Source organism: Pseudomonas sp. McL0111, from assembly GCF_052567255.1.
Window position 1 is genome coordinate 5,152,111 of record NZ_CP199585.1, and the last position, 226,718, is coordinate 5,378,828.

Annotated in this window: 213 protein-coding genes, 11 pseudogenes and 1 riboswitch (2 of these 225 only partly in view); of the genes and pseudogenes, 91 read left to right on the forward strand and 133 right to left on the reverse strand. The window is 57.4% G+C overall.

The features are described 5' to 3' along the window. The 5 genes from ACTWLJ_RS23245 to ACTWLJ_RS23265 all read left to right on the forward strand — a co-directional run. Window positions 1-913 carry the 3' portion of an MFS transporter gene (locus tag ACTWLJ_RS23245; RefSeq protein ID WP_445178620.1) on the forward strand. The gene continues 302 nt to the left of window position 1, outside the view, so the window shows 913 of its 1,215 coding nt (coding positions 303-1,215); the start codon falls outside the window, past its left edge; its stop codon occupies window positions 911-913. Window positions 914-923: 10 nt separating this feature from the next. Beyond that, window positions 924-1,793, forward strand: a complete 870-nt coding sequence (locus ACTWLJ_RS23250) for a LysR substrate-binding domain-containing protein (protein ID WP_401212611.1) — start codon at window positions 924-926, stop codon at window positions 1,791-1,793. Between the two features lie 74 nt (window positions 1,794-1,867). Beyond that, complete coding sequence (gene phnX, locus ACTWLJ_RS23255) at window positions 1,868-2,695, forward strand: phosphonoacetaldehyde hydrolase (RefSeq protein WP_401212614.1); 828 nt, start codon at window positions 1,868-1,870, stop codon at window positions 2,693-2,695. Between the two features lie 271 nt (window positions 2,696-2,966). Continuing rightward, on the forward strand, window positions 2,967-3,902 hold the full coding sequence (locus ACTWLJ_RS23260; RefSeq protein ID WP_445178621.1) for a Ppx/GppA phosphatase family protein: 936 nt from the start codon (window positions 2,967-2,969) through the stop codon (window positions 3,900-3,902). Window positions 3,903-4,038: 136 nt separating this feature from the next. Further along, the gene (locus ACTWLJ_RS23265; protein WP_445178622.1) at window positions 4,039-5,661 is read left to right on the forward strand and encodes a hypothetical protein; all 1,623 of its coding nucleotides are present in this window, start codon (window positions 4,039-4,041) and stop codon (window positions 5,659-5,661) included. An 81-nt stretch (window positions 5,662-5,742) separates the two neighbouring features. On the opposite strand, the gene metE is transcribed toward ACTWLJ_RS23265, so the two are convergent. After that, complete coding sequence (gene metE, locus ACTWLJ_RS23270; protein ID WP_445178623.1) at window positions 5,743-8,031, reverse strand: 5-methyltetrahydropteroyltriglutamate--homocysteine S-methyltransferase; 2,289 nt, start codon at window positions 8,029-8,031, stop codon at window positions 5,743-5,745. Between the two features lie 413 nt (window positions 8,032-8,444). On the opposite strand from metE, the gene ACTWLJ_RS23275 reads away from it, so the two are divergent. Together ACTWLJ_RS23275 and ACTWLJ_RS23280 are read left to right on the forward strand one after the other, a co-directional pair. After that, window positions 8,445-9,821, forward strand: coding sequence for a pyridoxal-phosphate dependent enzyme (locus ACTWLJ_RS23275; protein WP_445178624.1), 1,377 nt, complete (start codon window positions 8,445-8,447; stop codon window positions 9,819-9,821). Next, window positions 9,818-10,996 (forward strand): cystathionine gamma-synthase, encoded by a 1,179-nt coding sequence (locus ACTWLJ_RS23280; RefSeq protein WP_401212623.1) that lies wholly within the window; start codon window positions 9,818-9,820, stop codon window positions 10,994-10,996. Before ACTWLJ_RS23275 ends, ACTWLJ_RS23280 begins: the two co-directional genes overlap by 4 nt. Window positions 10,997-11,467: 471 nt before the next feature. Here ACTWLJ_RS23280 and ACTWLJ_RS23285 read toward each other — a convergent pair whose 3' ends face one another. Further along, a complete protein-coding gene (locus tag ACTWLJ_RS23285; RefSeq protein WP_445181447.1) occupies window positions 11,468-11,674 on the reverse strand; it encodes a hypothetical protein in 207 nt (68 codons plus the stop codon). Between the two features lie 20 nt (window positions 11,675-11,694). On the opposite strand from ACTWLJ_RS23285, the gene ACTWLJ_RS23290 reads away from it, so the two are divergent. Both ACTWLJ_RS23290 and ACTWLJ_RS23295 read left to right on the forward strand, forming a co-directional pair. Next, a complete protein-coding gene (locus ACTWLJ_RS23290) occupies window positions 11,695-13,944 on the forward strand; it encodes a hypothetical protein (protein WP_445178625.1) in 2,250 nt (749 codons plus the stop codon). 69 nt (window positions 13,945-14,013) lie between these two features. Further along, on the forward strand, window positions 14,014-14,208 hold the full coding sequence (locus ACTWLJ_RS23295; RefSeq protein WP_401212628.1) for a PLDc N-terminal domain-containing protein: 195 nt from the start codon (window positions 14,014-14,016) through the stop codon (window positions 14,206-14,208). A 177-nt stretch (window positions 14,209-14,385) separates the two neighbouring features. Here ACTWLJ_RS23295 and ACTWLJ_RS23300 read toward each other — a convergent pair whose 3' ends face one another. The 5 genes from ACTWLJ_RS23300 to ACTWLJ_RS23320 all read right to left on the reverse strand — a co-directional run bounded on the left by ACTWLJ_RS23300 (window position 14,386) and on the right by ACTWLJ_RS23320 (window position 21,582). After that, window positions 14,386-17,514: an efflux RND transporter permease subunit gene (locus ACTWLJ_RS23300; RefSeq protein WP_445178626.1), complete on the reverse strand. Its 3,129-nt coding sequence runs from the start codon at window positions 17,512-17,514 to the stop codon at window positions 14,386-14,388. Then, window positions 17,511-18,785: an efflux RND transporter periplasmic adaptor subunit gene (locus ACTWLJ_RS23305; RefSeq protein WP_445178627.1), complete on the reverse strand. Its 1,275-nt coding sequence runs from the start codon at window positions 18,783-18,785 to the stop codon at window positions 17,511-17,513. The genes ACTWLJ_RS23300 and ACTWLJ_RS23305 overlap by 4 nt, the downstream gene beginning before the upstream one ends. After that, a complete protein-coding gene (locus tag ACTWLJ_RS23310; protein WP_445178628.1) occupies window positions 18,782-20,038 on the reverse strand; it encodes a TolC family protein in 1,257 nt (418 codons plus the stop codon). The genes ACTWLJ_RS23305 and ACTWLJ_RS23310 overlap by 4 nt, the downstream gene beginning before the upstream one ends. 98 nt (window positions 20,039-20,136) lie before the next feature. Then, window positions 20,137-20,487 (reverse strand): hypothetical protein, encoded by a 351-nt coding sequence (locus ACTWLJ_RS23315; protein ID WP_445178629.1) that lies wholly within the window; start codon window positions 20,485-20,487, stop codon window positions 20,137-20,139. Between the two features lie 96 nt (window positions 20,488-20,583). Then, window positions 20,584-21,582, reverse strand: a complete 999-nt coding sequence (locus ACTWLJ_RS23320) for a bile acid:sodium symporter family protein (protein ID WP_445178630.1) — start codon at window positions 21,580-21,582, stop codon at window positions 20,584-20,586. Between the two features lie 85 nt (window positions 21,583-21,667). On the opposite strand from ACTWLJ_RS23320, the gene ACTWLJ_RS23325 reads away from it, so the two are divergent. The 3 genes from ACTWLJ_RS23325 (at window position 21,668) to ACTWLJ_RS23335 (ending at window position 25,445) form a co-directional block, all read left to right on the forward strand. Continuing rightward, entirely contained in the window at window positions 21,668-22,456 is a 789-nt protein-coding gene (locus tag ACTWLJ_RS23325) for an AraC family transcriptional regulator (RefSeq protein WP_401212643.1), read from the forward strand. Window positions 22,457-22,585: 129 nt separating this feature from the next. Continuing rightward, window positions 22,586-24,289: an amidase gene (locus ACTWLJ_RS23330; protein ID WP_445178631.1), complete on the forward strand. Its 1,704-nt coding sequence runs from the start codon at window positions 22,586-22,588 to the stop codon at window positions 24,287-24,289. Window positions 24,290-24,470: 181 nt separating this feature from the next. Next, on the forward strand, window positions 24,471-25,445 hold the full coding sequence (locus ACTWLJ_RS23335; RefSeq protein WP_445178632.1) for a TerC family protein: 975 nt from the start codon (window positions 24,471-24,473) through the stop codon (window positions 25,443-25,445). 1,038 nt (window positions 25,446-26,483) lie between these two features. Here ACTWLJ_RS23335 and ACTWLJ_RS23340 read toward each other — a convergent pair. Then, the gene (locus tag ACTWLJ_RS23340) at window positions 26,484-27,584 is read right to left on the reverse strand and encodes a polyamine ABC transporter substrate-binding protein (RefSeq protein ID WP_401212650.1); all 1,101 of its coding nucleotides are present in this window, start codon (window positions 27,582-27,584) and stop codon (window positions 26,484-26,486) included. 224 nt (window positions 27,585-27,808) lie between these two features. Continuing rightward, window positions 27,809-29,215 (reverse strand): purine-cytosine permease family protein, encoded by a 1,407-nt coding sequence (locus ACTWLJ_RS23345; RefSeq protein WP_445178633.1) that lies wholly within the window; start codon window positions 29,213-29,215, stop codon window positions 27,809-27,811. Window positions 29,216-29,538: 323 nt separating this feature from the next. On the opposite strand from ACTWLJ_RS23345, the gene ACTWLJ_RS23350 reads away from it, so the two are divergent. Continuing rightward, complete coding sequence (locus tag ACTWLJ_RS23350; protein ID WP_445178634.1) at window positions 29,539-30,024, forward strand: flavin reductase family protein; 486 nt, start codon at window positions 29,539-29,541, stop codon at window positions 30,022-30,024. A 148-nt stretch (window positions 30,025-30,172) separates the two neighbouring features. Here the strand turns inward: ACTWLJ_RS23350 and ACTWLJ_RS23355 are convergent, their stop codons facing one another. Both ACTWLJ_RS23355 and ACTWLJ_RS23360 read right to left on the reverse strand, forming a co-directional pair. Further along, on the reverse strand, window positions 30,173-30,940 hold the full coding sequence (locus tag ACTWLJ_RS23355) for a methyl-accepting chemotaxis protein (RefSeq protein WP_445181407.1): 768 nt from the start codon (window positions 30,938-30,940) through the stop codon (window positions 30,173-30,175). A 138-nt stretch (window positions 30,941-31,078) separates the two neighbouring features. Then, window positions 31,079-32,119, reverse strand: a pseudogene (locus ACTWLJ_RS23360) (cache domain-containing protein); the annotation flags it as partial. Window positions 32,120-32,322: 203 nt separating this feature from the next. Between ACTWLJ_RS23360 and ACTWLJ_RS23365 the strand changes: the two are divergent. Continuing rightward, window positions 32,323-33,366: an LLM class flavin-dependent oxidoreductase gene (locus tag ACTWLJ_RS23365; RefSeq protein ID WP_445178635.1), complete on the forward strand. Its 1,044-nt coding sequence runs from the start codon at window positions 32,323-32,325 to the stop codon at window positions 33,364-33,366. A 374-nt stretch (window positions 33,367-33,740) separates the two neighbouring features. Then, complete coding sequence (locus ACTWLJ_RS23370) at window positions 33,741-34,013, forward strand: hypothetical protein (protein ID WP_445178636.1); 273 nt, start codon at window positions 33,741-33,743, stop codon at window positions 34,011-34,013. Between the two features lie 444 nt (window positions 34,014-34,457). Here ACTWLJ_RS23370 and ACTWLJ_RS23375 read toward each other — a convergent pair whose 3' ends face one another. The 3 genes and pseudogenes from ACTWLJ_RS23375 to ACTWLJ_RS23385 all read right to left on the reverse strand — a co-directional run. Further along, window positions 34,458-34,694: a hypothetical protein gene (locus ACTWLJ_RS23375; protein ID WP_445178637.1), complete on the reverse strand. Its 237-nt coding sequence runs from the start codon at window positions 34,692-34,694 to the stop codon at window positions 34,458-34,460. Window positions 34,695-34,879: 185 nt separating this feature from the next. Continuing rightward, window positions 34,880-35,464 (reverse strand): hypothetical protein, encoded by a 585-nt coding sequence (locus tag ACTWLJ_RS23380; protein WP_445178638.1) that lies wholly within the window; start codon window positions 35,462-35,464, stop codon window positions 34,880-34,882. Beyond that, a pseudogene (locus ACTWLJ_RS23385) lies at window positions 35,461-39,008 on the reverse strand (hemagglutinin repeat-containing protein); the annotation flags it as partial. The pseudogene ACTWLJ_RS23385 and the gene ACTWLJ_RS23380, both read right to left, overlap by 4 nt. A gap of 50 nt (window positions 39,009-39,058) precedes the next feature. Here ACTWLJ_RS23385 and ACTWLJ_RS23390 point away from each other — a divergent pair. After that, window positions 39,059-39,258, forward strand: a pseudogene (locus tag ACTWLJ_RS23390) (LLM class flavin-dependent oxidoreductase); the annotation flags it as partial. A gap of 95 nt (window positions 39,259-39,353) precedes the next feature. Here ACTWLJ_RS23390 and ACTWLJ_RS23395 read toward each other — a convergent pair. Further along, window positions 39,354-39,764, reverse strand: coding sequence for a hypothetical protein (locus ACTWLJ_RS23395; RefSeq protein WP_445178639.1), 411 nt, complete (start codon window positions 39,762-39,764; stop codon window positions 39,354-39,356). A 208-nt stretch (window positions 39,765-39,972) separates the two neighbouring features. Here ACTWLJ_RS23395 and ACTWLJ_RS23400 point away from each other — a divergent pair, with 208 nt between their 5' ends. Then, window positions 39,973-40,317 (forward strand): hypothetical protein, encoded by a 345-nt coding sequence (locus tag ACTWLJ_RS23400; protein ID WP_401212674.1) that lies wholly within the window; start codon window positions 39,973-39,975, stop codon window positions 40,315-40,317. A gap of 49 nt (window positions 40,318-40,366) precedes the next feature. On the opposite strand, the pseudogene ACTWLJ_RS23405 reads toward ACTWLJ_RS23400, so the two are convergent. After that, a pseudogene (locus ACTWLJ_RS23405) lies at window positions 40,367-40,828 on the reverse strand (SMI1/KNR4 family protein). A gap of 2 nt (window positions 40,829-40,830) precedes the next feature. Then, window positions 40,831-44,217 (reverse strand): DUF637 domain-containing protein, encoded by a 3,387-nt coding sequence (locus tag ACTWLJ_RS23410; protein ID WP_445178640.1) that lies wholly within the window; start codon window positions 44,215-44,217, stop codon window positions 40,831-40,833. 110 nt (window positions 44,218-44,327) lie between these two features. Here ACTWLJ_RS23410 and ACTWLJ_RS23415 point away from each other — a divergent pair. Then, a pseudogene (locus ACTWLJ_RS23415) lies at window positions 44,328-44,525 on the forward strand (LLM class flavin-dependent oxidoreductase); the annotation flags it as partial. 93 nt (window positions 44,526-44,618) lie between these two features. On the opposite strand, the gene ACTWLJ_RS23420 reads toward ACTWLJ_RS23415, so the two are convergent. From ACTWLJ_RS23420 to ACTWLJ_RS23475, 12 genes and pseudogenes are all read right to left on the reverse strand, one after another. Further along, complete coding sequence (locus tag ACTWLJ_RS23420) at window positions 44,619-45,626, reverse strand: glycosyltransferase family 2 protein (protein WP_445178641.1); 1,008 nt, start codon at window positions 45,624-45,626, stop codon at window positions 44,619-44,621. 189 nt (window positions 45,627-45,815) lie between these two features. Next, on the reverse strand, window positions 45,816-45,977 hold the full coding sequence (locus ACTWLJ_RS23425) for a hypothetical protein (RefSeq protein ID WP_445178642.1): 162 nt from the start codon (window positions 45,975-45,977) through the stop codon (window positions 45,816-45,818). A gap of 133 nt (window positions 45,978-46,110) precedes the next feature. Beyond that, entirely contained in the window at window positions 46,111-46,512 is a 402-nt protein-coding gene (locus ACTWLJ_RS23430) for a hypothetical protein (RefSeq protein WP_445178643.1), read from the reverse strand. Between the two features lie 126 nt (window positions 46,513-46,638). After that, a complete protein-coding gene (locus ACTWLJ_RS23435; protein ID WP_445178644.1) occupies window positions 46,639-47,172 on the reverse strand; it encodes a hypothetical protein in 534 nt (177 codons plus the stop codon). A gap of 733 nt (window positions 47,173-47,905) precedes the next feature. After that, the gene (locus ACTWLJ_RS23440; protein ID WP_445178645.1) at window positions 47,906-48,439 is read right to left on the reverse strand and encodes a hypothetical protein; all 534 of its coding nucleotides are present in this window, start codon (window positions 48,437-48,439) and stop codon (window positions 47,906-47,908) included. 723 nt (window positions 48,440-49,162) lie between these two features. After that, on the reverse strand, window positions 49,163-49,696 hold the full coding sequence (locus ACTWLJ_RS23445) for a hypothetical protein (protein WP_445178646.1): 534 nt from the start codon (window positions 49,694-49,696) through the stop codon (window positions 49,163-49,165). Between the two features lie 223 nt (window positions 49,697-49,919). Then, entirely contained in the window at window positions 49,920-50,111 is a 192-nt protein-coding gene (locus ACTWLJ_RS23450) for a hypothetical protein (RefSeq protein ID WP_445178647.1), read from the reverse strand. 1 nt (window position 50,112) lies between these two features. Further along, window positions 50,113-50,379: a toxin C-terminal domain-containing protein gene (locus ACTWLJ_RS23455; RefSeq protein WP_445178648.1), complete on the reverse strand. Its 267-nt coding sequence runs from the start codon at window positions 50,377-50,379 to the stop codon at window positions 50,113-50,115. Window positions 50,380-51,166: 787 nt separating this feature from the next. Next, window positions 51,167-51,460 carry a hypothetical protein gene (locus ACTWLJ_RS23460; protein WP_445178649.1) on the reverse strand — a complete coding sequence of 98 codons (294 nt, stop codon included), beginning with the start codon at window positions 51,458-51,460 and terminating at the stop codon, window positions 51,167-51,169. A gap of 273 nt (window positions 51,461-51,733) precedes the next feature. After that, a complete protein-coding gene (locus ACTWLJ_RS23465; protein WP_445178650.1) occupies window positions 51,734-52,099 on the reverse strand; it encodes an immunity 8 family protein in 366 nt (121 codons plus the stop codon). 3 nt (window positions 52,100-52,102) lie between these two features. After that, the gene (locus tag ACTWLJ_RS23470) at window positions 52,103-53,314 is read right to left on the reverse strand and encodes a hypothetical protein (RefSeq protein ID WP_445178651.1); all 1,212 of its coding nucleotides are present in this window, start codon (window positions 53,312-53,314) and stop codon (window positions 52,103-52,105) included. Window positions 53,315-53,339: 25 nt separating this feature from the next. Further along, window positions 53,340-53,566: pseudogene (locus ACTWLJ_RS23475) on the reverse strand (hypothetical protein); the annotation flags it as partial. Between the two features lie 50 nt (window positions 53,567-53,616). Here ACTWLJ_RS23475 and ACTWLJ_RS23480 point away from each other — a divergent pair. Continuing rightward, window positions 53,617-53,817 (forward strand): annotated as a pseudogene (locus tag ACTWLJ_RS23480) (LLM class flavin-dependent oxidoreductase); the annotation flags it as partial. A 499-nt stretch (window positions 53,818-54,316) separates the two neighbouring features. On the opposite strand, the gene ACTWLJ_RS23485 reads toward ACTWLJ_RS23480, so the two are convergent. After that, window positions 54,317-54,781: a hypothetical protein gene (locus ACTWLJ_RS23485; protein ID WP_445178652.1), complete on the reverse strand. Its 465-nt coding sequence runs from the start codon at window positions 54,779-54,781 to the stop codon at window positions 54,317-54,319. A gap of 168 nt (window positions 54,782-54,949) precedes the next feature. Here ACTWLJ_RS23485 and ACTWLJ_RS23490 point away from each other — a divergent pair, with 168 nt between their 5' ends. Further along, entirely contained in the window at window positions 54,950-55,126 is a 177-nt protein-coding gene (locus ACTWLJ_RS23490) for a hypothetical protein (RefSeq protein ID WP_445178653.1), read from the forward strand. A 70-nt stretch (window positions 55,127-55,196) separates the two neighbouring features. Here ACTWLJ_RS23490 and ACTWLJ_RS23495 read toward each other — a convergent pair whose 3' ends face one another. From ACTWLJ_RS23495 to ACTWLJ_RS23515, 5 genes and pseudogenes are all read right to left on the reverse strand, one after another. Continuing rightward, complete coding sequence (locus tag ACTWLJ_RS23495) at window positions 55,197-55,406, reverse strand: hypothetical protein (protein WP_445178654.1); 210 nt, start codon at window positions 55,404-55,406, stop codon at window positions 55,197-55,199. A gap of 372 nt (window positions 55,407-55,778) precedes the next feature. Further along, window positions 55,779-56,294: a hypothetical protein gene (locus ACTWLJ_RS23500; RefSeq protein WP_445178655.1), complete on the reverse strand. Its 516-nt coding sequence runs from the start codon at window positions 56,292-56,294 to the stop codon at window positions 55,779-55,781. A gap of 3 nt (window positions 56,295-56,297) precedes the next feature. After that, window positions 56,298-57,245, reverse strand: coding sequence for a hypothetical protein (locus ACTWLJ_RS23505; protein ID WP_445178656.1), 948 nt, complete (start codon window positions 57,243-57,245; stop codon window positions 56,298-56,300). Window positions 57,246-57,398: 153 nt separating this feature from the next. Next, window positions 57,399-57,671, reverse strand: a complete 273-nt coding sequence (locus ACTWLJ_RS23510; protein WP_445178657.1) for a hypothetical protein — start codon at window positions 57,669-57,671, stop codon at window positions 57,399-57,401. A 25-nt stretch (window positions 57,672-57,696) separates the two neighbouring features. Next, a pseudogene (locus ACTWLJ_RS23515) lies at window positions 57,697-57,923 on the reverse strand (hypothetical protein); the annotation flags it as partial. A 50-nt stretch (window positions 57,924-57,973) separates the two neighbouring features. On the opposite strand from ACTWLJ_RS23515, the pseudogene ACTWLJ_RS23520 reads away from it, so the two are divergent. Next, window positions 57,974-58,174: pseudogene (locus ACTWLJ_RS23520) on the forward strand (LLM class flavin-dependent oxidoreductase); the annotation flags it as partial. 390 nt (window positions 58,175-58,564) lie between these two features. Here ACTWLJ_RS23520 and ACTWLJ_RS23525 read toward each other — a convergent pair. The 5 genes from ACTWLJ_RS23525 to ACTWLJ_RS23545 form a co-directional block, all read right to left on the reverse strand. After that, the gene (locus tag ACTWLJ_RS23525) at window positions 58,565-59,110 is read right to left on the reverse strand and encodes a hypothetical protein (RefSeq protein WP_445178658.1); all 546 of its coding nucleotides are present in this window, start codon (window positions 59,108-59,110) and stop codon (window positions 58,565-58,567) included. 135 nt (window positions 59,111-59,245) lie between these two features. Next, window positions 59,246-59,491, reverse strand: a complete 246-nt coding sequence (locus ACTWLJ_RS23530; RefSeq protein WP_445178659.1) for an Imm74 family immunity protein — start codon at window positions 59,489-59,491, stop codon at window positions 59,246-59,248. Then, window positions 59,488-59,751, reverse strand: a complete 264-nt coding sequence (locus ACTWLJ_RS23535; RefSeq protein WP_445178660.1) for a hypothetical protein — start codon at window positions 59,749-59,751, stop codon at window positions 59,488-59,490. The genes ACTWLJ_RS23530 and ACTWLJ_RS23535 overlap by 4 nt, the downstream gene beginning before the upstream one ends. 156 nt (window positions 59,752-59,907) lie before the next feature. Next, entirely contained in the window at window positions 59,908-60,312 is a 405-nt protein-coding gene (locus ACTWLJ_RS23540; protein WP_445178661.1) for a DUF6911 family protein, read from the reverse strand. After that, the gene (locus ACTWLJ_RS23545; RefSeq protein WP_445178662.1) at window positions 60,309-62,663 is read right to left on the reverse strand and encodes a cytidine deaminase-like fold-containing protein; all 2,355 of its coding nucleotides are present in this window, start codon (window positions 62,661-62,663) and stop codon (window positions 60,309-60,311) included. The genes ACTWLJ_RS23540 and ACTWLJ_RS23545 overlap by 4 nt, the downstream gene beginning before the upstream one ends. A gap of 485 nt (window positions 62,664-63,148) precedes the next feature. Between ACTWLJ_RS23545 and ACTWLJ_RS23550 the strand changes: the two genes are divergently transcribed. Genes ACTWLJ_RS23550 through ACTWLJ_RS23560 form a run of 3 tightly spaced genes read left to right on the forward strand, consistent with a single transcriptional unit; the run spans window position 63,149 to window position 64,238 of the window. Then, window positions 63,149-63,433 (forward strand): helix-turn-helix domain-containing protein, encoded by a 285-nt coding sequence (locus tag ACTWLJ_RS23550; protein WP_445178663.1) that lies wholly within the window; start codon window positions 63,149-63,151, stop codon window positions 63,431-63,433. Beyond that, window positions 63,426-63,584: a hypothetical protein gene (locus ACTWLJ_RS23555; RefSeq protein ID WP_231656005.1), complete on the forward strand. Its 159-nt coding sequence runs from the start codon at window positions 63,426-63,428 to the stop codon at window positions 63,582-63,584. The genes ACTWLJ_RS23550 and ACTWLJ_RS23555 overlap by 8 nt, the downstream gene beginning before the upstream one ends. 54 nt (window positions 63,585-63,638) lie before the next feature. Next, a complete protein-coding gene (locus ACTWLJ_RS23560) occupies window positions 63,639-64,238 on the forward strand; it encodes an RNA 2'-phosphotransferase (RefSeq protein ID WP_445178664.1) in 600 nt (199 codons plus the stop codon). Between the two features lie 391 nt (window positions 64,239-64,629). On the opposite strand, the gene ACTWLJ_RS23565 is transcribed toward ACTWLJ_RS23560, so the two are convergent. From ACTWLJ_RS23565 to ACTWLJ_RS23590, 6 genes and pseudogenes are all read right to left on the reverse strand, one after another. Then, window positions 64,630-65,058, reverse strand: coding sequence for a hypothetical protein (locus ACTWLJ_RS23565; protein WP_445178665.1), 429 nt, complete (start codon window positions 65,056-65,058; stop codon window positions 64,630-64,632). Further along, window positions 65,030-67,030 (reverse strand): annotated as a pseudogene (locus ACTWLJ_RS23570) (DUF637 domain-containing protein); the annotation flags it as partial. The gene ACTWLJ_RS23565 and the pseudogene ACTWLJ_RS23570, both read right to left, overlap by 29 nt. Before the next feature lie 300 nt (window positions 67,031-67,330). After that, window positions 67,331-67,789 carry a hypothetical protein gene (locus ACTWLJ_RS23575; protein ID WP_445178666.1) on the reverse strand — a complete coding sequence of 153 codons (459 nt, stop codon included), beginning with the start codon at window positions 67,787-67,789 and terminating at the stop codon, window positions 67,331-67,333. After that, window positions 67,790-78,985 carry a two-partner secretion domain-containing protein gene (locus tag ACTWLJ_RS23580; RefSeq protein WP_445178667.1) on the reverse strand — a complete coding sequence of 3,732 codons (11,196 nt, stop codon included), beginning with the start codon at window positions 78,983-78,985 and terminating at the stop codon, window positions 67,790-67,792. A gap of 25 nt (window positions 78,986-79,010) precedes the next feature. Further along, window positions 79,011-80,717, reverse strand: coding sequence for a ShlB/FhaC/HecB family hemolysin secretion/activation protein (locus ACTWLJ_RS23585; RefSeq protein WP_401212392.1), 1,707 nt, complete (start codon window positions 80,715-80,717; stop codon window positions 79,011-79,013). Window positions 80,718-80,809: 92 nt separating this feature from the next. Then, window positions 80,810-81,259 carry a winged helix-turn-helix transcriptional regulator gene (locus tag ACTWLJ_RS23590; RefSeq protein ID WP_401212389.1) on the reverse strand — a complete coding sequence of 150 codons (450 nt, stop codon included), beginning with the start codon at window positions 81,257-81,259 and terminating at the stop codon, window positions 80,810-80,812. A gap of 197 nt (window positions 81,260-81,456) precedes the next feature. On the opposite strand from ACTWLJ_RS23590, the gene ACTWLJ_RS23595 reads away from it, so the two are divergent. Then, window positions 81,457-82,275, forward strand: a complete 819-nt coding sequence (locus ACTWLJ_RS23595; protein ID WP_401212386.1) for an alpha/beta fold hydrolase — start codon at window positions 81,457-81,459, stop codon at window positions 82,273-82,275. Between the two features lie 29 nt (window positions 82,276-82,304). On the opposite strand, the gene ACTWLJ_RS23600 is transcribed toward ACTWLJ_RS23595, so the two are convergent. Genes ACTWLJ_RS23600 through ACTWLJ_RS23620 form a run of 5 tightly spaced genes read right to left on the reverse strand, consistent with a single transcriptional unit; the run spans window position 82,305 to window position 87,123 of the window. After that, window positions 82,305-84,332: an LTA synthase family protein gene (locus tag ACTWLJ_RS23600; RefSeq protein ID WP_445178668.1), complete on the reverse strand. Its 2,028-nt coding sequence runs from the start codon at window positions 84,330-84,332 to the stop codon at window positions 82,305-82,307. Between the two features lie 22 nt (window positions 84,333-84,354). After that, window positions 84,355-84,966: a hypothetical protein gene (locus ACTWLJ_RS23605; RefSeq protein ID WP_445178669.1), complete on the reverse strand. Its 612-nt coding sequence runs from the start codon at window positions 84,964-84,966 to the stop codon at window positions 84,355-84,357. Further along, window positions 84,966-86,261, reverse strand: coding sequence for a sialidase family protein (locus tag ACTWLJ_RS23610; RefSeq protein ID WP_445178670.1), 1,296 nt, complete (start codon window positions 86,259-86,261; stop codon window positions 84,966-84,968). The genes ACTWLJ_RS23605 and ACTWLJ_RS23610 overlap by 1 nt, the downstream gene beginning before the upstream one ends. A 50-nt stretch (window positions 86,262-86,311) precedes the next feature. Next, window positions 86,312-86,857, reverse strand: coding sequence for a cytochrome b/b6 domain-containing protein (locus ACTWLJ_RS23615; protein WP_445178671.1), 546 nt, complete (start codon window positions 86,855-86,857; stop codon window positions 86,312-86,314). Then, window positions 86,857-87,123: a PepSY domain-containing protein gene (locus ACTWLJ_RS23620; RefSeq protein WP_401212371.1), complete on the reverse strand. Its 267-nt coding sequence runs from the start codon at window positions 87,121-87,123 to the stop codon at window positions 86,857-86,859. The genes ACTWLJ_RS23615 and ACTWLJ_RS23620 overlap by 1 nt, the downstream gene beginning before the upstream one ends. Window positions 87,124-87,294: 171 nt before the next feature. Between ACTWLJ_RS23620 and ACTWLJ_RS23625 the strand changes: the two genes are divergently transcribed. The 3 genes from ACTWLJ_RS23625 (at window position 87,295) to mntP (ending at window position 90,266) form a co-directional block, all read left to right on the forward strand. After that, window positions 87,295-87,957 carry a response regulator gene (locus ACTWLJ_RS23625; RefSeq protein ID WP_445178672.1) on the forward strand — a complete coding sequence of 221 codons (663 nt, stop codon included), beginning with the start codon at window positions 87,295-87,297 and terminating at the stop codon, window positions 87,955-87,957. Continuing rightward, entirely contained in the window at window positions 87,954-89,330 is a 1,377-nt protein-coding gene (locus tag ACTWLJ_RS23630; RefSeq protein WP_445178673.1) for an ATP-binding protein, read from the forward strand. Before ACTWLJ_RS23625 ends, ACTWLJ_RS23630 begins: the two co-directional genes overlap by 4 nt. A 195-nt stretch (window positions 89,331-89,525) precedes the next feature. Continuing rightward, window positions 89,526-89,696: riboswitch (yybP-ykoY riboswitch) on the forward strand. 6 nt (window positions 89,697-89,702) lie between these two features. After that, complete coding sequence (mntP, locus tag ACTWLJ_RS23635) at window positions 89,703-90,266, forward strand: manganese efflux pump MntP (protein WP_445178674.1); 564 nt, start codon at window positions 89,703-89,705, stop codon at window positions 90,264-90,266. A 2-nt stretch (window positions 90,267-90,268) separates the two neighbouring features. On the opposite strand, the gene ACTWLJ_RS23640 is transcribed toward mntP, so the two are convergent. The 14 genes from ACTWLJ_RS23640 to ACTWLJ_RS23705 form a co-directional block, all read right to left on the reverse strand. Further along, a complete protein-coding gene (locus ACTWLJ_RS23640; protein WP_445178675.1) occupies window positions 90,269-90,982 on the reverse strand; it encodes a DUF72 domain-containing protein in 714 nt (237 codons plus the stop codon). Next, the gene (locus ACTWLJ_RS23645) at window positions 90,982-91,413 is read right to left on the reverse strand and encodes a DNA methylase (RefSeq protein WP_445178676.1); all 432 of its coding nucleotides are present in this window, start codon (window positions 91,411-91,413) and stop codon (window positions 90,982-90,984) included. The genes ACTWLJ_RS23640 and ACTWLJ_RS23645 overlap by 1 nt, the downstream gene beginning before the upstream one ends. A gap of 99 nt (window positions 91,414-91,512) precedes the next feature. Continuing rightward, window positions 91,513-91,770, reverse strand: a complete 258-nt coding sequence (locus tag ACTWLJ_RS23650) for a hypothetical protein (protein ID WP_445178677.1) — start codon at window positions 91,768-91,770, stop codon at window positions 91,513-91,515. A 2-nt stretch (window positions 91,771-91,772) separates the two neighbouring features. Further along, window positions 91,773-92,414 (reverse strand): cytochrome c oxidase subunit 3, encoded by a 642-nt coding sequence (locus ACTWLJ_RS23655; RefSeq protein WP_445178678.1) that lies wholly within the window; start codon window positions 92,412-92,414, stop codon window positions 91,773-91,775. Next, window positions 92,401-93,999: a cytochrome c oxidase subunit I gene (locus ACTWLJ_RS23660; protein ID WP_445178679.1), complete on the reverse strand. Its 1,599-nt coding sequence runs from the start codon at window positions 93,997-93,999 to the stop codon at window positions 92,401-92,403. The genes ACTWLJ_RS23655 and ACTWLJ_RS23660 overlap by 14 nt, the downstream gene beginning before the upstream one ends. After that, the gene (gene coxB, locus ACTWLJ_RS23665) at window positions 93,996-94,940 is read right to left on the reverse strand and encodes a cytochrome c oxidase subunit II (RefSeq protein ID WP_401212344.1); all 945 of its coding nucleotides are present in this window, start codon (window positions 94,938-94,940) and stop codon (window positions 93,996-93,998) included. The genes ACTWLJ_RS23660 and coxB overlap by 4 nt, the downstream gene beginning before the upstream one ends. After that, a complete protein-coding gene (locus tag ACTWLJ_RS23670; RefSeq protein WP_445178680.1) occupies window positions 94,937-95,731 on the reverse strand; it encodes an SCO family protein in 795 nt (264 codons plus the stop codon). The genes coxB and ACTWLJ_RS23670 overlap by 4 nt, the downstream gene beginning before the upstream one ends. After that, window positions 95,721-96,107, reverse strand: a complete 387-nt coding sequence (locus ACTWLJ_RS23675; protein ID WP_445178681.1) for a hypothetical protein — start codon at window positions 96,105-96,107, stop codon at window positions 95,721-95,723. The genes ACTWLJ_RS23670 and ACTWLJ_RS23675 overlap by 11 nt, the downstream gene beginning before the upstream one ends. Then, a complete protein-coding gene (locus ACTWLJ_RS23680) occupies window positions 96,097-97,101 on the reverse strand; it encodes a hypothetical protein (protein WP_445178682.1) in 1,005 nt (334 codons plus the stop codon). The genes ACTWLJ_RS23675 and ACTWLJ_RS23680 overlap by 11 nt, the downstream gene beginning before the upstream one ends. After that, on the reverse strand, window positions 97,101-97,631 hold the full coding sequence (locus ACTWLJ_RS23685) for a c-type cytochrome (protein WP_445178683.1): 531 nt from the start codon (window positions 97,629-97,631) through the stop codon (window positions 97,101-97,103). Before ACTWLJ_RS23685 ends, ACTWLJ_RS23680 begins: the two co-directional genes overlap by 1 nt. Next, window positions 97,628-98,152 (reverse strand): DUF3341 domain-containing protein, encoded by a 525-nt coding sequence (locus ACTWLJ_RS23690; protein ID WP_445178684.1) that lies wholly within the window; start codon window positions 98,150-98,152, stop codon window positions 97,628-97,630. Before ACTWLJ_RS23690 ends, ACTWLJ_RS23685 begins: the two co-directional genes overlap by 4 nt. Continuing rightward, on the reverse strand, window positions 98,145-99,518 hold the full coding sequence (nrfD, locus tag ACTWLJ_RS23695) for an NrfD/PsrC family molybdoenzyme membrane anchor subunit (RefSeq protein ID WP_445178685.1): 1,374 nt from the start codon (window positions 99,516-99,518) through the stop codon (window positions 98,145-98,147). Before nrfD ends, ACTWLJ_RS23690 begins: the two co-directional genes overlap by 8 nt. Continuing rightward, window positions 99,499-102,396: a TAT-variant-translocated molybdopterin oxidoreductase gene (locus ACTWLJ_RS23700; RefSeq protein ID WP_445178686.1), complete on the reverse strand. Its 2,898-nt coding sequence runs from the start codon at window positions 102,394-102,396 to the stop codon at window positions 99,499-99,501. Before ACTWLJ_RS23700 ends, nrfD begins: the two co-directional genes overlap by 20 nt. Continuing rightward, window positions 102,393-103,049, reverse strand: a complete 657-nt coding sequence (locus ACTWLJ_RS23705; protein ID WP_445178687.1) for a cytochrome c3 family protein — start codon at window positions 103,047-103,049, stop codon at window positions 102,393-102,395. Before ACTWLJ_RS23705 ends, ACTWLJ_RS23700 begins: the two co-directional genes overlap by 4 nt. Window positions 103,050-103,648: 599 nt before the next feature. On the opposite strand from ACTWLJ_RS23705, the gene ACTWLJ_RS23710 reads away from it, so the two are divergent. The 3 genes from ACTWLJ_RS23710 (at window position 103,649) to ACTWLJ_RS23720 (ending at window position 105,304) form a co-directional block, all read left to right on the forward strand. After that, window positions 103,649-104,155 carry a PAAR domain-containing protein gene (locus ACTWLJ_RS23710; RefSeq protein WP_401212317.1) on the forward strand — a complete coding sequence of 169 codons (507 nt, stop codon included), beginning with the start codon at window positions 103,649-103,651 and terminating at the stop codon, window positions 104,153-104,155. Then, window positions 104,155-104,853, forward strand: a complete 699-nt coding sequence (locus ACTWLJ_RS23715; protein ID WP_445178688.1) for a hypothetical protein — start codon at window positions 104,155-104,157, stop codon at window positions 104,851-104,853. Before ACTWLJ_RS23710 ends, ACTWLJ_RS23715 begins: the two co-directional genes overlap by 1 nt. A gap of 91 nt (window positions 104,854-104,944) precedes the next feature. Beyond that, window positions 104,945-105,304, forward strand: coding sequence for a hypothetical protein (locus ACTWLJ_RS23720; protein WP_401212308.1), 360 nt, complete (start codon window positions 104,945-104,947; stop codon window positions 105,302-105,304). Between the two features lie 256 nt (window positions 105,305-105,560). Here ACTWLJ_RS23720 and ACTWLJ_RS23725 read toward each other — a convergent pair whose 3' ends face one another. Beyond that, on the reverse strand, window positions 105,561-107,348 hold the full coding sequence (locus ACTWLJ_RS23725) for a thiamine pyrophosphate-requiring protein (protein WP_445178689.1): 1,788 nt from the start codon (window positions 107,346-107,348) through the stop codon (window positions 105,561-105,563). A gap of 184 nt (window positions 107,349-107,532) precedes the next feature. On the opposite strand from ACTWLJ_RS23725, the gene ACTWLJ_RS23730 reads away from it, so the two are divergent. Then, window positions 107,533-108,051, forward strand: coding sequence for a cupin (locus ACTWLJ_RS23730; protein WP_445178690.1), 519 nt, complete (start codon window positions 107,533-107,535; stop codon window positions 108,049-108,051). Window positions 108,052-108,054: 3 nt separating this feature from the next. Here ACTWLJ_RS23730 and ACTWLJ_RS23735 read toward each other — a convergent pair whose 3' ends face one another. Continuing rightward, complete coding sequence (locus ACTWLJ_RS23735) at window positions 108,055-108,330, reverse strand: DUF2798 domain-containing protein (protein WP_445178691.1); 276 nt, start codon at window positions 108,328-108,330, stop codon at window positions 108,055-108,057. Between the two features lie 126 nt (window positions 108,331-108,456). Here ACTWLJ_RS23735 and ACTWLJ_RS23740 point away from each other — a divergent pair, with 126 nt between their 5' ends. The 18 genes from ACTWLJ_RS23740 to argE all read left to right on the forward strand — a co-directional run bounded on the left by ACTWLJ_RS23740 (window position 108,457) and on the right by argE (window position 126,092). Then, window positions 108,457-109,425 carry a LysR substrate-binding domain-containing protein gene (locus ACTWLJ_RS23740; RefSeq protein ID WP_445178692.1) on the forward strand — a complete coding sequence of 323 codons (969 nt, stop codon included), beginning with the start codon at window positions 108,457-108,459 and terminating at the stop codon, window positions 109,423-109,425. Beyond that, complete coding sequence (locus ACTWLJ_RS23745; protein WP_445178693.1) at window positions 109,422-109,823, forward strand: hypothetical protein; 402 nt, start codon at window positions 109,422-109,424, stop codon at window positions 109,821-109,823. The genes ACTWLJ_RS23740 and ACTWLJ_RS23745 overlap by 4 nt, the downstream gene beginning before the upstream one ends. Window positions 109,824-109,864: 41 nt before the next feature. Beyond that, window positions 109,865-110,317 (forward strand): hypothetical protein, encoded by a 453-nt coding sequence (locus tag ACTWLJ_RS23750; protein WP_445178694.1) that lies wholly within the window; start codon window positions 109,865-109,867, stop codon window positions 110,315-110,317. Between the two features lie 81 nt (window positions 110,318-110,398). Then, a complete protein-coding gene (gene ahr, locus ACTWLJ_RS23755) occupies window positions 110,399-111,430 on the forward strand; it encodes an NADPH-dependent aldehyde reductase Ahr (RefSeq protein ID WP_445178695.1) in 1,032 nt (343 codons plus the stop codon). A 103-nt stretch (window positions 111,431-111,533) separates the two neighbouring features. Further along, entirely contained in the window at window positions 111,534-112,694 is a 1,161-nt protein-coding gene (locus tag ACTWLJ_RS23760; RefSeq protein WP_445178696.1) for a GGDEF domain-containing protein, read from the forward strand. An 8-nt stretch (window positions 112,695-112,702) separates the two neighbouring features. Continuing rightward, entirely contained in the window at window positions 112,703-113,197 is a 495-nt protein-coding gene (locus ACTWLJ_RS23765) for a PaaI family thioesterase (RefSeq protein ID WP_445178697.1), read from the forward strand. A gap of 683 nt (window positions 113,198-113,880) precedes the next feature. After that, the gene (locus ACTWLJ_RS23770; protein ID WP_445178422.1) at window positions 113,881-114,876 is read left to right on the forward strand and encodes an IS110 family transposase; all 996 of its coding nucleotides are present in this window, start codon (window positions 113,881-113,883) and stop codon (window positions 114,874-114,876) included. A 107-nt stretch (window positions 114,877-114,983) separates the two neighbouring features. Continuing rightward, window positions 114,984-115,853 (forward strand): AraC family transcriptional regulator, encoded by an 870-nt coding sequence (locus ACTWLJ_RS23775; protein WP_445178698.1) that lies wholly within the window; start codon window positions 114,984-114,986, stop codon window positions 115,851-115,853. Window positions 115,854-115,948: 95 nt separating this feature from the next. Beyond that, complete coding sequence (locus ACTWLJ_RS23780) at window positions 115,949-118,078, forward strand: TonB-dependent receptor family protein (protein WP_445178699.1); 2,130 nt, start codon at window positions 115,949-115,951, stop codon at window positions 118,076-118,078. Window positions 118,079-118,172: 94 nt separating this feature from the next. After that, complete coding sequence (locus ACTWLJ_RS23785; RefSeq protein ID WP_445178700.1) at window positions 118,173-118,337, forward strand: hypothetical protein; 165 nt, start codon at window positions 118,173-118,175, stop codon at window positions 118,335-118,337. A gap of 704 nt (window positions 118,338-119,041) precedes the next feature. Further along, window positions 119,042-119,227 carry a DUF1843 domain-containing protein gene (locus tag ACTWLJ_RS23790; protein ID WP_445178701.1) on the forward strand — a complete coding sequence of 62 codons (186 nt, stop codon included), beginning with the start codon at window positions 119,042-119,044 and terminating at the stop codon, window positions 119,225-119,227. Window positions 119,228-119,260: 33 nt separating this feature from the next. After that, window positions 119,261-119,893: a DUF1842 domain-containing protein gene (locus tag ACTWLJ_RS23795; protein WP_445178702.1), complete on the forward strand. Its 633-nt coding sequence runs from the start codon at window positions 119,261-119,263 to the stop codon at window positions 119,891-119,893. 53 nt (window positions 119,894-119,946) lie between these two features. Then, window positions 119,947-120,528 carry a DUF1842 domain-containing protein gene (locus tag ACTWLJ_RS23800; protein ID WP_401212260.1) on the forward strand — a complete coding sequence of 194 codons (582 nt, stop codon included), beginning with the start codon at window positions 119,947-119,949 and terminating at the stop codon, window positions 120,526-120,528. Between the two features lie 102 nt (window positions 120,529-120,630). Further along, window positions 120,631-122,112 carry a GDL motif peptide-associated radical SAM/SPASM maturase gene (locus ACTWLJ_RS23805; protein WP_445178703.1) on the forward strand — a complete coding sequence of 494 codons (1,482 nt, stop codon included), beginning with the start codon at window positions 120,631-120,633 and terminating at the stop codon, window positions 122,110-122,112. Between the two features lie 230 nt (window positions 122,113-122,342). Next, window positions 122,343-123,647, forward strand: coding sequence for a flavin-containing monooxygenase (locus ACTWLJ_RS23810; RefSeq protein ID WP_445178704.1), 1,305 nt, complete (start codon window positions 122,343-122,345; stop codon window positions 123,645-123,647). 58 nt (window positions 123,648-123,705) lie between these two features. After that, entirely contained in the window at window positions 123,706-124,122 is a 417-nt protein-coding gene (locus tag ACTWLJ_RS23815; RefSeq protein ID WP_401212251.1) for a RidA family protein, read from the forward strand. A gap of 144 nt (window positions 124,123-124,266) precedes the next feature. Further along, on the forward strand, window positions 124,267-124,944 hold the full coding sequence (locus tag ACTWLJ_RS23820) for a DUF1028 domain-containing protein (protein WP_445178705.1): 678 nt from the start codon (window positions 124,267-124,269) through the stop codon (window positions 124,942-124,944). Beyond that, complete coding sequence (argE, locus tag ACTWLJ_RS23825) at window positions 124,941-126,092, forward strand: acetylornithine deacetylase (RefSeq protein ID WP_445178706.1); 1,152 nt, start codon at window positions 124,941-124,943, stop codon at window positions 126,090-126,092. The genes ACTWLJ_RS23820 and argE overlap by 4 nt, the downstream gene beginning before the upstream one ends. A gap of 24 nt (window positions 126,093-126,116) precedes the next feature. Here the strand turns inward: argE and ACTWLJ_RS23830 are convergent, their stop codons facing one another. Next, the gene (locus tag ACTWLJ_RS23830; RefSeq protein WP_401212242.1) at window positions 126,117-127,028 is read right to left on the reverse strand and encodes a LysR family transcriptional regulator; all 912 of its coding nucleotides are present in this window, start codon (window positions 127,026-127,028) and stop codon (window positions 126,117-126,119) included. A gap of 365 nt (window positions 127,029-127,393) precedes the next feature. Here ACTWLJ_RS23830 and ACTWLJ_RS23835 point away from each other — a divergent pair, with 365 nt between their 5' ends. Together ACTWLJ_RS23835 and ACTWLJ_RS23840 are read left to right on the forward strand one after the other, a co-directional pair. Further along, window positions 127,394-128,809: a purine-cytosine permease family protein gene (locus tag ACTWLJ_RS23835; protein ID WP_445178707.1), complete on the forward strand. Its 1,416-nt coding sequence runs from the start codon at window positions 127,394-127,396 to the stop codon at window positions 128,807-128,809. A gap of 114 nt (window positions 128,810-128,923) precedes the next feature. Next, complete coding sequence (locus ACTWLJ_RS23840; protein ID WP_445178708.1) at window positions 128,924-129,547, forward strand: glutathione S-transferase family protein; 624 nt, start codon at window positions 128,924-128,926, stop codon at window positions 129,545-129,547. A gap of 62 nt (window positions 129,548-129,609) precedes the next feature. Here ACTWLJ_RS23840 and ACTWLJ_RS23845 read toward each other — a convergent pair whose 3' ends face one another. From ACTWLJ_RS23845 to ptrR, 3 genes are all read right to left on the reverse strand, one after another. Continuing rightward, window positions 129,610-130,038 (reverse strand): TOBE domain-containing protein, encoded by a 429-nt coding sequence (locus ACTWLJ_RS23845; protein WP_401212233.1) that lies wholly within the window; start codon window positions 130,036-130,038, stop codon window positions 129,610-129,612. Between the two features lie 98 nt (window positions 130,039-130,136). After that, window positions 130,137-130,799, reverse strand: coding sequence for a M24 family metallopeptidase (locus ACTWLJ_RS23850; RefSeq protein ID WP_445178709.1), 663 nt, complete (start codon window positions 130,797-130,799; stop codon window positions 130,137-130,139). Window positions 130,800-130,878: 79 nt separating this feature from the next. Next, window positions 130,879-131,760 carry a putrescine utilization regulator PtrR gene (gene ptrR / locus ACTWLJ_RS23855; protein ID WP_445181408.1) on the reverse strand — a complete coding sequence of 294 codons (882 nt, stop codon included), beginning with the start codon at window positions 131,758-131,760 and terminating at the stop codon, window positions 130,879-130,881. A gap of 103 nt (window positions 131,761-131,863) precedes the next feature. Between ptrR and ACTWLJ_RS23860 the strand changes: the two genes are divergently transcribed. Then, on the forward strand, window positions 131,864-133,255 hold the full coding sequence (locus tag ACTWLJ_RS23860; protein ID WP_445178710.1) for an aldehyde dehydrogenase family protein: 1,392 nt from the start codon (window positions 131,864-131,866) through the stop codon (window positions 133,253-133,255). 147 nt (window positions 133,256-133,402) lie between these two features. Here the strand turns inward: ACTWLJ_RS23860 and ydiJ are convergent, their stop codons facing one another. Beyond that, window positions 133,403-136,429: a D-2-hydroxyglutarate dehydrogenase YdiJ gene (gene ydiJ, locus ACTWLJ_RS23865; protein ID WP_445178711.1), complete on the reverse strand. Its 3,027-nt coding sequence runs from the start codon at window positions 136,427-136,429 to the stop codon at window positions 133,403-133,405. 157 nt (window positions 136,430-136,586) lie between these two features. On the opposite strand from ydiJ, the gene ACTWLJ_RS23870 reads away from it, so the two are divergent. After that, entirely contained in the window at window positions 136,587-137,471 is an 885-nt protein-coding gene (locus ACTWLJ_RS23870; RefSeq protein ID WP_445178712.1) for a LysR substrate-binding domain-containing protein, read from the forward strand. Window positions 137,472-137,582: 111 nt separating this feature from the next. Here the strand turns inward: ACTWLJ_RS23870 and ACTWLJ_RS23875 are convergent, their stop codons facing one another. The 3 genes from ACTWLJ_RS23875 to ACTWLJ_RS23885 all read right to left on the reverse strand — a co-directional run bounded on the left by ACTWLJ_RS23875 (window position 137,583) and on the right by ACTWLJ_RS23885 (window position 140,514). Beyond that, window positions 137,583-138,215, reverse strand: coding sequence for an RNA polymerase sigma factor (locus tag ACTWLJ_RS23875; protein ID WP_445178713.1), 633 nt, complete (start codon window positions 138,213-138,215; stop codon window positions 137,583-137,585). Between the two features lie 297 nt (window positions 138,216-138,512). Continuing rightward, window positions 138,513-139,118 (reverse strand): DUF6338 family protein, encoded by a 606-nt coding sequence (locus ACTWLJ_RS23880; RefSeq protein ID WP_445178714.1) that lies wholly within the window; start codon window positions 139,116-139,118, stop codon window positions 138,513-138,515. A 190-nt stretch (window positions 139,119-139,308) separates the two neighbouring features. Beyond that, the gene (locus ACTWLJ_RS23885) at window positions 139,309-140,514 is read right to left on the reverse strand and encodes an NAD(P)/FAD-dependent oxidoreductase (protein ID WP_445178715.1); all 1,206 of its coding nucleotides are present in this window, start codon (window positions 140,512-140,514) and stop codon (window positions 139,309-139,311) included. Between the two features lie 244 nt (window positions 140,515-140,758). Here ACTWLJ_RS23885 and ACTWLJ_RS23890 point away from each other — a divergent pair, with 244 nt between their 5' ends. Further along, window positions 140,759-141,307, forward strand: coding sequence for an RrF2 family transcriptional regulator (locus ACTWLJ_RS23890; RefSeq protein ID WP_445178716.1), 549 nt, complete (start codon window positions 140,759-140,761; stop codon window positions 141,305-141,307). A gap of 72 nt (window positions 141,308-141,379) precedes the next feature. On the opposite strand, the gene ACTWLJ_RS23895 is transcribed toward ACTWLJ_RS23890, so the two are convergent. Continuing rightward, window positions 141,380-141,715 (reverse strand): hypothetical protein, encoded by a 336-nt coding sequence (locus tag ACTWLJ_RS23895; protein ID WP_445178717.1) that lies wholly within the window; start codon window positions 141,713-141,715, stop codon window positions 141,380-141,382. Between the two features lie 185 nt (window positions 141,716-141,900). Between ACTWLJ_RS23895 and ACTWLJ_RS23900 the strand changes: the two genes are divergently transcribed. Further along, window positions 141,901-142,140, forward strand: coding sequence for a hypothetical protein (locus ACTWLJ_RS23900; RefSeq protein WP_445178718.1), 240 nt, complete (start codon window positions 141,901-141,903; stop codon window positions 142,138-142,140). Between the two features lie 59 nt (window positions 142,141-142,199). Here the strand turns inward: ACTWLJ_RS23900 and ACTWLJ_RS23905 are convergent, their stop codons facing one another. Next, complete coding sequence (locus ACTWLJ_RS23905; protein ID WP_401212174.1) at window positions 142,200-142,397, reverse strand: DUF2188 domain-containing protein; 198 nt, start codon at window positions 142,395-142,397, stop codon at window positions 142,200-142,202. Window positions 142,398-142,617: 220 nt separating this feature from the next. Here ACTWLJ_RS23905 and ACTWLJ_RS23910 point away from each other — a divergent pair, with 220 nt between their 5' ends. Further along, entirely contained in the window at window positions 142,618-142,980 is a 363-nt protein-coding gene (locus ACTWLJ_RS23910; protein WP_445178719.1) for an NUDIX hydrolase, read from the forward strand. A gap of 4 nt (window positions 142,981-142,984) precedes the next feature. Here ACTWLJ_RS23910 and ACTWLJ_RS23915 read toward each other — a convergent pair whose 3' ends face one another. From ACTWLJ_RS23915 to ACTWLJ_RS23925, 3 genes are all read right to left on the reverse strand, one after another. After that, a complete protein-coding gene (locus ACTWLJ_RS23915) occupies window positions 142,985-143,227 on the reverse strand; it encodes a DUF1652 domain-containing protein (RefSeq protein WP_445178720.1) in 243 nt (80 codons plus the stop codon). Window positions 143,228-143,339: 112 nt separating this feature from the next. Further along, window positions 143,340-144,239, reverse strand: coding sequence for a polysaccharide deacetylase family protein (locus ACTWLJ_RS23920; protein WP_445178721.1), 900 nt, complete (start codon window positions 144,237-144,239; stop codon window positions 143,340-143,342). Window positions 144,240-144,372: 133 nt separating this feature from the next. After that, on the reverse strand, window positions 144,373-145,320 hold the full coding sequence (locus ACTWLJ_RS23925) for an ABC transporter substrate-binding protein (RefSeq protein ID WP_445178722.1): 948 nt from the start codon (window positions 145,318-145,320) through the stop codon (window positions 144,373-144,375). A 290-nt stretch (window positions 145,321-145,610) separates the two neighbouring features. Between ACTWLJ_RS23925 and ACTWLJ_RS23930 the strand changes: the two genes are divergently transcribed. The 4 genes from ACTWLJ_RS23930 (at window position 145,611) to ACTWLJ_RS23945 (ending at window position 148,756) form a co-directional block, all read left to right on the forward strand. Further along, window positions 145,611-146,597, forward strand: coding sequence for an aliphatic sulfonate ABC transporter substrate-binding protein (locus tag ACTWLJ_RS23930; RefSeq protein ID WP_445178723.1), 987 nt, complete (start codon window positions 145,611-145,613; stop codon window positions 146,595-146,597). A 61-nt stretch (window positions 146,598-146,658) separates the two neighbouring features. Further along, window positions 146,659-147,501, forward strand: coding sequence for an ABC transporter permease (locus ACTWLJ_RS23935; protein ID WP_445178724.1), 843 nt, complete (start codon window positions 146,659-146,661; stop codon window positions 147,499-147,501). A gap of 47 nt (window positions 147,502-147,548) precedes the next feature. Beyond that, window positions 147,549-148,229 (forward strand): SOS response-associated peptidase, encoded by a 681-nt coding sequence (locus ACTWLJ_RS23940; RefSeq protein ID WP_445178725.1) that lies wholly within the window; start codon window positions 147,549-147,551, stop codon window positions 148,227-148,229. Window positions 148,230-148,483: 254 nt separating this feature from the next. Beyond that, complete coding sequence (locus ACTWLJ_RS23945; RefSeq protein ID WP_401212151.1) at window positions 148,484-148,756, forward strand: hypothetical protein; 273 nt, start codon at window positions 148,484-148,486, stop codon at window positions 148,754-148,756. A gap of 48 nt (window positions 148,757-148,804) precedes the next feature. On the opposite strand, the gene ACTWLJ_RS23950 is transcribed toward ACTWLJ_RS23945, so the two are convergent. The 3 genes from ACTWLJ_RS23950 to ACTWLJ_RS23960 form a co-directional block, all read right to left on the reverse strand. Next, window positions 148,805-148,960 (reverse strand): hypothetical protein, encoded by a 156-nt coding sequence (locus ACTWLJ_RS23950; RefSeq protein ID WP_401212148.1) that lies wholly within the window; start codon window positions 148,958-148,960, stop codon window positions 148,805-148,807. Between the two features lie 64 nt (window positions 148,961-149,024). Then, entirely contained in the window at window positions 149,025-149,336 is a 312-nt protein-coding gene (locus ACTWLJ_RS23955; protein WP_401212410.1) for an AzlD domain-containing protein, read from the reverse strand. Next, complete coding sequence (locus tag ACTWLJ_RS23960; protein ID WP_401212145.1) at window positions 149,336-150,034, reverse strand: AzlC family ABC transporter permease; 699 nt, start codon at window positions 150,032-150,034, stop codon at window positions 149,336-149,338. The genes ACTWLJ_RS23955 and ACTWLJ_RS23960 overlap by 1 nt, the downstream gene beginning before the upstream one ends. Before the next feature lie 132 nt (window positions 150,035-150,166). Between ACTWLJ_RS23960 and ACTWLJ_RS23965 the strand changes: the two genes are divergently transcribed. Then, complete coding sequence (locus ACTWLJ_RS23965) at window positions 150,167-150,550, forward strand: DUF2784 domain-containing protein (RefSeq protein WP_401212142.1); 384 nt, start codon at window positions 150,167-150,169, stop codon at window positions 150,548-150,550. Window positions 150,551-150,592: 42 nt separating this feature from the next. Here the strand turns inward: ACTWLJ_RS23965 and ACTWLJ_RS23970 are convergent, their stop codons facing one another. Then, window positions 150,593-151,120 (reverse strand): DUF3087 family protein, encoded by a 528-nt coding sequence (locus tag ACTWLJ_RS23970; protein ID WP_445178726.1) that lies wholly within the window; start codon window positions 151,118-151,120, stop codon window positions 150,593-150,595. A 213-nt stretch (window positions 151,121-151,333) separates the two neighbouring features. Between ACTWLJ_RS23970 and ppnN the strand changes: the two genes are divergently transcribed. Both ppnN and ACTWLJ_RS23980 read left to right on the forward strand, forming a co-directional pair. Further along, entirely contained in the window at window positions 151,334-152,707 is a 1,374-nt protein-coding gene (gene ppnN, locus ACTWLJ_RS23975) for a nucleotide 5'-monophosphate nucleosidase PpnN (protein ID WP_401212137.1), read from the forward strand. Window positions 152,708-152,870: 163 nt separating this feature from the next. Continuing rightward, window positions 152,871-153,605, forward strand: a complete 735-nt coding sequence (locus ACTWLJ_RS23980) for a substrate-binding periplasmic protein (protein WP_445178727.1) — start codon at window positions 152,871-152,873, stop codon at window positions 153,603-153,605. A gap of 146 nt (window positions 153,606-153,751) precedes the next feature. On the opposite strand, the gene ACTWLJ_RS23985 is transcribed toward ACTWLJ_RS23980, so the two are convergent. Together ACTWLJ_RS23985 and ACTWLJ_RS23990 are read right to left on the reverse strand one after the other, a co-directional pair. Continuing rightward, window positions 153,752-155,164 (reverse strand): FAD/NAD(P)-binding protein, encoded by a 1,413-nt coding sequence (locus ACTWLJ_RS23985; RefSeq protein WP_445178728.1) that lies wholly within the window; start codon window positions 155,162-155,164, stop codon window positions 153,752-153,754. Beyond that, window positions 155,165-155,728, reverse strand: a complete 564-nt coding sequence (locus ACTWLJ_RS23990) for a helix-turn-helix domain-containing protein (RefSeq protein WP_445178729.1) — start codon at window positions 155,726-155,728, stop codon at window positions 155,165-155,167. It lies immediately after the preceding gene. Window positions 155,729-155,813: 85 nt separating this feature from the next. Here ACTWLJ_RS23990 and ACTWLJ_RS23995 point away from each other — a divergent pair, with 85 nt between their 5' ends. From ACTWLJ_RS23995 to ACTWLJ_RS24025, 7 genes are all read left to right on the forward strand, one after another. Then, on the forward strand, window positions 155,814-156,749 hold the full coding sequence (locus tag ACTWLJ_RS23995) for a DMT family transporter (RefSeq protein ID WP_445178730.1): 936 nt from the start codon (window positions 155,814-155,816) through the stop codon (window positions 156,747-156,749). Window positions 156,750-157,020: 271 nt separating this feature from the next. Beyond that, window positions 157,021-159,939, forward strand: a complete 2,919-nt coding sequence (locus ACTWLJ_RS24000; RefSeq protein WP_445178731.1) for a monovalent cation/H+ antiporter subunit A — start codon at window positions 157,021-157,023, stop codon at window positions 159,937-159,939. Further along, entirely contained in the window at window positions 159,939-160,283 is a 345-nt protein-coding gene (locus tag ACTWLJ_RS24005) for a Na+/H+ antiporter subunit C (RefSeq protein ID WP_339450172.1), read from the forward strand. Before ACTWLJ_RS24000 ends, ACTWLJ_RS24005 begins: the two co-directional genes overlap by 1 nt. Continuing rightward, window positions 160,280-161,959, forward strand: a complete 1,680-nt coding sequence (locus ACTWLJ_RS24010; protein WP_445178732.1) for a monovalent cation/H+ antiporter subunit D — start codon at window positions 160,280-160,282, stop codon at window positions 161,957-161,959. Before ACTWLJ_RS24005 ends, ACTWLJ_RS24010 begins: the two co-directional genes overlap by 4 nt. Further along, a complete protein-coding gene (locus ACTWLJ_RS24015; protein ID WP_445178733.1) occupies window positions 161,956-162,444 on the forward strand; it encodes a Na+/H+ antiporter subunit E in 489 nt (162 codons plus the stop codon). Before ACTWLJ_RS24010 ends, ACTWLJ_RS24015 begins: the two co-directional genes overlap by 4 nt. Next, window positions 162,441-162,719 (forward strand): K+/H+ antiporter subunit F, encoded by a 279-nt coding sequence (locus ACTWLJ_RS24020; protein ID WP_401210340.1) that lies wholly within the window; start codon window positions 162,441-162,443, stop codon window positions 162,717-162,719. The genes ACTWLJ_RS24015 and ACTWLJ_RS24020 overlap by 4 nt, the downstream gene beginning before the upstream one ends. Next, complete coding sequence (locus ACTWLJ_RS24025; protein ID WP_445178734.1) at window positions 162,716-163,078, forward strand: Na+/H+ antiporter subunit G; 363 nt, start codon at window positions 162,716-162,718, stop codon at window positions 163,076-163,078. Before ACTWLJ_RS24020 ends, ACTWLJ_RS24025 begins: the two co-directional genes overlap by 4 nt. A 156-nt stretch (window positions 163,079-163,234) precedes the next feature. Here ACTWLJ_RS24025 and ACTWLJ_RS24030 read toward each other — a convergent pair whose 3' ends face one another. After that, window positions 163,235-163,675, reverse strand: coding sequence for a DUF3995 domain-containing protein (locus ACTWLJ_RS24030; RefSeq protein WP_445178735.1), 441 nt, complete (start codon window positions 163,673-163,675; stop codon window positions 163,235-163,237). A 94-nt stretch (window positions 163,676-163,769) separates the two neighbouring features. Between ACTWLJ_RS24030 and ACTWLJ_RS24035 the strand changes: the two genes are divergently transcribed. Beyond that, window positions 163,770-164,156: a DUF2946 domain-containing protein gene (locus tag ACTWLJ_RS24035; protein WP_445178736.1), complete on the forward strand. Its 387-nt coding sequence runs from the start codon at window positions 163,770-163,772 to the stop codon at window positions 164,154-164,156. A gap of 90 nt (window positions 164,157-164,246) precedes the next feature. Then, window positions 164,247-166,379 carry a TonB-dependent receptor gene (locus ACTWLJ_RS24040; RefSeq protein ID WP_445178737.1) on the forward strand — a complete coding sequence of 711 codons (2,133 nt, stop codon included), beginning with the start codon at window positions 164,247-164,249 and terminating at the stop codon, window positions 166,377-166,379. 88 nt (window positions 166,380-166,467) lie between these two features. Here the strand turns inward: ACTWLJ_RS24040 and ACTWLJ_RS24045 are convergent, their stop codons facing one another. The 3 genes from ACTWLJ_RS24045 to ACTWLJ_RS24055 form a co-directional block, all read right to left on the reverse strand. Beyond that, window positions 166,468-167,484: an ABC transporter substrate-binding protein gene (locus ACTWLJ_RS24045; RefSeq protein ID WP_445178738.1), complete on the reverse strand. Its 1,017-nt coding sequence runs from the start codon at window positions 167,482-167,484 to the stop codon at window positions 166,468-166,470. A 129-nt stretch (window positions 167,485-167,613) separates the two neighbouring features. Next, entirely contained in the window at window positions 167,614-167,811 is a 198-nt protein-coding gene (locus ACTWLJ_RS24050) for a hypothetical protein (RefSeq protein ID WP_401210323.1), read from the reverse strand. A 5-nt stretch (window positions 167,812-167,816) separates the two neighbouring features. Further along, window positions 167,817-168,266 carry a hypothetical protein gene (locus tag ACTWLJ_RS24055; RefSeq protein WP_401210426.1) on the reverse strand — a complete coding sequence of 150 codons (450 nt, stop codon included), beginning with the start codon at window positions 168,264-168,266 and terminating at the stop codon, window positions 167,817-167,819. A gap of 427 nt (window positions 168,267-168,693) precedes the next feature. Between ACTWLJ_RS24055 and ACTWLJ_RS24060 the strand changes: the two genes are divergently transcribed. Both ACTWLJ_RS24060 and ACTWLJ_RS24065 read left to right on the forward strand, forming a co-directional pair. Further along, window positions 168,694-168,969 (forward strand): hypothetical protein, encoded by a 276-nt coding sequence (locus tag ACTWLJ_RS24060; protein ID WP_401210320.1) that lies wholly within the window; start codon window positions 168,694-168,696, stop codon window positions 168,967-168,969. A 32-nt stretch (window positions 168,970-169,001) separates the two neighbouring features. Then, window positions 169,002-169,238 carry a DUF2789 family protein gene (locus tag ACTWLJ_RS24065; protein ID WP_445178739.1) on the forward strand — a complete coding sequence of 79 codons (237 nt, stop codon included), beginning with the start codon at window positions 169,002-169,004 and terminating at the stop codon, window positions 169,236-169,238. Window positions 169,239-169,244: 6 nt separating this feature from the next. Here the strand turns inward: ACTWLJ_RS24065 and ACTWLJ_RS24070 are convergent, their stop codons facing one another. The 15 genes from ACTWLJ_RS24070 to ACTWLJ_RS24140 all read right to left on the reverse strand — a co-directional run bounded on the left by ACTWLJ_RS24070 (window position 169,245) and on the right by ACTWLJ_RS24140 (window position 187,357). After that, window positions 169,245-169,448 (reverse strand): hypothetical protein, encoded by a 204-nt coding sequence (locus ACTWLJ_RS24070; protein ID WP_401210315.1) that lies wholly within the window; start codon window positions 169,446-169,448, stop codon window positions 169,245-169,247. A 112-nt stretch (window positions 169,449-169,560) separates the two neighbouring features. Continuing rightward, a complete protein-coding gene (locus ACTWLJ_RS24075) occupies window positions 169,561-171,165 on the reverse strand; it encodes a methyl-accepting chemotaxis protein (protein WP_445178740.1) in 1,605 nt (534 codons plus the stop codon). Between the two features lie 224 nt (window positions 171,166-171,389). Beyond that, window positions 171,390-171,794, reverse strand: coding sequence for a TraR/DksA family transcriptional regulator (locus tag ACTWLJ_RS24080; RefSeq protein ID WP_236485158.1), 405 nt, complete (start codon window positions 171,792-171,794; stop codon window positions 171,390-171,392). 327 nt (window positions 171,795-172,121) lie between these two features. Then, window positions 172,122-173,144: an ABC transporter permease gene (locus tag ACTWLJ_RS24085; RefSeq protein ID WP_445178741.1), complete on the reverse strand. Its 1,023-nt coding sequence runs from the start codon at window positions 173,142-173,144 to the stop codon at window positions 172,122-172,124. A gap of 57 nt (window positions 173,145-173,201) precedes the next feature. Continuing rightward, window positions 173,202-174,767: a sugar ABC transporter ATP-binding protein gene (locus ACTWLJ_RS24090; RefSeq protein ID WP_445178742.1), complete on the reverse strand. Its 1,566-nt coding sequence runs from the start codon at window positions 174,765-174,767 to the stop codon at window positions 173,202-173,204. 70 nt (window positions 174,768-174,837) lie between these two features. Then, complete coding sequence (locus ACTWLJ_RS24095) at window positions 174,838-175,764, reverse strand: sugar ABC transporter substrate-binding protein (protein ID WP_445178743.1); 927 nt, start codon at window positions 175,762-175,764, stop codon at window positions 174,838-174,840. Window positions 175,765-175,876: 112 nt separating this feature from the next. Beyond that, on the reverse strand, window positions 175,877-176,929 hold the full coding sequence (locus tag ACTWLJ_RS24100; RefSeq protein WP_445178744.1) for a Gfo/Idh/MocA family protein: 1,053 nt from the start codon (window positions 176,927-176,929) through the stop codon (window positions 175,877-175,879). A gap of 160 nt (window positions 176,930-177,089) precedes the next feature. Continuing rightward, a complete protein-coding gene (locus tag ACTWLJ_RS24105) occupies window positions 177,090-177,950 on the reverse strand; it encodes a sugar phosphate isomerase/epimerase family protein (protein WP_445178745.1) in 861 nt (286 codons plus the stop codon). 128 nt (window positions 177,951-178,078) lie between these two features. Beyond that, window positions 178,079-179,089 carry a Gfo/Idh/MocA family protein gene (locus ACTWLJ_RS24110; protein ID WP_401210301.1) on the reverse strand — a complete coding sequence of 337 codons (1,011 nt, stop codon included), beginning with the start codon at window positions 179,087-179,089 and terminating at the stop codon, window positions 178,079-178,081. A 30-nt stretch (window positions 179,090-179,119) separates the two neighbouring features. Beyond that, window positions 179,120-181,051 carry a 3D-(3,5/4)-trihydroxycyclohexane-1,2-dione acylhydrolase (decyclizing) gene (iolD, locus tag ACTWLJ_RS24115; RefSeq protein WP_445178746.1) on the reverse strand — a complete coding sequence of 644 codons (1,932 nt, stop codon included), beginning with the start codon at window positions 181,049-181,051 and terminating at the stop codon, window positions 179,120-179,122. Between the two features lie 129 nt (window positions 181,052-181,180). Further along, the gene (locus ACTWLJ_RS24120) at window positions 181,181-182,002 is read right to left on the reverse strand and encodes a TIM barrel protein (protein ID WP_445178747.1); all 822 of its coding nucleotides are present in this window, start codon (window positions 182,000-182,002) and stop codon (window positions 181,181-181,183) included. Window positions 182,003-182,027: 25 nt separating this feature from the next. Continuing rightward, window positions 182,028-183,527, reverse strand: coding sequence for a CoA-acylating methylmalonate-semialdehyde dehydrogenase (locus ACTWLJ_RS24125; RefSeq protein WP_445178748.1), 1,500 nt, complete (start codon window positions 183,525-183,527; stop codon window positions 182,028-182,030). Between the two features lie 31 nt (window positions 183,528-183,558). After that, on the reverse strand, window positions 183,559-184,368 hold the full coding sequence (gene iolB / locus ACTWLJ_RS24130) for a 5-deoxy-glucuronate isomerase (protein ID WP_445178749.1): 810 nt from the start codon (window positions 184,366-184,368) through the stop codon (window positions 183,559-183,561). Continuing rightward, window positions 184,368-185,258 (reverse strand): myo-inosose-2 dehydratase, encoded by an 891-nt coding sequence (gene iolE, locus ACTWLJ_RS24135; RefSeq protein WP_445178750.1) that lies wholly within the window; start codon window positions 185,256-185,258, stop codon window positions 184,368-184,370. Before iolE ends, iolB begins: the two co-directional genes overlap by 1 nt. 161 nt (window positions 185,259-185,419) lie before the next feature. After that, window positions 185,420-187,357: a bifunctional 5-dehydro-2-deoxygluconokinase/5-dehydro-2-deoxyphosphogluconate aldolase gene (locus ACTWLJ_RS24140; protein WP_445178751.1), complete on the reverse strand. Its 1,938-nt coding sequence runs from the start codon at window positions 187,355-187,357 to the stop codon at window positions 185,420-185,422. Window positions 187,358-187,670: 313 nt separating this feature from the next. Between ACTWLJ_RS24140 and ACTWLJ_RS24145 the strand changes: the two genes are divergently transcribed. Genes ACTWLJ_RS24145 through ACTWLJ_RS24155 form a run of 3 tightly spaced genes read left to right on the forward strand, consistent with a single transcriptional unit; the run spans window position 187,671 to window position 190,371 of the window. Then, window positions 187,671-188,591 carry a MurR/RpiR family transcriptional regulator gene (locus tag ACTWLJ_RS24145; RefSeq protein WP_401210280.1) on the forward strand — a complete coding sequence of 307 codons (921 nt, stop codon included), beginning with the start codon at window positions 187,671-187,673 and terminating at the stop codon, window positions 188,589-188,591. A gap of 58 nt (window positions 188,592-188,649) precedes the next feature. Next, window positions 188,650-189,258 carry a glutathione S-transferase gene (locus ACTWLJ_RS24150; protein ID WP_445178752.1) on the forward strand — a complete coding sequence of 203 codons (609 nt, stop codon included), beginning with the start codon at window positions 188,650-188,652 and terminating at the stop codon, window positions 189,256-189,258. Window positions 189,259-189,261: 3 nt separating this feature from the next. After that, complete coding sequence (locus ACTWLJ_RS24155; RefSeq protein WP_445178753.1) at window positions 189,262-190,371, forward strand: DNA alkylation repair protein; 1,110 nt, start codon at window positions 189,262-189,264, stop codon at window positions 190,369-190,371. Window positions 190,372-190,481: 110 nt separating this feature from the next. On the opposite strand, the gene ACTWLJ_RS24160 is transcribed toward ACTWLJ_RS24155, so the two are convergent. Next, window positions 190,482-190,793 (reverse strand): hypothetical protein, encoded by a 312-nt coding sequence (locus ACTWLJ_RS24160; RefSeq protein ID WP_445178754.1) that lies wholly within the window; start codon window positions 190,791-190,793, stop codon window positions 190,482-190,484. A 78-nt stretch (window positions 190,794-190,871) separates the two neighbouring features. Further along, window positions 190,872-191,327 (reverse strand): hypothetical protein, encoded by a 456-nt coding sequence (locus ACTWLJ_RS24165; RefSeq protein WP_445178755.1) that lies wholly within the window; start codon window positions 191,325-191,327, stop codon window positions 190,872-190,874. A gap of 279 nt (window positions 191,328-191,606) precedes the next feature. Here ACTWLJ_RS24165 and ACTWLJ_RS24170 point away from each other — a divergent pair, with 279 nt between their 5' ends. From ACTWLJ_RS24170 to ACTWLJ_RS24180, 3 genes are all read left to right on the forward strand, one after another. Continuing rightward, window positions 191,607-191,924, forward strand: coding sequence for a hypothetical protein (locus ACTWLJ_RS24170; protein WP_445178756.1), 318 nt, complete (start codon window positions 191,607-191,609; stop codon window positions 191,922-191,924). A gap of 236 nt (window positions 191,925-192,160) precedes the next feature. After that, a complete protein-coding gene (locus ACTWLJ_RS24175; RefSeq protein ID WP_445178757.1) occupies window positions 192,161-192,520 on the forward strand; it encodes a hypothetical protein in 360 nt (119 codons plus the stop codon). A 201-nt stretch (window positions 192,521-192,721) separates the two neighbouring features. Then, window positions 192,722-193,021, forward strand: coding sequence for a hypothetical protein (locus ACTWLJ_RS24180; protein WP_445178758.1), 300 nt, complete (start codon window positions 192,722-192,724; stop codon window positions 193,019-193,021). 43 nt (window positions 193,022-193,064) lie between these two features. Here the strand turns inward: ACTWLJ_RS24180 and ACTWLJ_RS24185 are convergent, their stop codons facing one another. The 15 genes and pseudogenes from ACTWLJ_RS24185 to ACTWLJ_RS24255 all read right to left on the reverse strand — a co-directional run bounded on the left by ACTWLJ_RS24185 (window position 193,065) and on the right by ACTWLJ_RS24255 (window position 204,236). Beyond that, complete coding sequence (locus ACTWLJ_RS24185) at window positions 193,065-193,382, reverse strand: hypothetical protein (protein WP_445178759.1); 318 nt, start codon at window positions 193,380-193,382, stop codon at window positions 193,065-193,067. Between the two features lie 395 nt (window positions 193,383-193,777). Beyond that, a complete protein-coding gene (locus tag ACTWLJ_RS24190) occupies window positions 193,778-194,431 on the reverse strand; it encodes a DUF2931 family protein (protein WP_445178760.1) in 654 nt (217 codons plus the stop codon). A 183-nt stretch (window positions 194,432-194,614) separates the two neighbouring features. Beyond that, on the reverse strand, window positions 194,615-195,265 hold the full coding sequence (locus ACTWLJ_RS24195; protein WP_445178761.1) for a DUF2931 family protein: 651 nt from the start codon (window positions 195,263-195,265) through the stop codon (window positions 194,615-194,617). A gap of 47 nt (window positions 195,266-195,312) precedes the next feature. Next, window positions 195,313-195,966, reverse strand: a complete 654-nt coding sequence (locus ACTWLJ_RS24200; RefSeq protein ID WP_445178762.1) for a DUF2931 family protein — start codon at window positions 195,964-195,966, stop codon at window positions 195,313-195,315. Window positions 195,967-196,013: 47 nt separating this feature from the next. After that, a complete protein-coding gene (locus tag ACTWLJ_RS24205) occupies window positions 196,014-196,667 on the reverse strand; it encodes a DUF2931 family protein (protein ID WP_445178763.1) in 654 nt (217 codons plus the stop codon). Between the two features lie 47 nt (window positions 196,668-196,714). Beyond that, window positions 196,715-197,368: a DUF2931 family protein gene (locus tag ACTWLJ_RS24210; RefSeq protein ID WP_445178764.1), complete on the reverse strand. Its 654-nt coding sequence runs from the start codon at window positions 197,366-197,368 to the stop codon at window positions 196,715-196,717. Window positions 197,369-197,415: 47 nt separating this feature from the next. Beyond that, window positions 197,416-198,069 carry a DUF2931 family protein gene (locus ACTWLJ_RS24215; protein ID WP_445178765.1) on the reverse strand — a complete coding sequence of 218 codons (654 nt, stop codon included), beginning with the start codon at window positions 198,067-198,069 and terminating at the stop codon, window positions 197,416-197,418. Between the two features lie 222 nt (window positions 198,070-198,291). Next, a pseudogene (locus ACTWLJ_RS24220) lies at window positions 198,292-198,588 on the reverse strand (DUF2931 family protein); the annotation flags it as partial. Between the two features lie 11 nt (window positions 198,589-198,599). After that, window positions 198,600-199,253: a DUF2931 family protein gene (locus ACTWLJ_RS24225; protein WP_445178766.1), complete on the reverse strand. Its 654-nt coding sequence runs from the start codon at window positions 199,251-199,253 to the stop codon at window positions 198,600-198,602. 26 nt (window positions 199,254-199,279) lie between these two features. Then, window positions 199,280-199,936 carry a DUF2931 family protein gene (locus tag ACTWLJ_RS24230; RefSeq protein ID WP_445181409.1) on the reverse strand — a complete coding sequence of 219 codons (657 nt, stop codon included), beginning with the start codon at window positions 199,934-199,936 and terminating at the stop codon, window positions 199,280-199,282. 28 nt (window positions 199,937-199,964) lie between these two features. Beyond that, window positions 199,965-200,621 carry a DUF2931 family protein gene (locus ACTWLJ_RS24235; RefSeq protein WP_445178767.1) on the reverse strand — a complete coding sequence of 219 codons (657 nt, stop codon included), beginning with the start codon at window positions 200,619-200,621 and terminating at the stop codon, window positions 199,965-199,967. Then, window positions 200,621-202,162, reverse strand: a complete 1,542-nt coding sequence (locus ACTWLJ_RS24240) for a T6SS phospholipase effector Tle1-like catalytic domain-containing protein (RefSeq protein ID WP_445178768.1) — start codon at window positions 202,160-202,162, stop codon at window positions 200,621-200,623. Before ACTWLJ_RS24240 ends, ACTWLJ_RS24235 begins: the two co-directional genes overlap by 1 nt. A 138-nt stretch (window positions 202,163-202,300) precedes the next feature. Beyond that, complete coding sequence (locus tag ACTWLJ_RS24245) at window positions 202,301-202,663, reverse strand: DUF6124 family protein (RefSeq protein WP_445178769.1); 363 nt, start codon at window positions 202,661-202,663, stop codon at window positions 202,301-202,303. Window positions 202,664-203,224: 561 nt separating this feature from the next. Next, window positions 203,225-203,587 carry a DUF6124 family protein gene (locus ACTWLJ_RS24250; protein WP_445178770.1) on the reverse strand — a complete coding sequence of 121 codons (363 nt, stop codon included), beginning with the start codon at window positions 203,585-203,587 and terminating at the stop codon, window positions 203,225-203,227. A gap of 352 nt (window positions 203,588-203,939) precedes the next feature. After that, complete coding sequence (locus ACTWLJ_RS24255; RefSeq protein WP_445178771.1) at window positions 203,940-204,236, reverse strand: hypothetical protein; 297 nt, start codon at window positions 204,234-204,236, stop codon at window positions 203,940-203,942. A 225-nt stretch (window positions 204,237-204,461) separates the two neighbouring features. Between ACTWLJ_RS24255 and ACTWLJ_RS24260 the strand changes: the two genes are divergently transcribed. Next, on the forward strand, window positions 204,462-205,436 hold the full coding sequence (locus ACTWLJ_RS24260; RefSeq protein WP_445178772.1) for a hypothetical protein: 975 nt from the start codon (window positions 204,462-204,464) through the stop codon (window positions 205,434-205,436). Between the two features lie 302 nt (window positions 205,437-205,738). On the opposite strand, the gene ACTWLJ_RS24265 is transcribed toward ACTWLJ_RS24260, so the two are convergent. The 5 genes from ACTWLJ_RS24265 to ACTWLJ_RS24285 form a co-directional block, all read right to left on the reverse strand. Continuing rightward, window positions 205,739-206,293: a hypothetical protein gene (locus ACTWLJ_RS24265; RefSeq protein WP_445178773.1), complete on the reverse strand. Its 555-nt coding sequence runs from the start codon at window positions 206,291-206,293 to the stop codon at window positions 205,739-205,741. Window positions 206,294-206,475: 182 nt separating this feature from the next. Continuing rightward, window positions 206,476-207,054 (reverse strand): LysE family translocator, encoded by a 579-nt coding sequence (locus ACTWLJ_RS24270; protein ID WP_445178774.1) that lies wholly within the window; start codon window positions 207,052-207,054, stop codon window positions 206,476-206,478. 68 nt (window positions 207,055-207,122) lie between these two features. Further along, a complete protein-coding gene (locus ACTWLJ_RS24275; RefSeq protein WP_445178775.1) occupies window positions 207,123-207,959 on the reverse strand; it encodes an AraC family transcriptional regulator in 837 nt (278 codons plus the stop codon). 222 nt (window positions 207,960-208,181) lie between these two features. After that, window positions 208,182-209,255: an NAD(P)-dependent alcohol dehydrogenase gene (locus ACTWLJ_RS24280; protein WP_445178776.1), complete on the reverse strand. Its 1,074-nt coding sequence runs from the start codon at window positions 209,253-209,255 to the stop codon at window positions 208,182-208,184. Between the two features lie 86 nt (window positions 209,256-209,341). Next, window positions 209,342-210,247, reverse strand: coding sequence for a LysR family transcriptional regulator (locus ACTWLJ_RS24285; protein ID WP_445178777.1), 906 nt, complete (start codon window positions 210,245-210,247; stop codon window positions 209,342-209,344). A gap of 133 nt (window positions 210,248-210,380) precedes the next feature. Between ACTWLJ_RS24285 and ACTWLJ_RS24290 the strand changes: the two genes are divergently transcribed. From ACTWLJ_RS24290 to ACTWLJ_RS24300, 3 genes are all read left to right on the forward strand, one after another. After that, the gene (locus ACTWLJ_RS24290) at window positions 210,381-212,033 is read left to right on the forward strand and encodes a GMC family oxidoreductase (RefSeq protein ID WP_445178778.1); all 1,653 of its coding nucleotides are present in this window, start codon (window positions 210,381-210,383) and stop codon (window positions 212,031-212,033) included. A gap of 117 nt (window positions 212,034-212,150) precedes the next feature. After that, the gene (locus ACTWLJ_RS24295; RefSeq protein ID WP_401210235.1) at window positions 212,151-213,773 is read left to right on the forward strand and encodes an MFS transporter; all 1,623 of its coding nucleotides are present in this window, start codon (window positions 212,151-212,153) and stop codon (window positions 213,771-213,773) included. Window positions 213,774-213,909: 136 nt separating this feature from the next. After that, complete coding sequence (locus tag ACTWLJ_RS24300; RefSeq protein ID WP_445178779.1) at window positions 213,910-214,518, forward strand: hypothetical protein; 609 nt, start codon at window positions 213,910-213,912, stop codon at window positions 214,516-214,518. Window positions 214,519-214,588: 70 nt separating this feature from the next. On the opposite strand, the gene ACTWLJ_RS24305 is transcribed toward ACTWLJ_RS24300, so the two are convergent. After that, on the reverse strand, window positions 214,589-214,957 hold the full coding sequence (locus ACTWLJ_RS24305; protein WP_445178780.1) for a DUF427 domain-containing protein: 369 nt from the start codon (window positions 214,955-214,957) through the stop codon (window positions 214,589-214,591). Between the two features lie 197 nt (window positions 214,958-215,154). Then, entirely contained in the window at window positions 215,155-216,564 is a 1,410-nt protein-coding gene (locus ACTWLJ_RS24310; protein ID WP_445178781.1) for a serralysin family metalloprotease, read from the reverse strand. A gap of 288 nt (window positions 216,565-216,852) precedes the next feature. Between ACTWLJ_RS24310 and ACTWLJ_RS24315 the strand changes: the two genes are divergently transcribed. From ACTWLJ_RS24315 to ACTWLJ_RS24325, 3 genes are all read left to right on the forward strand, one after another. Continuing rightward, on the forward strand, window positions 216,853-218,796 hold the full coding sequence (locus ACTWLJ_RS24315; protein ID WP_445178782.1) for a DNA topoisomerase III: 1,944 nt from the start codon (window positions 216,853-216,855) through the stop codon (window positions 218,794-218,796). A gap of 188 nt (window positions 218,797-218,984) precedes the next feature. Continuing rightward, window positions 218,985-219,488, forward strand: a complete 504-nt coding sequence (locus ACTWLJ_RS24320) for a GNAT family N-acetyltransferase (protein ID WP_445178783.1) — start codon at window positions 218,985-218,987, stop codon at window positions 219,486-219,488. A gap of 510 nt (window positions 219,489-219,998) precedes the next feature. Beyond that, window positions 219,999-220,328, forward strand: a complete 330-nt coding sequence (locus ACTWLJ_RS24325) for a hypothetical protein (protein WP_401210218.1) — start codon at window positions 219,999-220,001, stop codon at window positions 220,326-220,328. 187 nt (window positions 220,329-220,515) lie between these two features. Here the strand turns inward: ACTWLJ_RS24325 and cynR are convergent, their stop codons facing one another. Continuing rightward, entirely contained in the window at window positions 220,516-221,394 is an 879-nt protein-coding gene (gene cynR / locus ACTWLJ_RS24330; RefSeq protein WP_445178784.1) for a transcriptional regulator CynR, read from the reverse strand. A 123-nt stretch (window positions 221,395-221,517) separates the two neighbouring features. Here cynR and cynS point away from each other — a divergent pair, with 123 nt between their 5' ends. The 3 genes from cynS to ACTWLJ_RS24345 all read left to right on the forward strand — a co-directional run bounded on the left by cynS (window position 221,518) and on the right by ACTWLJ_RS24345 (window position 222,984). Beyond that, complete coding sequence (gene cynS, locus ACTWLJ_RS24335) at window positions 221,518-221,985, forward strand: cyanase (RefSeq protein WP_445178785.1); 468 nt, start codon at window positions 221,518-221,520, stop codon at window positions 221,983-221,985. A gap of 84 nt (window positions 221,986-222,069) precedes the next feature. Further along, entirely contained in the window at window positions 222,070-222,306 is a 237-nt protein-coding gene (locus ACTWLJ_RS24340) for a DUF2790 domain-containing protein (RefSeq protein WP_445178786.1), read from the forward strand. 18 nt (window positions 222,307-222,324) lie between these two features. After that, entirely contained in the window at window positions 222,325-222,984 is a 660-nt protein-coding gene (locus tag ACTWLJ_RS24345; protein ID WP_445178787.1) for a carbonic anhydrase, read from the forward strand. Window positions 222,985-223,048: 64 nt separating this feature from the next. On the opposite strand, the gene ACTWLJ_RS24350 is transcribed toward ACTWLJ_RS24345, so the two are convergent. From ACTWLJ_RS24350 to ACTWLJ_RS24360, 3 genes are all read right to left on the reverse strand, one after another. Next, the gene (locus tag ACTWLJ_RS24350) at window positions 223,049-224,551 is read right to left on the reverse strand and encodes an aldehyde dehydrogenase family protein (RefSeq protein WP_445178788.1); all 1,503 of its coding nucleotides are present in this window, start codon (window positions 224,549-224,551) and stop codon (window positions 223,049-223,051) included. A 215-nt stretch (window positions 224,552-224,766) separates the two neighbouring features. Next, the gene (glsB, locus tag ACTWLJ_RS24355) at window positions 224,767-225,675 is read right to left on the reverse strand and encodes a glutaminase B (RefSeq protein ID WP_401210199.1); all 909 of its coding nucleotides are present in this window, start codon (window positions 225,673-225,675) and stop codon (window positions 224,767-224,769) included. 137 nt (window positions 225,676-225,812) lie between these two features. Next, window positions 225,813-226,718, reverse strand: partial view of a L,D-transpeptidase family protein gene (locus ACTWLJ_RS24360; protein WP_445178789.1) — the 3' portion only. Its footprint extends 702 nt past the window's final position; only the last 906 of its 1,608 coding nucleotides appear in the window; its start codon lies off the right edge, out of view; the stop codon is at window positions 225,813-225,815.

Here is a 226,718-nt window from a genome sequence, read left to right on the forward strand (position 1 = left end):
CAACTGGGTTACCAGTTTTGCTGGCGGTTTTACCAGTCTGATTCTGCCGTGGGGCGTCAACGGCTACTTCCAGGCGTTGGGCTGGGCACCGGGCAGCCGCCTGATTTCCAACTGGTGGAGCGCCGGCGAGCGCGGCAAGGTCTACGGCTTTTATACCTTCGCCGCCGGGTGCGCTTCGATTCTGTCGTACGTCACCTCCATCGTCGTACTCGAAGTGCTGCAACTGGAATGGCGCTGGATCTTTCGCCTGCCAGTGCTGCTGATGCTTGCCGGCGGGATCATTTTCTATCTGGTCGCCCGTGAACGGCCGCAGGACATGGGCTTCGAACCGCTGGCCGATACCGGCGTGGCGAATACTGATGACAAACTTCAGGAAGCCGCTTATGGCGAAGTCGAAACCTCGGCGCAACGCTACAAAGCCGTGCTGAAAAACGCCCGGCTGATCATCGCCGCCGTGTCGCTGGGCTTTCAGAACGCCGCGCGCTACGGCTTGATCGTCTGGGTGCCGGTGCATTTTCTCGGCGCCAACTGGAAAAGCGGCGACAGCATGATCGATCCCAAATGGATCACCGTCGCCCTCCCCGTCGGCATGGCGGTCGGCGCTGCGACCAGCCTGTGGATGTGGAGCCTGCCGCCGCACAGCGCAACCGGTCTGGTGGCGTTATTCCTTTGCGGCTTCTTCGTCTACGGCCCGGCATCGAGTTTCTGGGCGCTGTGCCCGGACCTGGTCGGTGCCAAGCGGGCCGGTACCGCGACTGGCGTGATGAACTTTTCCTCCTACCTTTTCGCCGGCCTGGCCGAACCAATGATCGGCCGTCTGCTTGACTCCAGCGCAAATACGTCTCTTATTTTCATTGTGGTCACCAGCGCCTGCCTGTGCAGCGCGGCGGTGGCAATGTTCATCCGACGCTGACGGGGCTTGCATGTACCAGTACCACAAGTGGTTGCGTTCGTTTCATGCGGTAGCCAAGACCGGCAGTTTCACCCTCGCCGCCGAGTATCTGTGTGTCGGTCAGCCGACCGTCAGCGAGCAGGTCAACGCGCTGGAGAAAACCTTCTCGGTCGAGCTGTTCCATCGGCGCGGACGCTACATCGAGATGAGCGCCGCCGGGCACAAACTGTACGCAATCACTCAGGGTCTGTTCGGCCAGGAGGATGAAGCGGTGCAACTGCTACAGAGCTTCAAACAGCGCAAGAACGGCATGCTGCGCCTCGGCGCGGTGTCGCCGCCGATTGCGATGAACCTGACTTACGAGCTGATGCAGCGGCACCCGGATATCGAACTGGAAACCTCGTTTTCCTCGGAAAAGGAAACCCTGGCGCGGTTGTTCAATTTTGATATCGACGTGGCGATCCTCGCGTTGTCGGAGTTCGACCAGCGCTTTCACACGCACCTCTATCACCGTTATCCGATCATTGCCGTGGTACGCGATGACCACCCGTGGGCCAGTCTCGAGCAAGTCCACGTCAGCCAGATCAGCAGTGAAAAATGGGTGCTGCGCGAACAGAGTTCGCGCACCCGACAACTGGTGGAAGAAACCTGCAAACGCCTCGACGTCGAACTTAATTGCGTGATGCAGCTGAACAGCCGCGAAGCCATTGTGCACGCCATCGCCAAGGGCATCGGTATCGGTCTGGTATCCGCCGTCGAGTACGCGCAAACCCCGGGCACCAAACCGATCACTTTTGTCGATCACCCGTTTTTCATCGAATACCACCTGTGCTGCCTCGGCATCCGCAGAAACCGCCCGGTGATCGCCGAACTGTTCGACTCGGCCCCACCGATGAACTGATGCAAACCCACGTTCAAACGCCCTACCTCATGACCGAGGGACGGCCAACGCTTACCTGAAAACGGAGATTGACCATGCAGTACAAGCAACCGACTCACCTGCAAGCCGCCATCCTCGACTGGGCTGGCACCGTTGTCGATTTCGGCTCCTTTGCGCCGACGCAGATTTTTGTCGAAGCCTTCGCCGAGTTCGGCGTCGCGGTCACGCTGGAAGAAGCGCGCGGGCCGATGGGCATGGGCAAGTGGGATCACATCCGCACGCTGTGCAACCTGCCGCAGATTGCCGAACGTTATCGCGCAGCGTTCGATCGTTCGCCGAGTGACGAGGATGTGACGGCGATTTACGAGCGCTTCATGCCGCTGCAAATCGAGAAAATCGCCCTGCATTCGGCACTGATCCCCGGCGCCCTCGAAGCCATCGCGGCGTTGCGTGACAAGGGCCTGAAAATCGGTTCCTGCTCAGGTTATCCGGCAGTGGTGATGGCCAAGGTTGTCGAGCTGGCACGAGAGAACGGCTACATCGCCGACCATGTCGTCGCCACCGATGAAGTGCCCAATGGTCGCCCTCATCCGGCGCAGGCACTGGCCAACGTGATTGCGCTGGGCATCGATGATGTGGCGGCGTGCGTCAAGGTCGATGACACCTGGCCGGGGATTCTCGAAGGTCGCAGCGCGGGCATGTGGACCGTGGCGCTGACTTGCTCCGGCAATGCGCTGGGCCTGACTTACGAGCAGTACAAGGCGCTGCCGTCGGATCGACTCGCCGAAGAACGGGCGCGAATCGGCAAGATGTTCGCCCCTTCACGTCCGCATTACCTGATCGATACCATCGCCGATCTGCCGGAGGTGATCGAGGACATCAATGCGCGTCTGGCCCGTGGTGAAACCCCGCAAGGCTGCTGAGCCAAGGCCTGTTGGAGCTGCCGAAAACAGCTCCTACAGGTGATGTGTACAGATTTCAGGCAAAAAAAAGCTGCCAGATATGGCAGCGAAAACTTGAGAACACGCGATGTATTGGGCTCAGTATTGGCGCCGGATAATGACAGTGTCATGACAACCCACAATTCACTGAACCGCCCCCGCCCCCGCCCCGTCATCAGGATGTCATCAAGATAACGGCAGAATCCTCGCAAACCGTCTTGAGCCTTCGACGGAAGACTTCGCAAGGATTCCCATGAAAGAAGACGCCTCGCTGTTTGCCGCCATCGATCTGGGCTCGAATGCGTTTCGCCTGATGATCGGCCAGTCGGTGCGCAGCCGAAAAGGCTTCATGATCCAGGAAGTGAAAACCGTGCGTGAGCCGGTTCGTCTCGCCGAAGGCTTTGACGGCGGCGCGCTGGATGCTTTGGCACTGGATCGCGGCTGGCAGGCCTTGGCGCGGTTCGGTAAGAAGCTGCGCGGTTTCGAGCCGGGACGTGTGCGAGCCGTGGCGACCAGCGCGGTACGCGAGGCGGACAATGCGCAGCTTTTTCTGGCCAGTGCTGAGCGTCATCTGGGCTTCAGCATCGACGTCATTTCCGGGCATGAAGAGACACGGCTGGTCTACGCCGGCGTGGCTCACACCATCCCCAGTGCCGAGGATATGCGGCTGGTGGTCGATATCGGTGGCGGTTCGACCGAGCTGATTCTGGGTCAAGGTGCGCAACCGTTACTCACTGAAAGCATCGCCATCGGCAGTGGCACTCTCGGTGCCCGTTACTTTCGTGATGGCGATATTTGCGCGGCGGCTTTGCAGGAAGCCGAGCGCGTGGCAATTGTGCAATTCGAGAAAGTCGCCCGACGCTATCGTGCTCAGGGCTGGCAGCAGACCATCGGCTCATCGGGCACGGCGCGAATGCTCGCCAAAGTGCTCAAGGCCAATCGACTGAACGACTTCGGCCAGGACGGCATTACTTATGGTGGGTTGTTGCGTTTGTCGTTGCTGCTGCTGAAAGTGAATAACGTTCAGCAACTGAAACTCGCCGGCCTGCAACCGCATCGCCAGAGCATCCTGCCGGGTGGTCTGGTGTTGATGCTGGCGGCGTTCAAGGTGTTCGGGATTTCGCAGATGGTGCCGTCCGAACCGGGGCTGAGGCTCGGTGTGCTGCACGGATTGATGTCCAAGCATTAAGAGAGTGCCATCAGGTGCATGTTCGTTCCGCACAACCTGTGGGAGTGAGCTTGCTCGCGAAGGCGTCGGCACTGGCGGAATCTATGTTGAATGACACACCGTTTTCGCGAGCAAGCTCACTCCTACAAGGTCCGGGGTGAAGCTGAATACTGTGTTCACACCACAAAACCCTGTGGGAGCGAGCTTGCTCGCGAAGGCGTCTGCACAGGTTGAATCTGTGTCGACTGACCCACCGCTTTCGCTGGCAAGCCAGCTCCCACAGGATTTCGGGGCGAAGCTGAATACTGTGTTCACACCACAAAACCCTGTGGGAGCGAGCTTGCTCGCGAAGGCGTCTGCACAGGTTGAATCTGTGTCGACTGACACACCGCTTTCGCTGGCAAGCCAGCTCCCACAGGATTTCGGGGCGAAGCTGAATACTGTGTTCACACCACAAAACCCTGTGGGAGCGAGCTTGCTCGCGAAGGCGTCTGCACAGGTTGAATCTGTGTCGACTGACCCATCGCTTTCGCTGGCAAGCCAGCTCCCACAGGATTTCGGGGCGAAGCTGAATACTGTGTTCACACCACAAAACCCTGTGGGAGCGAGCTTGCTCGCGAAGGCGTCTGCACAGGTTGAATCTGTGTCGACTGACCCACCGCTTTCGCTGGCAAGCCAGCTCACACAGGATTTCGGGGCGAAGCTGAATACTGTGTTCACACCACAAAACCCTGTGGGAGCGAGCTTGCTCGCGAAGGCGTCTGCACAGGTTGAATCTGTGTCGACTGACCCACCGCTTTCGCTGGCAAGCCAGCTCACACAGGATTTCGGGGCGAAGCTGAATACTGTGTTCACACCACAAAACCCTGTAGGAGTGAGCCTGCTCGCGAAGGCGTCTGCACAGGTTGAATCTGTGTCGACTGACACACCGCTTTCGCTGGCAAGCCAGCTCCCACAGGATTTCGGGGCGAAGCTGAATACTGTGTTCACGCCACATAACCCTGTGGGAGCGAACTTGCTCGCGAAGGCGTCTGCACAGGTTGAATCTGTGTCGACTGACCCACCGCTTTCGCTGGCAAGCCAGCTCCCACAGGATTTCGAGGCGAAGCTGAATACTGTGTTCACACCACAAAACCCTGTGGGAGCGAGCTTGCTCGCGAAGGCGTCTGCACAGGTTGAATCTGTGTCGACTGACCCACCGCTTTCGCTGGCAAGCCAGCTCACACAGGATTTCGGGGCGAAGCTGAATACTGTGTTCACACCACAAAACCCTGTAGGAGTGAGCCTGCTCGCGAAGGCGTCTGCACAGGTTGAATCTGTGTCGACTGACACACCGCTTTCGCTGGCAAGCCAGCTCCCACAGGATTTCGGGGCGAAGCTGAATACTGTGTTCACACCACATAACCCTGTGGGAGCGAACTTGCTCGCGAAGGCGTCTGCACAGGTTGAATCTGTGTCGACTGACCCACCGCTTTCGCTGGCAAGCCAGCTCCCACAGGATTTCGGGGTGAAGCTGAATACTGTGTTCACACCACAAAACCCTGTGGGAGCGAGCTTGCTCGCGAAGGCGTCTGCACAGGTTGAATCTGTGTCGACTGACCCACCGCTTTCGCTGGCAAGCCAGCTCCCACAGGATTTCGGGGCGAAGCTGAATACTGTGTTCACACCACATAACCCTGTGGGAGCGAACTTGCTCGCGAAGGCGTCTGCACAGGTTGAATCTGTGTCGACTGACCCACCGCTTTCGCTGGCAAGCCAGCTCCCACAGGTTTGGGGTTAGGGTTGGGCTTTGGTATTGGGTGCAGATGCAAAAAAACGGAGCACCGTGGGGTGCTCCGGTTGGTGATGTTGTTTTAAAACGTCAGGCCAGTTCTTTACGCAACTGACGAGCCGCAGTCACCATGTGCACCAACGCCGCTTCGGTCTCCGGCCAGCCGCGGGTTTTCAGGCCGCAATCCGGGTTGACCCACAGGCGCTCGGCGGGAATGCGTTTGGCAGCCTTGCGCAGCAAATTAGCCATTTCCGAGGCGTCCGGCACGCGTGGCGAGTGGATGTCGTAGACGCCCGGGCCGATTTCGTTCGGGTATGCGAAGGCTTCGAAGGCGTCCAGCAGCTCCATGTCCGAACGCGAGGTTTCGATGGTGATCACGTCAGCATCCATCGCCGCTATGGACTCGATCACGTCGTTGAATTCGCTGTAGCACATGTGCGTATGGATCTGGGTTTCGTCACGCACACCCGAGGCGCAGAGCCGGAACACTTCGGTCGCCCAGTCCAGGTAATGCTGCCACTGCGCCTGACGCAACGGCAGACCTTCACGGAATGCCGCTTCATCGATCTGCACGATCTTGATCCCGGCAGCTTCCAGATCAACCACTTCGTCACGAATCGCCAGCGCAAGTTGCCGCGCCTGCACTTCACGCGAAACATCTTCACGCGGGAACGACCACATCAGCATGGTCACCGGCCCGGTCAGCATGCCTTTCATGACCTTGTTGGTCAGACCTTGCGCATAGCGAATCCACTCGACAGTCATGGCGTTCGGACGGCTCAGATCGCCGAAGATCACCGCCGGTTTCACGCAGCGCGAACCGTAGCTCTGTACCCAGCCAAAACGAGTGAACACATAGCCGTCCAGTTGCTCGGCGAAGTACTCGACCATGTCGTTACGCTCGGCTTCACCGTGTACCAGTACATCGAGGCCCAGACGCTCCTGGATTTCCACCGCATGGCGGATCTCGCTGTGCATCGCCTCGGTGTATTCGGCCTCGCTCAACTTGCCCTGCTTGAACGACTGACGCGCCAGACGGATCGAAGCAGTTTGCGGGAACGAACCGATGGTCGTGGTCGGGAACAACGGCAGATCAAGACCAGCACGCTGCTTGGCAATTCGCTGGGCAAACAGCGACTGACGCTGGCTGTCCTTGGCGGTGATTGCCGCAACACGCGCCTGCACCGCGGGTTTGTGAATACGTGGCGAAGCAGCGCGGGCCGCTTGCACCGAACGGCTTTCAGTCAGTGCCCGCAGCACTTTCGGCGCCTCAGGTTCGTTGACTGCCTGTGCCAGCACGGCAACTTCTTCGCACTTCTGCACGGCGAACGCCAACCAACTCTTCAACTCGGCATCGAGCTTGTCTTCACGCCCCAGATCCACCGGGCTGTGCAGCAACGAGCAGGACGGCGCGACCCACAGGCGATCACCCAGACGCTCATGTGCATGCTGCAAAGTGGCGAGGGCATTTTCCAGATCGCAACGCCAGACGTTACGGCCGTTGACCACACCCAGCGACAGCACTTTATAAGCCGGCAGACGATCAAGAATGGTCGGGTACTGTTCCGGCGCACGCACCAGATCAATGTGCAAACCATCGACCGGCAGATTCGCCGCCAGACCAAGGTTTTCTTCCAGACCACCGAAGTAGGTGGCGACCAGTTTCTTCAGCGGATCGCGCTGGATCTGGTTGTAGGCACGCTCAAAGGCGTTTTTCCATTCCTGCGGCAGGTCGAGCACCAGAATCGGCTCGTCGATCTGCACCCACTCAACACCTTGAGCGGCGAGGCGCTGGAAGATTTCACCGTACAGCGGCAGCAGGCGATCGAGCAGTTCGAGCTTGTCGAACCCGGCGCCCTTGGCCTTGCCCAGCCACAGGTAAGTCAGCGGGCCGATGACCACTGGCTTGACGTTGTGCCCCAGCGCGCGGGCCTCTTCGACCTCTTCGAACAACTGCTCCCAGCCGAGCTGAAATTGCTGATCAGCGCTGAACTCGGGGACGAGGTAGTGATAATTGGTGTCGAACCACTTAGTCATTTCCTGGGCGTGCGCACCGCCACAGCAACTGTCGCTGACGCCACGCGCCATGCCGAACAGGGTTTGCAGAGAAGCTTTGCCGTCATGCGGACGGAAGCGCTCCGGGATCACGCCGAACATCAGCGAGTGAGTCAGCACCTGGTCGTACCAAGCGAAATCGCCGACCGGCAGCAGCTCGATGCCAGCGTTTTTCTGCAGGTCCCAATGGGCCTTGCGCAGCTCGCTGCCGACTTTACGCAGGCCTGCCTCGTTCAGTTCTCCCTTCCAGAACGCCTCTTGCGCTTTCTTCAGTTCGCGGTCGCGACCGATGCGCGGAAATCCAAGGGAATGGGCCAGTGCCATAACAAACAACTCCAATGTCTTGTTGATGGCGGCCATTGTCGTTACTTGCACATGAGTGAGACAAACTCATTTTAATCTTGATGATCGCGAGATTTTCTCATGATCAAATGATTGCTGATTGTCCTCGAACAAAAATCGATTCATGCGTTATTGATCGGTTTGCACTGCAGGAAAAGCGTCTGCAGATCAAGCGGTTCGCGACGATGAAGACGCCCTTTGAATACTCAATGACGCCTCGATATAAACCCGCTCAAACTCGCCCCTTACGCGCTTTGTTTTTGATCTATGGTTAGATCGAAATGGCTGTATTTGCGGCGGACTAAAGGTTGCGACAGAACATGTCTGAGCCTATGTTGCAGGCGAGCTTTTCCCCCGCGAACGGAACGCGATCAACACCATCAAGAGGTGAAGAAATGTCAAAGGAATCACGCCCTGCGGTACTTGGGCTGATAGGCAACACTCCGCTGGTTCAAGTCACTCGTTTCGATACCGGCCCCTGCACGTTGTTTCTCAAACTTGAATCGCAAAACCCCGGTGGCTCGATCAAGGACCGCATTGGTCTGGCGATGATCGATGCCGCCGAACGCGATGGTCGCCTGCAACCGGGCGGCACCATCGTCGAGGCCACTGCCGGCAATACCGGTCTCGGCCTGGCACTGGTCGGTCGCGCCAAAGGCTACCGCGTGGTGCTGGTGGTGCCGGACAAAATGTCCACCGAAAAAGTCCTGCACTTGAAGGCCATGGGCGCTGAGGTGCACATCACCCGCTCCGATGTCGGCAAGGGTCATCCCGAGTATTACCAGGACGTTGCCGCACGTTTGGCCAAGGACATTCCCGGCGCATTTTTCGCCGATCAGTTCAACAATCCGGCCAACCCGCTGGCCCACGAATGCAGCACCGCACCAGAGATCTGGGCGCAGACCGAGCATGACCTCGACGCCATTGTGGTCGGCGTCGGTTCGGCCGGCACGCTGACCGGCCTGACGCGTTTCTTCAAACGCGTACAACCGGATCTGGAAATGGTCCTCGCCGATCCAGTCGGTTCGGTGATGGCCGAGTACAGCCGCAGCGGCAATATGACGAAGCCCGGTTCATGGGCCGTCGAAGGCATCGGTGAGGATTTCATTCCGTCGATCACCGACCTCTCCAGCGTGCGCCACGCCTACTCGATCAGCGACGAAGAAAGCTTCGATCACGCCCGTCAGTTGCTGCGCGCCGAAGGCATCCTCGGCGGTTCATCGACCGGCACCCTGCTCGCTGCCGCGCTGCGTTATTGCCGCGAGCAGACCGAGCCGAAACGCGTGGTCAGCTTCGTTTGCGATACCGGCACGCGCTATCTGTCGAAGGTTTATAACGATCAATGGATGACCGATCAGGGTCTGCTGCATCGCAAGGGATATGGCGACCTGCGCGATCTGATCGCCCGGCGTTTCGAGGATGGTCGGGTGATCAGCGTTGGCCCTGACGACACACTGCTGACGGCGTTCCAGCGCATGCGTCTGGCGGATGTCTCGCAGCTTCCGGTGCTGGTTGAAGGCAAACAACTGGTCGGTGTGATCGACGAATCCGACATCCTTCTGGCTGTTCACGAAGACGCCGTACGCTTCAGCCAGTCGGTCGCCAGCGTGATGACCGACAAGCTGCAAACCCTTGCGCCCGGCGCTTCCCTTGCCGATCTGGAAAACGTACTCAGCCGCGGTCTCGTGGCAATCATCGCCGACGCTTCGGGCTTCCATGGCCTGATCACTCGCGTCGACATGCTCAACCAATTACGGAGATCCCTCGCATGAGCCAGCACGACAAAAACGCCCCGGCCCAGGGTTTTGCTACCCGGGTGATCCATGCCGGTCAGGAACCGGACCCGACCACCGGGGCGCTGATGCCACCGATCTACGCCAACTCCACGTATCTGCAAGACAGCCCCGGCGTGCACAAGGGTTTCGACTACGGCCGCTCGCACAACCCGACGCGTTTTGCGCTGGAGCGCTGCGTGGCGGATCTTGAGGGCGGCACCCGCGCCTTTGCTTTTGCGTCCGGGCTGGCGACGATTTCCACGGTGCTGGAATTGCTCGACGCCGGCTCGCATGTGATTTCCGGCAATGACTTGTATGGCGGCACTTTTCGCCTGTTCGACAAGGTGCGCCAGCGCAGCGCCGGGCATCGTTTCAGCTATGTCGATCTGACCGATCTTTCAGCGTTCGAAGCAGCGCTGCAGGACGACACGCGCATGGTCATGGTCGAGACCCCGACCAACCCGTTGCTGAGCCTGTCGGACCTCGCCGCCATCGCCCGTATCTGCCGTGCTCGCGGGATCATCACCGTGGCCGACAACACCTTCGCCAGCCCTTATATCCAGCGTCCGCTGGAGCTGGGTTTCGACATCGTGCTGCACTCGACCACCAAGTACCTGAACGGGCATTCGGACGTGATCGGCGGTATCGCTGTCGTCGGGCAAAACGCCGAACTGGCCGAGAAACTGGGCTTCCTGCAAAACGCGATTGGCGCGATTGCCGGGCCGTTCGATGCGTTCCTGACCCTGCGCGGGGTGAAAACGCTGGCACTGCGCATGGAGCGTCATTGCAGCAATGCGCTGGCACTGGCGCAGTGGCTGGAGCAGCAACCGCAGGTCAAACACGTCTACTACCCGGGCCTGGCGTCGCACCCGCAACATGAACTGGCCAAGCGGCAGATGCGCGGTTTCGGCGGGATGATTTCGGTAGATCTGAACAGTGATCTGGCGGGCGCCCGGCGCTTCCTGGAAAACGTCGAAATCTTCGCCCTCGCCGAAAGCCTCGGCGGCGTCGAAAGCCTGATCGAGCATCCGGCGATCATGACCCACGCGACCATTCCGCCAGAGACCCGCGCGCAACTGGGGATCAGCGACAGTCTGGTGCGGCTGTCGGTGGGTGTCGAAGACCTCGAAGACCTGCGCGCCGATCTGGCGCGGGCCCTCGCGACCATCTGACCGGCCACGAACGACAAAGCCCGCAACAATGCGGGCTTTGGTGTTCGAGTAGGCGGCCAGTGCTGGTCTCTGGCTTACAAGGTTTATCGGGCTTCTCACAGTACCGGGCGAAAGTAAAAAGGCACGGCCTCGGCTGCTTCACACGGCATAAGGGCTGGATCTCAGCGCGGAGATCTTTCTAACCGTGTACCCTTCGGAGCGCGCCCCACGCGCCCTTGCTATCCGCTTGCGCATCAGTCTGCGTCTTCGCCTACACCTTTGAGCCTAGCAAAGCGCTCGAACACTGCACCGGCGTTTTTAGACCGAATTCCTTTTAGCGAACTCCCTCAAGTAATCCAAACGCCTAATGCCCTTTGATCCGGTGCCGGTCGTGCCGCTGAGCAAGGTCGGAGAAAAATATCTGCCACAACATGGGTCAGTACAACTGCCTGCAAACTACCGTTACTCAGGACTTGCTCTGCAAGTGTTGATTCAGGCTTTTTCGGCCGGCTCCGCAATGCCGGCGATGATAATGCGCAGATTCGCCTGATCGAGTTCGGTGTTTTTCTCGAACTTCATGGGTAACGTCCTTGTACGGCAATCGTCAAAACCCGCCCCCCATCGGCAGGCAAAGCGCGCGTCGAGTGCTAAGGTGCATGCCGTGAACAACACCTGACTTGTTGCAAGACTGAAAACCACCTTGAGCCTTTCAATAGATCATGTCCCGACTATCCGAATACAGCGACCAACACATCCTTGAAATCATCCACGAGGCCGGCTATCAGCGCCTTAGTGGTGAACACAAAAACGGCTATTCCCTGCATGAGGTCGTACATTCATGCGGGATGGTAAATCTGAAGAACTCGAAGACTTTGCTCAGTGATAAACGTGGCTGCGGTTTTATTCCCTGCCATCGACGGGGCAAACTGAGCCTGCTGTATTTGAAGTCCATCGCCAAACAGCAGGGGCTGGATGACGTTACGCTGGAAAAGGGACAAGAAGAACAAACAGATCTTAACCGTTTGACGATTTCTGCCGACGACATGCTGCACTGGCGTAAGGGTGACGCTGTGATGACGCAGAGTTGGCATACGGTTCGCTCACGCGCCCTCTCTTCCAAGAAAGGCACCTTTTTCCAACCTGACGAAACCCGACGAAAATCAAAATCCGCCGAGCTCACACTGTCAGCGCTCAATGAACTTTGCGCACCGAAGCGCCTTGTTTCTCCGCCCCTCGTGCCCGCCCGCCGATCCGACAAGGTGGAATACATACACATCGAGTGTGGCGGCAAAATCGCGCTCAGGTTTATTGAGCTCGAGAGCTGGACCGAGGATCGATGCCCTTACTGCAATCCTTTCGAAAGAATCGCCCTGGACGCGTTCAAAGCGTTCTTGCTGGACTTCGAAATGGCGTTTGAAGGCACGCTCGAGTTGATGGAAGAAAGATCCCAGGTCAAGCGTAAACAGGCCATTGCGATTACCTGCAGAGCCTGTAGCCATCGAAACAAGGCACGCAGTTACGACCTCATCCGCTACCGTGGTTTTACCTATTGCGACAACCCGACTTGCCGCAATACTTATCTACCGGAAGACAAGACAGGTAAAAGCGATCAGTACTACATCGACTTGTTGAGGGAGAACGGCATCAAGAACTTTGCAGACGGCCAAAAACTGTTCCCGAAGTCGATGCGCTATCTGAAACAACCGTCCGACGCCAGCCCGAAAGGTGCGAAAAAAACAATACGCAAATATGAAGTCGTACAAGAAGCGCTGGATTTGCCATCGAACACTCGTATCGAGGACTTCACCGACGATGAACTTCGCGCGGTGTTTCAGAGCCTGGTTGATGATGGCGCCACAAACATCGGTCATATCCGGTCTAAGCTACCTAACAACATAAACAACTTCATTAGCCGGCGCAGGATTGCCGGGGATTTTGTGCATCATCGAGTGCTCGCCAGCATGGGCATGCGTTTCAAGCGCAGCTATGAGATAGCCACGCTCAGTGATGCCATCGATTGTGTGCGAGATACAAAAAGCATGAGTTGGGGAGAGTTTGTCTCGCGCTACCCAGGCGCAAGCGGCAGCATCATCGACCAAGGTTTCAAAGAAGATGTCATGGCCGAATTTGGCTGGATACCGCTGGTCAACTATTCGCGTCTCACAAACCAGCAAATGCTGGATGAAAGCGCCCGACTCTGCTGCGCCGAACAACTCGACAGTCTGAACCAGCTGGAACGAGCCTACGGCAGCCTGATACGCAATATCCGAGAGAGAAACCTGACCGCCGACCTGTGTGCCAGACAGGGGTTTGAGCAACCGACCGTATGGCAGGGCATGAGCCTGGACGATCTGGTTCAGCACATACGCGATAGCGAGTTCGCGTCGTCCTCGGATTGGCATGCTTCATCACCCGGCTCTTATAAATACGCAGCTTCGCAAAACTGGGTACGCGAGGTCTCCAAGCAGTTCAGTTGGGGGATATACAAGGGTTTGAACGGCTTTCGCTACGACTCCCTGCCGGAAACGATTGTGGCGAACTTGCTGCACCTCGCCGACTACGAATTTGTCGACCATCCACAAATAGAAAGTTTTCCGGGATACGGCGGAGGCCGGGCGATGGCTGACTTCATAATCGACTCGGCACCGCTGTGGATCGAGGTCTGGGCCTATCGCACCGACGATGTAGTGAAGGGCGGCAAACTTGCGGGCTATCCGTTAAAGCGCAAGTACAAGGAGCAAGGCTACCTGGCCAACGCAATGCCCCTGTGCAGCCTGGAAGGAGGCTTGTTTTACCGCCCCTACACCATCGACGGCAAACAGTACCGCCGCGGCATGCGCAGTTTTGTCGAGCACGCCTGTAGCCGTCTGACCCAGCATGGATTCCCGATTAAATACACACCTGAACTGCTAGCCGAACTGCGACAGTCCGTTCACGACCAGAGCGACTCGGCGTTCATTCAACTTTGACCGTCGAATATCAAAATGAACCCTGAGCGTCGATGCTGACCTAACTGATAGACCATCAGGAGGTAGCCTATGCAAATCGAAACAATGTGGGTCGTACTCGCGACCGTTCTCGTGATCATCGAATTGTGGGCCATCAATCGGGTGCGCAAAAGCGCCGGCAAAGGCAGCACCAAAGGCGTGTGGATCGTCGCTATCGTGTTTGTGCCACTGCTCGGTCTGATAGCGTGGGCCCTGGCCGGGCCGAAGCATGTAACCCAGGATTAAGCCCAAAAACACACCCCTCACCACAGAATTGAGTTCCCTCGACATCATCTGTGGTGACGGCCCCCATGTAGGAGCTGCGGCACGCTGCGATCTTTTGATCTTGCCTCTAAAATAGTCAAAAGATCGCAGCGTGCCGCAGCTCCTACTGTTTGGGGTGGTGCCTGGAGGACGGTTATCTCAGCGCGTTAACCCCCGACGGCGCATCAGCCGATATGCCGCTGGAATCACCAGCAGCGACAGCAATGGCGCGGTGACCATGCCACCGACCATGGGCGCGGCGATGCGGCTCATCACTTCGCTGCCCGAGCCACTACCCAGCAGGATCGGCAGCAACCCGGCGATGATCACCGCCACCGTCATCGCTTTCGGTCGAACCCGCTGCACTGCGCCCTCGCGAATAGCGTCCGTCAGTCCTTGCTCACTGTGGTCGCCGAACGCCTCACGCTCGGCCCAGGCGTTTTTCAGATACAGCAGCATGATCACGCCGAACTCCGCCGAGACCCCGGCCAGCGCGATAAACCCAACGCCCGTCGCTACCGACAGATTGAAGCCCAGCAGATACAAGAACCAGACCCCACCCGACAGCGCAAACGGTAACGTGGTCATGATCAGCAGCGCCTCATCAAGTCGACTGAACGTCAGATACAACAGCACAAAAATGATCAGCAACGTCGCGGGAATTACCCACTTCAGCCTGGCATTCGCACGCTCAAGAAACTCGAACTGCCCCGAATAACTCAAGCTCATCCCGGGCTGCAATTTCACCTGCTCACTGACCGCTTGCCGCAAATCAGACACCACTGAAGCGATATCGCGGTCTCGCACATCGATGTACACCCACCCCGAGAGGCGCGCATTCTCGCTTTTGAGCATCGGCGGGCCTTCGCTGATCCTGATCTGCGCCACTGTGCCCAAAGTGATCTGGCTGCCCTGCGGCGTGTAGATCGGCAATTGCTCCAGCGCACCGACCGAGTCGCGCCACTCGCGGGGATAACGCAGATTGATCGGGAATCGTGCGAGCCCCTCGATGGTTTCGCCGACGTTTTCGCCGCCGATGGCACCGGAAACGATGGACTGCACATCGGCAATATTCAGCCCATAACGAGCAGCAGCGTTGCGGTCGATATCGACATCGATGTAGCGCCCACCGGTGAGCCGTTCGGCCAGTGCCGAGCTGACGCCAGGCACGGTTTTCGCGACGTGCTCGACAGCCTGAGTCACCGCGTCGATCTGGCTCAGGCTGGCTCCGGCAACCTTCACCCCAATCGGACTTTTGATCCCGGTGGCGAGCATGTCGATGCGGTTGCGGATCGGCGGAATCCAGATGTTGGTCAGCCCCGGCACCTGCACCACCCGATCCAGTTCCTGCACCAGTTTTTCCGGAGTCATGCCCGGGCGCCATTGTTCGTGAGGCTTGAAGCGGATGGTCGTTTCAAACATCTCCAGCGGCGCCGGATCAGTGGCGGTTTCGGCGCGTCCGGCCTTGCCGAACACATGCTCAACCTCCGGTACGGTTTTGATCAGACGATCGGTTTGCTGCAACAGTTGCGCAGCCTTTTGCGCCGAAAGTCCCGGCAGCGCTGACGGCATGTACAGCAGATCCCCTTCGTCCAGTGGCGGCAGAAACTCACCGCCCAGACGCGAGATCGGCCACAACGCACTGATGAACACCAGTGCAGCAGCGGCCAAGGTAATTTTCGGCCGTCGCAACACCGCATCGAGCAGCGGTTGATAGAGGCGGATCAACCAGCGATTGAGCGGATTCTGTTGCTCGCTGGGGATATGCCCGCGAATCCAATAGCCCATCAACACCGGAATCAGCGTCACCGACAGACCGGCAGCCGCCGCCATGGCATAGGTCTTGGTGAAGGCCAGCGGCCCGAACAATCGGCCTTCCTGCGCCTGCAAGGTGAACACCGGAATGAACGACAACGTGATGATCAACAGACAGAAAAACAGCGCTGGCCCGACTTCCGCCGCCGCTTCGGTGACTACCTTCCAGTGCTGCTCACCCTGCAACGTTTGTTCCGGGTGACGCACATGCCACTGTTCAATCCTTTTGTGCGCGTTCTCGATCATCACCACCGCCGCATCGACCATCGCCCCGATGGCAATCGCGATGCCGCCCAGGGACATGATGTTGGCGTTGAGACCTTGATAACGCATGACGATGAACGCAATCAGAATGCCGACGGGCAAGGAGATGATCGCCACCAGCGACGAACGCAGGTGCCAGAGGAACACCGCGCAGACCAGCGCCACCACCAGAAACTCTTCGAGCAGCTTGTGACTGAGGTTGGTCACGGCACGGTCGATCAGTTGACTGCGGTCGTAGGTGGTGACGATTTCCACCCCGGGCGGCAGGCTGGTTTTCAGTTGTTCGAGTTTGTCTTTAACGGCGGCAATCGTCTCGCGAGCATTCTTGCCACTGCGCAGAATCACCACCCCGCCGACCGCCTCACCCTCGCCGTCGAGTTCGCTGATGCCGCGGCGCATTTCCGGGCCCAACTGAATCGTCGCGACGTCACCGAGCGTGACCGGTACACCGCCAGCGGCGAGTTTGAGCGGGATCGAGCGGAAGTCCTCGAGGCTTTTCAAATAGCCGGAAGCCCGCACCATGAGCTCGGTTTCGGCCATTTCCAGCACCGCGCCACCGGTTTCTTGATTGGCCTTGCCAATAGCACTGCTGATCTCGGCCTGAGTAACGCCAAGGCTGGCCATTTTCAATGGATCGAGCTGGACCTGATACTGCTTGACCATGCCGCCGATACTTGCGACTTCAGCGACGTTGGGCAGGGTCTTGAGTTCGAACTTGAGAAACCAGTCCTGCAAGGCGCGCAACTGCGCCAAGTCATGCCCGCCGCTGCGGTCCACCAGTGCGTACTGATAGATCCAGCCGACGCCGGTCGCGTCCGGGCCCAGCGCTGGCCGCGCATTGGCGGGCAAACGGCTCTGCACCTGACTGAGGTATTCCAGCACCCGCGAGCGCGCCCAATACAGGTCCGTCCCGTCCTCGAACAACACATAGACAAAGCTGTCGCCAAAGAACGAATAACCACGAACGGTCTTCGCCCCCGGTACCGAAAGCATGGTGGTTGCCAGTGGATAGGTGACCTGATTTTCGACGATCTGCGGGGCCTGCCCCGCATAAGGCGTGCGGATGATGACTTGCACATCCGACAGATCCGGCAACGCGTCAATCGGAGTGCTTTGCACGGCCCACACGCCCCACGCTGTGACAAACAGGGTGGCGAGCAGCACCAGAAAGCGGTTGCCCACCGACCAGCGAATCAACGCGGCGATCATGGCTGCACCCCGCTGTTTTGCGCAGGCTCTGCATCCATCATGTTGTCCAGCGGACGGGCGACCAGACCTTTCAGACTGGCCTCCGAATCGAGCAGAAACTGCCCGGAAGCGACAACCTGCTGCCCCTCCTGCAGGCCCTGCAAAATAATGGTCTTGCCGTCGTTGTCCGATCCGGTCTGCACCTCGACCGGCCGATAACGGCCAGCGTCGTCGGCGAGCATCACCAAGGCACGGCGACCGGTGCGAATCACCGCTTCGCTGGGCACCCACAACACGCTCTGTTGCGTCGAGCGCTCAAGGTTCACCTGCGCGCTCATGCCCGGCCGGAGCTGGCCCTGCGGATTGGGCAGTTCGATGCGTACCTGGAACGTGCGAGTGTCTGCGCGGGTTTGCGGCAGAATCGCGCTGACCGTGCCCTGAATTAGCTCACCCGGCAGCGCGGAAAAACGCGCTTGCACCTTTTGTCCCGGCGCGATTGATCCGGCCTGCGCTTCGGGCACCGCGACATCGAGCCAGACACGGCTCAAGCCATTGACCCGCGCCAGTGTTTGCCCGGCAGTCAGCGTCATGCCTTCGCGCACATCCAGTTCCAGCAACGCCCCACCGATGGGCGTCACGACCGTGAAGTTCGACTGCACTTTGCCGCTGCGTTCAACCTTGGCAATCAACGATGCCGGCATCCCGGCCAGTTGCAGCCGTTGACGTGCAGCCGCCAGTAAACCCGTGTCGCCATGCTGTTTGAGGGCGAGCAACTCTTCCTGAACCGCGGTCCACTCTGGAACCAGAATATCCGCCAACGGCGCGTTGGCTTTGAGCACATCCCCCGGAGCATGGCCGTAAACCCGCTCGACAAATCCCGCCGTACGCGCCTGAACAACCGCCATGTCCCGCTCGTTGAACGCCAGCACACCCACCGCATCCAGACTCGTCACCGACAGCCCACGACTGACCGGCGCCAGCCGCATGCCGAGGTTTTGCGTGAGTGCCGGATCAATCGTGATGGCCGCCCCGCTCGCCTGGCCATCGGCGTAACGCGGCACCAGTTGCATGTCCATAAAGGGCGATTTGCCGGGTTTGTCGAACTTCTGCTGCGGGAACATCGGGTCGTACCAGTACAGCGCTTTGCGTTCGCCCGGGGCCTTGGCGCTTTGCTCCTGCATGGAATTGGGCATTGCATTGATCGACGGTCGCGCCAGCCAGTAACCACCGGCGGCGCCCAAGGCCAGCAAGAGCGCGGTCAATGCCGCGCCTTTGAATATTGCGCCGTTCATTGTGCGACCTCGCCATAGGTGAAATGCAGACGGGCACTGGTCAGCGCGCGTTGTTCTTCAACATCGATCTGTTTGAGGCGGGATTCGATCAGCTCGCGTCGAGCGGTGACCACAGCATTCAAATCGCCTTTGCCAGCGCGATAACTGGCGAGGCTTAGCTCAACTTTTTCCTTGGCCAGTGGCACCAGAGTTTGCTGATTGCGCTGCACCGAGCGATCCAGCCGCTGGTAGTCAGCCAGTTGATCCTCCAGTTGCTCGGTGTGTTCGCGTGACAGCGTTTCGCGCTGGGCCTCCAGTTGGTTGAGTTGCGCGTATCGGGCGGCTATCACCGGGTTCTGTCGGGTCTCGGGAAACAGCGGCAGATCCCAGGAAAACTGCACGCTGACCATGTCGCCGAACTCACGGCCTCGGCGCTGATAGTCAAGTTCCCAGCTCCAGTCGGAACGCTTCTGCGCCTCGGCTTCACGCACTTTGGCTTGCGCTTCACGGGTCATCGGTTCGAAGGCTGCCAGCTCGGGATGGTGTTGCAAATGACGGGAATAATCCGCAGGTGTGACCGGCCAGTCGGGCAGCTTTCCGACCGGTTTATCTGCGGCAGCCGCGCCGATCCAGCGTTTGAGTGCTGCCTGGGTCGAGGCTTGCTGACTCAGCAACTCATCCTGCTGCTCGGCCAGTTGCGCCGCCTCTTGCTTGGGCGTCACGGCATCCGCCGGTTGCGCACGGCCACCGGCAATTTGCGCGCGGACGACATCACTCAGCAGGCGATTCTCCTGATAGAAGTCCTGAAACAGCGCGTTTTTGCGCTCCACCGAATAGCGACTGATCCACGCCAGCGCGGTAGCCAAACGCACTTTGAGGCGCTCTACCTGTCGCTCGGCCACTGCGCGATCAACCCCGGCCGCAGCCACGTCAATCCGCGCCTTGCGCTTGTCGCTGTTGGGCATTTCCTGGCGGATGCCGACCATCTGCATGGTCATGAAATCCTGATCGACGCTCCAGCGATCCGGGCCGCCAATCGGGTAATTCTGCAACCCCAGCAGCAACTTCGGGTCAGGCAATTCCCCGGCGGGAATCGCTGCGCTGGAAGCCGCCTGAATGCCGGCATCCTGCGCGGCCAGCGACGGCGCTCGGGTTTCGGCCAGTCGCAGGGCTTCGTCGAGGGTCAACGACGCAGCTAGGCTCGGCAACGCCAGTACGCTTGCCGTCAGGCCGACCCATAGCGGCCAGCCCGTGCAATAGCACTTGAAATTCATGTGTTCGATTCCTGTGATCATCCACTGCGCGAGCCAACGGGCAAACACGCAGCAAGACATCCCGCTGAGGCGGAATGAGGCTTATCGTGAAACAGGAATCAGACGCGCGGGGGGCGCCACGGCCCGGACGGCGCCGGTACAGGAAGGAAGTCGCTGGAGATTGAATATGCAACAGGGCTGAACAGATTTACCGGCGGTTTGACCATAGAAACTTGCAGCAGCCCACCGCTTTTGCACTCTTGGCCAGGCTTGCAGGGTTTGCCGTGATCGGCAGTGCCCTTTTTGCTGGAGCTTGCCATGTCATTGCAGCAGTCGGCGCCCATGCCATCCATCATCGCCATGCCCATGGTTTGCATCGGACACGGTTGCGCCTCGACGCCCGCCATCCCGCTGAGGGGAAGCGCCAGGCTGATGACGAAAATGAGGAAAAACCGCAAATAGCGTTTCATGGGCTGGAGTGTAGTCGTGAAAAAGACTGCTAACGGGGCGCCGATAACAACGGAGCGGCATTAAGCCAACATTAGCAGCCGTTCGTCACCTGAAATTCACGGATCGACCTGCGCCATCAACTCCGGCACTGATTCCGGCCGTTTTGCATAACGCTGCGCCAACACCGCACAGACCATCAGTTGAATCTGATGGAACAGCATCAGCGGCAGAATCAACACGCCGATGGTGCTGCCGGCAAACAACACCTGGGCCATCGGCACGCCGGTAGCGAGGCTTTTCTTCGAACCGCAAAACAGAATTGTGATGCGGTCTTCCTGACTGAACCCGAAGGCCTTGCCCAGCAACGTCGAGGCGAACAGCACCAGCGCCAGCAGAATGCAGCAGACCACCACCAGCCCCAGCAGATCGATGACCGGAATCTGATGCCAGATCCCTTCGTTGACCGCCTCGCTGAACGCGCCGTAGACCACCAGCAGAATCGAACCCTGATCGACAAACTTCAGCCAGTTCTTGTTGCGCCCGACCCACGCGCCGATCCAGCGACGAGCGATCTGCCCGGCAACGAACGGCAGCAGCAGTTGCACACTGATTTTCAGAATCGCATCAAGCGTCGAGGCACCGTCGCCATGCACGTTCAGCAACAACGTCACCAGCAACGGCGTGAGAAAAATCCCGAACAGGCTGGACGCCGCCGCGCTGCAAATCGCCGCCGGAACGTTGCCCCGGGCCAGCGAAGTGAAGGCAATCGCCGACTGCACGGTGGCAGGCAGCGCACACAGATAAAGCATGCCCATGTACAGGTTGTCGCCGATCAGCGGGGACAGCAGCGGTTTCAGCGCCAGACCCAATAGCGGGAACAGGACAAAGGTCAGGCCGAACACCAAAAGATGCAGACGCCAATGGCCGGCACCGGCAATGATCGATTCACGCGAGAGCTTGGCGCCGTGCAGGAAAAACAGCAGCGCGATGGCGATGTTGGTCAGCCAGCCGAAGCCCACCGCAACCTGACCGCTGGCGGGCAGGAAACTGGCGAACAGCACGACGCCGATCAAGGTCAGGGTGAAGTTGTCGGGCAAGAATCTTGGGCGGGTCATGGGGTTGGTCATCCGGGGGTTGCCAGTACGTGATTGCGACTCTAACGTGGTGAGCAATTACCGACTAACGCCGATGAGCCAGCAGATGCCGCCTAAAGGACATGAAAAAAGCTTCCGGCGCAGCATTCCCGGGCTGCCCAGCCTGCCGCGACCGCTGTACGGACGCACCGAATCATTGCCCAATCGCGCATTGACCCGGCGCCACAGTCACCCGTGGGTGCAATTGTCGTACGCGATTCAGGGCGTACTTGAGGTGCAAACCGGCGCCGGTCGTTTCGTTGCGCCGCCGGAGCGCGCGGTGTGGATTCCGGCGGGCATGCCGCATCGGGTATTCAGTGCGCCGCACACCGAAATGCGCAGCCTGTACATCGATTGCAGTGTGGCGCCCTGGGCGATCGAGCGCTGTCATGTGCTCGGTGTCAGCGATTTGCTGCGCGAACTGATTCGTGCCTTTAGTCAGATACCTGTCGAGTACGATCAGAATGGCGCGCATGGCCGACTGGCTCAAGTGATCCTCGATCAACTGGCCGATGCACCGCAGATCGATCTGATGCTGCCGCTGCCACAGGACCCGCGTTTGCGGCAGATTTATCTGAGTCTGGAGCAACATCCAGAGCAGCAGACCACACTCAGCCACTGGAGCGACAAGTTCGGCGTGACCGAGAAAACCCTGAGCCGGCTGTTCCTGCGCGATACCGGGCTGACCTTTCGCGCCTGGCGCCAGCGTCTGCGTCTGCTCGGTGCGCTGACTCCGCTGGAACAGGGCGAACGCGTCACGGACGTGGCTTTGGCTTGCGGGTACGATTCAACTTCAGCGTTTATCGCGGCGTTCCGCCAGCAGTTCGGTGAGACCCCCGGAGAGTTTTTCCGCTGAATAATACCGATAATTATCGAGTTATCGCGAGCATTTGCCCAAACTTCAGGGTAGAGTTTCATCCATCAAGAATTTTTGACGCGCCATACACCTAACAATCATGAACAACCTTTTTTCGGCGGTAATCGCATGATCGACGTCACTGAAGTTTCTATTGCCCAATTGCGCTCGGCGCTGGAATCCGGCCAGACCACGGCGGTTGAACTGGTTCAGGCCTATCTGGCGCGGATCGACGCCTACGATGGCCCGAACACTGACACCGCGCTGAACGCGGTGGTCGTGCGCAATCCGCAGGCATTGAAAGAAGCCGAAGCTTCGGATGCCCGCCGCGCCAAAGGCGAAACACTCGGTCCGCTGGACGGCATTCCTTACACCGCCAAAGACAGTTATCTGGTCAAAGGGCTGACCGCTGCGTCCGGCAGCCCGGCGTTTGCCGATCTGGTTGCCTATCGCGATGCCTTCACCATTGAACGTCTGCGCGCTGCCGGGGCGATCTGCCTGGGCAAGACCAACATGCCGCCGATGGCCAATGGCGGCATGCAACGTGGCGTCTACGGCCGGGCCGAAAGTCCTTACAACGCCGACTACTTGACCGCGCCCTTCGCTTCCGGCTCGTCGAACGGTGCAGGCACCGCCACTGCCGCAAGTTTCTCGGCGTTCGGTCTGGCTGAAGAAACCTGGTCGAGCGGTCGCGGCCCGGCGTCGAACAACGGTTTGTGCGCCTACACTCCGTCACGCGGGGTGATTTCGGTGCGTGGCAACTGGCCGCTGACGCCGACCATGGACGTGGTTGTGCCCTACGCCAGAACCATGGCCGACCTGCTCGAAGTGCTGGACGTGGTGGTTGCCGAAGACACTGACACCCGTGGCGATCTGTGGCGCTTGCAGCCATGGGTGCCGATCCCGAGCGTCGCGTCCGTGCGCCCGGCCTCCTACGCCGAACTGGCGGTGCAGCCCGATGCGCTCGCCGGCAAACGTCTGGGCGTGCCGAAGATGTACATCAATGCCGATCCTGAAGCCGGCACCAGCGAAGAACCCGGCATCGGCGGCCCGACCGGTCAGCGCATCAATACTCGTCCATCGGTTATCGCACTCTGGGAAGAAGCCCGCAAAGCCCTCGAAGCCGCTGGCGCCGAAGTCATCGAAGTCGATTTCCCTCTGGTGTCCAATTGCGAAGGCGACCGCCCCGGCGCGCCGACCGTGTTCAATCGCGGCATTGTCTCCAAAGAGTTCATGCACCACGAATTGTGGGATCTGTCGGCCTGGGCGTTTGATGATTTCCTGCGCGCCAACGGCGATCCAAAGCTCAATCGTCTGGCGGATGTCGACGGGCCGAAAATCTTCCCGCACGACCCGGGCACCCTGCCCAACCGTGAAGGTGATCTCGCTGCCGGCATGGACGAATACGTGCGCATGGCCGAGCGCGGCATCACGCCGTGGGATCAGATCCCGACGCTGCCCGACGGCCTGCGCGGTCTGGAGCAAACCCGCAAGCTCGACCTCGAAGACTGGATGGATGAACTGAAACTCGACGCGGTGCTGTTCCCGACCAATGCCGACGTCGGCCCGGCAGACTGCGACGTCAACCCGGCTTCAGCCGACATCGCCTGGAGCAACGGCATCTGGGTCGCCAACGGTAACCTCGCCATCCGCCACCTCGGCGTGCCGACCGTGACCGTGCCGATGGGCATCATGGCCGATATCGGCATGCCGGTCGGCCTGACGTTTGCCGGTCGTGCCTATGACGATTCGACGTTGCTGCGACTGGCTTCGGCGTTTGAGGCGACCGGGTCGAAACGTCGGGTGCCGCCGCGTACGCCGTCGTTGAAGTAAGTGCATTGAAATAACTCGGGGCCGTCATGGCCCCGTTTGCATTCGCCGCGAAATACGCCTACATGCCAACACTTCGTTTTTCCCGAACTATCCCTCAGAAATAACCGATTTTTCTTCTACGCAATCCTCCCGCTAGCATGACCGCATCCAACCCTCTTCATGTTCAGTCAGGGAGAACGGCATGCAGCATCTCAACATTGGCGAGCCCTGGATGTGGGCCGCCTTCATTGTCTTTGTCCTCGTCATGTTGGCGGTGGATCTGTTTGTCTTCGGCGGGCGCAAGGCGCATCGGGTTTCAGTGCGTGAGGCTTCGTGCTGGGTGGTGGCCTGGTGTTTGTTGGCTTTGGCCTTCGCCGGGCTGTTGTGGTGGTATTTGAACGGCGCGTTCGGGCCTGAAATTGCCCAGCGCAAAACCCTGGAATTTCTCACCGGTTATCTGATCGAACAGTCACTGTCGATCGACAACATGTTCGTGTTTGTGATGATTTTCGGCTACTTCGCGGTGCCACCGGAGTTGCAGCGTCGGGTGCTGCTTTATGGGGTGCTCGGGGCGATTGTGATGCGCGCGGCGATGATCTTCGCCGGCGTCTGGCTGGTGACGCAGTTCGAGTGGTTGCTGTATGCCTTCGGGGTGTTCCTGATCATCACCGGGATCAAGATGCTGGTGTTTGCCGAGCAACAACCTGATCTGGATAACAACCGGCTGCTGCGCTGGGTGCGCTCACATTTACGCATCACCAGTGGCTTTCATGGCGAGCGCTTTTTCGTGCTGCAGAACGGCGTGCGCTGGGCCACGCCGATGTTTCTGGTGCTGGTGCTGATCGAGGCCAGCGACCTGATGTTTGCCGTGGACAGCATCCCGGCGATCTTCGCCGTCACCACTGACCCGTTCATTGTGTTCACTTCAAACATCTTCGCGATCATGGGTTTGCGGGCGCTGTATTTCCTGCTGGCGGACATGGCGGACCGGTTTCATCTGCTCAAGTACGGGCTGGCGATTGTGTTGGTGTTCATTGGCGGCAAGATGGTGCTGATGCCGTGGATTCACATGCCGGTTGAGTGGTCGCTGGCGGTGGTGGGCGCGGTGATTCTCGGCTCGGTGCTGCTGAGCTTGATCATCACTCGCAAAGAAGACCCAACCCAAAGCACTCAATGACACAACACAAAACCTGTGGGAGCGAGCTTGCTCGCGAAGGCAATCTGTCAGTCTATTAATGCTTCGACTGACACGACGCCTTCGCGAGCAAGCTCGCTCCCACAATGTTCGTGGCAACACTGAATGCTTTGATCACTACACAAAACCTGTAGGAGTGAGCCTGCTCGCGATTGCGCTGTGTCATTCAACTTTGATGTTGGCTGACTTGGCGCTATCGCGAGCAGGCTCGCTCCCACAATGTCCGTGGCAACACTGAATGCTTTGATCACAACACAAAACCTGTGGGAGCGAGCCTGCTCGCGATTGCGCTGTGTCATTCAACTTTGATGTTGGCTGACTTGACGCTATCGCGAGCAGGCTCGCTCCCACAATGTCCGTGGCAACACTGAATGCTTTGATCACAACACAAAACCTGTGGGAGCGAGCCTGCTCGCGATTGCGCTGTGTCATTCAACTTTGATGTTGGCTGACTTGACGCTATCGCGAGCAGGCTCACTCCCACAATGTCCGTGGCAACACTGAATGCTTTGATCACAACACAAAACCTGTGGGAGCGAGCTTGCTCGCGAAGGCAATCTGTCAGTCTATTAATGCTTCGACTGACACGACGCCTTCGCGAGCAAGCTCGCTCCCACAATGTTCGTGGCAACACTGAATGCTTAGATCACAACACAAAACCTGCTCGCGATTGCGCTGTGTCATTCAACTTTGATGTTGGCTGACTTGACGCTATCGCGAGCAGGCTCGCTCCCACAATGTCCTTGGCAACACTGAATGCTTTGATCACAACACAAAACCTGTAGGAGTGAGCCTGCTCGCGATAGCGATGTGTCATTCAACTTTGATGTTGGCTGACTTGACGCTATCGCGAGCAGGCTCACTCCCACAATGTCCGTGGCAACACTGAATGCTTTGATCACAACACAAAACCTGTGGGAGCGAGCCTGCTCGCGATTGCGCTGTGTCATTCAACTTTGATGTCGGCTGACTTGACGCTATCGCGAGCAGGCTCACTCCTACATTTGGATCGTGTGAGTCCTATTTGTCGGACTTGATGCTGGTCCAGACGCGGGTGCGTACGCGCTCCAGTTTTTGCGGCAATGGCTGGACCACGTACAGGGTTTTCAGCGCTTCGCTGGTCGGTGTCAGGTTCGGGTTACCGGTGATCTCCTTGTTGACCAGCGGCATCGAATCCTTGTTCACGTTCGGATAACCGAGGAAGTCGCTGATCGGCGCGATGACTTTCGGATCGAGCAAGGTGTTGAGGAATTCGTGCGCCTCTTCGACGTTCTTCGCGCTCTTCGGAATGGCGAAGGTATCAAACCAGATCGGTGCGCCTTCCTTCGGTAGACGCCAATCCACCACCACACCATTGCCCGCCTCTTTGGCGCGATTGCCGAACTGATAGAAGCTGCCGGAGTAACCGATGGCCACGCAGATATTGCCGCTGGCGATGTCGGTCATGTACTTGGCCGAGTTGAAATAGGTGACATACGGGCGAATCTTCAGCATCAGCTCTTTGGCTTTCTCATAATCGGCGGGGTTCTGGCTGTTCGGATCGAGCCCCAGATAATGCAGGGCCAGCGGCAGAATTTCCGACGGCGAATCGAGCATCGCTACGCCGCAGGATTTGAGTTTTTCCATATTCTCGGGCTTGAACACCAGATCCCAGCTGTCCACCGGCGCGTTGTCGCCCAGCGCAGCCTTGACCTTGGCCGGGTTGAAACCGATCAGCACCGTGCCGTACATGTAAGGAACGCCGTATTGGTTGCCCGGATCATTGGCATCCAACAGCTTGAGCAGCGCCGGGTCCTGGTGGCTCCAGTTCGGCAGTTTGGACTTGTCGAGTTTCTGGAAAACGCCGGCCTTGATCTGCGTATCGATGAACTGGTTCGACGGCACGACCAGGTCATACCCGGAGTTACCGGTGAGCAGTTTGGCTTCCAGCGATTCGTTGGTATCGAAGGTGTCCCAGGTCACTTTGATGCCGCTTTTCGCAGCGAAATCCTTGGGCACGGAAGGCAGGATGTAATCCGCCCAGTTGTACACCCGCAGCTCGCGCTGTTCGGCGTGCACGGCGCTGGCCAGCAGCGTCAGCCCACACACAGTGGCGCCCAGAATGCGTTTCATCGTGACCATGGTTTGTTTCCCCGATTGCGGCGTGAGTTCGATGGTTTTTGTTCTGTACACGGCAGCGGCTGTAAGACAGCCAGGGTAAGGCGCAGCAAAGATCTGATTGTTCTTCGACAGTTTGATTCTTGCTGACAGCGCTGTGAGATCACAGTGGGAGGTAGGCCAAAAGGGGATCGATATGGCCAATTGTCAGGAGGAGAAAAATCCCCCTCCTGACCGGGAGAGGAGTTTCAGTCGGTGTAGCCGAGTTTCGCCGCCCTGCTCTGCTGCGTCTGGCCACGGGTCGCCAGGCAGTAATACAACGGGCACGTCACGATCAGCCCGACCAGCCACGACAGATCCGCGCCATCCACCAGATTGGCGTAGGGCCCGACGTACAGCGAAGTATTGGCAAACGGCAACTGCACAATGATGCCGATGAAGTAGGCGATGATCGCGTGCAGGTTGAAGCGCCCGTAAATGCCGCCATCGGCACGGAAGATCGAGGTGATGTCATACGCGCCGCGCTTGATCAGGTAGAAATCGATCAGGTTGATTGACGCCCACGGCACCAGCACCAGCAACAACGCCAGAATCAAGCCGATGAACTCGGAGATGAAATCCGCCGACGCGCCCAGCGCCACCACGCAGCAACCCGCCAGCACCACGCTCGACAACATCACGCGCACCTTGATGCTCGGCGTCCACTGACTGGCGAAGGTCTGAATCGAGGTGATGATCGACAGCACCGCACCGTACAGATTCAGCGCGTTGTGGCTGATGATATTGAGCAGAAACAGCACCATCAGAATCGGCCCGAGCCATCCGGTGGACTGCTTGACCGCCGCCATTGCGTCACTGCCTTCCGGCGTCGCCAGCACCGCTACCGCGCCGAAGGAAAACGACAGAATCGTACCCAGCGTCGCGCCCAGATAGGTGGCGAAAAACGGCTTGGCGATACCGATATCCGCCGGCAGATAACGCGAGTAGTCCGAGACGTAGGGCGAGAAGCTGATCTGCCAGATGATCCCCAGCGACACTGTCGCCAGCCAGCCGGACAGGTTGAAGCTGCCGCGAGTCAGAAAGTCAGCCGGCAGGTCATGGCAGAAGATGTAAAGGAAACCGGCGAGCAACGCGCTACCCATCACCCACGTGCCGATGCGGTTGAGGGTATGGATGAAGTTGTAGCCGATCACACCGATGGCCGTAGCCCCGAGGGCGCCGATCAAAATGCTCAATGGCGCCGGCACCGACGGCGCAATGCCGACGATGGATTTACCAGCCAGCACGATGTTGGAGATGAAAAAGCCGATGTAGATGATCGTGGCAAAGAACACGATCAGCAGCGCGCCATAACGGCCGAACTGGCCACGACTCTGCACCATCTGCGGAATGCCCATGCGCGGGCCTTGCGCCGACGCCAGAGCAATCACGATTCCGCCGATCATGTGCCCCAGCGCAATCGCCAGCAGCCCCCACAGCAGATCGAGATGGAACACCTGAACCACCATGGCGCCGGTGACGATGGGCAGTGGCGCAATGTTGGTGCTGAACCAAAGGGTGAAAAGGTCGCGGGCCTTCCCGTGGCGTTCCGCGAGTGGAACATAGTCGACCGTGTGATTCTCGATCAACGGATCTTGCCGGGACATCTGGGACATGGGTATGAACTCGAGTTTGTCTGTTCTTATCTTTGTATGAAGCCAAACCGAGGGGACTCTTTGGCCGCCCCTCAGATGCGAGCCATATTATGGTATTCCAAACTTTTCACAAGACTGATCCGTAGTCTCCAGCGCTATCTGATCCGCTATCCTCGCTGATATCAACGCCCTCTTGCCAGTCGAAAGCCCCGTAAACATTGACTTTCCGACGAAGTCATCACGTTTATCGGTTCACCTGAAAAGGCCTTGCAAAGAAAGTATTACGGTATACCATCAGACGAATAAACCATAAAAATCGCGTCACACCACCCGAGGACTGCCCAATGATCGATGCCGCTATTTACAAACAAGTCATGGGCTCGTTCCCGTCCGGCGTAACCGTCATCACCACCTTGGACGAAGAGGGGCAAATCGTCGGCCTGACCGCCAGCGCCTTCAGTTCGCTGTCGATGGAGCCGGCGCTGGTGTTGTTCTGCCCCAACTACAGCTCTGATTCCTACCCGGTGCTGATCAAGAACAAGCGCTTTGCGATCCACTTCCTGTCCGGCGGCCAGCAAAGCGAGGCCTACGCCTTCGCCCGTAAAGGCAAGGACAAGGCGCAAGGCATCGAGTGGACATTGAGCGAGCTGGGCAACCCGATTCTGGCCAACGCGACGGCGGTCATCGAGTGCGAGTTGTGGCGCGAATATGAAGGTGGCGACCACGCGATCATGGTCGGCGCGGTGAAGAATCTGATCGTGCCCGAGCAGAACGCCGGGCCGCTGGTGTATTGCCACGGCAAGATGGGTGCCCTTCCCGTTTTCGCCTGATCCAGAATTTCAGAACACCATAAATCAACTGTAGGAGTGAGCCTGCTCGCGATAGCGTCAAGTCAGCCAACATCAACGTTGGATGACACATCGCAATCGCGAGCAGGCTCACTCCTACAGGGTTTTTGTGTTGTTAATGCTGGTGGTATTACGTTCTGAACCGACTCACCAACTGATTCAACGTCTGCGACAACGCCGTCAGGTTCTGCGCATCCTCGCGTGTCGAATCCGCCAGACTTGCCACCAACTGCGCATCCCCATGAATCTGGCTGATATGCCGATTGATGTCCTCGGCCACCTGATGCTGCTCCTCAGCTGCCGTGGCGATTTGCGTGTTCATGTCGCGGATCACGTCCACCGACTCACGAATCAAGCCAAAACTCGCCCGCGCTTCGTTGATCGACACCACGGTTTCCTGCGATACCTCAAGGCTCGCATGCATCTGCTTGCCCATCTGATGCGTGCGCCGCGCCAGGTTGCCGAGCAAGGCATCGATCTCGCCGGTGGAGTCCGCCGTGCGCTTGGCCAGCGCCCGCACCTCGTCCGCAACCACGGCGAAACCACGTCCCTGCTCACCGGCCCGCGCCGCCTCAATCGCGGCATTCAGCGCCAGCAGATTGGTCTGCTCGGCAATCGAACGGATGGTGCCGAGAATCGACTGAATGTCGTTGCTGTCCTGCTCCAGTTGCTGCATCGACTCGGCGCTGTGGCCGATCTCCTGACTCAACCGCCCGACGTTGTTCACTGCCGCATCGATCTGCTGCTGCCCGGTGTGAGCCTGACGCTGGCCGTTGTCCGCAGAGTCCGCCGCCTGACTGCACGAGCGCGCGACTTCATTGGAAGTGGCGACCATTTCATGGAACGCCGTCGACACCATGTCCACCGCCTCACGCTGGCGCGAAGCGACTTCGGCCATTTCCGCCGAGACTTCGGTGGCGCTGCCGGAACTGCTGTGAATCTGCCCCGCCGCCTGACCGATGCTCTGGATCAGCGTACGAATCGCCTCCAGAAACTGGTTGAACCATCCCGCCAGTTGCGCCGTTTCGTCCTGCCCGCGCACATCCAGTCGCGCCGTCAGATCACCCTCGCCCTGCGCGATGCCTTCCAGACCACTCGCCACCCCACGAATCGGCTTGACCATCAACCCGGCAAACCACGCTCCGACCGTCGCAAACAGCAACGCACAAACCAAAGCAATGGCGGCAATAACCCAAGTCAGCCGCGTAGCCCCGGCCATCACTTCACTGGCCTTGACCACCCCGACAAAGCGCCAGCCCAGTTTCTCGGACGGCCAGACAAACGCCATGTAGCGCTCGCCCGCCAACTCAACCTCGACCAGACCTTTACCGGCCGCCGCCAGTTGCTGATAACCGTCACCGAGATCGGTGAGCTTTTTGAAGTTGTGCGCTGGATCGCTCGGGTCAACCAACACCGTGTTGTTGGCCTCCATCAGCAGCAGATAACCGCTGTCGCCGAGGCGGATCTGCTTGACCAGATCGGTCAATTGCTTGAGCGACACGTCGATGTTGACCACCCCGGCGTTGCTGCCCAACTGATTGTTGAAGCTGCGCACGGTACTCACCAGTACCACGTCATCTGCCGCCCAGTAATAAGCATCGGTGCGCAGGGTTTTGCCGGGATTGGCCATCGCCGTTTTGTACCAGGGACGGGTACGCGGATCGTAACTCGCGAGTTTCGGATCGCCCGGCCAGAACACATAGCCGCCCTGCTCCGTCCCCAACGACAGATACGCGTAAGCCGGATGCGCCTTGGCGAGCCCGGCGAACAACTGGAATATCTGTTGATCCTGCACGCCCATCGTGACTTGCGCCGCATCACTGCCCAGATAACGTTTCAGGTTACCGTCGATGCCCTGCAACTGCGGGTGTTCCGCCAGATACGCGACGTTCTGGCTGATGCCCTCAAAGAACAGCTGCATCGCGTTCTCGACCTGGCGCACCTCGCGCCCGGTGCTGTCGATAAAATTGTCACGCGCCCCATCCCGCACGTTGAGGATGATCAGCACAGCCACCAGCAACACCGGCACGCTGGCGATCACCGCGAATGCCAAGGTCAATTTTTGTTTTATGTTCATCTACTGCGCCTTCCTTGTTCGAAGTGTCGGTCAGAAATATTTTGCGGATATTCCGTATTATGGTATACCAATATTCAATCAGCCGACCAGCCGTCCTCAAAGGCGTGCTTGAATGGTGATAAGACTCGCGAGCGTCCAACGCTCACGCCAGTTAGACAGGCCCGCAAGCGACCGGCCAACAACAAAAGATCCGAGGTAGCGTCATGAAATTTTCCCTGTTCGTACACATGGAACGCTGGGACGAAAGCGTCAGCCACCGCCAACTGTTCGAAGACCTGACCGAACTGACCCTGATGGCCGAGGCCGGTGGTTTCAGCACCGTGTGGATCGGCGAACACCACGCCATGGAATACACCATCTCGCCGAGCCCGATGCCGCTGCTGGCCTACCTCGCGGCAAAAACCACCACCATCCACCTCGGCGCCGGCACCATCATCGCGCCGTTCTGGCACCCGTTGCGGGTCGCCGGGGAATGCGCGCTGCTCGACGTCATCAGCAACGGACGCATGGAAGTCGGCCTGGCACGCGGTGCCTATCAAGTTGAATTTGATCGCATGGCTGGCGGCATGCCCGCTTCAAGCGGTGGCCAGGCCTTGCGCGAAATGGTCCCGGTGGTGCGCGCCCTATGGCAAGGCGACTACGCCCACGACGGCGACATCTGGAAATTCCCGACGTCGACCAGCGTGCCGAAGCCGATTCAGAAGCCAAACCCGCCGATGTGGATCGCCGCCCGCGACCCCGACTCGCACAATTTCGCCGTGGCCAACGGCTGCAACGTGATGGTCACGCCATTGATGAAGGGCGACGAAGAAGTCCTCGACCTGAAAAACAAATTCCAGACCGCACTCGACAACAACCCCGACGTGCCACGCCCACAGTTGATGGTGCTGCGCCACACCCACGTCCACACCGCAGACGATCCGGACGGCTGGCAAGTCGGCGCCAAAGCGATTTCGCGGTTCTATCGCACCTTCGATGCGTGGTTCGGCAACAAACAAACCCCAGTGAATGGCTTCCTCGAACCGAGCCCGGAAGAGAAGTTTGCCGGACGTCCGGAGTTTGAGCTGGAGAGCCTGCACAAGACGGCGATGATTGGTACGCCGGAAGAGATCATTCCGCGCATCAAGTACTACCAGGAACTTGGGGTGGATGAGTTCAGCTTCTGGTGTGATAACAGCTTGCCGCATGCGGAGAAGAAGAAGTCGCTGGAGCTGTTTATCAAGCATGTGGTGCCGGCGTTTCGCTGAGTGTTCTGCTGATTGAGCCTGGTAAATGAAAACGCCCCAACAGTGTTTGGGGCGTTTTATTTTTGGCTATCGGCAAGAGACTACAACATCGTCGGAAGCGGCTGCCTTGCATGGCTGGAACGTTGAGGCTTATAGTCCGCCCGTTGCCCAAATGACAACTCGGGTTTGGCGACCTGACATAACGAGTGCGAGGGCTATCTACTTGTTTGCAGGTGTCTGCGCGTCCGCAAAACTGCTGTGTAATGGCGGTTGTGCGCGGGAGACCTTCGGGTCTGCCGGTTTCTCGTTTCCGGTTCGCCAACCTGCGTACAGCTGCCACCCATCGTTTGGCGACGGGGGATGTCAGCCTCACCCACTAAACGAGGCTTTACCCAGTGCAAAGATATATCCCCTTAACCAGCATCGACCAGATCCCGGCCTCCCTGCTCATCGACACACAAGCTCCACTAGACGTCCTGCACGCCATGGCCGACTACCGCATTCGTACCGTCACCCAAGTACTGGAAAACATCGCGTTCCGCGCTGAAATTGGTTGCGACACCGTGGTGCTCTCCGACTTTTCCAAGCTATTGGCGATTCCGCTGCGCGATGGCTGTGACTTGATGGATGTGATCGGCAAACGCTTGCAGGCTCAAGCGTCTGAATGAAATAAATCGGGCAGCCTTTGGGTTGCTCTTCCAAGTAAGGCTGAACGCCTCTGGCAGATAGTCTCCACCGATCATCTAGATCGCAACTTCAGGGTGGACGCCTGTGGCAGGCGATGCCTGAATAATTACCGTATTAGCAACCTACCTCATCTTTTTAACGAAGCTTCAAGCGCGTGAAAGTCATTTGGAACGGCGCTATAAAAGCAACAGCCTCAGAAGAAAACATTGCTTTCACTATGGCGGCCAGGCTTGGAATACTGGCGTAGCTGCATTGATTTGGGTGGGGGGTGAACGTCTTGAAATGTTGGAGATACCTAAGCTCTGCGTGATGAGGTGCATCATCAAGTGCAGAGATTAGAGTAGATTTGTGGGAATCCCTCAGGGTCTGTCCGATTTCTCATCTCTATTTCAATTACGGCAACAAACGCTCACAGCCCACTAACCTTAGTGATTGAATAGTTCAAAAATCCACCTCGCCAGAATTTCCGGCGACGTGGTTTCCTTCCGAAGCTGCTCGACACCGCGATCTCTCGCCACAAGGGCAAATTTACCAGCGTCAGAGATCTCAATATAGGGCGCACCAAACTCCTCTATTTCGATCCCTAAGGGAAACGCCTTATAGGGTTTCCCTTGCTCATTCGCGTAATTAAAAAAACAATGGACTACTTGCTCAAGCGCCAAGGACTCCACCTCGAGTTTCTTTTATGAGTTTGACTTACCCGTTCAGCGACAGGATTTTCAAAAGGGGACAGATTTATTTTTAACCTGCGAAGTCAGCGTAGATAAAAATAAATCAGTCCGCTTTTCCGCTTTTCCGCCTTGACAGGCAGAACCCTCCTACCAGCGCACAGCATTTTGGCTCCCTATTATAGAAAGCGAAACTTCCAATAATCGTTGCCGGCAACTACCCAAAATCTCTCGCGAACTGGAATCAAAAAACTGAAATCACAGCAATCAGCGATCCAGTCTGGATAGACATATTTTTCATGAAAGCGACCATCGTCCATGTGCATGTGTATTTTTCGATCAAAATTTATGTAGAACCTTGGAAGTCTCGAGTGAACGACATTGGCACGCTTAAACAATTCAGGCGTTAAACCTTCACCCGTCAGGTAATACTGCTCGATCTGCTCAAAAACGTTCTCATCCGCCCCAATAAAACCTTTCAGATCGGATGAAGATAGTATTTTCTCCTTTGAATCATGGAGATACTGCGGGAAATTTTCCGCAGTCATTTTCACAACTCCTCCTCTGAACTTCTGGCTGGATCGCTCATATTGTTCCGGAGTAATGCTTCCATTTTGCAGAGAGGCACGAAGGCTCATATCTACATCTAGAGTGAAGTTGCATTTCTCATCCACAATCCAGAAGCATTTCCCCGAATGCACAAAAAAACCGATGCTTTTCTCGCCATCCCATAAGTCATCAAAAATCTCCTGACTCACCGTCATTTTTTGAACTCTTTAAAAAATTCTTCCTGGGTATAAACACGAGCATTACTCGAATTATTTTCGAGCACTGACTCCCACATTTTTGGTAACTCAAGCGAATAACCCGGCTGCCCTTCATCCACTCTCTTGGGGGTGTCGCGATCTCTTGGGCCATCTGTATGCTGAGGTATTACTTTGTCCATGATTTCCTTATGGGTTTTCGCATCAATTTCGAAAACCACTACAGAGCCATCAGAACGCTTGTTCGTCAAGTAGTATGTGGCATGGTCTGCGTTACCGACGCTGACACAAAGTTGCCCCGTACATCCCGGGTTAATGGTAATGCTTCCATCCTCGTTTGCAGTAATTCGGTTCTGGCTGGTTTTATTACCAAATCCGCCTCCTTCGACCCGAAAGTAAGTCACCGCATCCGGAGATTCGCCTTTGGCATCACCGGCGCCACCTTTTGTACCTGGGGAGCCTGCCTCTTCTTTTGTTCCAGTCGTGCCACCCTTGGGTTTATCTTTCCCGCCTCCCGCCGTCTTGATCGTTGAGCCCATCGCCGATACAGACGTCGCCAAGCCTTCAACGGCTGCCATCGCCATCTCATGGCTGATCCCTAGTGTTTGAACGAGCGTATCTGCAATTGCCGCGACAGAGTGCCCCGCGGTGATTCCCGCAAGCATGTTCTGAAAACCATTGTTCTCAGTAATCAAAAGATTAAAGAGCTTTTCAGCTTCAGGTGATGCGGTGGCAGCCAAATCTTTGAGTTTTTGTGCTTTGGCCTCTGCATCTGCGACAAGACTTGAGAATCCTTTGCAGTTGTTTGGATTAGCTGCACATTGAGCAACCGCTTCAATGTCTTGCTTGCGACTGAGTTCGTGGTACTCCGCGTATTTCTGCTTCGCGCACGCCTGGTCATTTCCGCAGGCGTTCATTTCCTTTGCAGCTCGCTCAAGATCCGAGTGCGACAAGAAGTTGTACTGGGTCGCAGTCGCTGCAATATTCGCTGCGATGTTAGGGTCGGTACCCGCGACCACGGCGGAGAGCACAGCGATCAACTGTGACATGGCCAACAAGTTAGCTTTGTCCTGTCCTGCTCCCGGCATGTTCGGGTCGTAGTTGTCGGGCAGTATCAAATCCGCCAGGTACTGGACCATGGCTTCGTTGGCACCACCAGCCAACGCGCCCGTCTTGAAGTCGCCGCCCAGAGCCATGGATTTCAAGCCACCCACTAGAGCATGCGCCGCAATTTTCGTTGGACTGCCGTCCACCAGATTGAGGTTGCCGACCTTATTAGCCGCGATAGCGCCGCCAATATCGATCACAGCACCCAACAAATTGTTGACGAAGTTGTCGCCCAGACTGCCGCCCTGTAGTACGGTCTGGGCCAAGGTATCAGCACTTGTTTTGAGAACAACTTGCCCGGCGCTGTTCCAGTCGAACCCGAGGTCAGTTGGACTGTAGCCAAGGCCAGTGCCGATACCGCCCAACATCCCCGAAAGCACATAACCCTGCAGGTTTTCACTGCTGAAGACGTCTTTGAGCACTGAACCCAAATCGCCTTTGTTACTGATGGCGCTGTTGGCTGCCGTCGTCTCGACTGCAATCAGTACCGCATTGGCAAAGCCTGCCGAAAACGTGCCTGCGGTAGCTCCGATCAAACCAGCGCCAGCGCCACCTGTGACCGCAGCCAGCAAGATCGCCAACGCCAGTTGCGCAGCGACACCGAGCCCCGACGTCGAGTACTTGAAGCTCTTGTGGATCTCTTCCACACGGTGCCAATCAACGTCGCCGCGCAACTCGGCGTCTTTCAGCCAATGAGTTTCGGATCAGCCGCCACCATCGTGTCGATAGTCTGACTGACACTCTGTTGATCAATCTGCTTGATATCGATCTTGAGCCCGTCAACAGCCTTGATGACAAGTTTGCCGTTCGCGATCAATTGGCTCTGACGCAGCGTCTCATCAGTATTGCCTTTGCCTTTGGCCGAATTCCAACCGGCATTGCTGTTGCTCTTAGTATGGCTCTCGTCATGCAGATCCTTCACCCCCTCAAAGGTAATGGAGCCACCACTGTCCAGCATAATGTCATTGCCACTTTCGAGTTTCGCGACTTGATAGCGCTGGTCGCCATTACTTTTGAGCGTCAGGTTACCGCCGGAAGTGATCTCACTGCCCACGTGAGTTACTTGGGTGACTTCATCATGTTTGGTCTTGAGGCTTCCAAAGCTACCCTTTTTCTTCATGTCGTACAGCGAGTAGTCAGTATCCTGCTTAGCCAGAATCTCTAGGTTGTCACCGGCCACCAGATAGGCTTCATCACCCGCCGTTACGCGACTGGAAATCAAACTGAGGTCTTTACCCGCATCCAGTTTGACGTCGCCGCCTGCCGTGATGCCGGACATGACTTGAGTGACATGATCCTCCTGACGAGTCATGTTCTTGTTTTTAGAGCGCGAATGCTCCTCGTCCGCCGCTGAGGTGATCACCAGATTCTCAGTCGCCGACATCGCCACATCACGCTTGGCATCAATCTCACTGGCAATGATATTGATATCGCGCTTGGCCTCGGCCTTGAAATCACGCCCGGCATCAATATCCGCGCCCAGTTGCGTGACGCTGCTAACAGCTCCCCTCCAACCCAGCGACGCGCTGTCGTTGACTTGCACAGACGCCACATTGACATCGCGACCGGCGTTCAACGTCATGTCCTGGCCGCTCTTCAGGACGCCGCCGATGACGTTGATGTCCTTGGCTGCTTTGACGGTCAGGTCGTTGGCGGCCTCGATTCGGGCGGCGTTGTCGGCAAAGTCCTGATGCCGGGTGACGGTGCCGTATTGGTCATCCATCTTGGTGATGGTTCGTTCGTTGGTCACATCGCCCGTGCGCGTGGTCAGCGTCACATCGCGTCCGGCAATAATGCCGCCAGTTTTGTTAACGATGTTGTTGGTCGCCAACAGATCAAGACGATTACCCGCCTCAATCGATCCGCTGTTGACCAGGTCCTTGCCCGCCGTGGCCGACAGGTTGTTGGTGGCTTTAAGCGTGCCGACGTTATCGAGGTTTTTCCCGGCGATCAGCGTCACGTCGTTACCGGCAATCAATGCCCCGGTCGGGCCAAGGCGGCCGTTGGCCTGAGCCAGATACACCACTGGCACCAGGACTTTCTCGCCATTCACTTCGTGCTCTTCGAGCCAGACGATGTCGTGAGTCAGCGCGGCCACTTGCTGCGCCGAGAGGCCGACGCCGACCGACAGGTTGAGCGCGTCCTTGCTGGCGATGGCGTTGTTCATCAGGTACTTGAACATGCCCTCGTTGGAGGTCTGGCCATCGAGGAAGGCCTGGCCGGTGCGCGCGGTGACGGCTTGTTGAATCAGGCGTTGTTCGTAGAGACCGTCGCCCAGACGTTTGGCGCTCTGATCAGGGTCGTAGCCCAGTTTGCCGAGCAGGTAGTCCGAACTCATGAACGATTTGAGGTCGGTGAGTACCGGGTTGGTTTCGATCAAGTATTTATGTGGGTTGGACGGAGCCGTAGTGTCTGGCAGGCCGGTGACACGAGTCACCGGACGAATACCGTTCGCCTCTTTGGCGTCGTTGCCCCGAGCCCGGAAGAGGACGTCCGGAGTTAGAACTGGAGAGCTTGCACAAGACGGCGATGATTGGTACGCCGGAAGAGATCATTCCGCGCATCAAGTACTACCAGGAACTGGGGTGGATGAGTTCAGCTTCTGGTGCGATAACAGCTTGTCGCATGCGGAGAAGAAGAAGTCGCTGGAGCTGTTTATCAAGAATGTGGTGCCGGCGTTTCGCTGATCGGCCTGCTTGACATAAAACCTGCTCGCGCGAACTACAAAAAGGGACGAATTCATCAGCGTGAATTCGTCCCTTTCCGCATCCCGTAACTGGGCTTAACCGCGAATGCGGCGCTCCGTGAAGTCATACTCTTCAGGACAATCGCCGGAAGGGTCTGCGGCCACATTGGTGTAATGCACCGTATTGGCATCAATCAGTTTGTAGGTGTAGATATCCGGCAAACGCACGCCATCGGTTCTCAACTCGTTCTTGCTATTGGCAGCCGACCATGTTCCATGCTCAGCCTGTATTGTCCGGGTCTGTTCGGCATCACGGAAAAAGGTGATGGTGAAAGTGCCGTCAGGTTTGAAGTTATTCTTCCAGGACAGGAACTGGCATTTACCGGTTTCTGCCCGCAAGCCCTTCCAGGAACCAACCAGCGACGGGTCAACCGCTGGCTTGTTGGAGGCACAGCCTCCCAGCGTTACGGCCAGGACGATCAGAGCTAGAGAGAAATTACGTTTCACGCGGTGTTTCCTTTTTCCAGATAACGGGATTATGCCGAGGGACCGGGAATCTCACGTTATTCGTGATGAACTAAAGACAAATTTCGTTGAAGCGCCAGATCAACTCGTCACCGGAGTTCGCTGTTTCGGCTGGGAAACACGTAAACATGCTGCTCACAACGTGAGCCAATGAACTGGCGAGAAGGTCGGCATCCATCAGGCCCATCAAGTGCGGTTGATTACCGCTCTTGCCGTCATACGTGAGGGTGTATCAATGGGCCAGTCCCTAGCAGTGCAACAGCAGGTATTCCGGTTCGGTCAATCGGCCCAGATTCAGGCCGCGGCGTTGTCAGAGCTGGCCCGGCTGCTTTCGAGCTCACTCGAAGAGCTGTTTGGTCAGCAGCAGGAAACCACCGTGCGTAAGCGTGGACCTGCTCCGAAATGGCAGCAGCAATTGGAAGCCATTGATCAACTACCCAAGAGCCAACAGAAATTTGTTGCGCAGATGCTCGATGCCTTGATCGCTCAGGCCACGACCAAAGCGAGCAGCGAGGGACGGGAGGTTTTGCAGTAAGCAGATAAAACAACACCGGCGCATGATCGGTGTAGGATGAGGATATCTATCAAATATTAGCAGAAATTCGTTTATATAAAAACTCATAAAAATCTGAAGCGTAATTAACATTCTCGCCAGACGGAAGCCTAAGACTCACGGGGCACTCACCATCTTTAAACTTCGAATAGTCAAAGAAAAAGACTTCCCCCATATCAGTTTCGCTAATCACAAGCTTTTTGCCATCTACCAGATTATTTTTTATGCCCACAATATGCTGATAGACAATATCCCCCCCATTGACACTCTCAAAGTCAACGCCATAGATACTGTAAATTTCTTCAGTACCAATCTCGCCACCCGCATACGTCTTTAAAAACCACTTGTACGACCCTGGCAGTTCAAGCCCTAGACGCTGCTCGGCCTTCTCAATTCAGTCATCACCCACGCAATCGGCCTGACTACCAAAGCACACGATATCAGGATGCTGTGATACTAAATCCTCAATTTGATGCGTCGTAACTTGGCTCATTTTCAATTCCTAAAATCTGCAGATCGTTGCTGCCAGTACTGCACTTTCCATTTATCAAAAGCTGCCCTATCAATACCAGAAGGAATTGTATTAGGGTTAATGTGAATAGTTGCGCTATTGGTTTGGTGAAAACTTTGTGTCATTTCTGCAATAGGCCCTGACTGTGTTTGCGTCATATGGTGCAGGTTCACCGACTTGCCATCTACACCGATGGGCGCGGCCATACGCTCAGCATTACTACCTGTTATGACCTTGCCACCTTCACGCCAACTAGTTTGCAAATTAGGATCAAATAAATCATTCCGTTGATATACCTTATTCCCACTAAACTGAATAGGATCTTTTGACCAAAAATTACGTTGCTGAGTAAAAACAGAGCCAGCCTCTGTAGAGCTCCCTATTCCTTTTGCACCTCCTCCTTTACCGCCCCTTAGTACTCCACCCATGACGGCCAGCAGATCACTGAGCCACCCGGCTTTCTCTGGTGACACCCCGCTATTTATCAAGTCGAGCTGTGACTGCGCTTGAGTTAACGTAGCAATAGCTGTGTTGTTTTGGAGTTGAAGGCGGTGCAGATCCTCCTTGAACATAGAAGGGATACTGTCGTCAAAATACATATGCGCAAGACGTTCTTGCAAGCTAAAGCGATCGTGTACTAGATCTCCATAGTACTGAATACATTGCTGCGGGCTGCTTTTGCACAATGAAGACAGGGCATCGTCGTCTGCAACCGACTGATCTCGGATGTATTTCTTGACCTCCTCACAGGTGCCCTTAGCCTCACAGGTGCGTGCAGCATTTTCCAAATCGTCTAGTTCTTGATGCCCTGCAAAATTGTACTGAGTAGCGTTGTTGGTAATCCATGCTGTTTGTTGCAGCGTGGTGGCGTCCGTGTTACCCAGTGCAGTCGCCGACAACACCCCAACAATCTGCGAGCCCATGAGCAATAGATCAGGATTGCCCTCGAACCATTTGTTCATCTCTCCAACGAGTGCTTCGTTCGCGCCAGCCGCCAGTGCGCCTGTCGCAAAATCACCACCGGTCATTTCTGACAACAATCCGCCTACCGCAGCGTGGATGATGATTTTGCCCGCCGAGCCATCATCCATAACGTTTTTTGTAAGATCGCCCACCATGTTGAAGCTGAAAGCGGCTACGGTGTTGAAAAGCGCGGTTTTTAGAACATCACCAACGCTTGCATCGCCTCCAGCTGCCTTGGTGATCAGCGCAGAGGTACCACCTTGGATGATCTGACTTCCAGCGAATCTACCAACTCCCTCCCATGTCGCTAATGAGGGTCCTAGCAGCTTTTTAGTGACGGGATCGTATTTCATACCCGTCAGCTTGGTCAGATACTCAGACATCAACCCGGCTGTAAGGCCGGAAATCGCATAGCCCTTCAGTGCGTCGGACGACGTAACGTCCGCAAATACAGCCCCAAGGTTTCCGCCGTTATTGATAAAGCTGGTCGTGGCATTGGTGGCAGCTCCAGTCGCCACAGCAGCAAAGGTCGCGGCCCAGAACGTCCCCATCCCGCCAAAGGCTGTCAGGGCTGCCGGTCCAACCACGGCCGCCATGATGATCGCGATGATGATCTGCGACGCCGGGCCTAGCCCCGAGTTCTCATACTTGAACGACTCGTGAATCTCTTTCACAAGCCGCCAATCTACATCCCCTCGCGCCTCGGCTTCTTTCAACCAGGCCAGTTGCGGATCAGCCTTGACCATGGTGTCGATGGTTTGGCTGACGGATTGCTGGTTTACGTCCTTGATGTCGATTTTCAGGCCATCGACGGCCTTGAGCACGATGTTGCCCTTGGCGATCATCTGGGTCTGGCGCAGGGCTTCGTCGGTGTTACCGCGACCTTTTGCCGATACCCATGCGGCGTTGTTGTTGGTTTTGGTGTGGCTTTCATCATGAAGGTCTTTTACCCCTTCAAAAGTAATCGCCCCGCCACTGTCCAGCGTGATGTTGTTTCCGCTTTCCAGCTTGGCGACCTGGTAAAGTTGATCGCCTCCGCTCTTGAGCGTCAGATCACCGCCAGCCTTGATCTCGGAGCCGACATGCTTGTTGTCGGTCACCTCGTCGTGCTTCATCTTGAGCTTGCCGAAGCTGCCCTTTTTCTTCATGTCGTAGAGCGAATAGTCCGTGTCCTGCAAAGCGAGGACATTGAGGTTTTCACCTGCCACCAAATAAGCTTCGTCGCCCGCAGTAACGCGACTGGAAATCACGCTGAGGTCTTTACCCGCGTCCAGCTTGACATCCCCACCCGCCGTAATACCCGACATCACCTGACTGACATGGTCTTCCTGGCGAGTGACTTTCTTGCTCTTGGACAGCGAGTGCTCTTCATCCGCCGCTGAGGAAATCACCATGTTCTCGGTCGCTGTCATCGCGACATCACGCTTGGCATCAATCTCACTGGCAATGATATTGATATCGCGCTTGGCCTCGGCCTTGAAATCACGCCCGGCATCGATATCGGCGCCCAGTTGCGTGACATCGCTGGTGTTGTGCTTCGCGTCCTGGAACACGCTGTTGTTGACTTGCACGGACGACACATTGACGTCGCGGCCGGCACTCAATGCCATGTCCCGACCGCTTTGCATCACGCCGCCGGAGATGTTGATGTCATTGGCCGCTTTAACGGTCAAGTCATTGGCAGCTTCGATTCGTGCAGCGTTATCGGCATAGTCATGGTGCTGAGTGCCATATCGGGTGCTGTTGTCGGATGAGGTGATGGTCCGCTCGTTGATCACATCACCGGTACGAGTGGTCAGGCTCACGTCACGCCCGGCGATGATGCCACCAGCCTTGTTGACGATGTTGTTGGTTGCCAATAGATCCAGACGATTACCCGCCTCGATGGATCCGCTGTTGACCAGATCCTTGCCTGCAGTGGCAGACAGGTTGTTGGTCGCTTTGAGCGTGCCGACGTTATCAAGGTTTTCCCCGGCGATCAGCGTTACGTCGTTACCGGCAATCAATGCCCCGGTCGGGCCGAGACGTCCGTTGGCCTGAGCCAGATACACCACTGGCACCAGCACTTTCTCGCCATTCACTTCGTGCTCTTCGAGCCAGACGATGTCGTGAGTCAGCGCGGCCACTTGCTGCGCCGAGAGGCCGACGCCGACCGACAGGTTGAGCGCGTCCTTGCTGGCGATGGCGTTGTTCATCAGGTACTTGAACATGCCCTCGTTGGAGGTCTGACCATCGAGGAAGGCCTGGCCGGTGCGCGCGGTGACGGCTTGTTGAATCAAGCGTTGTTCGTAGAGACCGTCGCCCAGACGTTTGGCACTTTGGTCAGGGTCGTAACCGAGTTTGCCGAGCAGGTAGTCCGAGCTCATGAACGATTTGAGGTCGGTGAGTACCGGGTTGGTTTCGATCAAGTATTTATGTGGGTTGGACGGAGCCGTAGTGTCTGGCAGGCCGGTGACACGAGTGATCGGACGAATGCCGTTTGACTCTTTGGCGTCGTTGCCCCGAGCCCGGAAGAGGACGTTCGGAGTTAGAACTGGAGAGCCTGCACAAGACGGCGATGATTGGTACGCCGGAAGAGATCATTCCGCGCATCAAGTACTACCAGGAACTGGGGGTGGATGAGTTCAGCTTCTGGTGCGATAACAGCTTGCCGCATGCGGAGAAGAAGAAGTCGCTGGAGCTGTTTATCAAGAATGTGGTGCCGGCGTTTCGGTGAATACCTGAATTAGTAGAAATGACAAATGAAAACGCCCCGACCTAGCTCGGGGCGTTTACGTTGAACTACATGCCAGCTCGCCGTGGGTCAATGCTACTCCTGAACAGACGCCCTGTGATTCTTGCGCAGTTGCTTCAAGGAGAAACGCAGTTTGCGCACCCCATAAGCAACGCGTGGAAACAACAGCGTCCACCGTGGATGCACGTGCACTCCGCAATCGCGGCTGTCTTGCCGTGTCATCGAGGTCATTTGCTGCGGCAGTTCCACACCATACTTAATGCACTTGGTGATCAGCGCATCGACGTTACGTTCCATGAAGTTCAACGCCACGGTTCGCCCGGCACCGAACTTGCCGATATGTTTTTTCAACGCATCCAGGGTATCGCGGTAGGCGGCGTAACTGCCGAGCACGTACTCGACATCTTTATGGCTTTGCGTCAGCGAACCTTGCCTGACTCGCTGAAAGTAGTAATCCTGTGCTACTGCGAACGTACCCTGGCTATGCAAATAAATGTTCATGCTGAACACATGATCCTCATGCGCACGACCTTCCAGACGAACCGCGAAACGCTCGCACACCGAACGCTTGAAAATGTACTGCCAGGTTGCCGCGTGATACTTGCCGGACAGTATTAAGTCCTGAAGCAGATCACGCCCCGCGTCGAACCATCCGCTACGACTGGCCGCCGTGTTCCGACGCAACAACTTTCGCTCACCGTCCACTTCGACGTACGAGCGTTTGGAGAAGTAAAACAACTCCAGCGCAGGATTGGCTTCAACCTGCTCGACCAGTGTCGTGAATATCTGAGGACTGACCACATCGTCCGGATCACAAAAAAATACGTAGTCACCAGACGCCATCGCTAAACCATTGCGACGCGCAGCACCGACGCCCTGATTCTGCTGCGTCACGACCTTCACCTCGGCACGATTGGCATAACCTGCCTCAAGTACAGCCAAGGTGCCGTCGGTCGAGCCGTCATTGATCAGAATGATTTCGTGCAGCGCTACTGGCTGATTGAGCAGCGAATCAAGTGTTTCGGCGATGTAAGACTCAACGTTATAGGTGGGAATGACGACGGATATTTTCGGGACAGACACGTTTATTACACCTGAGGCACTGGCTACGGCCGAAATGGGGAATTGTTCAGAGGAATGCTGTGCAGACAAGGCTCAAGATCCATATTTCGTAAATCTCGAGCTGAAGCGATATCAATATGATGGCGCATGATAAATGGCGATGAGGAGCGACGTCAAAGGCTGTGTTTTAAAGCAGTAGCCTCACTTGAGCTAACCGCGAATGCGGCGCTCCGTGAAGTCATACTCTTCATGACAATCGCCGGAAGGGTCTGCGGCCACATTGGTGTAATGCACCGTATCGGCATCAATCAGTTTGTAGGTGTAGATATCCGGCAGGCGCACGCTACGTTTCTCGTGATGAACTAAAGACAAATTTCGTTGAAGCGTCGGGTTAACTCGTCACCGGAGTTCGCTGTTTCGGCTGGGGTAACATCGTAAATCGGTATCGGCCTGTACTTCCAACTGCGGAAAGCGTTTAAAAAGTGGCACTGTCAAGACGTCCCTCTCAATATCCATCTTTCAGGTTCTTGGGTCTTTCAGAAACCGAATCAAAGGACAGAATGGCATCGTCCACGTCATATAAAACACAAGGCCATCTGTTTGCAAAACTCAAAAAGACCTTCACGTACATTACCCTGGCGGGTTCAGTATGATCCAGATCAACTTCAATCAATGTCTGCGGGGTCCCCCCCAACAAATCCTGCCACTCTTGAAGATCTTCGGAGTCATAAAACTTTTCAAAAGTATCCTTTGACTGCAAGGTCAGCCATATATCTGAATTGCCCTCACCAATAGTGCCCCGAAAAGGCTTGCCGGCGTTGACGGATCCGCCATTGGACTGGAGAACTTCTTCAAAATCTTCCGCGGTCAATTTTTCCGATGAGATGATCATTGCAGATAACGACATGCTTAGCCCACCCCGACAGCATTAAACAATGGGAAAAAGGTGGCAGATCTATTTATATTAAATAAATCGCCCCCTTTCTTTCGCCATTCAGGACGTACTTGAGTTGATCCACACTATCTATTGAAATCAATATCGAATCCACTTCCCTGTAGGGATTAGCTCCGGACTACCAGGATCAACCAAATAGAGCCATTCTGGATCATGGCCAACCGTACCAATTAAAACACCTAGCATTTCCGGGTGTTCGGGCATCGCACCGCAGTGGATGGCACCAATGTAACTGCTTTCACCTTCACGGCTATGCAATTGAAAGCGCAATGAGCCGTCTGCATTATAGATTGCAGCGTTATGAGGAAAAGCAAAAAACCAGGGAGCTTGGGGACGGCTAAACTTAGAAGGCACTTTATTAAAAACCACTAGCACACCAGTTCTATCTGGCAAAATATTAAGCGGCTCGTGAATTGGAATATCAACCTCCACTCCACTATCAAGTACCAAAGCCTGTCGAACACTGATCACCTTATGCTCTTGAGCATAGATCATATTTTTTTTCTGCTCTTCAAAACTCGTGCTCGCGCCATCCCAACGAATGAACTCATCGAAGGTCTGTCCGTCTTCAAACTCGCCCCTTGTTCTCACTTCACTAATTAAATTACTCACTCTAACGATCTCAGCGATTTCATATTGACCTCATACAACTCAGGATTAGTTCGAGGTGACTTATCCATGAAGTTCACCTGATGCCCTCCTCCAGGCAAGCGAACTCCATTGAGCGCATCCCACATATCGCCTACGATACCCTCTCGAGTACCCACACCCGGTTTAACCGTAAATTCAATCTGGAACAGTTTACCACTTTTGAATTCCTCGGAAACTCCGATTTTATCCCGAACGTCTGCTACAGATTTTATTGGCATGTCAGTCGCCCCCCTCCCCCGAGAGCCGAGGATGGATTTCCACCATTCTTCATCTCGGCCCTCATCCTGAGAAGCTGACTTTCGTTAATGGTCATACTCATTGTACGTGGCTGATCCACTACCTTATCCCTCAATCAATGGACAGAAGCATACTTAGGATCGCTGAGAAAATATGCCCAAACCGCCTCAAGCCTCCGCGCCCGCGCCCGCGCGAAGAAATTCAATCATTCGCTTAATAGTCAAATCAATATTTTCTAGCTTCATTTCAGTTGACTCGAACTGGTTACTTGGACCCCATCAATATCGAGCTGTCTGCTCCCAGCAAAATTGGTCCCACTGATCAGAAACCACTCCTTGCCCATAAGCCTCGGTAGCATTAAAACAATGGGATAGAGGTGACAGATCTATTTATATCAGATTCCCCCTGTCTTTCGCCATTCATGACGTACTTAAGGTGACCCAACTATCTATTGAAATCAATATCGAATCCACTTCCCGGTAGGAATTAATTTCGAATTGTTAGGATCAACCAAATAAAGCCACTCCGGATTATGATCTACTGAGCCTACCAAAACACCTAATGCATCAGGATGATTGGGCTCAGGAGCGTAATGCACGGCACCTATATAGCTACCTTTACCATGAGCACTCTGCAGTTGAAAGCGCAATGACCCGTCACCATTATAGATTGCCGCATTATTAGGAAAGTTAAAAAACCAGGGGGACTCCGGACAGCACGACGCGGAAGGAACTTTGTTGAATACCACCAACACCCCTGTTCTATCGGGAAGAATATGAGGCGTCTCATTTATTGGAATAACAACTTCAGCGCCACCATCCAAGACCAACACTCGTTTAAAACTTACGACCACATGTTTTTGCGCGTATACCATAATTTTTTTTGTTTCGTCGAAACTGGTACATTCCCCGTCCCAACGAACATACTGCTCAAGGAGCAGCCCACTATCGAACTCCCACCTCGTCCTAACTTCATCAATCAAATAGCTCACCGCAATGACCTCATGGACGTCATATCAACCTCATATAACTCAGGATTAGTACGGGGTGACTTATCCATAAAATTCACCAGATGTCCACCACCAGGCAAGCGAGTTCCATTAAGCGCGCCCCACATGTCGCCCACGGCCCCCCCACGAATCCCCTCGCCTGGTTTAACCGTAAACTCGACTTGAAACAATGTCCCGTTTTTAAACTCCTCAGAAACTGCAAGCTTATTTCGAACCTCCGCGACAGAGCTTATCAGAGTATCCGTGCCCCCCAGAGCAGAGGGCGGGTTTCTTCCAGAAGCTAACTCCTCTGCATCTGCTCATACTGCTGTTTGTTAATGGTCACAGTCATTGTAAGTGGCTGATCCAATACCTTATCCGTCAATCAATGAACAGAGGCATACTTAGGATCGCTGAAAAATATGCCCGAACCGACTCAAGCCTCCACGTCCCCGCCCGCGCGAAGAAGTTCAATCATTCGCTTAAGAGTCAAATCAATAATTTTTAGCTTCATTTCAGTTGACTCGAACTGATTACTTGGACCCCATCAATATCGAGCTGTCTGGTCCCAGCAAAATTGGTCCCACTGATCAGAAACCACTCCTTGTCCATAAGCCTCGGCAGCATTAAAACAATGGGATAGAGGTGACCGATCTATTTATATCAGATCCCCCCTTTCTTTCGCCATTCATGACGTACTTAAGGTGACCCAACTATCTATTGAAATCAATATCGAATCCAGTTCCCGGTAGGAATTAATTTCGAATTGTTAGGATTAACCAAATAAAGCCACTCGGGGTCATGACCTACAGAGCCTACCAACACACCTAACGCATCAGGATTATTGGTCATTGCAGCGTAATGCACAGCACCTATATAGCTGCCTTCACCATGAGAGCTTTGCAGTTGAAAACGCAATGATCCATCAGCATTATAAATTGCTGCATTATTAGGAAAGTTAAAAAACCAAGGAAATTCCGGACAATTGAATTTTGACGGCTCCTCTGCAAAAACCACCAACACTCCTGTTCTATCGGGTAGCAGATTAAGCACTTCATGCACTGGGATTTCGACTTCAGCGCCATTATCCAATACCAAATATTGCCGACGCTTTATTACTTCATATTTTCCCGAACAGAGAATATATTTTTTTATATCTTCAAAGCAAGTGCGCACCCCATCCCAACGAACAAATCGTTCAAATACGACTCCATTCTCGAGCTCTAAAACAGTAATGATTTTATTTATCAGCGCTGTCATTTCAGCGACCTCACCGAATCCAAATCAACCTCATAAAGTTCTGGATTAGTCCGAGGAGACTTATCCAAGAAATTAACTTGATGACCACCTCCCGGCAACCAAGCTCCATTTTTCGCATCCCACATATCGCCGACGCCTCAACTCAACCACTCATTCAAAGACCAATGGACAGCTTCATTTTTGCCTCTAGAACGACTAGGTAAATAAATCCGCCCCCCTTATTCTACTGCTCGCAATTTACTAATACGCAAGCATCACCAGACTTCACAACCAAGCTAATCGATTTTTTAGTCACACCATCATCAGTTGATATTTCAACCAACAAATTTTTATTTTCGAAAGATTGCAACTCAGCGATAAGTTGCTTAATGGTTTTCCCCCGACCAATCCAGTCGGGAGTTTTTTTATCGTTCATATCAATCTCCAATGTGATTTAAGTTTGCATCGAAGGTTGCTGATCGTGTCTCTTTACGACCAAGAGCCTTAACTGAATCTGCCATCTTCCGAGCACCACAATTATGCCCATCAAGGTCTCTAGTAATATAACGACTCCCCCAGCTTAATACCGTCTGGCCACGGCTTTTGCGAAGAACCTCAAGGAGGGCGGGCTGACGCCGAGCGAGTTGGCAGGAGGCGATCAATGGGCCAAGGAGACCAGTTGGCTTGATCAACAGGTTGGACACCAGTTGTCTCTGATTTCGCGAGTCTCGAGCTGAATCGATATCAATATAGTGGCGCAGGATAAATGGCGATGAGGAGCGACGTCAAAGGCTGTGTTTAAAAGCAATAGCCTCACTTGAGCTAACCGCGAATGCGGCGCTCCGTGAAGTCATACTCTTCATGACAATCGCCGGAAGGGTCTGCGGCCACATTGGTGTAATGCACCGTATCGGCATCAAGTCAGTTTGTAGGTGTAGATATCCGGCAAGCGCACGCTACGTTTCACGCGGTGTTTCCTTTTTTCAAGATAACGGGATGCTCCAGCAAACGCCGCGTTTGCGGCGGTAGTTCGTCTAGGGTGCGCCCAAAACGTCGTGGGCCAGCCAGTTGGCGGCGGCAGCCTCTTTTGCACCACAGGTAAGCGACTAAACTCGCTTACCTGCCCCCAAAATCACATATCAACACCTAATTTGTCAGCGACCTCCCTCAGTCGCAGAGAAACCTCAATGATCTCATCTTTACTTAGGCCGCAATATGTCGACAGAGACTCATCTGGAACATTTTTAATTAGAGCCAATCCGCACGACACAAAATATCTAAGCTCTCTTGGTGTAATTTTCAAATTAATATAATCTTGTTCATTAACAGGCTCATTCATTTTCTGGGGACTTGAGACTTAATGTAGTTATCCCAACCGACACAACATGTTTGTGGAAAGCATGTCCACTTGCGACCTCTTCAGCTAAGAGCTGAGAGTTGCGTCTGCCTTGATTGATAGCGCTCTCAGCCCCGGAGCTACCTTTTGCACCATCAGCCTTTTATGCGTTCTAAGAACTCTACTATTGCTAGTGGATCACGCTCCACAAGCTCTTCAATCAAATCTTCCGCTGCCCAATGCAGAATCATGTCCCCTCCCCCCCCATCCTTGCAGAGGATGAGATCACTTGACAAAGAAGAGTCAACAACATTGACTTCTCTATCGCTGAGTGCCATGAGGCCACCGTAGCCATCATAAGGAATGACCCAGTAAAAACGCTCGTTCTCTATCCAGTAAATCCCAAACACCTGTACAGGCTCTTCTCGCCCAATTTCTCGAATAATCATATACACATCACTCAATAGTCCTACCGGGCTGCAGCACAGGGGGCAGCTGTTGCGGCGTAGTAATTTTCATATCGTATGCTTTACCGGTTACGGAGTTGTACTGGTAGTGGATGGTTATATTTTCTCCGCTAGGTAGACGGTGACTTACTTCCATTTTTCTCCATCCCTCACTCCTAAAGCGAGCAGCGAAGGAAGGGAGGTTTTGCAGTAAGCGGATAAAACAACACCGGCGCAGGGCCGGTGTCAGTGGAGCAAAATCATTAAATACTTGACTCAAACGCTTCCATCTTCGTATCCCTCGAACTCCCACAAACCTAACCTTGATACCTTTCTTGAAACTTCATTCCAATTTTTACCCGAACAGCCTTGTAGAAATTTTTCAATGGAAAGAACAATTTTTTTATAATTGTAGTCACGGACAATAAGGTAATGTTGTCCAACAAGAACCTCGTCCAACCCGAGATTTTTTTCAATCCATGCCGGAGTACAAACCTCTATATCAAAGGACTCTTCGCCTTCTTCACCTTCGGGGCCAATCATAGCCTGAAGAAGAAAGCAAAAGCTGCCTGCGCATTCCGGCTGGTAATTTTCAAGATTGTAAATGTCGGGGCTATGAAGCCGTTTTAATTTCGCGTTCATAGTTTAGTCCGTGATATCCAAATGACCATTAGACTGCCACTTCTTTGTCTCCTGCCCAGGAAATCTTTGCTCAAAGTTAGCCTGAGTCCCCTGCTGATATGGCTTGTAAGTAGGTGGCCTATATTGCCTTAAGCCATCCTGACTAACTAAGGTTTTTCCATCACTAGCAACTTTATACCCATCGCCAACCCAAGCCTTCCCCATAACCTCAGCTTGTTCTCTTGTACCTGACCCAATGCCGAAATTACCTTTACCTTTCGAAGCCTCACTGAGTTGACCACTCAGTTTTGCCCAATCGCCTGTGCCTTTTGCACCATTAATCCGCCGCTCAGCCTCCGCCAATTCAGCAAGATTACCGCCCAATTTGGGCTTCAGTCCATTGCCAGTGTCGAAATAGAGTTGCCCATCTGGCGCAAGAATCTCGGCATTACCCGTTCGGGTATTCAACACACGGCGGTACCCTTCCGGCAGGTCGCCTGTTTTATTGAAGAAGGCGCTTGCTGAGCTGTCTTCGCGGTACCACACTGGAAGAGTCGTCTGATCGGCATTCGACGCGCCTCTAATGCCGTCAGCTACTTCCCCCTCCTTCTTCACACCCGAAACCAGAATCAAAGACCCGGTGGTCTTCTCCAAGTATTTCCCGGCGCCCTTGTGCAGCAGCATTTCCAGTGCAGCTTTCGCAGCTTCAGTCCCGTAATCACGAAGCGGGTTCACATCGCCTGGATAGGTTTCACTGCTGAAGGACGCAAGTACCCTGTCGCCTTGGGTATATTCGTAAGGTGCAAACACTCGCCCGGTAGCTTCCCAGCTTTCCAGGAAGGAGGCGGCACCCGCTGCTCCGGACAATGCAGGCAGGGTGCAACCAATGACAGTGACGCAAGCCGGGCTTGTTGCTATCGCCCCACCGTAACCCGCTACAGCGCCCGCACCTGCGAATATTGCCTGGAGGGCATTACCAGTGCGTTGAGCGCTTTCTTCATTGCGCACCAAGCCATCGTTGACCTGATCCCATTTCGAATATTCATCAAAGGCGCCGGTAGCGAAAAGCGCACTTTGTGCATCCTTGAAGCCTCTGCCATCGGCTTCCAGTTTTGTGAGCGCCTCATAATTATCCTGGTCATCCGGGTGAACCGAGGCGCTGCAATGAACCAGAGCGCAAGCTGCCGCTTTAAGTTGGTACGCTTTTTCGGGATTCTCTTTTTGCGGTTTTTCCAACGCCAAGACTTCTTTTTGATGGAGCTGACGGTTGGCCGTCGAGGAAGGCCTGGCCGGTGCGCGCGGTGACGGCTTGTTGAATCAGGCGTTGTTCATAGAGGCGCTCTGATCAGGGTCGTAGCCCAGTTTGCCGAGCAGGTAGTCCGAACTCATGAACGACTTGAGGTCGGTGAGCACCGGGTTGGTTTCGATCAAGTATTTATGTGGGTTGGACGGAGCCGTAGTGTCTGGCAGGCCGGTGACACGAGTGACCGGACGAATACCGTTCGCCTCTTTGGCGTCGTTGCCCCGAGCCCGGAAGAGGACGTCCGGAGTTAGAACTGGAGAGCTTGCACAAGACGGCGATGATTGGTACGCCGGAAGAGATCATTCCGCGGATCAAGTACTACCAGGAACTGGGAGTGGATGAGTTCAGCTTCTGGTGTGATAACAGCTTGCCGCATGCGGAGAAGAAGAAGTCGCTGGAGCTGTTTATCAAGCATGTGGTGCCGGCGTTTCGCTGATCGGCCTGCTTGACAAAAATTTGTAGGAGCGAGCCTGCTCGCGATGGCGGACTAACGGTCGACATCTATATGGATTGATCTCGCGAGCAGTCTCACTCTACGGCGGTTCGTGCGAACTACAAAAAAGGGACGAATTCATCGGCGTGAATTCGTCCCTTTTTTTGCATCCTGCCCCAATCGCCTGAATGCGACGCGACACCTCATCAAAACTTCATCTCAACCAAAGAAACTTCAACACCAAACTTGCTAAAACCATTTATAAACGACAGACAGCCTTCATGTTCCAGAACACTAAACCCGCAGCCTCCCTGCCCGCACGGTTGTCACCAGAGTGATATGCCTTACCAGCACCTTCACCACCCTCTTGGATCATCGCAAAGATCAAGGCCCTGTTATGTTCCAATTCCACACAAAGACTCACGTCTACGTGTTGCCAAATTATTTCGATCTATGGTCAACGTGTCAGGTTTGACCGGGTCCAAAGGCTCGCCCCCTCCCCTTAAAATTTCGCCACTATGGTTACCTTCCATAGATGACCATCCTCAGAGAACTCCATGCGCAAGTCATGCGCCACAAACTCATATTTCGACCACCGCTGAACTTTTCCAATCAACATATCAACTCTAGCTGGCGCACCTTTATTCGCAGGCCCTAACTCTCTCACGACATCTTGAAGTGTCCATGCCTGGGCTACGCGGCCAAGCACATCGGCTCTGTACGCTGAATAGCCTTCGTGAGGCTGCACAAAAAAATGAACATGATTCAACCTCCCCGAACGAAATCCAAACTCCAAACCGGATTTTATAAATTTATAAAAAACTGTTTTCCCATCCGGATCATTATAGCTGTCAGGTGTTTCAGAAATGGTTGGCGGCTCCTGGATTTTCCACCGGAGGTCCATTACTACCGTTCCATTTTCATCTTGCCCTAAAGCTTTAATAAGTTCAGACCAAATACTCATCATTTGATAACTCCAATTTCACGATTTCTTTCCACAATTTTTTGAATTGTCTCATCAACAAGCTTTGAGTCGTAACCTCGGCTGTTCAAGTTTTCGCGCAGTGCATTCGTGTCTCGACACACTGCTCCGCAGAGGTCCGCTCAGGCCCTACACGTCAGTCTGGATGATTTGGTGTTCGCAGAAGGGGAACCCGGGCCGTCCGACGATTTGCGCCTGCGTTTCGAGGCTGTCAGCCATATGCCCGAAGCCGAGAAATCGGTTATCAAGGCCCTGCTCGATGGGATGATTCTCAAGTACCAGGCATCGCGGATTATGGGAACAGGCAGCAACAGCCAAGCGAGCAGCTAAGAAAAAAGGCTAAAGCAGATAAAAAAATACCGGCACGAGGCCGGTGTTAGTAGAGCAAGGTGATCGAAAATCAGCTGGATAGCTGATCCATGTTATCAAGCAACGAACCAATCCCTTGAAGTAAACCAGTTACAAATTCACGATCTGCTCCAATCCGCGTCTCGAATTCGAACACATCTACCCCATTACATATTTCATTTAAAGCCGCATTCAAAACCAAAAGCTCATCTCGGCTAAAGCTAACATTCGCTAAATCGTGCGAAGAGTTAATCGTATTCACAGTAACTACCTCAAACCATCAAAATAGGTTTGCCCATTCATAGGGCGGAATGCAGTGCCGCCATCGACCGCTTTAGGGTTCCTAATAACGACCGTACCACTGATATTGTCCCAGTAAGCAGTACGCCCACCACTTAGCTCACGAAATGAAGTTGGATTATTAACGACGCTTTCAATGTGCGAGGCAAACTGCTCTCGAGTGGTTATGCCCAGATCTTTGTATTCACCCCGCTGAATCACATGCTTTTCGAATGCATGGCCACCAGATATCTCTTGTCCAGCCAGCTGTCCACGAAGCTTCGCTGCATCACCTGCGCCTTTTGCACCTATTTATTTTGATGGGATTATGAAAAACGTGGTCTGGCCACTATTTTTATCGAAGGGACCAGTCATGTATTGATATAAACTTGATAACTTGTTCCGGCGCATCGTCTAAGGAAGCTCTGTAGTCTGTAACAAAACTAATCCCCGTCAATATGCCTCCACTTCTTTTTAGAAGAAAGTCATCATCCGCATCATTAAACAAAACATCAAACTCCCTTTCTAAGCTCCGAAGATCATCCCCCACGCTGACACTATTAAATTTTCCACGATACCCTTCACCTACGGCAATTCTATAAAGCCTTCCGCTATTTTCGAAGTGCAGCGAGACCGCCTCATTCATAAATCGATATGAAAATAAAAGCTCATTACCAAAACCGATCTTTCTCTTAATTCCAACCCAGGAGGTATTCTGAAGGAGAATGTCACGAACAGGTACTTCCGGACCGTACCACTCAACCACCCCAACTTTTTCGCTAACATTGGAAAACGATTCACCTAAAGAGAATCCTGCTGCGGACATACCTGGAACAAGATCAGAGTACAAATCAGGGAATAAATTTCTCATAGATCACTTCCAGCCCTTCCACTCACCGCCCTCATATTTCAGACGATTTCCTTGGGTATCATAGTATTGTTGATAACGCGTAATAGTGCCCGGACTAAAATCAGGCGACGGATCAATTACCCGTATTTCTATATTTTTATTGCCAATCTTCTCAGTACTAACAAGCTTATAGTACGGACTATCACCGTGGGTTCCACCGCCCGGATGGAACTCTACCTCTTTTATTGTCGGGTGTCCTTCAACGTTAAAGACCTGTGCTTTACCTGAGGTACCAGCCAATGGTGCTTTCGGCGTAACGCTCGCGCCATCAAGCGTTAGCGACTGCTTGATATCATCAATCGATTTACCCCACATGCTCGAAGGCGATTCAGCAATATTTCGAGGAATCCCTGCTTGGATGGCCAGATCGTCTCTCAGTCCAACACGCGCAATTGCAGAAGTAGCCGGCACTTCAACTGCACCAGTCGCTTTTGCACCATTAATCCGCCGCTCAGCCTCCGCCAATTCAGCAAGATTACCGCCCAATTTGGGCTTCAGTCCATTGCCAGTGTCGAAATAGAGTTGCCCATCTGGCGCAAGAATCTCGGCATTACCCGTTCGGGTATTCAACACACGGCGGTACCCGTCCGGCAGGTCGCCTGTTTTATTGAAGAAGGCGCTTGCTGAGCTGTCTTCGCGGTACCACGCTGGAAGAATCGTCTGATCGGCATTCGACGCGCCTCTAATGCCGTCAGCTACTTCCCCCTCCTTCTTCACACCCGAAACCAGAATCAAAGACCCGGTGGTCTTCTCCAGGTATTTCCCGGCGCCCTTGAGCAGCAGCATTTCCAGTGCAGCTTTCGCAGCTTCACTCCCGTAATCACGAAGCGGGTTCACATCGCCTGGATAGGTTTCACTGCTTAAGGACGCAAGTACCCTGTCGCCTTGGGTATATTCGTAAGGTGCAAACACTCGCCCGGTAGCTTCCCAGCTTTCCAGGAAGGAGGCGGCACCCGCTGCTCCGGACAATGCAGGCAGGGTGCAACCAATGACAGTGACGCAAGCCGGGCTTGTTGCTATCGCCCCACCGTAACCCGCTACAGCGCCCGCACCTGCGAATATTGCCTAGAGGGCATTACCAGTGCGTTGAGCGCTTTCTTCATTGCGCACCAAGCCATCGTTGACCTGATCCCATTTCGAATATTCATCAAAGGCGCCGGTAGCGAAAAGCGCACTTTGTGCATCCTTGAAGCCTCTGCCATCGGCTTCCAGTTTTGTGAGCGCCTCATAATTATCCTGGTCATCCGGGTGAACCGAGGCGCTGCAATGAACCAGAGCGCAAGCTGCCGCTTTAAGTTGGTACGCTTTTTCGGGATTCTCTTTTTGCGGTTTTTCCAACGCCAAGACTTCTTTTTGATGGAGCTGACGGTTGGCCGTCGAGGAAGGCCTGGCCGGTGCGCGCGGTGACGGCTTGTTGAATCAGGCGTTGTTCATAGAGGCGCTCTGATCAGGGTCGTAGCCCAGTTTGCCGAGCAGGTAGTCCGAACTCATGAACGACTTGAGGTCGGTGAGCACCGGGTTGGTTTCGATCAAGTATTTATGTGGGTTGGACGGAGCCGTAGTGTCTGGCAGGCCGGTGACACGAGTGACCGGACGAATACCGTTCGCCTCTTTGGCGTCGTTGCCCCGAGCCCGGAAGAGGACGTCCGGAGTTAGAACTGGAGAGCCTGCACAAGACGGCGATGATTGGTACGCCGGAAGAGATCATTCCGCGGATCAAGTACTATCAGGAACTGGGAGTGGATGAGTTCAGCTTCTGGTGTGATAACAGCTTGCCGCATGCGGAGAAGAAGAAGTCGCTGGAGCTGTTTATCAAGAATGTGGTGCCGGCGTTTCGGTGAATACCTGATTTAGTAGAAATGACAAATGAAAACGCCCCGACAGTGCTCGGGGCGTTTTAGTTTTTAGTGAACTCTTCGTCCCAGAAATTTCCGGGAGATGCGTATTGTCCATTTTGTAAAACAGTGCACCAGCCAAAGCTACGGTAGAACATTTCAAGATCAATGATCTCGTAAAGGTCTTGGCCAACTTTGCTTAATGTAATCAGGCTGTTGGCATACACCCGCCCCGGCGACTCCAACCGAATACGACCCCGATCGATTCCGGGCCTGTATCCGAGAAGGAAATTTCGAACCGCGTTGAAATTTTGCAAAGGCAAGGAATACGCTGCTTTCTGAGTGAATCGTCAGTGACGAGGTTTTCAGGGAGTTTAATGTTTAATTTCAAGTGAGTCAGGCCCCGATGAGAGTACGCTGACCCGGCCGGGTGACATCGTAAACATGCTGCTCGCAACCCTGCCCGGCAAACTGAAACTCCACCAGGTAGACCGTGCTTCGCTCCGGCGTAAAAGTGCTGTTCAGCGGCCCGCAGCTATAAGTATTGCCAGTGCCCATGCCGTTGGAACGCCCTGACACCTCGAAGGATTCGTCGGCATTGGCTTGCGTTTCCAGCTGAGGGAAGTGCTTGAACGTGGCGCTATTGGCCGCTTCGCTGACTTTGGCGATCCAGCCTAACACCTTGCCTCGCCCGGAATCCACCACGGTACCCAGCACTTCCATTCGCCGATCGGGATCTGAAGCTCGGCGAACCGAGAACTCGACAGGGTATGTGTAACCTGTGGCTCTCATGATGACTTTGGCGTGTTGCGTATCTGGCGTGACAGTTCTTTGTTGTAGTTGCAAGCCGTTTTTCAGGAGGCTGGGGGAAGAGTCTCTGACGTTGGAATGGCAGCCGGTTAATGTGAGAATAATAGACAGCAGCAGTCGAGACAGTTTCATGTATGAAGGCCCTCCGAGGGATGTCTAGGTAACAAAAGCCAAACGATCACCATTTCTTGTAATCGAATCATCAAGCAATGGATTTTTGGGCCCTCCCCCCCACTTCGCCAGCAGTCGTAGTTCCCTTTGCACCAACTAGTTTTCAACTTCTAAGGTATGCCCCCCCTGGGAGAAATCCGCCCGAATATCAGCAATAATAATATCGATATCAGCGACAGTCATAATCTGATTTTGGTTAGGCGCATTCCAAAACCTCAAAGATCCCCTGCACAACAAAAAGCCAATTTTATCGTTACCAGGAAAGAACATCTCACCTTGAACGGTCGCCGTTCTATCTCCAATTTTTACTTGGACATGACCCCGAGAAACTTCAAGAATCATAGATCTCCCCTCACATAAATGACTTTCTCGCCCATTGTTACGGGATCAATAGTAATAATTTTATCTACTTTAAGATTTTTCATCAACGCAGGCAACTCTGCTGTTTCCCAAACATTTCCAGATCGCAAACTCTGCCCGATTACTGCACGCACCGTTCCAGAGACTCCACTTGCATACTCCGCAGAGATATCTTGCCAGGACTTCACAACAGCCGGATTTGTAGCATCCCATGCAGGCATTTGTATGCCACGTTGAGCCATCAATGCTTCGAGAGTTGTCCCTCCTTGTTGCGCAGCAATCTGCTGGGCTATATCTGCACCACCAACTCCATCAGTTCGGCCAGACCAAAAAAAAGCCTTACTTGGATTAGTCGATACGACTTTTGGACCAACTAGTCAGACGATATTTAGTGAAACTTACGCCATGATATCCACAGACACATTTCCTGAGCGAGCAAACTCTATAAAAATAGCACAAACAATTTCCACATCATGTATGACCGCTCTAGCAGGATACATCTCCCCTAAAATGCTGACGAGTTCGTTTTTTGAGTTGAGATCAGTCATAGTTCTGACGACATGCTCACCATCTTTATCATACTCGCTAAGCATCAGTAAAAAATTTTCACTTTCAACATAAAGCGCCAATTCATAGGGGCGACCTTCAGATTCAGACTCGCACCGCATCTTGATAACGCCGGAGCCTTTACCAATGGAAGTCAATACCCCTCGAACATCCAATCCTTCGGGATCCATGATAGCTTCTAACTGATGGCGATATCCATCAGCGTCAACAATATAGCCGCCAAAAACCATACTCATGGCACCTCCTTAATCGATCGCATTCCCGGCACCCAATTATATTTTTTTGGTAATCCAGTTACGTCGTCTATCGCTTGAATAGTCAAAGAACTCAATCCGGATTTTTCCGCAGCGGCCGCTATATCACCTTTGCAAAATCCACATACATCTTTACCTGTAACGCTCATAGCCATATCAGCACCTTGAGTCTTGCCAGCATTATATGCCTGCTGTATGACGCCAATTTCTGCATGAGCGTCAGCCATATTTCCATTCGGCAAAGATTTTCCTGTTGCTTCAGTTTTGGCCGTTACTCGATCAGCTATCAGAGTTGGCTCATCTGGATTTGCCTGAGCTACTGGACGAGCTGTTTGGTTTACATCAGTAAATGCCGCATCTCCAATTTTTCCCTCTGCGGTGACAACCGGAGAAATACCTTTTGGACCTGCAGTCGTAACAAGATCTTTCGCTGCTTGCCTCTTTGCCAGCACCTCAAGGAACGCATCGACAACGACCTTACCACTCCGAATCCCGGTCATCGAAAGGAGCACATCGTCGATAATAGTGACCGACAATATTCCTTTGTTCGCGATTGACGACAACCGATCCGCAGCATCCGCTATATCAGATGCGTAGGTGGAAATACTAGACAGTTCATTTTCATACTGAGCGGTCTGGTCCCTACCAAATTGGCTCCAGTGCTGGTAAACCGCTCCCGGGCCATAAGTCCCAGCAGCGTTGAACAAGGTGGAGTCGTTGAATTGTGCGTCTGTCGCACTGAACGCATAAACCGGTGCACCGTTGGCAATGATCGGTCGTCCATCGCTCCAGGTCAGCGGGATTTTCTGATTGGACAACTGGTTCATTGCCGCATAGGCGTGATCCATATCCTCAGCGAAGGCGAAGGACTCCGGGTCATTACCGACAGCCTTTTGCATTACGCTTTTCAGATGTTCCAGACCGACAGCATCAACTTCTGCACCGGCGGCGAGCATCAACAAATCTTCCCAGCGAGCGCTCGAACGCGGCTTCCCGAGCAAGCCCTGAAGCTCCTCAGCTTTCTTCTTCAGCAGCGGGATTTCCTGCTGCTTGTGCAACTGGCGGTTGAACATCTCAACACCAGTTGAACTGGTAACCGCAGTCGTTGCGCCCGTTGCTCCGCCACCAGACCCCGCTGCCGCGCCAAGACCCGAAGCAATCAAGGTGGCCAATGCATCCTGCTGCTTGTCATTCAGACCGCTATCTTTCAGTGCCTTGACAATCATTGGCATCAGAGCAGCAGAAACGCCTGCGCCCAATGCGCCGGCGGCGACGCTGCTGCCCGACAACCCCATCACCGCACCAAACAGCGAGTGCAGCATGACGCGTGCGGCTCCGCCTTCGCCCCACGCCGCTCGCGTCACGTCATCAGTAGCATCGCGAGCCTGCTTGTCGGCGTAATCCCCGATTTTTTTGAACGCATCGTTGGCCGTGGTGTTGGCGACGATACCGATGGCCGTCGTGCCGCCCACGCCTCCCAGCCCCACAGCAATCAAACCTGCCGCAACATCCGCCATGATGCGTTTGTCGCCGCCCACGTCCCAACTTTTGTACTCAATAAGCGCCGCGAGACGCTCCTCGGCAGTAGTGGCTGACTTCATTTTGTCAGCGGCCGCTTGCTGCTGGGCGTTGGCCACTTTGCCGATGATGTTTCTCGACAGCGAGACCGTGCTCTGAATCAGATCAATCCGCTCTTGAATGGCTTTCTGATCAGGTTTGTCCAGGCCCTCATTCGCGTTGGCGGTATCGCGATTCAGCCCGACCAGATCATTCACGCCTGCCGTATTACGAACAATGATGGTGCCTTCGCTGACAGCACTGCGGGTCTTGCTCTGATCCGAATCTTCAAGCGCCAGCGGAATACTGCCGCCGACACTGGTGCCGGACTTGCCGCCATAAGACAGGGAAATGCCGGCCGACTGGGCACTGATATCACTCGTGTTTTTGATGTCACTGACGAACAGGCGATCAGTGCTGAGCAGGTTCTTGTCCGGTGTCGCCTCACTGGCAACGACCGCGCCTTGCAGGGTGGTGTTTTTGCCAACAGTGATGTCGTATCCACCTTGGCCGGCGAACAGACCGCTCTGATCGGTCACGGCCTTGTAGTCGCTGTTCATGTTGCCAGCGGCAAGACTTGCCGACCCGGTGACCGGCGCACCATAGCAAAATGGCGGAATACAAATACTCGCGCCGATACCGGCACTGCCCTGCTTGCTGCTCTGGGTCTCGATGTCCTGACGAGAGGTGATGTTGAGGTTGCCGTCGATCACAGCCTTGATACTGTCGGCTCGAACTTGTGCACCTGCCAGGGTCGTATCGTTGCCGCTGTGCAAGGAAAGAGAGCCGGGTTAACTCGTCACCGGAGTTCGCTGTTTCGGCTGGGGTAACATCGTAAATCGGTATCGGCCTGCACTTCCAACTGCGGAAAGCGTTTAAAAAGTTGCACTGTCAAGACGTCCCTCTCAATATCCACCTTTCAGGTTCTTGGATCTTTCAGAAACCGAATCAATGGACAGAATGGCATCGTCCACGTCATATAAAATACAAGGCCATCTGTTTGCAAAACTCAAAAAGACCTTCACGTACATTAACTTGGCGTGTTCAGTATGATCCAAGTCAACTTCAATCAATTTCTGCGGGGCTCCCCCTAACACATCCTGCCACTCCTGAAGATCTTCGGAGTCATAAAACTTTTCAAAAATATCTTTTGACTGCAAGGCCAGCCATATATCTGAATAGCCCTCACCAATAGTGCCCCGAAAAGGCTTGCCGGCGTTGACGGATCCGCCATTGAAGTGGTAAAACCTGGAGTACGTTAATGGCCGTCCTATTACAGATCGCGTCGACGACAGCCATGAGCATCACCACCGAAGAACGTGAATTTTTCATCGCCCTGGGCGAGCGCATTGCCCGCTTGCGCAAAGAACACGGCATCAGCCAAACCCAACTGGCTGAACGGCTGGGCGTGTCCCAGCAGACCATCCAAGCCTATGAGTCCGGCAAGCGGCGTATCCAGGTAGCGGCGCTGCCAGAGCTGGCCCGGCTGCTTTCGACCACACTTGAAGAGCTGTTTGGTCAGCAGCAGGAAACCTGCTGTGCGTAAACGTGGCCCCGCTCCGAAATGGCAACAGCAACTGGAAGCCATCGACCAGCTACCTAAGAGCCAACAGAAATTCGTTGCGCAGATGCTCGATGCCCTAATCGCTCAGGCCACGACTAAAGCTAGCAGCGAAGGAAGGGAGATTTTGCAGTAAGTAAAAAGACTGCGACTAAATCCTGAAAAATCAAAAAATGCATGCAGGACAATCATGAATAACAAGCAACTGAACGAAACAAGCAAGTTCCTAAGTTATATCTTGCGCCATGAGCCTCACACTATCGGATTGCAACTCGACGCAGAAGGCTGGGCAGACATCAACTCTTTGATTACCGGCGCAGCGAAAGAAGGCCGCGTACTTGACCAGGCAATAATTCAGACAGTAGTAAATAGCAGTGACAAGAAACGCTTTACCCTCTCCGACGATGGCCAGCGTATTCGAGCCGCACAGGGACATTCAGCACCAGACGTAAACCTCCAACACATAGAGAAAGAACCGCCAGAATTCCTCTACCATGGCACTGCAACACGCTTTCTTGAATCTATTCTTCAGCAAGGATTGATTGCAGGTTCACGCCACCATGTGCATCTATCGCAGGAGACTCTGACGGCTATCGCTGTCGGACAGCGCTACGGTAAACCAGTGGTTCTGAAGATTGAATCCCTGCGGATGCACCAACAGGGATTTAAATTTTTTCAGGCTGAAAATAGTGTTTGGTTAACTGAAGCGGTTCCCGTTAATTTTATTTCAAAACAAAATCAACTGCCCGACAGCTCATTGGATAAAAATACATCTACAGCCAGCACATGAAAAGTAAGATTCTCTGACAAAAACTGAATGCTGAAATGCCTCAACTTCGGCGGTTCGTGACTCGACACGGAACGCCATGCTTTCAAGTTACCCCTTACCAATTCGGAGTCTATAAACTCGGTCAACTTACCCAACCGAAACTCACTTGGATCACCATCAAACTCAAAAATAGCACCTCCAGGGAATGGCTCCCGAATAAAGCATCGCACAGACTTGAACGCAACCTCCCGCCTTAAAGCCAGTACAACCTCTTCGCTATCAACTACAACCTCCTTCTCATACTCAATATCAAGTATCACATCCGAGCCAACGGAGTGGAATGATACTCTTGACTCACCATATCCTGGCAGCCACTCATATGGATCTAGTATTAATTTTGGCTGACCTATTTTCATGGACGCACCGATTTTAATTGCTCTGCACCTGTCGGCGGCAATTTGTTATTTTTTAACTGATCTGCTGCCAAATCATTGAATGTCTTACCTGGATAAGCCTCAACACCTGTCTGATTTCGCCCGAACCACTCACTTCGAGGGATAGCTGCCTGCTCAAGCGCGGTAGAAGTTCGCGCATTCAAAATAAGGCGAGTCCCATTCATATCTACATAATCAACGGGAAGCTGATTCGGCTTAATTGTCCCAGCCCTCAAAGCGCCGGCTAAGTCATCAACTGTCTTGATCGGTGTGCCAACGAGCTCTGAGTATACCTTTTGCCCATCCTCACTAAAGGATCGATCAGACTTGATTTTATTTTGAGCAAAATTTGCTTCTGTTAACGTCCCTCTCTCTGCATTAGCAATGGGTACCTGCGCCTTTTGCACCAAGTGTACTACCCGGCTTGGGATTCACCACCGAAACTTCATCAATCGCAGATGAACCTGACAAACGAACTCCAGGAAGCCCCGCCCCAGCCACCGCAAGCGCCCCGGTAACGATATTTCCAGCGGCGTTCCAAAGGTCTCCGTTAAGCGCCTGCTTTCCACCTGCACCTATCTGCAGCACACCATTGGCCGCAGCCGCCATACGGATGCTCGTACCCAAGGGACCGGTCAGACCATAAATTGCCGGACCTCCCAGATTCGACAAACCCTGCTGTTCGTTATTGATCCGCAGATAACCCTGCGCATTTTTATAAACCAGCTCGTTTTCAGTTTTCGGCCTGGTCCAACCGAGTTGATCAAACCAGCCATCCAATTGAGCCCGCATGGCGTCTGCGGAAGCATTTTTTGCTTCCGTAGTACCTGCATACAGATAGACACCTGAGGTAGTTGGTCCCTCTTTAAGCAGTTTGAGAACGACGCCCTCGACCGACTCCTTGGTAGCACCCGGTTGGCTCAACATATCTGCGCTGTACACTTGCAGATAAGCATTCAGCTCAGCGCGCTCCGCATACGTCATCGAGCCGTAGTCCGTTCGATATTTATCTAACAAATTGTCACTACGATGATCCGAGCCTTCTAACTCTACCAATTGCCTGGCGGGTTCGATTCCATGAGTCTCGTTGAATCTTTCCCGCGCTTGATCGCGTTTTGCTTTGGCATGATCTCCGAGAAAATTGTACTGCGTTGCGTTCGCCGCGACGGCCGCGGCTGTGCCTACATCGCCCCCAGATAACGTGGCTCCAAGCACGCCCACAATCTGTGAAAGAGCGAGGATATTGGCTTGAGCCTGAATGTATTCAGGAGAGCCCATCACATAGTTCGAAGGTAATAGCTTTTCCCCCAGCAACCCGACTAATACTTCGTTGGCTCCGCCCGCAATGGCGCCGGTACGGAAGTCGCCCCCCATCGCTTCCGCCAGCAAGCCTCCCAACCCAGCATGCAGTGCGATCTTGGTCAGGCTGATATCTGCGAGATCAAGGTCTCCAATCTTCCCCGCACCTATCGCCCCGCCGATGCTTGCTGCCGTACCCGCTGCCGAACTGGCGAGATTGTCTTTGAAACTACCACCATAGACAGCCGTTTTGATCAACGCATCAGCACCGACCTTCATCGCGATGAGCTTGTAGCTCTCGGCATTGAATCCCATCGAACCGGGATTGTAATTAAGCCCCTGAGCGACGCCGGCGGACGCGGCGGACACGGCATAACTTTTAATTGCCTCTTTCGAGGTAACGTCTTTTAGAACTCTTCCCAAATTGCCGCGATTATTAATGGTGCTCACTGTGGCGGTGGTAGCGACATTCACGGCCACTGACTGCAACATAGTGCTTATCCCTGCCATCGCAGGCCCCATCACGGCTGCCAATGCAATCGCAATGATCAATTGCGAAGCAGGCCCAAGTCCCGAGTTCTCATATTTGAATGACTCGTGGATTTCCTTGACCTGTCGCCAATCGATATCCCCGCGCACCTCAGCCTGTTTCAACCACGCCAGTTGGGGATCAGCCTTTACCATTGCATCAATGGTCTGACTAACGCTTTGCTGATTGATGTGTTTAATGTCGACTTTCAGGCCATCGACGGCCTTGAGCACGATGTTGCCCTTGGCGATCATCTGGGTCTGGCGCAAGGTTTCGTCGGTATTGCCGCGACCTTTTGAGGACACCCAACCTGCGTTGTTATTGGTTTTGGTGTGGCTCTCGTCATGCAGATCCTTCACCCCTTCAAAGGTGATGGAACCGCCGCTGTCCAGCGTGATGTCCTTGCCGCTGTCGAGCTTGGCCACTTGATAGCGTTGGTCGCCCTTGCTGACGAGCGAGAGGTTGCCACCGGTCTTGATTTCGCTCCCTGCGTGGGTGGTCTGGGTGACTTCGTCGTGTTGCAGTTTCAGGTTGCCGAAACCACTTTTCCTTCAAGGGGATCGCCCGAGGCGAATTTTGTTGTAGAGGTGCGCAACGCTCAGAAGGGGCGTGGTCTGCACGCCGGTCTACCCCCCCCCCAGACGCGGGTTTCCAGTCCGTGACAGCACGCTCTAAATCAACCCTATGGCTAATTTTCGAGGGAGTTTGGCGAGAACGGAAAACTGTAGAGCACGACATTTTTAAAGAGCGTACCGGCGGCGAGCCGAAAGGAATCAAAAGCTTGACCGATAACACAACATCGGCGCGAGGTCGATGTCAGCAAAACAAGATCAAGCCGAAACTTCTATAACTCACCAGACCTCATGGGTCTGAGATTTGTAATTTTTTTCAATGCGCTCAACAAGCAATGGCGCACTGATAATTCCCCTTGTTGGGTATTTCTGCTCCTCTGAATTTAGCGCTCTCTCCAGTCGAGATAACTCGTTTCCATTCCACAACCAGAGAGAGCCTCCCGGTCCTCCTGCCCTTGAGCGGAACGTAGGAAACACTTGCAACCTTTCGGGAACAGGAACATTTCCCACAACGGTCAGCAGGCCTTGATTCACCGCACTTTGAATAACAAAAAATGCAGAAAACTGCGGTTCGCTATTAACCACCGTCGAAAAATCTACTGGTTGCTGATTATAAAACCCAGGGAAAACACGAATTAGAAATCCGTACTCCGGATTTTTATGAGTGACTTGCGCATACGCGACACCCTGCGAGGTCAACACCTGCAAAATGTCGCCGAGCTTTACCTTCTTAGCCATTTAAAATCCTTCGTATCCCGCTTTGTTCAGCAGCTCAGCGCCGCGAATCAAACCTTGCTCATACTTGGTTGGGTTTTTAATCGTCGATATTGAGTTGATCTTGTTGATTAAATCCCCGCCATCCTTGCCAAGGCCGTGGTAATCAATCAGTGTTTGCTCCACTGCACGAGCATCAGCACGTGAAAGGTTCTCCAACCCCGGCAGACCTTCAATTACTATACCTTTTTCTCTTAGGTGAGCCTGACCGCGCTTAACGATGTCGTCAGTTATTCCCACGTAACGAGTCATGCCATCAACAACACAGCTATAAACACAAGTCTTTCCGCCAATAGACGCAGCGTCACTAACGCCTTTTGCAGCCCCCTCGGCCAAAGCTGCGCCGAATTTCTTCTCCAAAGACTCCAGAATCTCTCGGCCTACGGGCCCGGCTATTGTAGCCGCTGCTTTAGTCTTACCCGTTGGTGTCGGGAAAAAAAGATCGATTCCCAACCCAACGATTTGCTCCGTCAGGGTCGGCTCAAAGAAAATGTCCCGCAGCTCCGCCGGAGAGAATTGATTGAGAAACTCAACGGTCCTTGGATTTAGCTTTAAAGGGTCTTTCTCACCATCTACGATTTTCTGTAGGTCAGCCAATACATCCTGTGGTTGCAGATCCAGAAACTGTCCTTGGTAGTGCAGGGTGGCGAAACCTTTCTCCAAACGGGCGGCGGCCTCTCTATGCACTTGCTGGTTATAGCGCTCGGCATTGCCCGCTACCCAACTTGCAGTCGCCGCATCCCCGCTACCACCCAACGCGCCTGCCAAAACACCGATAATCTGCGCAGTACCGATCTTAAATTGATCATCGGTAGCAAATCGATCATCCAGATAGCGTCCCAAGGCGTCCGATGTGAGCTGCGTCAGGCCTTCAGCCGCAGCACCCGCCAGGGCCCCCGTCTTAAAGTCTCCTCCTTGTGCTGCGGACAGCGTACCACCCAGCACCGCATGCATCAAAATCTTGCCTGCTGTACCTGGATCTACGTTCAAGTAGTCTGCGAGATCGCCCACTTGTTTGTTGCCGAAGGCGGCTAGGAAGTCGAGCCCTTCAGAGACGAAGGCCTTGCCCAAGTTATCCTTCAGGCTGCCGCCGTTGATGGCGGTGTTAATCCCGCCTGCTACCAGCACATGCGAGCCGCTACGCAGTACATTTTGCACTGCGGTGTCCCAGTTCAGGAGGCTCGATGAGTAGCCTGGATTATTAACCCCATTGCCATTGAGAATCTGCCCACCGTCTACTTTCCAACCACCAACGGCGCTGTCCATATAACCCAACGCATAAGCGGTCGCCCATTGAGTGGCATACCCCTTGAGCGCGTCGCTACTTGTGGCGGCCTTAAAGCCTGCTCCCAGATCACCACCACCGTTGATCGTACCGACTGCGAAATTACTGGCCATTGCCCCCATCAGAGGCCCTAAGAACATGCTGGCGACAATAGCAATGATCAGCTGTGCCGCTGGCCCAAGCCCCGAATTGTCGTAATCGAACGATTCGTGGATTTCCTTGACCATCCGCCAATCGATGTCGCCGCGAGCTTCGGCCTCTTTCAACCAGGCCAACTGCGGATCGGCCTTGACCATCGCATCGATGGACTGACTCACGGTGTCCTGATTGATCTGATTCAGATCAATGTGCAGCCCTTCAACCGCTTTGATCGCAATGCTGCCGCCAGCCACCATCTGAGTTTGACGAAGCGTTTCGTCGGTGCTGCCCTTACCTTCAGCTGAGAACCAAGCAGCATTGCTGCTGCTTTTAATATGGCTCTCATCATGTAAGTCCTTCACCGCTTCGAAGGTGATGCTGCCACCGCTGTCGAGCGTGATGTCCTTGCCGCTTTCAAGTCGAGCGCCCTGGTAGCGTTGGTCGCCGCCGCTGACCAATGTCAGGTTGCCCCCTGACTTGATCTGGCTGCCGATGTTTTTTACATCGGTCACTTCATCGCGTTGGGTTTTCTTACTCCCCCAACTGCCCTTTTTCTTCATGTCGTAGAGCGAATAGTCCGTGTCCTGCAGGGCCAGGATCTGCAAGTTATCACCGGCCACCAGATACGCCTCATCACCCGCCGTGACGCGACTGGAAATCACACTCAGGTCTTTACCCGAATCCAGCCTGACGTCCCCACCCGCCGTAATACCCGACATGACCTGAGTGACATGATCCTCCTGACGTGTCATGTGCTTGTTCTTCGCCTGCGAGTGCTCCTCATCCGCCGCCGAAGTGATCAACATATTCTCGGTCGCTGTCATCGCGACATCGCGCTTGGCATCGATCTGACTGGCTATGACGTTGATGTCACGCTTGGCGTCAGCCTTGAAGTCACGTCCGGCATCGATGTCGGCGCCCAGTTGCGTAACGCTGCTGACGGTTCCTCGCCAGCCCAAGGAGGCGCTGTTGTTGACCTGCACTGCCGCCACGTTGAGGTCGCGGCCAGCGTTCAGGGTCATGTCCTGGCCGCTTTTCAGAACGCCGCCGACGATGTTGATATCCTTGGCCGCTTTGACGGTGAGGTCGTTGGCGGCTTCAATCCGCGCGGCGTTATCGGCAAAATCGTGATGCTGGGTGACCGTGCCATATTGGTCGTCCATCGAGGTGATGGTCCGCTCGTTGATCACATCGCCAGTGCGGGCGGTCAGGCTGACGTCTTTGCCGGCAATGATGCCGCCGGCCTTGTTGACGATGTTGTTGGTTGCCAACAGATCCAGACGATTGCCCGCCTCGATCGAACCGCTGTTGACCAGATCCTTGCCCGCCGTGGCCGACAGGTTATTGGTCGCTTTCAACGTGCCGACGTTATCGAGATTTTCCCCGGCGATCAGCGTCACGTCGTTACCGGCAATCAGCGCACCGGTCGGGCCGAGGCGGCCGTTGGCCTGAGCCAGATACACCACTGGCACCAGCACTTTCTCGCCATTCACTTCGTGCTCTTCGAGCCAGACGATGTCGTGAGTCAGCGCGGCCACTTGCTGCGCCGAGAGGCCAACACCCACGGAAAGATTGAGCGCGTCTTTGCTGGCGATGGCGTTGTTCATCAGGTACTTGAACATGCCCTCGTTGGAGGTCTGGCCGTCGAGGAAGGCCTGGCCGGTGCGCGCGGTGACGGCTTGTTGAATCAAGCGTTGTTCGTAGAGACCGTCGCCCAGACGTTTGGCACTTTGGTCAGGGTCGTAACCGAGTTTGGCCAGCAGGTAGTCCGAACTCATGAACGATTTGAGGTCGGTGAGTACCGGGTTGGTTTCGATCAAGTATTTATGTGGGTTGGACGGAGCCGTAGTGTCTGGCAGGCCGGTGACACGAGTGACCGGAGGAATGCCGTTCGACTCTTTCATGTCATTGCCACGAGTGGGAATGCCGGTGCCAGAGGAGTTTTCCGGAACATTGACATCGACCGTACTGGCAACTGCCTGAACCGACGCTGGAGTACGGTGGAACGTGTCCACCGCGCGCGTGCTGTCGGACACCTCAGTAGGGGCATCGATAAACAAATTGCGTGGGCCGCCGCTGGTGATGGCGACCGTGTGGTTCGGGGTATCCACCGACTCAGCGCCGACCGTCCACGTCGGTGCTGGCCCGGTGTTGCCAGATGCAGCGTTACTGGTGCCCTGCCCGCTCAGCCGGAACAGACCGTTCTCGCCCGTCGGCAAAGAGAAGCCTGGCAGGCTCAGCGGATTGACCTGCTGTTGCGCAAGGTCCGGCGGCAGTTGGCTGTTGATGCGCACAACGACAGTGCCGCTGTTTCCGACTGCGGTATCAGAAACTTTGTTGGTGCCACCGGTTGAGCTGTAGTCCTGATGGATAACGCTGTTTTCAACTTCCCGGGTGGCGGTAATCGAAACGTTGCCGCCGGCCTGAATCACAGCGTTGCGAGAGTTCGTGGTATCGGCAGTACCCGTGCTGTTAACCGGCTTTTCGACAGCAATACCCTTTTCGTAAGGCGCCAGTTCACTCGGTATTGCCAGCAGATTATTCGGGTCATACAACGATGGTGTGGAAGTCTCGAAACCAGCGCTGTAACCGGACATGGCCCGGCCATATTTGCGGCTTCCGACGTTTTCGCCTGTCTCGGCGTCGACGATGACGATACCGTCGCCGACCGTTTTGGCGATTGCTTTACGGATCAGGCCTTCCGGCGCGATGACGTAATACACAAAGGGGAAATCAGGGTTGTTACGCTGGTTGTACGGCATGATCACGTTGGCCATGAACCGCGCCGTGGTGCCGGTGCCCATCTCGAAGTTGTACTGGCGCGTCACTTCGACGGTCCCGCTCTTGGCGCCAATGTTTTTCAGGCTGTCGGCGATGATGTTGATGTTGCCGCCCGCCGCTACCGTGCTTTTACTGTTGAGGAAGGTGCCGCCCTGGAAAGTGAAATCCTTGCCGACGTTGAACATCGCAGAGGGGCTGCTATCCGTGTCGAAGAACTGGTAAGTCTCGCGAGTGGCGAGGAAGTTGTTGAAGGTGCCGCCGACGCAATCCCCACAGGTGGCCGCGATCAGTCCTGAGATCAACTTGCGTTCAACCGATGCCGTCGGCCCTTCCGTACGGTTCTCGAACACATCGGCACTCAGCGTGAACCCGCGCCCGCTCTCCATTGAGCCGGAAATGTTGTACACCCCCGCCGCCCGGGCCGCGCCGCCATAGCCACCGATTACCACATCGCCCAGACCGTAAAGATCACCGTAATGGTTGGTCAGCGTGCCGACGCTGAGCGTCATGTTATTGCCGCTGAAAATCAGCCCGCGATCATTGAGCAATGAAGGCGTGCTGATGTTCAGGTTCTGTGCCGCCCCCAAAGTGCCGTAGTTGACGACACTGCCAGCGTTGATCGTCAGGTCCTCACTGGAAGTCATGCGCCCGGCGTTGACGAGTTGTCCGCCGATACCGATGGTCGATGTTGCCCCCGCTGCAAAACTCCCGGCCGCACCAATGTTCATCTGTGCGGCGGTCAGGTAAGTCCCGCGCTGGCTCGACAGTCGTCCGTTGCCGCTATAGGCACCGCTCAACTGCATATCGATGGTGCCATCGCTCGCGATCAATCCGTCGTTGATCCAGTTTCCACCGCGCGCTTGCAGATGTTCGGAAGCCAGCAGTTTGCCGCTGGCGGTCTGAGTGAATTGGCCAACGTTGACGTTCAGGCGACCGGCCTGAATGACACTGGAGTTGCTCCAGGTATCAGCATTGAGTTCCAGCAACCCACCAGTGGTGATGCTGCCGCCCGCGCCCAATACATTGGCGGTAGAGATGTCGAACTTGCCGCGCCCGACGTGGTTAAGCTGCCCGCCGCCATTGAGGAAACTGCCGACGGCCAGGGTCATGTCAGTGTTGGCGGTTTCCAGCACGCCGTTGCGGTTGTCAAGCAAACCGCCGATCTGGAACAGGGTCTTGCCGATGTTGCCCAGCGAGCGCAGGCGACCGTTCTGGTTATCGACGCTGGCCGCTTTGACGGTGAGTTGGGTATCGCTTTCGATGACACCCGCGCCATTGCTCAGCGCGCCGCTGAGACCGAAGTCGATACGGTTGGCGGCGATCTGGCCAGCGCTGTTGTCCAGACTGGAACCGCTGACACCCAGCAGCCCTTTTGCGTACAGCACGCCGTTGCGGTTATCCAGCGCGGCGGTAGTGATGCTCGCATCAGCACCTTGCGCAGAGATGCGCCCACCGTTGTTGCTCAGGCCAGCCAACGCCGAGAGCGTCAACGCTTGCGCCTGAATGATGCCGCCCTGACGATTGTTGTTCAGGTCAAAACCGTTACGCAGAACGCCGACCGTGCGTGCCTCCAACGCACCTTTGATGCTGGAAAGCGTCCCGCCACGGTTATCGATATTGGCCGCTTTGATCGTCACATCACCGTTTTGCGCGATGATTTTGCCGCTCTGGTTATCGAGGTCACCGCTGACCTCGAGCGTCAGCGCCTTTTCACTCTGGATCGAGCCCTTGGCGTTGATCAGGCTGGCGGCAGTCAGTTGCAGACCCGCATTCTGGCTGTAGATCAAACCGTCGGCGCTGTTACGCACCTCACCGCTGGCGGTGATCTGCAAATCATCCTTGGCGGCGATGGTGCCCTTGTTGCTGTTGTTCAGCGAGCCGGTACGCAGACCCAAAGTGTTCTGGCTGGCAAGTTGACCATTCTGATTGGTGAAATCGGTTACGCCCTTGATCAGCATCGGACCGGCACCGGCCAGTTTGCCGGCGTTGTTGTTCAGGTCGCCGCTCAGATTGAGGGTGATAGCGCCGTTGGCGGCGATCTGCCCGCCACTGTTGTCCAGTCGCGAAGCCGTGGCGCTAATGGCCTGCTGCGCATTGATGGCGCCGCCGGCATTGGTGAAGGCCGTGCTGACGATATCCAGCGCCGCGCCACTGGCAATCAGGCCACCCTGATTGTTGTTGAGTGCTCCGCTCAGGGTCAGGGTCTGCCCCGCCCCACTGCTGAGATTGCCTTTGTTGCTGTTGTCCAGACTGCCGGCTTTGATGCTCAGACTGTTCTGCGCAACTACCGCGCCGGCACCGCTGTTGAGCAAAGCACCTTTGAGATCGACCGACACATCGGCGAACTTGCTGGACAGCGTGCCGTTATCGCGGTTGTCCAGACTGTCAGCGTTGACCGTCAGTCCTTGCCAGCCTGAGATCAGACCTTTCTGGTTGGTCAGAGATGTGCCGGTGAGCAGCAACTTCTCGCCGCTGATGATTTTACCGGCCGAGTTGTTCAGCGCCCGGGTGATGAGGTCAAAACCGAGGTTGCTGGAGAGTTCGCCGTTCTGGTTTTTGAGGTCTCGCAAGCGCTTGAGGATCAACGGGCCTTTAGCGGTGAGCAAACCGTTCTGGTTGTCGAGATCGCCATTGGCGAAATCCACGGTGACGGATTTGTCACCCAACAGCCGTCCGCCGTTCTGGGTCAACGAGGTCAGCGTAAGGTCGATATCGCCGCTGGCGGAAATTTCGCCATCACTGCTGGAATCCACACCGGTTGCGCTCAGCGTCAGGTTGCCTTTGCTGTTGATCAATCCACTGTCGCGGTTGTTCAGTTCAGCACTGCCGATGTGCAGCGTTTGCGCCGCGCTGATCAGGCCTTTGCCATCGTTGCGCAACAAGCCATCCACGGTCAGATCAAGATCGCCTCGGCTGACCAGCTTGCCGCCGCTGTTGTTCAGGCTGGCAGCACGCGCATCAATCGATGCTGCACCGATCAGCCCCTTGACGTTGTCCAGCGCCCCGGCGATGCGCAAGGTCAGGCCTTGATTGCTCAAGAGCTTGCCGTCGCTGTTGTCCAGACTCCGCGCGGTGAGGGTGAACGCTTCACCGCTGGAGATCGTGCCGCCCTGGTTGTTGACGCCATTGAGTTGTTTGAGCAGCAATGTGCCCGGGCCGTTGATCAAACCCTTCTGGTTGTTCAACTGGCCGTTATTCAGGTCCAGGCTCAGGCGAGTATTGCTGAACAGCTTGCCGCCCTGTTGATCAAGCCCGGTGACCGATGCGGTCAGCGCTTGCTGACTGCCGATACTGCCTTCATCGTTATTGGTGACTTGTCCTGCGACCAGACTCAGGGTGTCGGCACTGCTGAGCGTACCGGTGCTGTTGTCGTAGGCGCCGGTGGTCACGGTGACCGCGCCTTTACCACTGAGCGTGCCTTTTTGCCGATTGTCGAGGCTGGCGCTGGCGAGGACCAACGCACCATCAGTGACAATGCGGCCGCCCTGATTGTCGACCTTGCCATCGCTTTCGAGCTTCAGATCCGCAGCACTGGAAAGACTGCCCAGCGTGTTGGTCAGTTGCCCGGTCTTTACGGTCAACGCGTCTTCGCTGCTGACTTTGCCCCGGGTGTTATCGAATGCACCGCTGAGGGTCAGGCGCATGTTTTGCTGGCTGAGCAATTCGCCAGCGCTGTTGTCCAGCGAATGCCCCTGCACAGTCAGTAACGTTTGCGCACTGATCAGGCCTTTTTTGCGGTTGAGCAGATCATCGACCGTCAGGGTCAGCGCGTTGCCGCTGAAGACTTTACCGGCATCGCTGTTATCTAGTTTTTTACCGGTGATTTGCAGATCGCTATTGGTGCTGATTTCGCCGCCGCGATTGTCCAGATCATCGACAGTCAAGGTCAGGGCCTTGGTTGCACCGAGCAAACCCGCCTGACGGTTATCGACTACATCGGCGTTCACTTCGAGCGCGCCAGTGGCGACCAACTTGCCTTTCTGGTTGTTCAGGCTTTTTGCCTTGACGGTCGCATCCGACATGCCGGCGATACTGCCACCACGGTTATCCAGCTCATCCGCTGTGAGCGTGAGTTGACCGTCGGCAATGAGCCTGCCGAGCTGGTTGTCCAGCGTCTTGTCCGTGGTCAACAGCAACACGCCACGACTGCTGATCAGACCTTCGTGGTTGTCGAGGCTGTCACTATGGCTGTCCAGCGATGTGCTGGAAATGGAGCCTTTGACGTTGTTCAGCGCTTGCGCAATGCGCAACGTCAGGCCCTGCTGGCTGATCAGTTTACCGTTGCTGTTGTCGAGGTCGTGGGCGGCGAGCGTGAACGCTTGCTGACTGGAAATTTCACCACCCTGGTTGTTTACACCATTGAGGTTTTTCAGCAACAGCGTGCCGGGGGCGTTGATCAAACCTTTCTGGTTGTTCAACTGACCGTTGTTCAGATCCAGGGTCAGACCGGACTTGCTGTACAGTTCTCCGCCCTGCTGATCCAGGCCAGTGACCGACACGTCCATTGCCTGCTGACTGGCGATCCGCCCGGTAGCGTTATTGACTTGAGCGGCCTTGAGCTTCAAAGACGCCTCGCTGGTCAGCTTCCCACCGAGACTGTTGTCCAGGTCGCCGGTATCAATCTGACTGACGTCTTTGCTGAAAATCAGGCCTTTGTGGCTGTTATCCAGGCTGCCGCTGTTGAGGCTCAACGTGCGGTCGGTGCTGATTGATCCTGCCCGATTGAGCAACGCGCCACGGCTCGTGATCAACAGCTTGCCGGCACTGCCGAGGCTGCCGCCGCTGTTGTCGAGTCGCCCGACATTGACCGTCAGCGTTCCTTCACTGCTGATGTTGCCTTGAGCGTTGACCAAGGCATCGTCGAGGGTGATCACCAGACCGTTGAGGCTGTCGAATCGTCCACCGCTGTTGTCCAGAGAGTTGCCATTGAGGGTGGTTGCGCCCTTGGCGGTGATCAAACCTTTGCTCTGGTTGATCAGTTTGCCCACGGTGAGCCCGAGGTCGCTACCGGCAAGAACTTTGCCACCGTCGCTGTTATCCAGACGCTGGCCCTTGATGTTCATCAGCAGGCTGCCGGAGATTTCGCCTGTGCGGTTATCAATGTCATCGACTGTGAGACTCAGTGCTTTTTTGCTGCCGATCACCCCGCCGTTGCGGTTATCGAGGGTCTTGCCGGTCAGGCTCAGGTTACCCAGAGCGGCCATTGCACCGCCCTGCTGTTGCAGCAGACCGATCGCTGCAGTCAGGTCGTTCTGACTTGAGATCCGGCCTGCGGCGTTTTGCACTTCGTCGGCCTTGAGGTTGACCGGCCCGACAGCACTGATCAGGCCGCCGCTGTTATCCAGACGTGTGCCCGTGTAAGCGATACCGGCCTTGCCGGTGACCTGGCCTTTGTTGCGATTGTCGAGCACGCCGCTGACGCGCACCGTCAGGTTGCCATCGCTGACCACTACACCGGCATCGCGGTTATCCAGGCTGGCAGCGTTGAGATTCAACGACTGGCCGGAACCAAGTAAGCCAGCACGGTTATCCAGCGCGCCACCGAGGTCGATAGACAGGCCCAGATCACCGAGAATCTGCCCATTGCGGTTGTTCACCGTACCGGCGTTGAGCCGAGTGGTGCCGCTGCTGGACACTTCGCCGTTGCGATTGTCCAGGGTTCCCGCCGTGATCGCGGTAGTTTGCCCGTTGAGTGTGCCACCCAGGTTATTCAGGGTTTGCGCGGTATTGACCGTCAGATTGCGGCTCGCGATCAGGCTCTTGCCAGTGTTGTCGAGGTTTTGTGCACTGAGACTCAAGTCACCGGTGGTGTTGCGGCTGCCGTCAGCATTGACGCCGGCCTCGATTGCGCCTGCGTTGGTAATCTGCCCACCGGCGCTAAGGTTGATGCTGTCGCGGGCCGCAAGGGTTTGGCGGTTGGTCAGGTTGCCCTGGGTCTGCACGTTCAGCGCAGTGCCGGCGTACACCGGCCCGCGTGCATCGAGACTGGCAGCTTTGACGTTCACCGCGCCAGTCGCCGAGGTATCAACCATGCTCAGTTGGCCGCTGGCATCGAGCTGGATATCACCGCCGCTGGCGATCAGTTTGCCGTCGAGTTTCACCCCGACGCCCGCCTCGGTGCCGACCAGTTTGATCGCCCCGGCGTACATGCCGCCGAGGGCCGAGGAGTCGATGGCCAGTTGCGGTTTGCCGCTACCGTCATCGGCCCGGGCGGTGGCATTCAGGGTTTGCGCGTTGACGTCGTTGCGACCGGCGACAATCGTCAGGTTCTGTGCCTGGAGCTGCGCATTGATCTTCGCGCTGCGGGTGATGATTTCGAACCGATCAACGTTGGTCGCGTTAAGGCCTGCGCCTTCGATAGCGACGCTGCCCTGATCGACCTGAAAACGATCCAGTCGACCGTTGTCGAGCACCGGTTTACCGGTGGTCAGCGTCACCCGTGGCGCGTTGATGAAACCGCAGCCGTTGCAGGTAATGCCGTAAGGGTTGGCCACGATCACACGCGCCGATTGCCCCGCCACCTCGGTATAACCGCGCAGCTGGCTCGGATTGCCGCTGATGACTTCGTTGAGAATGACTTGCGCCGAACCGCTGTTCTTCAGGTTCGGGTTGTCGATGATGTGCCCGCCCAACTGCGTGACGGAATTCTGAGTCGAGCCGTTGTTGAGGATCAGTCCCTGCGCCGTGACGTTGTAGTCGTGGAACTGGTTGTGCGACAGCCCGCTGCCGTTGGGCGTGGCGATATTGATGATCGGCACGCCGTTGCCGGCTCGATCCAGCGAGGTATTCGGGTTGGCCACGACGATGCCGTCGGCCTGCGCCCACATCGGTTGCCAGAACATGACGTTCGCCAGCAGGAAAGCCAGACCACGTTTGGGCATGCCCAAAAAGGTCTCACGGTTTTTTACGGCCGCAGTCGGCTGATCTGCAAGAAAGGCAAATTGGCGAACATCCATGTCGATGGTCTCTGGAAAATAGGTTTTAGAGGAAGAAATCCAGACGGAAATAGATCGGTGCTTCACGCTCGGTGAGTGCGTCCGGTCTTTCCAGAGAATGGGCAAACGTCACGCTGGCGGCGACGTGCTGACCACGGGCAAACAACTCCAGCGAGTTGCTCGACATGCGTCCGTGCTGATTGCCGTTGTAGCGACCGTTCTCGATCACACCCTGGTCGTAACCGAGGCTGCTGCCGTATTCGGCGAATACCGGTTGCAGCCATTCGAGGGTGACCGGACGCGACCAGCGCAGGTCGTTGCGCCAGTAGCCGCCGCTGTCGCCGGACAATGACTGATCCTTGTAACCACGGATCGATGACGACCCGCCGAGGCTGGTGCGTTGCGAGCTGAACAGCACGTCTTCGCTGTGCTGCCCGGTCATCAGGCTGCTGAAGCTGAAGGACTCGCCCAGCACTTTGAACGGTTGCAGATAGCTCAGGGTTGCGGTGTATTTACGATAGCGCGCGTCCGGTTCGCCAGGGCCCGGATCGTGGCTGCCCTGCGCATCGAATGCGCCAATGCCTTGCTGCATGCCGGCGTCGAAGTTGACGAAGGCACTGCCGATGCGTCGACCATGGTTGAAACCGAACTGCGCTTCGCTGATGCGGTTACTGCTCAGCTTGAGTTTGCTGTCTTCGATGTACGCGTTGGTGCGCAGGTACGACAGACCGGTGCTGAGCGAGGTCTTGCTGACCGAGTCACGGTAGATCACCCGCTCGGCGCGCACTTGATGGTTTTCGCTGTCGCCGGTCTGCTTGAAGTTGTAGCCGTTGGCAGCGATCTGTGAGCGGTACTCGCTCTGGCTGTAGCTGTAGTTGAAATTCCACCAGCCCCACGGCACGTTGTAATTGAGCATGGCGTTGTTGGAGGTGTGCTGGTGATCGGTCATCGCATCGTGACCGCCGCGCAGGTTCAACTGATCAGCCAGGCCCAACGGGCTATCCCAATCGAACGTCGTGCCCCACTGTTGCTCACCGGTGCTGCGCTGGCCGTCGTTGCTGCGCGACAACCCGGCTCGCCACGGCTTCTGCGGGGAGTTGGTGACCAACACCTCGCTGCCGCCGACGTTCTTACCCGGCGCCAGCTCCATTTTGGCCTGATTGGATGGCAAGCGATTGAGCTGATCGACCATCTGCTCGATCTCGCGCAGGTTGACCAGCTCACCGGTCGTACCCGGAAACGCCATCGCCAGTTCGCGCTTCGAGAGCTTGCTGTTCTCGGCGCCCTTCATGCCTTCAAGCTTGCCCTCGACCACCAACACTTTCAGATGTCCGCCGGACAAATCCTGTTGCGGCAGGTACGCACGGCTGGTGACCAGACCTTTTTCGATGTAATGGTCAGTGATGACTTTCAACAGTTCGTTGAGCTGCGGCACACCCAGACACTGATTGATGTACGGCTTCAGCAGGCGCGTTTTATCACTGTCGGAAAGACTGTCGGCGCCCTTGAGTTCGATGTCCTTGATCTCGAAACAACGGGTGTCGGTCGGGGCCACCGGTTGCGCCGGCTTGGCTTCTTTGCCGGGCAGATCCTTGAGCTCTTCGAGACGCCGCTGTTGCTCTTCGAGCAAGCGATTCTGGCGTTCACGGATCAGGTCGGTTTCACCGGGGGTGGGTGCAGCAACTGCAGACTGGAGCGGAGAAAGGCACAGCAAAGCCAGGCACAACCTCGCCGCAAGGGCGGGTGAGTACATGTTCGATCCCTCGAGACGGAGAATGACATCAAAATAGTGGCGCGATATTAGATGGCCATCATTTTGACGTCAAACATATGTTTAACCGTCTGTCAGTGTTTAACACCCAGTTGGGTAGCGACTTCTTGCGGCGCCAACTGGCGGCCATCAGCGGACAACAGCTCTAGCTTGCGGATCGGCTGGCGTTTTTGCGCATCAACCATGACCGAACCGGGCTCGCCGGGCTCGTACATAAACTCTCCACCCCATTGCGACAGCGCGACGATTACGGTCTGCAACGCCTTGCCCTTCTCGGTCAGCACGTACTCTTTGTAGGCGCTGCCGTCAGATGCTGGCACCAGTTGCAGAATCTCCTGCTCGACCAAGCCCTTGAGCCGGGTGCTGAGCATGTTTTTCGCAATCTCCAGGCTTTTCTGGAAATCATTGAAACGACGGATGCCATCCAGCGCATCGCGAATGATCAGCAACGACCACCAGTCGCCGATCAGATCCAGCGTCCGGGCAATCGGGCAGGCATTGCCTTGCAGGCTTTTGCGCTTCACGTCGTGTTACTCCGTTGAAAAGTATTGGCCAGACCTTTATCAGCTATAAGGCCTCGCGGTTGCATCTTACAACTGCAACCTGCGTAAAGGACAACGCAGCAACCCAGCACTTGCGTACAAGTTGTCGAGCCGATTTACGCGGATAGTCAATCGCGCCACTTCGGCACTCGACCGCACCCCCTACGCAAGGAGTTTCCATGAGCACATTCACCACGCAAGACGGCACCGAGATCTATTACAAGGATTGGGGCAGCGGCAAACCGGTGCTGTTTAGTCACGGCTGGCCACTGGACGCCGATATGTGGGAATACCAGATGGAATACCTGAGCAGCCGTGGCTACCGCACGATTGCTTTCGACCGCCGTGGTTTCGGTCGCTCCGACCAGCCATGGACCGGTTACGACTACGACACTTTCGCCGATGACATCGCTGGGCTGATCAATCACCTCGACCTGCGCGACGTGACGCTGGTCGGTTTCTCCATGGGCGGCGGCGACGTCAGCCGCTACATCGCCCGCCACGGCAGTGAACGCGTTGCCGGTCTGGTATTGCTCGGCGCGGTGACGCCGCTGTTCGGCAAGAAACCGGACTTCGCCCAAGGCGTCGACAAGTCGGTGTTCGACGGGATCAAGGCCGGCCTGCTGAAGGATCGCGCGCAATTCATCGCCGACTTCGCCGCACCGTTCTATGGCACCAATCAGGGCCAGAAAGTCTCCGATGGCGTGTTGACCCAGACCCTGAACGTCGCCCTGCTCGCCTCGCTCAAAGGTACCGTGGATTGCGTCACCGCGTTCTCGGAAACCGACTTCCGCCCGGACATGACCAAGATCGACGTGCCGACGTTGGTGATCCACGGTGACGGCGATCAGATCGTGCCGTTCGAAACCACCGGCAAACTGGCCGCCGCGCAAATCAAGGGTGCTGAGCTGAAAGTCTACGCCGGTGCGCCCCACGGTTTTGCGGTGACGCACGCCGAAGCACTGAATGAGGATTTACTGGCCTTCCTCAACCGCTGAGATGCAGCGCTGGCCGGATTTGCATCCGGTCAGCGAACGTTTCGATAGAGCATCAACCGCGCACTTTCATGCAGCCCGCGGGTCAGTTCCAGCAAGCGCTGAAACTCCTGCGGATGCTGCGCGGCGACGTCATCCAGCGGCGTGTTCGACGCCAGGTCATGCATTGTCGGAGAGCTGCCGTCGTGCTGCATTTGCAGCAGGTGGTTTTGGGTGACGCCGCCGATCAGCGGGAAAGTCCCTTCGCGCAACACCAGCGGCACCACTCGCTCACCTTCAGGGGCCGGCTGCTGAATATCCCGTCCCATCGCGCCTTGAGTGAAGGCGACACCGGCCATGCCTGCCACCGTTGGCAGCAAGTCTGCGAGGCCTACGGCTTCGTCGATCACCCGAGGCTTGAGCAGGCCCGGCGCGTGAATCAGCATCGGCACATGATTGCTTTCCAGCCCCAATTGCTCGAAGGCCGGCGGCATGTGCGGGATCTGGCTGATGCGGGTGTTGTGGTCGCCAAAGAACACGAAAATCGTGTTGTCGTAGTAACCGCCCGCCTTGGCCATTTCCATCAACTTGCCGATGTTGAAATCCAGCAGGCGCACTGCGTTGTATTGCTCGACGCTGCGTGAACCAGCGGCCTGAACCTGTTCCAGCGACAATTTGCTGATCTCGAAACCATCATTATCCTTGGGAATGGTGAACGGCCGATGGTTGCCCGAGGTTTGCATATAGGCGAAGAACGGCCGGTCCTTGGGCAGGTCACGCAAAATCCGGTCGCCTTCCTTGAACAGATCCAGATCGGATATGCCCCAGACATCGACCCGTGGCGAACGCCAGTCGCGCTCTTCATAGAGGCGCACGCCGTCGATGCTTTGTTGAATCAACGCATTGATATTGGCCCAACCGGCATTGCCGCCGATCATGTAGAGCTTCTGGTATTCGGTGAAGTCGTTGATCAGCGTGTGCTGACGGGTGATCAGCGGATGGCGGGTGGCGGTCTCCTGGCGGGTGACGTCGGGCACGCCAGTGATACTCGCCCAAACGGTTTTCGCGGTGCCCGTGACCGGCACATAGAAGTGCTTGAAGAACCAGCTCTCGGTGGCGAGGCGATCAAGGTTCGGCGTCGGGTTCAACGGATTGCCGTACGCACCGACGGCGCTGGTGCCCAGGGATTCGAGCATGACGAACATCACGTTCGGCGCACCTGCCACTTGATACGGTTGCGCAGCTTGATGGCGCGCAAAGGTCAGGGTCTGCGGATCAGGTTGATCGACGCCAAGATAACGCGCAACAACCGGGTAATGCTCGCGCACCTGCGCTTCATCGAACTGCGCCTGTCCCGCCTTGAGCGTGTCGTAGAGAAACAGCACCGGATTGAGCCCGACCGCAGCAATCTGCGTATTACCGGAAAAGAACGCATCGCTCCAGCGCAATGGCACCGGGTTTTCCAGATTGAGGTTGTCCACCCGGCCCAACAGCGCCAGCAACACAACGACGAATCCCAGGCTGCTACCGACTACCAGCGAGGTGCGGCGGATGACCTTCGGCTCGCGTGCCAGCGTCAGGCGTTCCAGCTGCAAAAACCCGTAGAACCACAGGCCGAGAACCGCCAGCCAGCCGAGCGCGATCCACAGCACCGGGTAGGTTTCCCAAACCATCTGCTGCGAGATCTGCGCATCCTCCAGATAGCGTAAAACCGTCGCATTGATCCGTACGCCAAGGTAGGCGTAATGGCCGAAATCGATGATGTACACCAGCCCGACAACGCCCAGCGCCAGCAGCCAGTAGAACCGCGCCACAATGCGCAACCACGGCACGCGCGTCAGGTTCCAGCGCGGCATCCACGCCAGTATTGCCAATGGCAACATCAGTAACAGCGCCAGCCGCAGATCGAAGCGCAGGCCGATGCCGAGGGTTTCGCGCAGTTGCGGATTGTCGGCGAGTTGCGCGACATCGATGCCGGAAAAGCCCAGCACAAATGCCAGCCTGAGCAAGGCAAACAGCAAAAATGCCAAGCCCGCCGCGCCCACGCCATAGCGCAGACGTCGTGATTGCAACCAGCCCATCGTTGACCTCAATGTCAGTGGTTTAAAGAGACGGTGCCGCGACGGCCGGTGCGCTGCGAAAGCGCTGCCAGACTGTCTGGATTACAAGGGTGATGCCGGCCAACAGGCAGTAACCCACCAGCAGCGGATCGATCAGGTAATCCCAATAATTTTCCGAAGCCTTGAGGCGCAGCGCGAAGGCCAGCGTGCCGAGCGCGAGCATCCACACCGCCAGCGCATTGCGCAGCCACAACAGCGCCAATGCCACCACGCCGATGCACACAATCATCGGCCGCGGATTGAAGCCCCAGCGATACGGATCGACATAGGTCAGGCCCATCGTCGCCGGGTACAGCACCGCCGCCAGCAGTACAAACAAGCCCAGCAACTGAGCGCGTTTCAGCGCCGGCAGCGGCTTGACCACGCCCAATCGCAACAGGCTGGCCCAGCCCAGCAGCACCAGCGTGGTGATCGCCAGATCGTCGGTAAAACTGCGCACGTAAGCCGCCAGCGGCAGATCATTAACCGAGATGAAACTGACCAGCGCCAACGCCGGCAACAGCCACGGACGCCAGCGTCGGGTAAAGCCGAAGGAGCCCAGCAGAACAAAACCGAGCAGGATGAAACTCAAATGGGCTTGCCAGAGAAACAGCATTACAGGCGCTCCGCCAACCAGGCATCGTTGAAGCTGACATGTTTGATAAAGGTGTTATTCCACGAATACACCAAGTGATAGAGACCATCGGTGCCACGGCTGAAGTACGGGTACTCGTACTCGAAATCACAGCCTCGCGGCTTGCACACGCGGTAATCCAGATTGCTCAGGAAACGTTGCTCCAGCGGCAAGCGCTGTGCTCCGCTGGAGGCGCGAAAGCCTTCACCGATGATTGCTTTGTAGGCTTGTGGCGAGAACGGCTGGCCGAGCGGATCGGGAGACTGATCAAGGTCGATCACACTGCGCCAGTTTTCAAGATTGGCATCGGTGCCGTAAAGGCTGAGCTTGAAGCGCCCGTCCTGCAGATCGTTGAGCGCCACCAACAAACCGTCATCGTCAGTACCGACCGCCGCCAGTGAAGAGTTGGGGTTGGCCGGTTCCAGTGGATACGGCTCGCTCCAGGTTTGTCCGGCGTCCTCGGTGCGACTGGCCAGTACGCGGTGATGGGTCTCACCGGCATAACGCAACATTGCCACGGCGCGTCGTCCGTCGAGCGGCACGATGGTTGGCTGCAACGAGTGCTTGCCCCGGCTGATGCGGAATTTGTCGATCACCTGACCGTCCGCGCTCAGGTACAGGTATTCGGCAAATTTGCCCATAAATTCGTGATACACCGGCAAGCCAATCGAGCCATCGGCATGGAACACCGGCGCGGCGCGCACCAAGGTGCTGATGTTGAAAAATGGCGAGGTGATCAATTGCCTTGGCGTCGACCAGTTGCGGCCAAAATCATCGGAGACCATCACGTTGATCGCACTGGTGGCCCAGCCGCCCACGGACACCGAAACGTAGAACATCCACAGACGCTGATCCGGTGCCAGCGCGATCACCGGATTGCCCAGTTTGCGGATGTAGCGCCGCGTGCCGTCGCGGGTCGATTCGCGAGTCGCCAGCACCTGTTCGGCGCCCCACTCGCCGCTGTCGGAATCGAAGCGTGCGGTGCGGATCTGCACATCGGCGGCGCCTTCACGCGAACCGGCAAACCACGCCGCCATCAGATCACCGCCGGGCAGCGCCGTGACGGAAGAAGAATGGACAAAATCCTTGAGTTCGGAAGACACGAAACGGCTGTTGTACAGCGGCTCAGGCGCTTGCAGCAAAGCATCAACCGGCGGCGTCGCCAACGCGAAAGGCGCCAGCACATGCTCCGGATGACTGCGCCAGGCAGCCACAAAAATCAGGCTCAACGCCAGGCTACCGGCGATGAATTTCAAGCGAAAGGACAACGCGCGCATAGTCAGCTCATGGCAAATGCAGGATGGAAAACAGCGGAAAAACATCCTTGTCAGCGCGTCGTATCGTCCGGTAATCGGCGACGGCGTCCCGTGAGCATCGACAACGGCAAGTTGTCGCGGACCTGAAAACTTTCAAACACGGCGGCGGCAATGTGGATACACACCAGCGCCAGCAAAATATCGGCGGCAGTTTCGTGCACTTGCAACGGCCAGTCGGCGCCCCACAACGCGTCGACCTCTTCCATGCCCCAGCCGCTGAGCCCCACGGTCAGCAGCGCCAGCAGCATCAGCAGCATCACCAGCGCACCGATCGGCGAGTGCCCGAGACGATGCTCGGGCCGGCCATTAATCAGCGACCGAACGTGCGCCGACAACCTGGTCGGCGTCGGCCAGAAGTCTGACCAGCGCGCACTGCGCGGCCCGACAAATCCCCACAACAAGCGCGCCAGCAGCCAGCCCATGGCGTAATAGCCGAGCCAGACATGCCAGTCATCACCGGCCTCATTGAAAAAGTAATTGGCGACGAAGACACCCGCGATGGACAGATGAAACAGCCGCACCACGGGGTCCCACAGTCGCAGGGTGTCGCTCGGCATCAGCCCTTGATCTCGGTCTTGACCGCTTTACCCGTGACCGGATCGTGGTAGATCTCGACTTTGCGTTTGTCCTTGTCGAAGCCGTAGATCTCATAGCAATTGCCGTCGGTGACTTTGAATTTGCTGATCTCGTAGCCCTGGGATTTCAGCTGTTCCTGAAACGCCTTCTGGTCCTGCCATTGCGAGCGTTCCGCCGTGGTGCATTGCGGGCCGGCAATCGCCAGTGGGCTGGCAACAATCAGGGACAACAGCAGAAGTTTGCGCATGGAAACACTCTCGCTAGATGAGGAAAGGCTTCACTTTGCAAAACCAAGCTTAGTGAAAGCTTAGTTGGCAACGAGTGGTTACATCTTTCTCGTCGGATGGCCTGCCACGCCTGCTCTCGCAGCGGCATGATGCCGCCGATCCAGCGCCCTATTTCCTACAGAGAACCCGCCATGCGCCTACTTCTGGTCGAAGATGACCGTGCCCTCGGTCAAGGCATCCGGGTCGCCCTCGGCAGCGAAGGCTATACCCTCGACTGGTTGCAGGACGGGGTCAGCGCCTTGCATGCCCTGCGCAGTGAAAGTTTCGATTTGCTGCTGCTCGACCTCGGCCTGCCAAGGCTCGACGGTCTCGCGTTGCTGCAACAGTTGCGCGCCGAACAACTGGACTTGCCAGTGTTGATTCTCACCGCCCGCGACGGCACCGCCGAGCGCATTGCCGGGCTGGATGCCGGTGCCGACGACTACCTGATCAAACCCTTCGATGTCGACGAACTCAAAGCGCGCATTCGGGCCCTGCTGCGGCGCAGTCAGGGCCGTGCGCAACCGGTGCTGGAACATGCCGGCGTGTGCCTCGACCCGGTCAGCCAACAGGTTTCCTGGCAAGGCAACGACGTGGTGGTGACGCCGATGGAGTATCAGTTACTCCATCAACTGCTGGCGCGCCCGGGCAAAGTCGTCACCCGCGAACGCCTGTCGCAGGCGCTGTACGGTTGGCAGGAGCGCGTCGAGAGCAACACCCTCGAAGTGCTGATCCATAACCTGCGCAAAAAACTCTCGACAGAGTTGATCCGCACCGTGCGCGGCGTCGGTTATGTGCTGGAGCTCAAACCATGAATTCGATCCGTACGCGCATCTTGGTGCCGGTACTGATTCTGCTGTTGATCGGCGATGTGCTGATCAGTTGGCTGGTGCTGCGCGACAGCCACCATGAAATCGAAGAAGTGTATGACGCCCAACTCGCGCAAAGCGCCCGTCTGCTGCAAGGCGTCCTGGCGCAACGCGCACCCGGCGACAACGACTGGGGGCGGTTGTATCAGGCGTTCGACGCAGCCATGAGCCGCGTCGGCGATGGCGAAGCGGCGCACCCTTACGAGACGCGCCTGACGTTCCAGGTCTGGCGCAGCGACGGCCAATTGTTGATGCGTTCTGCCGAAGCCCCGGAACTCAAGGAGCCGCCCACCACTTTCGGTTCGCATGACCTGGTGGAGAACGGCCGCGACTGGTGCGCCTTCCTGCTCAAGGACCCGCAACAGGGGTTGTTGATCTGGGTCGGCGAGCGCGACGACATTCGTCAGGATCTGATCGAACGCATCGTCGGCCATACCCTGTGGCCGAGCGTGATCGGTGTGCCGCTGCTGGCGGCGCTGATCTGGCTGACCATCGGTTGGGGCTTGCAGCCATTGCGCGCAATGGCACAAAGCATTCGCGGACGCGACACCGAGACGCTGAAACCGCTGCACCTCAGCCCCCTGCCCCACGATCTCGAACCGATGCAAACCGCGCTTAATCGCTTGCTGCAGCAGATCGACAATCTGCTGGCCCGGGAACGGCGCTTCATCGCTGACGCCGCCCATGAATTGCGCACGCCACTGGCGATCCTGCGCATACACGCACAAAACGCACAGTTGGCCGCCACGCCAGAGCAACGTGAGGAAGCGCTGGAGTTTCTGGTCAGCGCTGTGGATCGCGCCACGCGCATCGCCAGTCAACTGCTGACCATGGCGCGCATCGAACCACGCCTGGCCAACCCGGAAAGAAGCCCGGTGGAACTGACCGCGCTGGTGCGAGAAGAACTGGCTGAACTGGCGCCACTGGCGCTGGAAAAAGACGTCGAACTGATCCTCGACAGCGACCACCATTGCCCGGTGGAAACCGATCCGGTGGCGCTGGCCATCGCCCTGCAAAATCTGGTGACCAACGCGCTGAACTTCGCTCCGCCGGGCAGCGAAGTGCGCGTGCAGGTCCAGCCGCAAGCGTCCGGCGCGGTGTACATCAGCGTCGAAGACGCCGGCCCCGGCATCGATGAGCAAGAGTATGCGCGACTGTTCGAGCGTTTCTACAGCCACGGCCACGGCAATGGCGCCGGGCTGGGGCTGGCGATTGTGCAGATGATCGTCGGCAAGATCGGCAGCACGTTGCAGTTGTACAACCTGCCGCAGGGCGGTCTATGCGCGGAGCTGCGGATCAACGAAGCCCAACAATGTTGAGGCCTGACGCTACCTTCGTGGCGAGGGGATTTATCCCCGTTGGGTGCGAAGCGCCCCCCCCCGTTTTCCGAAAGAACGGGCCTGCTGCGCAGTCCAACGGGGATAAATCCCCTCGCCACAAAAGCAGATTGAAGTCTGTAAATCAGTATCAGTTTGCGATTTTAACGAAATTTTCATATTTGCCCGTCTACCATCACGCCCCTCGTTGGGGAGTAGCCTGCTTTCGATTCCGTCGAAAGCGTTCGTATCAACATTCTCGGCAACATGCCGTGGTGCGAACACCTTTTGGTTGGTGAGACCGACGACACATCCATGCCTAAAGTCGGGCGTGTGGTTGTGTCGTTGACTCATAGCCCGACTGGAAGTATTCCCGTGAATCCCGTTTCCCTCATATTCCTCGCTTTGGCCATGTCCACGGATGCGTTCGCAGCCGCCATCGGCAAAGGCTCGAGCCTGCACAAACCACGCCTGCGCGAAGCGCTGCGCACCGGTCTGATCTTCGGCGTCATCGAAGCCATCACCCCGATCATTGGCTGGCTGATCGGCCAGGCCGCTACCCGTTGGGTCGCTGAATGGGACCACTGGATCGCCTTCACCCTGCTGCTGATTCTCGGCCTGCACATGATCTACAACGGTCTGAAGCACGAAGAAGAGGAACAGGAAAAACCTGGCAAACACTCCTTCATGGTCCTCGCGGTCACCGCATTTGCGACCAGCATCGACGCCCTCGCCGTTGGCGTTGGTCTGGCGTTTGTCGATGTGAACATCTGGGTTGCGGCGGCGGCCATTGGCCTGGCAACCATGACCATGGTAACCATCGGTGTGATGCTTGGCCGAGTGCTGGGCACTATCGTCGGCAAGCGCGCGGAAATCGTCGGTGGTGTGGTGCTGATGATCGTCGGCGCGACGATTTTGTATGAGCACTTGTCCGTCTGATATCAGGCCTGAATCAGCTCCGCCAGTGTCAACGCGTTGCCTGACGCGGCGCCACTGGCGGTGTTGTCGAAGATGCACCAGACAGTGGCGCCTTCGGCAGCAGCTGATTGCATGTCTTGCGCCAACCTTTGCAAATACGACACGTCATAAGCGCTGTGATAAATCCGTGGCGAACCGTGCAATCGCCAGTACCTGACGTCCATCCATCCGTACGCTGAAGAATCAGTACTGATTCGTGAGGGATCGACCAAGGCTTGTGCGATTCGATAAGCCATCAACATCGGCTCGGCCGCCACCCACGATTCGTGTCGCGGCTCCAGCACCACCGTGCCGTCGAAGCGCTGTCGCAAATCTGCGAAAAATGCTTCGGCTATCCGTTGGTCAAACGCCAGCGACGGCGGCAACTGCACCAGCAGGCAGCCCAGTCGATCACCTAATCCACCGCACTGCCCCAGGAACTCATCGAGCGCCTCGGCACTGTCCGCCAATCGCAATTCATGGGTGATGTGCTTGGGCACTTTTACCGAAAAACGAAAGCCCTCAGGCACCGACGCCGCCCAGCGCTCATAAGTCTGCCGACGATGCGGACGATAGAACGAGCTGTTGATCTCCACGCCATTGAACCGCGCGGCATAACGCTGCAGATGCGTGCCCTCTGCCGGGAACTGCGGCCAATACTCTCGCCCCAGACTCCAGCCTGCGCAGCCGATGAACATCAAAAAAGCACCCTCGCCGCTTCCCGCATAAAGATTTCCACAGTCTTCGGCCCGATGCCTTCGAACTCTGCCAGACGCCGCTCAAAATCCGCTCGGTCAGCACTGGCTTCGACCATGTTGCTGATCTTCCCGGCGTATTCCTCGTTGAGCTTTTTCGCCAGCGCCAGCAAGCGCTCCGCCGTGGTTTCGTCGTAGCGCACGTAATGCGCCTCACCGAGCATGGCGACAAGTTGCCGGTGCGAGCAGTTCGCCAGTTTGCGCGGCGTATCACGCTGATGTTTGTCGGCGATGACCCGAAACGCCTCGGCGGCGATCTCGGCCTGAATGCGTTTGCCCATCAGAAAACTCGCGAGCAGCCACTTGAACAGTCCCTCTTCGGTGACGGGCTCGAGGCTGATGTGCAGGTCGTGGGCGCTGACGTTTTTGTTCATCGGGCAATCGCTTCCGTCTCTGGAAAAGGCTTGTAATTAAGGCCTGTGAACGCAGGTTGGCGTTCATTTTTTCCGTGAGAACAGTCGATCAATGGCGAGTCAGCGCGTCAGTTGTTCACCAAGAATGAACAGCGCCATGATCCCCAGCCAGCACAGGTACATCCAGCCGAACAGCCGGACCCAGCCGCGATTTCGCGCCAGTCCCAGCCAGAAAATCAGCACCAGCAGAAACTGGATGCACGCGGTGATGATGATCACTGCATTGCGCCACGACCAGCCGCTGTTCGCCGCATAGACTTCCAGCGCCAGCAATAGCAACAACAGCGCATAAATCCGCCACGACGATGCCTGCCGCATGTTCAACGCCCCACCAGATAAAGGGTTGGAAACAACAGCAGCCAGATCGCATCGACCAAGTGCCAATACAGCCCGATCATTTCCAGGCGAGAGGCTTGTGCCCGAGGCGTCAAACGCCCTGTCCTGATCCGCCAATACAACCCCGACACCAGCGCGACGGCCACCAGCACATGCACGCCATGCAGGGCGGTGGTGAAGAAATAAACATTCATGAACAGTCTGGCCGAGGGCAATTGCAGCGCCTGCACCGCAGTAAACCCCGGCAGCAGACCTTCGCGATACTCCAGAAAATACTCCAGCCCCTTGCAGGCCAGAAACAACAGACCCAACCCCGCCGCGCCCAGCAGACACGCCATCTGACGGCGCCGTTGCCGGCGTGCATCGGCGGTCAGGGCCAGGTTCATCAACAGGCTGCTGGTCAGCAGAATCAGCGTATTGGTCGTTGCCAACAGGTAATGCAGACCGCGTACTGCCTGCGCCACGCCGTCCGGGTGCTGCCAGCGATAGAACCACGCCACCAGAATCAGGCTGCCGAACATCATCGCTTCGCTGGCAAGGAACAGCCACATACCCAGCCGCGCTGCTTCGCGCTGTTGTGACCAGCCGCTGAATGGCTCGGCCGGTTTTTGCTCAGAGCGGATCACGACGCGCCTCGGGCGAGTAGTCGTAGGCCTCGAAATCGACGGTCACCAGTGCTTCGAAATTGTGCACCGGCGGTGGCGATGGCACACGCCACTCAAGCCCGGCCGCCTCCCACGGGTTCATCAACGCCCGCTCGCCCCAACGCAGCGAACCCAGCAGATAAAAGAACGGCAGCACATAGGCCAGCGCGAGAATCGACGCGCCAGCGGAGGACAACACATTGAGAAATTGCAGATCAGGATCGTAGCTGTGATAACGCCGGGGCATGCCCAGATAACCGAGCAGGAATTGCGGAAAAAACGTCAGGTTGAAACCGCAGAAAATCAGGATCGCGGTGATCTTTCCCCACAATTGCGAGTACATGCGCCCGGTGATTTTCGGCCACCAGAAATGCAGTGCGCCGAAGTACCCCGCCACCGCTGCGCCGACCATGATGTAGTGGAAATGCGCGACCACAAAATAGGTGTCGTGAGCATGCAGATCAGCCGCAAGCAACGCCAGAAACAGACCGGTCACCCCGCCGATGATGAACAGACCGATAAAGGTCAGGGCAAACAGAAACGGCGCGGTAATGGTCAGATCGCTCTTGTACAGCGTCGCGCTCCAGTTGTAGGCCTTGATCGCCGACGGGATCGACACCAGGAAACTCAACAGCGAAAACACCAGGCTGGCGTACATCGACTGCCCGGCGACGAACATGTGATGTCCCCACACCAGAAAACCGATTACCGCGATGGCCACACTCGACCAGGCGACAAATCGATAACCGAAAATCCGTTTGTGCCCTGACGCAGTGATCAGCTCGCTGACAACCCCCATCGCCGGCAGGATCATGATGTACACCGCCGGATGGCTGTAGAACCAGAACAGATGCTGGAACAGCAACGGATCGCCGCCCAGGTTCGGGTCGAACACACCGATATTGAACAAGTGCTCGGCGGCGACCAATAGCAGCGTGATTGCCAGCACCGGCGTGGCCAGCACGAGGATGATCGAAGTCGCGTACATCGCCCAGATGAACAGCGGCAGGCGCATCCAGGTCATGCCCGGCGCGCGCAGGGTATGCACGGTGACGATGATGTTGATGCCGGTGAATATCGAAGAAAATCCGGCAATGAACACTCCGCAGATCACCGCCACCACATGCCCGTTACTGAACATCGTCGACAGCGGCGTGTAGAAGGTCCAGCCGGTATCGACCCCGCCGAGCAACAGCGCCAGCAAGGTGAACAAGCCACCGCCCAGCAGCAGATACCAGCTGAACAGGTTCAGGCGCGGGAATGCCATGTCTCGCGCTCCGATCATGATCGGCACCAGAAAGTTGCCGAACACGCTGGGAATCGACGGAATCAGAAAGAACCAGACCATGATCACCCCATGCAGGGTGAAGGCACGGTTGTAGCCATCGGCGGTCAGCAGATCGCCCTGCGGCGTGACCAGTTCGATGCGAATCAGGCTCGCTGCCAGACCTCCGACAAAGAAAAAGAAGGTCACGGTGATCATGTACAGCACCGCAATGCGCTTGTGGTCGCGGGTCAGAAACCACGACCACAAACCCTGTTTGTGCAGATAGCTGGGCGAACTCATTGATGCTCCCCGGACGGCGTCGCAGGCAATGAGCGCAGATACGCCAGCAGACGCTGCACCGCCTCTTCGTCCAACAAGTTGCTGTAAGTCGGCATGATCGGCAGGTAGCCGGCGACCAATTGTTTTTGCGGAAACATGATGCTGTCACGCAGATAAGCATCATCAGCGGTGACGCGACTGCCATCGGCCAACTGCACCGAACGGTTGAACACCCCGGCCAATGGCGGCGCATTGCCCGAATCGTGACAACTGCCGCAACCATACTGGCGGTACAGGGTTTGCCCCTGACTGGCGAGATCAGCAGCGCTGCCGTTGGCGGCCAGCCAGTGTTCGTAGTCGCCGGGGTCGAGCACCACCAATCGGGCCAGCATCGCGGCGTGGTCGGTGCCGCAGTATTCGGCGCAATACACTTCATAGGTGCCGGCGTGTTCGGCCTGAAACCAGAGCATGCTGTAGCGCCCCGGCAGCACATCCTGCTTGATCCGCAGGCTGGGAAAAAACAGGCTGTGAATCACGTCCTCGGAAATCATCGTCAGCTTCACCGGGCGCCGCGCCGGGACGTGCAAGGTGTTGATCTCGCGCTGTCCACCTTGATGCTGGAACTTCCACATCCACTGCCGGGCCGTGACCTGCACTTCCAGAGCATCGGCGGGTGGCGTGCGCGCATAGAAAAACAGCCGCGCAGAAAACCCGAAAATCACCAGCGAGCCAATGAATGGCAGGATGATCCAGGCCAGTTCGATCGGCAGATTGCTCTGCGGGCGGTGATCGCGATCGGCCTTGCGCCCGCGCCGGTAACGCCAGATAAACAACCAGAGCGCGACGAACACCGGCACCACGAACAGCGCCATCATCCCGGTGAAACCGATCACCAGCCAATCGACGGACGCCGCATAGTCCGAAGCCTGATCCGGCCACAAATGCAGGAAGCGCTCGTTCATGCCTGCCTCCGTCGATCGCGGCGCAATGCCAGGCCAATGAACAGACCCATCCCCAGCGTCGTCGCCACGCCCGCGATTTGCAGCCACAACATGATCCGGCTGTTGTAGGTGCGGCTTTGCGGGTCGTAGTGATAACACAGCAACAGCAACTGCTCGGTGAGCGTTCCGAGCTTGCCCTGCCCGGCTTCAGTCAGCGCTAGGCGCAGATCATCATCCTGATAGCCGAGGCCGTAGAGCCAGCGCGACAGTCGCCCATCGCCGGTCAGCACCGCGACCGCCGAACTGTGCGCGTATTGCTGTTGCTGCGCATCGAAGCGGTATCCAAAACCCAGCGACTGCGCCAGCGCCTGACTGGCCTCGGCGCTTGCGGTCAGCAGATGCAGGCCGGGGTCGGTGGCGAGTGTCGGCCAGCGTTGCGTGAGCTTGTCCAGCTCTTCGCGGGCGGCGCTGACGTCCTCGCGAGGATCAAAACTGAAAGCGATCACCTGAAAATCGCGCCCCACTCGATAGGGTTGATGCGCCAACTGACTGAACAGCGTTGAAAGCGCCGCGCCACAGACATTCGGACAGCGGAAGTACAGCGGAATCAGCAATGTCGGGCGGCCATTGAGCAACTCGCCAATGCGCACCGTGCGCCCCTGTTGATCGGTGAACTGCGCCTGCATCGCCACGCTTTCGCCGATTCGCGTGGTATCGATGCCGGCAGCGGAAAACGGGTCGAAATGCTCGGTAGCGCTGACGGGCAGCGCGAGCATCAGTAGTAGCGCGAGAATAAAACGCTCAAGGCCCATTGGCATGCTCCCCGGCGTTGGGCCAACCGCGTTCCAGCAACAGCTGCCGCGCCTGATCCAGCGGCAGATGGACGATGCGCTGTTGCTGGTCAACCCAGCCAAAGCTGTCGAGATGGATACGCTGAGCGTCGAGTTGCCGTTCACCGTCCTGTCGCGGCCGGGATTGCAAACGCGGTTCGGGCGGCAGCAGGCGCTCACGTTCGAGCGTGCTTAATGACGGCTGTTGCGCTTGACCGCGCTGCTGCTCGCCATGCAGCCACCACGCGATCCCGGTCAGGCACAACGCGACTGCGGCCAGCAATAACGCAAGCATGCTCCAGACCCTCGCGCTATCGACTCGATTGGCTTCGTAGCCGCGCCGCGTTTCAGCTTTCATCGCGCCTCCTCTGCCAATGCCACCGCCACCAACCGCACAAACCCAGAGCGTAGACGCCCTGGCACAGCAGCGCGATGGCTGCGGCGCCAATGGAAAATTCCGGGAAGATCGACGGCAGGCTGAACCAGATCGACTCAAGCATTCCCAGCAGCAAAATCGCCACACAACCGCCGACGAGGATGCCGCGTCGGGTGCCCCAAGGCGCAGCCAGCCCGAACAGGCACAACAACTGGCCGCCGATCAACAAGCCGCTGAGCACACCCCAACCACCGTTTTCACGCTGGAGATACCACCGCGTTTCGTGTTGCAGATTTACCGACCAGATAATCAGGTACTGCATAAAATGCACGTACGCCCAGAACGCCAGCGCACTGACCAGCAAGCCGCGCAACACCTGACGTTGCGCAACGGGTAGCGGCACGACGTTCCAGCACAGCACACACAGCCCGGCGAATGCCAGCGCAGCCAACAGCTGCCGGGCGATCAACAACAGACCAAACAGGCTGGAAATGAACTCCGCCTGCAACGACATCAGCCAGTCGACCGCCGCCAGACTGGCGAGCAGCGCATACACGATCAGCCCCGGCGCACAGCGCTCGCGGCGCAAGGTCCAGCGTTGCAATAGCAGCGCAATGCCTTCGTACAACAGCGTTCGCAGGACAAAAAACCACGGCGACAGCCACAACCCGCGAAAGCCTGATGTATCAGCCTGCATCCATGGATAAATCCATTTCAGCGTCAGCAACACCGGCAATAACATCGGCACCAATAGCAGCAATGCGCTACGCCCCAAACGACTGCCGGGAGCCAGTAGCGTTTGCCAGCGACCGTTGATCAACGGCGTCAGCAGCCCCAACAACAAACAGCCCAGCGCGATATTGCTGGCGTTGATCGCAGCCGCCAACGCCCCGGCGCCGAGCCATTGCGGCTGCCAGATTCCAAGCATCAGCAAACCGATGATCCCGAGGATGGCGAGCAGCGACAGTCGACGCATTACTTGCCCTCCTCGAATGCATGCTGCAATGCATCGGGCAAGCTGCCCAGCGGCGCGTGCTGACTGAGTTGCAACAACCGCACATGGGCGACGATTGCCCAGCGTTGCGCGGGGGGAATGCGTGAGGCGTAACCGGCCATCAGACCTTTACCATCAGCGATGGTCTGCATCAGTTGCGCGTCGCTGAGATTGAGCAGGCGCGCATCGGCCAATGCCGGGGGCGGCGGAAATCCACGCCCGACCACCAAGCCATCGCCCTGCCCGGCCAATCCATGGCAAGGCGTACAAAAGGTCTGATAAGCGTCCTGACCTTTCGCGAGCAATTCAGCGGTCAGCGGTGGGCGCTGGCCGATGATCGCTTCCTGTTGCAACTGACCACGAGCGACGGTGCCCGCGGGTGGCGTGCGGCTGCTCAAACCGTTTTCGAACAAGGCGCCGGGGCGCTGCGGCTGAATCTTCGCCTGACGCGACATGTCATCGCAGCCGCTGCACGCCAAGGCCAGCAACAGCACCCACGGCCAGCGATTCACGGTTGCACCTCGTGTACATCGAGCGCCCGCTCGGCCAGCCAGGCCCGGGTCAGTTCGGCGTCGAACAGCGGATCGGCGGCATCGATGAACAGAAAGTAGCGGTCATCACTGGCGCCTTCGAAAGCCGCCAGTGCGAACAACGGATGATGCAAGCGCGGCAAACGGCTGCCCCACAACAAAGTCAACACCGCCGCCAGCGCAGCTCCCACCACAGCGAACAGAAACGTCACCACCATTATCGACGGCACAGCGATCAACGGGCGGCCGCCGACGTTCAAGGGATAACTCAGCACTGAACCGATCTGCATCCACAACGCCAATGCGATGCCGAGCAACGCACCCACACATGCCATTCGCGGCACCCGGCGTGCCTTTACCGTCAGCAATGGCTCCAGCGCTTCAATGGGGAACGGCGCAAATGCATCGAGACGCCGATAGCCGAAAGCCCGAGCCTGGCGGCTTGCATCGACCAAGGGCTGTACAGCGGCGAATTCGGCGAGCAAGCCGCGCGTGTCATTCATCGCCGCGCTCCTGATGCAGTACCTGCTTGACCTCGAACGCCGACACCATCGGCACGTAGCGCAGAAACAGGCTGTAGGGCACCAGAAACACGCCGAAGCTGCCGATGAACAGTGTCCAGTCCCACAGCGTCGGGCTGTACTCGCCCCAACTCGCCAGTAGAAAGTCGTGAGTCTGCGGCGGGATCAGCAGCATGAAACGCTCGGCCCACATGCCCACCAGCACCGCCAATGCCACCGCCGCCAAAACCGCCGGACTTCGGCGCATCGACCGCCACCACAACAGTTGCAGCACCCCGACGTTGCAGACCATCGCCAGCCAGTAACTCCAGGCATGCGGGCCGCTGAGGCGGGTCAGCAGAATCTCGATTTCGTGGGCATCGCCGCTGTAGAACGGCATGAACAGATCCGCCAGATAGCCGTAAGCCGTGAGCCAACCGGTGGCCAGCAACAGGCGAGCGAGCATGTCGAGATGGCGCAGGGTGATCAACGCTTCGATGCACAACAGCCAGCGCACGCCGATGGCCAGCAATGCCACCAGCGCAAACCCGGAAAACACTGCACCGGCCACGAAATACGGTGGGAACAGCGTCGAATGCCATCCGCTTTGCGGGCCCATCGTCAGCAGGAATGAGTAGCCGCTGGACACCGCAAACACCAACGGAATCGCCAGGATCGCCAACACTCGGCTGGTGCGCCGCCACAACATCCAGTTGCGCTGCGAACCACGCCAGCCCAACGCCAGCAAGCCGTACAGGCGCTGGGCGATGGGGCCTTTGGCGCGGTCGCGAGCGGTGGCGAAATCCGGTATCGCGCCCACCGCGAGAAACAGCAGCGATACCGTCAGGTACGACAGAATCGCGAACATGTCCCAGGCCGTCGGGCTCTTGAACTGCGGCCACAGGCCCATTTCATTCGGGTACGGCATGGTCCAGTAAAACAGCCACGGCCGCCCCAGATGCAGGATCGGATACAGCGCCGCGCAGATCACTGCCATCAGCGTCATCAGTTCTGCCAGTCGATTCAGACTGTTGCGCCATGGCCGTTCGATCAGCAACAGCAAGGCAGAAATGAACGTGCCCGCATGGCCGATGCCCAGCCACCAGATGTAATTGAGGATGCCAAAGCCCCAGTGCACCGGCTGATTATTGCCCCACATGCCAACGCCGTTGGTCAGCAACACCGCAGCGGCGCCGATGTACATCAGCAACAAGGCAATGCCGATACCGAACAGCCAACGCCAGGCCACCCGGCGCGGGAATTGCTGCAAGGGTCCGAACACCTGCTGCGACACTTGCTGATCGGTCAGATCCGGTGGCAGAAAATGCGCGGTGTCATGCAGCAGCGGCTCAGGTTTCATCGCTGGCATCCCCCTCCTCGATCCGCGCCAGATAGCTGGTGCGCGGACGGGTGCCGAGGGCTTCGAGCAAGCGGTAATGCCGGGGATCGCGTCGGCCCTGACTGACCGCGCTGGCGGGGTCGCTGATGTCGCCGAAGCGAATCGCCTGACTCGGGCAAGTCTGCTGACATGCAGTCACGACGCTTGCCGGATCGAAGTCATGCGCTTGTTGTTTGTCGTCGATACGTGCGGCACTGATGCGTTGCACGCAGTAGGTGCATTTCTCCATCACACCGCGTGCGCGCACCGTCACTTGCGGATTGCGCTGCGCCTGAATCGACGGCGCAGCGTTGGCGCTCCAGTCCAGCCAGTTGAAGCGCCGCACTTTGTAAGGACAGTAAGACGCACAGGTGCGAGTGCCGATGCAGCGGTTGTAGACCATCTGATTCAGGCCATCGCGGCTGTGCACCGTGGCATTGACCGGACAACCGGTTTCGCACGGTGCCTGCTCGCAATGCATGCACGGCAACGGTTGAAAGCGTGAGCGCGGAGCGTCCAGCGAGCCCTGGTAATAATGGTCGATGCGCAGCCAGTGCATGCTGCGACCGTTGGCCACCTGTTCGGCACCGACCACAGCGATGTTGTTTTCCGCCTGACACGCGGTGACGCAGGCATTGCAGCCGGTACACAGATCGAGATCGATAACCATGCCCCACTGCGGGCCGCTGTCGGTGGCCGGCGCGTAGAGCGAAACCGGAATCTGCTGCGCCGGCAACTGCGGCGATTGACGCTGGACCACGCGAACCGGTGGTTCTTCATCCTCGGGCAATTGATGATGCGACTGCGTGAACGCCAAGGCATGACGCTCGCCGCTGGCGCGCAGCGAAGCCCCGACAGACAACGTCTCGATAGGTCGTACCGCATAGCCCAGCGCATTGCCGACGCGCCCGGCGTAGCTACGACCATAACCGGCGTACAAGGCAATTACCTGATCAGCCTGCCCAGGTTGCAGCCACGCCGCGCCGCGTATTATTTGCCCAGGCATCAGCACTTCGACGCCGTCACCATTGCGCACACCGATGCGCTCGGCCAGACGCGGCGAAAGGCCGACGACGTTGCTCCAGGTCAGCGTGCTGATCGGTTTGGGCAACTCCTGCAGCCAGCCGAGGTTGGCGAATCGGCCGTCCCACACACACGGGTCGGGACGCACCACGGCGTCGAGGTCACCGATCTCGTTCAGGTTCAGTTCTACCGCAGCGGCTGGCGGCACCTCGACCGAAGTGGCGGCCGGTTCGATCCAGCCATCGGCCAAGGCCTGACGCCATTGCTGTTGTGGGACATGGCGCCAGGTTTCACGGACGAGGCTCAAGGCATCGCTGTCGCCAGAAGTCATCAGCAGCTCGATGACCTGATGCAAGGTGCGGGTCGAATACATCGGCTCGATCAGCGGCTGAACGATGCACGCGCTGCCATCCGCTGCCCGCGCATCGCTCCAGCCGTCGAGTGGATGATTGAGCGGCAAATGCCAGTGACACTGGGCGGCGCTTTCGTCGTAATACAGGCCCGCATGCAGGCGCAGCGGTACTCGCTCGATCATCGCGGCAAAGCCTGGCTCCGGCGCCGAGGTGTACAGCGGATTGCAGTCGAGCAGCCAAAGTTGACTGACATTGCCCTGGGCCAGTTGCTTGCTCAGTTGATCGAGTGATTCATGAAAATGCCCGGGCTCGTAGCCGAGTAACGGTGGCTTATGCCATTCCAGCGTCTGGCCATGCGCGCCGAGCAGCTGATTAAGGCGCATGACTTGTGCTTGCACATCCTGCGGCGCTTGTTTGCTCAGGCAGATCAGTCCGCGTCCCGGATGCGCCTTGAGAGCCTGCGCCGTCGCGTTGACCCACTGCAACTGCCGCGCACTCAGGCGCGACTGACCATTGATGGTTTCGCCCAATGCCTGACTGAGCGCCAGCACCACGTCCGCCAGCAGTGACGGGGCAATCGCCAGCCTTCTGGTTGCCGCCGCGCCGGTCAGGCTCGGGACACTTTCGGCGACGTAACACAGCGCCGCACCCTGCCCCTGCGCCGCCTGCCTGCGCCGCTCGGCCCAGCCGCGCTGCAACGGAGTCTGATAAGGGCCGCTGCCCAGCGGATCGTCCTCCAGACAGACCAGCACTTCGGCGTTTTGCAAGTTTCGATGAGCGGCCAGCGGTTGCCCGAACACACGCTCGCTGGTACGCAGGGATTCGGTGTCAGCGAACGGTTCGCCGTGGTACAGCCGCGCTTGCGGCCAGCGCTGAGGCAGGGTTTCGAGTTGTCGGCCAAGGGTCGGTGAACTGCTGGCGCCGCAAACGATGTGCAGACCTTTGCCGGCGTTGGCATCAAGCAACGCCAACTGCTCGGCCAGTGCCGCACGCACTTGGTCCCAACTGGCTTCACGCCCCTTGAATCGCGGCGACTGCGAGCGGTCAGGGTCGTACAGTTGCAGGATCGCCGCCTGGGTAACGGCATCGCAGGCACCGCCGGACATCGGGTGCTGCGGATTGCCTTCCAGCTTGATCGGGCGTCCGGCGACGGTTTTACCGAGCACCGGTTGCGCGACGCCGGCAAAGGCAATCGCTGTCGCGTACCAAGTGGCGATGCCAGGCGTCAGTTGCTCGGCCTGACGAACGCTCGGCACCGCTTGCTCAGGTGTTTTGCCGCAAGCGGCGAGCCCGGCCATGGCCAACGAAGCAGCCATCAATTGCAGAAAGCGTCGGCGATCCATCAGCGGCGCGCTGCCGGGGAACTCGGCCTCGATCAACGCCTGCCCCTGCGCAGTCGCCGCCAACGCTTCGACGCCACGCCAATACGCCGGGCCTTTGAGCCCGGTGAGTTGTTCACGCAGCGCGGCGAAATCCTGCGATGGGGTGCTCATCGATGGCAGATCCCGCAGTCGGTCAAACCTTGCGGATTAATCTTGCGCTCCTTCATCAAGCGCTCGCCGAGAACGCGACGGTCTTCGTCGGTGTGCCATTGCATCTGCGTCACCTGATCAACCGGGCGCAGGTGCGACGCCGGATCACGGTGACAGGCCAGACACTGGCCCATGCTCAGTGGCTCGGCCTTGAACATCAGTTGCATGCGATCCACCGCACCGTGGCATTCACTGCACCCAACGCCGGCATTCACATGCACCGCGTGATGGAAATACACGTAATCAGGCACTTCGACGACGCGCTGCCAATGCAGCGGCTGGTTATCACTGAGGCTTTTGCGCAGGGGTTCAAGCAGATCGGAATTTTTCCAGATCTGCGAATGGCAGCTCATGCAGGTTTCAGTGGGCGGCAGACTGGCCATCGCGGAGGACTCCACGGAGCTGTGGCAGTAGCGGCAATCGATTTTCAACTCGCCGGCATGGTGGGCATGGCTGAACGGCAACGGCTGCTCGACCACCCAATTACGGCCGGTTCGGTAGTCGGAGCGATCCAGAGCCAATGCCACCAGCAAGCCTCCTGCGAGACCGACAAACAGCATCAGCAGCCCCAGGCGCAGCCAGGTATCGGCCGAGCGGCTGAAAATCTGCGCCATCGCCGGATTCCAATGTTCATGTCCTAAAAGCTTCGGCTACGTTTACGCGCAGGAGTTCTTATTTTTTACGCAAATTGATGTCTGTAGGAGCTCACGAGTGAAACGAGGCAGTGATTTTTTGATCTGGCTTATAGACTTTCTATCATCTGTGTTGCTACGAGAAAGCGGCGGGCCGCACTGGCATGAAGCAAGTCGACTGATGCTTGGGGGGAAACGAGAGCCGCGTACAAACTGTTGATCAAATATCACACCAGAGCGTGAGCAATGTTGATCGTTTGCTCACTGATCCAGAACAGCTACCCGCTGTGTTGTGTACGGGCGAAGGTATACGCCTCTTGGGCTAGAGCTTCGGCGCAACTAAGGTAAAACGTGGCGTGTTTAATGGCGTCGAGTGAGGGAATATATGCTTGTAGGGTGAAAAAATGGTGATCGACGTGTTCGCCTCGTGTAAAGGCAGCGAACGTAGGGCCGTCAACACGCTGATGCGTCAGAGAACTCTGCAAATTTTACAAGCAGTTTCCGGTTCGAATATCGCTCGTTCAAGAGTCATCAAAAATCAGGTAGCATCCATAGATTGTGGCATTCAACGGAGATAAAGCATGGCAGGAAAGCCAGTCGCACGACTCGGGGATCCGGGAAGTCACGGCGGAAATATTACCACCGGATCTAGCCCCATCTTTGTTAACTCAATGCCCGTGGCTTTGGTAGGAGATATCTATTCCTGTCCAATTCATGGCAGCAATCCAATAACATCGGGCGCTCCCCATGTATTCGGTTTAGGCAAAGACGTTGCGCATGTCGGCTCGCTGACAGCATGTGGCGCGACGATCACAGCTGGCTCCCCCGATACCTTCGTCGGTGAATCAGGAGGTGGTGCTCCTACCAGCTTCCTCTCGCAATTCCTGAAAGAAAAGACTTTTGTCGAGTTTCAGTTACTTAATGAGAGAGATGAGCCAATCGCCAACGAAACGTACGAATTAACGCTTCCCGATGGCACATTGATGACAGGCGCCCTTGACGAAAATGGCTTCGTCCATGTGGCAAATATTCCAAGGGGAAGTTGCAGTATAAAATTTCCGAAACTTGAAGATACGGAACGTCTTTAATGGTTCAGCCTACTAGAACTACCAATACAACGCAGGCAGCAAAAAATTCAGGTGCATCAGGAAAAACGACGAAGACTAATCAAATAGTCGTGTCGGGGGCTTACATGGAAATACTAGTGGGTGGCCCCTACACCCGCGACAACGAAGAGCATCCTTTTGGACACGCGGCTTTACATGTCGTAGTCGGTAGTAAAGACATTACCTACGATTTTGGACGTTACGGGAAAACCTGGGGGACGTTCGACAGCGAGGGAGAGGGAGTACTGAATGTTTGGACATCCTTCAAGGCGTACATATCCGGAGAAAACAGCTTGGGGCGCACAACGACTGGGTTTGTTTATTTTTTGGACAATGCAAAAGCCGAGGCTGTTATTGTCCACTTTGACGGTATCGTCGCTCAAAAAAAAGAGCTAAGAAAAAAGAATGCAACATCAACCCGCTACGTGCTTCCATCCGACTATCATCCGACCGTTAATAACTGCACAACAGTGACAATTGCAGGCGCTAACATTTCGGGCAAGCCAATCGTCCAGAACCCTTCTAAGTATAGCGAAATGCGGGGCCTATCATTCATTGAAAGACAAGCAGCACGCACACAGAAAACTCCAAAGGATGGGATTTTTATGCCTGCGGACTTGCAAGCCATGCTCGAAGGAAACACCGAGGCGCACTATGACAAGAAGAACGTTTACAAGTAGAAACGTTGGCTTATGGCTGGTGGCAGCTTTAATTTTAAATGCTTTGATATTTGGCTTTTTATTTTTTTACGATAGTACGAGGGCGCACGACATGAAAATGATTAAAACTAAAGAACCATTACTGATTGAAGGACCAAATGGTGACGAAAATTATTATGTCCTACCACTTGGCACTACGCTATATCACGATAAAAGCTTTCCTGAAGGGCATGATCGCTATGTAGTTTACCTGAACCATAAAGGTGCTATTGCCCACGAAGAAGTCCTAATGAAGCCTGAATATGGTGGTTCTTTTATTGACCCTCTATGGCTGTCTAATGTTGATGAAGATACGCTGAAAGAAATATTCAAGCGTTTCCCGCTTTCCAAAAAAGACATCGCTGCAGCAATCAAAGCCAATGAAATCACAAAGGATGATTTGGCCGATATCATCCGCTCGATGCCCGACTGACCGACTTCTAAGAGACTCCTGTCGGTTCTTGGCGGTTGAAAATCAAGATCAAAGATCGCAGCCTTCGCTCCGCTCGACGGCTCCTTCAGGGAGCGGTGGTGGATTCAATGGCGACGGGAATTTCATCCATCGTCATGTAGGAGTTCACGAGTAGAACGAGGCAGCGATCTTTTGATCTGGCTTCTGGGAAATCAAGATCAAAAGATCGCTGCCTCGCTTCGCTTGTAAGCTCCTACAGGGGAGCGCTTGTGGGGGATTATTTTTTGCCGGGGAGGACGCTGGCCAGGACCTGTTTGGCGGTTTGCAGGATGACGCCGGTTTCGTCGGGGTCGCCTTTTAGCAGGGTTGTGGCGAATTTTTTTGCCTGTTCGAGTTTGATGTGCGGCGGTAGCGGCGGCACGTTAGGGTCGGTCTTGAATTCGATCAGTACCGGCACATCTGAAGCCAGTGCTTGCTCCCAGGCAGCGGCGACGTCTTCTTCGCGATCAACGAAGATTCCTTTCAATCCGATGGAAATGGCGAACAGGTGATACGGCACGTCCGGGATACTCTGCGAGGCTTCGAACTTGGGATCGCCCTCCATCACCCGCTGCTCCCAGGTGACCTGATTGAGGTCTTCGTTGTTGAACACCGCGCAAATCCATTTCGGGCTTTGCCACTGGCGCCAGTATTTGGCGACGGTGATCAGCTCGGCCATGTTGTTCATCTGCATCGCACCGTCGCCGACCAGCGCAATCACCTGGCGTTCGGGATAGGCAAATTTCGCGGCAATTGCGTACGGCACTGCGGCGCCCATCGAAGCCAGGCCACCGGACAACGAGCACTGCATGCCGCGACGGATTTTCAGGTCGCGGGCGTACCAGTTGGCGCAGGAGCCGGAATCGCTGGTGATAATCGAATGATCCGGCAGACGTGGTGACAGTTCGTAGACCACCCGTTGCGGATTGACCGGATCAGCCTTGGCCATTGCGCGCCTCTCAAGGGTTTTCTCCCATGTGCCGCGCCAGCCTTCAACTTTCTTGCGCCATTTACCGGAGGTTTTCTGCTCCAGTAGCGGCAGCAGTGCCGCGAGGGTTTCGGCGGCGTCACCAAGCAGATTGACCTCCATCGGATAACGCAGGCTGAGCATATCCGGCTGCAAATCGATCTGCACGCCACGCGCCTGGCCTTCCTTGGGCAAGAATTCGGAATAGGGAAATCCCGAACCGATCATCAGCAAGGTGTCGCACTCGGTCATCAGTTTATAGCTGGGCTCGGTCCCTAGCAGGCCGATGCTGCCCGTAACCCACGGCAGATCGTCCGGCAACACAGCTTTGCCCAGCAGCGCCTTGGCGACCCCAGCGCCGAGTTTTTCCGCCACGGCGATCACTTGATCGGTCGCCTGCAAGGCGCCGGCGCCGACCAGAATCGCGACTTTTTCGCCAGCATTCAGCACGTCCGCTGCCCGCTGCAAATCCGCCTCATAGGGCACCACTTTCGGCTTGCTGTAGCCGACCCCGGAATGCGCAGTGCCATGCGCTCTGCCCGGCGCTTCGTAGGGAAGATCCTGCAAATCATTGGGCAGGATGATCGCCGTGACACGGCGTTCGCCGACGGCAGTGCGCACCGCCCGATCAAGCAAGTGCCGCACCTGCGATGGCGCCGAGGCCTGCTGCACAAAGGCGCCTGCGACGTCTTTGAACATCGAGACCAGATCCAGCTCCTGCTGATAATGACTGCCAAGCGCCGTGCGGGCCTGCTGACCGACGATAGCCAGCACCGGCATATGATCCATCCGCGCATCGTAAAGCCCGGTGATCAGATGCGAGGCGCCAGGGCCAGAGGTGGCGATGCACACGCCCAACTCGCCAGTGAACTTGGCATGCGCCGAGGCCATGAACGCGGCCATTTCCTCATGCCGCGCCTGAATGAATTCAATCTTGCCCTTGGCCCGGCTGAGCGCGCCAAACACGCCGTTGATGCCGTCACCCGGGTAACCAAAAATCCGCGTCACGCCCCACTGACTGAGCCGCTCGACCAGAAAATCGCCCACTGTCGTTGTCATCTCGATCCTCGCCTTTCACCGATTCGTGAAGCTCCCGGCGTGAATATCCGCCGGGAGGTGTAAAGGTCTGGACAGTTGGCTGAAGCGCGAAGTTTCGATTGATTGCCAATCGCTGGACGAGTTTTTTTGAGGCAATCGCCCGCCTCCGCTGTCACTTGAAAACACATGACTGGCGGAGGCTGCAATGACCGACCCGAAACCGACTCCCGTGCAACCCTTGCTCCTGCAACGCAATGGCTGGGTGCCAAATAACCCGCAACTGCCGGTGCTAATTTATCCCGGCGCGATTGCCCTCGAGGGCAACGACCCGGCGGCACTCTTCGAGCAAACGTTCAGCGCCAATGGCTGGCCGCCGCAATGGCGCTACGGGATTTACAACTATCACCACTATCACACCGAAGGTCATGAAGTGCTCGGCATCGCCAGCGGTCATGCGCGACTGGTGCTCGGTGGCCCGGATGGTCAGGAGCTGGAAGTCAGCGCCGGAGATGTTTTGCTGTTGCCGGCGGGCACCGGTCATTGCAGCTTGAGTTCCAGCGACGATTTTCTGGTGGTGGGTGCCTATCCGCCGAGGCAGCATGCCGATATTTGCCGTGAGGCGCCGAGCCGTGAACAGCTGGAAAATATCGACGGACTGCCATTCCCCGACGAGGACCCGGTGCAAGGTGCTGGCGGTGCGCTCGGGCAATACTGGATCAAATAACTTTCAACGATGCGGATGCACAGTCAGCGCCACCAGTTTGATCACAATGGGACGAACAACAAGAATGCACAGAAACGCCACCGGCATCGCCAGCTTGTAGGCGTGCAGCGCATTGCTCAGGTAGTCGTTATCAATTCCGGAGTTGGCGGCGGTGATCACCAGCGACATCAGAAACGCCATGATCGTTGCCATATACAGCGCAAACACATAAGGCGTCGCACGCGCCGACAGTCTTCGCCGGCTCAAAACCAGCGCATCCGAGGAAGTTCTTTGATTCATAGGGCTTTTCCATCCATTGACAGGGAGCCCGCACCTTAGCAAAGCGAAAAACCCTCAACTAGACGGCCAATCACAGGTGCTTTATAAAGCAGAACTTACGAATCAACCCTTCACGGCAGGCCACGGATGAATCTGTTAGCGGCGATTGCGAGCTTTATCAAAGTGGTCGAAGCAGGCTCGATTGTCGGCGCGGCGAAGACTCTGGGCGTCAGTGCGGCGGCCGTGAGTCAGACGATTAATCGTCTGGAAACGCATCTTGGCGTACGTCTGTTGCAGCGCACCACCCGCAGCATGGCGCTGACGGAAAACGGCGCGGTGTATTACGAAAAAGTCCGGCGCATCGCGGCTGATCTGGAGTCGGCGCAAAGCTCGATTACCAGTGCCGAATCCGAATTACAGGGACGTTTGAGCATCGCGTCCACCTCGGCATTTGGCCGACATGTGCTGGCGCCTTTGATTGCCGGTTTCGCCGCCCTTCATCCACGGCTGATACTCGAACTCTCGGTCAGCAACGGCAAAATCAACCACATCCAGGACGGTGTGGATCTGAGCCTGCGGATCAAGCCGCAGCTGGAAGACGGCATCGTCGCCCGCAAGATCGTTTCGCTGCCGTTCATCTTCTGCGCCGCACCGGCCTATCTGCAACGCGCCGGTTGGCCGCAGACCCCGGAAGACCTGCAACACCACGCCTGCCTGGCGTTTCGTTATCCGTTGGATGGGCGTTTTCTGCGCTGGAGTTTTATCCGCGCTGGACAGCGTTTTGACGCACCGATCAACGCAACGGCAATCAGCGACGACATCGATGTGCTCGCGCAAATGGCAATCGCCGGAGCGGGCATCACCCGCCTCGCCGAGTTTGTCGCAGCGCCCTATATCAAGCGCGGACAACTGGTGCCACTGTTTGAAACCCGCCAATCGACGACGCACACCTACTTTGAGCCGATGGAGATTTACGCCTGCGTGCAGGAGCGTGCGGCGCTGACGCCCAAGGTCCGGGCGTTCATCGATTACTTGATCGAAAATCTGAAAACCCGCTGGCCGATGGAGGAGGTTTTGATTGATGAAGGACAGCTTTTTAAAGGGAGCGCGCCGTGATCAAACTACGTTATACGAAAGGCTCGGGCACGCCTCCAACACATTTGGCGTCGATCGACTGGGAGAACCCCGAGTCAGGCGAATTCATATTTTCCGGTGCCGGCGAGCATCGAGAGCCCTTCACTTCTCGTCCCCGGTTTCTGTCCAGGCTGCAACAGCTGATCCAGCAGCGTGTGCCGTTAGCCATCGGCGGCATGTGCCCCGGCCCGGCGGACGAAGTTGCTCTGTTGATTGCTAAAAAAGAGCTGCAAGGCCTATATATCGAGCTGTCATGGGCCGGGTCGCAGCAATGGATACTGCGTGAAGTCTCCGGCGATTCAGAGCAATGGGAGCTCGAACCGGAAGCCAGCAAAATCGCCAACTCAACCTACAATCCAATGACATTTGAATGGCTCTGATTGATACGCCGATTGCAGTTCCTCAACAACAGAGGTCAGCCATGCAGCTCAGAAACGCACTTACCTCGCTCGTGATCGGCGCCAGCCTGTTCGGCTGTGCCACCTCATCAAACCCCGGAGTGAGCGTGACGTTGAACGCCACCCGGCAAAACACCGGGCAGATCGGCAATGTCACGCTCGCCGATTGGGGCAAACAAACCGGCTTCAACTTCTTCGTCAGCGGCACACCTAGCGGCGCCTCCCTGCCCTTGCGCCTCTCGGCGTTCATCAATAAAGGCAGTTGCGCGCAACCCGGTCCGGTGGCCTACGCCTTGAATGACCGACTGACAACCGAACGCGAGGCGGTGCGCGGCTGGTCGTTCTCCAGAACCGCACCGGTTGCGCTGTCGGTATTGCTCGCTGGCGATTATTCGGTGGTGGTGCGCTCAGCGGCGACCGATGGTGGCGTGGATATTTTCTGCGGGGATATTCCCAGGCAAACTGCCGGGAAATAACCGGATCTCCAGCTAGACTTCTCGGGCTGCGCCGCAGCACCCGGGCGATAACGCCTGGGTTTTGTGATCTGGAGGTGACCCATGAGCAACAGCACCGAACCCGCTACCTTCAACGGCTGGGCCGCCACCGCTGCGGGTGCGCCTCTGGAACGTTACAGCTACGATCCCGGCACGCTCGGCGAAGAAGAGGTCGAAGTCGCAGTGGAATACTGCGGCGTCTGTCATTCCGATCAGTCGCTGATCGACAACGATTGGGGCATCAGTCGCTATCCGTTTGTGCCGGGGCATGAAGTGGTCGGCCGCATCGTGCGTATGGGCGGTCAGGTGCGCGGTCTGCAAATGGGTCAGCGTGTGGGCATCGGCTGGTACAAGGGCAGTTGCATGCACTGCTCTTCCTGCATCACCGGTTCGCAGCAACTTTGCGGTACTGCGCAACCGACCATTATTGGCAGCAACGGCGGTTTCGCCGACCGTTTGCGTTCGCACTGGGCGTGGGCGATTCCGGTGCCTGCCGACCTTGATCCGGCAATGGTCGGGCCGTTGTTCTGCGCTGGCTCGACGGTGTTCAATCCGCTGCTGCAATTTGGCGTCAAGCCTACTGATCGTGTCGGCGTGGTCGGCATTGGCGGACTCGGCCATCTGGCGCTGCGCTTTCTTAACGCCTGGGGTTGCGAAGTCACCGCGTTCACCTCGTCACTGAACAAGCAGGACGAAGCCAAGCGTCTGGGCGCGCATAACGTAGTCGCATCGACCGACAGCAAGGCGCTGAAAGCCATCGCCGGAACCCTCGACTTTCTGTTGATCACCGCCAACGCCGACCTCGACTGGCCGGCGATGCTCGCCACTTTGCGCGGCAATGGTCGGCTGCATTTCGTCGGCATCGTGCCGAATGCGATTCCGGTGCATGTTTTCGATCTGATTCCGCAACAGAAATCACTGTCCGCCTCACCCGTCGGCTCGCCCGGCACCATGGCAACCATGCTCGAATTCTGCGCCCGGCATCAGATTCTGCCGCAGGTTGAAATGTTTCCCATGAGCCGGGTTAACGAGGCAGTTGATCACTTGCGCAGCGGCAAGGCGCGTTACCGCGTGGTGCTGGACGCCAGTCAGTAAATTAATTGGCGTGGCCGGTCTGTACGACGGTGAGCCCTGCGAAAAGTCGGCGTATACGCTTACAATCGTTCTCTCACCGCCCATCAGACAGGCCAGTCAAGAAATGCCGCTCGACCCTCCAACGATGTTGACGCTCTCCATCGCCCTCGCCGCAGCCGCTGCGCTGTATCTGGCGGTGGAATGGCGCAGCATTCGTGAACCTTCGCTGCTGTTCTGGAGCGCCGGTTTCGCAACGATTTCCGTGGGCTCGACTCTCGCTCTGCTGCGTGTCAGTGGCTTTTTGCTGATCGGCATCTGGTTCGCCAACGGCTTGCTGATCACCGCGCATTTCCTGTTTCTACTCGGCGTGGCGCGGTTCACTCAGACGCGTTTATCCCGTGGCTGGTATCTGATTTTCGTCGTCTGGTTTGGCATGCTGCTGTTGCCGGACGGGCCGCAGTGGTCGAAGGTCATGCTGGTCGCCAACTCGCTGCTGGTGGCGCTGTCGACGCTACGAGCGAGTTTTCTGCTGCGCCCGCACGGCAAGTCGCTGAGTGTCGGCGCGGTGCAGCTACGCTATGTGCTGCTGATGCACGGGATTTTCTATGTGGCGAAAGCGTTGACCGTGGTGATTCCGGGCACGCTGATTGATCTGGCGGCGTTTCGTGGCGAAATCATTCAGATCTCGCTGGTCGAAGGCGCGATGGCGGTGATGCTGATCGCCCTGTCGATGACCGGCACCGAGCGCTACCGCCGCGAACAACAGATCGCCCGCCTCGCCGCCCGCGATCCGCTGACCGCGCTGTACAACCGGCGAGCGCTGGAAATGCGCGCACCACGCCTGTTGCACGACGCCTCCCCCGCTCGCCCGGGCGCGTTGCTGCTGATCGACATCGACAACTTCAAACTGGTCAACGACCTGTACGGCCACACTGCTGGCGACCGTTTGCTCATCGCCCTGAGCGAGATGATTCGCTCGGCCCTGCCGCGAGATGCACTGGCGGCGAGGCTGGGCGGTGATGAGTTCGTGATTCTGCTGAACAACGCATCGAGCGAGCGCGTGGTCGAACTGGGCAAGGCCCTGCGCGACCAGTTCCAGCGCAGCGCCTCACAGACATTCGCTACGCCCGCCGCGGTGACCCTGAGCATCGGCGCCACCTTGTTCGAGCATCCGCCCGCCAGCCTGACGGCGTTGATTGAGCAAGGTGATCTGGCGCTTTACGAATCCAAACGCGGCGGTCGCGACAGCCTGCGCATGAACCACGGACTCAAATTTCCAGGATAAATATAACAATGAACAATCCCGAGACCTCCCTGCAAGACCTCGCCGCGCCCGAAGGCATCTGCTACGGCTGCGGCGGCCGCAACCCGCACGGCCTGCACATCAAAAGCCATTGGCACGAGGACGGCATCCATGTGATTGCCGAGCACAACCCCGACGCCCAATACTGCGGCTGGCCGGATCTGGTCTACGGCGGTTTGCTCGCCATGCTGGTCGATTGCCACTCCAACTGGACGGCGATGGCCCACCACTATCGCGCCGAACAACGCGAGCCCGGCAGCTTGCCACGCATCGACTGCGTCACCGGAAACCTTGGCATCAAGTTCATCAAACCGACGCCGATGGGCGTAACGCTGACCTTGCGAGCGAAAGTCGAAGGTGAAACCGGGCGTAAGACGCGGGTGATCTGCGAGGTGTATGCGGGGGATGTGCTGACGGCGATTGGGGATTCGGTGTTTGTGCGGGTGGATACCGAGCAGTTGGCAGCCGCTGCGCATGGGCGCTGAGCATTGGGCGGGTAACTTTTAAACTGCGTGACTACAAAACCATGCGCCTTTGCCTACAAATTTCCCGGAAAGCGCCGGCTTGTTCGCTAAGTGCTTCAGCTTTATCGTTTGGTCGTCACTGCTGAGCAACGAAGTGAAACTGAAAAGGCATGGTTGACGCCACCGTCAGCCAGACCTAATCTGCCCCCATCCCGCCCAAGGCAGTAAGCCGTCCTAACCATCCAGGACGTGCCAAACCCTTGGGCGTTTTGTTATCAGGAAGAAAGCATGCCCACAGCGGTATTGGTCGACGGCGCCTTTTTCATCAAAAGTAGCTCAAAGGTGTAAACGAGTGATAACGCCGACAGTTGGCAGCCGCAGCGCACGATAGCTGAAAAAACGCATACCCCTGTAGGAGCTGCCGAAGGCTGCTCCTTGTATGTTGCTCCCACACCAGTCGAGTGAGTCTAAGCTCGCTGGTGCGGACATACGAAGATGTGTTTCTGGGGGAGACCGATCGCTCCTGAAGGCAGGACTTGCTCCTGACCTTGTCTGTAGAGAGGTCCCCCCGCCTCATTGCCCACCACGAAGAGTATCGAGAAGCCGACAAGTCGGACTTCGCATTACAAGGTTGCAGTGGCATGAAGTTCGAGGTCAGGGGAACCAGGAAGCATTTTTAACCCAGTTCACTCGGAGTTGAAAGCATGAGCATGCATGTCGGTTTGGATGTGGGATCTCGCACAACGGCCATGGGCTGGCGCAACGACGGTCGTTTTGCAGGTGCATGCAACATCGACCAAACGCCCGCCGGGCGCAAGGCAGCGGTCAACAAGTTGCTCCAGCTCAAGCCTTTATCCGTGGTGATGGAAGCCACCGGCATCTATTACCTGGATTTGGCCATGGAGCTCGCTGCTGCGGGTTTGCCCGTTTCGGTGATCAACCCCAAGAGCTTTCATAACTTTGCCAAACTGATGCTTAAAAACAGTAAAACCGATGCAATCGATGCCCAGTTACTGGCCGAATACGGCGAACGCATGAGCCCAAGATTGTGGACGCCACCCACTGCCATACAGTTGGAGTTGCGGGCTATCGGAAGGCATATCAATCGTTTGACGTGTCACCGCACCCGCGCCAAGAACGAGTTGCATGCGCTGAAGGCTACTCAAACAACGCTCACAATGTTGATTGAAGACGAAGAAGAAGCGATCGCCGCGTTTGACAAACGAATTGAGCGTTTCAGGCTCGCAGGTCGGGCGCTGATCGACAACTGCCCGACACTAAGCGCTCAGTTCGGACACATGATCGCCGCGCCGGGCATGGGCGAAATTTCAGTATTTTCGGCACTGGCGGAATTGACGACCTTGCCTGTGACGCTTAAGTCCGCACAAGTCAGCCGACATGCGGGACTCGATGTTCGACTGACGCAATCAGGTACCAGCATCGATAAACCTGGACGGATAAGTAAGGGAGGAAACGCCTACCTACGCTCGGCGATGTACATGCCTGCACTGAGCGCCATACGTTGCGACAGTAACGTGAAGGCGTTTTACGAGGCGCTGATCGGGCGAGGAAAAAGAAAGATGCAGGCCATCGTCGCGGTCATGCGCAAGTACCTGACCGGACTGTGGGCCTGCATGCAAGCGGGTGAAGATTTTGATACGGCCAAGCTTTTTAGCGACAAACACCTCGCAAAAGCTTGACCGTGAACAGAGTATCTACAGGGGTAACTTGAGCAAGCCCGGCTAGGCGCTCCCCTGCCGTTATCGGTGACGCTATCGCAGACCGCACTTCCAGGAGTTTTTCGCCCGTGTCTGACATGCCGACCCACCTCGCATACACCAGGCGCTTCAGCGCCGTCCTCGCCTACATTGATGCCAATCTCGAGGGCGACTTGTCGGTGAGTACGTTGAGTCAGGTGGCGAATTTTTCGGTGTTTCACTTCCATCGACAGTTCAGCGCGTTCGTCGGCGTACCGGTTTCGCGCTACGTGCAACTGATGCGCCTGCGTCGAGCGGCACATCGGCTGGCCACGCAGCCGGAGCACTCGATACTCGACGCCGCGTCTGGCGCTGGTTTCGAAAGTCCGGAGGCATTCAGCCGCGCGTTCAGACGGGACTTCGGCATGGCGCCGAGTGCCTTCAGGAAGCAGCCGAACTGGCAGATATGGAATGCGGTGTTCGCTATCCCTCACTTTTCCAGGAGCGTCATCATGCACACCAAAATCGTCGAGTTTCCCGCCGTCAGGGTCGCTGCGCTTGAGCACTGTGGCCCGCCGGGGCTGGTCCAGCAAAGCGTGAGCAAGTTCATCGAATGGCGCATGCAAAGTGGCCAGTCGCCGGTGGCGTCGAGTCGAACCTTCGGCATTCCCTACAACAACCCCGACACCACGCCGCCAGAGGATTTTCGCTTCGACATTTGTGGTGAGATTCACGAGTCGGTCGCGCCCAACACGTTCGGTGTGCGGGAAATCGTCATTCCCGGTGGTCGTTGCGTGGTGGTGCGGCATGTGGGTTCGCCGGACCACATCGGCGAGTCGATCTATCCGGTCTACCGCGACTGGCTGCCCGCCAGCGGCGAAGAACTGCGCGATCATCCGTTGTTTTTCCATTACCTGAGCGTCTTTCCGCAGACACCGCAGGAGCAATGGCAGACAGATGTTTATGTACCGTTGAAGTAAACCGGCAGACAAAAAAGCAAAATCCCCATGTGTTTCCCTCGTCTCTTCCTGCGTCGCACTGTTCATTGCCTGTTTCTGTCTGCCTGGAGTTTTCGATGCCCGCGCCCAAATCCCTGCCCACTGCTCTGTTGGGGCTGGCCCTTGCCTGTCCGGCCATGGCCGAGGAGCCGAAAGGCATGGAACTGGGGCAGGTGCTGATTTCGGCCGAGGAGCAAAGCGGCGCAGACGCCTCCGTCGCCGAAGCCGAGGCGCGGCTTGCGCAGGTGCCCGGTGGCACCAATGTGGTCGACATGCGTCAGCCGTTACAGGGTCGGTTGGCCGGCAATCAGGATGTGCTGGCTTATCAGCCGGGGGTTTATGCGCAGTCTGCGGGCAATGAAGGGACGAAGATTTCGATTCGCGGCTCGGGGATCAACCGTGCGCCGGGGGCTCATGCGTCGGGGCTGTACACGATGCTCGACGGTCTGCCGCTGACCGGCCCCGGCGGCACGCCTTATGAATTGCTGGAGCCGCTGTGGCTCGATCATGTCGAAGTGTTGCGCGGCGCCAACGGTTTTGATCGGGGCGCGCTGGCACTGGGTGGCGCTGTCGATTACGTCAGCCACACCGGGTACAACGCACCGAAGCTGCAAGTGCGCTACGCGACCGGCAGTCACGGTTATCAGCAGCGCCAGGTCAGCTCCGGGCAAGTGCTGGGCGACTTCGACTACTACGTGTCGATGACCGATTCGAACGCCGATGGTTATCAGGATCACACCGCCAGCGAGAGCCAGGGCGTGATCGCCAACTTCGGTTATCGCTTCAACCCGAACCTGGAAACACGTTTCTACATGCGCTATCGCCAGACCGACAACGATCTGGCCGGACGGGTGACCAAACACTCCATCGAGCACGATCCAAGGGCGGCCAACCCCGCCTACGTGAATCGCGACGACAGTCGCAAACAGCCGGGCAGCACCTTCATCGGCAACAAGACCACCTATTACATCGACGACGATTCGAGCATCCAGACCGGCCTCGTCTATCACGACTATCCGATGGATCTGCGCGAAGGCCCGAATCGCCTGAAAGTCGCGTACACCGATGTCAGCGGCACGTTTGACTACAAACGTCGCGATACCCTTTGGGGCATGGAAAGTCGAAGCATCATTGGCCTGCGAACCACCAAACACCTGCCCAACGATGGCGCCAGCGAACTGGTGCGCATCCCCACCGGCAACACGGCGGGTTACGCGCCGGGCACACACATTCGCAACTTCACCTATCAGGGTTCGGACACCGTCCTGCACGTCGGCAATGATCTGGAAATCGCCAACGACCTGTGGCTGACCACCGGTCTCGCGGCGATTTACACCCGCCGCGAAAGCGACGTCACCTACCCGCAAAGTGGCGGCAAGACCAGCATGAACGACTGGGACTACGCGCCGCGTCTGGGCCTGCGCTATCAGGTGACGCCTGACCTGCAACTGTTCGGCAATCTCAGCCGCTCGGTCGAAGCGCCGCATCCGTGGTCGCTGATCTACAGCTCGAACATTCGCTTCCCGGCCGGCAACGGCCCGGCGACCGGCGCGCAAAGCGATCCGATCAAACTGCAAAACCAGACGGCGACCACCCTCGAACTCGGCGGCCGTGGCGACAGCACACTCGGCCAGTGGAGCCTCGCCTGGTACTACGCGCAAGTGCGCCACGAATTGCTCTCGGTGTTGCCAGATGCCAACGCCGTCACCCCTTACGAACTCAGCGCCAGCCCCACCGTGCATCAGGGCATCGAAGCCAGCCTGCAAAGCACCCTGTGGACGCCCGATGACGGCGGCAAACTGAGCCTGCGCCAGAGCTACACCTTCAGCGACTTCCACTACCGCGACGACGAACGCTTCGGCGACAACCGCCTGCCGGGCCTGCCGATGCACTACTACCAGGGCGAACTGCGCTACGACTGGCCGCAGGGTTTCTTCGCCGCATTCAACACGCAAATGGTCTCGAAAGTGGCAGTCGATTACGCCAACAGTTATTACGCCGATCCTTATGCGATTTTCGGCGCAACCTTGGGCTACAACGCGCCGAAGGACGACTGGCAAACCTGGCTCGACATCCGCAATTTGACCGACAAGCGCTACGCCGCGACCGTCACACCGGGGTATGACGACAAGGGGCTGGATGCGGCGCGGTCTACACCGGGTGAAGGTTTGGGGGTGTATGTCGGGGTTTCATGGAGTCTGCTTTAAAGTGAGTTTCGCGCAGGGATCGGTCAACCCTGAAAAATCTCGAACTCGCGTCATATCTCTGTATCCAATGTTCAGGTCAATGGAGGTATGAAAAATGAAAAGCACCGACGATTTCAAGCCTGTCCCCACTGCCGACGATGAAAGCAAAGTCGTGGATGAGGTAATAACGCCGACATCCACCCACGCCAAGGAACAGGCTGCCGAGGAACTCAAGCGCAAAACCGACGAGATCGAGCGCAAGGTTGCTGACGGTAATTAATGCGCCGGAGCAAAGGTTTGATCTGGGCACCGACGAAAAATGCCTGACAGGTGGATTCTTTATTGCAAACGAATCCACCAGCCTCTTGTCGCCTTCCTACAATCGCCAAAACTCGCAAAACCCCGGCAAATCAAAACCTTGATAGCCCTCAACGACTGCCCTTCAGGTAACGCCAACGTAATGCACACGACCGTTCGGCGCTTTCTCTGGCAGGCCTGCAAAATCGGATCTAGGGTTGCGTGGCTGGCGATATGCCAGCGAACTGACGAGCCTTGGATGGACGCTCGTCCGTAGCAGCATCCGGTAAGAAATCAGGGATGGTTTTGGTGCTTGCGGTTCTTTATGCACTCTTGAGGAGTGCTCAACTGATCCCTGTGTTTCGTTGTTTTCTATCAAGGACAGAAAGATGACCAACGTACAGGCGAAATCCCCATGTTTGCCGCTCTGGCAGGCATCTCGCGACGCTCCCGAAGCAAAGCCCAACGGCTTCGGCTGACGATGCCGGTGCAGAAACCGGCGCTTTTGAAGCCGCCTCTGCACCCACTGAAAACCCCTGTTTGATCAGATCCCGACGGATCAGGCTGTTTGCTCGCCGAGAAAAACTGTTGCCGGTTTTTTTCGCCGACCGCTGCTGCCTGTCTATCAGGTAAGACGCTCCTGTTCATCACGGAGCGGTTGCACGGCACTGATGAGGAAACCTCGATATGACCCGTTCCACGGCAAATATGCCCCCTTACGGCGTCGCGATCCAAAGCGCGATCTCCCAAGGCGATCTGCAACACATGAAGTCGTTGTTGAAGCAACGCGACGCGGCGAACCCGGAATCGAAAGATCTGAAAGTTGCGTACGAAAAACTGGCCGGGGAAATTTCCCGTTTGGAAAAACCCTAGGCCATTTCCCACATTGCAATGGAGGCAATCACTATGTCTGGTTCTACTCAGCAAAACGTCGGCTTGTTCCCGGTCTGCTATCGGATTGGCACGGGACAACCCGGCGCGCAAAGCCTGGCGCTTAACCTGCTGGTTTCCACGCCCCAGCTTGAAGTCACCGGCACATCCGTTGTCACTCAGGCGACCAACCCACCGCTCGATCTGCATGCCGATGTCTGGGGCGGGTACACCTACATGACGGTCATGTCGCCCGGTGTCAGCAAAATCCTGATCACTGCCCAAGGTAATCAGGGCGGCCCGGCTTCCAACTCGATAGTGACCTTCAAGCTGCATCTGGTGGTCGGCACCGACTGGAAGGACGGCATAGCGAACTATCAATATTTCGACGGGCAGCGCTGGCACGAGGTCAACAACGCCCCGGCGCGCATGGTTGATTCGGTGCGTTCGAGTGCGTTCCCGCCGTTCGAACCGGGCCCGGTGATCAATCCGCACACGCCAATCGTGCCGCTGTACGGCGCGCCGATTCAAAGCGCGATTGCCAGCGGTGATCTGGCGCAGATGAAAAATCTGGCGCAACTGGCGAAACAGCAACTGGACCAGCAACCGCAACTGAAAAGCGCACTGGAAGCGGCCAAGAGCGAGATCAGCCGCCTGCAAAGCCGCTGAACCGGGCGCCCCGTCTGCCTGACTCGTTTGCATTCATTCAAGGGAGTAGCACCATGTCGATTGGACTTTTTCACACCCGTCTCATCATCAGCAATTCATTGCTCGGCGCGCCGGTCCTGAACCTCGATCTGCTGGTCGATACCGCGCATAAAAAAGTCAGCGGGATTGCCAGCGTCTTTCAAAGCACCTGGCCCACAGTCAATTTTCGCTCGCGGGTCTGGGGCACTTTCTCCGAGGCGAAACTGACGGCAAACGTCGAAAACCACATCATCCTCACCCTCGACGGTAGCCCGAGTGGCCCGACCAGCCAGATTGCCGAGACCTTCCATCTCAAAGGCATTCTCGGTGGTGACTGGGCCAGCGGTTTTGTCGATTACCGCTACAACGAGCAAGGCCAGTGGCACGACGTCAAACACGTCGCCGTGCATCAGGCGCCGACGGTAGAGCCGCAACCCGTGCGGCATCCAGTCTTGCCGCTGTATGCCGTAGCGGTGCAGCAAGCCCAAGCCAGCGGCGATCTGGCGCAGCTCAAATCAGTGGTGCAGCAAGGCGAGCAGCAACTGGCTCATCAAGCGACGTTGCGCAGCGCCCTTGAGCAATTGCACGCGGAAATCGCGCGGCTGGAAGCGCGCTAACCGGCCTCAAACGGGCGGGATCATCGCTGATTCCGCCCGTTTGTTTTTCAACGACGGTCAATCCATTCGTGTCGCGCACAGTCTGCTGCGCAAGGATTTCCCATGTCAGACCAACTCCCCGCCCGCTACCTCAGTGACACCGATCTCAAACGCTACGTGCCGGTGCACGTGGTCTGGGAAATCACTCTGGCCTGCGATCTAAAATGCCTGCATTGCGGTTCCCGTGCTGGCCATCGGCGTCCCGATGAGCTGAATACCCGCGAATGCCTGGACGTCATCGATTCACTGGCTGCGCTCGGCACTCGCGAAGTCACCCTGATCGGCGGCGAAGCCTATTTGCGCAAGGACTGGACGCAGTTGATCGGCGCCATTCACGACCACGGCATGTACTGCGCGATCCAGACCGGCGGGCGCAATCTGACGCCGGCGAAGATGCAGGCCGCGATCGACGCGGGCCTCGACGGTGTAGGCATTTCCCTCGACGGACTGGCGCCGCTGCACGACGCGGTGCGCAACGTCGCGGGCTCATTCGACAAAGCCGTGGACACCCTGCGCCGGGCCAAGGCTGCGGGACTGGCGGTGAGCGTCAACACGCAGATCGGTGCGGCAACCTTGCCGGATTTACCTGAGCTGATGAACACCATCATCGAACTCGGTGCGACCCATTGGCAGATCCAGTTGACGGTCGCGATGGGCAACGCGGTGGATCACCCCGAATTGTTGATGCAGCCGTTTCAGTTGCTGGAAGTGATGCCGTTGCTCGCACGGCTTTACCGCGAGGGACTTGATCGCGGCCTGCTGATGAACGTCGGCAATAACATCGGCTATTACGGCCCGTATGAACATTTGTGGCGCGGGTTCGGTGACGAACGCGTGCACTGGACCGGTTGCGCAGCCGGCCAGACAGTGCTGGCGCTGGAGGCCGACGGCACGGTGAAAGGTTGCCCGTCACTGGCCACCGTCGGGTTCTCCGGGGGCAATGTGCGCAACATGAGCCTGCACGATATCTGGCATTACAGCGAAGGCATGCACTTCGGCCGTCTGCGCTCGGTGGATGATCTGTGGGGCTACTGCCGTGGCTGCTACTACAACGACGTCTGTCGCGGCGGTTGCACCTGGACTTCGCATTCACTGCTCGGCAAACCCGGCAACAATCCTTACTGCCATTACCGTGCACTGGAATTGCAGAAACGCGGCTTGCGCGAGCGCATCGTCAAGGTCGAGGACGCGGCACAGCAATCCTTCGCCGTCGGGCGTTTTGACCTGATTACCGAACGCATCGACAACGGCGAAAAGGTCAGTAGCGTCAGTGACAGTGGTCAGGTAATCAAACTGGCGTGGATCAATCAGGGACAGCAATCGCCGGAGGAAGGACGAATCGCCACGCAACTGAGTCTCTGCCGCCATTGCATGCAGTACATCCAGCCTGACGAAACGATTTGCCCGCATTGCGATGCCGATGTCGCCGCCGCTGAAGCCGTGCATCTGTCTGATCGCGCGCGCCAACAGGAGATCATGAACACCCTGACCGGACTGCTGGGAATCGCTCCGAGTACGTTAACCAGAGACGCACAACAGCGCTGACTTGAGAAAAAAATCTGTTACTGGCCCGGATTTCTTCTCCGGGCCAACCTTCCCCTCGCCTGAAAGGCCCGGTTTCAAAGGGCCTTGTCCCTCTGCATCAGCATTTTATATTCACATCCCAGCTTAATAATATTTTACCGATACCCGCCCCCTCCCTAGTCTGATCCCACGCAAAGAGGACAAGCCCCGCGCGGTCCGAATCCAAGTGCCTTGCCAGGAAGGATGTAGAGATGACCACTGAAATAATAAAAACAGACACGCTCGTTGTGGGGGCCGGACAGGCAGGTGTGGCGATGAGTGAGCACCTGAGCAAACTCGGTGTGCCGCACATTGTTCTGGAGCGCAGCCGTATCGCCGAGCGCTGGCGCACCGGGCGTTGGGATTCGCTGGTGGCCAATGGTCCGGCCTGGCACGACCGGTTTCCAGGCCTGGAATTCGACGACGTCGACCCGGATGGTTTTGCTCCGAAAGAGCGCGTAGCGGACTACTTCGAAGCCTATGCGAAAAAATTCAACGCGCCGATCCGCACCGGCGTCGAGGTGAAGAAAGTTGAGCGCAATGTCGGGCGTCCGGGCTTCACCATCGAGACCTCCGAAGGCGTGATCGAAGCCAGCCGCGTGGTCGCGGCGACCGGCCCGTTCCAGCGTCCGGTGATCCCGGCCATTGCCCCGCAAGATCAACGTTTGCTGCAAATCCACTCCGCCGACTACCGCAATCCGCAGCAACTGCCAGAAGGCGCAGTGCTGGTGGTTGGCGCCGGTTCGTCGGGGGTGCAGATCGCCGATGAACTGCAACGCTCGGGCAAACAGGTTTACCTCTCGGTCGGCGCCCACGACCGCCCGCCTCGCGCCTATCGCAACCGGGATTTCTGCTGGTGGCTGGGGGTGTTGGGCGAGTGGGATCAGGCGGCGATGAAACCCGGTCGCGAGCACGTGACCATCGCCGTCAGCGGCGCCCATGGCGGGCGCACTATCGACTTCCGTGGTCTGGCCCATCGCGGCATGACGCTGGTTGGCGTGACCGAGTCGTTCAACAACGGCGTGGTGACCTTCAAGCAGGATCTGCTCGACAACCTCAAGCGCGGCGATGACAACTATCTGGCCCTGCTCGATGCCGCCGATGCCTACGTCGAACGCAACGGACTGGATCTGCCGCTGGAGCCCGAGGCTCGCGAAACCTATCCAGACCCTGAGTGCGTGAAAAACCCGTTGGCCGATCTGGATCTGGCAGCGGCCGGCATCACTTCGATCATCTGGGCTACCGGCTTCGCTGTCGATTACTCGTGGCTACAGGTCAACACGTTCGACGCCAATGGCAAACCGCAGCATCAGCGCGGGGTTTCCAGCGAGTCGGGGATTTATTTCCTTGGACTGCCGTGGCAGTCGCGCCGTGGTTCTTCGTTCATCTGGGGCGTGTGGCACGACGCCAAACACGTGGCCGACCACATCGCCACCCAGCGCAAATACCTGAGCTATCGCGATGCCGAGCAACGCGACGCCACGCACAGCAAAGCCGCCGACACCGTCGACGCTTGATCCCCACCTTCCGTGCCGACGCCGAGAGCGCCGGTTCCATATTTGTCAGGAGCTGCACATGAGCAAGCCAACCCACACGCGCATTCGTATGTTCAACACCAAAGACACTTACCCGAATCAGACCCTGGACAACGATCTGTGCCAGGCCGTGCGCGCCGGCAACACCGTGTATGTACGGGGTCAGGTCGGTACTGATTTCGACGGCAATCTGGTCGGCCTCGGTGATGCGCGGGCGCAAACCGAACAGGCGATGCGCAACGTCAAGCAACTGCTGGAAGAAGCCGGCAGCGACATGAGCCACATCGTCAAGACCACCACTTACCTGATCGATCCGCGCTATCGCGAGGCGGTGTATCAGGAGACGGGCAAGTGGCTTAAAGGCGTGTTCCCGATTTCGACCGGGCTGGTGGTGTCGGCGCTGGGGCAGCCGCAGTGGCTGATGGAAATTGATGTGATTGCGGTTATTCCTGAGTAAGCAGGTTCACCGAGTTGCGGCCATCGCTAGCAGGCTAGCTCCCACAGGTTTTATGTGTGCCACAGATTTTGTGAACGACATAGATTCCTGTGGGAGCTGGCTTGCCAGCGATGAGGCCAGCCCAAACGAACAAGGAGCAAGACCATGACCTTTTCAATCGCAGCCCGCTGCGCCGAAACCGGCCAGTTCGGCGTCGCCATCAGTTCCTCAAGCATCGCCGTCGGCGCCCGTTGCCCGTGGCTGCTGCCGGGTGTCGGCGCGGTGTCGAGCCAGAACATCACCCTGCCGTCCCTCGGCCCGGAAGTCCTCGCACTGATGGAACAAGGTCTGGCGCCCGATGATGCACTCGACAAAGTGCTGACCCGCAACGGCTACAGTCAGTACCGGCAAATCACCGCGATCAACCACCTCGGCCAGAGCGCGCATTTCAGCGGCGGGCAAACCCTGGGCGTGCACAACGCGGTATCGGGCGAACAGTGCGTCGCCGCCGGCAATATGCTCGCCGGACGCTCGGTGATCGAAGCGATGGTCGGTGCTTTCGAGGACGGCGAAGGGCAACTCGCCGACCGTCTGCTCAAGGCCCTGCACGCCGCGCAAGCCCTCGGTGGCGAAGCCGGCCCGGTGCATTCGGCGGCGGTGGTGGTGGTCGGCGAACAGACCTGGCCGATCGTCAATCTGCGGGTCGACTGGGCCGATGAAGACCCGATCGGGCAACTGCAGAAACTCTGGAACGCCTACCGTCCGCAATTGCAGGATTACATCGACCGCGCTCTCGATCCGGCTAAAGCCCCGGGTTATGGAGTCGCCGGAGACGATCGATGAGCAGCAGCGTCGAACTGCTCAAGACGCTGGTGAGTTTCGACACCACCAGCCGTGAGTCCAACCTGCAATTGATCGAGTTCGTGCGCGACTATCTCGCCCGCTTCGATGTGCCTTGCGAGCTGATCTACAACGATGAGCGCAGCAAGGCCAATCTGTTCGCCAGCATAGGCCCGGTCGATCAACCGGGCATCATGCTGTCCGGGCACACCGATGTGGTGCCCGCCGATGGCCAGCCGTGGACGGTGCCGCCCTTCGCCCTCACCGAACGCGACGGCAAACTGTTCGGCCGTGGCACGGCGGACATGAAAGGCTACATCGCCTGCGTATTGGCGCTGGTGCCGGCACTGCTCAGCGCGCCGCTGCGCATGCCGGTGCATATCGCCCTGTCCTACGATGAAGAGGTCGGTTGCCTCGGTGTGCGCTCGTTGCTCAAGGTGCTGGAACAGCGTCCGATCAAACCGTTGCTGTGCATCATTGGCGAACCGACCGAACTCAAACCGGTGCTCGGGCACAAAGGCAAACTGGCGATGCGCTGCGATGTCCACGGTCATCCGTGCCATTCGGCGTATGCGCCGCTCGGGGTCAACGCCATTGAATACGCTGCCGAACTGATCGGCGAACTGGGGCGTATCGGCCAACAACTCAAAGCCCCGGAGCAGCATGATGCGCGTTTCGATCCGCCGTATTCGACGGTGCAGACCGGCGTGATCAGCGGCGGCAAAGCCTTGAATATCGTCCCGGCCGACTGCCGCTTCGACTTCGAAATCCGCGCCCTGCCCTCGCAGGACCCGAGCGTGGTCGCGCAGCAGTTGCAGGCCTACGCCGAGCAACAGGTGCTGCCGCGCATGCGTGCGGTCAATCAGCAAAGTGATATCCGTTTCAGCGAACTGTCGGCGTATCCGGGGCTGGCCACCGATGCGCAAAGTCAGGCTGCGGAGCTGATTGCAGCCTTCTGCGGTTCACGGGAATTCGGCACGGTGGCGTTTGGCACCGAGGGCGGACTGTTCGATGCGGCGGGAATCCCGACCGTGGTCTGTGGCCCTGGCAGCATGGATCAGGGCCATAAACCGGACGAGTTTGTCAGCCTTGATCAACTGCATGCCTGCGATGCGATGTTGCAGCGCTTGCTGGCTTCTGTTCGCAGCTAAAAACGTCCCGGCTGCGTACGCCATTCAGGTGTACAGCCGGGCCAGTTCTTCTCGGCAATGATCGACAAACAACTGCACCGGTTTGGTCAGTTGCACCCGTCGCAGCCACGCGGCTGACAGGCCCGAACCGGTGACGCTTTCAGCCAGCGGCACGCACACGACTTTCTGCCCGTCGTAGGTGTAGTCGCTGAACGGTTTGGTCACCAGAATCGAAAAACCAAAACCCCGACCGACCATGCCACGCACCATCTCGATTGATGGCGAGCTGAAGACGATGTGCGGGGTCAGTCCACACTCCTCGAAAATACTCACGAAGTAGGTGCGGCTCGGCACCACGTCGAGCAGGATCATCGGCTCCAGCACCAGATCATGCAGCGAGACTTTCGCCTGTTGCGCAAAGCGGTGATCGGCCGGGAGCAAGGCATACGGCTGCTGTGCCGGCATCAGTGGCGTGGTTTCAATGGTGCTGTCGAGGTCGTGTTCGAACAGCATCGCCAGATCGATGCTGCCGGCGGTCAGGGCGTGCACCAGTTCCTGTTGTTCGCCGTCACGAATGCGGATTTCCACGCCCGGGTAACGCTCCTTGAAACCGGCTATCAGCCGCGGCAGGTACAGCGGCGCGACGGTTTCGAAACAGCCGATATCGATCTGCCCGGCCACCACATCGTTGTCGGCCAGGGCGTTCTGCTCGAACTCATGGGCGACCCGCAACAACTCCAGCGCCTTGCGATAGAACCGCGAACCGCTGGGCGTCAGGGAGACGCCCTGGGCGTGATGGCGGATGAACAACTGCACGCCGAAGCTTTCTTCCAGATGCTTGATCGCGGTCGATACCGACGGCTGCGCGATATAGAGCTTGCGCGAGGCTTCGGCAACGCTGCCGCAATCGGCGGTGGTGACGAAGTATTTGAGCTGGCGCAGGTTGTAGGCGGCCATGGGAACCTCCGGCGAAATCAGGTCAGGCAATGTTTTTTGTAGTGATGCAATTTATCTGTAGTGACTGGATTTATCCGTGGCGAGGGGATTTATCCCCGCTGGACTGCGCAGCAGTCCCTTTTTCAGGGGTCGCTACGCAACCCAACGGGGATAAATCCCCTCGCCACGGGGCACTGAATGTTGAGGTGAAACATACCCGACACCCCACAAACCCGGGGCATATATTTTTTAAGGTCTGAAGCAACAAACTTACTAATTTATCTATCCCGATGCTTTGCACATGATCGCTTCAACAAGAAATGCGCCGTCCGTGCCGGCGCTTACCGAAGTACGTCCACGTACTCATACTTGCCTTGGAGTTCGTCATGGCTACCCCTGCAACAACGTCGGCCCCGCTCATTGAAAAACACACGATTGGATACGTGCCCCCCGAAGATCGCCACGGAAAGGTCAGGGATCTGTTCACGCTCTGGTTCGGCGGCAACATCGCACCGTTGCCCATCGTCACTGGCGCACTGGGCGTGCAGTTGTTCCACTTGAATCTGCTGTGGGGCATCGTTGCGATTCTGGTCGGCCATCTGGTCGGTGGCGTGCTGATGGCGCTGCACTCGGCGCAAGGCCCGCAGATGGGCATTCCGCAAATGATCCAGAGCCGTGCGCAGTTCGGTTCGCTAGGTGCCTTGCTGGTGGTACTGATTGCCGGGGTGATGTACATCGGCTTCTTCGCCTCCAACATCGTCCTCGCCGGCAAGTCGCTGCATGGCGTGGTCGATAGCGTTCCGGTGCCGGTCGGCATCGTTATCGGTGCGCTCGGTTCGGGGATCATCGGCATCATTGGCTACCGCTTCATTCACGTGCTCAACCGTATCGGCACCTGGGTGCTGGGGATCGGCATCGTCGTCGGTTTCGGCTACATCCTGACCCACGTACAAACCGCCGACTTCCTCACCCGTGGCAGCTTCAACCTGTCCGGCTGGCTGGCCACCGTGTCGCTGGCGGCGTTGTGGCAGATCGCGTTTGCGCCGTATGTTTCGGACTATTCACGCTACTTGCCGGCCGATGTGAAGGTGTCTTCGACATTCTGGACCACCTATCTCGGCTCGACGCTGGGCTCGAGCCTGTCGTTCATCTTCGGCGCCGTTGCGGTGCTGGCGACGCCCGTGGGCATGGACACCATGGACGCGGTCAAACTCGCGACCGGCGCCATCGGCCCGCTGATGCTGGTGCTGTTCCTGCTCAGCGTAATCAGCCATAACGCGCTCAATCTGTATGGCGCGGTGCTGTCGCTGATTACCCTGGTGCAGACCTTCGCCTACCGCTGGATTCCGACTGCCAAGAGCCGTGCGGTGATTTCGATCATCGTCCTGCTGTCTTGCTGCGTCGCGGCAGTCGGTGCCTCGGCGGACTTCATCGGGCACTTCGTCGACATGGTATTGGTGCTGTTGGTGGTGCTGGTGCCGTGGACGGCGATCAACCTGATCGACTTCTACGCGATCCACAAAGGCAAGTACGACATCAGCTCGATCTTCCAGTTCGACGGCGGCATCTATGGGCGCTACAACCCGCAAGCGTTGCTGGCCTATGCGATCGGCATCGCGGTGCAGATTCCGTTCATGAACACCCCGCTGTACGTCGGCCCAGTGTCGGCACACATCAACGGTGCGGATCTGTCGTGGCTGGTGGGGTTGCTGGTGACGTCGCCGCTGTACTTTTGGCTGGCCAGCCGTGATACCGCTTATCGTCGGCGGATGACCGGCGGCAAGTTGGTCAACAGCTTGTAAACGCTGCATCGATAAAAGCGAAGGCCCTCCAATGTGAGGGCCTTTGTCGTTCAGTGGATGCGCCATCGGCAGTGTGCTATTTTTTTTGCTCCCGACAAGTAACAAGGACGCGACATGCTACGGATTCTCGGCAGGGCTTCATCAATCAACGTGCGCAAAGTCCTCTGGGCCTGCGAAGAATTGCAGATCCCGTTCGAACGCGAAAATTGGGGCTCGGGATTCAAATCGACAGAGTCAGCGGAATTTCTCGCGCTGAATCCTTGCGCCATGGTGCCGGTGATTCAGGACGGTGATTTCACCCTGTGGGAATCGAATACGATCATTCGTTACCTGGCAGCGCAGTACGACGGCGCACAACTTTATCCGGCCGAAGCCAAGGCCCGGGCGCGGGTCGATCAGTGGATCGACTGGCAGGCCTCGGAGCTAAACCGATCGTGGTCGTATGCGTTCATGTCGCTGGTGCGCCAGTCGCCTGACTATCAGGACAAGAGCGCGCTGGATGACGGGATCAAGCAGTGGTCGAAGAGCATGGGCATCCTTGATCAGCAACTGAAAAAAACCGGTGCCTATGTCGCTGGTGAAGTGTTTTCACTGGCCGACATCCCGATTGGATTGTCAGTGAACCGCTGGTTTGAAACGCCGCTCGCGCACCCGGAGTACGAGGCAGTCAATGCTTATTACGAGCGCCTGACCCAGCGCGAAGGTTTCCGCCTGCACGGCAGAAACGGTACGCCATAACGAAAAAAACCTCTGACTCCAGCATCTGGAATCAGAGGTTTTTCATTGACCTGATCAGTAGATCAGGCTGGAACGCCCAAAATGATGTGCGAAGCCTTGATCACCGCAGTGGCGCTCACGCCCGCTGCCAGACCCAGCTCGGCAACCGCATCGCGAGTCACGATCGAGTACACCTTCGAACCACCGGCCAGTTCGATGACCACTTCGGCGTTGACGGCGCCATCGGTCACGCTCAGCACTTTGCCTTGCAGGCAGTTGCGAGCCGACAGGCGGATGTCGCTGGACTCGGTCATCAGCATCACCCAAGGCGCCTTGACCAGCGCGACGGCTTCTTTGCCGACGGCGATGCCGAGGTTCTTGACGCTTTCCATGGTCACGACTGCAACCAGTTGCTCACCGCCGGCCAGGGTCAGAACCACTTCGGCGTTGACTGCACCCGGCTGAACCTGGCTGACCTGACCTTTGAATACGTTGCGTGCGCTGACTTTCATGACGGGACGTCCTTTTTTTGACTTTGGAGTTAGGAAACGGCGTACATCATCAAGTTTAGCGCTATGTACAAACAACTACAGCGCAACATTTTCTGAGATCAGATCAACAAATCTTCATAGAACGCACCGAATGGTCGCTCAGGGTGGGCGATCTGGATTTCCAGAATCCACACGCCGGCATTCGGCTTCTGATCGAAATCCCCCAGATTGCCACCGCGATAAATCGCGTGAGGGAAATCGCTGACGCGGTGGCCCTTGATGTCGAGGTTGAGCTTCCAGCCCATGGCATCAGCCTGATCGCTGGCGTAGCGGTACAACTCGACGCCGGAAACACCTTCGCGCCAGAAGGCCTCGACCCGGCCGAACAGCTCTTTGGCAGCGGCGGCGCAGGCGATCATTTGCGGGTCGGAGCCGGTGGTGAACGTCGCTCCGGCATCGCCTTCGTGCCCCTGCCAGACCACACCCATGTCGATGAAGAAAATATCGTCTTCACCTAACACTGGATCACCCGCAGAGCGCTCCTTGAACGCCTTCAGCGTGTTGGCACCGAAGCGGATCAGCAGCGGATGCCAGATTCGGTCCATGCCCAGTTCGGCGAGGATTTCCTTGCCGCGCGCCTGTGCTTCGGATTCCAGCATGCCGGGTTTGATTACCTTGGCAATCGCGTCGACGGCGTTCCAGGTCAACTGCTGCGCGTGGCGCATGGTTTCCAGCACAAAACGCTCGCCTACCGCTTCTTTGCCGCTCAGGGCTGTGGTCATTTACGAAATCCTCATCACTGCGCTGTATAGTTTTTTATATTGCGAAACAGCGATCAAGATACAGCCATGACACAGAGTGTCAATTGCCTTCTGCGCGCATCACACCGCGCTCCTCCAGCAAGCGCACAAACATGCTCAAACTGCGCGACACCGTGCCCCGGCGCCACACCAGCCAGGTCGTCAAAAAGCGAAAGTCCGGTGCCAGCGGCCAGACGCTGACCGTCGCGCAACCGGGCATGCTTTGCAACATGCTGCGCGGCATCAACGCCAGACCGGCACCGGCGCTGACGCAGGCGAGCATGCCGTGATAGGACTCCATCTCGAAGATCTTGCCCGGCACCGCAGCGTCAGTGCTGAACCATTTTTCGAAGTGATGGCGATAGGAGCAATTCGAACGGAAGGCATAGATGCTCTCACCGTTCACATCCCCCGCCCGTTTGATCGGCCCATGGTTGAGCGGCGCGATGATGACCATTTCTTCTTCGAACGCCGGGATGCCTTCCAGCGTCGGATGCAGCACCGGTCCATCGACAAACGCCGCCGCCAGTCGCCCGGACAACACACCGTCAATCATCGTCCCGGAGGGCCCGGTGGACAGGTCCAGATCGACCTTGGGATGGCGCTGGTTATACGCCGCGAGCAATTCGGGAATACGCACCGCCGCCGTGCTTTCCAGCGAACCAAGGGCAAACGCGCCTTGCGGTTCTTCGCCGGCGACGATGGCGCGGGCTTCTTGCACCAGATCGAGAATCCGCCGCGCGTATTCGAGAAAGCTCCAGCCGGCGGGCGACAGGCGCAATCGGCTTTTCTCGCGGATAAACAGATCGACACCCAAGTCCTGCTCAAGCTGTTTGATTCGCGTGGTCAGGTTCGACGGCACGCGATGAATCTGCGTCGCGGCGGCGCTGATACTGCCGTGTTCGGCAACGGCTTTGAAAATTTCCAGCTGCACCAGATCCACAGTCATTCTCCAATCGTGAACGAAACGATCTTTATTATTCAGTTTCCAGAAAACAAACGCCACCCTACTCTAGGCCCATCCACTGAACATGCAGGACAAAGCCATGAGCCAGATTTCCAGCCAGACCCACGCTATCTCGATCAACCCCGCCACCGGCGAGCAGATCGGCCACTACGCATTTGAATCCCAGGCAGCCCTCGACGCCGCACTGACCCGCGCCGCGTTCGGTTTCTCGAAGTGGAAACGCAAGCCGCTGCAAGATCGTTCCCGTGCCCTGACCGCTCTAGCCGGTGCCTTGCGTGAAACCGCCGAAGCCATGGCGACCATGATCACCCTGGAAATGGGCAAGCCGATCGCTCAGGCCCGTGGCGAGATAGAAAAGTGCGCCAAGCTCTGCGAGTGGTACGCCGAACACGGCCCGGCCATGCTCAGCGCCGAACCGACGCAGGTTGAAGGTGGCAAGGCGCGCATCGAGTTTCGCCCGCTCGGCCCGATTCTCGCTGTGATGCCGTGGAACTTCCCGATCTGGCAAGTGCTGCGCGGCGCGGTGCCAGCGCTGATCGCCGGCAACACCTACGTGCTCAAGCATGCGCCAAACGTGATGGGCAGCGCTTACCTGCTGCGCGACGCCTTTACCCGCGCCGGGTTTGCCGATGGCGTGTTTGAAGTGATCAACGTCACCCCGGAAGGCGTTTCCAGCGCCATCGCCGACCCGCGCATCGCCGCCGTGACCCTGACCGGCAGCGTCCGCGCCGGCATGGCCATCGGCGCACAGGCCGGTGCAGCATTGAAGAAATGCGTGCTGGAACTGGGCGGTTCCGATCCGTTCATCGTGCTCAACGACGCAGATCTGGATGAAGCCGTACAGGCCGCCGTCATCGGCCGTTACCAGAACTCCGGCCAGGTTTGCGCAGCAGCCAAACGCTTGATCATCGAAGAAGGCGTGGTTGAAGAATTCACCCGCAAATTCGTCGAAGCCACGCGCAAATTGAAAGTCGGTGATCCTCTGGCCGCCGACACCTACATCGGCCCGATGGCGCGTTTCGATCTGCGTGACGAACTGGATCAACAAGTACGCGACACTCTGGAAGAAGGCGCGACCCTGCTGCTCGGCGGCGGCAAGGCTCAAGGACCGGGCAACTACTACGAGCCGACCGTGCTGGCCGACGTCACTGACCGCATGACCTCGTTCAAACAGGAACTGTTCGGCCCGGTCGCTTCGATCATCACCGCCCGCGATTGCGCGCATGCCATCGCACTGGCCAACGACAGCGAGTTCGGCCTGACCGCGACGATCTACACCGCCAATGTGCAACTGGCCCAGCAACTGACCAGCGAACTGGAAACCGGCGGCGTGTTCATCAACGGCTACTCCGCCAGCGACCCACGAGTGACCTTCGGCGGCGTGAAGAAAAGCGGTTTCGGCCGCGAGCTGTCGCACTTCGGCGTCCGCGAATTCTGCAACGCACAAACCGTGTGGCTGGATCGTCGCTGAGAAAAAACGTAACCCCACTGTGGGAGCGAGCCTGCTCGCGAAAGCCGTCTGACATTCAACAGTGAGTTGACTGACCGTACGCCTTCGCGAGCAGGCTCGCTCCCACAGTGTTTTGCACTGCTTACAGCATAGTTTTAACAACGATCATCAGCGGCGCTGTACATCAAGCAACACTTGCAACGGATGACGCACCGCCCGATCCGACTGACGCTTGACCTGACTGCGGCACGAATAACCGGTGGCCAGCGCCTCGCCCTGCTCCGCTGGCGCCTCAATCTGCCGTGCCCAGGATTGCTCGTAGATCACTGCCGAAGTCTCGCGATTGCGCGCTTCGTGGCCGTAAGTGCCGGACATGCCGCAGCACCCGGTGGCCTGTGTCGCCAGTTTCAGCCCGGCGCGTTCGAACACTTGCTCCCACTGCCGCGTGGCGGCGGGGGCGTTGGTTTTCTCGGTGCAATGCGCCAGCAGCCGGAAAGCCTCAGCGCTGCGTTGAGCGGTTTGCTCGGGCATCACTTTGAGCAGCCATTCCTGTACCAGCGCCACCTCCGGGCACGCCTGCATGCCCGGCACTTTCTGGTATTCCTGGCGATAAACCAGAGTCATCGCCGGGTCCAGCCCTACCAGCGGCACGCCGACATCCGCCAGTTCTTGCAGTTGCCCGGCATTGCGCAACGCCGCGCGGTTGAACGCGGTGAGAAAGCCCTGCACATGCAGTGGCTTGCCATTGGCACTGAACGGCGCCAGATAAACCTGATAACCGAGCCGCGAAATCAGCTCCACCAGATCCGCCAGCAACGGCGCTTCGAAGTAGCGGGTGAAAGCGTCCTGCACCAGCACCACACTGCGCTCGCGCTGCGCCTGAGTCAGCGCTGACAGGTTCTGCACCGTGGCCGGTTGCACCTGCCAACGACGCATCGCCGCGTGGAAATCGAAACGGCTGAGCAACGGCACGTCGATCATCCCGCCGAGTCGTTCAAGCATCCGACGACTGAACGCGGCGCCCATCAAGCCGTTGTACAGCGGCGCAATCCGCGCCATGTAGGGAATGCTGTATTCCAGCGAGGCGATCAGATAATCCCGTGCCGGGCGCAGATAGCGGCTGTGATACAGCTCGAGAAACCGCGAGCGAAACTCCGGCACATTGACCTTCACCGGGCATTGTCCCGCGCAGGATTTGCACGCCAGGCAACCGGCCATGGCGTCGTAAACCTCATGGGAAAAATCCGCTGCCGGCGTGCGGCTGTTACGCCAGCGCTGCCACAGCGTGCTGAAAAACGCTGGTCGCCGGACAGCGTCCGACAACACATCAACCCCCGCCTCGCCCTGTAACCGCAGCCACTCGCGAATCAACGACGCCCGGCCCTTGGGCGACTGTGAACGTTCGCGGGTGGCTTTCCATGAAGGGCACATCGCGTCATCGGGATCGAAGTTGTAGCAGGCGCCGTTGCCATTGCAATGCATGGCCGCGCCGTAGCTTTGCCAGACTTTTTCGTCGATCTGCCGATCCAGCTCACCGCGCAGGGTTACTTCATCGATCTTCAACAGTGTCGCAGCGACGTTGGCCGGGGTGGCGATCTTGCCGGGGTTGAACTGATTGAACGGATCGAACGCAGCCTTCAACGCTTGCAGCGCGGGATACAGCTCACCGAAAAATGCCGGTGAATATTCCGAACGCAGGCCTTTACCGTGCTCGCCCCACAACAGTCCGCCATAGCGTTGGGTCAGTGCGGCGACGCCATCGGACACCGGACGAACCAGCGCCGCTTGTTGCGGATCTTTCATGTCGAGAATCGGCCGTACGTGCAACACGCCGGCATCGACGTGACCGAACATGCCGTACTGCAAACCGTGGCTGTCGAGCAGCTCGCGCAGTTCGGCGATGTACTCGGCCAGATGCTGCGGCGGCACGGCGGTGTCTTCGACAAACGGCTGCGGTCGTGCTTTGCCAGCGACGTTGCCGAGCAAACCGACCGCTCGCTTGCGCATGCCGTAGACCTTGCTCACTGCCGCCTGACCGACGGCCAGCGTATGCCCCAGTCGTTCGACAGTGCGGTCGCTGCTCAGGTGTTCGAGGAAGGTTTCGACCCGGCGTTGCAGATCATCCGGATCGTCACCGCAGAACTCCACCAGATTGATCCCCAGCGTCGGCCGCTCGGCGTTCTGCGGGAAGTATTCCGCGACGCCGTGCCAGACGATGTCCTGCATCGCCAGCAACAGCACCTTGGAATCGACCGTTTCAATCGACAGCGGCTTGAGCGCCATCAGTGCCCGTGCATCGCGCAGCGCATCCATGAACCCGGCGTAGCGGATGTTCACCAGCATGGTGTGTTTGGGGATCGGCAATACATTCAGCTTGGCCTCGACCACAAACCCCAGCGAACCTTCGGCGCCGCACAGCACACTATTAAGATTGAAACGCTGGTCGGCCTCACGCAGATGCGCGAGGTCGTAACCGGTCAGGCAACGATTGAGATCGGGGAAGCGCTGTTTGATCAACTCGCCCTGCTCATCAATGATCTGCCGCGCACAGCGATAGACTTCGCCGACCCGATCTTCGCGGGCGCAATATTCGGTGAGCTGAGTTTCCTCCAGCGCACGACCGTGCAAATGTTCGCCGCCGCGCAGAATCATCTGCAATTCGAGCACATGGTCACGGGTCTTGCCGTAGGTGCAACTGCCCTGCCCGCTGGCATCGGTGTTGATCATGCCGCCGACGGTGGCGCGGTTGGATGTTGACAGTTCCGGGGCGAAAAACAGCCCGGCGCTCTTCAGGGCCGCGTTGAGCTGATCCTTGACCACCCCGGCCTGCACCCGCACCCAGCGCTGCTCGACGTTGATTTCCAGAATGCGGTTCATGTGCCGCGAAAGATCGACAACGATGCCGTCGGTCAGCGACTGGCCGTTGGTCCCGGTGCCACCGCCCCGAGGCGTGATCACCACCTGCTGATAGGCCTGCTCGGCAATCAGCCGCGCAACCCGCGCAACATCCTCGGCATCCATGGGGAACACCGCTGCTTGCGGCAGCCGCTGATAGATCGAGTTGTCAGTGGCCAACACCACGCGGCTGGCGTAATCGGCGCTGATCTCGCCGCGAAAACCACTGGCCTTCAGGGCGTTGAGAAACTGTTGGTAATCGCTGGTCAGGGCGCTAGCGGGTGACAGTTGGGCAATCATCAGGTGTGAATCTCGGTTCAAATTCGGGCCGTGTGGCGGTGAACTGTTGTACGCAACGAATGATTGCGTCAGGCTCCGCCATCTAATACGCCCATGTTCAGCGCAGAACGCTGCTGGGACAAACGTAAAATCGACCCGCAATCCATGACTAAAACGAATGAATCCGCGAACGCTCACCCCTTCCATGTCGTTATTGCTGGCTTTTGAGGCTGCCGCCCGCCACGAAAGCTACACCCGCGCGGCTCATGAGCTGTCGCTGACGCAAAGCGCAGTCAGTCGTCAGGTGCAGATTCTCGAGAAGATGCTCGGCATGCGTCTGTTCAGTCGCGAAGGCCGGCAAGTGGTGCTGACGGATGTGGGGCGCATGTATCAACGCGAACTCGCCGAAGCCCTTGGGCAGATCCGCAGCGCGACCCTGCAAGCCATGGCATTTGGTTCCGGCATTCACAGCCTGCGCCTGGCGACGCTGCCGACGTTCGGTTCGAAATGGTTACTGCCACGGCTCAAGGATTTCTACACCGCGCACCCAGGCATGACTGTGCACTTGCATTCGCGCATCGAAGCCATCGACTTCGACACCAGCGAGATCGACGCGGCAATTTGTGTCGGCGGCGGTGACTGGTTGGGGCTGACCGCCCTGCCCCTGCACACCGAAGAACTGGTGGTGATTGCCAGCGCGCAATTGTCCGCCAGCGAACGCGGCGAAGCCGAACAGCACATCACCGGGCAATTGCTGCTCAATGTCAGCAGCAACGCGCAGGCCTGGGCCGAGTGGTTCAGCCATCACGGTTTGCCGCACCGCAGCATGCGCATCGGCCCGAGTTTCGAGATGACTGCGCATTTGATTCAAGCGGTGCGCGCCAATATTGGCGTCGGTCTGGTGCCACGGATTCTGGTCGAGGATGAATTGCTCAACGGGGAGTTGCTGCAACTGGGAGAACCGATTACCAGTCGGCGCAGCTATTACCTGGTGTATCCGCCGCGCAATGAGGCGTTGCCATCGTTGAAGGCGTTTTGCGATTGGTTGTTGCATACGTTGTAAGTTGGGGTTGTAGCGCTGCTTACAATGCCTTCGCGAGCAAGCTCGCTCCCACACTGGATTGATGAGCAACACAAATCCCGTGTGGGAGCGAGCTTGCTCGCGAAGAGGCCCTCAAGCGGACTGATAACGCTCAACCGCCGCAAACACACTGAGCCGGGCCCGATGCAGCAGTACCCGGGTGTTGGTCAGCGAGATATCCAGCAATTGCGCAATATCTTCCAGTTCCAGCCCCTGACGTTCCCGCAGCAACAGCACACTGCTCTGCGCATCAGACAACTCACGTAAAGCCTGCTCAAGACATTCGCGCAATTGCTCCTCGCGCAGCAGCGCTTCGGGGGTGTCTTCATGCCAGGGCTGCGGCACGCCGGACCAGCGTCCATCGGTGCTGAATCGCTCCTCACCCACTCCGCCGAATGACGCCGGCAGATCGTCAAGCACAGCGTCGCGGCGATTCTGGCCGTAACGGCATTTCGCAGCATTGGCGGTGATCGTCAGAATCCAGGTTTTGAGACTAGACCGCCCCTGAAATCCCGCCAGCCCGCGAACAATCGCCAGCCAGGCTTCCTGCACCACATCATCCATGTGTTTGCGCCCGACAATCGCCGTCGCCACCGCCCGCATGGCGCCCTGATAACGATTGACCAGATCGACATAGGCCTGCTGCTCACCTTTGAGCAAGCGATCCAGAAAGCCAACATCGTCCGGTTGATGCAATGTTTCTTCGACAGTCCCTGACAGGCGCATTTCATTGATCATCCAAGGTATGACCGCTGGACACCTGCATCCAGAGACGCAGGCACGCGTGCTTCTGAACTACATACGGAGCAACGCTGACAGTGGATGCATCAGGAAAGTATTTATCTTTGCACGGGCAATAAAAAACGCCGCTCAATGAGCGGCGTTTTTTGGGGGGCTTTATCGCGCATCAGCGCTTTGGCGGCGGCGGAGCGCTGGGGCCTTTCAACTGTGGCGACGGCTTGCCGTCGGGGCCAGCAAAGAGGCGCGCAATGTACGCCGGCATAGGTGTTGGTGCTTTAGCGCTCATCCTGGAACCTCTTCGACGCGGGTGAACTCAACCCACTGAACCTTCGATGAATCTATCACCAATAATTCAGCGCCAAAAGACAGCATCCCGCCATCATCGTCGAGCCAGTATGGATTCGACATGATGAACTGCCCCTCCACCGGACTTGACGGCCACTCGAAAGGCCAGCCAAACAATCGCCTTTCATCATTCAAATGCAATGTGACAAGTCGGTTCTGCCTCGCAAAAGCGCTGTACCACTCGTTTGGGTAGGAAGTTTTCCGAGTCAGGTTCCGCTTACGCAACCACCTATGCAGTCTGTCATTGGAAGCCAGACAACATGAAAGTCCACCGAGACATGCCGAAACAATAAACGCCCAGAGCGCCTCAGCCTTGCCGTCCCAACTCCCGACAGAAAAGCCCTTGGAACCGATCCACAAGCAGAGGGCGCCAACACCCAAAACCGCACCATGAATCACAAACGTAAAAATCAGCGCCTGCACAATCTGACCAAACGTTTCAGGTCGCTTGAACGCAGTGAGCGAGTAAAAAATCCAGGTCGAGAAAAACCCTGGGATCAAATACTGCAACAACGGAATAACTTCTTTGACCAGATCATCCATGATCGACGGCTCCTTGAAAGACATGCCGGCCCGATTGATGGCCCGCACGTTAGAGCCTAGCCCCGCTCAGTGAATCCATTTTCAGGAAGTGTCACATCTCATTACCCGCCCATGCGCCCCTGCCGGAAGGCCTTGCAAAAAATCCCGCTGAGGATCACCTGAGCGGGATTTGTGGTAGGCAACCTGCGCTTTACGCAACCACAGGAATCATCGGGTCTGCGGCAGCCAATGCACTGACGCGATCAGCCGCAGGCGGGTAAATCCACTGGGTGTTGATCTGGGTCTTCAGCGTTTTGCCTTCCTGCTTGACCAGTTTCACCTGACGATCCCAGCCTTCGGTGTACACCGCGCCCCAGGCGCCAAGGTCGAGACACGTCACGTATTTCGGCTGACTGTACGGCGTCGGATCAACCCCCAGAAGCTGCGCCGCGACGTTGTTGCCGGCATGCCGCCCCAGAGAAATCGCGTGCTGGCAGGTCATCAGCGCGTGGTTGCCGATGGCGTCGGAAGCGGCGTAGGCCACGTCACCGGTGGCGAAGATGTTGTCCTGACCGATGACTTTCAGGTTCGCATCAACGTGCAGGCGACCTTGAGCATCACGCTCGGCGGGGATCTGTTCGGTCAGTGAGCTGGCGCGCACGCCAGTGGTCCAGACCACGGTGTTCGCATCAATGTGCTGACCGTCCGACAGCGTCACGCCGCTTGCATCGACCGCTGCCACCGAGACACCGAGACGCCATTCAACGCCCAGTTGTTCGCTGGCCTCGATAATCGAGTGGCTGATTTCTTCACCCATCGAAGCGCCGATTTTCTGCCCGCGATCCACGATGATCACATTGATGTCGGCCTGCTCACCAAGGATTTCCCGCAGACGTCCCGGCATTTCCGTGGCCGTTTCAATCCCGGTAAAACCGCCGCCCGCCACCACTACCGTATTGCGAGCCTGGGTTTCAGGCTGATCGACCAGCGCTTTCAAATGTTTTTCCAGGCGGATCGCCGACTCGATGCGGTCAACGTCGAAAGCATGTTGCGCCACGCCCGGGGTGTTCGGCAGCGCCAGACCACTGCCGGTCGCCAGCACGAGTTTGTCGAAGTGCAGCAACTGCTTCGCGCCAGAAGCATCGGTGTAAGCGACGGTTTTTTGCTGCACGTCGATTTTCTCGGCAGCGCCCTTGATGAAGTTAACGCCGACTACTTCGAACAGTTCGCCCAGCGGCGCAGCCAGTTGATGCGCGTTCGGCTCGTAAAAGCGTGGACGCACGCGCAGCTCGGCCTGAGGCGCCAGAACGCTGACTTCAACGTTGTCACGACCATGAATCTCGGCCAGACGCGTGGCGCTCAACGCGCTCCACATACCGCCAAAACCCGCGCCGATTACCAGAATGTGCTGTTTCATTGTTGTCTCCGGGAGAGAAAGTCACTGGGTTTGAATTCGATAACGGCGACTGTATTAGTCGGATATAAAATCAACAAGTCAGATAATTCGATGTTTATGATCGAACCTGTCGATTTATAAATTGGGTAGACACCTCAAAAACCGCCAATTTATTGGGCCATGCCAGCTAAAGCGCAAACCTTTGCAGATTGCCGGCCCATCACTCACCTGCTAACATTGGCGACAAATCAAGTCGGAGATAACGATGTCTTTGTACAGTGCAGGAGTCGAGTACGGCATCCATTGCCTGGTGTTCCTGGTCGGTAATGGCGGCGACAGTCGCGAAGCGAGCGTGCGCGACCTCGCGGAACTGCAGGGCGTGCCGCTGGACTATCTGGCGAAGATCTTCACCAAACTGGCCAAAGGCAAACTGGTGGTTTCCACTGAAGGCGTGCGCGGCGGATTTCGTCTTTCACGGCCGGCGGATGAAATCACCCTGCTCGATATCGTCAACGCCATCGACGGACGCAAGAACATTTTCGAATGCCGGGACATTCGCGGACGTTGCGCATTATTCGACGGCAACCCGCCAGACTGGGCGCTGGAAGGCACCTGCTCGATTCACGGGGCGATGATGACTGCGCAAAAGCGCATGGAAGAGGCCCTCGCCCAGCAGACCATTCTCGACATCGCGAGAAAGGTCGGGCGCAAGGCGCCGGCTGAATTCGGGGTAAAACTGGAAGACTGGATGCAGGACCGCCGCGAGAAAAAAGGCAACGTCGGCTCGATCCCGCTCACCGACATCTCAGACTGACCGCAGCCATCCTTCAGGCAAAAAAAAGCAGAAACCGTGGTTTCTGCTTTTTTGTGGACGCCTTGAAAGCCTTTAGAGGCAGTCACGCACCGCTTTGCGCAACGATCCGGACTTGGCCCACGGCGGTCCTTGATAAAGCGAAACCCGGCTGCCGTCCTTGTACTTCACGACATCGAGAATCTCGTCAGCAGTGATGACGCTCGGCGCGGTGATGCGGTAACCGTTGGAAATCGACGTTTGCGTAGTCTTGGAAACGTCCTGCTGCCACAACGGCAACAAACAGGCGGCGTAGTCCTTAGGGATTTTGGTGCTGGTCTTGCTGAGATTTGGCTCACCCGGCACCAACGACGATGGCAATGAACAACCCGCCAGCATTGCCAACGCCAACCCCCCGATCCATATCCGCATGGTGTTTCCCTGATCTGAAAAAAAGCGAATGTAGCCTGTAACCGCAGACACATCCATCGTGGCTCCGTGCCTTTGGCCAATATTGGACAAACTTTTACATCCGTTCAGCCGAAGACTGACGAGATGCGTCCCGCCGCAAAAAAATCCGGCTACTATTTTGTACCGAGAATGTTCCGGAGGTGATCATGCGGCTCAATGAATACGAACACGAACTTCAGCGCGACCTGCAAAGTGTCGCATCGGACCTGAGATGGTCAGCGGTCGACCTTAAACGCATCGCCGAGCAACTGCGCAAGTCCGGCAATGAAGCGGACGCACAAGCGGTACTCAGATCCTGTGTAGTGCTGCAAAGCGACGAAGAACGCCTGCAACTGTATGCCAAAGAAGTCAAGGCGCGGGCGATCAGCCGAACGAAAGTCCATTGAATCTGCGCTGACCCGTAACAAAAAGCCCCGGATTCCCCGGGGCTTTTGCGTTACGCCGATCAACTCGATCTGTGACTTCGCTTGCCTGGCGAGCGACTCCTGTAACCAGGCAACGCAGCCGCATAGGCCAACGCCTCTTCTTTGCTGGCAAACGACGCCAGTCTGTCGCCTTGGGTGCAAACCCGCCACGGGCCATGGTTTACGCTGAGTACGTCATAGCCATTCATGTGCATTTTATTCAGCATCGGAATGCTCATGGATACCTCCTGTCTGCTGGCATTGATTCAGCTTTACGCTTTTACCTTACACCCGGCGCGCGCCTGTGTGCCGACCAGACGTCGCACCAATCAGCGCCAGCCCCTTGGCACTTTTCGCTGAATTCACCGCTCAAAAACCCAACGGAACCTTTAAATCAGGCCTCGGCTCGAATATTGCAGTTTTATTACTTATTTGTGACAGGCAGTAAACAGGTAACAGATGAAAGTACGTGCAACCGTAATTTGCGAACAGGACCGGCATGTTTTGCTGGTGCGCAAACCCAGATGTCGCTGGACATTACCGGGCGGCAAGGTCGAGCCCGGAGAAACCAAAGTGGGAGCCGCCGCGCGGGAGTTGCAGGAGGAAACAGGGCTGGACGCCGAGGACCTGCTGTACTTGATGGAACTGCAAAGTGGCGCCACACGCCATCATGTCTACGAAGCTTCGGTGCTGAACATCGACCAGGTACGTCCGCAAAACGAAATCGCCGAGTGCATCTGGCATCCACTGGATGCAGTGCAGAATCTGAATGCCAGTGATGCGACGCTACGTATCGTCCAGGCATTCAAGCGCAGGCTGTAAGGGATTATCCGGCGAATGCCCGGCGCCCGGCGCTCATTTCGGTGCGTAATTCGCCAATGAAATTGGAAATGTCACGAACAGTGACCAGATGTTCGAGGGATACGCCATTCAGTAAAAGGTCCACTCGCCCGCTGTCCGCCTCATAGACCTTGATCTGCAAATGACCCTGCGCGGTGATGGTGCAGTTGCAGTTCAACGGCGAAAAGCCGGATTCAATGATCCGGCAGATCTCGGTAATGGCAACCATAGGCGAACGCCTCGCAGGCGATAAGTCGGGGATCGACCGGTAGAGCATAGATGAGCTTTTCGCACTCCGCGCCTGACAGAATCGACGAAAATGCCAACCAGCTCACACATTTTCAGTGTGCGTCGTGGCCCCAGATCCAGTTCCACATGCCCGGCAGGTGCACCGAATCCCCGCTTTTCTGCACGGTGCGCGCCGTTGCGGCTCGCAGCAGTGCGTCGTGATCGTCATAAAACGGTTTGTCCGCCAGCCGCACGCCAGTGGCCGCCGCGCTATCGACCAGAATCTGCAAATACTCGCGAGCGTGGCGGGCGGAATAACGGTTGAGGTCGTGGAATGTCACCACGACTGGAATCACTCCGTCGACCGTCGGCAATTCACCCCGGGCGATCTGCTCTCGCACTTCCGACAACTGCCGCAACATGTTTGCCCGACGTCGCGGGCTGCCATTGAAGCCCCAGATCTTGCCGTCGTTGGCGCTCAGATCGGTGAGCAAAATGTGCATGCCATGCTGCTGATAAGCGGCGAAGGTACGTTTGTCGTAGTTCCAGAACGGTGGGCGTACCAGCGTCGGCGCCGCACCGGTAATGGCTTTGATGTCTGCCTCACCGTTGCTCAGCGATTGCTCCAGCTCTTGCGGATCAAGCGAACGGTGATTGGTGTGCCAGTGGGTTGCCGTGTGGAAACCCAAAATATGCCCTTCGTCATGCTCGCGATGCATGATTTGCCGGCCGATATCGCTGTTGCCGGCTCTCGGCGCACGGGTCTGCACAAAGAACACCGCTTTGATGTGCGGTTGCAGCGGATTATCCGCCAGGCTGTCGAGTACGGTGGCGCTCGGATTCCAGAAACTGGAAGCGCTAGGACCGTCGTCGAACGTCAGCAGAAACCGCACCGGCGCCTGCGCCTTGAGCTGCGCTTGGGTCTGTGCAGTCATTTCGATGGGCGCTGCGATGCAGCCGACCAGCCCTAAGGCGATAGCGGCCGCAGAGAAAAGCTTGAACCAGGATTTCATGTTTTGCCTTGAGCCCGACCACTGCGGTCATGTTGTCGATTGGCAAAACTCCCTCGCCTTTACTTCCTCCCTGCGGCCCGCGTGTGCGAGCCGAGGTTGGATAAGGTTACACAGGGTTTGGTTCAAATGCTGCTCAGTGCGTCAGAACCTGCTGAAAGGAGGTGTCGATAATGCCTGCGGTGGCCAGCGGTGCCGGCAGCGCTTTGACCTTGAACAGAAAATCCGCCGTGCTCTGCAAGTCCGTCGCTGCTTGCTGATCGACCGGCCCCACCGTCATGTGCGCCTGGCGCAACCAGTGCCGCGAAACTTCCTGATCGAGATTGGCTTTCTTCGCCCACAGATCGGCGTACTCATCGGTGTGGCTGTCGACCCAGGCGCGAGCCTGCTTCAGGCGTCCGAGAAAATCGGCAATTGCCTCGCGCTTAGTGTCGATTGACGGCGTAGACGCCGCAATGGCGCTGAGCCCCGGCATCAGGTTCTTCGCGGTCAGAATGGGCCGCGCTCCGGAAAACACGATTTGTTGGGAGATGTACGGTTCCCACACCGGGAAGGCATCAATGCTGCCTTGCGGTAGCGCGGCTGCCGCATCTATCGGCATCAGTTTGACGAAGTCGACGTAATCCTCCGGCAGACCGCCTTGCTCCAGCGCCCGCAAGGTCAATTGCTGACTCCACGCGCCCGGCCAGTAGGCGACTTTTTTGCCTTTTAGATCCGCGATGGTTTTGACTGGCGAATCCTTCGGCACCAGCAAGGCGATGGTGTCCGGGTTCTGTCGTGACACGCCAATCAGTTTCACCGGTGCTTGTTTGGCCGCGAGAAACAGAAACCCTGAATCGCCGAGAAAACCCAGATCCAGCGATCCGGTTTGCAGCGCTTCAGCCAGCGGCGCGGCAGCCTGAAAATGTTTCCAGTCGACGGTGTAAGGCGCGTCTTTCAGGACGCCGGAAGCCTCCACCGAAGCGCGAATGTTGTAGTAGTTCTGATCACCGACATGCAGGACCAAAGGCTCGGCGCCGTAAGAAAGCGGCGCGGCGAACAGTGCAGCGGTCAGCGCAGTGCGTAGGAAACGAGAAAGCTTCATGGCGGGTCCTGCGAGAGGGATTTGCATAGACCATAACGCTCTGAATGTCCTGATTTTAAATTCGATTAATGCATAAGCTCATCACCACCAATTTGCGTTGTCTCTCTAGCAACAGTCGCTTACCAGACTGTTCCTGCAGCAACACTAAAAAATCCGAAAACATTGGCAAATCCCAATAAATACGGGGCTTCAAAGCACATGGCACAGAGCCTGCAATATTCCATTCATGCAGGACGCAGCCAATAAAAATATTTGGAAATAACCAACAGTGCCGTTGCCGGAGCGCCGCAATGAAATCGATCTTCCATTTTTCACGCATCAAAACGCTGTTGGTTGCCAGCGCCATCGCCCTGAGCCTGCAACCCGTCGCTCACGCCGCTGAAACCGTTCCGGCCGAAGTGCACCTGGATTACGCCTACTATTCGCCCGTCAGCCTGGTGCTCAAGCACTTCGGTTTCCTCGAAAAAGCCTTGCCGCAAACCAAAGTCAGTTGGGTGTTGAGCCAGGGCAGCAACCGTTCGTTGGAGTACCTCAACAGCGGCGGCGTCGATTTCGCGTCCAGCGCCAGCCTCGCGGCTGTGCTCAGCCGCGCCAACGGCAGCCCGATCAAATCGGTTTACGTTTACAGCCGCGCCGAATGGACAGCGCTGGTGGTGCGCAAAGACTCACCGTACAAAACCATTGCCGACCTCAAGGGCAAGAAAATCGCTGCCACCAAAGGCACCGATCCCTACCTGTTCACCTTGCGCAGCCTGCAGCAGGCCGGGTTGAAAAAAGACGACGTGGAACTGGTGCATTTGCAGCATCCGGACGGCCGCACCGCGCTGGAAAAAGGTGATGTCGACGCCTGGGCCGGGCTCGATCCGCACATGGCCGCCAGTCAAGTGCAGGCCGGTTCGCGCCTGCTGTATCGCAATCCCGCCTTCAACAGTTATGGCGTGGTCAGCGTTACCGAGCAGTACGCCAAGGAGCATCCGCAGACCATCGACACCGTGATCAAAGCCTACGAGCAAGCCCGGGAATGGGCGCTGAAGAATCCCGACGAGTTCGCCGCCCTGCTCGCCCAGGAGTCAGGTTTGCCGCTGGACGTGGCCAAGCTGCAACTGTCTCGCACCGATCTGAGCAGTCCGCAATTGACTGCCAACGACGTACTCGCGTCGAAGGCTGCGGCGCCGATTCTGGTCTCGGAAGAACTGGTGCGACGTGGGGTGAATGTCGATCAGGTCATCGATCAATTGCTCGACAGCGGTGTGCAGCAAGCCGTCGCCCGCCAGTAACTGATAAGGCTCACGACCAATCCGCGCCCGACGCGGATTGGTCGTGAGCGGAGCCAAAACCATGAGCAGTCAAAGCAAAACCTTGTCAGCGCCTCTCGCTGTGCCGAGATCGCGCCGTTCTTTCATAAACCCTGCATGGCAGCGACGCTTGAAGGGCCTGGCCCTGCCATTGGCAATCGTGATCGTGCTGGAAATAATCGTACGCGTCGGGTGGTTGCCGTCCTACCAGATGCCCGCGCCGAGCGAGATCGCCGTAACCCTGACCGACCTCGCCGAGGGCACATTGTGGAAACACATCGCCGCCAGCCTGTTGCGTGTACTGCTCGGTTTCGCCATCGGCGCTGGTCTGGCGTTGGTGTTCGCCGCATGGGTCGGCTTGAGTCGTGAGGCTGAGGCTTATCTGGAACCAACCTTTGCCGCACTGCGGGCCATTCCGAGCCTGGCCTGGGTACCGCTGTTGCTGTTGTGGCTAGGGATCGATGAGACCTCGAAAATTGTCCTGATTGCGATCGGCGCGTTCTTTCCGGTGTACGTCAATGTCGTTGCGGCGATCCGCAATATTGATAGAAAACTGGTGGAGGTAGGCCGCATCTATGGCTTCAGTCGCTTGCAACTGGTGCGACGAATTCTGCTGCCCGCCGCCCTGCCCGGCCTGTTCACCGGATTGCGCAGCGGCATGAGCCTGGCGTGGATGTTTCTGGTGGCCGCCGAGCTGATCGCCGCGACCAAGGGCTTGGGCTATCTGCTCAGCGACGGTCGTGAAACCTCACGACCGGACATCGTGCTGGCAGCAATTATCGTGCTCGCGTTACTCGGCAAACTCAGCGATGGCCTGCTCGCGATTGTGGAGCGCCGCTCGCTGGCGTGGCGCGATACGTTCACCGGTCAGGGCAGTCAGGATTGAGCTAAAAGTTGCGACTAAGCTGAACCTGTCCAGATGGAGGTTCGGCCATGTGCGGAAGACTCTCGCAATATCGCGGCATCCACGATTTTGTCGCGGTGCTGAGCATTCCCGATGCGTTGATCAACCACGTCGGCGACGCGCCACTGGCTCGCTACAACGCCGCACCGACCACCCCGCTGGCGGTTTTTCATCAGCAAGAACAGCAACTCTTCGCGCAAAACTTGCGCTGGGGCTGGCGTCCGCATTGGGCCAAAGATCGCGCTGCGCCGATCAATGCGCGAGTCGAAAAGGTTGCCCATGGGGCGTTCTTTCGGGCGATCTGGCGTCATCGGCTGATTGTGCCCATCGACAACTGGTTTGAATGGGTCGATACGCCGGACAACGGACGCCAACCCTGGCTGATTCGACGAGCGGATCGCTCGGCAGTTTTCTGCGCCGCCATCGGCCAATTTCCCACAGCCGAAACACCAGAGCGCGATGACGACGGCTTCGTGATCATCACTGCCGACAGCGTCGGCGGCATGCTCGATATCCATGATCGGCGCCCGGTGGTTCTGTCCGCAGAACTGGCCCGCGAATGGCTCGACCCCGGCACGGCCGCCGAACGTGCCGAGCAAATGCTGCTGTTCGAAGGCGAAGGCAGTGAAGTGTTTGAGTGGTACAAGGTCGACAAAGCGGTGGGCAATGCACGCAATCAGGGCCCCTGTCTGATTGCCGAGACACCCTGAAAATCTGCCGGCCCCGCACGTTTAATCACAGTTGATGCGCGATATTTACAGGCATTGTTTCAATCTTGAAACATTGCTGACGGCACACTCGGCTGAGCAAACTAACCGCTTGTCTGACTCTTGAAGAGCGTTAGATACAATTCGTAATACTACGGATAGCATGCGCGCCGCATTTCCGTTTGGCATACCAGTTGACCAAAGAGTCAACAAACCAGGAATCCACTACAACTTTACAAGCCTTGCAGAGAACTAAGTTGCGCGACGATTTTGCAATCAAACAGGCCAACGGCCTGGAGTGTATTTATCTGTCCATGACAGAACGCTTTCAACTCGACTGTTTTATCGGCCACTACATCAAGACTCGAAACCTGCGCTCAATCCCCGATATTGATCGGATCTTGCGCACGACCCTTGACGGGTATCCCGGCCATGCGCCGGTGATGGTCAACGAGCTAAACGCCTGGATCGACAAGACCTTGGGCTACCGGGCTTCCCACCCCGATTTCCCGAAGCTGGAAGACCTCTGAAACAACGAAAAGCCCCGCATCAAGCGGGGCTTTTTCGTATTCAGATGATCAGCGTTTCAGATCAGGGGTTGAAAGCTCTTTGCCATCATCGTGTTTCCACGTTTGTTCTTTGCGCCTCTCACGCTCGATTTCTTCTTCAGTGGGTTCATCCACATCTTCTTCCAGTTCTTCATTCACATCTGGATGCGTCGGCTCGTTCGCCATCTCCACCTCGCCGTTATAAAGGAAACCTGATCCTTAGAGCGTAGAACAGTTTTGCGCCGGCAACTTACAGCCACCAACGCAACAGAAAGAAGAACGCCATGCTCAACAGCATGCTAACCAAGGTACTACGGGTGTAAATCACCAGCCCGATGGCCACCAGCGAACTAAGCAGATATGGATTATCCCACTGCAAATTCAGTTGTTTGTCCGGCATGAACACGATGGGGCCGCAGATCGCGGTCAACATTCCCGGTACCGCAAAGCCGAGAAACTGCCGGGCATTGCTGCTCAGGCGCACCGGCAAGCGTGGTTCGAGAAACACATAGCGGTTGAGAAAAACCAACAGCCCCATGCCGAAAATTACTGCCCAGACCATCATGTGCGCCCCCGATACAGCTTGTTGCAGATAAACCCGGCAGTCATCCCGGCCAGCCCCGACAGCACCAGCGCCGAGCCCCACTGCCAATAACTGAACAGCACCGAGCAGAACAGCGACACCGCCACGCAGACCACGGTCGGCACATTGCGCACCACGGGGGTGATCAGCGCGATAAACGTCGCGGCAATCGAGAAGTCCAGGCCCAGATGTTCGAGCCCCGGGATACTGCTGCCCAAAACGATGCCAGCGAGGGTGAACAGGTTCCACGCAACGTAGAACGTCAGCCCGACGCCCAAGGCGTACCAGCGATTGAACTGCTGCCGGTCGTGCTGGCTGGTCAGGGCAAACAGTTCATCGGTCAACAGAAAACCGAGCCCGATGCGCCAGCGACCGGGCAACGGCGAAATCACTGAGCGCATGCTCATTCCGTACAGCAGGTGCTGCGAAGTCAGCAGCACGGTGGTCAGCAGAATCGAGAAAATTCCGGCGCCACCCTTGAGCATGCCGATTGCCACCAGTTGCGCGGCACCGGCAAACACGATGCTCGACAGGCCCTGCCCTTGCAGCGGAGTGAGATTGGCTTCAATCGCCATGGAGCCGGCCAGCAGCCCCCAGGGAGCGGTCGCCAGTGATAACGGCATGATCGCCGCAGCTCCGCGCAAAAACGCACTGCGCGGCATAAGTGAGTCAGACATATCGCTCTTCAACCGTGGAAATGACCACAGACTGTGCCAGCAAACGCCTCGCGCTGGCTTGAATAATCTTGCGCAATTGCACCGGCCGGCGGCGTACCATTACGCCATTCGCAAACGCGTCAGGGAGACGACATGCTTTATCGAATTGCCGCCGACGGGCTGGTGCTGTTTCATTTGCTGTTCATTTTGTTCGTGCTGTTCGGCGGGCTGCTCGTGCTGAAATGGCCACGGATCATGTGGCTGCACCTGCCGGCAGCGGCCTGGGGCGTGGCGGTCGAGGTGTTGCACCTGACCTGTCCGCTGACGTATTGGGAAAACCTGATGCGCCACGCCGCCGGACAAACCGAGTACGCCGGTGGCTTCATCGAGCATTACATCTGGCCGATCATCTACCCCGCCGGACTGACTCCGCAGATCCAGTTGGCGCTTGGCAGCGTGGTACTCGCCGTTAACTTGCTGGTGTATGGCCGCTGCCTGCGCCTGTGGAAACTGCGGCGCAACGCTTCACATCCTTAAGTCGCGGCAGTCGCACTGACTGCCGCCGAAACGGCAGAAGCTTTAGCGCGGCGCCTGCTTCAGCGCTTCCAGCCATGCCGGGTCAAGTCGGGTTTGTTGAGTGTCCAGGCCAAGCGCCTGCATCCGCTCTTTCAGTTGCTCGACTTCCCGGTGTAACTGCGCATGATCGCTGGAGTTGCCGTCCAGTTCATGCATCTGAGTCAATCCCAGATGATAGAAACGCAAGACTTTCATCGCCGTCGGATCGTCCTTCTCCACCGCCGCAGTCACTTGATGCATCACATTGGTGACGCTCATCAGATTGCGCTTGAGCCGCCAGCTATAAACCGCAGGCGCCATCCAGCTCTGACTCCAGAAACGTCCGCGCAACAGCCCCGCCGTCAACAGCAACGCCGCAAACACGCCGCCGACATTGAAGCGCAGATTGTCACCACCGGGCTCGCCAAACAGCGCAACTGCGGCGGTCGAAAACAGCATGGCCAACACCAGGAACAGCGCCGCGATGATGATCGTGCTGCGTCGGGTCTCCCGGCGAAAGGTGACGGCGTCCATCGGCTGAATCTCGAACATTACTCGGGGCTTCCTTGGGCTATGGGAAAAAACAGGCCGGCGCATTATCGCATCGAGGGGGGATTTAGCTATGCTGGGGTCCCTTTTCATCTTTTTATCGTTCAACGGAGACATGGCGGGACCACGCAGATCGTGCCATCTTCATTCATGGATACATATTATTCGGATGCCATTTGCCTGCTGTTGGAATGACATCGTTTTAAGGATCATTGCATGACCCAACGACACGTAATCAACGCCTCCGTCAGCCCGAAAGGCAGCCTGGAAACCCTCTCTCAACGTGAAGTCCAGCAACTGAGCGAAGCCGGAACCGGCAGCACCTATACCCTCTTTCGCCAGTGCGCCCTGGCCATCCTCAATACCGGCGCGCATGTCGACAACGCAAAGACCATTCTCGAAGCCTACAAGGACTTCGAAATCCGCATTCACCAGCAGGATCGCGGTGTGCGCCTGGAGCTGCTGAACGCTCCGGCCGACGCGTTCGTCGACGGTGAAATGATCGCCAGCACCCGTGAAATGCTGTTCAGCGCCCTGCGCGATATCGTCTACACCGAAAACGAACTCGACAGCCAACGCATCGACCTCAGCACCTCCCAAGGCATCAGCGACTACGTTTTCCACCTGCTGCGCAACGCCCGCACCCTGCGCCCAGGCGTCGAGCCGAAAATCGTCGTTTGCTGGGGCGGTCACTCGATCAATACCGAAGAATACAAATACACCAAGAAAGTCGGCCACGAACTGGGCCTGCGCAGCCTCGACATCTGCACCGGTTGCGGTCCGGGTGTGATGAAGGGCCCGATGAAGGGCGCGACCATCGCCCATGCCAAACAACGCATTCACGGCGGCCGCTACCTCGGCCTGACCGAGCCGGGCATCATCGCCGCCGAAGCGCCGAACCCGATCGTCAATGAACTGGTGATCCTGCCGGACATCGAAAAACGCCTCGAAGCCTTCGTCCGCGTCGGCCACGGCATCATCATTTTCCCGGGCGGCGCCGGCACCGCCGAAGAGTTCCTTTACCTGCTGGGCATCCTGATGCACCCGGACAACGAGGGCTTGCCGTTTCCGGTGATTCTGACCGGGCCGAAGCATGCCGCGCCGTATCTGGAACAACTCGATGCCTTCGTTATCGCCACCCTCGGCGAAGCGGCGAAAAAGCACTACGAGATCATCATCGACGACCCGGCCGAAGTGGCGCGACAAATGACTCAGGGCCTCAAAGCCGTGAAGCAGTTCCGCCGCGAGCGCGCCGATGCGTTCCACTTCAACTGGCTGCTGAAAATCGACGAAGGCTTCCAGCGCCCGTTCGATCCAACCCACGAAAACATGGCCAACCTCAAACTGCACCGCGACCAGCCACCGCACGAACTGGCGGCCAATCTGCGCCGGGCGTTCTCCGGCATCGTCGCCGGCAACGTCAAGGACAAGGGCATCCGCTTGATCGAAGAACACGGCCCGTACCAGATCCGTGGTGACGCGGCGATCATGCAGCCACTGGATCTGCTGCTCAAAGCGTTCGTCGCCCAACACCGGATGAAACTGCCGGGCGGCGCGGCGTATGTGCCGTGCTATCAAGTGGTGGCGTAACCTTTTCAAGCGCTACACAACCGATGTGGGAGCAAGGTTGCTCCCACATTGTTCTCTACTGCCAATCAGTCCTGCTTCCTGACACAAAAGCCCCACAGATTCCCCACGACAGCCACCACTGGCCCGTACTAAGCTGCGCGTTTGTTTTCGTCAGGGATGATTCATGAAACGGATTGGCGCGTGTCTGCTGTCATGCCTGGCCCTGGCGGCCAACGCGGCGGATCTGCAACTGCTCACCGACAACCATCCGCCGCTGCATTTTCAACAAGGCGATCAACTGGTGGGTTACGGGGTGGACGTGGTGCGGGCGCTGGCTGAACAGACCGGCGACCACATCAATCTGCAACAAGTGCCGCTGCTGCGCGCCCTGCGCATGGCGGTCGATACACCGGACACAGGTGTCTTCACCGTGTTGCGCACCGAAGAACGCGATGACCGCTACCAATGGGTCGGGCCGCTGATCGAAGTTGAAACCGCGCTTTACGCACAAGAGAATCGCCATCCCCGGGTGCAGAGTCTGCAAGAGGCGGATCATCTGGGCAGGATTACCGCGCCGCGCAAATGGCTGGTCTACAGCTACCTGCAGCAACAAGGCCTGAGCAATCTATACGGCGTGGAAACTCCGGAGCAAATGATGCGGCTGTTCAGCCTCGGCCGTACCGATTTCGTGGTGTCCGATACCCTGTCCAGCGCATCGCTGGCACGCGCGCAGGGCATGGAGCCTGGTCGCTTGCAGTATCAGATTCCGCTAATGAAACAGAACACCTATATCGCCTTTTCGTTGCAGACCGATCCGAAGCAGGTTGCGCGCTGGCAGCAGGCGCTCAATACATTGCGGGCGAATGGGCGGTTGGAGCAGATGCGCCAGCGGTGGCTGGTGAATGCCCTTCCGCGTTGATCAATGATCTTCGCTGACAGAACCGGCCTCTTCGCTGGCAAGCCAGCTCCCACAGGTTTGCGGGTTGAATTCAGAGTTCATATACACCATAGCCCCCTGTGGGAGCTGGCTTGCCAGCGATGAGGCCAGAGAGATCAACTCAATGTTCACCTCAGCAACCGCAACGCCAGCGCTTTCGCCTGCAACGCCACATCAGTCACCGCCGTGCTCTCCCACCACATCCCACGCAACGGCGGCCCCATGGCAAACAACCGCTCAGCAACCCGCCCCTCGGCACCCAGCACCGCGCCATCCACCGCTGCCGCAATCCCAAGCGCTAAAGGTCCCGGCTGCACCAATCCGCGAGCCAGCAACTGCTGCGGCAACGGCCGCGCCACTCGACGCCAGTCGTATTCGATGCCGCTGGAGTTGATCAGCGCCGCTGCGCGCACCACGCAGGTTTCAGTCTCGCCGCGACGACGGATGCGGATACTCACCGCGCCCTCCCTGTCCGGCTCAAGCCCTTTGAACGACGCCGCATGAATCTGCAATCGCCCTTCATGGTGCAAACGCGCAACCAGTGCCGCACTTAGTGGAGGCGAACGATGGTGATGACTTTCCCACCACGGCCGCACATGCCGTACGAATTGTCGACGCTGCACGTCGGTCGCCTGACTCCATAACCGACCAATATGCGCCCGGACCGTGTCGAGCGGTGCTTGCCAATCGATGTCCTGCGCGATGGCCTCACAGCATTGGCGGCGCAACTCCCGCAACAACTGTCGCGGCGTACCTATGCTGTGATCCTCAGCGAGAAAATCCACCCAGGCCGGCGGTTGCCGACGCACATGCGGCAGCAATCCATGGCGGGAAAAAATCTCGATAGGCCCTCGGTGCCCGGCCTGCTCCAGCGACACCACGGCATCGACCATGGTCAGGCCCGAGCCGATGATCAGCACCGTTGATTGCGGATCGAGTTGACGCATGGCGGCGACATCCCACGGATCGAGCGCGGCGGCATTGAGTCCGCTGGACTCTTTCTGCGGAGTGCGCGCAGCGGGGAACATTCCGGTGGCAATGACGGCATGCGCGCCTTGCAAACGCTGGCCGTCGCTCAGAGTGAGTTGCACCGAATCAGCGGCGACTTGAAGGTCAACGACCTCGGCACGCAGGTGTTCAACCGTCGAGCCGTACTGCGCGCCCACGGCTCGCGCTTCGGCCAGCCGTTGCTGCACGTAGACACCAAACAGACCGCGCGGTGGGAATAACTCGCTGACCGGCACGTTCTGCTCAGCAGATTCCGGCCAGCGTCCGCCAGCAATATGTTCGGTCAGCCATTGCGTCAGATCGTCGACGTTGTCCGGATCGACGCTCATCCGCGCCGCATTTCCGTTCAGCGTATGACCCAGTTCGACAGCGCTATAAGCCTCGCCACGCCCCAGTTCCGCACGCGGTTCGATGATCAGGATCTGCCGCTGGCCGGGCTGACGCAGCAGTTGCACCGCGAGCATCGTGCCGCTGAGGCCGCCGCCGATAATCAGGATATCTGCGCTGCGCTTGTCGCTGGAGCTTTGATTCATTCAGATCACCACGTTACGGACGAATCGCGTCGCCACTTGCCCATCATTGCGATAGCCGTGCGGCTGGTTGCTGGCGAACATGAAAAACTCACCCGCCGAAATCGTGTTGGTCACATCGCCCACCGTCAACGTCAGGCAGCCTTCAAACACGTAGATTTGTTCGCTCCAGCCATCGGCATCCGGTTGTGAGGGATAGATCTCTCCCGGTTGCAGGCACCACTCCCACTGCTCCACCTCTCGCGTCGCGGTAGCTTTGGACAGCAACACTGCTTTGCTGCCGGAGATTACGCCGGCCCACGCCACTTCGTTGATGCGGCTGGTGTCGCGGGCGTCCGGCGCCTGAATCAAATCACTGAAAGCAACGTCGAGCGCTTCGGCGACGCGGTCGAGGGTGGTCAGGCTGACATTTTTCTCGCCCGCCTCGATCGCCACCAGCATCCGCCGACTGACCCCGGATTTTTCCGCCAGCGCTGCCTGGCTCATATCGGCGGCATGCCGCAGGCGTCGGACGTTCTGGCTGACGTGTTGCAGGACGGACGCCCGTTGGGTGGAATCTTTGTGCACTATATTGCTCACTCGGTGAGGTTGGGCAGTATACTGCGCAACGTTGGGCGCATTGTGCGGCCTCTCTTTTATAGTGCGCAAGGTCATGACGTCGGTGAACAGCCCCCAAACCCCGCTCCGCTTCTCCCGTTTCAGCAAGGCCGAGTGCGTGCTGGTGCTGATTACCATGGTCTGGGGCGGCACCTTCCTGCTGGTGCAACATGCGATGACCGTCAGCGGCCCGATGTTCTTCGTCGGCCTGCGCTTTGCCGCAGCAGCGAGCATCGTCGCGCTGTTCTCCTGGCGCCACCTGCGTGACCTGACCCTGTTCGAACTCAAGGCTGGTGCGTTCATTGGTGTGGCGATCATGCTCGGCTATGGCTTGCAGACGGTTGGTTTGCAGACCATTCCGAGCAGCCAGTCGGCGTTTATCACCGCGCTGTACGTGCCGTTCGTGCCACTGCTGCAATGGATGGTGCTCGGCCGTCGTCCGGGGTTGATGCCAAGCATCGGCATCATGCTGGCGTTTACCGGGCTGATGCTGCTGTCGGGCCCTGCTGGTGCATCGCTGAATTTCAGTCCCGGTGAAATCGCCACGTTGATCAGCGCCATCGCGATTGCTGCCGAGATCATCCTGATCAGCACCTACGCAGGTCTGGTCGATGTGCGACGGGTGACGGTGGTGCAACTGGCGGTGACTTCGGTGCTGGCGTTTCTGATGGTGGTGCCGACCGGTGAGGCGATTCCGGACTTTTCCTGGTTGTTGCTGGCTTCCGCATTGGGCCTGGGCGCAGCGAGTGCGGCGATTCAAGTGGCGATGAACTGGGCGCAGAAAAGTGTTTCACCAACTCGCGCCACGTTGATTTATGCCGGGGAGCCGGTGTGGGCCGGGATTGTCGGGCGAATCGCCGGGGAGCGGCTGCCGGCGATTGCCCTGCTCGGCGCCGGGTTGATTGTGGCGGCGGTGATTGTCAGTGAGTTGAAGACCAAGGGTAAGGCTGAAGAAGCCGCTGCCGAACTGGATCAGGAAGTTAAGGGTTAACACCAACTTTCAATAGTGTTCTTGCGTAAGCCTTCGCGGGCAAGCCCGCTCCCACAGTATTCGAGGTGCACCCGTATTTTGTGTACTACAAAGAAACCTGTGGGAGCGGGCTTGCCCGCGAAGAGGCCGGTACAGGCAATATCCCTTCCCCCGAAATAATGCCAAACAGAAAATTTGAGACTACTTTGTAGGATTCTGAGACATCCTGGCGTTTGGTGATCGGGGAGCTGGCACGTATGATGCTTCACAAACTTCCGCAGATTAGAAGCCTATGTCCCTGATAGTTCTACTGCTTCTGCCTTTTATCGGCAGCTGTCTGGCAGCCGTGCTGCCACACAACGCGCGTAATACCGAGTCCCTGCTGGCGGGTCTGGTCGCTCTGATCGGTACCGTCCAGGTTGCGTTGTTGTACCCGCAAATCGCCCACGGCGGCGTAATTCGTGAAGAGTTCATGTGGCTGCCCAGCCTGGGCCTGAATTTTGTCCTGCGCATGGACGGCTTTGCCTGGTTGTTCTCGATGCTCGTCCTTGGCATCGGCACCCTCGTCGCTCTATATGCCCGCTATTACATGTCGCCGGACGACCCGGTGCCGCGCTTCTTCGCGTTTTTCCTGGCGTTCATGGGCGCCATGCTCGGTCTGGTGATCTCCGGCAACCTGATCCAGATCGTGTTCTTCTGGGAGCTGACCAGCCTCTTCTCGTTCCTGTTGATCGGCTATTGGCACCACCGCGCCGACGCACGTCGCGGCGCCTACATGGCGCTGATGGTCACTGGCGCGGGCGGACTATGCCTGCTGGCGGGGGTAATGATTCTCGGCCATGTCGTCGGCAGCTATGACCTGGACAAGGTCCTGGCCGCCGGCGATCTGATTCGCGCACATGCCCTCTACCCTATTCTGCTTCCCCTCATTCTCATCGGCGCACTCAGCAAAAGCGCCCAGTTCCCCTTCCATTTCTGGCTGCCGCACGCGATGGCGGCGCCAACACCGGTTTCGGCCTATCTGCACTCGGCGACCATGGTCAAGGCCGGGGTGTTCCTGCTCGCACGCCTCTGGCCGTCGCTGTCCGGCAGTGAAGAATGGTTCTACATCGTCAGCGGCGCTGGTGCCTGTACGCTGTTGCTCGGCGCGTATTGCGCGATGTTCCAGAACGATCTCAAGGGTCTGCTGGCCTACTCGACCATCAGCCATCTGGGCCTGATCACGCTGTTGCTGGGCCTTAACAGTCCGTTGGCGGCAGTCGCGGCGGTGTTTCACATCCTCAATCACGCGACCTTCAAAGCCTCGCTGTTCATGGCGGCGGGCATCATCGACCACGAAAGCGGCACCCGCGACATCCGCAAACTCAGCGGTCTGATCAAACTGATTCCGTTCACCGCGACGCTGGCGATGGTTGCCAGTGCTTCGATGGCCGGGGTGCCGTTACTCAACGGCTTCCTGTCGAAAGAAATGTTCTTCGCCGAGACCGTATTCATCAACGCCACCGCGTGGGTCGAAGCGGCACTGCCGATTGTCGCGACCATCGCCGGTACCTTCAGCGTCGCGTATTCGCTGCGGTTCACCGTCGATGTGTTCTTCGGCCCGTCTGCTACCGATCTGCCGCACACCCCGCACGAACCGCCGCGCTGGATGCGTGCGCCGGTCGAGTTGCTGGTGTTCACTTGCCTGCTGGTGGGGATTTTCCCGGCGCAAGTGGTCGGCCCGATACTGGCTGCGGCGGCAATGCCGGTGGTCGGCGGCGAGTTGCCGGAGTACAGCCTGGCGATCTGGCACGGTCTGAATGCGCCGATGATCATGAGCCTGATCGCCATGTCCGGCGGCATCGTCCTTTATCTGCTGCTGCGTAACCAGTTCAAGCATGGCCGTTTCAAGTATCCGCCGCTGGTGGGACGCTTCAACGGCAAGCGTCTGTTCGAGCGCAGTCTGGTGGTGATGATGCGTCTGGCCCGCCGCGTAGAGCGACGGATCGGCACCAAGCGCCTGCAAGCGCAACTGTTCCTGATGGTATTGGCGGCGGTGCTCGCCGGTTTGATCCCGATGTTGCACAGCAGTCTGAGCTGGGGCGACCGGCCGAAGATCCCCGGCTCCATCGTGTTCGTGACTCTGTGGCTGCTGGCGATCGCCTGCGCCCTCGGCGCCGCGTGGCAGGCCAAGTATCACCGTCTCGCGGCCCTGACCATGGTCAGCGTTTGCGGCCTGATGACCTGCGTGACCTTCGTCTGGTTCTCGGCGCCGGATCTGGCGCTGACGCAACTGGCGGTCGAAGTCGTGACCACGGTGCTGATCCTGCTCGGCCTGCGCTGGTTGCCGCGTCGAATCGAAGAGGTTTCACCGTTGCCGAGCAGCTTGCGCAAGGCACGAGTCCGGCGTCTGCGCGACCTGCTGCTGTCGATTGCAGTCGGTGGCGGCATGGCGTTGCTGTCCTACGCCATGCTCACTCGGCAAACACCGAACGACATTTCTTCGTTCTACCTCAGCCGGGCCATGCCCGAAGGCGGCGGCAGCAACGTGGTCAATGTGATGCTGGTGGACTTCCGTGGTTTCGACACGCTGGGTGAAATCACCGTGCTGGTCGCCGTGGCGCTGACCGTGTTTGCCCTGCTACGGCGTTTCCGCCCACCGAAAGAAAGCCTGCAACTACCGGCCCAACAGCGTCTGCTGGCACCGGACGTGGTCACCGATCTGGTCAACCCGCGTTCGGCAACGGATACCGCGCTGGGCTTCATGATGGTACCGGCGGTGCTGGTGCGACTGCTGCTGCCGATTGCGCTGGTGGTGTCGTTCTACCTGTTCATGCGCGGGCACAACCAGCCGGGTGGCGGTTTCGTCGCCGGTCTGGTGATGTCGGTGGCGTTCATCCTGCAATACATGGTCGCTGGCACTCAGTGGGTCGAAGCACAAATGAGCCTGCGGCCGCTGCGCTGGATGGGCACCGGACTGCTGTTCGCCACCGTCACCGGGCTCGGGGCAATGGCGGCGGGTTATCCGTTCCTCACCACCCACACCTGGCATTTCTCGTTGCCAGTGCTGGGTGACATCCATATCGCCAGCGCGCTGTTTTTCGACATTGGCGTGTACGCCGTCGTGGTCGGCTCGACACTGTTGATCCTCACCGCCCTCGCCCACCAATCGGTGCGAGGTCACAAGACTGCATCCCTGCCCAAATCCGTCGCCAGCAAAGGAGCCGTCTGATGGAAGAAGTCATCGCAATCGCCATCGGCGCGCTCGCCGCGTCCGGCGTGTGGCTGATCCTGCGGCCACGGACATTTCAGGTGGTCATGGGCCTGTGCCTGCTGTCCTACGGCGTCAACCTGTTCATCTTCAGCATGGGCAGCCTGTTCATCGGCAAGGAGCCGGTGATCAAGGACGGCGTCACCCAGGATCTGCTGCATTACACCGATCCACTGCCGCAAGCGCTGGTGCTGACCGCTATCGTTATCAGCTTCGCCATGACCGCGCTGTTTCTGGTGGTGTTGCTCGCCTCCCGGGGCCTGACCGGCACCGACCACGTTGACGGCCGGGAGCCTAAAGAATGATGGCGATGACTCACCTGATCGCCGCACCGATTCTGCTGCCGCTGCTGACCGCCGCCATCATGTTGATGCTCGGCGAGAAGCACCGGCCGCTGAAGGCCAGGATCAACCTGTTCTCCAGTCTGGTTGGCCTGTTCATTTCCGTGATGCTGCTGCAGTGGACCAATACCACCGGCGTGCCCGGTTCCATCGGCGTGTACCTGCCGGGCAACTGGCAGGCGCCGTTCGGCATCGTGCTGGTGGTGGATCGCCTGTCGGCGTTGATGCTGGTGCTGACCGGAATCATCGGCGTCAGCGCGTTACTGTTTGCGATGGCGCGCTGGGATGGCGCCGGTTCGAGCTTCCACGCGCTGTTCCAGATTCAGTTGATGGGCCTGTACGGCGCGTTCCTGACGGCGGATTTGTTCAACCTGTTCGTGTTCTTCGAAGTGCTGCTCGCCGCCTCCTATGGCCTGTTGCTGCATGGTTCGGGTCGGGCGCGGGTATCGTCGGGGCTGCATTACATCTCGATCAACTTGCTGGCATCGTCGTTGTTTTTGATCGGCGCGGCGCTGATCTATGGCGTTACCGGCACCTTGAACATGGCCGATCTGGCGCTGAAGATTCCGCTGGTGCCGGAAGCCGACCGTGGCTTGCTGCACGCCGGCGCGGGGATTCTCGCGGTGGCGTTCCTGGCCAAGGCCGGCATGTGGCCGCTGAACTTCTGGCTGGTGCCAGCCTATTCCTCGGCAAGTGCGCCGGTGGCGGCAATGTTCGCGATCATGACCAAGGTCGGCGTGTACACCTTGCTGCGCCTGTGGACGCTGCTGTTTTCCGGACAGGCCGGAGCCTCGGCGTATTTCGGTGGCGAATGGCTGATCTACGGCGGCATGGCGACCATGGCTTGCGCTGCGCTGGCGATTGTCGCCGCGCAGCGTCTGGAGCGCATGGCCGCCCTGAGCATTCTGGTGTCTGCGGGTATTCTGCTGTCGGCGGTCGGTTTCGCTCAGCCGAACCTGATTGGCGCGGCGCTGTTCTATCTGGTCAGCTCGACGTTGGCGCTGAGCGCGCTGTTCCTGCTGTCGGAGTTGATCGAGCGTTCGCGCTCGGCCAACGAGATTCCGCTGGAGGATGAAAGCGAACTGCTACCGCGCCCGCAGGAATCGCTGCAACCGCCCAAAGGCATCAACCTCGACGACGAACAGAAAGCCGTGGTCGGTCAGGTGATTCCATGGACGATGGCGTTCCTCGGCCTGAGCTTCATCGCCTGCGCCCTGCTGATCATCGGCATGCCGCCGCTGTCCGGGTTCATCGGCAAGCTCAACCTGATCAGTGCATTGCTCAATCCACTGGGCATGGGCTCGGGCGAGCCAGTATCGAACGCTGCCTGGGCGTTGCTGGCGCTGCTGATCCTGTCGGGGCTGGCCTCGTTGATGGCTTTCGCACGCATGGGCATCCAGCGCTTCTGGACGCCCGAGGAGCGCCCGTCGCCGCTGCTACGTAAACTCGAATGCGCGCCGATCTTCCTGCTGCTCGGGCTCAGCATCGCGCTGACCTTCAAGGCCGAACCGCTGATGCGTTACACCCAGGCGGCAGCTGATGCACTGAACAATCCGCAGCAATACGTAATGGCGGTGCTCGGCACCCGCTCGGTGCCAAGTCCGGAAAGCAAAGCGGCCATGCTGGAGGTGCAACCATGAAGCGATTGTTTCCTGCTCCGTGGTTGGCGTTGGCGCTGTGGATTCTGTGGCTGGTGCTGAACCTGTCGATCAGCCCGGGCAACCTGTTGCTCGGCGCGATATTGGGTTTCTGCGCCCCACTGATGATGCGCAAGCTGCGTCCGAAACAAGTACGCGTGCGCCGGCCGTTGACGATCCTGCGGCTGTTCTTCCTCGTTGGTCGCGACGTGATCGCCTCCAACCTGATCGTGGCCTGGGGCGTGCTCAACGCCGGTCGTCGCCCACCGCGCTCGCGTTTTGTCAAAGTGCCGCTGGACCTGCGCGAAGCCCACGGCCTCGCGGCGTTATCGATGATCTGCACGGTGGTGCCCGGCACGGTGTGGTCGGAACTGGCGCTGGATCGCAGCATTTTATTACTGCACGTTTGGGATCTGGAAGACGAGGCGCAATTCATCGAGCACTTCAAGACGACTTATGAGCGACCGTTGATGGAGATTTTCGAATGAGCCCATTACTGTCGAACGCGATCCTGCTGACGCTGTTCCTGTTTTCGATGGCCATGGTGCTCACCCTGATCCGCCTGTTCAAAGGGCCGTCGGCGCAGGATCGGGTACTGGCGCTGGACTATCTGTACATCGTCGCGATGCTGATGATGCTGACGCTGGGCATTCGTTATTCCAGTGACACTTACTTCGAGGCGGCGCTGTTGATCGCGCTGTTCGGCTTCGTCGGCTCGTTTGCCCTGGCGAAATTCCTGCTGCGTGGCGAGGTGATCGAATGAACGAACAACTGTCTCTGTGGGTGGAAATCCCGGTGGCGATTCTTCTGGTCCTCAGCGGCGTGTTTGCGCTGATCGGCGCAATCGGCATGTTGCGAATGAAGGATTACTTTCAGCGCATGCACCCACCAGCATTGGCCTCGACCATCGGCGCGTGGTGCGTGGCGTTGGCGTCGATCATCTGCTTTTCGGCGCTCAAGTCCGGGCCGGTGCTGCATGCGTGGCTGATTCCGATTCTGCTGGCGATCACGGTTCCGGTGACCACCCTGCTGCTGGCGCGGGCGGCGTTGTTCCGTAAGCGTATGGCTGGGGATGATGTGCCGGCTGAGGTGAGTAGTCGTCGTACTGAAAGCGGTAGCTGATCCGCAATTTTCGGTGTCTGAGCGGGCCTCTTCGCGGGCAAGCCCGCTCCCACAGGGTTTTCGGTGAAGCTGGCTTTTGTGCACACCATCAATCACTGTGGGAGCGGGCTTGCCCGCGAAGAGGCCGGTCTGATCAACAGATAATCCAGATCAGCCTCAAACCCACGCCACTGCCAATAACCCCGCCCCCAGCACTACACACAACGGCGAATACGCCCAGGTATCAAGCCGCGCAAACCGCGAGCCTTTGATCTCCTTGAAAAACCCCACCAGATTCGAATCGCCAATCGCCCGCGCAAACATCAACAACGCAATCGCACTGATCAGCCATTGCAGCGACCAGTGATGCACCGCCGGCAGCCACCATCCCACCCGCAGACACACCAGAACCGCAATCACCAACAAAGCAGCCGCCACCAGAAACGTAATCCAGCCCCGTGGCTTGAACGCCGGTCGCAGCTTCAAACCTGAGCCATCCACCGGGATTTGCGGCACAACCGCTGCCGCCGCCCACTGCCCACCCAACGCCCAATACACATGTACCAGACTGATTGCCGCAAATATCGTCACCAGCCATTGAGCCAACGCAAAGGTCATGGTCGAGAATCCTTGAAAGGGATCTGAACAAAACATCCTAGTCGGCATTTTTTGAAGTGCACGACCGATCGGCGGTGGGTTAAAGTGCCGCCCCATGAAATTCAACCGTTCCGATCGCTCACTGCTGGCCTGGATGCTCTATTGCTGCGTCCTGTTCAACGTGTTCGCCTGCAGCATCGGTCACGGACAAATGGTCGGGATGCAGCTCAACGGCATCGGCGGTCAGTTCTGCGCGGTAGACCCTGCAACCCAGGCGCCGCAAACCACCAATCCATCCGAAGAAAAACTGCCGACCCTGGCCAAGGCCTTCGGCTGTCCGCTGTGCTCCACTGGCGGCATGGGCCCGGCGTTCAACTCTAGCCTGACGCTGGCGATCCTGCCGGAACAACACAGCCCGCCGCTGGCACCCATCATCAGCGCCGACCTCCCTGCCCGCTTCACCTGGCCGTCAGCCAACCCCCGCGCCCCACCGCTCGCCTGAGTGTCTTTGCCTTTTTCTGTTCAGCCCACTGCGCCAACGCGCCGCGTTTGTCTGTGCGCTGATTCCTAGACGAGCATTCAGGATTCATTGATGAAAAATCTTACTTTGCTGGCGAGCCTGTGCGGCTGCCTGTCCGTTAACGCCTGGGCACAATCGACTGTCGATCTGGCCCCGATCACCATTGATGGCGAAGCCGGCAACGAGCCGGGACTAAGCCTCGACCAATCGAGCGGCATGGCCTCACGCCTTGGCCTGAGCGTACGCGACACACCGGCCTCTGTGGCCATCGCCAATCGCAACGACATCGAACGTCACGGCGCGCAGAACTTCCAGGACGCCGCCAATACCCTGCCCGGCGTTAACTCCAGCGCACCACCGGGATTCGGCGGCTTTGTCTCCTATCGTGGATTCACCAGCAGTCAGATCACCCAGATGTTCAACGGCATCAACGTCTCCGGCGGCCTCGCCCGTCCGGTGGATTCGTGGATCTATGATCGGGTGGAACTGGTCGGCGGCCCGTCGTCATTGATCAACGGCGCCGGCTCGGTGGGCGGCTCGCTGAACTATGTGACCAAACTGGCGACCCGCGACGAACAAGCGCTGGAAGGCCGAGTCAGCTACGGCACTTACGACACCACGGAAACCGCGTTCGGCCTCAACCACGCGCTCACCGAGCCCGGCGCCGACGTGCAGCACTACGCGCGGCTGGACGTCAGTCACAACACCAGCAACGGCTACATTGATCGTCAGGAACGCGATGCGTGGAGCGTGGCGTTCTCGCTGCTCAGCGATCTGACGCCGAACCTGTCGCACACCCTGGCGCTGGAATATCAGGACGAGCACGAAGACAGCCCGTACTGGGGCACGCCGGTGCTCAACCCCAAGGCCGGCGAGTTGAAGATCGACAAGCACAATCGTTTCAACAACTACAACGTCGAGGACGGACGCTACGAGCAGCGCACGATCTGGGTACGCTCGATCATCGACTACCGGATCAACGACAGCACCACCCTGCGCAACACGCTGTATCACCTCGACAGTCAGCGCGATTACCGCAACCTGGAAACCTATCAATACAACGCCGACAACAGCGCAGTGAACCGCTCCACGGCCTATCAGGTGCGCCATCAGGGTGAGCAGAACGGCAACCAGTTCGAACTGCGTCACGACAATACGCTGTTCGGTCTGGCCACCACCTGGTCGGGCGGCTTCGAGTACAAGGTCAACCAGACCACCAACTCGCCGCTCAACGTCAAAGGTACGAACACTGTCGATCCGAACAACTATCGCCCGGGGCATTTCTACGACATCCCCGGCACTAAACCGGGCTTCGTCAGCGACAAGACCAACGAAGTCACCACCAAAGCGCTGTTCGCCGAAAACCGTCTGGCCCTGACCGACAAACTCGCCCTGCTCACCGGCCTGCGCTACGACGATATCGACCTCGACGTGACCAACCATCGCACGGTGACCGCCAGCAATCCTCGCCATCTCAAACGCAGTTGGGAACCGCTGACCGGCCGGGTTGGCCTGACCTATCAGTTCATTCCTTCAGCCAACGTCTATGTGCAATACAGCACCGCCGCCGAACAGCCGAACGGCACGCAGGACTTCGATGTTTCGACCGGCAAACAATGGGAAATCGGTAGCAAGTTCGACTACCTGAACGGCCGAGGTTCGGCGACGGTTGCGGCGTACACCATCGAGCGCAAGGACTTCGCGGTCACCGATCCACTGGACCCGACCAGCAGCATCCCGGTGGGACAGCAAACGTCGAAAGGCATCGAGATTGCCAGCTCGTTGCGGATCACCGACAAGTTGCTGGCCGAAGGTAACTTCGCTTGGGTCGATGCGCAGTACGACGAGTTCAACGAGAAGAATGCCGCTGGCGTGGTTGTATCGCGCAAGGGCAACACGCCGACCAACGTCCCGGACCGCGTCGGCAACCTGTGGCTGACCTATGACTTTTCTTCGCAATGGCAAGGTGGCGTCGATGCCCGCTACGTGGCCTCGGTGTTTGCCGACAATGCCAACACCATGACGGTGCCGTCCTACACGCTGTTCGGCAGTTTCCTCAGCTACAAGGTCGACTCGCACACCACCGTCACCGGTCGCGTGCGTAACCTGACCAACGAGGTGTATGCCGAGTTTGCGCATGTGTCACCGGCGTACTACCTCGGTACGCCGCGCACCTTCGAATTGGCAGTACAAACCCGGTTCTAAAAGCATCGCGAGCAGGCTCACTCCCACATTGGAATGCGTTCCCCTGTGGGAGCGAGCTTGCTCGCGAATAGGCCAGCCGAAACACCGTCTATTTCAGATCAGCCAAAACCTTGTCCGCCACATCCTTGGACAACCACGCCTGCCACACATCCGGATGCGCCTTCATGAAGGCTTGCGCCGCATCCCGAGGCGCGGTGTGCTTCTCGCTCATTTCGGCTAATGCCTTGTTCAGCGCATCAATCGGAAAATCCACTTTACTGAAAAACGCCACGATTTCCGGATGCTCTTTCTGGAACGGCGTAGACACGCCAATCGACAGTTTCGACGCCAGCGAACGGGTTGGTTTCGGATTGGGATTGTCAGCGTCGGTCAGGGTCTTCCACGCTTCGGCATCGAACGGCGGCTCTTGCAGCTGAACCAGTTTGAACTTGCCGAGCAACGGCGTCGGCGACCAGTAGTAGAACAGCACCGGCTTGCCGCGACGGATCGATGAAGTGATTTCGGCATCCAGCGCCGCCCCTGAACCACTACGGAAGTTGGTGTAGTCATCCTGCAAGCCGTAAGCCGTCAGTTTCTGCTTGTTGACCACTTCTGAAGTCCAGCCAATCGGACTGTTGAGGAAGCGCCCCTTGCTCGGACTTTCCGGGTCCTTGAACACGTCCTTGTATTTCGCCAGATCAGTGACACTGCGCAGGTCGGGCGCCAGCGGTTTGATGCCCTTGGCTGGATCGCCCTTGATCACGTATTCCGGCACCCACCAGCCCTCGGTGGCGCCCTTGACCGTGTCGCCTAGGCTGACGACCTTGCCTTCGGCTTCTGCCTTGACCCACACCGGACTACGACCGGCCCACTCCTCGCCAATGACCTGAATGTCATTGTTGGCCAGTGCGGTCTCCAAAGTGATGGTAGTCCCGGGCAATGTGTCGGTCGGCAGGCCATAGCCCTTCTCGACGATGATCCGCAAAACCTCGCTGATCAGGCTGCCGCTTTCCCAGTTCAGGTCGGCAAAATGGATCGGCGCTGGCGCAGCGTTGACCGCCGACGCCGACGTCAACAAGCCGAATGTGGCAAGACTGGCGGCAACAAGCCGTTGAAATCCGTTCATGCATTGCACCTCGTGCGGTTCACAGCAATGGCAGGATGGCCTACAGAAGACCGGCAAGCCTCTGAATACTTAAGTCATCTGACTGTAGTAGAGGTTCCTGCTTTTTAAGCGTGATACGAGGTGCGGGGACTACTTTTCAGAAATTTCCTGCAAGCGTTGCAGCTCTCGTCTGACCATCCCGGCGTATTCCGCAGGGCGCAACGAGTAGATCTCGGACGCAACCCACCCCAGCCAGGCGCCCTGCATCTGCGCCTTGGCGGCGAACAGACGCTGTGCTTCCTCAAGAGCCTGGTCGAGGTTCTGCGAGTGGAAATCGGCGCGACTCACGCCGCTCACTCGCTGGCTTTGAAAGTGATCAACTCGCCCTTGCGCCATTTCGCGGCTTTACCGGTAACAGCCTTGAGGGTCTTGGTCAGGCCTTCCTGCAATTGTTGGTGCGCGGCAAATACCGTCACCACGCTGTGGCCTTCCTTGAACAGAATGGCTTCGCCGTCCGCCGTGGTGACAAAGGCGTAATCGCCCAGACCGTAAACGGTCAATTTGATCTCGCGGAAACGAATATCCATTTTTCCGCCTTCGCGACTCGGCAGGACCGAGGCGCTGAAGTGATCGCCGACCTTGAGTTTGAGCCCGGGTTTGTCATCGACCACCAAAGCACTTTCGGTGTCGATTTCGGCAACATAAATGCCTTCGGCATTCTGCTCGGTGATGTAAACGAAACGCGATTGAAACAGCTTGACCAGCTTTGCGCGCAAATCACCCAGCACGAACAAAGCATGCATATCGAGATTACTGACTGCCAAAGAACCATCCCCACATCTGAAAAAAGCCGTACACGGAAAACGCGCACGGCATAAAAAACGGCCAGGCCGATGGTGTTGCCGAATGACTCAAGTAAAAGCCTGAATTGAGCAGAGCGCTCAATCGTCGCGAGGTTCGTAAGACTACTGGAAAGTCACTCGCGAAACTTGCCTCAATGTTCGCCAAACCTTGAAGGAAAAATCGTCAATGAAGACCAAAGAAGGCTGACTACAAACTTTAAGGAAAAAACTGACGAAAAAAAGCCCTTTTCCGACATATCGCACGTAAAAAATTGCTTTAGATAAGCACCTGTCGCCAACAGGTATTGGCGATTCTAGAGCAGCGCTGCTCCTCACGACTACCCGAACCGACCAGTAAATGTCGGCTAACCCATGAAAAGGACTTCATATGTGCACTCTTACTCACTTTGTACCGTCCACCGATTTGCGCATCAAGCCCACTGACATACTGCATGTCGCGGCTTTGCAGGTGTCGTCTGCAATGGAACCGGGCATGGCGGCACCACGCTTTCGTGTAGTACCGGCCGGTACCGCGTTCTTTCACATAAAAGAATCATCCACCGGCCGCGTAAGAGGTTTCCGCGAAGATCATAACGAAGCCTGCGCCCTCGCCCGTTCTCTTGAAATGCGAATCGAACTCCTGAGCGGCGACCGCCTCAGATAAAAGAATGATCGACCACTTTCAAGGAGCACACGATGGAACTGCCTGCATTTGATCTGAAAACCCTGTTCGAACAACTGGGGCTGCCTGCGGAAGGTACGGCAATCGATGACTTCATCGAAGCGCATCCGCTGGATGCCAATACCAAGCTGATCGATGCCGAATTCTGGACGCCGTCCCAGGCACAGCTACTCAAAGAGTGGCTACGCGCTGATGGCGAGGAAGCGATTCTGGTCGATGAACTGAACGTACGCCTGCACGACGGCCGTTGAAAACAGTCAGTGCAGGCTGCCCATGTGCTCAGTCTCCAATTGCGCGAGCCAGGCAGCCCTGCACTCTTCCGCCTCGTCCCGGCTGGCGAACGCGGTGCCGCGCCGCTCGCCGTTGAGCAATACAACCCAACACACGCTTTGCCCCATCGCGCGCAATCCGGCGGGCACGCCGCTGCCAATCATCACCGCAACATCGACTCTGCTCTGCATGTTGACCTCCGAAATTAATTAGCAGCCTAACTATATCGGCATGTTAATGACTTCGACGCAGCAGAAACAGCAACCACGATGCACAGCTCAGTTACAGATGCGGTAACAATGATCAGCGCGGACTCTCGGGTTTGTAACCCAACCGCAATCCACCCCAGTGCCGGCCCTTGAGCATGATCGGCACCGACAGGTCATGCATTAGCTCACCGGTGTCGCGGGTGTAAGTCTGCAGCAGTACCGGTTGTTGATGGCTGCCACAGCGAATTCCAGTGCGGTCGGCGAACTTGCGTTTGGTGCGATTGCCCACCGCGTCCACTTGAACATCGCCAGTCAACGGCTGACAGAACGCCTGATTGTGCGTCGGCACATAACCTTGCTGCGTGCAGGCGATGGCGAACACCAATCCTTCGTGACGCGGCAATAAAGGCTCCTGAATCGCCGGCAACACCTGATCGGTGTAGCGGTCAAAACGCGTTTGAAACTTCGCCGGTTGCGTGCCGGAAATCGGCTGATATTGGCGGTCGAACAAATCTTCGAGGCTGATCCGCCCCTGCTCGACATCGGCCTCGAAACGCGCGGCGATCTGACTCGCTCCCTCACGCGCCAGGTCGTAGATACGCTGGTGGTAATCATCCAGACCGACTTCGGCCAGACGTTCGCTGATGGTTTCTGCCTGGCCTTCCATCTGCACTGCCGCTTCGGCCAGACGTCGCGTCTGCTGGTCGCTGATCGCCAGATCGCTGCGCATCTGCTCGATGGCCTTGAACAGGCTGTCGAGTTGCTCGCGATTGGTCTGCGCGCCACGGGCGATCTCACCGACCTGACTTTCCACGCCCGCCGCCAACCGGGCGATGTTCTCCAGATGCTGACCGGTATGCTCGACCTGCTCGACGCCGCTTTGCAGGTCGCCCGACAGTTCGCGGATTTGCTCCACCACTTGCGCGGTGCGCTGCTGAATATCTGCGACCATCTCGCCCACTTCGCCGGTGGCCGACGCCGTACGCGCTGCCAGACCGCGCACCTCATCCGCCACTACCGCAAAACCACGGCCATGCTCACCGGCCCGGGCCGCTTCGATTGCCGCGTTCAAGGCAAGCAGATTGGTCTGGCTGGCGATGGACTGAATCACCAGCGTCACGCGCTGAATGTCGTCACTACGCTGGCTCAGGGCTTCGATCAGTTCCCGGCTGGCATTGGCGCGTTGACTGAGCTGATGCATGCGTGAAATCGAATCGATCAGTTCAGTTCGGCCCGCCGCGCTGCTGTGATGAGCCTCGCTGGCAGCCTCAAGTGCTTCGCGACTGAGCTGCGAGGTGGCCTGTTCAGTGGTGATCATGACTTCAGCGTTGCTGACGATCCGCGCTGCCGCGTCGAGTTGCGATTGCAGCTTGCTGGCGAGTTCCTTGACGGAAAAGGCTACGCCGGCAGCCGACAAGGCGTTGTGACTGGTGGTGTAGGAAAGGTCGCGAGTCAGTTCGGACATGGCATTGCCGGATTCGGCAGGCTGCACATCGGGTGTCGCACGGGAACGCAGGCGCGGCAGCCAGACAATCAGCACCGCCAACGGCATGCCAACGTATAACGACCATCCACCCAGCGTCATACCGGCTAACAGCAGCATCAGGGCGATGCTCTGCAAGGTCGGCGAAAGCCAGCGGTTTTTCGGCAAAAGCACTGGTGCAGGCAAAGCCCCAACCAGAGATCCATCTCTCGTCATATCAACACCCCACGCTTGTTCTCATTATTGTGACTGCATTAAACGCCACTACAAGGCCATTATCCATGGTCCGTTAGTCGTGGGTCTGTGGCAGGTCAATGGAACGACGTGAAATATCGCAGACGAGCAAAAGCAAAGATCGCAGCCTTCAGCCGCTCCATATAGGAGCTGCCGAAGGCTGCGATCTTTTCAGGACGCCCGCAAATGGCGGGTCGTCTCAGGAATCAAGCCTGACGCTGGTGCTTGTCGATCTGCTCGTGACGCTCTTGAGCTTCGATGCAGTACTTGGTGGTCGGGCTGATCAGCAGGCGTTTCAGGCCAATGGCCTCGCCGCTGTCGTCGCACCAGCCAAAGCTGTCTTCCTTGATGCGCTCAAGGGCTTGTTCCAGTTGCGGCAACATACGCTGGTCGCGATCGATCGCGTTTACCAGCCAGGTGCGCTCTTCTTCAACCGATGCCGCATCTGCCGGGTCAGCCGGGGTGTCCAGGCTTTCAATGGCGATACGGTTCTGCTCAATGCGCTCGTGGGTTTCGACTTTCATGTTCTGCAACAGCGCGCTGAAAAAAGCGTGTTGCTCGGCATTCATGTAGTCATCTGCCGGCATGGCCAGCAACTTGTCCTTTGTCATTGATATCTCTATAAAAAAACGTGCATTAAGGCGAATAAGGGAGCGTTCCGGTAAACCGTCTTCGGTCATCGGAAAGGCATCGTTTATGGCAAACGCCACCCGGCACTCAATTTACGAGGGGCGGCAGTCTAAGGCCGACTTGAGGCCTCAGCAACTGGAAATCCAGCAAATTTGTCCGACAAAGCCCGGAAACTGCTCTGATACAGGCTTCACGGCGATTATCGGAGTGCGTTTATAGCAAGAAATTCAGTCGAGCGGATGTATATAGAAGACAAACGGCTGCGCCACACCGGTCGGGTGTGGCGCATTTTCGTGATTTTCAGGGTTTCAGCGCTTGAGTTTACGCTTGTTGCGGTACTGGTCGATGACCACTGCCACCACGATGATCAGGCCTTTTATGATGTCCTGAATGTAGGCATCGACGCCGACGAAGGTGAACCCGCTGGCCATCACCCCGAGAATCAGTGCACCGATCACCGTCCCGGTAATCCGCCCGACACCGCCGGCCAGACTGGTACCGCCAATCACCGCGGCGGCAATCGCATCCAGTTCGTAGGACATGCCCATCCCGGCTTGCCCCGTCGCAGCCCGGGCCGATGCGACGACGCCAGCCAGTCCCGCCAGCAGACCGGCGATGCTGTAGACGATCACCAGATGGCGTTTGACGTTAATCCCCGAGGTGCGCGCCGCCTGCATGTTGCCGCCGATGGCGTAGGTGTACTTGCCGTACTTGGTGTAGCGCAATGCGATATGAAAAATCACCGCGACCACCAGGAAGATGACCACCGGCATCGCCCCATGACCAATCGCGGTGTACGAGTCGGAGAGCATGCTGACCGGCTGACCTTCGGTGTAGTAACGCGCCAGACCGCGCGCCGAAACCATCATGCCGAGGGTGGCAATGAACGGGGGAATCCCGGTAATGGCGATGATGCTGCCGTTGATCGCCCCCGCCAGCAGCCCGACCCCGAGCCCGGCGATCACCGGAATCCACACCGGCAAGTCAGTCAGCGAAGGAAACACCGCCCGGGCGAAATCCGAGGTCTGCGCCAGACTGGCGGCAATCATCGCCGACAGCGCCAGCACCGAACCGGATGATAAGTCGATCCCGGTGGTGATGATCACCTGGGTCACGCCGATAGCCAGCAGGCCGATCACCGACACTTGCAGGATCATCAGCACCAGACGCTGGGAGTTCATCAGGAAGCTCTGGTCGCGGACGATCCAGCCGAATACTTCGAAGACCAGACCGATACCGATCAGCACCAGAAAAATGCTCAGTTCGGTTGGAAAGCGCCGACGACTCTTGGTCGGTGCCGTTGCAGGCTTGTTTTCCAGTATCGCGTTCATAACCACTCACCCTTCTATCGCACCGCCAGTGCCGGCCACAGCCAACACCGGCATCAATTAGTGAACCACGGACATGCCCGAGGCCAGTTGCATCACCCGTTCCTGGGTGGCTTCGTCGCGGCTGAGGGTGCCCATCAGGTCGCCCTCGTGCATCACCATCACCCGGTCGCTCATGCCGAGCACTTCCGGCAACTCCGAAGAAATCATGATCACCGCCATGCCTTCGCTGGCGAGCAAGGAGATCAGCCGATAGATCTCGGCCTTGGCGCCGACATCGATGCCACGGGTCGGTTCGTCGAGAATCAGAATTCGTGGATTGGTCATCAGCCAGCGGGCGAGCAAGGCTTTCTGCTGATTGCCGCCAGACAGGGTGTCGATGCACTGCTCCAGCGAAGGAGTTTTCACCCGCAGCTTCTTGCACATGTCTTCGCACAGCGCGCGCAGGGCTTTCTGCTGGATGAAACCGTGACCGGCGTAATGCGGCAATACGGCCATTTCCATGTTTTCCAGCACCGACAGGCACGGGAACAGGCCACTGAGCTTGCGATCCTCGGTCAACAGCGCGAAACCCTTCTCGATGGCCATGTGCGGATCGGTGATGCGCACCACTTGGCCATCGAGGCGGATTTCACCGCTGTCGCTAGGAGTGATGCCAAAAATGGTTTCGGCGACGTTGGTGCGGCCCGAGCCCATCAGCCCGGCGATGCCGAGAATCTCCCCGGCGTGCAGATCGAACGACACACCCTGAAATATGCCGTCGAGTTTCAGATCGCGAACCGACATCAGCAGATCGCCAATCGGCTTCTCGCGCACCGGGAACAACTGGCTCAGTTCGCGTCCGACCATCATAGAAATCAGGCTGTCGCCGTCCATGCTGTCGGCGCGTTGCAGACCGATGTAAGCGCCGTCGCGGAACACCGCCACTTCATCGGCGATGGCGAACACTTCGTTCATTTTGTGGGTGATGTAGATGATGCCTTTACCTTGGCGTTTGAGGTCGGCAATGATCGAGAACAGGTGCGCGACTTCCTTTTCGGTGATCGCCGAGGTCGGCTCATCCATGATCAGAATGTCGGAGTCGTAGGACACCGCTTTGGCGATCTCGACCATCTGCCGTTCGGCGATGCTCAGGTTGCCGACCTGCTCCTCGGGATCGAGGTTGATGCGCAAGCGCTCCAGCAGTTGCGCGGTGCAACGGTGCATGGCGCGGTGGTCGATCATGTGCAGGCCGTTGAGCTGCTCGCGGCCAATCCAGATGTTCTCGGCGATGCTCATGTGCGGCATCAGGTTGAGTTCCTGGTGGATCATTGCGATCCCCGCCTGAAGTGCCGCCAGCGGCGTTTCGAAAACCACCGGCTTGCCCCGCAGGCGCAGCTCGCCAGCATCGGGCTGGTAGATGCCTGCGATGATTTTCATCAACGTCGACTTGCCCGCGCCGTTCTCGCCCATCAGCGCCAGTACGGAACCCGGACGCACACGCAGTTGCACATCGGACAAAGCCACCACACCGGGAAAACCCTTGCTGATGTTGGTGATCTCCAGCAGGTACGGCTCATCGACAGGTGTTGCAGTTGGCTGGATATCCAGCAACGAGGTGCTCGAAGCGGTCGCTGAAGCGAACATGTTCAGGTACTCCATCAGCAAGGTCGCGGCAGCAACCCTGCAGGATTATTGTTGTTATTGAACCGACGTATTACTTGAAGGTATCGACGTTTTCCGGGGTGATCAGGCGATAAGGTACCCAGACGTTCTGTTCAACCGCCTCGTTCCTGGCCATTTTCACTGCGGTGTCGATGGAGCCGTCTGCCTGACCTTTGGCGTCCTGGAACACCGAGACCGCCATGTTGCCTTTCTTGATTGCGTTCAAGCCGTCCGGCGTGCCGTCGACACCCGCAATCAACACACTGCCCTTCTCGACGCCGGCCTGTTGCAGGGCCATGGCGGCACCGATGGCCATTTCGTCATTGTTGGAAACCACAGCGTCGAACTTGCGACCCTGGGTCAGCCAGTCGTTGACCAGCGTCATGCCTTTATCCCGCAGCCAGATGCCGGTCTGCTCCTGTTCGATCTTGATGTTCGGGTATTTGGCCAGCACCTCTTTGACGCCTTTGGTGCGGTTGGTGGTGGAGTTGTTGGCGAGGTCGCCGAGCAGAATCACGATTTCGCCCTTGCCGCCGAGTTTTTCGGCAAGGTACTGCATCTGCATTTTGCCGGCCTCAAGGTCGTCGGAGGCTACGGTGACCACACCTTTTGGCAGTTTGAGGTCATCCGGGCGACGGTTGACGTAGACCAGCGGGATGCCGGCTTTTACGGCGGCTTCGGTGATTTTCCGGGTGGCGGCAGTGTCCACCGGGTTGACCACGATGGCATCGACTTTCTGGCTGATGAAGCTTTCGACCTGGCTCAACTGCTTGACCACGTCACTGCGGGCGTCTTCGAATTGCAGTTGCACACCATCGGGATAGGACTTGGCTTTCTTGTCCATGGATTCACGCAGGTAGGTCAGCCAAGTGTCGTCGAACTGGGACATGCTGACGCCGATCTTCATATCGGCAAGGGCAGCGCCGCTGACAAACATCAAGGACAGGGCCAGCGAGGCAAAACGCAGATGGGTCTTCATGAACTGTCTTTCTCCACATTTCTTGTTGGTTTTATGGATCAGTCGTGACGATTTCTGTAGGCAAAATTGACTCTATTGGAATTTATTTTCCATATCAACTCATTTTAGAATTTTATTCTAAATTTATTCCATGGCTTCCAATCGGGCTCAGTTCGACCACCTGACGTTGCTTGAAGCTCTGCCGCGCAGCGTCCAGAACCAGGGTGGTCGCCAGTGCATCATGGGCCTCGACCGGCAATGGGCCGCCAGTCTGTAACGCGGTTTGTAGCTGCAGATAGAACTGTTGCCAGCAACCCCGCTCCGACGGCACGCGCTCGCGTTCGTCAGCGTGTTCAAACCAGCCCCAGCGGCGATGTTCCTCAACGCCCCAACGTTCACCCTCGGTTTTTGGCGAGAGCCCTGCCAGCGCCTGAGCCTCTTGCCCGTCGAGGCCATCAACGCTGTAGCAACCCTGGGTTCCGGTGACGCGAAAGCGCGGGCCGGGCGTGCTTTGCAGGCAACTGCCGCCGAGGTGCGAGACGACCCCGTTGGCGTGGGTCAGAGAGACAAAAAAACCGTTGTCGTAGGTCTGGTCTTTGTCCTGGTAGTCCAGCTCGGCATACACCTGCCTGACAGGGCCGAACAGCAACAACGCCTGATCAACCAGATGACTACCCAGATCGCGCAGAAAACCGCCTCCGCTGCCGTTGTTCACCGACTGCGGCGAGTAACGCTCGACCCGTGATTCGAAACGCGTGACCTGCCCCAGCGCGCCCGACTCGATGAGTTTGCGCACGGTGAGAAAGTCCGAATCCCAGCGTCGATTCTGATAAACACTGAGCCGCACGCCTTGGCGCTCGGCCATGGTGATCAGGGTTTGTGCCTGTTGCGCATCGGCGGCGAAGGGTTTGTCACTGACCACCATCACCCCATGCTCAAGACCATCGAGCACCAGCGCCGGACGGCCCTTCAGCGGCGTGGAGATCACCAACACATCGACGCCGGCCTCGACCAGTTGGCCAATGCTGTCGAACGCCGCTACGCCGGGGTATTCAGCGGCCAGCAATTGTCGGCGCTCCGGGGAGCGAGTGACCACACCGGCAAACGTCGCGCCGGGCAGACTGCTGAGCAGCGGCGCATGAAAAAACCGGCCGCCATGGCCGTAACCGACAAGTCCGATACGCATGATTCGACTCCTTCTTATTGTTCTGTGAGCCGCTTGTTGGATAAATGCGGCTTTTGTGGGAGCTAGCCTGCTCGCGATAGCGATGTGTCAGGCGACATCGATATTGGCTGTACTGACGCCTTCGCGAGCAAGCTCGCTCCCACAGGTATTGCGTGCAGGATCAGCGGCAGAGTTCGCTTTTGACCCGTTCGAGCATCATCCGGTTGGACTCATCCGGCCGGTCTTCCCAGGCGAACACCGAGACCGTGGCGATGCCGTCGAACTTGATCTCGCGCAAGGTGCTGAAGAACGCCTCCCAATCGACTTCACCCTGGCCGATGTCCAGATGCTGATGCACGGTGGCAGTCACGCCCGGCGGATTGACGATGTAGCGCAACCCCGACGAGGCCTTGTGGTTGTAGGTGTCGGCGATGATCAAGTGGCTGAGTTTCGACCCGGCGTACTTGAGCATCGAGGCAATGTCACCAACGCCGTCGTCATAGAAAAACGTGTGCGGTGCGGCGTAGAGGTAGTTGATCCAGTCGCGATCAAGCCCGCGAATGATGTCCACCGACTCGTTGTTGCGCTCGCAGAAGTCGTACGGGTGCGCCTGAATGTCGAGCTTGATGCCTTCGCGTTCGAACTCGGGCATCAACTCATCCATCGAGCGCATGAACTGGTTTTCGCACACCAGCGGGTTGTCCGACTGACCGGTGAATTCGGTGTTGACCAGCTCGCAGTCCATTTCCACGGCAATCTGGATCGCCCGTTTCCAGTTGCGCACGGCGGCCACACGCAGGCCTTCGTCGGCGGCGGCCCAGTGGTACATCGGTAATAAGGAAGAAAGTTTGACCCCGGTGTCGCTCAAGGCTTTGCGAAACTCCTTGATCCGCGCCTTGTCGACGCGCGGGGCTTTGTAGAACGGCAGAAAGTCTTCGCGGGGCGAGAGCTCGATGTGTTCGTAACCGAGCTCGGCAACCTTGTCGACCATCTTGCCGAGGGACAGATTGCGGTACATGTAGGGATCTAGTGCGATGCGCATGTTCTTGTTCTCCTGCACCACGTCCCCTGTGGGAGCGAGCTTGCTCGCGAAAGCGGTGTGTCATTCAACATCGGTGGCTCCTGAACCACCGAATTCGCGAGCAAGCACGCTCCCACAAGGGGATTGGGTTATCCGTAAAAGTGTGGGCGGTCAGGCAGGGTTACTTTTACTATCTGACCGTTGTTCTGGGCTTCAATGCACGCGTCGGCAGCAACGGCAGCGGCGAAACCGTCCCATGCCGATGGGCCACCGACCTGCCCTGCGCGCACGCTATCGATGAACGCCTGCAACTCGACGTCATAGGCGCCGATGAAGCGATCCTTCCAGTCCATCAGAATCGCGTTCGACAGCTTGGCGCCGCTGCGCATTTGCACTTGCTGCGGCTCCGGCAGTTTCGCGATGCCGGTCTCCCCCACCACTTCGCACTGAATGTCGTAGCCATACTGGCAATTGACGAAAACCTCGACATCGATGCGCGTGCCCTTGGCGGTTTCCAGCAGGACGATCTGCGGGTCTTTCAAATGCGCCAGCGCCTTGCTCGACTTGCGCGGGAACACCACTTGCACCGACACGTAATCGTCGTCGAGCAACCAGCGCAGCACATCCAGCTCATGGATCAGCGTGTCGGTGATTGCCATGTCGGTCTTGTAGTTTTCGCCCACGCTCGGGTTGCGGTGCGCGCAGTGCAGCATCAACGGCTCGCCGATCTGGCCACTGTCGATCACCGCTTTCAGCGCACGATAACCTTCATCGTACGGACGCATGAAACCGACCTGCACCAGACGCTTGCCGTGGGCGACTTCCGCCTCGACGATCTTGCGGCAACCTTCGGCGGTGACTGCCAGCGGCTTCTCACAGAACACCGGTTTGCCCGCGGCAATCGCTGCCAGCACAAACTCTTCGTGGCTCGGGCCCCAGGAGGTGACGAGGATCGCCTCGACCTCTGGCGCCTTGATCAGCGCGTGACCGTCCGGGTAAACCTCGGCCGTCAGCTTCAGATCGGCAACAACCTTGGCAGCCTGCTGCAAATTGATGTCGGTGACGGCGACGACCTGACTATTAAGCAAAGTCTGGCTGCAACGACGGATGTGATCCTGGCCGATGGCCCCGGTACCGATAACGCCAAGCTTCAAAGACATGAACATTCTCCATTTCGGGTTTCAGGACAATCAGTACTGGCGGGCCTTGGCCAACCGTTCATTAAGGGTTTTCGCGACTGCATCGGTGCGGGCACTGGTGGACACTTGCGCCACACCGACCCGCCACCACGACAAGTATTTGTGGATCATCGTTTTGGGTAGAACCTTGATATCGATCAGGGTCGACACCGTCTGCAAACGCGCATCGGCCAGCGCCGCCTGCAACTCTGCAACCGTGTTCACCTTGTAGGTCTTGCAGCCGTAGGCCGCCGCGCTCATGGCGAAATCCACCGGGACAAAACCGCCATCGAGCTTACCGGTCTCGGGGTTACGGAAGCGGAACTCGGTGCCGAAGCTGTCCATACCGTGTTCCATTTGCAGGTTGTTGATGCAGCCGAAAGTCATGTTGTCCAGCAGCACCACGTTGATCTTGCGGCGCTCCTGAATCGAGGTCGCCAGCTCTGAGTGCAGCATCATGTAAGAGCCGTCGCCGACCAGCGCATAGACCTCGCGATCCGGCTCGGCGAGCTTGACGCCCAGCGCCGCGTTGACCTCGTAGCCCATGCACGAATAGCCGTACTCGACGTGATAGGTGTTGACGCCCTTGCTGCGCCAACTGCGCTGCAAATCACCGGGCAGGCTGCCAGCGGCGGCGACGATCAGCGCATCATCGGCCAGGGTTTCGTTGAGTACGCCGAGCACACGACTCTGGGTCAGGCATGAACCGGTCAGCTCGATGAATTCGCGCAGTACCGCCGGGTCCATGTGATCGTTGATTTCCGGGACGAAATCCTGAGTCTGGTATTCGGCCTGATAAATCCGGTCAACCTCTGCGTCCAGCTGCGCCTTGGCCTCACGCGGCTGATCGCCCCACTCGGCGCGGTAGTCGCCGAGGATGTTGCTCAGGGCCTCCAAAGCGGTTTTCGCGTCGGCCAGCAGCTGCACGCCGTCGAGTTTCAGCGCATCGCACGGGCTGATATTGAGGTTGAGGAATTGCACGTCCGGATGCTTGAACAACGATTTCGACGCGGTGGTGAAATCGCTGTAGCGAGTGCCGACACCAATGATCAGATCCGCCTCGGGCGCCAGCAGATTCGCGGCCAGACAACCGGTTTCGCCGATGCCGCCGAGGTTCAGGGGATGGCTGGAAACCACCGCACTCTTGCCCGCCTGAGTTTCAGCGAACGGAATACCGAAGCGTTCGGCGAACGCCTGCAACGCGGCATTGGCGCCGGAATACTTCACCCCACCGCCGCAGATCAGCAACGGTTTACGCTTGCCTTTGATCAGTGCCAGCGCATCGCCGAGCATCGCTTCGGTGGCCGGTCGGCGCTCGATGCGGTGCACGCGTTTTTGCAGGAAGTAATCCGGGTAATCGTAGGCTTCGGCCTGCACGTCTTGCGGCAGCGCCAAAGTCACAGCGCCGGTTTCGGCAGGATCGGTGAGCACGCGCATGGCGTGGATCGCAGCGGTCATCAACTGCTCGGGGCGGTTGATCCGGTCCCAGTATTTGCTCACGGCTTTGAAGGCGTCGTTGGTGCTGATGCTCAGGTCGTGGAACTGCTCGATCTGTTGCAGCACCGGGTCCGGTTGGCGGCTGGCGTAGACATCACCGGGCAACAACAGCAACGGGATGCGATTGGCCGTCGCGGTGGCCGCTGCTGTAATCATGTTCGCCGCACCCGGACCTACCGACGAGGAGCAAGCGTAGATCTTGCGGCGCAGATGCTGTTTGGCGAAACCGATGGCGGCGTGGGCCATGCCCTGCTCGTTACGGCCCTGATGGACGATCAGGTCGCCGCTGTCCTGCTCCAGCGCCTGACCGAGGCCGAGCACATTGCCGTGACCGAAAATCGTGAAGATCCCGGCAACAAACTTGCTCTGCACGCCATCGACTTCGATGTACTGGTTATCGAGAAATTTCACCAGGGCCTGGGCCATGGTCAGTCTTGTTGTGGTCATATCCGATCCTTCAATACACGAAGAAACCATTGTGGGAGCGAGCTTGCTCGCGAAAGCGGTGCAACTGGCGGCATCTTTGCTGCATGTGCTGCCGTCATCGCGAGCAGGCTCGCTCCCACAGGTTTTTTGTCAGGTCAGGGAGTTTTTCAGGTGAGCCATGCTGGCGCTGATGGCTTGTTCGATATCCGGCAAACCATGGACGCTGTCGGCGAACGGTTCGAATGACAGATAGCCGCTGTAACCCGTGCTCAGCAGCGTGTCGATCTGCGCCGCGTTACCGAGAATGTCGCCCTCGCCCACCAACACCCGATGGCCGTCACGAATGCTCGCCAGCGGCGCCTCGGCATCCTCGACGCCGGAGATGTGCACCAACCCGGTCAGTTCAGGGAAAAACTCATGCTCACTGGCGAGGTGATGGTGAAAGGTGTCATGCACCAGTCGGAACACATCCAGCCCGCCAATCGCCTGGATCGCGTCTACCGCCGTACGCTTGCGCCGCAGCGAGCATTCTTCAAAACCCAAAGGCTCGATGAAGCCGAGAATCCCGTACTCGCGAAGGATCGGCGCCAACCCGGTCAACGCCGTGCGCAGGCCAACGGCGCGTTGCGCTTGAGTACGCACGTCACCAGTGTCGTTCAGCGGACACATGACCAAACCCTGCGCCCCGCAATCCCGGGCATACGCGGCGAGTTTGGTGGCTTGGGCACGACGCTCGTCATTCCACACATCGAACGGGTACAGCGCGTTGATCGACAACACACTGATGCCTTTCGCCGCACACAACTCACGAACCGTTTGCGGGGCAGTGCCGTCCTCGATTTCAACGCCTTTTAGGTCGTTGCGAATCTCGATGGCGTCGGCCTTGAGGCTTACCGCCAGATCAATGAACTCGGGCAGGGAAAGTCGTGGGGCGACCATCCGATTAAGAGCAAAACGCAGGGGCTGAGTCATTCTTGTTGTTCTCCGCACAGACGAATTATTTGGCAGTCGGCATGCTGAATTCAGGGCCTTTGGCGATACTGTCGGGCCAGCGTTGCATCACGCTTTTGTAGCGACTGTAGAAACGCACGCCTTCTTCACCGTAGGCGTGGTGATCGCCGAACAACGAGCGCTTCCAGCCACCAAAGGAGTGCCAGGCCATCGGCACCGGAATCGGCACGTTGATACCGACCATGCCGACCTTGATAGTGCGAGCAAACGCCCGGGCAATGCCGCCGTCGCTGGTGAAACACGACACACCGTTACCGAACTCATGGGCGTTGATCAACGCCACGGCACTGGCGAAATCCGCTACGCGGACGATGCCCAGCACCGGGCCGAAAATCTCTTGCTTATAGATGCTCATCTCGGTGCTGACCTGATCGAACAGCGTCGCACCAACGAAGAAACCACCCTCGGCGCCCGGCACCTTGAAACCCCGGCCATCAACCAGCAGTTGCGCGCCCTGAGCCACACCTTCGCTGATAAATCCTTCAACTTTGGCTTTATGTTCAGCGGTCACCAACGGACCCATTTCACTGTCGCCCTGCAGACCGTTGCCGACCTTGAGCTGGTCGATGCGCGGCAACAGTTTGGCAATCAAACGGTCACCGACATCGCCGACCGCCACGGCAATCGAAATCGCCATGCAACGTTCACCGGCCGAGCCGTAAGCCGCGCCGATCAACGCATCGGCGGCCTGATCAAGATCGGCATCAGGCATGACGATCATGTGATTTTTCGCCCCGCCCAGCGCCTGTACACGCTTGCCGCGTGAAGTGGCTTGCTGGTGGATGTACTCGGCAATCGGCGTCGAACCGACAAAGGAAATCGCCTCGACTTCCGGATGCTGCAACAGCGCATCTACCGCAGTCTTGTCGCCCTGCACCACGTTGAACACGCCGTCCGGCAGCCCGGCCTCGGTCAGCAGACGCGCCATCAGCAAACTCGCCGACGGATCACGCTCCGAAGGTTTGAGGATGAAACAGTTACCGGTAGCCAGCGCCAGCGGAATCATCCACAGCGGCACCATCACCGGGAAGTTGAACGGCGTAACGCCTGCGCATACGCCCAACGGCTGGCGCAGGTTCCAGTTGTCGATGCCGCCGCCGATGTTGTCGCTGAATTCAGTCTTGAGCAGGTTTGGCGCACCACAGGCGTACTCGACGATTTCGATGCCGCGCGTGACCTCACCCTTGGCGTCGGACAGCACTTTGCCGTGCTCGCGGGTGATGATTTCCGCCAGCTCGTTGTGATGGCGGTCGAGCAATTCCTTGAACTTGAACATCACCCGCGAACGGCGCAGGGACGATTGCTCCGACCACGCCGGGAAGGCTTTCAGCGCGGACGCGACAGCCTCTTCCACGGTCTTGACGCTGGCCAGCGCCACTTGCGCCTGCACCACACCGGTGGCCGGGTTGAACACATTGCTGAACCGCTCGCCGCTGTCCTGCACCTGACCATCGATGTAGTGGCCGATTACCGGGGCATTGCTCATTGTTGTCGCGCTCCGTTCAAAACGTGGGAAGTCAGAGATCCAGCAGCCAGCTGTGCTGCGGGTCGTTATGGAACTGCCAGACACGTTTCGGCCCGGCCATGACATTCAGGTAATAAGACTCGTAGCCGTACGGCACGCTGACCGGGTGATAACCCTTGGGCACCACCACCAGATCGCTGTTTTCCACGGCCATGGCCTGATCGATACTGCGGTCGTCGGTATACACGCGCTGGAAGACAAAACCCTGCGGCGGATTGATCTGGTGGTAATAGGTTTCTTCGAGAAAGCTCTGGTGCGGCAAGTCATCGGTGTCGTGCTTGTGCGGCGGGTAACTCGACGAATGCCCGGACGGCGTGCGCACTTCCACGACGAGCAGCGAATGCGCCGGCTCGCTGTCCGGCAAGATGTCGCAGACGTAACGAGTGTTGGCGCCCTTGCCGCGCACGCTGCGCTTCATTGATTCCGGGCGGATCAGCCGTGGCCCGAGATTGGCGCTGGCCGAACCGGGTGCGGCGCAGACGGCGATTTGCGTGTCACTCAGCGCAATTACTTGCGCCTGACTGCCGGGCGGCAGATAGGCGGCGAACGGTGATTTGTCTTCGAACACCGACTGCCGGTCACCGAGGTTGTCCCACTCGAATCCGCCCTGCCCCGGCGCCTCGCCGCTGATACTGACGCGACCGCTAAGCAGCACCAGGCACAACTCCTGATCGCCCGCCGTCACCGGCAGGGTTTCGCCGAGACTCAGGCGATACGCGGCGAAACCGACGTACTCAAGACGCCCCTTTTCCAGCTCGACCATGGTACGGCCACGGGCCTGACTCTTGACCAGAAGGCTCATCACAACCCCCTTTCGTTGAGCAGTGCGCGCAGGGTGTCGTAGCCCTTTTTCGCGTAGATGTAACTTGGTGCCACCGCCGGGTCCTGCTCGGCCTCGACCACCAGCCAGCCGTGATAATCGGCGGCCACCAGCACATCCAGCAACGCGGCGAAATCGATGTCGCCATCGCCGGGCACGGTGAACGTGCCGTTGATGATGCAATCCGGGAAGCTCCACAGATTGTTGCGCGCCAGTTGCACCACCGGTTTGCGCACGTCCTTGAAATGCACGTGGCAGATGCGTTCGATGTGTTTTTTCAGGACTTGCAACGGCTCGCCACCGCCCATGTAGCAGTGACCGGAATCGAACAGCAAACCGACTTCGCTACCGGTCAGGGCCATGAGTTTGTCGATGTCCGACGGCGATTCGACGTAGGCGCCCATGTGATGGTGATACGCCAGACGCACGCCCCGGGACAGGGTGAAACGCGCCAGTTCAGTGAGCTTGTCGGCGTATGCCTGCCACGCCTGTTCGCTATGAAAGCGTGGCCGTTCGACCAATGGAATGCGCTGACCCTGGATCGAATCGGCGACCTCGCCGTACACCAGAACATTCGCACCGTTCTGCGCCAGCAACTCGACATGGCTGGCGATGCCGTCGATTTCCTCGGCCACCGAACGTGTCGCCAGTCGGCTGGAATACCAGCCCGAAACCAACGCCAGATCGTAAGGCCGCAGCACGTCACCGACGCCTTTGGCATCCTTGGGAAATTTACCGTTGAGCTCAAAACCTGCGTAACCGATTTCCTTGCCCTCACTCAGGGCCGTGCTCAACGGCGTCTCGCCACCGAGGGACGGGAGATCGTCGTTGCTCCAGGAAATCGGGTTAATGCCAATTCGGATTGCGGGCATGGCTGCACCTTTTATTGTTTTCCATCAATCATTGAGTCCGTCACCTTCCAACTGTAGGAGTGAGCCTGCTCGCGATAGCGGTGCATCAGCCAACTCAGATGTTGGAATGTGCCACCGAAATCGCGAGCAGGCTCACTCCTACAGGGGATCGTGTGAATTCTTCAGCTTCGGGCCTTGCGCCAGGCGTCGATCAGTTCGACAAACGTGCCCTGCACCTGGCGGATCAGCGTTTCGTCGTCGATCTCGCCGGCCATCCACGCCCGGCTCGGCTCTTGAAAAATCGTTCGCCCTACCGCAAACCCTCGGCAAGTGCGGCTCGCGCTGGCCTGCTGAAAACCCTCGGCCAGCGCCGCTGCCGGTGCATTCAGGCCCAACAGCACCACGCCACGGCAGTACGGATCACGCTCTTCAATCAGCGCATCCAGTTGCTGCCATTCTTCGGCGCTCTGCGCTTCGATCTTCCACCACGCCGGGTAGATGCCGAGGTTGTACAGACGCTTCAAGGCGCGATAGAGCACGTCCGGGTGAGCCGACGGATGATCCTTCGGCGGCACGACTTCCAGCAGCAACTCATGCCCACTGACCTGCGACGCCTGATACAAACCCTTGAGCTGCGCCTCCTGCTCCAGCCGCAACATTGGCTCGTCGTCAGGATGGAATTGCACCAGACACTTGATGATTTGCTCCTGCGGCCAGGCAATCAGATTGCTGCCAATCGAACGCCCGTGTTCGAACGCCAGTGGCCGCGAGTTCTGCACCTCGACCGGCCGAGCGATCCACCAGCCGCGACCGGTGGCCGCGTTGAGCGAGTCCTGCCCAAAACGCTGATCCGCCAGCAGCCCGACATCCGCCTCGACACCCTGCTCACGCAGATCGGCTTCAACCCGTTCCACCGCTTTTATAAACAGTTGCTTCAAAGCGCAGATACTCGCGAGATCGCGCCCACTCTTCTGCGCCAGTTCCACCAACTGCCAGCGGTGATCGAAGGCAAAAATGAACAGCGGTTTCCACTGTTTGCGCGGCACGCTGACCTGATGCAGGCGCTGCAACGTCACGTCCTGATCCGGCCGGGTGATCGGCACCGGGCTGTTGAATAGATAATCGAGTTCGGCACGGGTCGGCATCGCCGGGGCGCAAGCGTGGCGCGACACCACCAGCCCGCCGCAGGCATTGGCCAACTGGCAGCAACGCTCGTCCGTGGCGTCCTCGATCCAGCCACTGAGGAAGCCCGACATGAAGGCATCGCCGGCGCCCAGCACATTCAGCACCTCGACGCGCACGCCGGGATAGATCGCGCCATCCTCAAGCCGCACCGGAATCACCCCGTGAATCACCGTGCAACCCTGCGGCCCGAGCTTCACCACCAGCGTCGCATTGCTCAAGCGCCGCACATTGCGCAGCGCGGTGAGCAAATCCTCAGCGCCACCGGCAATCAGAAACTCTTCTTCAGTGCCGACGATCAGATCGAAGCGCGGCAGGATCGACTGCACGTGCTGGCTGACATTGCGATCAGCGACAAACCGCGTCTCGCCATCCGCCTTGCCGGCCAAGCCCCACAGCACCGGGCGGTAGTCGATATCGAGCACACGTTTGACGTTATGTTTTTCGGCGTAATCCAGCGCCTGAATGCTCGCCTTGTAGACGGACTCAGTGGAGAAATGCGTGCCGGTGATCAGCAGCGCCTTGCTGGAAGCAATGAACGCCTCGTTGATGTCCTCGGCGCGCAACGCCATGTCGGCGCAATTCTCGCGGTAGAACACCAGGGGAAAGGTTTCGCGATCCTTGAGACCGAGCAGGACCATCGCGGTCAAGCGTTCGGGATCAACCTTGATCTCGCTGACGTCACAACCTTCACGGGCCAGTGACTCCACCAGAAAACGTCCCATATGATCGTCACCGACCCGGCTCAACATCGCCGATTTCAGGCCCAATCGCGCCGTACCGAACGCGATGTTGGCTGACGAGCCACCGAGGTATTTGGCGAAGCTGGAAACGTCCTCAAGCCGCGCCCCGACCTGCTGCGCATAGAGGTCGACGCCAAGGCGCCCGAGGCAAATCAGATCCAATTGACGCTCACTGGCAAAACGAGTCTGGCCCATGCTGGCTCCTGTTATTTTTATCAGCCGTGGTTTTCCCCGATACGTCGAAGAAAACACATTGAGTGGACTCAGACTAAAACGCTCTGGCAGCAATAATCAATATTTATTCCAAATATTTTTTACGTGGAATATTTTTTCCAATACACTTTTGTACGAGCGTTCCAGACGCGGTGCATCGATTCAGCATCGACCGCCGACCGCGCAAGCCAAGATTTTATTAGGGCCTACCCTGTAGACTGCGCACAGCCAACCTATTGTCAGGGCCTGCTGCGCACCAACCCAGGCCTATAAGAACAAGCCAGAAGGATTTTCTATGTCCCGCACCGATCAGCCGGCTACCGACGAGCGCCCCGCCGAAAGCGACCTCGCCAGCCCCCCGATCAATGCCGAGCGTCTGCTGCAGCTGATCACCGAAGAATACGAAGCCCTGCCGCGCCAGCTCAAACGCATCGCCAGCTACATGAGCCAGCAAAGCGACCGGATCATGGTCGACCGCATCAGCGACATCGCCCGCGAGTGCGAAGTGCACCCGTCGGCCATCGTGCGCTTCTCGCAGCGCTTCGGTTTCAGCGGTTTCAGCGAAATGCAGGCGCTGTTCCGCGAGGCCTACACGCACAAAGCCACGCCGGTGCAGAACTACCAGCAACGCATCCGCAGCATGATCGCCAACAAGTCGCAGAAGGCCAGCGCCGGCGACCTCGCCCGCGAATGCGTCGACGCCACCCTCTCCGGCATCGAGCGCCTGGGCCTGGAACTCGACGACGCCGCGTTTGAAAAAGCCGTCGATCTTGTAGTCAACGCCGACAACATTTACGTGGTCGGCGTGCGCCGCTCCTTCGCGGTCGCCGACTACCTCGTCTACAACCTGCAACACACCAACAAACGCATCCACCTGGTCTCCGGCCTCGGCGGCAGCTACCGCGAACAGATGCGCAGCGTGCGCGCCAACGACCTCGTCATCGCGATCAGCTTCACCCCGTACGCCAAGGAAACCCAACACTGCCTGCGCATCGCCCAGCACCATCAGGCAAAAACCCTGATCCTCACCGACAGCAACCTTTCGCCGCTGGCCAAACGCGCCAACACCGTGCTGCTGGTCAACGAAGGCAGCTCGTTCGCGTTCCGCTCGTTGAGTGCGACGCTGTGCTTGTGTCAGGCGTTGTTTATCGCCGTGGCGTATCGGCTGGAGCTGAAGGTGGACGAGATTCACGAACAGGTCGGATTCGACGACTGACAATTCCTTCAAGCTCGGATAGGTTATGCCTTCCCGGTTCGACTTGAAGGAACGCGTCATGAAACTGATCGGCATGCTGGACTCCCCTTACGTGCGGCGCGTGGCGATCTCCGCCAAACGTCTGGGCATTGCACTGGAACACGAGTCGGTCTCGGTGTTCCGGCATTTCGAGCAGTTCCAGCAGATCAACCCGGTGGTCAAGGCGCCGACGCTGGTCCTCGACGACGGCGAAGTGTTGATGGACTCGACCCTGATCCTCGATTACCTCGAAGCCGTCGCCGGCAAAAGCCTGCTGCCGAGCGACCTCAAACAACGCGCCCGCACCCTGCGCCTGATCGGCCTCAGCCTCGCCGCCTGCGAAAAATCCGTACAGATCTACTACGAACGCAACCTGCGTCCGGCCGACATCCAATACCAACCGTGGGTCGAACGCGTCGAAAGCCAACTCGCCGCCGCTTACACCGCCCTCGAAGCCGAACTGCAAAAACAGCCCTTGCCCACCGACGGCGACGTAATCGCCCAAGACGGCATCAGCGTCGCCGTCGCCTGGAGCTTCACCAACCTCGTCGTCCCCGACCAGGTCGATGCCGCCCGCTTCCCGCGAATCGCCCAATACACCGCCTACGCCGAAACACTCGAAGCGTTCATCAACAGCCCGATGGCCTGAACCATGAGTACCGCCCCCGAAACCACCGCTCCGGCGCTGAAAGAAATCTTCAACGCCGAGCGCCTGCAACACATCGCCCGCGAAATGAGCGCCGTGTACCCGGCATTCAAGGCCAAGGCTTTCTTGAAGCACGCCAACGAAGGCCTTGCTGAGTTATCCGTAATGCAACGCATGGCCCGCGTCAGCGAAAGCCTGCACGCCGTGTTGCCGCTGGGTTACGAAGATTCACTCGACGTACTGCGCGAACTCGCGCCACGCCTCAACAGCGGATTCGTCAGCATGTGCTTGCCGCACTACGTCGCCAGTTATGGCGGCGATGCGTTCGATACATCGATGGACGCGTTGAAATACTTCACCACGTTCGGCTCCTCGGAATTCGCCATCCGCCACTTTCTACGCAGTGACCTCGAGCGCTCGCTGGAACTGATGCACGACTGGGCCGGGGACGAAAACCACCATGTGCGACGACTCGCCAGCGAAGGCAGCCGCCCTCGCCTGCCCTGGTCGTTCCGGTTGGAAGCGGTGCAGGCAGATCCACGATTGGCGGCGGGGATACTGGATCGGTTGAAGGCCGATGACAGCCTGTACGTGCGCAAGTCCGTGGCGAATCATTTGAATGACGTGACGAAAGAGCATCCGGAGTGGGTGCTGGATGCGATTGAGGGATGGTCGCTGGAGGACAAGCACACCGCGTGGATTGCCAGGCATGCGTTGCGCAGCTTGATCAAACAGGGGGATTTGCGGGCGTTGACGGTGATTGGTGCCGGGGCGAAGGCTGAGGTTGAGTTGCTGGACGTGCGGGTTGAGCCGGCGGTGGTGAGGTTGGGCGAGACGATTACGTTGTCGTTTACGGTGCGCTCGACGGTGGCTGAAGAACAGCGGTTGGTGATTGATTATGCGATTGACTATGTGAAGGCTAATGGCGGGGTTTCGGCTAAGGTATTTAAGTTGAAGGGGATGGTGTTGGCGGGGGGTGGTAGCGAGTTTGTTAGTCGGAGGCAGGTGATTAAGGATTTCACTACGCGGAAGCATTTTGTTGGGCGGCATGGGGTTCGGGTGATGGTTAATGGGGTGGTTTTGGGGGGTGGGGGGTTTGATATTGTCCGGGAGTGAGGGGTCAGAGTGGCCGGGAGTGTATTTGGCAAAACCAGGAAAAAAGAGAGGGCATTGTAAGGTCCAATTTCGGCCAGAAGCTGCATTTTGGAGAACTAAACCTGAGATTTTCATTTGTCAAATAGAGTCCAGCCATGGCAAATGCCGTCAAAGTCTTTTGCCGTAAAAAATAATGTAAGTTCCTCTGGGTTAAATTTCTTGTATAGCCAGTGTCCGGGAATAGGGCCTCTCGTTACCAAGTACTCCAAGCGGTACTTTTGGATAGCTGCCGAACTGAGGCACGCTGAATTCAGCTCAAATCTATCACCTTGATTGAGCGCCCATAGCTTTTCAACAAGACCGTCATCAAGTACGACTGCTTCAGCCGTTGCCATCAGATGCTGCGCGTGAAGTTTTTTTTGGAGCCTGTCGCTTCTAGCCATAAATTAATCTACCTTTAAGCGTACGGGCATCGTAGCGCGGTACCGATTAGTGGGAATTCGCATGCATCACTTAGCCCTTCAGGCTTTCATCAGTCTGTAAAACTCCGCCAACGCTTCGTGAAAGTCCGCCAGGGAAAAACTGACCGAGCGGTTCTCGGAGCCCCACTGAGTATTGATACCGACTTCCAGACCAGCGGAAACGCTATGCCCAAAACGGCGCCAGTGCAAAGTAGTGCCGTCAATCACCTGTTCGGTCATCAGAACAAAGCAATCAAAGTCCATGTCATCGCCGCAGACCAGCAGCGGAACCGGTGTCGTTGTGCCGTCCTCCGCGGGTGTGAAACGCCGTTGGGCGAGTGCGTCCTCTTCCTCATCCAGCAACCACATCAGTGAAAGACCGTTCAAGTCGAGATCAGGGTAGTCGAGGTGATTGTTGAGCCATTCTTCGATGGGTGTGTTGTCGATAAACAGCCAGGCACAGCTGCTGCGGCTGCATTTGGCTTGATGGTAAGCGGCATGGATGCGGTGATGCATTGGGATTCCATTTAACGATAGAGGGCCATGGGCAAAACGCTTGTTTCGGCATCAGTCGCCGAACAGGTTATCGCTAGGTTCAGCGCTTGCTGTAGGGCACATCAAAACTTGGCATTTTCATTTAGATGATGCTCGAGGACAATCTCGACGACTCTATCAATAATTTCAGCCAGCACGCCTGCGAAAGACGCCTGATTGATATTGGATAATTGTTCTCTGCGGGCCGCCCGACCAGAAGCAGGCTGACCGTGAGTTACCTTAGTCGGGGAACATATTTTATTGAACTGCCATGACAACAACTTGAGACCCGACTTCGTTGAAGCGCTCGAGGAAATCGCCACGTTAATGTCCATCACGTACGAACAAGCAGGCCCCTTACCCGATGGTCATGCGCTAGCTCAAGCAGGTTTGGAGAATGGGGGTGAAATCGTTTTGGATTATGTCGATCATAACGAGACTGGCGTAGCGTTTGAACACCTGCTTTACATGATTAATGAGCCACCGCTGGTTGTTTCTGAGGGATGCACAAAGATCCTGGCCCGAATCGCTAACACTTTGAAGATGCCTTTCAAAGGGCACGAAAGCAACCTCCTATGAGGGGCCGCTTTTGGCTGGAAGCAGCCGCCCCGGGCAAACCGCTTTTGGCTGGAAGCAGCCGCCCCGGGCAAACCGCTTTCGGCCAGAAGCAGACTTTCGCCCGAGCCTCCTTCGGAAGAATCGGGCATTCAGACTGGGTGGAATTCATAACAAATGGATATATGATCTGCCTATAAAATGGGAGGCGATTCAGATTTATGATTTTTCGATATCCAACGGCATGAACAGAGCACGGCATGATGATAAGTGATTTAGATTTGGCCGAAATGGTTCCTTCCGCGCTAACGGGTGTAACTGTCGGGATCGGTTCGCAGATCCTGCTTTTTGGTGATACAGCTAGCGTGTTAATTCAGTGTCCATTCGTCAGTGATATTAGTAGGACATGTAAGTGGGGGCATGGTGAAGACGCTACCACAAGCCCTTTGCTGTTTGAATTTTTAAACCTCGACGTGGAAGCTTTTTCAATTGATAACTTTAGGGTATTAACCATCACCTTCAGTACGAAAATGATCTTGAAAATCTTCCCCGAGAAAAATGGATTGGAGTCTTATGTCGTAAGTACGCGGCGCGATGTATTTCCCATCTTGGCGTGGTAAGCACGATGGCTCTCAGGGGCGAATAAGGCGCGAGCCCAGGCTTCACCACTGACTCCGGCGGTTTACACTGTCGAGTCGGTTGCAGCACGCGAAAACAGGCAGATATCGACCCAAAGCGGTCTTTCGCTTTTGACAGTCTGAAAGTTTATGTAACTTCGCGAAATCCGTTCGCAAATTCGTTGTAATACCCGGGATACCTTTATGCAGACTGCTCAAACCAGGCTACTCGCGCTTGCACTGATAGAGATCAGGACGTTGCTTGCAGATTATCTGGGCAGTGATGTAGATGCTCCATTGAGCGTCCGTGTTGCGGCCCATATGGCCTATGCACTCCACAATGAGGCGGAGGCTGCATACAGCAACGCTGACTTTCAACTCGACTGTGTGACCCAGAAAATAGCCGCAATTGATCAGATTCTTGGTGTTTCGGATGGAGCCACATTGTTGAGTAGATTTGACGTCGAAGACGAAATCAATCCGGATGACGCCCAACCTGGATGACCGCTCTGGCCGGATTCAACCGGTCGACTTCAGCGGGGCATTTTCAAGCATTTACAACGATGCAAAAAAGCAGCTTGATATCGGTAGTTTCGTTTTGGAGTTCGTGTTCCTTATGCGACAGGGTCATGGAAGCCATGGTCCAGCTATACGCCTCTGATGAAGAAATCGCTGAAGTGTCAGTGGTGCCCTGGTGCACGTCCGAATGTCCCAGCCTGCCGTCTGGATAGCGTAACCATCCCTCCCAACCCATCAGGATAGCGCCAGTTGCCTCCAGGAGTTGCAAAGCTGTAAGCGCGTGGGGATAAGGAAGAACCAGTTCGCTTTGAGATATTGATAGCCGTTTCAAGTCAGCCAGGGTCATCGGGATATCCTTGGTTCATGCGTTCGGTGCTGGGTGTGAAGCCTGATTAGTTTAAGAAAAAAAGGCCTAGCCGGCGAGCCCATATACAGACTATCAATGCATCACAGGATCGTCAGCTTTTGGCCCAGAGTGTGTAAAAACGCTGAGCTAAAATTGAAGTTGGCGCTTCTATGCCAAATCTGAAATTTATCGGCTGGTTGGCAGACCTAGATTTTGCGTAGAAACACGATTTGCGGTTCTACTTTGGACACCAATCGCGCTGAAAAACATTTTTACACACTATGGGCCGAAAGCAGTCATTGGCTAAGCCAATCCATTGAATCGAAACCTGTCAAAAAACAAGAGAACTCAAAATAGAAACTGCTGAAAAATGATTCGCACCCTGCTCCAGAATTTCACCAACTCCCATACGGGATACCGTACTTCTCGATGTAACGTTTGGACTTTTCACTTACCGGGTACGCATACCGGCCATGATTCTTACCCAGACTCGGTCCCATCGGTTCGATTTCCGCTTGGGCTCTCGCTACCTTGATGGGATGGTGGCACGAGTTCCTCACCCAGACCTGCACGACGCCACCGGGAGCGAGGCCCAGGTAGAGAGACGAGATAGAACGTGCTTCTTGCTCTGGTGCCGCTGCACAGCGTCGATTTACGGATGAGTACATTAGTTGTCTGGCGTCCTCGGGTATTTCCAACCAGACGCTATAAGTTTGCGGTTCAACGATGGATTGCCAACGAACGTAGATTCGTTTTGGGAGGTCGGCTCCGACAACTGCCTTTCCGTTGCTACCCACGCCGTGCCAGCCTCTCGCCGATTCTGCTCCGTCTTCTGGCTGGCCGCCCGAGGCGGACCCTCCACCGGTATGCAGGAAGGTCTTACCTTTGATGTCCTCCACAGCCGTGTCTTCGACCCAAACTTTCATGTAGTACGGTTCGGCGAACCCAAGTTCCCACCATGGAGACTTGGGATCGTTCTTTGCTGAAAGCGGATCAGCATGACAGCCAGCCATGAAAGCCATGCAAAGCAAGGACACTAGAAATTTCATTACTAAATCGATTAGTCAGGTACACATGGTTTGAATGTCGATGACGTCAGCCGTTTAGATCAAGACTTCCTTATAGAAGTGAGGCCACTGAACAGGAAAGCGGCTAGTGCGGCACGGGAAAAGTCATGCATCTGGATGCACCGTACCTACAGATCGACAACCAATATTCAACTCGCCATTAAGTCACTTCCATGAATCGTATGGCACACCAAATTTTTCGACATAGGCTTTGGATACTTCTGAAAGTGGCCGGTGGTGACCTCCAGACTTGCCTTCATACGGGCCACGCGGATCAATCACGGCCTTCACCGTAGCCACCTCGATCGGTGTCATGCAAGAACCGCCGACCCAGACTTTGGCGATACCACCGGGAACCAGTCTTATGCCGATTGAATTACGATAACCAGTGATCGATTCCCCAGATGAGCAGACGGTTTTTTCACTTTTGCGCATGAGTTCCCGGGTCGACTCCGGGATTTTAACCACCATCAGGTAGGTCTGCGGTTCGACCAGCGATTGCCAGCGGACATAGATCTGCTGGGGTAAGTCGGCCCCTGTTACACGTTTTCCGCTGCCGATGGCCCCTCTTTTCGGCCAGCCTCTCGGATCACCAGTGTTATTCGGAGGTTTTATCATTGACGCTACGCCACTCATCGCGCGTGGGTACACATGATTCTGAATGTCAACGACATCGGCTGTTTCGATCCAGACCTCCATATAGGCAGGAGCCGAGAACCCCAGCGCCCATGCTTTGTAAGGCATTGACTGGCTGTGAGCAGAAGTGCATCCACTGAGCAGGAAAATGATCAGTGCAATACGGATCAAGTTAATCATAGGGGGGCGCTGTGCGTACTGAACGTCCGTCCATATTCAACTTGCTATCACTTCCATGAATCATATGGCACACCAAATTTTTCGACATAGGCTTTTGAAGCGGCTGAAAGAGGCCGATGGTGCCCCCCGGACTTGCCTTCATAAGGTCCACGTGGATCAATCACGGCTTTCACTGTAGTGACTTCGATTGGCGTCATGCAAGGACCACCAACCCAGACTTTGGCGATGCCTCCGGGCACCAATCTTATGCCGATTGAGTCACGATACCCAGTGATCCATCTCCCGTCGGCGGTGCAGAAAGCTTTTTCCCCCTTGCGCATGATTTCCCGGGTCGCCTCAGGAATTTTAACGACCATCAGGTAGGTTTGCGGTTCGACCAAGGATTGCCAGCGGACATAAATCTGTTGTGGCAAGTCAGCTCCTGTGACACGTTTTCCTCCTCCGGCGCGCCCTCTTTTCGGCCAGCCATGTGGATTGCCCGCGTTGTTGGGAGGTGATTGCATAGATGCGATACCACTCGCCGCACGTTGAAACACATGATTTTGAATGTCGACGACATCGGCTGTCTCGATCCAGACCTCCATGTAGTCAGGTGCCGAGAACCCGAGCTCCCATGATTTGTAAGGTATTGACTGGCTGTAAGCAGAAGTACAGCCACTGAGTAGAAACGCAATCAGCGCGATACGGATCAAGTTAGTCATTGGGGTGCACGGTGCATACAGAATGTCTGTCCATATTCAATTCGCTGTCACTTCCATGAATCGTATGGCACACCAAATTTTTCAACATAGGCTTTGGAATCATCGGAGAGTGAATCGTACTTACCTCCAGACTTTCCTTCATACGGGCCTCTCGGATCAATCACTGCTTTCACCGTAGTCACCTCGATAGGTGCCAGACAAGGACCGCCAACCCAGACTCTGGCAATACCTCCAGGAATCAGCCTTATGCCGATTGAATCACGATAACGGGTTGTCCATTCGCCAGTTAATGAACAGAACGCCTTTTCCTCCTTGCGCATGAGTTCCCGAGTCGACTCTGGGATTTTAATCACCATCAGGTAGGTTTGCGGTTCAACCAGCGACTGCCAGCGGACATAAATCTGTTGGGGCAAGTCAGCGCCTGTGACACGTTTGCCGCTACCTACAGGCCCTCTTTTCGGCCAACCACGTGGATTGCCCGTGTTGTTGGGAGGAGATTGCATTGACGCGATACCACTTGCCGCACGTTGAAACACATGGTTCTGAATGTCGACCACATCGGCTGTTTCGATCCATACCTCCATGTAATCTGGCGCAGAGAACCCCAGCGTCCATGCTTTGTAGGGCATTGACTGGCTGTTGGCTGAAGTGCAGCCACTCAGCAAAAGCACAACCGGCGCGATACGGATCAAGTTAGTCATTGGGGTGCACGGTGCGCACAGAATGTCTGTCCATATTCAATTCGCTGTCACTTCCATGAACCGTATGGCACGCCAAATTTTTCGACATATGCCTTGGACTCATCGGAGAGTGAATCGTACTCGCCACTAGCCTTGCCTTCATATGGCCCACGCGGATCAATTACGGCTTTCACTGTCATCACCTCGATTGGTGTCAGGCAGGAGCCGCCTATCCAGACTTTGGCAATACCTCCTGGAACCAGCCCTATGCCGATTGAATCACGATAACCGATGATCCCTTCTCCACCATATGAACAGAAGACCTTTTCACCTTTGCGCATCAGCTCCCGAGTCGCCTCCGGGATTTTAATCACCATCAGATAGGTTTGCGGTTCGACCAGTGATTGCCAGCGGACATAAATCTGTTGGGGTAAGTCGGCTCCAGTAACATTTTTACCTTTACCGATACCAGCTATTTTCGGCCAGCCTCTGGGATCACCGGAGTTGTTAGGCGGCGTTGATATGGACGCCACCCCGCTCATCGCACGTGGATACGTATGGTCCTGAATATCGACGACATCGGCCGTTTCGATCCAGACTTCCATGTAATCAGGTGCAGTGAACCCGAGATACCATGATTTGTAAGGCATTGACTGGCTGTGAGCAGAAGTACAGCCAATGAGTAGAAACGCAACCAGCGCGATACGGATCAAGTTAGTCATTGGGGTGCACGGTGCGTACAGAATGTCCGTCCGTATTCCACTCGCTGTCACTTCCATGAACCGTATGGCACGCCAAATTTTTCGACATATGCCTTGGACTCATCGGAGAGTGAATCGTACTCGCCTCCAGCCTTGCCTTCATATGGCCCACGTGGATCAACTTCGGCTTGTACCCGTGTGATTTCAATGGGCGTCAGGCAAGGTCCAGTTGCCCATACTTTGGCAATGCCACCGGGAGCGAGACCGATAACAATCGCCTTACGATAGCCCGTAATCCATTTTCCATCTGCCGCACAGAAAGTCTTTTCACCCTTTCGCATAATCTCTCTGGTTGAGTCACGAATATCGATAGACATTTTGTACGTTTGGGGCTCGACCAATGATTGCCAGCGGACAAATATTTTTTTTGGCAAGTCAGCGCCCGTTACATACTTACCTTTACCCCAGCCGGGTCGTAAAGGCCAACCTCTAGGATCTCCAGAATTGTTGGGGGGCGTCTGAATAGCAGAGACGCCACTCATGGCACGTCTATAGACAATCCCCTGCATATCTATGACATCCGCTGTCTCGATCCAGACCTCCATATAATTCGGTGAAGAGAATCCAAGCCGCCAAGCGTCGTAGGGCAATGACGCGCTATTGGCAGCGGTGCAGCCACTGAGCAACAGCAAGGTAGTGACGATACGCAAAACACTATTCATTAGGGTGCACCGTGCGAATGGACTCATCGTTGGGGCGATTGATAAAAACCACGTCTAGATCGCTATTATTCAAATTTTTGGTGGCGTTCCAATTTTCTGATAGGTGGACATATCGTTGGAACAGCAACTCTCCTTCTTGAGAACTCAGCCCGGGCGTTTTGCTTTTGCCCTGCGCGTAGGCCATCAATTTTTCCGAGATCACGATGAGTTCCGCGGGATTCATTTTGGTAGGTCGGCTCCGACAACTACCTTTCCGTTGCTACCCACGCCGTGCCAGCCTCTCGCAGATTCTGTTCCCTCTTCTGGCTGGCCGCCCGAGGCGGACCCGCCACCGGTATGCAGGAAGGTCTTACCTTTGATGTCCTCCACAGCCGTGTCTTCGACCCAAACTTTCATGTCGTACGGTTCGGCGAACCCAAGTTCCCACCATGGTGACTGGGGGTCGTTTTTTGCTGATAGTGGATCAGTCTCACAACCGGAAACCAACAATACGCATAGCAGAATCATTAACTGTTTCATGAGTTGGCGGCTTACCAACTCCCATACGGAATACCGAATTTCTCGATGTAACGCTTTGACTTCTCATTGACGGGATAAGCGTAGCGCCCCTGATTTTTACCCTGACTCGGACCTAGCGGTTCAATCTCGGCTTGGGCTCTAGCAACTTTGACAGGACGGTGACATGAATCTCTGACCCAGACTTGCACAACCCCACCTGGAGCAAGCCCTAGGTAGATAGATGCGATGTAGCTAGCTGTCTGGTCTGGGGTTTCCGCACAACGTTGATTTACCGATTCCTGCATTGCCTGCCGGGCTTCTTCGGGGATGTCTATCCAGACCTTGTAGGTTTGCGGCTCTACGATAGATTGCCAGCGGACATAGATTCGCTTGGGAAGGTCTGCACCTACTACTGCTTTTGCCGAAGCGCCCAAGCCGTGCCATCCACGAGCAGATTCTGTGCCGTCTTCTGGTTGGCCACCCGCTGCAGTTCCACCGCCAGTACGCACAAACATCTTTCCATTGATGTCCTCAACGGCACTGTCTTCAACCCACACCTTCATGTAGCGAGGCTCTGTGAAGGCGAGTTCCCACCATGGAGATTTCGGATCGTTCTTTGCTGAAAGTGGATCAGCATGACAGCCAGCCATGAAAGCCATGCAAAGCAGGGTCACAAGAAATTTCATTACCAAAGCGTCCAGTCAGGTAGGTACTACCAACTCCCATAAGGGATGCCGTACTTCTCAATATATTTCTTCGCCTTTTCACTTACTGGATAGGCATAACTACCGCCATTCTTCCCCTGCTGTGCACCTAGTGGCTCAATCTCTGCCTGGCCACGAGCAACCTTAATCGGATTTCGACAGGAGTCTTTTACCCATGCCTGTAGTACGCCCCCGGGGGCGAGGCCTACGTAAAGTGAAGCCATGAATCGAGCTGTTTTATCGGGTGTTTCAGCGCAATGCTCGTGCGTGGAGCTCATCATCAATTGCCTGGCTTTTTCAGGAATATCAATAAAACCGCGATAGGTTTTTTGCTCTGTTATCGACTGCCAGCGTACAGATATCCGTTTTGGCAGATCGGCACCTGTGACCGGCATTCCCGATCCAGTCACAGCTCCCCAGCCTCGAGCCGACTCGGTGCCAATGTCGGGCTCTCCCGAAGCGGCAGTGCTTTTTCCTGCTCTGGAAAAGACCTTGTCATTAATATCTTGAACGGAGCTGTCCTCTACCCAAACCTTCATATAGTTCGGCTCAACGAACACTAACTCCCACCATGAATATTTAGGGTCATTTTTGCCCGTATGGGCGCCTCCGGCCTGGCAGCCTGCCAACAGTAAACAGCCCAGCAGGGAAACCGTGGCTTTCAACATCCGCGAGTCCAAACTTGTGTGGCTATTACCAGCTCTCATACGGAATTCCGTATTTCTCGATGTACCGCTTAGCATTCTGGCTGACGGGATAGGCATATCCTCCCCCATTCTTCCCCTGCTCCGGGCCGAGTGGTTCGATTTCACCTTGAGCTCGAGCGACTTTGATCGGACGTCGACATGAGTCTCTGACCCACGCTTGCAGCACACCACCAGGGGCCAACCCCACGTAAAGCGTTGCCATGTATCGTGCCGTTTTTTCAGGAGTCTCCGGACAGCGTTGGTGTGTTGATTTCACCATTAACTGCCTGGCTTCTTCTGGAATATCAATGAAACCTTTATAGGTTTTTTGCTCTGATATGGATTGCCAACGGACGAAAATCAGCTTTGGAAGATCCGAGCCTGTCACTGGAATTCCGGAGCCACTCACTGGACCCCAACCCCGGGCAGACGGCGTGCCATCTTCTGGTTCCCCCCCAGCAGCAGAGCTCCCGCCCACTCTGAAAAACACTCTATTATTGATGTCCTTAACTGAGCTGTCTTCTACCCAGACCTTCATGTAGTCGGGCTCAATGAAACCCAGCTCCCACGAGGGAGACTTGGGGTCACTCTCACCGCTTTCCGAACCCGCACTCTGGCAGCCTGCCAAGAATAAAGCGCCCAGCAGCGCGATCATTGCCTTCATTACCAAAGGTTCCTTTCAGGTACATGTGGGTGTTGTACGCGAACTGCGTCTTCCGTCGGGGCGTTGATGTAAACAGCATCGATGCCACTGCCATCCTTTCTTCCAAGAGGATGATTCCAGTTAGCGGATGTATGGATGTAGTTCAGCATCAGCAGTTTTTCTTCTTCTGGAGTGGTGCGGTAGTCACCGGCGACGAAGCGGTCGCACAGGGATTGCAATTCCTGAGGAATGGAATGCTCGGCATCTGCGGGCATGTCGGCGAACTGAACGCCTTTTTCCTTTGCCAGTTGATACATCACTCTGAGATAAATTCTTGAGAGCTTACCGCTGACTGGGCGTTTGAGTTGTAGAGCGGCGTACACGCGTTTCTCTCTAGGCGCGAGTCTGTCTTGATTATCCTTTGGGAGCTCAACCGCGGTAGGGGTGACAACTTCCAGTAAATGAGCAGGCCAGCCTTTACCGATCCACTGGCTTTTTACGCGTTCAGCGTCATGGTAGATCGATGTGGTTGTAACGTCGGTGTAGAGGGAAACCGTGAGTGTTTGCATAGGACTGACCAATACGCACTCCTCGACTTCATCGAGATAGCTGCCACCGATATCTGAGTGAACACCAGGAAGCGTGTACTCCGGGTGATCGGGCTTCACTCGACTGAGAGCGAAGTTTGCGCGGCACTCATCACGGGCTACAAGATGGACAACATCTTTGAAAAACCTGCGATCCAGATACAGCTTAACGCCGGGTGCGATGGGGCTTTGCACCTGACCAAAATTAGTGAAACCGGCAATAGAGGGCACCGTATCGAATAGTCCGATAAACCCCATATTGATTCCGCTTCCATACTGACTATCAAAATTTCGGCTGAAGTCTTTGGCGCTCTGATTAAGCAAGTCTCCTAACGGCCCTTGCTTGCCTCTGACAATTTCGTTCGAAAAGTGCCGTGCTGCAGCTGCGCCACGGCTGAAGCCAAACGTATCAAAAGTCAGAGAGACTATTTCACTGTCGGGATTATCTTGTAGAACGTCCTCAACAGCCTCTTTGATTTGAGCGAAAGACGCCTGTACACGACCTGAAACACCAGTAGCACCCCGTCCCAACCCAGAACCCATGGCGCTGTCTTTTTTATCGTTAACGGTACCTATACCGTCGACATAGACAGGACGTGATACGTACTTGAGAGAGCTATCACCTTGGGCTTTTTGGGTTTTTTTATATAGGGAATGTAATTTCTTCACATTGGTGAGCCCAGCACCATAGCTGCTATCCGGATCACTCATATAAGGCTGACAACTAGCCGGAATATCCTGCGGCGCAATCGGATGCTGCGCACCGCACAGCAGCCCAGCTGCCGTGTTATTCGCATTGTTGCCAGTGCCGTCAAAGAACACGCCAATCCTCAGCGCGATGCCGATTTTCTCGGGTTCGGGTGCGGGTTCTTTCCCGTGTTTTTCGTACTCAGCCCAGCGCTGGGCGTGAATATCTACGGGTTTGGCTTCTTCGTAGCGGAAGTTTTTCGGGGGGTTGGGAACGTAGCCACTCAATCCTTGATTCCTTGTTCTGATCCTTGAAGAACGGCCCGAAGGGTGACAGTCGGGGCTGGGTGGCGCAAGGCGTGGCCGAGTGCCAGCCCTGCTCAGACAACGTGTTGTGACGAGGGTTTCCCCTCGCCTTCGCGGGTGTCAGTTCGGGATTTCGACGTTGTCCAGCGCCTGGTTTACGGCCAGTTCGCTCAACATGACTATTTGCGCGATGCCGAGTGCAGTTTTGCGGTGCGAGTTGTCGAGCAGTGCGGCGAAGTCGTTGAGCATGGTGGTGGCCGAGCCTAGGGTTTCGCTGGCGTTGGCCAACAGGGATTCGGTGTCGCACTTGGGGTTGGCGAGGTACATCGGTTCGGGTTTGTTGGTGCTGGCCATGATCAGGCTGGCTGGTGTGAGGTAGTGATCGAGGGTGCGTTCGGCGGCTTCGTGGAGTTTTTTCGAATCGACGGATTCGTATGGGGAAACTGGATCTGATTCTGGTGGGTTGGGCGTGACTTTGAACATAGTGAAACTCCTAATTACTAAAAGGAGCCTTCACCCTCGCTACCAAACGATGGGTGGCGGCCATGCGCGGGTTGGTAGACCGGTAACTAGGAACCCGGCGCACCCGAAGGTGCCCTGCGCATGGCCACCATTGAGCACAGACCGAATGAGGTCTGAGAACGGTGCGCTATGCGACTAGTTATGCCGGGCTACCAAACCCGATCACTGTTTTTCAGTGACCGGCAAACGATAGAACCCGCGCCCCAGACGCACAAGCCGGCGGATTCTGGCTTAGTCGTAGCCGATGGCGCAAGGCGTTGTAGGCAACCGGAAGTGACTGAGCATTCGCTTTAAACAGACTCGGGGTTTGCCGTTTAGAGCAGCGTTGCAGATCTTTGCTGAATGGGGGTTGAGGTCAAAAGATCGCAGCCTTCGGCAGCTCCTACAGGGGTTGTGGCGTTAGGGTTGATTGGTTCAGGCCCCCAGTCATCGATCATTCAAATTAGCCCACCGGTTGATGCCTCTGTGCCGGCTACCAGGTCGGCTATTCGTGACGAGGGTTTCCCCTCGTCTTCGCGGGTGTCAGTTGGGGATTTCGACGTTGTCCAGCGCCTGATTTACGGCCAGTTCGCTCAACATGACTATTTGCGCGATGCCGAGTGCGGTTTTGCGGTGTGAGTTGTCGAGCAGCGCGGCGAAGTTGTTGAGCATGGTGGTGGCCGAGCCGAGGGTTTCGCTGGCGTTGGCCAGCAGGGATTCGGTGTCGCACTTGGGGTTGGCGAGGTACATCGGTTCGGGTTTGTTGGTGCTGGCCATGATCAGGCTGGCGGGTGTGAGGTAATGATCGAGGGCGCGTTCGGCGGCTTCGTGGAGTTTTTTGGAATCGAGGGATTCGTAGGGGGAAACGGGATCTGATTCTGGCGGGTTGGGTGTTGGTTTGATCATTGATGAAGCTCCTAACACATTTAGTGGAGGCTTCACCCTTTCGCTACCAAACGAAGGGTGGCGGCCATGCACAGGTTGGTAGACCGGGTGTTAGGTTCCGGCGCGCCCTAGGACGCCCTGTACATGACCACCATAAATCCGAGACAAAGAATCTCGGCGATGATGGACCTGTACATCTAACACCGGGCTACCAAACCCGATCACTGTTTTTCAGTGACCGGCAAACGATAGAACCCGCGCCCCAGACGCACAAGCCGGCGGATTCTGGCTTAGTCGTAGCCGATGGCGCAAGGCGTTGTAGGCAACCGGTAGTGACTGAGCATTCGCTTTAAACAGCCTCGGGGTTTGCTGTTTAGAGCAGCGATGCAGATCTTTGCTGAATGGGAGTTGAGTTCAAAAGATCGCAGCCTTCGGCAGCTCCTACGGGGGTGGCATCAGGTTTGACGGTCTCGCAGTTGAGCTGCATGACGGTACCGGGCGGGCGCTCACCACTGGGTGAGTCGAAGCTTACCCGTGTTCCTGGATGGAATTGCAGCATCGATTTATGAGCTTCCATCGACGCCAGAATCTTCAGCCGTTCGATAAGAGGCGCGAGATTGTCAGGGTCCACCAATACGGTGGCGAAATGGAATGCGCTGGTGAAAGACAACCGAGAAGTGCTGGGGTCTACGGAAACGAAATTTGATCCGCGATGGACTACTCACTCATCTAAGCACTGCCGAATTACCTCACCTTAGCTGACTCTTCGAGGTGAAATAGTTCTGAATGGTATAGCACCAATTTCCAAAAAACATAAAAAACTGTCAGTTATCACAGTGCAAACAAAGTACCAAACAAACAAGAATAGCTATCCATCCCTCAGAGCGGCGCCATCATGAGCCAGCTAGCATACATGACCCTTCTTGAAGGTCTTGAAAGATATAGCCATGCAACCAATACAACCAACGACTTCTCGAAAATATCTATTTTTGGGGAGATAACACTACTCCCCCCCGTATCATCAGACGAAAAGAAAGAAGCACTCGGGCTAATACTCCAAGCAAATAATCTAACCCCCATCAACACACCTGAAACAGCCGAAGACCCAATTTCATTATCCAACGCCAATTACCTAAAGAAAAAATATAACATAACCAATTACGCCGATACCCAACGTATACTTTTTATAACTATTCCAGACGAAGTAACTGACTCTTGGCTGATTCTAGACGGAGTTCTCGTTGACCCTGCCGCCTATAAATATTGGCTAAAAAACCTAATGGAAAAAGGCCTCTCACCTCGCAGCCCCGAAGAACTAGAAGCGGATAGGAAACAAGAGCACGAAGACAAACGCTTGGCAGACCTTAAAGAAGCCGAAGCCGAGCGCCTGAAATATCTTCGCCCTAAAAAAATTGAGAAAATAGCCGTCGTTCGAATGCATGACACCTTTATTAACTTTCAAGCTGCAATTTTCACACTGGACACAAACAATACAACAGTTAAACAACTGAGAAGCGCACTAACCAACCAACTTGGCGCTCAGCCCCAAGGTACTCCCATGGCGTCAACCAATGCCTTCACGCCTGACGAGCTGATTAAACGGGTTAACGACTCCAAGAAAAACACTTCACTTGCGTTTGATTCAGCCAACCGATTTACCAGTGTACTCGATGGTAAAAAACACGGCCAGAATCCGGCAGTAGGCGTGCAGCCAGACCAACGATCAACTTTGACAGATAATGTACGCCTCGCCGACATAAAGGGGAGAGTGATCGTTTACATTCATCCCTACCCCATACCAAGAACCTCATTCTTGGAGCAACTTAAGGAAATAGGGATCGACGCCGCAATCGATATTGTTATCGACTAAATTTGAGATGTTGTACCCCCTACACTTAATACAGGCTGCACCTCCCTCATCATGGCGCCATCCTCGGCGCCATGAACGACTTCGCCACCCTCCCCCTTCTGCTCGAAAACTCATCCACCCCGGCGCCGCCGCCATGCAGATGGAACCTCTGCGCGTGAATGTCAAAATTGGGAAACTGACCACCATCTGGCTGCCCTCGCCCTGCACGCCGGTACTTACCGAGAGTGGGGTAACTGATCCATAAGCCCCACCTGTCTTGCAAGGAAACAGCTCCAGCGCAGATATCTCGAGCGGACTGCACATCAATGGGTTTCAAAAGAATTCCACTGGTGCGTATCTAGAGCCAGTGCGCAATACGGTTCAAAAACGTAGAGCTCAAGCGCGTTCTGGATGTCAATGGCCGCCACTTGTAGCGACCTCAGATAGGTCTGCGCCTCAGCGAACGAGGTCCCAAACAATGGATCGTCCATCGCTTTCGCTCTGGTGAGTTTGGTGATTGTCCGGTCGGGGTGTTTGGCCATCGCAACGCGAAACGCCAAGCTCGCGTCGAAATGTGTTTTGCCAAAGACGTGCTGGCGAAGGCGACTGATCACACTTCTGGAGATACCAACGTAGATTGGCGAGCCCTGGTCTATCAAAACGTAGCAACCGGAAAAATCTCGGGGAAGATCGAACCGTTTGAGCAATGACTGAACACCAATACCTGACGCCGCGAACGCGCTCATCTCTCGTGGATCTTTCAGGGCGTTCTGCATTCGGCTCATATGTGCCGGCAGAACGGTTGCGGCCAGCTCTTCAAAGGTATGCGGGCATTCATGTAATGGCATCGGTAGCGGCTCGAGTTTCAGAACGGGCATCAAAGCTATCGCGAGCAATCCGTTCAATACAACTGCATTGATGGATACCTGATTTGGAGCGCAGATGTTCATTGTTCTGATTGAAATATGGTGACTGGGCTGGCCACTTCGCGGGCAAGCCCGGCTCCCACAAGATTGTGGTTACCTGGGGAATGCCCTGCTCGCTCAAGAATTAGAGTTGATCACCCGTGCAACAACGCAGCACTCGATGAGATGACCAACAGCACCGCCAATATCCGGTTCATCCAGCGCAACTGCTCCGGGTTACTGAGCCATCGCGCAGCGCCTCGACCGAGCAGTGCCCAGATCGCCAGACACGGCAGCGATACCAGAAAAAACGCCAGGCACAGTGCGTTCAGCCCCTGCCCTTGCGCGGTGAATACGCTGATCACGGCAATCGCCATCATCCATGACTTGGGATTGACCCATTGCAACAGCGCTGCGCCGATCAGGCCCATTTCGGGCTTTTCTTCGCCGGCGACCGGGTCGATGGCGGTGACCGGCGCGGTGAAGATCTGCCACGCCAGCCACAACATCCAGCACAGCCCGAGGCCGCTGATGATCGGGCGCACGCCGGGCAGCATCAGCGTGCTGGCGCCGGCACCAGCGACCCACACCAGTGACGCTGCGCCGACGCCTGCACCGAGGATGATTGGCAGACAGGGTCGCCAGCCGCGTCGGGCGGCGGTGCTGAGGACGATCAGATTGGTCGGGCCCGGGGTGATGGAGGCGACGAAGGCAAAGAGGATAAACGCGAGCATGGCACGGCCCTGTAGGAATTGAGGGCGTACTGTGTCGGTTGCGGGGCGTGGCAGTCTTGAACGTTTGTTCAGCGACGGCTGACGCCAATGGCGCGCTGTTGATAGGCGCCCGGGGTGATGCCGTAGGCGCGGACGAACCAGCGGCCCAAGTGGCTTTGATCAGCGAAACCGAGTCGGCTGGCGACGTCTATTGGCTGTACGCCAGCGGCGAGCATCTGCCGGCCACGGCTGAGGCGCAGCTGGATCAGCCAGGCGTGGGGCGCCAGTCCGTAGGCTGCCTTGAACGCTCGGGTCAGGCGAAAACGGTCGGTGCCGCACGCCTCGGCCAGCGTGTGCAGGCTGATGTCTTGTTCGTGATAGGCCATGAGGTAATCCCGGGCCTGTCGGGCGATCAGCGGTGCGCGGTTGGCGGCGAGTGGTTGCGCACGTTTGTATAGGTGCACGGCGAGCCGTTCCAGCAGCGAGTCCAGCGCCACTTCGCGCACCATGCGCACGTCTTGCTGATGCAGCGCGTTGAAGGCGAGCAAGGTTGCCCGGGCCAGTGCCGGGTCGTCGTTGAGCACGCTGCCGATGCCTGGCAAGCCGCCACCCGCACCGTCCATCAATCCGCCCATTGCCTGTTCCAGCCACGCGGGCTGGAGATAGAGCATGCGATAGGTGAAGCCTTCCGGGCTGGGCGCATCGCCGTCGTGGATATCACCGGGTTCGAGCATGAAGACCTTGCCCGGCGTGCTGTCATGCCGCGCCCTGCGACTGTTGAAGCGCTGCACGCCTTGCTCGGTGAAGCCGATCAGATAGGTTTCATGCCAGTGCGGATCGTACGCGTGCGCGTGCCCGGCGAAGTGCGCGTGCAGGGTTTCGATCCCGGTTTCCCGGTCGTGGGCGAGGTTGATCCAGTTGCTCATGGCTTGGGTACGGTGATGGGCTGGGGGTAGTAATCCACAAATGGTCGGGTTCGGCTAGAAGGTTTGTGCAGTGGCGTGGTTGTGGTCGCCGTTCTTCTGACTGAGATGTGGTGGCTGGGCTGGCCTCATCGCGAGCAGGCTCACTCCTACAGGGGAGCTGGGGCGACCTTCAGATTTTGATGTGTTGAAAATCAAAAGATCGCAGCCTCCGGCAGCATGGGTTCAAGGGCTGATTGCTACCTTCATCACGCCGTCGCGTTGATGGGCGAACAGTTCATACGCCGCCTCAATGTCCTCCAGCTTGTAGCGATGGGTCACCAGCGGCGACAGGTCGACGCCACCGCTTTGCACCACGGCCATCAAGCGGCGCATGCGCTCTTTGCCGCCCGGGCACAGGGTGCTGACGATGCTGTAATCGCCCAGTCCGGCGGCGAAAGCGTCATACGGAATGCGCAGGTCGGAGGAGTAAACCCCGAGGCTCGACACCCGTCCACCCGGGCGCAGGATGCGCAACGCGGATTCGAAGGTGCCCTGGGTGCCCAATGCCTCGATGGACACGTCGACACCGCGCCCGTCGGTCAGCGCCATGATCTGTTCGACGACGTCGCCATCCTTGAAGTTGACCACATGGGTCGCGCCCAGTTTGCGGGCAACGCTGATGCGCTCAGGCACCGCATCGACGCCGATGATCATGCTCGCGCCCTTGAGCCGCGCACCGGCAATCGCGCAGAGGCCAATCGGGCCGAGTGCAAATACCGCCACGGTGTCGCCGATATTGACCTCGCCGCGCTCGGCGCCGGAGAACCCGGTGGACATGATGTCCGGGCACATCAGCACTTGTTCGTCGCTCAGTTCATCGGGAATCGGGCACAGGTTGGCCAGTGCATCGGGAACCAAGACATATTCCGCCTGACAGCCATCGATGGTGTTGCCGAATTTCCAGCCGCCGGCGGCACGAAACCCATGGCGGGTGTCCGGACCATCCTGCGAGCCGCAGCCGCACAGGCAGGCGTAACTCTGGCCGCTGGGGGTGATGGCGCCGGCGATCACGCGCTGGCCTTCGAAGAATCCACGCACTTGCGAGCCAAGCTTCTCGATCACGCCCACCGGTTCGTGACCGATGGTCAGACCTTTGGCAACCGGATACTCGCCGCGCAGGATATGCACGTCGGTGCCGCAGATGGTGGTAGTGGTGATCCGCACCAGCGCATCCAGTGGACCGATCTCGGGGATTGGCTTGTCATCAAGGACGATGCGGTTTTTTTCGACGAAAATCGCCGCTTTCATCATGGCCATGAGTGATTCTCCTGCACAGTTCGTTTAGGTGAGTTCAGCACCTTTTATAGACTGCTCCGAGGCCACCGACGCAAGGTTGATATCGATCAATCGTTGGTGGATGAAGATCCACCGAGTAACAACCCCTGCTCCGCCTCGCACAACTCCACCACATAATCCCAGACCACCCGCAACCGCACCGACTTGTGCAACTCCCTGCGGGTGCTGATCCAGTAACTGCGCTGAATCCCCTCCTCCGGCAACAACGCCACCAGTTCCGGATCATCCGCGGCCATATAACAAGGCAGCACGGCAATGCCCATTCCCGACCTCGCCGCCTGTTGCTGGGCGATGACGCTGGTGCTGTGAAATACCACGCGGGGGTTGCGGCAGAAGCTGTTGAGGAATACCAGTTCCTGACTGAACAGCAGGTCGTCGACGTAGCCGATCCACGCGTGGCGGCCGAGGTCTTCGCGGCTGCGCAGCGGTGGCGCGTTGTCGAGGTAGCTTTGGCTGGCGTAGAGCGCGAGGCGGTAGTCGGTGAGTTTGCGCGTGACCAGCATGTCGGCGGCCGGGCGTTCGAGGTGGATGCTGATTTCCGCTTCGCGGTTGAGGATGCTGACGAAGCGCGGCACGGCGACCAGTTCCACTTCCAGACCCGGGTAGCGCTCGAACAGGCCGATCATGCGGCTGGCGAGGAACATCACGCCGAGCCCTTCGGTGACGCCGACGCGGATTTTGCCCAATGGCGCGGTGGATTGGGTGATCTCTTCCTGGGCCAGCAGCGCAACGTTTTCCATGGCTTCGGCGTGTTTCAGCAGTGCTTCGCCCGCCGGGGTCATTTCGTAGCCTTGGGCGTGCTGGACGAACAGTGCGGTGCCGAGGCTTTTTTCGATGGCTTCGATATGGCGGGCGACGGTGGCGTGGGTGGTGTTCAAACGGCGGGCAGCGGTCAGCAGGCGGCCGCTACGCTGGAGCTCAAGAAAAAACCGCAGGTCGTTCCAGTCGAACATCGTCAGTCCTTGTGGGCTATGGTCTGTAAGTGCTGTTTAAAAACGCACAGCGGCTGCGCAAAAACTAACATTCTTTTGACGAAAGCTAACAACTAGGATGACTGACAACAAAAACAATAAGTGAGGTCAGGGAATGCAGACTTCCCTCGATGAGTTCGACTACATCGTGGTCGGCGCCGGTCCGGCCGGTTGCCTGTTGGCCAATCGGCTCTCGGCCGATCCGCAACAACGCGTGCTGCTGCTTGAAGCGGGCGGGCGCGATAACTATCCGTGGATTCATATTCCTGTGGGTTACCTGTTCTGCATCGGTAATCCGCGCACCGACTGGTGCTTCAAGACCCAAGCGCAGTCAGGCTTGAACGGCCGTAGCCTGAGCTATCCACGCGGCAAGGTGCTCGGCGGCTGTTCCTCGATCAACGGTATGATCTACATGCGCGGCCAGGCCGGCGACTATGACGGCTGGGCAGCGGATGGTAATCCGGGCTGGGCCTGGAACGATGTCCTCCCCTTGTTCAAACAAAGCGAAAACCACTTTGCCGGCGCCGCTGAATTTCACGGCGCCAAGGGTGAATGGCGGGTTGAGCAGCAGCGTCTGTCGTGGCCGATTCTGGATGCGTTTCGCAGTGCTGCCGAGCAAAGCGGCATCGCCAGCATCGATGACTTCAATCAGGGCGATAACGAGGGTTGCGGGTACTTCCAGGTCAATCAGAAGGCCGGGGTGCGCTGGAACGCGGCGAAGGCGTTTTTGAAGCCGATTCGTAATCGGGCGAATCTGACGGTATTGACCGGGGTTGAGGTGGATCGGGTGCTGTTGAAAAACGGTCGTGCCTCGGCAGTCAGTGCGCGGCATGAAGGTCAGGTCAAACGCTTCAAGGCGCGCCAGGAGATTGTGTTGTGCGCCGGTTCCGTCGGTTCGCCTGGCATTTTGCAGCGCTCCGGAATTGGCCCGCGTCCGTTGCTGGAACGCCTCGGTATCGGGGTGATGCATGAGCTGCCGGGGGTGGGCGGCAATTTGCAGGATCACCTGCAACTGCGGCTGATCTACAAGCTGGAAAATGCGCGCACGCTGAACCAGATCGCTGGCAGCGTGTGGGGCAAGATGGGCATGGGCCTGCGTTATCTGTACGACCGCAGCGGACCGCTGTCGATGGCGCCGAGTCAGTTGGGCGCGTTTGCCCGTTCCGGACCGGAGCAGGCTTCGGCGAATCTCGAATATCACGTGCAGCCGTTGTCGCTGGAGCGTTTTGGCGAGCCGTTGCACAGCTTCCCGGCATTTACCGCTTCGGTGTGTGATTTGCGTCCGCAGAGTCGCGGACGCATTGAAATCAATTCGGCAGACCCGCAAGCCGCGCCGCTGATTCAGCCCAATTATCTGAGCCATCCGGAAGATTTGCGCGTGGCGGCGGATGCGATTCGCCTGACCCGAAGGATCGTCAGCGCCCCTGCCCTGCAAGCGTTCAATCCGGTGGAATATTTGCCTGGGGCGAGCCTGCAAACCGAAGCGCAATTGCACGAAGCGGCGGCGGCGATTGGCACGACGATTTTCCATCCGGTCGGTACCTGCCGCATGGGCAATGACGCTGAGGCGGTGGTCGATGCGCAGTTGCGCGTGCATGGGGTGCCGGGTTTGCGGATTGCCGATGCGTCGATCATGCCGCGTATTACCTCGGGCAATACTTGTTCGCCTACGCTGATGATTGCGGAGAAGGCGGCGCAATTGATCCTCAACCCTACGGCTGTAACCACAAACCTTGTGGGAGCCAGCCTGCTGGCGATGACGGAGTAACTCTCAACATTTATGTCAGTTGATACACCGCCATCGCCAGCAGGCTGGCTCCTACAAGGGATTTGCATCTGATTCACCAGTGGAACAACAAAAACAATCACTGTGAGGGATACCGATATGTCAGAACACGCTCAACCGCTGGACGCCACGAGCGATGCCGGCACCAGCAATGCCACGCAGAAAGTCATTTTTGCTTCATCGCTAGGGACGGTGTTCGAGTGGTATGACTTCTTTCTCTACGGCGCCCTCGCGGCAGTCATCAGCAAGCAGTTTTTCGCCGGGGTCAACGACACCACGGCGTTCATCTTCGCGCTGATGGCGTTCGCCGCAGGGTTTGTCGTCCGGCCATTCGGGGCGCTGGTGTTCGGCCGGTTGGGCGACATGATCGGGCGCAAATACACCTTTCTCGCGACCATTATCCTGATGGGCATCGCGACGTTCTGCGTCGGCCTGCTGCCGACCTACGCCAGCATCGGCATTGCCGCGCCGATCATTCTGGTGGTGCTGCGCATGCTCCAGGGTCTGGCGCTGGGCGGAGAATACGGTGGCGCTGCGACTTACGTCGCGGAGCACGCACCAATCGGTAAACGCGGTTTCCACACCAGCTGGATTCAGTCGACCGCGACCCTCGGCCTGCTGCTGTCGCTGCTGGTGGTGCTCGGCTGCCGCTACTTCACCGGCGATCAGTTCGAAGTCTGGGGCTGGCGTATTCCGTTTCTGCTGTCGATTGTGCTGCTGGGGATTTCCACCTGGATTCGCCTGAGCCTGCACGAGTCGCCGGCGTTCCTGAAAATGAAAGAGGAAGGTAAAACCTGCAAGGCGCCGATCCGCGAATCTTTCGGCAAATGGGAAAACCTCAAAGTAGTGCTGATCGCCCTGTTCAGCATCAACGCCGGGCAAGCGGTGACCTTCTATGCCGCGCAGTTTTACGTGCTGTTCTTCCTCACCCAGTTCCTGAAAATGGACCCGGCGGTGGCCAACACTCTGCTGATCATCAGCGTGGTAATCGGCGCGCCGTTCTTTATCATTTTCGGCTGGCTGTCGGACAAGGTCGGACGCAAACCCATCCTGATGCTCGGCCTGCTGCTGGCGACGGCGCTGTACTTCCCGATCTTCAAATCCCTGGCGCACTACGCCAACCCGGCCATCGATCAGGCCAGCCGCCAAGCGCCGATCACCGTGCTCGCCGACCCTGCGACTTGCACCTTCCAGTTCGATCCGGTGGGCAAGGCGAAATTCGACAGCCCGTGCGACAAGGTCAAAACCTTCCTGGTCAAACAAGGCCTGCCCTACTCCAGCGTCGCAGCGCCGGCCGGCAGCGGCGTGCAGGTGAGCGTCGGTGACGTGAAGCTCGACGGTTTCGACGAGTCCGCCCTGCGCGGCGCGGTGACCCTCGCCGGTTATCCGCAACAGGCTGACTTGCAGCAGATCAACAAACCGATGATTGTCGCGCTGATCGTGGCACTGATCATCATCTCGGCGATGTGCTACGGACCGCTCGCGGCGCTGATGGTCGAACTGTTCCCGACGCGCATCCGCTACACCTCGATGTCGCTGCCGTACCACATCGGCAACGGCTGGTTCGGCGGATTCCTGCCCACCGTGTCGTTTGCGCTGGTGGTGTACACCGGGGATATTTTCTACGGGCTGTGGTATCCGGTGGTGGTGACCGGGGTGAGCCTGGTGGTGGGGATGATCTGTTTGCGTGAGACGAAGAATATCGATCTGGACAAGAACTGATTGCTGCACTTGATCCGCTTCAGGTTTGTCCTGAAGCGGATTTTTTATGTCGGGTGCCGACGTCGACAGAGTGATGGCTTTTAAATATCATCCGCGCACTTTGCATCACTCCGTCACATGACAAGGATCAGTCCCGATGAACGATCAATACGTACGCATTTCCTGCCCGACTTTAGTCCCCCTCAAACCGGTGCTGCAGAGCTGGATCGCCTGCACCGAGCGCTATGTCCGTGTCTGGGACGCCGATGACCTGCCTTACTGGTACAACGAACAGGCCAACGTCAGCATTTTGGCCGGCGCGGCCTGGAAGGCTGACTGGACGGCCATCGAGGAATACCAGATCAGCAAGATCGCGACCGAGGCGAGTGAGAAAACCACCTCGATTGGCCGTAATGACTTGTACATCGCCAATGATGAATGGGGATATTGCATCGAGGCCAAGGTCTGCTACGTCGCTATCGATGACCTGCTGAATGCCCAGAAGCGAATTCTCGAAAAGTGCGCTTTAGCCACTGACGATGCAGGCCGGCTCGATTATCACGAACCTCGTTTGGGAGCGGTGTTTGTCGCGCCTCACTCGTTAGACGTCGAGGCTGAAGCTGAACAAATTCAGGCGTTCAAGGAAATGCTTCATGCGCTGCCAAGTGACGCACTCGCCTGGATCACCCCGGAGAATGCGCAGAAAACCCGCAGTCACGACAATAAGCATTACCCGATGGTGGCCCTGCTGTTGTTGAGAGCCTGAGCAGACCCGGTTTTGCCTGCTCACTGAAAGAATGCGGCTCGTCGCTCATGACGAGCCGTCACGATTGACCTCAAGCCTCAGCTTCGATCATCTCGAACTTCACTTGATCGGGATAGAACGCGACGTAGTTTTGTATGTCCTTGACCGAGACTTTCGGATTCTCATAAGTCCACACCGCATTCGCCCCTTCGGCGCCCGGGACTTGCAGACTGAAATAGCTGGCGTCGCCCTTGTACGGGCAATAGCTGGTGTGGTCGGTGCGGGCGAAATACTTTTCGTCGATGTCTTCACGGGGGACGTAATACACCGGCGGGTAATTGGCCTCTTTCAGTACGAGTACGTGCGAGGAAGCGGCGACCTGGATGCCGTGGAATTTCACCACCAGGCAGGCCGGGAGTTCTTCGAGGGTGATGACAGGGTTGGGACCGGACGTTTTCATCTGCTTCTCCAGGGTCATGGAAGTGACTGTGGCGAGGGAGCTTGCTCCCGCTGGGCTGCTTAGCGGCCCCAAAATCAGCAATCGCGGTGTGTCAGGTATAACGCGATTTCCGAGTTTACGACGGCTTCGCCGCCGAGCGGGAGCAAGCTCCCTCGCCACAGCACCGGTTTACCGGCTATGACCCTGTCAATTTCAGATCACGCAACGATATCAGCCGCCACCGCCTGCCCGACCACACCCACCGCGAAATCCACCGAACCCTGGCCGGTCAGATCGACCATCAGGCTGGTCTGATTGGTCTGCGCGAAGTAAGTCAGGATCGCGTCGCCCGCGTGCCCGGTGAAGCCGCTGACAAAGTTCAGCGTGGCCGCGGCCGAGGCAAAACCGGCGATGCCCGACAGGTCGATCTTGTCTAGGCCGCTGGTGAAATCCATGATCCAGTCCGGCGCGGTCATGGTCGAATCGCTGGCAGCACCGAAGACGAAAGTGTCCGCGCCCTCGCCGCCCCACAATGTATCGCCACCACCGCCACCGTAGATGATGTCGTTACCGACACCGCCCACCAGTTGGTTGGCCGCCGAGTTACCAATCAGCAGATCGTTGCCCGAACCGCCGACAGCGTTTTCCACGGTCACACCGTGAGCGATCGAAACGTTACCGACCAGGCCGCCGACATCGGAGAACGAACCTTCGTTGAGATTGATCTTCTGGTTCTGGTTGAAGCCGGAGAAGTTCAGCGTGTCATTGCCGCCACCATCCCACACCGAAAACACTACTTTCGACGACGCCGAAGTGGCGCTGTAGAAATCGCGTCCAGCGTTGGAACCGAAACCGTACGTAGTGTCATCAGCGCGGGTCTCGTAGTTGGCGCCGTAGAGTTTCTGCACCGCGACAATGTCATCCATCAACGGCGCCGAGGCGTAGGCTCCACTGCCGTCCTTGCTGAAGTTCTGGTCGGTATTGGCTTCGCTCCAGTAACTCATCAGGCTGTAGCCACGGGTGTCTTCAGCGTATTTGGCGTCACCGTAAGTCGGGTTGCCATTGCCGGCGTTGTACGCGCCCGGGTGCGACAGGCCGAGGGTGTGACCGATTTCGTGGGTCAGGGTCTGACGCCCGTAGTTGTTGGTGTCCGGGGTCTTGTTGACCTGATATTGGTTGTTGATCAGATACCACGACTGGCCGTCATAGCTGCTGCCGCTCGGCAGGTAAGCGAATGCGGCGCCGCCAGTGCTGACGTCGTAGTTGCCGAAAGTCATGTGACCGTCGCCGCCCTTGCCTTCGCTGAAGATCACGTTGGCTACGTCCGACCACGACTGCATGGCCAACACCGCTTGAGCTTTTTGCTGGGCGCTGAATTCGCTGAAGTTACCCAGTTTGGCGTTGTAGTTCGCCGGTTTGTCAGTCAGGAAGGTGTAGCTGAGGTCGATCTTGCCATCAGCGTTTTTGTCGCCCCAGGACAGATTCTTGCGCAGGATTTCGTCGGCAGCCTGATCGGCGGTGAACGATGGTTTACCGTTGACCAGTTCACTGCCGCCACGGTCATACAGGTGGCTGAAAGTGTCGACTGCGGTATAGGCGCTGCTGGCCTTGGAGGTTGCTTGAAGCATCGTGTACTTCCTTGTTTCAAAAGAGTCAGTGTCCGACAGACCACGGCGATCTTCTGGCGAGATCGTCCTGCCACTCGCCCTGCTTCATGGTGAAAGAGGGCGCAAAAAACCTGACATAGCCGTTGCTCCCTCGCTAATCAATTTCTCGATAGCGCCCGGCGTGTCCCCACTTTGCCCGTCATTTGCGGCAATGCTTTTTATCTGTATATCCATACAGATAAAAGTTGCCCCGAGGCCAAACTCCGGCCATTCTGTGCACCTCTTCGGACCCGATCGACGATGGTGGTTATGCGGCTGTACCTCTGTGAAAAACCTTCCCAGGCCAAGGATATTGCGGCCGTGCTCGGCGCCAAGCGCCGGGGCGACGGCTGCTGGCTGGGAACGGACGTCACAGTGACGTGGTGCATCGGCCACTTGCTGGAAACCGCGCCGCCGGATGCCTACGACGCCCGCTACAAGCGCTGGGTGCTGGCGGATCTGCCGATCATTCCGGACAAGTGGAAAATGACCGTCAAGCCGCGCACCGCCAGCCAGTACAAGGCAGTCAAACGCCTGCTTGGTGAGGCCAGCGAGTTGATCATCGCCACCGACGCCGACCGTGAGGGCGAAATGATTGCCCGGGAACTGGTCGAGCACTGTCGTTATCGCGGGCCGATTCGTCGTTTGTGGCTGTCGGCACTGGACGAGGCTTCGATTCGCAAGGCACTGGCCGCGCTGAAACCCGGCGCCGAGACTTTCAGCTTGTATCACTCGGCGCTGGGTCGCTCCCGCGCTGACTGGCTGATCGGCATGAACATGAGCCGGCTGTTCACCTTGCTCGGGCGGCAATCGGGCTATCAAGGTGTGTTGCCGGTGGGTCGGGTACAGACGCCGACACTGCGGCTGGTGGTGGATCGCGACCGCAGCATCGCCGATTTTGTGCCGGTGCCGTTCTGGGCCATCGATGTGCAATTGCTGCACGAAGGCACGGCATTTACCGCGCAATGGCGCGCGCCGTCGGATGCCTGTGACGATCAGGATCGCTGCCTGAATCAGGCACTGGCGCAGCAAGCGGCCGCCGCCATCAGCAGCGCCGCCAGCGCCCGCGTGGTCAAGTTGCGCACCGAGCGCATGCGCGAAGTGGCGCCGCTGCCCTTCGATCTCGGCACCTTGCAGGAAGTCTGCTCGAAGAAGCTCGGCCTCGGCGCCCAGGAAACTCTCGACATCGCTCAGGCGCTGTACGAAACCTACAAAGTCGTCACCTACCCGCGCAGCGATTGCGGTTACCTGCCGCTGAGCCAGCACAGCGAGGCACCGGGGATACTCGCCGCGCTGCGTCAGGCCGATCCGAGTCTTGAAGCGCTGCAAGGTCATCTGGAACCGCAGCGTCGCTCGCGGGCATGGAACGATGCCAAGGTCAGCGCGCACCACGGCATCATCCCTACCGCAGCGGCGAAAAACCTTGAACGCCTGACCGGCAAACATCGTGCGGTCTATACGTTGATTCGCGCACGCTATCTGGCGCAGTTTCTGCCCAATCATGAATTCGACCGCACCCAGGCCGATTTCGATTGCGCGGGGCAGCCGTTGCGGGCGGTCGGCAAGCAGATTGTCGAACCGGGATGGAAACGCGCACTGCCCGAAGCATTGGCGCCGGCCAAGGGCCGCGAGGCCCCCGCACCGCAAACCCTGCCGACTCTCACCCAAGGTATTGAGTGCGCAGTGGCGGACGTGAAACTCAAGGACCTGTGGACGCAACCGCCCAAGCCCTACACCGAGGGCGATCTGATCAAGGCCATGAAAAACGTCGCCAAACTGGTTGAAGATCCGCTGCTCAAACAAAAGCTCAAGGACACTACCGGCATCGGCACCGAGGCCACCCGGGCTTCGATCATTCAGGGCTTGCTGGATCGCGGGTATCTGGTGAAGAACGGCAAGGCCCTGGCCGCGACGCCTGCGGCTTTCAGCCTGATCGACGCTGTGCCAAGGGCAATTGCCGACCCGGGCACCACGGCGATCTGGGAACAGGCGCTGGACATGGTGCAGAGTGGCGAAATGAGTCTGGAAGAGTTCGTCACCAAACAGGCTGCGTGGATGAGCAAACAAGTGGTCCGCTGTTCGGCGCTGAGCCTGACCATCAGCGGCCCGCCACCTGCCGGGAAGGCTGCGACGCCTTGGAAAAACAAACGCAAATCGACTAGAAGCAAAACCACCAGCACCACCAAACGCACGGCCAAACCCAAGGCCAAATAACTGTGTTTGTGAGGGGATCCTGTGGCGAGGGAGCTTGCTCCCGCTCGGCTGCGCAGCAGTCGCAAAACCTGTAACCCCGGTTATCCTGATACACCGCGATTGCAGATGTTGGGGTCGCTTCGCAACCCAGCGGGAGCAAGCTCCCTCGCCACAGGTTTCGCGAGTGTCCTTTTTGGAGTTCATCCAGCATGCCCAACATCGAACTGCACCCCGCCCACCGCGATGAACTCGAAACCATCGAAAACCTGATGCAGTTCTACATGCACGACTTCAGCGAATGGCTGCCGCTGACACTCGCCGAGCATGGCTTCTTCCCCATCCAGCCCAAACTCGATTACTGGCGCCAACCCGCCACCCGCCCATTCCTGATCAAGGTTGATGGTGAACTGGCCGGATTCGTCACCGTGGATGACGAAACCCACATCGACGGCGCCGAACACAACATCGGCTACTTCTTCATCACCCGGCGCTTTCGTGGCCAAGGCGTCGCGCAGTTTGTCGTCTCTGCCCTCTTGAACCGTTTCCCCGGTCAGTGGCAAATTTTCCACATCGACGCGAACCTGCCGGCACGGCGCTTCTGGGCCAGGGTCATCCCCGACCTGAGCGGCGGCGAATTCAGCCTGCATCACCGCGAAGTGGACGGTTATCCGTGCACCTTCTACGCTTTTCCAGGCCGCTTTTCTGCGGCTTGAGCAGATCCTTTCTCATTCCAAAACAGCTTTGTCCGACAATATGTAGTGCTTGAAAATAATCACTACAAAACCGTTGACGGCGTCGTTTTGCTTTTGCATGATGAGGACGTTCCCCGATCGGGAACACTGGTAACACGCTTGAGCAAACTCGTCTGACCGCCGAGTTGTTTTTTCCGGATACACGCTGCCCACAAGGCAGATTGAAGAAGCTGACCTGGCCTGAACGTCCAGTACAAGGACGAGAATGCTGGCGAAAATTCTCAAGATGCTTGTGCGTCGACCCTGAAAACGTCGACATGGGGCCTTACGGTTTTCGCTGCTTCTCCTCGTTGTGACGCTATTGCGTAGCAGTTATTCAACACGACTACATGCAACAGATGCACGACCCCGTGCTTATCACGGGCGACCGCTGACGTCCTGGTTTCGGTGCCAGGGATCAACTAACCGATGGGCTACCTGTATTAGCGAATCAACTTTGAACGATCACCAAACTGGTCAAGGGGCACAATCATGAATTTGAACAATCAACCGACTATCGAAGAACTGGCTCGTATGTTCGCTGCGCAAAAAGACAGCCACGACAGCCATATCCTGTGGATCAGCAAATCGGGCCAGGTGCATATCGACTGCCTGTCGCCGCATGCTGGTGAAGAAGAGTTCGACCAGAACCACCAGAATCTGCTGGCCCGCCTGAAGATGTACCGTCGCGGCCACGGTTATGTCGGCAAGAAAGCCGCAGCCGACACGGATTTCATCGGCAATGTTCTGCAAACTCTGAAACACGCATGGGACTCGATGCAGAACAAGAATGAAGTTCGGGTGATTGATCGGTTCTACTGATCCGCACTACACATAACAAAAAGGGCCTGCTCCCAATACGGAGCAGGCCCTTTTTATTATCTGAAATACACCCCCCCTTGTGGGAGCCAGCCTGCTGGCGATGAGGCTGGTACATCCAGCATTCGCATTGCCTGACACACTGCCATCGCTAGCAGGCTAGCTCCCACAGGGGGATTGGCGTTGTTGATCAGATTCCGGGGGCGAGCAGCATTTCCATAAACGCTACCGCCGCCGCGCTGTGATAGTTGTTCCGCCGCCGCAACAACGCGGCCCCACGCTGTGGCGCTTCACTCTCGACACGCAACCTGCGCAACGCCCGATCCTCAGTCGCAATCGCCTCCGGCAACATCGTCGCTATCGGTGCATGGCGGATCACTTCCAGCAAGGTACTCACCGAATTCACCTCGATCCGCACCGTGGGCGTGATCCCGTGCTGACGGAAATACTCGTCAATCGATAGCCGCGTGATGAAGTCCGGCGCCAGCAAGGCGAAGTCCAGTTGCGCTACATCATTGGCCGTCAGTACCGCCGTGCTGTCGTACAGCGGATGCTCGCGCCCGACCATGATCCCCAACGTCTCGGTAAATGCCGGAATGCACTCGATATCCGGGTGACGCACCGGCGTGAACGCAATCGCGATGTCCAGCGAGTCATCCGCCAGACCCGCCTCGATGTCGTCCATCGACAACTCGAAAATCTGCAGATGAATCCCCGGAAACCGCGCCGCGTAATCGCGCACCAACGGCCCGACCAGATACGCCATAAAGGTTGGCGTCATCGCCAAGCGCAAGCTGCCACGGGACAGATCTTTCACATCATGTAGCGCCCGCTTGCCCGCCTCCAGCTCCACCAGCACCCGCCGAGCGCATTCGATATAGGCCATGCCAGCATCGGTTGGCTTGACCGTGCGCGAGGTGCGGTCGAACAGGTTCACCCCAAGGGTTTCTTCCAGTTGGCGAATCTGCTGCGACAGCGTCGGCTGCGACACATGCAGCGCCTCGGCCGCACGGGTGAAGCCGCCGTGATCGGCAACGGCCAGCAGATATCGCAAATGTCGTAACAGCATGGGGCACACCATCTATAGGCAGGACTTATGCGAAGCATTGTATATCGGTCTTGGACGCTATGGGTCAATCGGCAGAAGATGAACCCCACACACAGCAAGCCAACCCCTGAAAGGAGTGACACCATGCAACAGTCCCACGCCTACAACGACACCAGCCTGGCCCTGACTACCCACATTCTCGACGTCAAGGCGCGCAAAAATCTGTCGTGGCAGGATCTTGCCGACGGCACTGGCCTGAGCCTGGCCTACGTCACCGCTGCCCTGCTCGGCCAACACCCGCTGCCGCAAGACGCTGCCCAAGTGGTTGGCGACAAACTGGAACTGGACGCCGACAGCGTCGCCGCCCTGCAGATCATCCCGTTGCGCGGCAGCCTCAGCGGTGTGCCGACCGACCCGACCATCTACCGTTTCCACGAGATGATCCAGATCTACGGCACCACCCTTAAAGCACTGGTTCACGAGCAGTTCGGCGACGGCATCATCAGCGCCATCAACTTCAAACTGGACATCAAAAAAGTCGAAGACCCGGAAGGCGGCTCCCGCGCCGTGGTCACCCTCGACGGCAAGTTCCTGCCACTGCGTCCGTTCTGATCCATCCCGGCCCGCACCCTCGGTGCGGGCCACCCCAAAACCCGAATTCTGAAGTCGTCACCACATTCGTCTGGAGGCTGCCCCATGCAAAAAATTCTGTTGGCCCTCGCCCTGCTCGCCGGTTTCGCCGCCCAGGCCCACGCTGATTCAGACGCCGTCGCCTATCGCTACGGCATGGACCTGGACATCGCCGAAGTGGTGAGCATCAGCCCGGTCGCTGACATCTGCGGCGTAGTCCCGGTGGACATGGTCTATCTCGACTCGAACGGCGGCAGACACACCCTGCACTACAGCGAATTCGGCACCGGCTGCTCCAACTAAGCCCCTGAGGACAACACCATGAAAACCCTGATCGAAGGCTTCCTGAAGTTCCAGAACGAAGCGTTTCCGCAACGCACCGAACTGTTCAAACACCTGGCCACCACCCAGCATCCCGGCACGTTGTTCATCACTTGCTCCGACAGCCGTGTCGTGCCTGAACTGCTGACCCAGCAAGAGCCCGGCGAACTGTTCGTGGTCCGTAACGCCGGCAATATCGTGCCGTCCTACAGTCCGCATCCGGGCGGGGTTTCGGCGACCGTGGAATACGCGGTAGCGGTGCTCGGCGTGACCGACATCGTGATCTGCGGCCACTCCGATTGCGGCGCAATGACCGCCATCGCCCAGTGCAAATGCATGGATCACCTGCCCGCCGTCAGCGGCTGGTTGCAACACGCCGAGTCGGCGAAAGTGGTCAACGAGTCCCGCCCGCATGCTAATGAAGCGGCGAAATTGAGTTCGATGGTGCGTGAGAATGTGATCGCGCAACTGGCGAACATTCAGACGCATCCGAGCGTGCGCCTGGCCCAGGAGAAAGGCCTGCTGAATTTGCATGGCTGGGTGTATGACATCGAGACCGGCTCGATCGATGCGCTGTCGTCAGACCGCCGCACGTTTGTATCGCTGGCTGATCAACCTGCAACGTGCGCCATCCAGGCAACGACCGCCAACGCCGCCTGAAAGAACAACGGAAAACCCCTGTGGCGAGGGAGCTTGCTCCCTCGCCACAGGTTAACAATCAAGTTTAGCGTTTTACCGTCAGGTCAATTTGAGTCATGCGGCTGCGCACGGTAAACACGCCATCCCCCGAAAGAATCGCGCTGCGCGCAAACAACCGCCCGCTCTCCCAGTTCGAAAGCCCCAGTTCCGGCTTGTTCAGCGCGTACTGGCCATCGACCCAACGGGTAATGCCGTTACCCACAAACGGCGCGTTGACCGCGTTGTAGAAACGCTCCTGCACCTGCGCATCTTCGCTGATCAGCGACACGGTGAACTGCGGGCTGTAGCGGTTGAACAAGCCAATCGCCTGATCCAGATCATCAACGATCATCAGGCTGACTTCCGGGGTTTCTTCCCACTCCCACTCGCGGCCCAACTGACTTTCCGCCAACGATTCGGCCAGGGCTTCAGTCTGATAACCCTCGGCGCGATAGACCTCGACCGTCGCGTTCTGCCAATCGGTCGGCAGATAACCTTCACTGCCTTCGACGATGTGCAACTTGCAACCCTGCCCCCGTGCGGTGCCAGCCTGCTTCAGCGCGTCAAGAAACAGCGGCACCAACTCAGCGGCACGCTCACGTTGAATCAGACAAACGTTGAGGGTGTTGCAAACCTTACGATCCAGCGAATTGCGCACCACCGCCGCAAAGCGTTTGGCGTCGGCATCACGGTCCGCGACCAGCCACGCGCCACCGGTGCCGTGCAGGCTGACGGCGGTGCCGGCCTGCTGGGCGATGCTGCCCAACTGGCTGACTGCACGCCCCGAACCACGAGCCACCGCCAATGACAGACGACGGTCGGCGAACATTGCCCAGCCAGCCGCGTGATTAACACTTTCCACCAGCGACACCGCGCCCACCGGCAGTCCGGCCTCGGCCAACGCAGGGTTCAGTGCGTGGCTGACGATAGCTTTTGCGGTGCCCAACGCATCGCTGCCGATGCGCAATACGGCGGTGTTGCCGGTGCGCAGAACACCAGCGGCGTCGGCAAAAACGTTCGGTCGACCTTCGAAGACAAACGCGACGATGCCCAGCGGCGAGACAACTTGCTCGACCTTCCAGCCGTCATGTTCGACGCTGCTGATGACTTTGCCGCGAGTGGCCGGCGCGTCACGCCAGGCACGCAGACCGGCGATCATGTCGCGGCGCATGCGCTCATCGGCGAACAGTCGGGTGGTGGAGCGCCCGCGAGCCTTGGCGCGTTCGATGTCGGCGAGGTTGGCGGTTTCAATCTGCGCCCAGCATTCCGCGGATTCCAGACGCTGCGCAAACAGATCGAAGAAACGGCTGATCGCCTCATCAGACACCGCCGACAGCGCGGTAAAGGCTGCCGCCGCGCGTTCGATGGCCACTGCTGCCGCTTGTTGATCGACCACCGGAATCAGCAACAACTCGCCACTCACCTGCTCCACCAGCAGGTGGTCACCGGGCTGGAAGCGCGCGGCCAGTTCGGGGCTGACCACGGTGACGCGGTTACCAGCGAAAGGGATCGGCGTACCAGCGACCAGACGTTCGAGCGCGAGAGACATAAAACGGATTCACCATGCAGAGGGCGGCCGGAAAATGTATAGGAACACTTGCCCCTCAAGCAACACAAAACCCTGTGGGACTTACCTTGCAGAACCGACACACAACCCTGTGGGAGCTAGCCTGCTAGCGAATGCGGTCGATCAGGCAAATTAATGCCAGCTGACACTCAGCAATCGCTAGCAGGCTAGCTCCCACAGGAATTACAGCGCCCTGATCAGAACACCGACCAGCCAATCCGCGAGCTGAGCATTTCCAGCGCCGCCATCCCCGCCAGCGAATTACCCGCCGCATTCAGCTCCGGCGACCACACGCACACCGTGAACTGCCCCGGCACCACCGCGACGATCCCGCCGCCCACACCGCTCTTGCCCGGCAGCCCGACGCGATAAGCAAAGTTACCCGCCTCGTCATACAGCCCGCTGGTGGCCATGATCGAGTTCACTTGCTGGGTCTGGCGGCGACTGAGGATCTGTTCACTGCTGTGTTTACAGAAACCGTCATTGGCCAGAAAGCAGAACGCCCGGGCCAGGTCGATGCAGCTCATGCGCATCGCGCAGTGGCTGAAATAGCTGCGCAACACCGCTTCAACGTCGTTGTGAAAGTTGCCGAAGGATTGCATCAGATAAGCCATCGCCGCGTTGCGTGCGCGGTGCTGGTATTCGGAATCGGCTACCTTGCCGTCGATCATCACCTGCGGATTACCCGACAGACGCCGGACAAAATCACGCATCGACAGCGTCGGTGCGGCGAAGCGCGATTGATTAATGTCGCAGATCACCAGCGCACCGGCATTGATAAACGGATTGCGCGGACGCCCGCGTTCGAACTCCAATTGCACCAGCGAATTGAATGGCTGGCCGGATGGCTCATGGCCGAGGCGTTCCCAGATCGCTTCGCCGGAATGATCGATGGCCTGCACCAGGCTGAACACCTTGGAAATACTCTGCACCGAGAACGGCGTCTCGGCGTCACCGGCGCAGTACATTTCGCCGTCATTGCCGTACACGGCGATGCCCAACTGGTTGGCCGGCACCGTGCCGAGGGCAGGAATGTAATCAGCCACCTTGCCCTGCCCGATCAATGGCCGGACAGCTTCAAGGATCTCGTTCAACAGCGCTTGCATGCCGGGTTCCGAAGTCTCGCCCCATGGGATCGCGGGGACACTGGGGCTAGACGCTGCGGATCATTGCCGAATCACACCGGTCAGTGCTGGAACTGCCGAAGGCTGCGATCTTTGGATTGCGTTTCAACCGCCAACGCTCAATGCGCCCGATCCAGCCCCGCGAGCAATGCCACGTCACGGCTGTAGATGTCCGGCGCGTACTGAACGCGTCCGGCGCTGTCGACCTGCGCCGTCCAGTACGTCATCAGGATCGGCACCGGAGCGGCGAGGCGGAATTCGTGAGTAGTGCCGGTGGCGAGCAAGGTGTCGGTACGCGCGACTTCCGCCGGCGTCAGCAGCAGATCACGCAGTTTCATCGGGTGCTCGACCCGCACACAACCCGAACTGAAGGCACGCGGGCCCTTGTCGAACAGCGCCTTGCTCGGCGTGTCGTGCAGGTACACCGAGAACGGATTGGGGAAGCGGATGACCATTTGCCCCAACGGATTGCGCGGCCCGGCGTCCTGACGCAGGAGGATGTTGCCGGGGTTATCCCAGTCGATATCCGCCGCCGCGAGCGGATGGCCATTGGCGTCGAGCACTTGCAGATTCTGCCGGCTGAGGAAGGTCTGATCCTTGCGAATCGCCGGCAGTTTGTCTTCTTTCCAGATGGTCGGCGGTACGGTCCAGGTCGGGTTCAGGGTCAGGCGGGTAACGCGGGATTTGAGCAGCGGAGTCTGACGCTCGGCGCGGCCCACCTGAGTGCGGGTCTGCCACACCGGTACGCCGCCCTGATACAGGGTCAGTTCAGCGGCGGCGACGTTGACCAGCAAACCATTAGGCTCCATGTCCTGAGCCAGCCAGCGGAAGCGTTCGAGGTTGACGCGCAGTTGTTCGCGACGGGTCAACGGACTGATATTCAGCTCGGCAATCGTCCCCGGCCCGACTACGCCGTCAGCCTGCAACGAATGGTTGGCCTGAAAGCTTTTCACCGCTTCGACCAGCACGCCTTCGTACGCATTGTCGGGAGTGCCGACGATGTGCGCCAGATAGCCTTCATTGTA

What these genes read in the sequence shown, in the direction of transcription:
- ACTWLJ_RS23250 (WP_401212611.1), top strand. Translation starts at nt 924, where the DNA reads ATGTACCAGTACCACAAGTGGTTGCGTTCGTTTCATGCGGTAGCCAAG.
- phnX (WP_401212614.1), top strand. Translation starts at nt 1,868, where the DNA reads ATGCAGTACAAGCAACCGACTCACCTGCAAGCCGCCATCCTCGACTGG.
- ACTWLJ_RS23260 (WP_445178621.1), top strand. Translation starts at nt 2,967, where the DNA reads ATGAAAGAAGACGCCTCGCTGTTTGCCGCCATCGATCTGGGCTCGAAT.
- metE (WP_445178623.1), bottom strand. Translation starts at nt 8,031, where the DNA reads ATGGCACTGGCCCATTCCCTTGGATTTCCGCGCATCGGTCGCGACCGC.
- ACTWLJ_RS23275 (WP_445178624.1), top strand. Translation starts at nt 8,445, where the DNA reads ATGTCAAAGGAATCACGCCCTGCGGTACTTGGGCTGATAGGCAACACT.
- ACTWLJ_RS23280 (WP_401212623.1), top strand. Translation starts at nt 9,818, where the DNA reads ATGAGCCAGCACGACAAAAACGCCCCGGCCCAGGGTTTTGCTACCCGG.
- ACTWLJ_RS23290 (WP_445178625.1), top strand. Translation starts at nt 11,695, where the DNA reads ATGTCCCGACTATCCGAATACAGCGACCAACACATCCTTGAAATCATC.
- ACTWLJ_RS23295 (WP_401212628.1), top strand. Translation starts at nt 14,014, where the DNA reads ATGCAAATCGAAACAATGTGGGTCGTACTCGCGACCGTTCTCGTGATC.
- ACTWLJ_RS23300 (WP_445178626.1), bottom strand. Translation starts at nt 17,514, where the DNA reads ATGATCGCCGCGTTGATTCGCTGGTCGGTGGGCAACCGCTTTCTGGTG.
- ACTWLJ_RS23305 (WP_445178627.1), bottom strand. Translation starts at nt 18,785, where the DNA reads ATGAACGGCGCAATATTCAAAGGCGCGGCATTGACCGCGCTCTTGCTG.
- ACTWLJ_RS23310 (WP_445178628.1), bottom strand. Translation starts at nt 20,038, where the DNA reads ATGAATTTCAAGTGCTATTGCACGGGCTGGCCGCTATGGGTCGGCCTG.
- ACTWLJ_RS23315 (WP_445178629.1), bottom strand. Translation starts at nt 20,487, where the DNA reads ATGAAACGCTATTTGCGGTTTTTCCTCATTTTCGTCATCAGCCTGGCG.
- ACTWLJ_RS23320 (WP_445178630.1), bottom strand. Translation starts at nt 21,582, where the DNA reads ATGACCCGCCCAAGATTCTTGCCCGACAACTTCACCCTGACCTTGATC.
- ACTWLJ_RS23325 (WP_401212643.1), top strand. Translation starts at nt 21,668, where the DNA reads ATGCCGCCTAAAGGACATGAAAAAAGCTTCCGGCGCAGCATTCCCGGG.
- ACTWLJ_RS23330 (WP_445178631.1), top strand. Translation starts at nt 22,586, where the DNA reads ATGATCGACGTCACTGAAGTTTCTATTGCCCAATTGCGCTCGGCGCTG.
- ACTWLJ_RS23335 (WP_445178632.1), top strand. Translation starts at nt 24,471, where the DNA reads ATGCAGCATCTCAACATTGGCGAGCCCTGGATGTGGGCCGCCTTCATT.
- ACTWLJ_RS23340 (WP_401212650.1), bottom strand. Translation starts at nt 27,584, where the DNA reads ATGGTCACGATGAAACGCATTCTGGGCGCCACTGTGTGTGGGCTGACG.
- ACTWLJ_RS23345 (WP_445178633.1), bottom strand. Translation starts at nt 29,215, where the DNA reads ATGTCCCAGATGTCCCGGCAAGATCCGTTGATCGAGAATCACACGGTC.
- ACTWLJ_RS23350 (WP_445178634.1), top strand. Translation starts at nt 29,539, where the DNA reads ATGATCGATGCCGCTATTTACAAACAAGTCATGGGCTCGTTCCCGTCC.
- ACTWLJ_RS23355 (WP_445181407.1), bottom strand. Translation starts at nt 30,940, where the DNA reads ATGGCCGAAGTCGCTTCGCGCCAGCGTGAGGCGGTGGACATGGTGTCG.
- ACTWLJ_RS23365 (WP_445178635.1), top strand. Translation starts at nt 32,323, where the DNA reads ATGAAATTTTCCCTGTTCGTACACATGGAACGCTGGGACGAAAGCGTC.
- ACTWLJ_RS23380 (WP_445178638.1), bottom strand. Translation starts at nt 35,464, where the DNA reads ATGACGGTGAGTCAGGAGATTTTTGATGACTTATGGGATGGCGAGAAA.
- ACTWLJ_RS23430 (WP_445178643.1), bottom strand. Translation starts at nt 46,512, where the DNA reads ATGTCGTTATCTGCAATGATCATCTCATCGGAAAAATTGACCGCGGAA.
- ACTWLJ_RS23445 (WP_445178646.1), bottom strand. Translation starts at nt 49,696, where the DNA reads ATGACAGCGCTGATAAATAAAATCATTACTGTTTTAGAGCTCGAGAAT.
- ACTWLJ_RS23450 (WP_445178647.1), bottom strand. Translation starts at nt 50,111, where the DNA reads ATGAACGATAAAAAAACTCCCGACTGGATTGGTCGGGGGAAAACCATT.
- ACTWLJ_RS23460 (WP_445178649.1), bottom strand. Translation starts at nt 51,460, where the DNA reads ATGATTATTCGAGAAATTGGGCGAGAAGAGCCTGTACAGGTGTTTGGG.
- ACTWLJ_RS23465 (WP_445178650.1), bottom strand. Translation starts at nt 52,099, where the DNA reads ATGAACGCGAAATTAAAACGGCTTCATAGCCCCGACATTTACAATCTT.
- ACTWLJ_RS23485 (WP_445178652.1), bottom strand. Translation starts at nt 54,781, where the DNA reads ATGATGAGTATTTGGTCTGAACTTATTAAAGCTTTAGGGCAAGATGAA.
- ACTWLJ_RS23500 (WP_445178655.1), bottom strand. Translation starts at nt 56,294, where the DNA reads ATGAGAAATTTATTCCCTGATTTGTACTCTGATCTTGTTCCAGGTATG.
- ACTWLJ_RS23525 (WP_445178658.1), bottom strand. Translation starts at nt 59,110, where the DNA reads ATGAAACTGTCTCGACTGCTGCTGTCTATTATTCTCACATTAACCGGC.
- ACTWLJ_RS23530 (WP_445178659.1), bottom strand. Translation starts at nt 59,491, where the DNA reads ATGATTCTTGAAGTTTCTCGGGGTCATGTCCAAGTAAAAATTGGAGAT.
- ACTWLJ_RS23535 (WP_445178660.1), bottom strand. Translation starts at nt 59,751, where the DNA reads ATGGCTCAACGTGGCATACAAATGCCTGCATGGGATGCTACAAATCCG.
- ACTWLJ_RS23540 (WP_445178661.1), bottom strand. Translation starts at nt 60,312, where the DNA reads ATGAGTATGGTTTTTGGCGGCTATATTGTTGACGCTGATGGATATCGC.
- ACTWLJ_RS23550 (WP_445178663.1), top strand. Translation starts at nt 63,149, where the DNA reads ATGGCCGTCCTATTACAGATCGCGTCGACGACAGCCATGAGCATCACC.
- ACTWLJ_RS23560 (WP_445178664.1), top strand. Translation starts at nt 63,639, where the DNA reads ATGAATAACAAGCAACTGAACGAAACAAGCAAGTTCCTAAGTTATATC.
- ACTWLJ_RS23575 (WP_445178666.1), bottom strand. Translation starts at nt 67,789, where the DNA reads ATGGCTAAGAAGGTAAAGCTCGGCGACATTTTGCAGGTGTTGACCTCG.
- ACTWLJ_RS23580 (WP_445178667.1), bottom strand. Translation starts at nt 78,985, where the DNA reads ATGGATGTTCGCCAATTTGCCTTTCTTGCAGATCAGCCGACTGCGGCC.
- ACTWLJ_RS23585 (WP_401212392.1), bottom strand. Translation starts at nt 80,717, where the DNA reads ATGTACTCACCCGCCCTTGCGGCGAGGTTGTGCCTGGCTTTGCTGTGC.
- ACTWLJ_RS23595 (WP_401212386.1), top strand. Translation starts at nt 81,457, where the DNA reads ATGAGCACATTCACCACGCAAGACGGCACCGAGATCTATTACAAGGAT.
- ACTWLJ_RS23600 (WP_445178668.1), bottom strand. Translation starts at nt 84,332, where the DNA reads ATGGGCTGGTTGCAATCACGACGTCTGCGCTATGGCGTGGGCGCGGCG.
- ACTWLJ_RS23605 (WP_445178669.1), bottom strand. Translation starts at nt 84,966, where the DNA reads ATGCTGTTTCTCTGGCAAGCCCATTTGAGTTTCATCCTGCTCGGTTTT.
- ACTWLJ_RS23610 (WP_445178670.1), bottom strand. Translation starts at nt 86,261, where the DNA reads ATGCGCGCGTTGTCCTTTCGCTTGAAATTCATCGCCGGTAGCCTGGCG.
- ACTWLJ_RS23615 (WP_445178671.1), bottom strand. Translation starts at nt 86,857, where the DNA reads ATGCCGAGCGACACCCTGCGACTGTGGGACCCCGTGGTGCGGCTGTTT.
- ACTWLJ_RS23620 (WP_401212371.1), bottom strand. Translation starts at nt 87,123, where the DNA reads ATGCGCAAACTTCTGCTGTTGTCCCTGATTGTTGCCAGCCCACTGGCG.
- ACTWLJ_RS23625 (WP_445178672.1), top strand. Translation starts at nt 87,295, where the DNA reads ATGCGCCTACTTCTGGTCGAAGATGACCGTGCCCTCGGTCAAGGCATC.
- ACTWLJ_RS23630 (WP_445178673.1), top strand. Translation starts at nt 87,954, where the DNA reads ATGAATTCGATCCGTACGCGCATCTTGGTGCCGGTACTGATTCTGCTG.
- ACTWLJ_RS23640 (WP_445178675.1), bottom strand. Translation starts at nt 90,982, where the DNA reads ATGTTCATCGGCTGCGCAGGCTGGAGTCTGGGGCGAGAGTATTGGCCG.
- ACTWLJ_RS23645 (WP_445178676.1), bottom strand. Translation starts at nt 91,413, where the DNA reads ATGAACAAAAACGTCAGCGCCCACGACCTGCACATCAGCCTCGAGCCC.
- ACTWLJ_RS23650 (WP_445178677.1), bottom strand. Translation starts at nt 91,770, where the DNA reads ATGCGGCAGGCATCGTCGTGGCGGATTTATGCGCTGTTGTTGCTATTG.
- ACTWLJ_RS23660 (WP_445178679.1), bottom strand. Translation starts at nt 93,999, where the DNA reads ATGAGTTCGCCCAGCTATCTGCACAAACAGGGTTTGTGGTCGTGGTTT.
- coxB (WP_401212344.1), bottom strand. Translation starts at nt 94,940, where the DNA reads ATGAACGAGCGCTTCCTGCATTTGTGGCCGGATCAGGCTTCGGACTAT.
- ACTWLJ_RS23670 (WP_445178680.1), bottom strand. Translation starts at nt 95,731, where the DNA reads ATGGGCCTTGAGCGTTTTATTCTCGCGCTACTACTGATGCTCGCGCTG.
- ACTWLJ_RS23675 (WP_445178681.1), bottom strand. Translation starts at nt 96,107, where the DNA reads ATGAAAGCTGAAACGCGGCGCGGCTACGAAGCCAATCGAGTCGATAGC.
- ACTWLJ_RS23680 (WP_445178682.1), bottom strand. Translation starts at nt 97,101, where the DNA reads ATGCGTCGACTGTCGCTGCTCGCCATCCTCGGGATCATCGGTTTGCTG.
- ACTWLJ_RS23690 (WP_445178684.1), bottom strand. Translation starts at nt 98,152, where the DNA reads ATGAATGACACGCGCGGCTTGCTCGCCGAATTCGCCGCTGTACAGCCC.
- nrfD (WP_445178685.1), bottom strand. Translation starts at nt 99,518, where the DNA reads ATGCCAGCGATGAAACCTGAGCCGCTGCTGCATGACACCGCGCATTTT.
- ACTWLJ_RS23700 (WP_445178686.1), bottom strand. Translation starts at nt 102,396, where the DNA reads ATGAGCACCCCATCGCAGGATTTCGCCGCGCTGCGTGAACAACTCACC.
- ACTWLJ_RS23705 (WP_445178687.1), bottom strand. Translation starts at nt 103,049, where the DNA reads ATGGCGCAGATTTTCAGCCGCTCGGCCGATACCTGGCTGCGCCTGGGG.
- ACTWLJ_RS23710 (WP_401212317.1), top strand. Translation starts at nt 103,649, where the DNA reads ATGGCAGGAAAGCCAGTCGCACGACTCGGGGATCCGGGAAGTCACGGC.
- ACTWLJ_RS23715 (WP_445178688.1), top strand. Translation starts at nt 104,155, where the DNA reads ATGGTTCAGCCTACTAGAACTACCAATACAACGCAGGCAGCAAAAAAT.
- ACTWLJ_RS23720 (WP_401212308.1), top strand. Translation starts at nt 104,945, where the DNA reads ATGAAAATGATTAAAACTAAAGAACCATTACTGATTGAAGGACCAAAT.
- ACTWLJ_RS23725 (WP_445178689.1), bottom strand. Translation starts at nt 107,348, where the DNA reads ATGACAACGACAGTGGGCGATTTTCTGGTCGAGCGGCTCAGTCAGTGG.
- ACTWLJ_RS23730 (WP_445178690.1), top strand. Translation starts at nt 107,533, where the DNA reads ATGACCGACCCGAAACCGACTCCCGTGCAACCCTTGCTCCTGCAACGC.
- ACTWLJ_RS23735 (WP_445178691.1), bottom strand. Translation starts at nt 108,330, where the DNA reads ATGAATCAAAGAACTTCCTCGGATGCGCTGGTTTTGAGCCGGCGAAGA.
- ACTWLJ_RS23740 (WP_445178692.1), top strand. Translation starts at nt 108,457, where the DNA reads ATGAATCTGTTAGCGGCGATTGCGAGCTTTATCAAAGTGGTCGAAGCA.
- ACTWLJ_RS23750 (WP_445178694.1), top strand. Translation starts at nt 109,865, where the DNA reads ATGCAGCTCAGAAACGCACTTACCTCGCTCGTGATCGGCGCCAGCCTG.
- ahr (WP_445178695.1), top strand. Translation starts at nt 110,399, where the DNA reads ATGAGCAACAGCACCGAACCCGCTACCTTCAACGGCTGGGCCGCCACC.
- ACTWLJ_RS23760 (WP_445178696.1), top strand. Translation starts at nt 111,534, where the DNA reads ATGCCGCTCGACCCTCCAACGATGTTGACGCTCTCCATCGCCCTCGCC.
- ACTWLJ_RS23765 (WP_445178697.1), top strand. Translation starts at nt 112,703, where the DNA reads ATGAACAATCCCGAGACCTCCCTGCAAGACCTCGCCGCGCCCGAAGGC.
- ACTWLJ_RS23770 (WP_445178422.1), top strand. Translation starts at nt 113,881, where the DNA reads ATGAGCATGCATGTCGGTTTGGATGTGGGATCTCGCACAACGGCCATG.
- ACTWLJ_RS23780 (WP_445178699.1), top strand. Translation starts at nt 115,949, where the DNA reads ATGCCCGCGCCCAAATCCCTGCCCACTGCTCTGTTGGGGCTGGCCCTT.
- ACTWLJ_RS23785 (WP_445178700.1), top strand. Translation starts at nt 118,173, where the DNA reads ATGAAAAGCACCGACGATTTCAAGCCTGTCCCCACTGCCGACGATGAA.
- ACTWLJ_RS23790 (WP_445178701.1), top strand. Translation starts at nt 119,042, where the DNA reads ATGACCCGTTCCACGGCAAATATGCCCCCTTACGGCGTCGCGATCCAA.
- ACTWLJ_RS23795 (WP_445178702.1), top strand. Translation starts at nt 119,261, where the DNA reads ATGTCTGGTTCTACTCAGCAAAACGTCGGCTTGTTCCCGGTCTGCTAT.
- ACTWLJ_RS23800 (WP_401212260.1), top strand. Translation starts at nt 119,947, where the DNA reads ATGTCGATTGGACTTTTTCACACCCGTCTCATCATCAGCAATTCATTG.
- ACTWLJ_RS23805 (WP_445178703.1), top strand. Translation starts at nt 120,631, where the DNA reads ATGTCAGACCAACTCCCCGCCCGCTACCTCAGTGACACCGATCTCAAA.
- ACTWLJ_RS23810 (WP_445178704.1), top strand. Translation starts at nt 122,343, where the DNA reads ATGACCACTGAAATAATAAAAACAGACACGCTCGTTGTGGGGGCCGGA.
- ACTWLJ_RS23815 (WP_401212251.1), top strand. Translation starts at nt 123,706, where the DNA reads ATGAGCAAGCCAACCCACACGCGCATTCGTATGTTCAACACCAAAGAC.
- ACTWLJ_RS23820 (WP_445178705.1), top strand. Translation starts at nt 124,267, where the DNA reads ATGACCTTTTCAATCGCAGCCCGCTGCGCCGAAACCGGCCAGTTCGGC.
- argE (WP_445178706.1), top strand. Translation starts at nt 124,941, where the DNA reads ATGAGCAGCAGCGTCGAACTGCTCAAGACGCTGGTGAGTTTCGACACC.
- ACTWLJ_RS23830 (WP_401212242.1), bottom strand. Translation starts at nt 127,028, where the DNA reads ATGGCCGCCTACAACCTGCGCCAGCTCAAATACTTCGTCACCACCGCC.
- ACTWLJ_RS23835 (WP_445178707.1), top strand. Translation starts at nt 127,394, where the DNA reads ATGGCTACCCCTGCAACAACGTCGGCCCCGCTCATTGAAAAACACACG.
- ACTWLJ_RS23840 (WP_445178708.1), top strand. Translation starts at nt 128,924, where the DNA reads ATGCTACGGATTCTCGGCAGGGCTTCATCAATCAACGTGCGCAAAGTC.
- ACTWLJ_RS23845 (WP_401212233.1), bottom strand. Translation starts at nt 130,038, where the DNA reads ATGAAAGTCAGCGCACGCAACGTATTCAAAGGTCAGGTCAGCCAGGTT.
- ACTWLJ_RS23850 (WP_445178709.1), bottom strand. Translation starts at nt 130,799, where the DNA reads ATGACCACAGCCCTGAGCGGCAAAGAAGCGGTAGGCGAGCGTTTTGTG.
- ACTWLJ_RS23860 (WP_445178710.1), top strand. Translation starts at nt 131,864, where the DNA reads ATGAGCCAGATTTCCAGCCAGACCCACGCTATCTCGATCAACCCCGCC.
- ydiJ (WP_445178711.1), bottom strand. Translation starts at nt 136,429, where the DNA reads ATGATTGCCCAACTGTCACCCGCTAGCGCCCTGACCAGCGATTACCAA.
- ACTWLJ_RS23870 (WP_445178712.1), top strand. Translation starts at nt 136,587, where the DNA reads ATGAATCCGCGAACGCTCACCCCTTCCATGTCGTTATTGCTGGCTTTT.
- ACTWLJ_RS23875 (WP_445178713.1), bottom strand. Translation starts at nt 138,215, where the DNA reads ATGCGCCTGTCAGGGACTGTCGAAGAAACATTGCATCAACCGGACGAT.
- ACTWLJ_RS23880 (WP_445178714.1), bottom strand. Translation starts at nt 139,118, where the DNA reads ATGGATGATCTGGTCAAAGAAGTTATTCCGTTGTTGCAGTATTTGATC.
- ACTWLJ_RS23885 (WP_445178715.1), bottom strand. Translation starts at nt 140,514, where the DNA reads ATGAAACAGCACATTCTGGTAATCGGCGCGGGTTTTGGCGGTATGTGG.
- ACTWLJ_RS23890 (WP_445178716.1), top strand. Translation starts at nt 140,759, where the DNA reads ATGTCTTTGTACAGTGCAGGAGTCGAGTACGGCATCCATTGCCTGGTG.
- ACTWLJ_RS23895 (WP_445178717.1), bottom strand. Translation starts at nt 141,715, where the DNA reads ATGCGGATATGGATCGGGGGGTTGGCGTTGGCAATGCTGGCGGGTTGT.
- ACTWLJ_RS23900 (WP_445178718.1), top strand. Translation starts at nt 141,901, where the DNA reads ATGCGGCTCAATGAATACGAACACGAACTTCAGCGCGACCTGCAAAGT.
- ACTWLJ_RS23905 (WP_401212174.1), bottom strand. Translation starts at nt 142,397, where the DNA reads ATGAGCATTCCGATGCTGAATAAAATGCACATGAATGGCTATGACGTA.
- ACTWLJ_RS23910 (WP_445178719.1), top strand. Translation starts at nt 142,618, where the DNA reads ATGAAAGTACGTGCAACCGTAATTTGCGAACAGGACCGGCATGTTTTG.
- ACTWLJ_RS23915 (WP_445178720.1), bottom strand. Translation starts at nt 143,227, where the DNA reads ATGGTTGCCATTACCGAGATCTGCCGGATCATTGAATCCGGCTTTTCG.
- ACTWLJ_RS23920 (WP_445178721.1), bottom strand. Translation starts at nt 144,239, where the DNA reads ATGAAATCCTGGTTCAAGCTTTTCTCTGCGGCCGCTATCGCCTTAGGG.
- ACTWLJ_RS23925 (WP_445178722.1), bottom strand. Translation starts at nt 145,320, where the DNA reads ATGAAGCTTTCTCGTTTCCTACGCACTGCGCTGACCGCTGCACTGTTC.
- ACTWLJ_RS23930 (WP_445178723.1), top strand. Translation starts at nt 145,611, where the DNA reads ATGAAATCGATCTTCCATTTTTCACGCATCAAAACGCTGTTGGTTGCC.
- ACTWLJ_RS23935 (WP_445178724.1), top strand. Translation starts at nt 146,659, where the DNA reads ATGAGCAGTCAAAGCAAAACCTTGTCAGCGCCTCTCGCTGTGCCGAGA.
- ACTWLJ_RS23940 (WP_445178725.1), top strand. Translation starts at nt 147,549, where the DNA reads ATGTGCGGAAGACTCTCGCAATATCGCGGCATCCACGATTTTGTCGCG.
- ACTWLJ_RS23950 (WP_401212148.1), bottom strand. Translation starts at nt 148,960, where the DNA reads ATGGCGAACGAGCCGACGCATCCAGATGTGAATGAAGAACTGGAAGAA.
- ACTWLJ_RS23955 (WP_401212410.1), bottom strand. Translation starts at nt 149,336, where the DNA reads ATGGTCTGGGCAGTAATTTTCGGCATGGGGCTGTTGGTTTTTCTCAAC.
- ACTWLJ_RS23960 (WP_401212145.1), bottom strand. Translation starts at nt 150,034, where the DNA reads ATGTCTGACTCACTTATGCCGCGCAGTGCGTTTTTGCGCGGAGCTGCG.
- ACTWLJ_RS23965 (WP_401212142.1), top strand. Translation starts at nt 150,167, where the DNA reads ATGCTTTATCGAATTGCCGCCGACGGGCTGGTGCTGTTTCATTTGCTG.
- ACTWLJ_RS23970 (WP_445178726.1), bottom strand. Translation starts at nt 151,120, where the DNA reads ATGTTCGAGATTCAGCCGATGGACGCCGTCACCTTTCGCCGGGAGACC.
- ppnN (WP_401212137.1), top strand. Translation starts at nt 151,334, where the DNA reads ATGACCCAACGACACGTAATCAACGCCTCCGTCAGCCCGAAAGGCAGC.
- ACTWLJ_RS23980 (WP_445178727.1), top strand. Translation starts at nt 152,871, where the DNA reads ATGAAACGGATTGGCGCGTGTCTGCTGTCATGCCTGGCCCTGGCGGCC.
- ACTWLJ_RS23985 (WP_445178728.1), bottom strand. Translation starts at nt 155,164, where the DNA reads ATGAATCAAAGCTCCAGCGACAAGCGCAGCGCAGATATCCTGATTATC.
- ACTWLJ_RS23995 (WP_445178730.1), top strand. Translation starts at nt 155,814, where the DNA reads ATGACGTCGGTGAACAGCCCCCAAACCCCGCTCCGCTTCTCCCGTTTC.
- ACTWLJ_RS24000 (WP_445178731.1), top strand. Translation starts at nt 157,021, where the DNA reads ATGTCCCTGATAGTTCTACTGCTTCTGCCTTTTATCGGCAGCTGTCTG.
- ACTWLJ_RS24005 (WP_339450172.1), top strand. Translation starts at nt 159,939, where the DNA reads ATGGAAGAAGTCATCGCAATCGCCATCGGCGCGCTCGCCGCGTCCGGC.
- ACTWLJ_RS24010 (WP_445178732.1), top strand. Translation starts at nt 160,280, where the DNA reads ATGATGGCGATGACTCACCTGATCGCCGCACCGATTCTGCTGCCGCTG.
- ACTWLJ_RS24015 (WP_445178733.1), top strand. Translation starts at nt 161,956, where the DNA reads ATGAAGCGATTGTTTCCTGCTCCGTGGTTGGCGTTGGCGCTGTGGATT.
- ACTWLJ_RS24020 (WP_401210340.1), top strand. Translation starts at nt 162,441, where the DNA reads ATGAGCCCATTACTGTCGAACGCGATCCTGCTGACGCTGTTCCTGTTT.
- ACTWLJ_RS24025 (WP_445178734.1), top strand. Translation starts at nt 162,716, where the DNA reads ATGAACGAACAACTGTCTCTGTGGGTGGAAATCCCGGTGGCGATTCTT.
- ACTWLJ_RS24030 (WP_445178735.1), bottom strand. Translation starts at nt 163,675, where the DNA reads ATGACCTTTGCGTTGGCTCAATGGCTGGTGACGATATTTGCGGCAATC.
- ACTWLJ_RS24035 (WP_445178736.1), top strand. Translation starts at nt 163,770, where the DNA reads ATGAAATTCAACCGTTCCGATCGCTCACTGCTGGCCTGGATGCTCTAT.
- ACTWLJ_RS24040 (WP_445178737.1), top strand. Translation starts at nt 164,247, where the DNA reads ATGAAAAATCTTACTTTGCTGGCGAGCCTGTGCGGCTGCCTGTCCGTT.
- ACTWLJ_RS24045 (WP_445178738.1), bottom strand. Translation starts at nt 167,484, where the DNA reads ATGAACGGATTTCAACGGCTTGTTGCCGCCAGTCTTGCCACATTCGGC.
- ACTWLJ_RS24055 (WP_401210426.1), bottom strand. Translation starts at nt 168,266, where the DNA reads ATGCATGCTTTGTTCGTGCTGGGTGATTTGCGCGCAAAGCTGGTCAAG.
- ACTWLJ_RS24060 (WP_401210320.1), top strand. Translation starts at nt 168,694, where the DNA reads ATGTGCACTCTTACTCACTTTGTACCGTCCACCGATTTGCGCATCAAG.
- ACTWLJ_RS24065 (WP_445178739.1), top strand. Translation starts at nt 169,002, where the DNA reads ATGGAACTGCCTGCATTTGATCTGAAAACCCTGTTCGAACAACTGGGG.
- ACTWLJ_RS24070 (WP_401210315.1), bottom strand. Translation starts at nt 169,448, where the DNA reads ATGCAGAGCAGAGTCGATGTTGCGGTGATGATTGGCAGCGGCGTGCCC.
- ACTWLJ_RS24075 (WP_445178740.1), bottom strand. Translation starts at nt 171,165, where the DNA reads ATGACGAGAGATGGATCTCTGGTTGGGGCTTTGCCTGCACCAGTGCTT.
- ACTWLJ_RS24080 (WP_236485158.1), bottom strand. Translation starts at nt 171,794, where the DNA reads ATGACAAAGGACAAGTTGCTGGCCATGCCGGCAGATGACTACATGAAT.
- ACTWLJ_RS24085 (WP_445178741.1), bottom strand. Translation starts at nt 173,144, where the DNA reads ATGAACGCGATACTGGAAAACAAGCCTGCAACGGCACCGACCAAGAGT.
- ACTWLJ_RS24090 (WP_445178742.1), bottom strand. Translation starts at nt 174,767, where the DNA reads ATGTTCGCTTCAGCGACCGCTTCGAGCACCTCGTTGCTGGATATCCAG.
- ACTWLJ_RS24095 (WP_445178743.1), bottom strand. Translation starts at nt 175,764, where the DNA reads ATGAAGACCCATCTGCGTTTTGCCTCGCTGGCCCTGTCCTTGATGTTT.
- ACTWLJ_RS24100 (WP_445178744.1), bottom strand. Translation starts at nt 176,929, where the DNA reads ATGCGTATCGGACTTGTCGGTTACGGCCATGGCGGCCGGTTTTTTCAT.
- ACTWLJ_RS24105 (WP_445178745.1), bottom strand. Translation starts at nt 177,950, where the DNA reads ATGCGCATCGCACTAGATCCCTACATGTACCGCAATCTGTCCCTCGGC.
- ACTWLJ_RS24110 (WP_401210301.1), bottom strand. Translation starts at nt 179,089, where the DNA reads ATGTCTTTGAAGCTTGGCGTTATCGGTACCGGGGCCATCGGCCAGGAT.
- iolD (WP_445178746.1), bottom strand. Translation starts at nt 181,051, where the DNA reads ATGACCACAACAAGACTGACCATGGCCCAGGCCCTGGTGAAATTTCTC.
- ACTWLJ_RS24120 (WP_445178747.1), bottom strand. Translation starts at nt 182,002, where the DNA reads ATGACTCAGCCCCTGCGTTTTGCTCTTAATCGGATGGTCGCCCCACGA.
- ACTWLJ_RS24125 (WP_445178748.1), bottom strand. Translation starts at nt 183,527, where the DNA reads ATGAGCAATGCCCCGGTAATCGGCCACTACATCGATGGTCAGGTGCAG.
- iolB (WP_445178749.1), bottom strand. Translation starts at nt 184,368, where the DNA reads ATGAGCCTTCTGGTCAAGAGTCAGGCCCGTGGCCGTACCATGGTCGAG.
- iolE (WP_445178750.1), bottom strand. Translation starts at nt 185,258, where the DNA reads ATGCCCGCAATCCGAATTGGCATTAACCCGATTTCCTGGAGCAACGAC.
- ACTWLJ_RS24140 (WP_445178751.1), bottom strand. Translation starts at nt 187,357, where the DNA reads ATGGGCCAGACTCGTTTTGCCAGTGAGCGTCAATTGGATCTGATTTGC.
- ACTWLJ_RS24145 (WP_401210280.1), top strand. Translation starts at nt 187,671, where the DNA reads ATGTCCCGCACCGATCAGCCGGCTACCGACGAGCGCCCCGCCGAAAGC.
- ACTWLJ_RS24150 (WP_445178752.1), top strand. Translation starts at nt 188,650, where the DNA reads ATGAAACTGATCGGCATGCTGGACTCCCCTTACGTGCGGCGCGTGGCG.
- ACTWLJ_RS24155 (WP_445178753.1), top strand. Translation starts at nt 189,262, where the DNA reads ATGAGTACCGCCCCCGAAACCACCGCTCCGGCGCTGAAAGAAATCTTC.
- ACTWLJ_RS24160 (WP_445178754.1), bottom strand. Translation starts at nt 190,793, where the DNA reads ATGGCTAGAAGCGACAGGCTCCAAAAAAAACTTCACGCGCAGCATCTG.
- ACTWLJ_RS24165 (WP_445178755.1), bottom strand. Translation starts at nt 191,327, where the DNA reads ATGCATCACCGCATCCATGCCGCTTACCATCAAGCCAAATGCAGCCGC.
- ACTWLJ_RS24175 (WP_445178757.1), top strand. Translation starts at nt 192,161, where the DNA reads ATGATGATAAGTGATTTAGATTTGGCCGAAATGGTTCCTTCCGCGCTA.
- ACTWLJ_RS24180 (WP_445178758.1), top strand. Translation starts at nt 192,722, where the DNA reads ATGCAGACTGCTCAAACCAGGCTACTCGCGCTTGCACTGATAGAGATC.
- ACTWLJ_RS24185 (WP_445178759.1), bottom strand. Translation starts at nt 193,382, where the DNA reads ATGACCCTGGCTGACTTGAAACGGCTATCAATATCTCAAAGCGAACTG.
- ACTWLJ_RS24190 (WP_445178760.1), bottom strand. Translation starts at nt 194,431, where the DNA reads ATGAAATTTCTAGTGTCCTTGCTTTGCATGGCTTTCATGGCTGGCTGT.
- ACTWLJ_RS24195 (WP_445178761.1), bottom strand. Translation starts at nt 195,265, where the DNA reads ATGATTAACTTGATCCGTATTGCACTGATCATTTTCCTGCTCAGTGGA.
- ACTWLJ_RS24200 (WP_445178762.1), bottom strand. Translation starts at nt 195,966, where the DNA reads ATGACTAACTTGATCCGTATCGCGCTGATTGCGTTTCTACTCAGTGGC.
- ACTWLJ_RS24205 (WP_445178763.1), bottom strand. Translation starts at nt 196,667, where the DNA reads ATGACTAACTTGATCCGTATCGCGCCGGTTGTGCTTTTGCTGAGTGGC.
- ACTWLJ_RS24210 (WP_445178764.1), bottom strand. Translation starts at nt 197,368, where the DNA reads ATGACTAACTTGATCCGTATCGCGCTGGTTGCGTTTCTACTCATTGGC.
- ACTWLJ_RS24215 (WP_445178765.1), bottom strand. Translation starts at nt 198,069, where the DNA reads ATGAATAGTGTTTTGCGTATCGTCACTACCTTGCTGTTGCTCAGTGGC.
- ACTWLJ_RS24225 (WP_445178766.1), bottom strand. Translation starts at nt 199,253, where the DNA reads ATGAAATTTCTTGTGACCCTGCTTTGCATGGCTTTCATGGCTGGCTGT.
- ACTWLJ_RS24235 (WP_445178767.1), bottom strand. Translation starts at nt 200,621, where the DNA reads ATGAAGGCAATGATCGCGCTGCTGGGCGCTTTATTCTTGGCAGGCTGC.
- ACTWLJ_RS24245 (WP_445178769.1), bottom strand. Translation starts at nt 202,663, where the DNA reads ATGTTCAAAGTCACGCCCAACCCACCAGAATCAGATCCAGTTTCCCCA.
- ACTWLJ_RS24250 (WP_445178770.1), bottom strand. Translation starts at nt 203,587, where the DNA reads ATGATCAAACCAACACCCAACCCGCCAGAATCAGATCCCGTTTCCCCC.
- ACTWLJ_RS24260 (WP_445178772.1), top strand. Translation starts at nt 204,462, where the DNA reads ATGAGCCAGCTAGCATACATGACCCTTCTTGAAGGTCTTGAAAGATAT.
- ACTWLJ_RS24265 (WP_445178773.1), bottom strand. Translation starts at nt 206,293, where the DNA reads ATGCCCGTTCTGAAACTCGAGCCGCTACCGATGCCATTACATGAATGC.
- ACTWLJ_RS24270 (WP_445178774.1), bottom strand. Translation starts at nt 207,054, where the DNA reads ATGCTCGCGTTTATCCTCTTTGCCTTCGTCGCCTCCATCACCCCGGGC.
- ACTWLJ_RS24275 (WP_445178775.1), bottom strand. Translation starts at nt 207,959, where the DNA reads ATGAGCAACTGGATCAACCTCGCCCACGACCGGGAAACCGGGATCGAA.
- ACTWLJ_RS24280 (WP_445178776.1), bottom strand. Translation starts at nt 209,255, where the DNA reads ATGGCCATGATGAAAGCGGCGATTTTCGTCGAAAAAAACCGCATCGTC.
- ACTWLJ_RS24285 (WP_445178777.1), bottom strand. Translation starts at nt 210,247, where the DNA reads ATGTTCGACTGGAACGACCTGCGGTTTTTTCTTGAGCTCCAGCGTAGC.
- ACTWLJ_RS24290 (WP_445178778.1), top strand. Translation starts at nt 210,381, where the DNA reads ATGCAGACTTCCCTCGATGAGTTCGACTACATCGTGGTCGGCGCCGGT.
- ACTWLJ_RS24295 (WP_401210235.1), top strand. Translation starts at nt 212,151, where the DNA reads ATGTCAGAACACGCTCAACCGCTGGACGCCACGAGCGATGCCGGCACC.
- ACTWLJ_RS24300 (WP_445178779.1), top strand. Translation starts at nt 213,910, where the DNA reads ATGAACGATCAATACGTACGCATTTCCTGCCCGACTTTAGTCCCCCTC.
- ACTWLJ_RS24305 (WP_445178780.1), bottom strand. Translation starts at nt 214,957, where the DNA reads ATGAAAACGTCCGGTCCCAACCCTGTCATCACCCTCGAAGAACTCCCG.
- ACTWLJ_RS24310 (WP_445178781.1), bottom strand. Translation starts at nt 216,564, where the DNA reads ATGCTTCAAGCAACCTCCAAGGCCAGCAGCGCCTATACCGCAGTCGAC.
- ACTWLJ_RS24315 (WP_445178782.1), top strand. Translation starts at nt 216,853, where the DNA reads ATGCGGCTGTACCTCTGTGAAAAACCTTCCCAGGCCAAGGATATTGCG.
- ACTWLJ_RS24320 (WP_445178783.1), top strand. Translation starts at nt 218,985, where the DNA reads ATGCCCAACATCGAACTGCACCCCGCCCACCGCGATGAACTCGAAACC.
- ACTWLJ_RS24325 (WP_401210218.1), top strand. Translation starts at nt 219,999, where the DNA reads ATGAATTTGAACAATCAACCGACTATCGAAGAACTGGCTCGTATGTTC.
- cynR (WP_445178784.1), bottom strand. Translation starts at nt 221,394, where the DNA reads ATGCTGTTACGACATTTGCGATATCTGCTGGCCGTTGCCGATCACGGC.
- cynS (WP_445178785.1), top strand. Translation starts at nt 221,518, where the DNA reads ATGCAACAGTCCCACGCCTACAACGACACCAGCCTGGCCCTGACTACC.
- ACTWLJ_RS24340 (WP_445178786.1), top strand. Translation starts at nt 222,070, where the DNA reads ATGCAAAAAATTCTGTTGGCCCTCGCCCTGCTCGCCGGTTTCGCCGCC.
- ACTWLJ_RS24345 (WP_445178787.1), top strand. Translation starts at nt 222,325, where the DNA reads ATGAAAACCCTGATCGAAGGCTTCCTGAAGTTCCAGAACGAAGCGTTT.
- ACTWLJ_RS24350 (WP_445178788.1), bottom strand. Translation starts at nt 224,551, where the DNA reads ATGTCTCTCGCGCTCGAACGTCTGGTCGCTGGTACGCCGATCCCTTTC.
- glsB (WP_401210199.1), bottom strand. Translation starts at nt 225,675, where the DNA reads ATGCAAGCGCTGTTGAACGAGATCCTTGAAGCTGTCCGGCCATTGATC.